Genomic DNA, 188,448 nt, shown 5'->3' on the forward strand with positions numbered 1-188,448 from the left:
TGAACTAAGACGCGTGCTGGCCGGGGAGTTCTCGGGAACCCTTCCCGAGATGGAACTCCTCGCCCGCAGCCTGCGGGTCGCCGGAGTCCCTGCGGTATCCGCTCGGCCATAGTGCCCCGCCCCGCCCCGGCCTGGTCTTCTTCACTCGCCAGCTGGCGGCTGACCTCGAACAGCGCGTCGTACAGGCTCACCCACCTGGGCATTCGCGGGACAGGCGGACGGCCCTCGCATGAGCATGCGTTCCATCACAGAACCGCACTCATACGAAGGCCGCAGGGGTGAGTCTGCTGCACCACGATGCCCGGGACGAGGCTTTCGGCTTCACGTCCCGCTTTCGAGAGGACCTCTACACATGTCCGACCCGGCGCGGTGACACCCTGTTCGAACTCACGGACGCGATGCTCTGCGGAGACGGCCCGGTGACCTCGCCGGTCGACCTGACGCTGCTGGCCGAGCACCGGCGTGGGCACGGCGCGTTGTACGACGCGCTCAACCAGGGCCGCATCGACGCGGCCGGGCTGCGCAAGGCGCTGGCCATGCTGCCGCAGCCCAAGGCCGCCGACGGGTGCCTGGTACTGGCCGTCGACGTCTCCGCGTGGCTGCGACCCGACGCGCCGACCAGCCCGGACCGCCTGTTCTGCCTCGTCTACGGACGCTCGGGACGCTCCAGTGACCAGTTCATTCCCGGCTGGCCGTACTCGTTCGTCGCCGCGCTGGAGACCGGGCGGACGTCGTGGTGCCAGCTGCTGGACGCGGTCCGGTTCGGCCCGAGATTGCTACCGTTTTCCCTTGTGCCCAAGCCTTGTCCGAAAGAGTTCGGAAGAGTTCCGCGAGGATGTCGTACGGGTCGCGTAGAACCGCAGGCCGGGTGTGATGGTTGAGCAGGCGGTCGCCGACTTGGGGGCGCACACGATGACGCTGTGGAAATGGATGCGCCGCACGGACATCGATGACGGGACCAGGCCAGGAACGACCGGCCAGGGCAGCGCGGAACTACGGGAAGCGCGTCGGCGGATCAAGGTGCTGGAGCAGGAGAACGAGGTCCTGCGCCGGGCGGCGGCCTACCTGTCGCAGGCGCACCTGCCGGGAAAAGGATCTACCCGGTCGTGAAAGAGCTGGCGATGGAAGGGATTCCCGTCGCGGTCACGTGCCGGGTCCTGCAACTTGCCCGCCGGCCCTCCTACCGCTGGTCGAACGGCCGGTGACCCATGCCGAGTTCGGGCACGCGCGTGGACGCAACCGCGAGAGCGGCGCCGCTCCCTCATCCGCGGAGAGCGGCGCACGCCGGGACGCTTTCGTGTCAGGCCGGCTGCCAGGAGAGGATCGCCTGGTACTGCGTTTCGATGCCGCCGGCCGCGATGATGCTCGACGGGACCTGGTCCGCTGCGGTGATGTTGTGGTTGCCCTGGATCAGGACGCCCTTGCTGTTGTAGTCGGAGGGACCGCTCGGCCAGTAGTTGCCTTCGATGTCCGTCGGATCGTATGTCCCGTCGCCTGCGGTGTAGTTGCCGTGTTTGCTGCCCCAGGGGGAGACGTTGATGTTCCATACGGCGTTGCCGAGGATCGACACGTAGGTGGCGCCGTTGTCGGTGTACAGGACGTGGCCGCCGGAGGTGTTGAGCTGGGCGTGGACCACGTTGCCGCTTACGTGCTCACCGGTGGCCATGGAGGTGCCGGTGATCCCGTTCGTGTAGACGGCTCCGCCGTCGCCGAGGAGTGACATGTGGTCGTAGATGAGGTTGTTCGAGATGGTGTTGTTGTTGGAGTAGTTGGGCTGTGCGGGCAGGCTCACCTTGTCGGGCCAGCCGCCCCAGCCGATGGAGATCGCCGTGTAGGGGACATGGTCGATCTGGTTGTGGGTGATGGTCGAGGTTTCGATGTAGCCGGCGTCGATGGCGATCCCGCCGTGGTATTCGGCGGCGGTGTTGTAGAAGTGGCTGTCTTTGACGGTGATGCCGCTGGTGTGCTGGGCGGCGCTGGTGGGCTGGGGAATGTCCACTCCGCCCAGGTCGAGGCCGTTGCCGGAGATGTCGGTGAACACGCAGGCGGTGACGGTGGCGTTCTGCGAGCCGTCGCCGAGGTCCAGTCCGGCCGCGCCGAGGTGGACGAAGTAGTCGTGGTCGAAGTGGATGCTCTTGTCGTAGCTGAAGCGCACCGCGCCGGGCATCTTGGTCCAGTTGCCGTAGGGGCAGGTGCCGCCGGACACGAAGTCGCACAGGCCCTGGGTGGCGTAGCCCTTGGTACCGGTGACCTGGTAGGTGGCCTGGATCTCGGAGAAGCCGGTGCCGGTGTTGGAGGTGGTGTAGTTCGCGTAGCTGAACTGGATGCCCTGGAAGCCGACATGGCTGGGTTCGTCCGCGGCCTTGCCGGAGGACGCCACCAGCGTGTCGAGTGAGGGTGCCTCGACGTCCGCCGTGGCCAGGTTCTCCCCGGCACGCGGGATGTAGTAGAAGCGGTGCTCGCTCTTGTCCAGGTAGAACTCGCCCGTTTTGTCGAGGAGTTCGTAGGAGTTCTCCACCGCTGTGGGTGCCTCGGTGATCGATTTGCGGCCGACCAGGTTGTAGGTGCGGCCGGAGTCGTCGGTACGCATGACCCGTTGGGTGGAGTTGTTCCAGCAGGGCTGGGCCATGGTGATGGCGGTACTCGTTACCGAGGCGACCGGGCAGCGCGGCTCGGTCCACAGGCCCAGGCCGCCGCGGTAGACGAACTCGATCGCCGACGGGTTGCGCCAGCCGGCCATGGGGTCACCGGACGCCGTGGTGTACCCGGTTGCCGTCTGCGTCACCGACACCGGCAGGGCGCCCGTCGCGCGCTGGGCGCGCACTCCGTCCACGTACAGCTGGCGGGTGTCCAGGCCGGTGGGGGCTGGGGCGGACCAGATGTTGCTGCCCGTACTGGTTTTGGCCCAGCCGGTGATGTGGGCGCCGCCGCTGATGACCGGGGTCTGTCCGGCCGCCGCCTTCCACCAGACGGTGCCGGCCGTACCGCCGCCTGAGTCCGCGGCGGTGAAGGTCAGCGTCTTGGTCAGCCGGTAGACGCCGCCGGCCAGGGTCACGGTGATCGGTCCGGACGTCGATGTGTCGAGCGCCCGGACCGCGGTCTGTGCCTTGGTGAGCGTCCGGAAGGGGGCGGCGGAGCTGGTCCCCGCGTTGTCGTCGCTGCCGGTGGGCGAGACGAAGTAGGTGACCGCGGTTGCCGCGTGTGCGGGCAGGGTCAGCACTGCGATGGGCAGAAGGGTACAGACGAAGGCCGCGATGACACGGTAAGACCCGATGAATAACCGCGGTTGCTTCACGGTTCTCGTGACGTGCGCATGCTCTCTTGTGGGAAACATGCTGGAAAAGTAGGGGTGTGGAGACGAGACGTCAATGACTGTGACGATGAGACATCGGATCAATTTCTCAAGTTGTCAGGGCTGTGTTCAGGCTTCGGTGACGCGGGCGTTGACCCGTCGCGTCCAGTCCTGGTCGGTGTGTCACCTGTGGTGGTGCGGCGCCGCTGGGGGGTGCGGTCCCGCCACGCCGCTCGGAGGCGGTCTTGATGTCGTACGTACCGGAGGAGTCGATCGCGGCGGTCACCCGCTGCTTGAGCACGGCGGCGTCGACACCCAACGGCGTTGCCGTGGAGGGACACCCTCAAACCTTGGCGAGCCCTACCCGACCGGAACGGTCGCAGGGGACTCCTGGCCAGGAACTGGTCGCCGACGTACGCAGGCACTACCCATCCGTCACAGTCGTCGCCGAGTCGTGAAGCGGGAAGAACGGCACGCCGGCCCCGCAGTCACGCACGCCCTCACCCCGGGGGTCCTTGTGCGCGTCCCGCAACGCGGCGACGAGCCTTGTCCAGCGATTGGCTCATACTGATGCAGCATCAGAAATACTTGAGGCGACCGTAGTTGGCATAACCGGGCGCGGCTGGTACAGGCATCGTGGCATGCTGCGGTGTCGAGGCTCGCACATGCGGTGGGTGCTTGGGTCGCACAAACCCGGGGCGGGGTGGGGAAGGCGGTCTGATGGAGCACTCGGCGGACAGCGGCCTTCCGCGCGTGCTACCCAGCGTCGGCGCTCCGCGATTCGTCGGCCGAGCGGTCGAACTGCACCGGCTGAGGCAGGCCTTGGCACGGCCGCCGGCCGCCGTTCTCGTCGAGGGTGAGGCCGGAATCGGCAAGAGCCGACTCGTTCAGGAAGCGCTGGACGAGCCCGGTATCGGCGCCCGACGGCCGCTGGCCGCCATGTGCCCCCCGTTCCGGGAGGCACTCACCCTGGGCCCGATCGTCGATGCCGCCCGCGATGCCCGGCCCGATGTGGCGGAGCTGACCCTCACCCCCCTCGCCGGGGTGCTGCGGCCGCTGTTCCCCGAGTGGGGGCAGGATCTGCCGCCGGCCCCCGAGGCGCTGTCGGACGCGGGCGCCGCTCGGCACCGACTCTTCCGCGCACTGGCCGAACTGCTGGACGCCATGGGCGTCGGCGTGCTGATCCTGGAGGACGTCCACTGGGCCGACGGAACCACCCTGGACTTCCTGCTGTTCCTCGCCTCCCGCCGGTCCCGCCGGATGAGCCTGGTGCTGACCTACCGTCCCGAGGACGTGGCGCCGGACTCCGTGCTGATGCGGCTGACCTCCCGACCCCCGGCAGGCACCGGGTACGTACGGATCTGCCTTGGCGCGCTGAACGTGCCCCAGACCGCCGAGTTGATGTCGTCGATGCTCGACGGGGAACACGTCTCCGAGGCTTTCGCGTCCTTCCTCCAGGAGCGGACCGACGGCGTGCCGCTGGCGATCGAGGAGTCCGTCCGGCTGCTGCGCGACCGGGCCGATCTGGTCCGGCGCGACGGAGAGTGGGTACGCAGGACGCTGGCGGACATCGCTGTGCCGCCCACCATCCGGGACGCCGTCGCCGAACGTGCCTCGCATCTCACCCCGGTCGCACAACGCGTGCTGCAGGCCGCCTCCGTGCTGGCCGAACCGGTCGGCCTGCCCGTTCTCGCGACGGTGAGCGGGCTCCCGAACAACGTTGTCAGCCGGGCCGTGGACGCCGCCGTACGCAGTGGACTGTTAGGTGAGGACCGTGTAGGCCGGGTCAGTTTCCGGCACGCGCTGGCGGCTCGTGCGGTCTACGACATGACGCCCGCGCCCGACCGCCGGGCCCTGCACCGGGGAGCGGGCCGCTCCCTGCAGGCCATGACACCGCAGCCGGTGGCACGGCTCGCCCACCACTACCGGGAGGCGGGGGACACCGGGCAGTGGCGGCAGTACGCCGAACGGACCGCCGACCTCGCGCTGGCCTCCGGGGACCACCGCACCGCCGTCGGACTGCTGCACGAACTCCTCACCGAGAGCGATCCGCCCGCCGCCTCGGTGGCCCGGTGGGCCCAGAAGATGCCGGTCATGGCATTCACCGGGCTCGTCGGCCGAGCCGACCTGACCCGTGCGCTGCGCGAGGTGCTGGACGCGGAGACGCTCTCCCCGCACGAGCGCGCGGCCGTCCGCACCCAACTGGGGAGGATGCTGCTGCACACGGGCGAGTACGCGGCCGCTGCGGCGGAACTGGAAAAGGCGCTGCCGGATCTGGCCGACGAACCGTTCCAGGCGGCCTGGGCGATGAACACGCTGGGCAGCCCGCCGAGCACCCTGATGTCCGCCGGGGAGCACCGCCGTTGGCTGGACCGGGCGGCCGACGCGGCCCGGCTGCCGATGACGGCGGACCAGCGGCTGGCTCTGGTGGTGGACCGGGCGACTTCCCTGCTGGACATGGGCGACGAGGCCGGCTGGGCCGTGGCCGCGGAACTGCCCGACACCGCGACGACCCCGGAAGGAATGATGCAACTGGCCCGCGCCGGACTCAACATCGGCAACTCCGCCATGCGTTGGGGCCGCTACGACGAGGCCAGAGCGCTGCTGACGACCGGGCTGGCCAGGGCCGAAGAACACCGGTACCAGCGGCTCCACGACATGATCCTGGTAACGCTGGTGCACCTGGACTGGTTCACCGGTGCCTGGGACGGACTGGCCGAGCGAGCCGCCGTCCTGGCCGGGGTGGAAGAGGAACCCGTGGTCCAGCTGGACGCCCTGCTGATCACGGCTCTGCTGGACGGGGCGGTCGGCGGCAGCGCGGCGGATGCCGGCCGCGCGGCGGTGACCGAGGGCGGGACCGGGACCGTCGAGGAGCGGCTGCGCCAGGTGCTCGACGCGGGTCTGCGGCGCGGCATCGTGGATCTGCCGCTGGAGCCCGCTGCCGCCCTGGCGCGGATCCGGCTCGCAGAGGGGTCGGCCGCCGAGGCGCTGGAGTTGACGGAAGGACCGGCCGCCGTCGTGGCCCGCAAGAACATCTGGCTGTGGGCCACCGAGTTCGCACCGGTGCGGACCGGCGCGCTTCTCGCGGTCGAACGGCCGGACCAGGCGCGGCAGTTCGTCGCGGACCTGGCCGAAGGGCTCGCGGGCAAGAACCTGCCGGCAGCGGACGCGGCCCTGGCGACGTGCCGCGGGGTACTGGCGGAGGGAGAGGGCCGCAGCGTCGAGGCAGCCGCCGCGTTCGGCCGGGCCGCCACCGCCTGGCAGGGCCTGCCCCGACCGTATGAGGCACTGCTCGCGGCCGAACGTCGGGCCGGGTGCCTGCTGGCAGCGGGGGACAGGGATACCGGACTGGCCGAACTCGCCCACGTGCAGGCCGGATTCACGGCTCTGGGAGCCCGGACGGATGCCGACCGGGTGCACCTCGCGCGCCGTGCGGCCGGGGAGCCGGTACGTCAGATGTGGCGCGGCGGGCGCCGCGGCTATGGCGACCAACTGTCCCCGCGTGAGCTGGAAGTGGTCCGCCTGATGCTCACCGGTCTGACCAACCCGGCCATCGCACGAGCACTCTCCCGTTCCCCGAAGACCATTGCCGCACAACTGAACTCGGCGATGCGCAAATACCGAGTGACCTCGCGTACCGCACTGGCGGTCAGCCTGACGCAGGCCGGAATCACCCCGTCGGAAGACCACGCCACCGGCACGCGCTCCGATCTTTAGGTCATCCGCCCCATCGCGAGGACACGCGGCAACCGTCGATACTCAGTGCGCGCAGGGTCCCCGAGCCGACCTGCACCCGGACATCACCGGAAGGGCGTCCATCCATCGGATGAGCAGCACACCCCCCGAACCGAAGTCCGGCGCACCGAACGCCCGTACGGACGGCGCCGACAGTCCCGCCGGTGCCGTCACCGGACCGCAGCACACCGACGTGCCGCCCGCCGGAGAACGACACCCCGAACCGACGCCCGCCGTACCGGGCGTTGCCGACGACGCAACGGCAGAACCCGCCTGCGCGGACGACTTGTACAGCGGTTACGAACCCCTCTGAGCTCGGCCCGATCGGGTCCTGAACGTGACGAATAGGGTGCCTCCTTGCTGTCCTTCTTGCTGTCCTCAAGACGTGCGCGCGTGCGCGCTCGCCTCTCGCTCCTCATAGCCGGCTGTCTCGGCGCCGGAGTTCTCGCCGCGACAGCCCCGGCCACCGCCGCGGCCACCCCCAGTTCCCCGGCCTCGTCATCCGACGCCGACTCCTCCAAGGCCGCCAACCTGCTCAACGCCGTGCCGCAGGACAACGTCCCGCAGAACTACGTCCCGGCCGCCTGCAACAACCCGAGCCTCAAGGACGGCGTGGCCCAGTGCTTCGCCGACGTGCGCACCAACTCCGACCACATCGTCCGGCCGCAGGTGAGCGCACCCCCGTCCACGGCGCTGGGCCCGGCCGACATCCAGGCCGCCTACAGCCTTCCCGCCGGAGGCGATGGCCGGACGGTCGCGATCGTCGACGCGTACGGCAACTCCCACGCCGAGGCCGACCTGGCCGCGTACCGCGTGCACTACGGGCTGCCCGAGTGCACCACCGCCAACGGCTGCTTCCGCAAGGTCGATCAGAACGGCGGCACGGACTACCCCGCCGATGACGCGGGCTGGGCATTGGAGACCGCGCTCGACCTCGACGCCGTGTCCGCCGCCTGTCCGGCGTGCAACATCCTGCTCGTGCAGGGTGATTCGGCAAGCCTGGACGACCTGGGCACCGCGGTCGACACCGCCGTACACCTGGGCGCCAAGTACGTCTCCAATTCCTACGGTCTGCCCAGCGAGAGTGCCTCCCAGACCGGGTACGACCACCACTACGACCATCCCGGGGTGGCCGTGGTCGCGTCCACCGGCGACACCGGCCATGTCCAGAACTGGCCCGCCACCAACCCCAACGTGGTGGCCGCCGGCGGCACCCGGCTGACCCGCACCGAGGACACCCAGCGCGGCTGGACGGAATCCGCCTGGACCTCCGGAGGATCGGGCTGCTCGCTGTACGAGGCCCAGCCCGCCTACCAGAGGGGCCTCACCACCGGCTGCGACACCCGGGCGACGGCTGACGTCTCCGCGGTCGCCGACCCCGCGACCGGCCTGGCCGTGTACGACACGGTGGGCAGAGACGGCTGGCTGCAGGTCGGTGGCACCAGCCTCTCCGCGCCGCTGATCACGGCGATGTACGCGCTGGCGGGCACCCCGGTCGAGGGCACCTACCCGGTGACCTACCCGTACATCAACGCCTCCGGGATGACCGATGTCACCGAAGGGTCCAACGACGACTGCGGCACGGTGGTGTGCACCGCCGGCGTCGGCTGGGACGGCCCGACCGGTCTCGGCACCCCGGTCGGCGTGTCCGCGCTCGCCTTCGGCGCCCATGGAACGCTGTCCGGACGAGTCACCGACAGCAAATCCGGCGCCCCGCTCGCCGGCGTGGCGCTGGCCGTCTCCGAAGAAGCGACAGGTAGCAGGGAGTACCACGTCACCACCGACGCCGAAGGCGCGTACAACCTCCCCGTCGCGGTGGGCGACTACCGGATCACCGCCACCGACTTCGGCTACCAGGAGAACACCAGCTCCGCAGTGAGTGTCGCCGAGAACCAGAGCACCACCGCCGACCTGACGCTGGTGAAACTGCCCACCCACACGGTGTCCGGCACGGTGAAGGACGGCAGCGGCCACGGCTGGCCCCTGTACTCGAAGATCACTATCGACGGCTATCCGAACGGCGCCGTCTACACCGACCCCTACACCGGCAAGTACAGTGTGGAGCTTCCCGAGAAGGCCACCTACGGCGTCCATGTGGCCCCCGTCTACCCCGGCTACCGGAGCACGGACCTGAGTGTCCCGGTGGGCACGGCCGACGTACGGACCGACGTGGCCCCGGACGTGGACCCGACGGCCTGCGTCGCACCCGGCCACGCCTATCCGGCCGGGACCGGTTTCGAAGGCTGGACCGGCACCACTCCGGAGCACGGCTGGACCGTCGTCGATCACGGGACGAGCGGCGCCACCTGGGACTTCGCCGACAAATTTCTGTCCAACTGGACGGGCGGAACCGGGAACTGGGCCGCCGCTGATCCCTACGGCCGGGGCGGTGCTCCCGAGGACACCGAACTCGTCTCGCCCGCCTTCAGCCTGGCAGGCCAGAGCTCACCCGTCCTCGGCTTCGACGCCCTCTACGCCCCCAGCAAGGACTCGGTGGCCGACGTCGACCTCAGCCTCGACTCGGGCGCGACGTGGACCACGGTGTGGCACCGGGACACGGCCGAGTACCTGGGCCACGTCGTGGTCCCCCTGGCCCAGGCGGCAAACGCCAAGCACGTGAAGGTGCGCTTCCACTACTCCGGCAGCGGCCTGTCGATCTGGCAGCTCGACACCGTCACCGTCGGTTCCTGCGCAGCCGTGAGCGGAGGCATCGTCGCCGGAAAGGTCGTCGACGGCAACACCGGCGACGCCATCACACCCGCCACCGTCACCGACACCGCCGACAGCTACGCGACGGCGACCACCGTGGCGACCCCCGACGACCTGGCGTTGGCCGACGGCTACTACTGGCTGTTCAGCGCCCCCGCCGGACGGCACACGTACCGGACGGTCGCCGCCCGCTACACCACCTCGACCGGCACCCTCACCACACGGCCGGACAAGATCAACCGGTTCGACCGCACGCTCAAGGCAGGCCGCCTGGCGGTGAGTTCGAACGCCCTGTCCGTCAGCGAGACACTCGGCGGATCAGGCAGCAAGAAGGTCACCTTCACCAACAGGGGGCAGGCGCCGCTGCACGTCAACCTCGGTGAGCAGAGCACCGGTTACACCTCACCGGACGGCACCTCCACGTCCACATCGGACTCCTCGGCAGGCGCCCCGACGCTGCGCGTCAAGGGCAACTACTCACCCGGACCGATGAGTTCTACCTCCCCGGCCGCGAAGAGCACGTCGAGCGCCTCGTCGGCCACGGCAGCGACGGGGCCCTGGACCGGCATCGCCGACTACCCCGAGCCCGTCATGGACAACGCCGTGGGCACCTACCAGGGCAAGGTCTACTCCGTCGCCGGAATCTCCGGACTCTTCGGAGGGGAGTACCTCAGCCGCGGCTATGTGCACGACCCGTCCACCGACGCATGGACACCCATCGCCGACCTCCCGGAGGCCCTGGAGTCACCGGGTGGGGCCTTCGTCAACGGGACCATGTACGTCGCCGGCGGCTGGACCGCCGACGGTGCCCGCGCCACGCTCTACGCGTACCACCCCACCACCGACACGTGGACCCGCCTCGCCGATCTGCCCCAGGCGATCGGCATGCCCAACGTGACCACCCTCGACGGCAGCCTCTACGTCATCGGAGGCTGCACCGGATCCGGCTGTGGAGACAGTGTCAGCACCGTCTACCGCTACACCCCGGCAACCGACACCTGGACCCGCCGCGCCGACTACCCGTTCACCATGGAACGCGGGGCCTGCACCGGCATCACCGGTGAACTGGTCTGCGCCGGCGGCATCACGGTCGTCGGCGGAGGGGTCACCACCCCCAAGGGACAGACCTACAGCTACAGCCCCTCCGCCGACACCTGGACCCGCGCGGCCGACATGCCCTACGCGAGCTGGGGCGCCACCGCCAGCGGGAACGACGGCAAACTCCAGGTCGTCGGCGGCATCATCGGAGTGGACGCAGTCAACACCGTCGTCGAATACGACCCGGTGTCCAACACCTGGTCCAACCTGCCCAACACCGCCTCCGCCGTGCTCCGGGCCGGCGGCGGCTGCGGGATCTACCGCATCGGAGGCATGACCACGACCCTGGACACTGCCACTTCGGCCGAGGTCCTACCCGGGCACGACCAATGCGACGGCGACGACGTCACCTGGCTGTCGGCGGACAAGACCTCGTTCAACCTCGCCCCCGGCCGGTCCACCACGGTCACCGTCCGCGCGGACGCCTCCGCCGTGGCCACGGCCGGCACCTACACCGCGCGGCTCACCTACAACACCGACGCCCCCTACGCCGGAGTATCGGTCAAGGTCAGCCTCAAGGTCACGATCCCGCGGACCTGGGGACACCTCTCCGGAACGATCACCGACAAGCACACGGGAGCACCGCTCGCCGGAGCAACTGTCCTGATCTGCCCGGTGGCGCACGCCAGAACGACCGGCTGCGACCACCTCGCACACACCGTGCGCACCGACTCCGACGGCCACTACGACCTCTGGCTGGACGCCCGCCCGAGCTCGCTGCGGATCACGGCTTCGGCCGCCGGGCACCATGCGGCATCCAAGGAGGTGACCCTGGTGCCGGGCCGCGTCACGACGGCCGACCTTTCGCTGACCGCGACCTGATCCCACGTCCCCACGCTCACCCCGCGCCCACCAGGACACTCAGTCTTGGTGGGCGCGGCTTCGCCTCTCCTCTGAGCACATCCGAGACGGGTATCCCTCGGTGGGTATGGCTGGTTCGCGCCGCGAGGAACCGACGCCGCCGGCCGGGGTGAGCCGGCCCTACTGGACGCGGCTGGAGCACAGGGGCGTCCCGCCGCCTCGGCTGCGCCCATGAAAGTGGCGATCGCGTCTGACCCGATCAGGGGATTTGCTCCGGCATCCGCCCTCCCCGCCAACGGCCCCATGAACCCCGGCCGCGCAACTGCACGACCTGTCCGCCGGCAGTGAGGGCGCGGCTTCAAGTCGCACACATGCCGCCGTTGCGGGCACCAAGCCGACCGGCATGTTCCCGGCGACACCATTCGCCAGGCCCCATGGGCGGCGTATCCGCACGGCAGAGAGCCGGGTCTCGCAAGCCGGACACGAGCCCGCGTCACGGCGGACACTGAGCCTCACCACCATCCTGTACGCACCGTGCACCGCCGTGGCGACCCGCACCTCGAATTCCTTGAACAGCACGTTCTGCCGGGCGTGTTCGTCGTGGTTGACGGCCTGGACGTCGACGTCGGCGGCACGGTTCAGCCCGACCCACCCGAACCTGACGGATCGTCATGCCCGCGTACCACGGCGGGGCCTACCCCGGCTCACGGCCCGGAACCGAACTTCGCGCGCGGCGTACGAGTCCGGTCAGAGAGACGGGTTGGTGAGGACGCGCTGCGGGCAGAGGACCTGCCACACCAAGGGCTGGTAGCAGTAGCGGCGCAGACACCAGGCCGGCACTCGTCAGTACCGCCGACGAAGACGCCTCGTTGGAGGGGCGGTCCGGCAAGACCGCCCCTGACACGCCATCAGCCAACTGCACCCCGGCGACACCCCTGACCAGCAGGAATAGCGAAACGCTGCTGGAGTAGATGAGGGGGTCAGCCCACGTGCACGGAGTATGAGCTGCTGCTCAGCTTGCCCCGCCCGCGGAAGACCTCGGTCCCGGCCTCGACGCTGGTCAGATACGCGTTGTTGGCCAGCAGCCTGCGCTGGACCAGGGCGTCGGCCATGGCGGTAATGTCTGTGTTCGCTGAGTTGGTGTTGGCGACGCGGACGTAGGAGTAGACGTTCCAGCTGCTGACCACCTTGCCCGCCCGGTCCTTGTTGACGATCTTCCCGACGTACAGGTCCCAGGCCGTGCCGCCGACCGTGACCCGCTCGCGCTTTGTCCCCAACGGGCCTGCTCCGCCTTGGCGGTTGAGCCAGCTCATCCTCTCGTCGTGGGGCTGCGTCGGTTAGTTGGTGAAGTAGAGGTACTGCCAGGTGCCGTAGGTCGTGGTGTTCACGTTGTCGCCGGAGGCAGGATCGAGGTACGACGTGCGGACCCGGGCGCGGACTCCCGCGGTTCCGGGGTGGCCGAGGTTGACGATGCTCTTGCCGTTCGTGCCGAGGGCGAAGTATTCCGAGTCGGTCGTGTTCCATCTGCCGTTGGAGTAGACCTGGAGGTCCAGGCGTTCCTTGCGGCTCTTGTAGTACGTCATCGTGGTGGTCAGGATCGCGTCGGTGTTCTTGTGGTAGTAGCGGTAGCGGGTCGAGCCGATCGTGCCGGTGCGGTAGTACTTGGACAGTGAGCTGGCGGTCTTGACGTGTGCGTACGCGGTGGATTTGACGGTCCGCGGGCTGTAGCGGGAATCGCCCTTGAAGACGGCGTTCACCGCGGTGTCGCGGGACATGGTGACGGTCGCCGACAGGTTGCCGTGCGCGTCCACCTTGCCGCTCTTGATCAGCTTGTTGGGCTTGTCGGGGCCGTAGGGGTCGGCCCAGATCTCCACCGTGCGGTTGGTGTAGGTGGTGCCGAGGTGGGCGGTGAAGACGACGTTCTTGCCGTAGTCGTACGTCTTCTTGTTGTTGGTGAGCGTCAGGGCCGGTGTGGCGCGGGAGACGGCGACGGTGTCCGAGGCGGACGCCGGGGTGTGCGCGGCGTCCCCGGGATACGTCACGGTGTAGCGGACCGTGCCGCCGGCCGGGGGCACGTCGGTGAACGAGAACGCGCCGCCGGCGCCCAGCACCGTGGTGCCCAGGGACTTGCCTGTGGGGGAGAGCAGGTCGGTGCGCACGACGTTCACCGGTGTCCCGGTGGGCGGTCTGAGACCGGCGCTGAGGGTGCCCTTGACGGTGAGGGTCTTGGCGCGCGGGGCGGTGGCCGGGGCGTTGACGGCGAGTGTGGTGACGTACGTGCGTGGTTGGTTCACCGTCTGGAACTGCATGGAGCCGGATGATCCGGTCAGCACGAACAGCTTGGTGCCGTCCGCGGACCAGGAGGTGGAATGGCCGCCCCAGGGCATCCAGGCGTTCGACAGGTTGCGGACGCTGGCCGGGGCGTCGGCGCCGCCGGGGAAGACGTAGGTGTCGCCGGTGTTCTCGGTGTCCAGCGTGGTCGCTGCGATGGTGCCGTCCGGGGCGACCGTGACGGTCTCCGGCTCGTCCTTGACCGGGTACTCGTGCACCTGTGCAAGGTCGGAGAGCCGGTATTCGATGACCGCCCGGTCCCCCTGCCCGACCACCACGATCGACTGCGCGCCCGGAGTGAGCGCGGCGTCCCCGTAGAAGCCGCCCTCGTCCTTCGTGACGCGGATGACGGGGGTGCCGGAGGAGACGTCGTAGACGACGATAGGCCCGGAGCTGATTCCGCCGTCCAGAGCGACCAGGGTGTCCGGGTTGGCCGGGTCGGCGTACAGCATCGGCGGGCTGGCGAAGTCGTGGCCGCCGGCGAGGTCGAGCGTCACGGTTGCCGCACTCGCGGTCAGGTCGACCTCGCCGAGCCCGGAATCCCACTGGTCGCCGTAGCCGAACCAGATCCGGCCCTGCGTGAGCGCGATGTGGCGCGGCGCCGTTCCGGCGCCGGTCGGGTACTCGGCGCTCTGCGTGAGCGTCGCCGTGTCGAAGGCGACGATCTTGTCGGCGCCGGTGACCGCGGCGTACAGCGTGCCGCCGTCGGGACTCAGCAGGAGGTCCGAAACCCCGGACAGGCCGGTGAGTGTCTGGATCACCTTGCCGGTGTAGTCGACGACCGTGATCACGCTGTCGCCGCTGATGAAGAGGTGCTGGTGCGCGCCGTCGACGACCGTGTCGCGGACGTCGCCGACGCTGATCGGCACGCTGGTGTCGGCAGCCGCGGATCCGGCGCCGAGCACCACGGAACTGAAGAGGGCTGCCGTCGCGACGGCAGCCGGAAGTGTGCGGATACGCACGGGAATTGCCCCCCAAGGGTGCGGCCGGTATACGGCCGACCGGCCCTGTGACCGGTGCGTGAAGCCTAGGGCAAAGCTCTGACACATCCTGCGGCGCCTGTCGGCCCCCATCGGCACCTGTGTCCAAGATGCCGTCCTCAACCGGCTAGTCCTTGGCAGCGATCACCACGTTCTCCGGTTGAAGAGGTACGAGACGGAAGCCCCGGTGGCCGCCGAACCGCCGCTGTTCATGATTCTCGGCGACGAACTCGTTCTTCTTGGCCTCGAGTTGGCTACCACTCCGCCTTGGCCATCCCGCAAAACGGCGCGGCGGCCGGTGATGTCGACCAAGCGCCGGTGAAGGGTCGGTGTAAACGGCGCCGTGTTCACCGGTTCCTACTTGCCCTTGGCGAGCTGGTCGACGCGCGGGACAGACAGGCCGATCTTCGCCGCGACTTTCGCGAGGGTGAGGTTCTGGCGGAGTTCGAGTACGGCGCCCTGCCGGACGGCCTTGGCCTGGGTGAGCGGTTCGGCGATCGCCACGGTGAGGGCGTCCTGCAGGTCGCGGGCGGCTCTCTCCCGTGCGACGGGATCGTTGATGGCCGCGATGGCCTCGAACGCCTCGGTGACGGCGGCCGTGTTGATCAGATCCGTCGGATTGCTGGTCATGAGGTGACTGTAGGGGAAACGAAGATTCTCTTCTAGGGGGGCTTGAAAAAACGTATAGGGGCCCTATGGATTAGGTGTCGTCAGCCCGCCCCTCGCCACGGAGGACCACATGCACCGCCGCCCGTCGCCCCCAGCTCCAGACCTTCACCGTCGGCGGCGAGCGGTTCACCGCTGTGGTCATGACCTCCAGCGACCTGACCGCGCTCGACATCGAGCACCTGGCGCTCCCCGAGGACTGCACCGGTATGCAGGGGCTGCGCGGCTGGCACGTCCACGACGGCGCCGGCACCCACATGGGCCGCGTCGTCTGCCGGTCCACGATCGTCGCTGCCGAGTGGCTCGACACCCTCACGGACGACTGGCTGCTCGCGAAGTGGTCCTGCCGCCGCCAGGAGCGCGCCGTCCACGAGATCGTCCGCCTGCGCGACGACCACATCGCCCAGCGGACCGCCGCCGACGCGCGGCGCACGGAGCTCCAGCAGCGCGCCGACTACGCCGACCACCTCCAGCGCCACGGCCTGGTCCTCGATGAGGACGGTGACGAGAGGTACGCCGACCGCACCGCTCACGGCGTCCCGCCGCGCGGTTTCGGCGACGTCTTCGCCAACTGACCTACGCCGCCCGGCCCTTCGGGGCCGGGCCCACCCGGTACTACCCCACCCCGGAAGTGGAGAAAGTCCATGCAGAGCCTGCCCGAGACCTCAGCGAAGACGGCCGCCGACATCAACGAGGCGGCCCGCGTTGCCGAGCGGGAGGCCGGCGAGGCCTTCGCGAACCGGCTGCGGGACCTGCTCCAGCTGACCCCTGCCACGCCCCGCTTCCACCACGGCCACGGCCGGCACCGCCGCGCCCGCGAGCGCGTCCTGGACCTTGCCCCGCTGGAGGGCGATTTCACCCTCGCGGCCGGCTACACCGCCACCTGCGCCTGGCGCCGGGCCATCTACCTGGAGCAGGCGACCGACGCCGCCCTGGAGTACGGGCAGGCCCTCAACGCCTGGGACTTCTGCCAGTTCCTGGGCGACCTGGTGGTGGCCCGCGCGTGGACCGGCAAGGCACAGGACCGCTACTTCTGCGCGCTCGCCACCCGCGTCACCACCGCGGCCCGCATCCGGCCCGAGGACCTGATCGAGCAGTACACCCCGACCTCCTGGTAGGCCCGCCCGAACCCCCGGCCGCGCACCGGGGGTTCGCCGTTCGACCGCCCAACTCACCCCGGAACAGGGAGACATGACCATGGAACTGGCCTCATCCACCATCACCGGCGTCATCGGCCTCCTGGGGATCCTGGTTGGCTTCCGCTTGCAGGAGCGTCCGCTGCTCGCCGTGACGGGCTCGCGCAGCAGGCACAGTGGCGCGCGGAGCTGCGGCAGGTGTTCGTCCGCTTCCTCTCCCGGCTCGCCGCGATGCGGCGCCTGCAGGGCGAGCGCTCCGTGCTGCGGGAGGCCGACGCGACCGAGGCAGAGCAGGAGGCCGCGAAGACTTCCGCACTGGTGGCGCGCACGGCCGTGGGCGAGGCCTTGACCGAGCTCCAGCTGCTGACCGACGACCCGCGTGTCCTGGAACTCGCCGCCCGCGTCGTCGACGTCACCTTCAACCTGCACGAGGCCCCTAACCGGGCCCACCGAGACCGGCGCGGCGATGAGGCCCGGGAAGCGCACAACGCCTTCGTCGCCGCGGCTGCCCCGCTCGTACGGTCCTGAACTGCACTTTTTCTGTGTCGCCGAGTGATGTACGCGCGCCCCAAGGACTTGACGTGACGTACTTCACTGTTTGGCTAAATCGGCTTCAGGCAATCTTTTCGTTAACGACAGAGGACCCACGCTCCGCAATGGAGGTGGGTCCTTTTGCTGTCCGGGACCCGTCGAACCTCTTCAAGGGGCGTAGGGCCCCGCATCGGCAGGGCCCTGGTTTGGGTCCGTCCGCCGGGATCTTGGCGGGTCGAGGCGGACGGACCCCCGAGCCGAAGAGGCCCGTAATGACGGTACACATCGAGGGTGCACACGTCGCGATCCTCGTGATCGCTTGTGTCGTGGGGTACGGCATCTACAGCCGTTCACGGACTCCTTCGGCGCCTGGCAACGCCGCTGAGGCAATCATGGTCGCCGCCGCTGTGGTGTCGGCACTGATGCTGATCCTCACGGGGGTTGACGAAGTAGACGGCGGGCGCAGCACACCGACCGAACCGCATTCTCCGGCTGTCTCGGAACAGCCCTCCGCGGCGCCCTCCCAGGTACCTGCCCCGTGACGCCCTCCGGGCCCGGAGGTTGGGGAAAGCAGTTCCCGACTCAATCGACCTGGAGGACTTCGTTGCGCAGTGCGCGCAGCAAGGTCAGGGTGTCGTCGTTGTCGCCATCGGTGAACGCGTGGATCGCCACCAAGATGGCCGCGCCGATCCGTTTGACGGTGGCGGGGCTCGGTACCGGCGAGAGCGGCCTGGGCGCGCCAGGAGTCGGTCAGGAGAAGGACGATGCACGCCGTGGGGTCACTGTTGATCTCCGCGACCCGTCGGCCTGTTTCGTCGTCTTCCATGGTGGCGTCGATGTCGAACGCGGCGACCAGACGCGCTGGAGTGTGTGCTGCCTGTACGCGGCAAACAGGGCGGGCAGCGGACGCTCGTGCTCACTGCCTGCGAGGGAGGGCAGAGCCTGGTCGTCGTTTCCGATGACGGCTTCCAGCGCGGCCCGGGCTCGCAGGCGCTCATCGCTGGTCAGCTCGGTGTCCATGGCACCGCAGGCTAGGCCAACGCTCCTGCCGCGCGGGGGCGTTCACCCGAAACCATCCGTACTTGGGTACTTCGGTCTACGGGCCAGTTACAGACATTGCCGGTCCGGCGGGGCTGTTGCTCAGGCGGGCGGCTGGGACGTGGGGGAAGCCTGTTCGGCGGGCTGGTCCAGTTGCTGCTGCCGGCAGCGCTGTTCGTTGCGCAGGTTTTCGACCCGGGCGGTGAACTCCGAGAGGGCTTCGGGCTCGGTGAGTTTCTTGTACGGGCCGACGCCGAACCGGAAGGCCAGGCACTGGACGGCATCGAGGCAAACGCCTACGAAGTACTGGCCGACGAACTGACTCGCCAGGTCAAGGCCGGACTCTCCGCGGACCCCGCCGTGCTCTACCCGCAACTCGCCCACTGAGCAAGACATCTCGGCAACCGCTCCCGCGCCGATGACTGCCAGACCGAAATGACGCACGGTCGGCTCTTTCCGCAGTGGTGCTTTCCGCAGATGGTGCTCTCGTCGTTCTTGCGATGCCGGTCCGTTGACGGTCCGGCTGGTCAGCGTCGCATGTCCAGGAGGTGGGCGTGGTGGATGTGGAGTGTGATGCGGACCATGGGACGGTCGGCGAGGCGGTCCAGGAAGCGGGCGGCCTCGTCGGGGCCGAGGTGGCGGTGGGCGGACTGGACGTACTCGGGGACCAGACCGGGGGTGGGGGTGAGCGTGACCTTGCCGCGGAGTTGGAGGCCCTGGTAGGGGTACTGGTCGGAGTCGATGCTCACCGCTACCGTGTCGCCGTCGCGCAGGGCTTTGAGTTTGGCGCTGACCGGGAAGGTGGCCAGGACCAGGTGCTCGCCGTCCCAGTGCGACCAGACCGGAATCACCCGGGGAGTGCCGTCCGCACCGTGGTATGCCAGGCGGGCGGGGATGCGCGAGTGGAGCAGGGCCTGGGCCACCGGGGAGCGGACGGTCGCCCGCCACGCCTCGGGGTCGGGAGGACTGGTCGTGGTGGCGGTCATGAAGGCTCCGCGATCATCAGGTAGCCGTCGACGCGGGTGACCAGGTCAGAGCCGGGGTCTTCCGGCAGGGAGTGGCCCAGGTCGCGGGAGCGGACCTCGCTGATCCACTGGTCGTGCTGGTACTCGTGGTTGATCACGGTGGTCATCAGATGCCGTGCCACGACGTCGAGCTGGGCTGGAGCGCCGACCCGTCCCGCGGCGATGTCGGCCATGCGGGCGTGGACGCGTTCGGCGACCGCGGCGCGGAAGTCCGCGAGGCGGTGCACGACGGGCAGGCCGCCGCGGTCGCGTTCGGGGGTGGCGGAGTCCATCAGGGCGTCCAGGGCCGGATCGGGGCTGGGCTCGGCGGCGGTGAGGTTGCGAACCATGAAGTGGGCGACGTGGGCTTGGTGGCCCAGGTGCCAGCCGATGGCGCTGAAGTCCTGGTGCGGACGCCACAGCACCTCTTCGGGCCGCAGGTCCCGCCAGAGCCGGTCGGTGTGAGCGCGGGCGCGGTCGTACTCGGTCAGCAGGTCGGGCAGGTCGAACACGGGGTCACCTGGTTTCTTTCGGTTTGGCTGCTTGGTCGAGGATCGCGGTCACCGCGCGCTCGGCCGCGGCCAGCGCGCCTTCGACATGGCCCGCGTAGTGGGGTGCGGTCTCGGTGGAGGCCCAGTGCAGGCGTCCGTCCAGGGCCGACTGCTGGTAGAGCGGGTGGCCGAAGCGCGAGTAGTCGCTCAGGCCGCGCCCGCCCGCTGGCGTGGTCCAAGGCTCGGTGCTCCAGTCCTGGACCATCACCCGGACCGGGTCGGCGGCCTGCGGCCCGAAGAGCCGGACGAGCTGGGCTAGGGCGCGTTCGGCCCAGTCGGGCTGCCGGTCGTGCAGGCCGAAGCCGAACAGAGCGGCCGGGGAGCCGTCAGGGCCTGACATGTCGTGCAGTTCCTGCAACGGTCCGACCCGGCTGATCGCGGCCCCGGCCAGTCCCTGCGCGCGCCAGAACGGCTCGCGGTACTGGGCGACGAACTTGGTGACCGCGCCCATCCACACCGGCGTGCTCCGGGTCAGGGCATCCAACGGGGCGGGCAGGGCCGGGGTGAACGTGATCCGGTCGGCCGCCAGCGCCGGGGGCAGCGCGACAACGACCTGGCGGGCCCGGACCAGGTCCGCTCCGAGGCCGATCGACAGCACCGATCCGCTCTCCATACCGATGGAGGTGACCGGCGAGGCGAGGCGCAGCGCGGAGGCGGGCAGCGCCGAGGCCAGGGCCTCGGCCAGCGCCGCCGCGCCGCCCGGGTAACGGTGGGCCGGGGTGCCGATCGGGTTGCCGCCCATCCGCTGCACCGCGCCGCGGTCCTCGAACAGTGCCTCACCTGCGGTGTGCTGCGGGAACGGGACACGGCCCAGCCGGCGCATCAGGTCGGTGACTCGCTGCTCTCCGGGCCAGAACCAGGTCGCTCCCAGATCCAGCCCGTCGGCGTCGGATCCGGCATCGGCGGACAGCAGCCGTCCGCCGACCCGCTCCCGCGCCTCCAGTACCCGGACGTCTACACCCGCCTCGGCGAGGGCGGTGGCGGCCGACAGCCCGGCGATGCCGGCGCCGACCACCACGACCTCAGCCTCGACACCGTGCTCGCGCACCATCAGTTGCGGCCGGCCATGACGCCGCCGTCCACGTCCCAGATCGCGCCGGTGACCCAGCTGGCCTCGCCGGACAGCAGGAACGCGGCGGTGGCGGCGATGTCCTCGGGGGTGCCGACCCTGCCGATGGGGTGCAGGTCGTCGAATCCGTCGATGGCGGCGTCAACCTGGTCCTTGGGGATGAACGCCTCGTAGATCGGGGTACGCACCACGGCGGGCGCGATGGCGTTGACCCGGATGCCGTGCGGGGCCAGCTCCATCGCGAGGTGCTGGGTCAGCGAGTGGAGCCCGGCCTTGGCCATCGAGTAGGCGGAGGAGGGGGTCGCGGCGATGGCCTGGTGCGCCCACATCGAGCCGACGTTGACCACGGCGCCGGCGGTCTGCCGCTCGACCATGGCGGCGGTGACAGTCTGGGTGAGGAAGAAGGTGGCCCGGTTGATCGCCTGGTAGCGGTCGTAGTCCGCCTCGGTGTGGTCCAGGAACGCCTTGGGGGCAAACACCCCGGCCGCATTGACCAGCAACGATGCGTCAGCGTGCTCGGTGGCGAGGGCCTTGCGGAGCGCGGCGTGGTCGTCCGGGTCGGTGATGTCGGCGGCGATGCCGCTGATCGGCCCCAGCGGGGAGATCTCGGCCACCGCGTCGTCGATGCGGTCCTGGCTGCGGCCGACGACCACGGCGCTGCCGCCGTCCCGCACGATGCGGTGGGCGATGGCCAGGCCCATGCCGCTGGTGCCGCCGATGACGATGAGCTTGTGACCGGTGAAGACGGACACGATGAATCTCCCTATTAGTTGGTAGGTAATGGCGCAGCGCCAGCCGCGTGCTGCCCGCCCGCGGATCAGGTCCTGAGTCCTTCGATAGCCGAGGCCGCCACCGCATCGAACAGCGACGGGTCGTCCAGCGCCCGCGCGGTGAACACCGCACCCTGGAGCAGCGCCAGGAATCCCTGCCCCGCGCGCCGGGGATCAGCGGCCGCTGAGAGTTCACCCGCGGCCGCGCCCTGCTCGATCTGTCGCGTCAGCCAGTCGAAGTTCGCGGCGAAGAACCCGGCCACCGCCCCCCGGACCTCGACGGGAACCGCCTCGGACTCGGCAGCCAGCGTCCCGCACAGGCACGCAAGACCCTCCGACAGCCCCTCGCGATACAGCCCCGCGTAGAACTCCAGCAGCTCGACCGCCCCCGCCCCGCTCTTCTCGGCGGCCCAGAGTCGACTCAGGAACGCGGCGGTGTAGGCGATCACCATCTCCAGACCGAGATCGGCCTTGGTCGGGAAGTGGTGGTGGATGCTCGGCTTGCGAATCTCCACCGCCCCCGCCAGATCGGCATAGCTGAACCCCGTATAACCGCGACGCCGCACGATGCGGGTCGCTTCATTCAGGAGGCGGGTGCGAGTGCTGCTCATGACCACAACCTACCTATTGGAAGGTAGGACAGCAAATGGGCCATCCCGTGCTCAGTCGGGACTTCCGCCACGGATTCCTTCCGTGCCCCTTCGGGGTCTGTCCAGGGAGTGGCTGAAAACGCCTTGGCGGACGAGTCGGCCCGGGCGGCTTCGGGTGGTATTCACGGAAGCCTCGTCAGTGGATAGACCGAGGAGTTCGTGCAGTTCACGGGCTCGGAAGGGCTGACTGAGGTGGTCGTTGAAGTGGGCCACGAGGCGCTGGTAGGTGTCCGGCGCCTGCGCTGGTTGCGGGTTTGTCGTCGGGTGCGGTGATGCCCTCGACGACCTTGCGGGCACTCCGCAGGTTGTCGAGGCGTGCCCGGGCCCGAGCCAGCGCTGCCGTGAGGTCGTCGATCGGTTGTTGCAGGTCCTCGGCGTGCGCGGTGGCGGGACATAATTCGCACTTGAGTCATCGTGGCGTTCACGCTGAGCGTGCTGCTCCATGGTCGGTTCCCGCTTACGGGCAAGGGCCATCGACCAGACCGGCCTCCCGGCTGCAGTCCCACCTGTACGCAAGGTCGCCTTCGTTCGTGAGGACGCGGTGATGGGGTGCGATGGTGCTGATGAATCTCCGGGCCTGGTCGTTGTGTGGCTGCACGGTGGCGGTAAACGTGCGTATGCCGCGCTGCACGGCCAGAGCGCGCAGATCGCAGATTAGGCGCTGGGCGATGCCCTGGTGCTGCCAGTCGTCGGCCACAAGGATCGACACTTCTGCTTCCTGCGATTCTTCGCAGGCTACGGCGTAGCGGGCGACGGCGATGATGGCATTGCTGTCGAGCACTACGAGGGCTTCTCTTCGGTGGTGGTCGACGTTGAGGAGATGGTCGAGGAAGGGGTCGGACAGTTCCTTCACGCCGCCGTGGAAGCGCAGGAGGCGGGTGCGGGCGGAGAGTCGTGGACAGAGGTCCCGCAGGCGTTCGCGATCAGCGAGGCCGTCCAGGGGGCGCAGGACCAGTCCTTCTCGGGTCGTTGGCAGGGGTGTTCCCGTTCTCGGCTCTCCGGTCATCGTGGCGCCACCTCGATGGGGTTGGGACATTGTCGGCGGATGGCTGGGCTCCTTGTGGCCGAGCAGGGTGGCCGCCGTGGCCCTGGCCCTTGGGTAGCCTGCGGGTCAGCGACGCGCTTCGGCAGGGGGCGACCCTACGGGCGGGGATGGCAGCGGCTGCGCCCCCACCATCGTGCTGGTGAAGGCGAAAGCCCGGAAATCCTCCTGCCCCACTTGCTCGAATAGTTGAAGGACGGTGTTGAACAGCAGTTGGATGGCGTCCGTTTTCTAGTCGGTACTTCGTACTGTGATGGCGGGGGGCGTTGCGGCGTGCGGGAGTGAACCGCCGGTTGGGGTCCGGTCGGTACCGGTCTGCTGGGCAGCGGGCCGTTGCCGCACGAGCAGCACGGTCGGGACGGCTGTAGCGATCAGGACGATGGCGGCGATCAGGATGCCGGTGTGTTGGGCGTCGGTGAAGGCATGGGCCAGTGCTCCTGTGATCCGAGAGGCGAGGCCGGGGGGCGGTGTGCCGGCCGGGGTGCCGTTGGAGGCAGCCTTGCGGATGCTGTCGGCGATCGGGCCGGGCACCGCGGCGTTATGGAGCCGGTGGGCGAGGTTGGCGTCCAGGCGGGTCGTCAGGACGGTGCCCAGGATGCTGGTGCCAAGGACGCTGCCGAGTTGGCGGAACATGTTGACGGTGGCGCTGGCCATACCTGTCTGCGCCTGGGAGACGCTGATCATCGCGGCGGCGGTGCTGGGGGCGGCCAGCAGGCCGGAGCCCACGCCGAGGACGATCATGCCGGGCCAGATCTCGTTGTAGCTTCCGGCCGGTCCCTCGATCAGCAGCAGGAGCGCGCCCGTGCCGGCGATGAGCAGGCCCGCTGTGAGGGTGGTCTTGAACCCGGCGCGGCGCAGGATTCGTCCGGCTACCGCGCTGACGGCGATGTAGCTCACGAATAGTGGTAGCAGGCGCCATCCTGTGTCGAGGGCGGACAGGGACCGGACCTTCTCGAAGTAGAGGACCATGAGCAGTGCTACCCCGGTGAAGGCGAACATCATGGCGGTGGCCACTGCCATCACGGCGCTGAAGGAGGCAGATCGGAAGAGTCGCAGGTCCAGCATCGGGTCGTGGTGCCGGGACTCGGCCCTCAGGAAGGCAGCGAGTACTGCGAGGAAGGCGGCGAAGGCCCAGGTCACGCGGGCACTGGTGTAGCCGGCGCTGCCGCTCTCGATCACTGCGTAGGTGAGCAGGGCGATGGCTGCCGTGGCGAGGACCAGGCCGAGAGGGTCCAGAGTGCGGCCGGGATGGCGAGACTCAGTCACCAGGATCGGTGTCAAGGTCGCCACGCCCAGGGCGATGCCGACGTTGAGCAGGTAGACGCTGTGCCAGGAGAAGTGCAGCAGCAGTACGCCTGACAGCAGGGGTGCCACGGCCAGGCCGATGCCGGAGCAGGCGGCCCAGATGCTGACGGCCTCGGTCCGCTCGTGCGGGTCGCGGAAGGCGTGGGTGACCAGCGCCAGGCTGTTGGGCAGCACCAGCGCACCACCGATGCCCATGATTGCCTGGCCTGTGATCAGTACACCGAGGGTGCCGGCCAGGAAGGCCAACAGACTGCCCGCGCCGATCAGCAGGACGCCGATGAGGAACACCTTGCGGCGGCCGAAGACGTCCCCGAAGGTGCCCGCTGACAGGACGAGGCTCGCGACCATCAGGGTGTAGGTGCTGCTCACCCAGATCAGCGACGTGGTGGATACGTGCAGATCGGCCTGGACCAGCGCGAGTACCGAGATCGTGGCTGTGATGTTGAAGAACGTCATCATCATGCCGAGGCAGGCCACGGTCAGGCTCAACCACCTGTTGCTGCCGCCGCTGTCCGTAGGCCGGGGCGGTCCTTGCGGGCTGGATGCCGCTGGGGGAGGGGTGGGTACGAGGGGCATGGGGGCGCTTTCGGACTGGGGCGGATGGGAGGGACGCGGGCGTCATCCCGGGAGTCGGTCCTTGGAACCGGACAGGGAACGAGAGGCCTGCACCTGGTGTGGCGCGTGTCTGCGCGCCGTGCGCGCAGGCTGCTCCCGCTTGCGGACGGGTCGTGCTCGGCGCAGCGTCACCCGCGTCGCGTAAGCGGGGCGATGAGGACGAAGCTGCGTGGTCGGGCTGCTGCTTCGGGGGCCGTCCGTGTCGATGCCTCGGCGCGGAGGGCGTTGCCGCAGGCGGTGCGGAGCAGCCGGTGCTGGCTAGGCCCCGGCGATTGGGGTGCACCGGATACGGGGTTCGGCCGGGCGTCGGTGGCCGCCAGGTGGCGGAGGACACCCGCCCGCTTGAGTCTTTTTCATGGACTCAGCCTCGCGGCTGTTGCTGAGTCTGTCAAGAAGACTTAACCTGGTTCCATGCTTCAGGGAAAGGCCAGTGCGACAGCACGCGACGCCGACAAGATGTTGACCTGGCAGGCCGGGACCGATGGGTCCCGGGGTGACGCGGGCCCGCCGGTCTACTCGATGGAGAACTGCAGCGTCGCCCGCACGATGGAGATCCTCGGCGAGAAATGGACGCTCCTGGTCCTCAGGGACGCCTTCCGGGGAATCCGCCGGTTCGAGGACTTCATCGCCCAAACTGGAATCCCCCGCCAGGTCCTGTCCAACCGGCTCTCCACCCTCACCTCACGAGGGATCCTGAGCAAGGAGACCTACCGGGAGCCCGGAGTGCGGCCCCGCGCCGAGTACGTCCTGACCGCCAAAGGCCTGGATGTCTATCCCATCCTGGTGGCCATCAGGCAGTGGGGCGACCACTACGAGGCCGACCCCGAAGGACCACCGCTCGTCATGGAGCACCGCGGCTGCGGAGCTCAGGTGTCAGCGCAGCTCCACTGCGCAGCCGGACATTCCGTAGCATCGGCTGGCGAGGTGAGCCACCGGCCGGGGCCAGGCGCCCGTCCCGTGAACCACCCGCCCGGGTGACCGGCCGCGCTGTCGAATAGAGCCAAGAATGTCACGGGTGAAACTTTCCAGCCCCGAGTGTGCTCGATCGCCGACGCTGTGAAAGCCCTGGGTGATCACTGGTCACTACTGGTCGTGCGCGAATAGCTACGGTGTGCATCTGTTCAACGAGATCCGCCGCAACGCCGGCGCAGCCGCCGGCATCCTCGAATCTGAGCACGAAGGGCCCGGTCGTCCTGCTGACCGCTTATCAGGTGCCGGCATCGATACGTCGCAGCGGGACCAATCGGATCGGAACGTGGCTGAAGAACCGCAGGGTGAAGAACGCTGCAACCCTCGCCGAGACCATCGTCGAGGCGGGCAAGTCCCAGGACACCGCACTTCCTGGTGAGACGTTCGTGGCTGCCATGGTGACCCGGATCGCCGAACTCGACACGCTCATCGAGGCCCGCTTCCACGAGCACCGTCACGCCGCGGTGATCCGCAGTCTGCCCGGCATGGGTGCCTTTCTCGGCGCCGAGTGTCATCGCCGCCACCGGCGGAGACATGGACGCTTTCGGCACGGCTGACCGCCTGGCTTCCTTCGCCGGCCTATCGCCCGTGCCACGGGACTCCGGCCGCGTCAGCGGGAACATACGCCGTCCGCGCCGCTATCGCCGCGGCCTACTCTGAGCCTTCCAGCTGTCCGCCATGGCCAGCCTGAGAACCTGCGTTGCCTCGCAGGCCTACTACGGACGTAAGCGGAACGAGGGGAAGGGGCACAAACAGGCCTTGCTCGCTCTGGCCCGTCGACGAGCCAACGTCTTGTGGGCAATGATCCGCGACGGAGCGCGTCGCGAGGTACTACCAACCGTCACGACAGCAGCTTGACGTCGTCATTGGGAAGTTCTTTATCTACCAAGATCTTCCGGGTTTGCCGATCGCTGCGAGGGTCTCGGGGCGTTTGACGGTTTTGCCGACGTCGTAGCGGGTGGCGGGTCGTCGGTTCTTCGAGCCGAGAGGGCGCCCGGGCCCGGCTCCGATTGGTTGAGGAACATGAGCCGGGCAGAGCAGGTGCACCCGGATGTTCCTGAACCCGCGGCGGACCCGGGCTGAGGTAAGGCGTTCGGGCGCGTCGCCGGCTTCTCCCGAGGTCGGCGGAGTCCCGCGGCGAGGGGGCGGGTGCGGCGGAGCTGGGGGGTGGGCGATGACCAGGAGCCAGGTCCGGCGGTCCGCCGCCTCGGGTGTACGGACTTTCGGAGTGGTCCAGCCGAGCGTCTGCTTTCCGAAGCGGAAGGTGTGCTCCAAGTCGAATCTCCTGAGGGAACACCTGTCATCGCTGGTCCACGTCTACCGGGGTGGCGCAGCTCTTTGAGGGCCACAGCCACACCGGCGGGACCTGTCGTCCCCTTGGGAGGTGCTCGACCTTCAAGCGCACCAGGGTGCCTTCGACAAAAGTCGGATGTCGCTGCCCATGGCACTGTTTCTTTCGACGGTTCACGGTGTCGTCGGCCTCGCTGCGGGGCGGGGCGGGCGGAACCTTCTGACTACTGGTTAGACCTGGATCTGTCCGCCGTCGACGAAGTGCTCGGCGCCGGTGATGAAGGAGCTCTCGGGACCTGCCAGGAAGGCGGCCAGTGCGGCGACCTCTTCGGGGCGGCCCATGCGTCGCAGTGGGAGGGTCGAGGCCAGCGCACCGTGGAAGTCCTCGGTGCTATGGCCGAGCCGGTCGGCCAAGCGGGCGATCGCGGGGGTGGCGATGGGGCCGGGCGTGATGACGTTGACACGCACGCCGCGCGGGGCCAGTTCCGCCGCCCAGGTCCGGCCCAGGCTGCGCACGGCGGCCTTGGACGCGGCATAGACGCCCATCCTGTCGGCGCCCTGGTGGATGGTGGAGGACGCCAGCAGGATCACCGACGCGGTCTCCGAGAGCAGGGGCAGGGACTTCTGCACGGTCAGCAGGCTGCCCTTGGTGTTCACGCCGAAGACGTAGTCGAACTGCTCCTCGGTGACTTGTGAGAGAAGTGATCCGTCGCCCAGGCCGGCATTGGCAACCACGGTGTCCAGGCGCCGCCCGTCGCCACGGATGACGTCCATGACGCGGTCCAGGTCGGCGGCACGGGATACATCGGAGGGCACGGGCACCGCGTTGGGTCCGATCTCCTTCGCCGCGGCTTCCAGCTCCTCCTGGCGCCGGCCGGTGATGTAGACGCGGGCGCCGTCGTCGGCGAAGCGTTTGGCGATCGCCTGTCCGATGCCGCTGGAGGCGCCGGTGACCAGGGCTGTCTTACCGCTCATGGGGCTCATTGCTCTCGTCCTTCCGAGATGACTGTGTCGCTTGCGCTGCTTGTGGCCGCACCGACGAGGGGGCAGGCGGCCAATTTTCTTGACTACCTGGTCCATAACCTATCCCTTTCTGGACGAGGCGGTCAAGAATCGCTACCGTAGAACCATGGGACGATCCCGAAGCTTTGATGAGGGCCAGGTCCTGGCCGCCGCCAAGGACCGGTTCTGGGCGACCGGATACGCGGCAGCGCGAGTGGACGACATCGCGGCGGCCACCGGTCTGGGCAAGGGCAGCCTCTACGGCGCCTTCGGCGACAAGCACAAGTTGTTCCTGCGCATCTTCGACGAGTACTGCGCCGGTCTGATAGAAGCCGTGCGCCGACATCTCGACGGCCCCGACGCAGGCGCGTACGAACGGCTGCAAGCGCACGTCCTGATAGTGGCCGACGCCACCGCCTCGGACGTCGGCCTCCGTGGCTGCCTCCTCGCCAAGGGCACCGCCGAGCTGTCCGGGCAGGATGAGGCGGTCGCCGCGACGGCCCGGCGCACGTTCGCGGCCATCGAGGAACTGCTCTCCTCCTGCATCGCCGCGGCACAGCGGGCAGGCGACATCAAACAGGACGCCGACCCCACCCGCCTCGCTGGCCTCCTGCTGGCCGTGCTCCGCGGGATCGAGGCCCTCGGTAAGGGCGGCAGCAGCCCCGACGCGCTGCGCGCGATCGCCGAAACAGCCCTGGCCCTCCTGCCCCGGCCGTAGCCAGCCCCGGTAGCTACTGGGCTTCCGGACGGCCGCCCAGCAGCATCGGAACTTGGCCGCAACAGGGGGTTCTGCGAACACTGATCTGGGCGCATCGGTCACCTCGGCTGGTGTGCGCAATCGGGGTCGCAGGCGAGCCCCGGAGTGCAGTTGGCCGATCTCGTGGCGTGCGCGCTGCACGGTCGCTCAAACGACTGGGACTCCCGCCCGGACGCTCAGGCGCGTGATAGCCCGAGCTTGCCCTTTCAGCAACCTGCTCGCTTTACCACGCGGGTGGCCGGTCGTGGACGCCTCGCACTATCGGACCAGGGTCTCGGGCAGGAGCGCGCTGGCTCCGCCGTCGACCGGGATGATGGCCCGTTGATGTAGTCGGTTTTGCGGCTCAGCAGGAAGCCGGTGAGGTGGGCAACGTTGTCCCGGGTGCACAGGCGCGGACTGGGATAGGCGTGCTGCAGGGCGTCCAGGACTGTCTGGCCGGCGAGGTGTTTGTTGCGCGGGACGAGGACGAAGCCGAGTTCGACGAGGCTGGTCCGCAGTCCTTGGGGCCCCATTCCACAGCGAGGGAGAGGGTGAGTCCGCGCAGGGCGGCTTTGGCGGTGGTGTACGCGGCCATGCCGGGTTCGCCGGAACCTCCGTGGATGGATCCGACCAGTACACAGGCCGCAGGCCCGGTCCGGTGCTGCTGCAGCAGGAGGGCGGCCTTGAGGGCCGAGGTGGCACCGGCGACGACCTGCTGCATGTCATCGGTGCCAAGTTGGTCGAGTGGCACGCGGTGGTCGGCCAATACGCTGCGGACCAGCGCCTGCACGTATCCGGTGTCGGCGGCGATGCCGAACACCTTCTCCAGGACTTCGGGGTGAGAGGCGTCGGCCCGCACGGCGGTGACGTTCCCGCCCTGAAGGGCCGCAACGCCTTCGCCTCGGGCGACAGCGATTACGTGGCGTCCGTGGACGGCCTGCTCGGCGGTCGCGGCACGGCCGATGCCGCCGGAGGCGCCGAGGACGACAACGACTTGCTTCATGGTTCTCTCGTTCTCTCCCGGGGGGTGCGTCCAAGGGGAGCATCCCTCCGGTCGGTCACTTGCCGATGGCGTCCAGCTCCGCGATCGCGTCCGCGGGCAGGACGAGGTCGGCCGCGGCGATGTTCGCGCGCAGGTGGGTCAGGGAGGACGTGCCGGGGATCAGGACCATGGAGGGCGAGCGCTGCAGCAGCCAGGCCAGGGCGACCTGCTGATGCGAGGCGCCCAGTCGCTCGGCGACGTCGGCGAGGGTCGTGGACTGCAGCGGGGTGAAGCCGCCGAGCGGGAAGAACGCGGCGTAGGCGATGTTCTCGGCCGCGCACCGGTCCACCAGGGCGTCATCAGCGCGGTTGGCGAGGTTGTAGAGATTCTGCACGGTCACGACGGGGGCGATGGCCTGGGCCTCGGTGAGCTGGGCGTCGGAGACGCCGCTCAGACCGAGGTGGCGGATCAGGCCCTGCTGGCGCAGCTCGGCAAGTGCCCCGAACTGCTCGGCGATCGAGTCGCTGCTGCCAGCTTCGAGCGCTGCGGTGCGCAGGTTGACCACGTCCAGGGCCTCCAGGCCCAGGTGCTGGAGGTTCTCGTGGACCTGTGCCTTGAGGTCGGCGGGGTCCAGGGAGGGGATCCAGCCGCCCTTGTCGTCGCGGCGGGCGCCGACCTTGGTCACGATGTGGAGGCCGGCGGCGTAGGGGTGCAGGGCCTCCTTGATCAGTTCGTTGACGACGGCGGGGCCGTAGAAGTCACTGGTGTCGATGTGGGTCAGGCCGAGGTCGACCGTCTCGCGCAGTACGGCGATCGCCTGGCCGCGGTCCTTCGGCGGTCCGAAGACCCCGGGACCCGCGAGCTGCATGGCGCCGTATCCCACGCGAGTGACGGTGAGGTCGTCGGCGAGGGTGAGGGTCTGGAGCTTCGCGCTGGTTGTCACGGAGGGATGTCCTTTCGGGATCTTCCAGGACCGCGGTCCGACCAGCGGATCGCGGAGCACCGCGCCACGCTCCTGGAAACAGTCCGGAGCATCACTGCGCCGTGGCCCCCGCGTATGCCAGGCAGCGCAGGCGCTTGAGCCGTCGTCGGGACGACGGAACCCTTGCACGCCGGGGCACCATGCCCTGACCTGCATGGTTTTCGATCCGCTCGGATGCGTGGCGGCTGGCGGGCATCGGACCGGGCTGCCTGTTCAGGCTGCAGCGAGTGTGTCGTCGAGCCAGTCGAACATGACCTGGTGGGCCCGGGTCATGGCGCCGACGTGGACGTGCTCTCCCGCGCCTTCGGCGCCAGTCAGGGTCACCAGTGTGGTGGCGGCGTTGACCAACGCGTTCTGCGCTGCCTGCGGCTGGCCCTTGAGGAAGTGGTCGTCCTCGGCGTCCATGATCAGGGTGGGTGCCTGGACGCGGTCGGCGATGCCTTCGAGGGTGTAGGCCCGGGTCTTGCGGATGAGGTCGGGGTAGGACTCGGCGCCCATCGCCCATGCGCCGTTGCGCAGTCCCCAGCGTGCGCCGACGTCGTTCGCCGTGAGCAGCCGCACGAAGGGGCTGACGCGGTCGTCACGGCCCTGTTCGATCCATCTCTCGAGGAAGCCGGGGAGGGCGTTCGAGAAGGGGGCGTAGAAGTCGTAGATGCCGTCGTCGAGGATGAGTGCCGCGACGCGGTGGTCGAAGGCGGCGGCCCGCGCGACCAGGTACCCGCCAAGGCTGTAGCCGAAGAGCGTGATGGTGTCGGCGTCGATCTCCTTGCGGGTGAGGGCGTAGTCGATGACGGGGGTCACGACGGCCTCCCAGTCCGGGCGGAAGACGAGGTGCTGTTCGCGCAGTGCGGCGCCCTGGCCCGGGCCGTCGAAGGCCAGGACGTTGTAGCCCCGGCGCAGGGCCGCGGCCGCGATCGCGAAGTAGGACTCCTCAAGTGTGGAGTCGTAGCCGCTGTTGTAGACCACCGTCGGACGCGGGCGGCCGGAGTCGTCGACCAGGAAGAGGTAGCCCGGCAGTGTAGTGGTCTCGTAGGGGATCGACAGCTCTTCGACGGGCGTGTCCAGCAGGGCGGCCGCGGAGGCGAACGTCTCGCGTGCCAGCCTGGACAGCAGGGCGACTTCGGGGTCGGTGGCCGGGTGCTCGCGTTGGAAGAACTCCGCGGTGCGGTAGTAGTTCGAGGCGCGGAGCAGGGCTTCGCGGGCGCTGACCCGGTGGCCCGCGGCCAGGGCGTCCTCGCCGAGGGCGTGAACGCGCTCGGCCGTAGCCTTCCAGGCCCGCAGCCAGCTGTGTTCGTCCTTGTTGCGGATGCCCTGGGTGGTGGCGATCACCTCTCCGAGTTCGGCCCCGCCGTAGGCGCCGTATCCGGCGGTGCGCAGGGTCTCGAAGGAGAAGGACTCGTCGCGGAACAGGAATTTCATGTCTCCCCTTTCCAAGGGGTGTGAAGACGTGGTCCGGCGGGGGGCCGGCGCTTGCCGCCGATGAGGAGGCAGGCTCCGACAGCGGTAAAGACGGACCGGGATTGCGCGTTGTCAGCGTTCGGGCACCAGGCGCTTGACCGCGCGCAGCAGGACAGGCCGCAGTTCATCGTCCGTGAACTGGGGCAGGGCTGAGAGCGCGTCACCGAGCGCGGGAACGGCGTAGACGGCCAGGCGCTGGTCGCCGGTCGGCGCGTCACCGTAGAGGACGTGAACGACACGCTCCAACAGGCTCTCAAGGGTGTGGTCCTCCTGGAGCTGCCCGCTCATGACGGGGTCGCTGGCCAGGAAGCCCATGACCGCGCGCTGACTGATCATGACCTCGACGAAGCCGCGGGCCATCGCGTCGATCTTCTGCCGGCGGGTCCGCAGTCGGGAGGCGGCGTCGACTACCGCGGTCATCGTCTCGTGGACGGGATCGCAGGCGCACTGCAGTAGTTGGATCTTGCTGGGGAAGTGGTACGACACGGCCGCCTTGGTCAGGCCGACCTCGTTGGCGATGTCCTGGAAGGAGGTCGCGTTGTACCCGCGCTGGGCGAACAGCCGCAGAGCTGCCTCCAGAATGCTGGCCCTGGTCTGGCGGGCCTGCTCTGCACGGGTTGCCGGTCTCGGTTGTGACTTCGACGTGGCCATCGGGTTCCTCCTTGCCCGAGCATGCCACCTCAGCGCCCTGTCCGGCAAGTGATTCGCTATACGACCGTCCAGCCAACCACTGTACGGACGTCCAGTGATTGGCTTGACGATTGCCCAGCGAAAGCGGACAGTGGTTCACAGAGTCGATCCCCAGCACGCAGGGGTGCAGTACTTCCTGGTCTGTTGCCCAGGCCGACTGGTGCCCCAAGCCCGCACGGGCAGCAGCAGGGACGGCTGGTCGGCCGCGCGGCCCGTTGCCCGAAGACGTCACCGTCAGTGGCAGTCGACCGCATCAACCGTGTAGATCCATGGAGCATTGAGGGAGCATCATGCCGTTGCAAGGCGAGTACCTGCCCGGTCCCAAGGAGTGGGTGACCAGCCAGGTGGAGGAATACGAGGGCTCTGGCGGGACCAAAGGCCTTTCTTTGCAGGAGGTACCGGTTGTCGTCGTGACAAGCGTCGGGGTCAAGTCCGGGAAATTGCGCAAGAACCCGGTGATGCGCGTTGAGCACGGCGGCGCATACCTGGCCGTTGCTTCGCAGGGTGGCGCGCCAACGCATCCCGCCTGGTATTTCAATCTCAAAGCCCACCCCCTCGTAGAGGTGCAGGACAGGACCGTCAAGGGTGACTTCCTCGCACGGGAACTCACGGGAGACGAGCGCGCGACATGGTGGGAACGTGCCGTCCAGATCTGGCCGGACTACGACGTCTACCAGACAAGGACCGACCGTCTGATCCCCCTCTTCCTCTTGGAGCCGGCTGCCTGAGCTTGACTCTGGCGGGGATCTTGGTCGGTCAGGGCCAAGTACCAAGCGTGCGCCAGGACTTTGTCCTGGGGATGACAAAAGCAGTCATCACTATTCGCCGACTGCCGTCCGACCGTGCCTTCGACGCCATGATCTCGCAGATGTCCGGCGTTCCCCGCACCTGAACCCCGGCTAGCTCCTCAGCAGATCGGCAACCGCTGATCACTGCGACATGTGCCGTAATCGATCATGGCGTCGTACCGCCGCCGGCAGCATGTTGGACCGCGTCCTCTGCAAGAACATGATGATCTCCGAGATTACGTGGCGTGCATCGCCCGACCCTGGCGATTCCACGCTCCCTGTTTCAGGAAAGGCGCACCATGAGCCACACGGAAACCGCATTCGGTGAATCCGGGTTCGAATTTCCCCGGTGGCGAGTGCTTCTGGATACGCTCACCTTGGACGGTCGGCCCGGAGAGCTGACGATCATCGTGACGGCAGCGACAACCAGCGACGCTGAACAGGCCGCCTGGGGCCTCGCCCACTCGCGTGATGCGATCCGCCACCGACGAGGCGCCTCGATCACTACACAACGTACCCAAGTGCACGCGCATCCCGTGCCCGCACCATTCTGAGGGCACAAAAAGTGGCGCCGCCTGCCCGAGGCTGTGCCCGGGGTGCGGCCGGCTCCGTCCGTGGATCTGGCGCTGCTGGAACGGACGCTGCGTGAACGGATACCCGAGGCGATCGGCGCCACTGAGGCGGAGATCGCCGAGGTGGATGCCCGCCTCGGAGTGGTGCTGCCCGAGGAGATCAAGGTGCTTTACCGGGTGACTCGCGCGCGGTGGGCGGACTGGGGTGACGACTACGAGGTGGCGCAGCGGGTCTTCGACGCGGTCGGCTTCGAGCTGGGCTCCCTGGACGACGTCTCCATCGCCGACAGATCGTGCCGTCCGTTCCGTTGGGAGCATGCGGCGATGGAGGCGGCTGTCACCGGGCCGGACGCCGTCGTGCAGGACCTGGTCGGCTCGCCTGGATGGATCGTCATCGGCGACACCGGCGGCGGGGATCAGGTCGCCGTCGACCTGACGCCAGGACCGGGCGGCCACACCGGGCAGATCATCGTGCTCGGCCACGAGCGGAGCGTCGGGGCCGAGGTGTTCGCCGAGTCCCTTACCGACCTGGTCCAGGATCCGGAACGGGACTGGTACTCAGGGCGCGGCCAGGGCGAACTTCCGCACGTGGCGTGGGTCAACCACCGGAGCGTCAGGAGCATCGACGCCGCGGCTCACCCCGAACTGGAGGTGCTGAGCCTCGGCGTCTGGGCCGGCGAACCGTTCAGCCTGGCACCCGTGATAGGGCTGCCACGCCTGCGTACCCTCTCCGGCTACCCCGGGACGCTCGCCGACCCACTGGAGATCGCCGGGCTGACAGCGCTGGAGTTCCTCGAACTCACTCCGGAGGACTGGCGCGTCCTGCTCGACGCCGATGTTGTCCCGCGCAGCCTCTCGGCCGCCGCCATCAGGGCGTACGACGACCGCGACACGCGCGTGATCGTCGCCCTGGCGAACGAGATCCTCGCTCTCTGGGACCGCCCCGCGATCCCCGAGACCGTTGTCAACGGAGACCTCGGGCCCCTGCCGTAGCGGCCTTGCCAGTCCGCTCGGCACTTACGCCGCGCTCGTGCCTGCTCAGAAGCGAACCGCGGGAATGAGCAGGTGGAAGAAACTGCTTCGGGTCTGGTCATGGCCGCTCGGGTTGTCGAGGGTGCGGCGGCGCGACGCTGGCGGCCAGTGCTCTGGGGAACACCCAGCCCAACAGAACGAATCCAGTGAGGCCCATGCCGTGCCACGCGGATCGGGACGGCGCCGAATGCTGGCGATGGTGGTCTGGGTTGCTGCCCCGTGGCTTCAGCGGTCGGTACCTTCGGGCTTCTCCTCGGCCTGGGGCGCAGCCGTCGGCTCCGGCGCGTCGGGAGAGGTGTAGTAGACCGAGGCGCCCTGCTTGGTGCGCTGGGCCTTGCTCTTGGCCACGAGCCCTTCGAGAGTGACGCGCACGACCTTGGTCTTGATGCCACGCTCGGGATGAGCCTTGCTGAGCGCGGTGGAGATTTCCGCGGCGGAACGCGGCTCGTTCTGCTCGGCGAGGTGGCGGCGGATGAGTTCCACCAGAGTAGGCCGGTTCGTCGTCGTGCCGACCTTGGGCGTGGCAGGCTTCTCAGCTGCCGCTTCCTGCGCGGCTGTGGTCTTCCGCGCCCTTCGCTTGTTGGGGGGTGCGGCCTCGGACTTCTGTCGGAGAGCTGGCACCTCTGTGCCCTCGGCCGTGGTCGAAGACTCATCCGGTTCATGCGTGACACCGAGCGCCTGTTGCATGTTCACCAGCACACTGCGGTCCTGCTGCAGAGCAGTCAGCTGCTGCTGCAGGGCGGCGACCTCCGCGCCGATACGGTCCTGCTCCTTGAGGTTGCTTTCGAGGTCGCCGGCCACCTGGGCGATGTACTGGGATGTCAGTCCCGTGGCGACAGTCGTGCTCTCGGACATGGTGCTGGCCTTTCCTCGGTGTGCGGCGGTGATTGATGCGAGCGGCCTTGAACCGGGGCAGAACTCCTCTGTGCTGTACCGGCGGCACGGACGTTGTGACTGCCGCAAAATGGCTTGGCATAGAGATACTACGGACAGGCGGAACCAGTTGTTCCTCTCCAGTGGCGTCCCTTGTTCGACGCGGACGTTGAGGTCAAGCCGTCTGGCGCCTTTGGGGCCCTGTTGCAGGGCGGGTTCGTGTGCAGAGACTGGGGGAGTTGCAAGACTGCTTCATCGGTCTCGCGATTGTGATGCCGGGTTGTCAGGGTGCCCGTTGTTACCAGCCGATCGAGGAGTTCTCCGGTCTGCTGTGGAGAGTGCCCACGCAGGCGCGCGAGAGTGTCCAGGCCGGTGCTGTGTTCGGTGTGTACGGCCAGGACCAGGGCGGTCAGTCGCATGACGGCCTGTGCCGCCGGCAGGGTCAACGGGACGGGATGAAGTGCCCAATGAGCGGCGCGCCGGCGGGCACGGCGACCGGGTGCCTGGTCCAGAACCGCAGCATCGAGCAGCCGCAGCTGCACGGGAGTAGACCTGGCATCCGGCGGCTCCAGCCAGCCGGCGTGGACCAGTTCCTGCCACAGCTCCCTGTACCTGCGCAGGCGCATGCCGCGCAGGAGCCCCGCCGGTAGCCGGACATGACCGCGAATGGCGGCGCGCAGGGCGCACTGCAGACTCAGCAGCCGGGCGGAGGGAGAGGTGAACCGGGGCAGCGCGGCGCCGAGGTAGGTGAGCATCTCCCGCACGCGTACCTGCTCGGCAGGCTCCGGGCCGGGGCCGCTGGCAGGGGACGGCGGGCAGGTGGAGGACTGCGGCAGGGCGGAGGCGAGCAGGGTGTCCGGCACCACGGCGGTATGACTGGTCGCCCCCGCGCAGGCCGTGCAGGCATGGGCCAGCCGCCAGGAGCGGCCGCTGCGGTCACGGGTGAGGGCAAGGCGCGCCGGCCCGGCGCATCCGCGGTGACGCGGATGCCACGAACATCCATGAGCCCGGCACTGACAGCTGCGCAGATACACCGGCAGCACGTCGGCGCGGGCGTGGCAGGCCAGATGTGCCAGTGCGGAGGAGTCAGCGAGAGGAGAAGTGTGGGCGGTGCAGGTGGGCAGACGAGCGTGGGGCCGCCTGCTTGCGGACGCAGCTCCACGGTCCAGATGCGCCGCACTGTGGCATGCGCATGGGAGCCTCATCGGCTGGTCGTCCTCCCCTCTGCCCGTGTCATGGGGCCCTTGTTCTTCAGCCAGCCCATGGCGGCGTCGGCTGGGACAACGAAGCCCTCCCACGCCGCGTCACACCGCACCCGTCGCCTTCTGCAGCCGGCTCGCGTTCCTGGGCGAGGCCGGGAGATCACCGCCGGATGCGGCAGCAGGCTCGGGCCCGCGAGTCGCACCGGCTTTCCGGGGCAAGTCAGCGTGTCGAGCCAGGGAGCCCGCTGACGGCAGGGCCTCAGGTCGCTCTCACCTGCCCGGCGACGGGCCACGAGAAGAAGAGGAGGAACAGACAGGTGTCGCCTGGTGACCATCAGGTGACCGCTGTCTGTCAGGTGATTTGTGGGGTCACAGGCAATGATTGGGGAGCGCCACCGCGAGCGATCAGCCGCCGACACGCCGCGCGAAAGACCCGAACCGCACGGGAAGGAATCTCACGCCATGACCGCGACCGCGCCCGAGGCTCCGACTGCACCAGGGGTGCGGTCCTGGTGGGGTATCCCGTTCGCCACCGCCGAGCGATACCGCCGCCCCGTGGTCGCGGATTTCGATCCGGACCGCCCCTATGACCGCAAGGGCGTCGTCTCTGTCCAGCCCGACAGCGGCGACTGGCTCGAAGCGGACAGCGGGATGGGCGAGGACTGCCTGAACCTGAACGTGTGGGCTCCCGAGCAGTCGGCCGGGAAGGCGCTTCCGGTGGCTGTGTACATCCATGGCGGCGGATTCGAGTTCGGCGCGAACACGCAGACCACCTCGAACGCCGCTGGTCTTGCCGCGTCGGGGCGCGTGGTGGGCGTGTCGGTCAACTACCGGCTCGGCGCGCTGGGCGCGCTCTCGCTCTCCCAGTACGGCGGCGCCCTGGCTGAGGCCAGCAACCTCTTCCTCCAGGACGTCATCGCCGCGCTCACCTGGATCCAGCGGAACATCGCCCACTTCGGCGGCGATCCCGACAACGTCACCGTCTACGGCCACAGCGCCGGCGCCTATACGACCTTCGGTCTGCTCGGCGCCTCCTCCGCCGACGGCCTGTACCGGCGGCTGGCCGGGTTCTCCGGCGGGCCCGCCCGCAGCGTCCCGGCCTGGTGGGCTGAGGAGCTCGCGCACCGGTTCGTCACCGAACTCGGCGTGGCGGACAACCCGGAGAAGCTGCTCGACCTCGACGCGGTCTCCCTGAGGGGCGCCCTGCGCAAGGTCGCCCCGACGGATCTCGGAGTCCGTGGCGGGGTGGACAACAAGGCCACCGGCGTCGTCCTGGACATCGGGCAGCCGGGCGCGGTGGTGCACGCCCATCCGATGGACGTCCTTGCCTCGGGCGCGCACCGTGATGTCGACGTGCTGCTGAGCATGGCGAGTGACGACATGGGCTGGTGGGTGGCGAACGACCTGGACCGGTTCGACCCGGGCACCCTCGACCGCATCGTCGACGAGGTCGCGGGGTGGCGTATTTCCCGCTCCCGCGCGAAGAAGATCGTCGACGCCTACGACCAGGGCGGCCGTACCCCGGCCGAGGTCCGCGCCGCGGTTATGGCGGACTACCTCTTCGCGCTCCCGGCCGCCCGCGGCGCCCTGGCGCACGCCGCCGCGGGCGGCAACGCCCATCTGCTGATGATCGGGCCCGCCGAGGGTGCGCCCGCCGTGCACGGCAGCGAGATGTACGCCCTGGTCGGCCAGGAACAGCCGGGCCGCAGCCCCGAGCAGGCCGAGCGTGACACGCGGATCCGCGACATCGTCCTCGACTTCGCCACCGGCGAGCAGTCCCGTCTGTGGCCCGCCGTCACGGACCGGCCCATCTCGGGAAGCGTCGGCAACCCGCCCTTCGAGGCCACCGCCCACTACCAGCAGGCCCTCGGCCTGTGGGAGGGCATCGACCGTCCCTGACGGCTGGCGGGACGCCATCCGCAACAGCGCACCAAGGGGGCGAAACAGAGTGAGGAACTCGGTATGAGCCAACGAACAGCAGCCGGCGCCGCCGCACCGGCGACGATGCGGGCCGTCGTCGTCACCCGGCCCGGCGGCCTCGACGCACTGGAGATCAAGGATGTGCCTGTGCCCGTACGCAAGCCCGGCTGGGTGCGGATCAGGGTGAAGGCGTTCGGCGTCAACGAGTCCGAGGTCACCACCCGCAAGGGCGAGTCGGACGCGGTGGTCACCTACCCGCGTGTGCCCGGCATCGAGGGCGTCGGCGTGGTCGATGAGGCCGACGAGGACAGCGCGCTGCGGCCGGGGCAGCAGGTGGCCACGATGATGGGCGGCATGGGCCGCTCGTACGACGGCGCGTACGCCCAGTACGTGACCGTCCCTGCAGGGCAGGTCATCCCGTTCGAGACCGGCCTGCCGTGGGAGGTCGTCGGCGCGCTGCCGGAGATGTTCCAGACCGCCTACGGATCGCTGACCACGGGCCTGGACCTCAAGGCCGGGCAGACGCTGCTGATCCGCGGCGGCACCTCCACGGTCGGGCTGAGCGCGGCCACCATCGCGAAGGACCTCGGCGCCACCGTCATCTCCACCACCCGCAGCGCCGGCCGGGCCGGGGAACTGCGGGCCGCGGGCGTCGACCATCCCCTCGTCGACAACGGCACCCTCGCCGACCAGGTGCGCGAGCTGATCCCGGACGGCGTCGACGCCGCCCTGGAACTGGTCGGCTGCTCGGTCCTCTCTGACACCCTCAACGCCGTCCGCCGGCACGGCACCGTCTGCTTCACCGGAGCCCTGGCAGGCCAGTGGTCCATCCCGGACTTCACCCCGTTCATGATCCCCTTCGGGGTACGCCTGACCTCCTACGGCGGTCAGGCCGCCGACCTCCCGGCCGACGTCTTCGCCCACCAGCTCCAGGCCATCGCCGCCGGACGCCTCAACGTCCCGGTCGCGAAGGTCTACCACGGCCTGGAACAAGTCCGAGACGCCCAGGCCGACCTCGAATCCGGCACCACACCGGGCAAGCACGTCGTCGTCCTGGAGGGCTGAAACCTGGGCAGCCGAGGATGGTAAGTGGATCGACTTGCCATCGCGGTGGTGTCGAAGTCACCTTCCCGGGATCCGTGCCGAACCGAAGCTCGTACCCCTGATGAACAGGGCGTACGTGTCGGCCGCCGACGATCACTCCAACAACACCCCAGAGGGCGGAACCCATATGAGAATCCGACTGACCGCCGGAGAAACCGTGCTCAACGCAACCCTCGACGACAACGTGACGGCACGCGACTTCGCCTCGCTGCTTCCGCTGACGCTGCAGATGAACGACCTGCTCAAGCGCGAGAAGTACGGTCACCTGTCCCGGTCCCTCGCCGCAGGAGGCGAGCCGCGGTTCAGCTACGAGATCGGCAACATCGCCTACTGGTCACCCGGTCCCGACATCGCCATCTTCTATGACCACGACGGCGAGTCCATCCCCGACCCCGGCATCGTCATCCTCGGCGAAATCGGCTCGGGGGCCGATGCTTTCAAGAAGTACGACGGCACGGTCGACGTCACCTTCGAGGCCGTCGACTGAGACCCGGCCGGAAACCACCGAGATCGTCAACCAGGGAGAGGAGGGGGGACGGTCGTGGCCTCGCGGGCCGCGAAATCGGTCGGGGTGAGGCCGGTGCGGTCGCGGAAGAAGCGGCCGAAGTTCGCGGGGTCGGTGAAGCCGAGGTGGACGGCCACCGCCCGGGCATCCCACCCGGCGCCTCTCAGCAGGCGCCGGGCTTCCAGGAGGCGCCGCTCGTCGATGAGCTCGCGTACCCCCTTGCCGGTGGCGTCCCGGGCGGCGCGGCTCAGGGTGCGGACCGAGCAGTCGAGCAGTTCGGCGTAGTCCGCGGCTTGGTGCAGCTCGCGGAAGTGCAGCTCCAAGGTGTCCAGGAAGCGTCCGTACCTGTCGGCACGGCCGGTGCCGGCCGTGGCCGTGGCGATGGGGGCGATGCCCGGGGAGTTGGCCAGGCGCAGCAGCAGCGATTCGAGCAGGCTGCGCCGCAGGGCGTGGTGGATGTCGAGGGGGCGGCGCCCCAGCGCGCGGTGTTCGTCCAGGAGCTGGAGTGCCGTCTGCTGGAGCCAGGCGGCGTCGTCAGGTTGCGGGCTCAGCACGGCGGGGGCGTCGTGCGCGGTGAGCGGGGCCAGGAGGCGGGCGATGTCGGGCCGCAGGACGTCGGGTTCGAACAGGATGAACGGGCCGCGGGCCGCGCCGGGCGGATGCCAGCACTGCGCGTGCCCGGGACGCACCCACAGCCACTGGCCGGGGGCGACGGTCCGCGTGACGTAGTCGACGTCGTGCCGCAACTCACCCTCGGTGACCAGGATCAGGTAGTGGAAGGTGGCACGGCCCGGACGGGGCGGGTTCCACGGCCAGTCGTCGTGCTGGGCGAAGAATTCCTCGACGGTACTCACCTCAAGGCCGTACGGAGTACCGACCGGGGGCTGGAAACCGTACAGCCGAACCGAGGCCGGACCGGTCGCGGTTCCGCTCGGGTCGGGGTGTCGCTTCTCGACCATCACGTGTCCGCAGTCTACCGCCCTCTTTGTCGGCTTCGACGGGAGGATGGGACGTACCGCCGCGACCGCGCGGCGCCCTCCGCCTCCGTCGATGCCACAGTCCGTCACCACCTGAGAAGGCTCACCACCCATGAATGGACCGGCCCTGCACCAGACCGCCGCCGACTTCGCGGAGGAACTCCCCGGAGCCCAGCTGGAGCACCCCTTCGGCCCCGACTGGGAGGTCTACAAGGTACGCGGCAAGGTGTTCATGCTGATGACCGAAGTCCCGGGGCGTCCCGTCGTGATCCTCAAGGCGGACCCAGGCGAGGCCCACGCCCTGCGGGAGCAGTACAGCCACATCACCCCCGGCTACCACATGAACAAGAAGCACTGGATCACGCTGGAGTGCGGAGAAGGCGTCGACAAGGAGCTCGTCAAGGAGCTCGTCACCGACTCCTACCGGCTCGTCGTCGCCCACCTGCCCAGGGCCGAGCGGCCTGTCGACCCGCACACCTACGGCACCGGCACGCGGGCGGCCCGGTGAACACGGCCGGTGACCGCCTCCAGGACACCGCCCGCCAGGCGGCCCTGGCCCTTCCCGACGTCAGCCACGGCTACCCCTTCACCCCGGGACTCGACGTGTACAAGGTCGCGGGCAAGGTGTTCCTGATCGTCACCGACGACCCGGACGATCAGATCATCACGGTCAAGTGCGAACCCGAACACGCACGCGCCCACGTACGCGGCTATACCTCGATCACACCGGGCCGCTATCTCGACAAACGCCACTGGATCTCGCTCGGGCCGGGACCCGGCATCACCGAACGGCTGGTCACCGACGCGGTCGAGGGCTCCTACGACCTGGTCGCCGAGCGGCTGCCGCGACGCGACCGGTGAGAGGTCTGACCGAGATACGGGTCAAGGGGGCAACGGGAGGGAAAGCCGGCGTGGGGACGAGGTTTGTGACGGTTCTTGTGAGCCCTCGCCGTATTTCAGGGGGATGTCCGCGCTGCTCTGCCAGCGGCAGAACACCGGCCGGACCGGGCTCGACGATCACTACAGTCCAGTCTCATGACGACGATTACGACGCGTACGGTCGAGTACCCGGCCGACGGTCTGACGATGATCGGGCACCTCGCGCTCCCGGCCGGTGTCGACCGTCGGCCCGCAGTGCTGCTCGGACCAGAGGGCATGGGGCTCAGCGACGTCGAGCGCCGCCGGGCCGATGCTCTCGCCGAGCTGGGATACGTAGCGCTGGCCTTCGACCTTCACGGCGGGCGCTATTTGAGCGACCCTGAGGAGATGCTGGCCCGTTGCCTGCCACTGCTCGCTGATCCCGACCGGATGCGGAGCATCGGCCATGCGGCGCTCGACGTGCTGCGCACCGAACCGCGGACCGACCCCGACCGGATCGCCGTCGTCGGCTACGGCACCGGGGGCGCCGTCGGGCTGGAACTCGGGCGCGACGGCGTCAACCTGCGCGCGATCGGGACAGTCAACGCACTGACCACGGGCCGACCGGGCGAGGCGGCGCGCATTCGCTGCCCCGTGTGGGCCGGCGTCGGGTCGGAAGACCCGATCATGCCGCCCGCACAACGGAACGCGTTCACCGCCGAGATGCAGGACGCGGGCGTCGACTGGAGCCTCGCGCTCTACGGCGGCGCCTTGCACGCCTTCCACCATCCGCCGGTCGACCACCCCACGGTCCCCGGCGTCGGCTACCACCCACAGCACGCGCAGCGAGCCTGGCGCGACATCGTCGACCTGCTCGCCGAGTGCCTGCCCGTGACGGAGGATCTGGGGGCATGACCCAGGCAAACATGCTGGCACCGGGCTTGCTCGGCGTCATGCCTGGGACGCCTCAAGCAGCGTGGACGGGTTCGGCAGATCGGCCCTGAGCTGGAGTACTTCCTCTGCGAACGCGACGCCGTCGGCGGCTGGCGCCGGTACGCGTCCGACCCCGGTGTCGTCTACACGGCGGGGCTGCGCGCCGACCCCGACAACCACCTCCTGCGCACCCTGCGCCAGGTCCGCGACCTGAACATCGGCGTGCTCAGCGGAAACCACGAGTTCGACGGCGGGCAGTTCGAGATCAACCTGGTCCGCTCGGAGGCGATGTCGGCCGCCGACCGGGCGTTGTGCTTCAAGGCCGCGATCAAGGAATTGGCCCGCAAGGAGGGCAGGCTCGCCACCTTCACGGCGAAGCCGTTCAACGACGCCGGAGGTTCAGGCTTCCACCTCCATCTGTCGAGCCACGACACCGAGGGCCGCAACGCCTTCGACGACCCGTCCGGGCCCTACGGCCTCTCGGCCACCGCACGGCACTCCGTCGCCGGGGTGACGGCGCACGCGCCCGCCCTCGCCGCGCTGCTCAACCCGACCATCAACTCCTACAAACGCTTCGGACCCGACAGGCTGATCGACTGGGGGCTCGACAACCGCAGTGCCATGGTCCGCATCCCGCCCGAGCGCGGGTCCGGAGCCCGGCTCGCACTGCGGCTGGGCGACGCCAGCGCCAACCCCTACCTCGCGATCGCCGCCACCATCGCCGCAGCCCTGCTGGGCGTGGTGGCCGCAGAGCAGCCGCCCGCCCCGCTGGAGGGCTACGGCTACGACCCGGCCCGCTCCACCGTGCTGCCCGGCACCCTCTCCGAGGCCCTGGACGCGCTGGAGGCGGACACCGCCCTGGCCGAGGTGCTCGGCAGGGACTTCACCACGTCCTTCCTCTCCTGCAAGCGGAACGAGGTCGAGCGCTTCCAACGGCACGTCACCGACTGGGAGTTCACCGAGTACGCCTACCACCTGTGACAGACCGTACGACCCCCAGGAGCCACCGATGACCGAGACGACCCTGCCCGCCGCCGCGAACGAACCACCGCCCCTCGCGGACGTGAACCTCGCCGACCTCGACAACTTCACCGACGGCGTGACCCCTTGGCGCATGTTCCACACCCTGCGCCACGAGGACCCCGTCCACTGGCAGCCCGAGGAGGCCCCCAACTCCGGCTTCTGGTCGGTGACCCGGCACGCCGACATCGCCCGGGTCGACCGGGACGCCGAGACGTTCACCTCCACCCGGTTCGTCAACCTCGAAGAGGTCGACGACGACCAGATCAAGAAACGCGCCTCCATCCTGGAACTCGACGACGTCCGCCACCGAGCCCTGCGCAGCCTGATCCAGCGGCAGTTCGGAGCGGGAGTGATCAACAGCTACGCGGACTTCCTGCGCGGCCTGACCGCGAAGACCCTCGACGCGGCGCTGGCCAAGGGCAGCTTCGACTTCGTGAAGGAGATCTCCGCAGGCTTCCCCGTCAACGTGCTCGCCCGGCTGCTCGACGTGCCGCCCAAGGACAACCAGCGGCTCATTGACTGGGGCAACCGCATCATCGGCAACACCGACCCGGACTACGCCGACGTACTCCTGCACAGCGAGGAGAGCGAGAAGTGCCGCGACCTGCCGTTCCGTTCACCCGCCTCGCTCGAAGTCTTCGAGTACGGAAGGGAGTTGGCCAGTCAGCGGCGCGGTGGCGAGGGGACGGACCTGGTCTCCAAGCTGGTCAACACCACCCCGCGCGACGGCGTCCCGCTCTCCGCGCAGGACGTCGACAACTACTTTCTGTTCCTGGTCGTCGCCGGAAACGAGACAACCCGGCACATTATCACCCACTCCATGCTGGCCCTGCTCCAGCACCCGGAGCAGCTCGCCCGCCTCCAGGCCGACCGCTCTCTGATCCCCACGGCGGTCGAGGAGTTCCTGCGCTGGGCGTCTCCCGCCCACCACTTCCGCCGGACCGTCACCCGCGAGGTCGAACTCGGCGGCAGACGCATCAAGGAGGGCGACCTGTGCCTGGGCAACCTGCTGGCCCGCACGGAGATCCGCATCATGTTCGAGGAGCTGATGCCCCGCCTCGCGGACATCCGCCTGGCCGGCGAGGTGCCGCGCGTGCGCTCGAACTTCGTCAACGGCATCAAGAGGCTGCCGGTGGAGGTGACGCCGGCGTGAGGAGCTGAGCCGCCGTTTTGCCGGAGCAGCAACAAGATTGGTGTCACCAGGGCCAGGTGGGTGACCGTGGGCCGGTGACTGACAACATCGCAGGATCGTCCGCGCCCGACACTTCCCTGCCTGCCGACGGATACGTCGGAGACCCAGAGGTCCGGGCGGAGTGGGACAACCGATACGCCGACAGCCGGCAACTGTGGAGCGGTCGGCCCAATGGCGCGCTCGTGGCCGAGGTCGCCAGGCTCACGCCCGGACGGGTGCTCGACGTCGGCTGTGGCGAGGGTGCCGATGCCGTCTGGCTCGCGCGCGGCGGCTGGGACGTGACCGCGCTCGAAGTCTCGGGCGTGGCGCTGGAGCGGGCCGTGGGGCACGCACGGGACGCCGGTGTCACCGTCCGCTGGGTACACGCCGCACTGACGGAAGCGGCGCTCCCCTCGGCCTCCTTCGACCTGGTCTCCGCGCAGTACCCGGCTCTGCTGCGGACAGCCGACGCCGCAGCCGAGCGAGCGTTGCTCGCGGCCGTCGCGCCCGGCGGCGTGCTGTTGCTCGTGCACCACGCGGGGATGGACACCCGGCACGAGCACGACGGCGGATTCGACCCGGCCGACTACGTCTGGCCTTCCATGGTGGCCGCTCTGCTCGACGACGACTGGACGGTGGAGGTGGACGAGCAGCGGCCACGAGTGGCACCTGACGGTGGCGCCGGTGCGCACCACACCGATGACGTGGTGTTGCGGGCGCGTCGACTGCGCTGACGGCCTCCGGCGAAGGCGGATTCGGCGCCTGAGGGAAGTCGTCCTGCTGCCGTCGGTCGCGACGTCGGCGTCGCGACCGGCGCCACCAGGATCAACGCTCTTGACCTTTGGCGCGCCCCTGCCGACCACGCGCGAATCGGCCGGCCGGTGTTTCTGCTCGATGCGGGCTTCGCCGCGCCGTACGCCACCGGCTCACAGGTCGAGGACCGCGCGGAGGGCGTTGTCGACGAGTTCCTGCTGTTCGGGGCCGATGTTCCCGTGCGGTGTGCCGGTTTCGAAGCGAAGCGTGGAGAGCTGGAGGAGATTGACGGCGACGGCGGAGGCGTCGACCGGGGTGGCCAGGTGCACGCTCATCGCCGTGTCGGGGTGCTGGGCCGGGGCGTGCAGGACCAGGACGACGACAGCGCCGTAGGCGTCGGCAAGTCCGTCGAGGCTGACGACAAGAACGGTACGGGTGCCTTTGCCGGTGTCGACGTCCCAGACGTCGCCCTTGCGGACGGTCACAGGGCGTCGCCTTCGCCCGCCAGGTCGAGGGGGGCGACGGAGGCGAGTCTGCGCGCGGCGTCGAGGGTCATCTGACGTCGTACGGCTCGCACGATGTAGTCGTTGAGGGACGAGGAGCCGGCGGCGGCGTCGCGCAGTTGTTTGTCCATGGCGTCGGGAATGCGCAGCGTGATGGCAGTCATGACACCAATTCTAGTGGCAAGGGTGGCATCATGGGTGCCGTTGAACGTTTCCGAGGTGGGCGACACGTCGCCATCGGGCTGAGCCGGACCTTTGGTTGCCCGGGTGCGTTCGCCTTTGCCCGGCTCTGCGACGACCGATCCGTCACCGCGCTCGCCTGGCCCGCCATGACCGCGGGTCAGGAACGGGCGTGGAGCCGGATCGACGGGGTGGGCAGTTGCGGTCGACGAGCAGTCAACCGTACGGATCCCGGGAGCCGTTCACCTCTACGGCCGCCGGGATCCGTGCCGGTGCCGGGAGTTAGGCCACCGTCTGCTGTATGTAAGGCGTGAGGTGGACCGGTCCGACCAGGCCGTAGTTCTGCCTGGCGGACGTGCCGAACACCGCGGGGTTGCTGATGCGCAGCCGGTTGAACAACGGGGTGGCCACCTCGACCTCAATGGTGTTGGCGCCGCGGCGCAGCTGACCGCCGAGGTTCACGACCGGGTTGATCCGGTCGACGGGGTCGAGGCGTGTCCCGTTGACGGTGACCCGGCAGGTGTCGGTCACGCTGCCCAGCTTCAGCAGGGCTCCCGTGCCGGAGGTCCAGGTGCTGGGCAGCGTGACCGTCGTCCGGTAGCGGCCGATGCCGCCCACGTCGGCCAGTTCGGGGATCTGCGACCAGGGCAGCAGGGCGTCGAGGGCGAGGCTGTGCTTGACGATCGTGGTGGTGGTCGCGGTGGTGCCGGGCTGCCAGTCGTCGACGGAAAGGGTCCAGCGGTCGAGGGTGAGGGCGGCCGGCACCTCGGGGATCTTCGTGGCGACCTTGCGGCCGTTCGACAGGGTGGTGGTGCGCGTCCCGGCCGTGGAGGCGCGGATCGCCAGTGATCCGTCCGCGAAGAGCACGCTGTCCGCGTCGGTGGCGACCGCGTGCGGACGGTTGCCGCAGCGGTCCCCGAACAGTCCCGGGCCGCCGAGCGCGACGACGAGGGTCTGGCCCGGCTGGAGGGTGACCCGGAAGGTGAACGCGTCGCCGTCCTGGGTGTATTGGGCGAGCCGGGTGACCCGCCCGCTCCACGGGTCCAGCAGGTAGGGGACGGCGCCGGAGCCCTTGCGACGGGTCGCGTGCAGCGTGACGTCGTGGTCGATGAGGGCGACGGCGGGCTTGACGGTCTCGGCGTGCTTGCCGTTGCACAGGTAGTAGAAGTCGGCGTCGTCGGTGACCCGGTGGGCGTTGAGCAGGGTCGAGGACACGGAGTAGACGGCGTCGGAGGTCACGCCGAGTTCCGCGAACGCCGCGCCGACCAGGGTCTTGTCGGTGATCCGGCGGACGTTCGGCAGCGCGAGCAACTGGGCGGTCAGGGACCGCAGTTCATCCTGCTCCCCGTCGTCGGGGAGACCCGGTGTGAGTGGCTGGTCGAAGGCGCCGAGGAGCACGGTGGGCAGGCCTGCGCGGGCGAACTTCAGGAGTCTGCGGGCGTCGGCGACGGCGAGCGTGGGAGTGGAGCCGTAGAAGAAGTCGCCTTCCAGGAACAGGGCCTTGTAAGCGGGCCCGTCGGGTGCCAGGCGCTTTCCGGAGATCTTGGCCGTGGGCAGGTCGAGCAGGGGGCCGCTCAGGAACTGGTGGGTCCAGCCGAGCGGGATGCCCGTCGAGGTGAGCCAGGACGCCCCGATGCCGGTCGCCGTGTAGCCGGTCTGCCGGAAGACGGCGATGTCCGCGCGGGCGGTGCCCGACTGGAGCACCTCGTGCACGCGGCCGAGATAGCCGGTGATGTCGGGGACGTGGTGCCAGGTGGGCTGTCTAGGCCCCCACGACTCGCCGTATCCGGGTGCTCCGCTGTACGGGCTGAACGCGGCGAAGCCGGGCCAGCTGACGCCGGGCACGGTGGCATAGGAGAAGCCGTGGATCACGGTCTGGTTGACGCCCGCCGCGTACGCGCCGCCCATGGTGCGCAGGAACTTGTCCCAGGTGGTGTTGTAGGCGCCGCCCGCGTACGCGCCCGCCTCGCAGGACAGGATGCGGTGGCCCGCCATGTCCCGTCCGCCGGCGAGACAGCGGTAGTCGTCGAGGTTCTTGAAACCGAGCGACTCGCCCTCGGGGACGTCGAGAACGGCCGCCGAGGCGATCGCGTCGGTCTGGAGGCCGTACGGCTGCGAGCGCAGCTTCATGCCGTGCCCGTGGGCCCAGGACTTGAGTGCCCCGAGGTGGTGCTCGTTGAACAGGCCGGAGACGGTCTCCCAGAAGTCGTGCCGGATCTCCTGGGTGAGCCGCGCCTCGAAGGCGAAGATCTGGTTGCCGTTGTCGAGGACGACGGCCGGCAGGTACGGCAGCAGGTCGCGTCCGGTGTGCTCGCGGAAGGCGGCGGGCAGGCCGGGCGTCCACTGGAGCCCCTTGGTCTCCAGCTCCACGGAATCCTCGAAGAAGGTGTTGCCCGCCGTTCTGAGGAGTTGGCGGAGCGTGGAGTCCAGGATCGTGGAGTCCCAGTAGCGGGTGACGGCCGCCGTGCCGGTCGCGCTGAAGTGGTCGACGACGTACGCGGCGGGCGAGGAGTGCGGTCCCGCCTCGGGCTGCTGGCCCGAGCCGCGCTGCCAGTACGACAGGATCACCCAGGTCGCCGGGTCGGGCGGGGTCCAGCTGAGGTCGCCGCCCCTGACCCGGTCGGTCAGGTCGGTGACGCTGTCGGCGTCCAGGCCGGTCGCCTTGCCGCTGGAGTAGGCGGTGTTGACGCGGGCGGCCTGGACGGCGAAGAGCTTCTGCACGGCCACACCGGAGGCGGCCGGGTGGACGGAGGCCGGCACCGGTCCGTCGTAGGCCGCGCCGCCGGTCAACGTGGCCTTGCCGTAGGCGAGTTCCTTCACCGCGGCGTCGTCATCGGGTGTCACACCGGGCACGGCGACGGGCCAACTCGGCCCGAGTGTCAGGTCGATGGTCAGCTCGCGGCGGGCGGCCTGCCGCAGAGCGGCCTTCACGCCGTCACGCCAGGCCGGGCTGCCCCAACCGTGACGGGCGGTGTCCAGGACGGAGGTGTCGGTGATGCTGTGGTGGACGGCCGCGATCTCGGCGCCGCCGAATCCCGCGTCGGCCATCTGGTCGATCTCCCGCGCGATCTCCACCGGGTCCACCAGCCCGTCCGGCCACCACCAACGGAACCTGGGCCGGACCGCCTTGGCAGGACCGGCGAACCAACTCGCCGCAGGAGCAGCCTCGTTGGAGCGAGCCGTCCCGGAGGCGGCGGCGGCGCTCGCTGCCGGACCGAGTGCCGCGAGAACGCCCGTCGTCAGACCGGCGGCCAGTACCGACCGACGTGTCGCACCGCCACGCTGCGGGTGGGTTTCGTGCATGGTTCAGCCCCAACTCGTCACGGGTGAGCAGTTGTTGAATCGTTTCAATCACTGCAAGTGCCGGAACCGTAGTTCGCCCTCCGAGCCGAGGTCAATAGAGACGACAACGATTCAAGGCGGCGAGGACTGGGGCAAGTTGGTGAGGCCGTGGGCCCTGGGGCTGTTCCCGGTGGGCGGCCTGCGCAGCCGCGCGCGTTCGGCGACCGGCGCGGGTTGCGCGGGGTCGTCGACCCGCAACTCCTGCAAGGCGGAGCTCACTTGGCTCGCCGACTTCTTTCCCGGCTTCGACCCCGAGCCTCTGGAGCGGGTGGTCCAGGCCTACGTCCGCTCGATCGAAGGAGCGGAAACGGGCCGCGTCTTCGAGCTGGGCTGATCGTCCGGAACGCGGCACGAGACCGGTGGCGACCGGATGGGTCCCGCTCGCCGCGCTCTGTATCTCCGCTCGCTCGTAATTCCCTGTCGGATACGGCCACATGGCGTATGGTGAGCACAGCGACGCGGGGTGGAGCAGCTCGGTAGCTCGCTGGGCTCATAACCCAGAGGTCGTTGGTTCAAATCCGACTCCCGCTACCATTTCCGGCCCCTCAGCCTGGTGTTGAGGGGCCGGACCCGTTGGACTGCTGAGAGCCGGATCGGCCCACGGCGCCGAGTCACATCCGGGGCCCATGAGGCGTGGTGACACATGTGCGCTCTCCGATGACTCCGGCTGGTCGGTCGATCCGCACGAGCACGTACCGGCAGGGATGGGCGTCGCTGCCCGGAGGCACAAGCTCGCGGCCTGGCCTGGCCGGTTCCCGCTGCGGAGCCGATGACAACGACCGGTGCCTGGCGCGAAGGTGGTCTCATGGCGCTGCGCTATCGGACCAACGGCCCGGAGTTCGACTTCCCTCACTTCCCCGGTCTGCCGCCGGTCCGCTATGTGCTCGCGTCGACGCCCCGGTGCGGCAGTAACATGCTCGCCCGTGGCCTGTGGCACACCGGGCTGGCCGGCTTCGCCGAGGACTACTTCGCCGACGCCTTCGTGCTGGACTTCTTCGAGCGGTGGGGATTCGACTCCGACGATCCGCGGGAGTTGGCGGCGGGCTATGTGCGGCGGTTGATGACGTGCAGGACCAGCCCCAACGGCGTCTTCGGGCTGCGGATCCACGCGGGGCACCTCGGGAGCCTGGAGGCCGACCCGTACGACATCCTCCAGGCACCCCGGTACATCTGGATCCAGCGCAGGGACCGGTTACGGCAGGCCGTGTCGTACACGATGGCCGAGCAGACCGGTGTCTGGATCCTGGACGGGACCTTTCTGCCGGAGGGGCGCACGCGCGCCGCTCCCCGGTACGGCTATGAGGAGATCCGCCGGCATCTGCGGATGCTCGACCGCGACGCGGCCGTCTGGGAGGACTACTTCGGCCGGCACGGGGTCCTCCCGCACACCGTCGTCTACGAGGACCTGGTCGCCGACTATGAAGCAGGACTGCGCGGCTGTCTGGACTTCCTCGGCGTCGGCGCGTCCGCGTCGCTGCCGGCTCCCGGTATCAGGCGTCAGGCCGACGAGCTGACGGAACAGTGGGTCGAGAGGTTCCTACGGGATCGTCGTGCTGAGCGGCCAGCGTCGTAGCCGGTACGGCGTCCACCACACGTAACGCCCGGCGCGATGGACCAGGTTCTCGCGCAGGTGACGCTCCAGAACCCGCTCCGTCGACGCCGACGCCACCGCCGGCACGCCGTCCAGCAGCCTCTGGAAAGCCGTGCTGCGGGGGGCGTTGACGACCAGGCGTCGGAAGGAGCCCCAGCGATGGTCGCGGATCTCCAGGAAACCGGGACCGCGGCGGTAACCGCACTTCGCGATGTGGAACGAGCCGCGCCACGCGGTGACCACGCCTGCGTCGTTGTCCTCTCCCGTGGAACCGCGGAGGACGGCTGCCGGAGGGTGCAGATGGCTCAGCGCCTGCCACTGGGCCGGGTCGGCCATACGCAGGGTCCAGTCCACCGCGATGCCGCGGCTGGTGAGTTCCCGGACGAGGAGGAGGACGGCGACCGCGGACGCGCCGTCCGGATCGGTGAGGTCCACGGGTTCGGGAACCCGGACGAACTGGACGCCCTCGGAGGCGAGTTGTCCGACGGTGTGCACCGGGTTGCCGGGCGGCCCTTCGAGGGCGCCGTAGTAGATGCCCGGAAGGCGCATGGCCGCTGGGTCGCGGTCCTTCCACAGCGTCAGTTCCGTGGTCATCGGGTGCCTCCCGCGGCGGCTGCGGCTGCCAGGGCGGGGACCAGTGACGTGTCGTCCCCGTGCAGTCCGGCGCCGTCGAGGCGCAGCAGGTCCTGGTTGGCCACGGCGGGCGCGACGTGCACGTACTGGCCGCCCTCGGCGAAGACGAGGCCGAGGCCGAGCCAGTGGGCCAGCAGGTCGGTGACGCGCTCCTGCGTCACCTCTCCGGGTGACTCCCGCGTGTCCCCGCGGCGGGCAGCGGTCTTGCGCAGCAGGGCCGGCACGCTGTGCGGCGTGTCGAGCAGCCGGAACACCGTTACTTCGAGCGGGTCGGTGAGGTCGAGGAGCCGCCAGGAGAAGCCCGGCCGGGTGTCGACGAGGACGATGTGCGTGCCGAGGTCGCAGTGGGTCAGGCGGCTGCGCGGGTACGCCCGTGTCCAGTCGGCGACGGCCGTGCGCAGCCGGTCCAGACAGGCGCCGGTGATGCCCTGGTGCGGTGAGTCGAAGATGTACACCAGGTCGGCGAGTTCGTCCTCGGGCAGGTCGTAGATGTGGTGGTAGTGCGAGGCCGGGCGAAGGTCGCCGAAGCCCAGTTCCGGCCGGTCGAAGTAGGGACTGAACCGTTCGACCTTCAGGCGGGTGGAGTTCGCCGGCGGTCCGAGGTGGTGCAGCGCGGGCAGCTGGTCGACGATCTCGTCGTAGTCCTGCTCGGTCTCCCCGGGGAAGCCGTAGAGATAGTTCCAGCTCAGGTTGACGCCGACGGTCTCCGCGTCCCGCAGCAGCCGTACGTTCTGACAGCCGGTCACCCCCTTGTCCATCAGCTTCAGCACCCGGCTGCTGAGGCTCTCCACGCCGGGCTGCACATAGCTGACTCCCGCCGCGTACAGCGTCGCCAGCTGCTCGCGCCGCAGGTTCGACTTGATCTCGTAGCACAGCCGCAGGTCGTACCCGGACTCCTGGAGAAGCGGGGCCATGGAGTTGAGGTAGGCCATGTCGAGGATGTTGTCGGTGACCCAGACGTCGAGCACGCGGTGGCGCTCGACCAGGCCGAGGATCTCCTCCACGAACCGCCGCGGGTCCTTGCTGCGGAACTCCATGAACGAGCCGTTGAGACCGCAGAAGGTGCAGTGGTGCTTCTCGCCCCACCAGCAACCGCGCGACGCCTCCACCACCAGCCGCGGCTCCACCCAGCCGCCCGCGGTGGACTGCGCGTGCCGCTCGAAGTAGTCGCCGTAGTCGGGCGTGACCAGCGCTCCCGGGGGCAGCGGCGCCGCGTTCATGGGATGGGCCACGGACCGGCCCTCCGCATCGCGGCGGCACAGGCCGGGGATGGCGGCCAGGTCGTCGGCGTCACCGTCGCGGAGCGCGGCGAGCAGCCTGGGGAACGCGATCTCGCCCTCGCCGCGCACCACGAAGTCGACGTACTCGAAGTTGCGGTGCAGCGCTGCGCCCTGCGGGCCGTCGCAGTTCGCGCCGCCGAAGACGGTGGTGGTGCCGGGCGCCAGTTCCTTGACCAGGCGGGCCGCGGCCAGAGCCGCCGCGTTCTGCGCGAACGTGGTGGTGAAGCCGACCACGTCCGGTGCCGTCGCGGCGATCTTGGCGGCGGTCTCCCGGACGAACAGCGGCGCGAGTTCGTGCAGTTCCCGCGCCTTGGCCAGCATGTGCTCCGGCATTTTCTCGCCGAAGTGTTCCGTGAACTCGGCCACCCGCCAACGGGGTTGGTTGTTGAGCGCGCCTGAGAAGATCCACTCGCTGTGTCCGGAGAAGTACGAGGTCGAGCAGAACTCGTACTCCTCGAAGCCGTATTCCGTGCGAGCGGACACCCAGTCGGCGAAGTCGAGGTTGGCGTGCACCACTTCGACGTCCGCCGCGCCGTCGGGGAAGACGTCGAGGATGCGGCGTTTGAGAATGCCGAGGGCGAGGGACGGCGCGTCGAGCGATGACCACGGCATGTCCACCAACACGATGTGCAAGGCGCATCCTCTCCCCGTCACCACAGTCCGCGGCGGGCCAGTGCCCGCCGCGCGGTCTCGCGCCGGTCCGCCGGTCCGGCCTCGAAGGCCTCCGCCACCCGCCCGGACACCACGCCGTGAGCCAGTCCGGCGGGCGTGGTGAAGTACGCGTAGTGCGTTTCGTCCGCGCCCTGGGCCTCCGCGGAGGGACGCCCGCCGGTGGTGGCTCCCCACGTGGCCACGGACGACGCCGCATACGTACGCACGGCCGCGTGGCCCCGCTCCGTGGGGACGATCCCCTCCGCCTCGATCACGAACGACAGCGGCTGCTCACACGTCAGCGCGGTGAACAGGGCGATCATCAGCTCGTGCGTCACGGTGTCGCGCAGCGCCCGTTCCTCGACGCCCTCCAGCAGGTAGGACGCGAACGCCTCCTCCGCCGACAGCCCGGGCGCGGTGTAAGGGATCAGCCGGAACCGGGTGAAGTGCGGTGAGCCGAGGAAGCCGGTGAGCAGGTCGGACTCCGTGGCGCCGGTGCCCTGGAGTACCCGCAGGCTGTGCGGGAACGTGGTCGCGAGACTGCCGCCGCTGCCGGGCCGCCAGACCTGGGAGCGCAACCGGCGTGCGGTGGTGTCCAGTTCGGCCAGGTCGACGGAGGCCAGGCACTCCAGCTCGCCGGGATCCGCCGCCACGGCCTCGGCGCCCTCGTCGGCGAGCCGGGCCCGCAGGTCCGCGTCCAGCAGCAGCCGCATGAGCAGGTCGGTCAGTCGCTCGCCGTCCAGCGACGCACCCGGCTCCAGCGTGGTCACTCGGCCTCCTCGCGCTGCCAGGCGGCGACCAGGTCCCGCAGCCGTGTGTAGTTCCGCCGGGATTTCTCGACCAACTGCCCGTCCTCGCGGTACATCGGGTCCTCGTAGGACACCCCGAGGAGGTTCGGGCAGCGCGGCAGCAGATACTCGGTGAGCTCCACCTGTTCGTCCAGCAGCACGCCGTGGTGCAGGTCGCGGAACCTGCCGCCCACGATCTGGCAGCCGGACAGGTGCAGTTCGCGGCAACGGGACAGGGGCAGGGCCTCGATCCCGTCGTACATGCTCTTTCCGGTACGTCCTCTCAGCCACTGGTAGCTGAGCAGATGGCCGACGTCGAGCGTCACCCACACCTCGGCGTCCTCCGCCAGCCGGGCGAAGTACTCGAAGGCGTCCATGTGCCCGAGGACGAACGAGCCGCCCTCCGTGAAGCCGGGGAATTCGACGTGCAGCGGCGGTTCGAGCAGCCGGGCCGCCTCCGCCGCGTTCCGGGTGGCGATCTCCAGGCCCGGCTCGGTCAGCGGCGGCGGCAGCGGATAGGGCATCGGTATGCCGCGCAGGCTCCAGATGCCCAGGTCCTCGACCACCCAGGAGAAGCCGTAGCGGGCGGCCAGTTCGTTGGTGAACTCGGCGGCAGGGCGGCGGTCGTAGCGCTCGGGCGTGCCCATGTTCAGCTCGGTCTGGTGGAAGGCGCGGGCCGACCCGGCGGGCACCGCCTCGAAGAATCGGTCGTACGCGCGCACGTAGTCGGCCGGTCGTACGCGGGCGCGTGAGCGCGGCTGGAACGCGAGGGCCGAGTACGCGAAGTCGCCGCCGTGGCGGTGCAGGAAGGCGCGGACCCGGTCGGTGACGTCCCCGCCGCCGTCGTCGCTCTCCACGAATCCGATGCCGCGCCTGCCGAGGCGTCCGCCGCCCCACGGCATGTCCATCAGGACCCCCAGGCCCATCCGGCGCGGGGCTTCGTTGACGGTGGCGGCGCCGCCGGGTGTGGTGCGCGGCGGTTGCGTCATGACGAGCTCCTGGCTGAGGGGGCCGGGCTTGCTGAACGTTCCGGGTCGACGGTGCCCGCCGCCGCGTCGGCCAGGCGGGCCAGCAGCCGGCCGCCGCGGTCGGTGCGGGCCGTGAGCAGGCCGTCGGCGCGCTGTTCGACGTCGTCGCGGGGGAGTGCGTAGAACCGCTTCCGGACGAGGTCGGCGAGGGTGACGCGGTCTGCCGTGCGGTCGTCGGCGGACGTGGGCACGATGCGTACCCACGTGTGCGGGCGCAGGGCCGCGACGGCGGGCCCGCGCGGGCCGTTCGGGGCGGGGTGCGACGATGCCGAGGCTTTCGTACGTCCCGGTCTGACGGTGCGGAAGATCCGCACCAGGCGGTCCAGTGCCTCGGTGCGTGTCGGGCCGCCGCGGACGGACAGGGGGTGGCCGACCCGGCCGGCCAGGTAGCTCAGCTCGGGGTTGCCCGCGAGGCGGTCCGTGGCGTCGAGGGCGAGCCCGTACTCCTCCGGGCTGCCCACGAGTCTGCTGCCGGGCTCCGCGACCATCAGCTCCAGCGCGTCGATGCCGATCCGCCGCTCGTTGTCGACGAGGAAGCGAAGGGACGCCTCGAACTCGTCCGGCGTCTCGTCCAGGACCTGGCCCATCACGGTGAAGCGGACGGTGATGCCCGCCGCGTCGAGGTTGTCGAGGATCCGCTGGTAGTCGGCCGCGCGCACACCCCGGTCCATGCGGTCCAGCAGGCGCTGCGAGGTGCCCTCGTAGCCGACCGAGATCATCGCGCAGCCGGCCGCGGCGAGATCGAGGCAGAACTCCGGGTCGGTCAGGGCGGATTCAAGTCGGCTGCGCACACCGAACCGGACCCGGATGCCGCGTTCGCGTACCGTGTGCATCGCTCTCTGGATCAGCCGCAGGTTGGTGTTCTCGTCCGCGACCGACACGTACCGGGTGGCCGTGGCGCGGACCACGGTTTCCACCGCGTCGGCGATCTGGGTCGCGGTGCCCTGCTGGTAACCGCCTTGCGGGAGCGCCCTGTTGCCGTACGAGCAGAACGCGCACCGCCCCCAGTAGCAGCCGACGCACGAGACGATCGCCAGCTCCAGGGCGTCGTTGAGGTAGGAGCGGAACGGCAGCCCGGTGAAGTCGGGTGGTCCGAGGTCACGGAAGCGCAGGGTCACCGCGGGCCCCGTGCGCGGCTCGGCCCCGAAGCGTGCCAGCCAGGTCATGCCGGGCACGGCGGTGAGCGGCACCGTCCCGTCCAGCGCGTCCAGCCAGCGTTCGAGCGGTTCTTCCCCCGCGGTCGGGCACAGGGCGTCGACCGTTTCCAGGACGCCGGGCAGCCGGGCGAGGCTGTCGTGGCGGAGCATCACCTGCTGACCGCCCAGACAGATCAGGGTGTCCGGTGCCAGCCGCCGGATCCAGGCGGCGATCAGCAGCGCGGGCGCGAGCTGGCTGAAGAACGCCACGGACAGGCCGACCACCCGGGGGCGATGGCTGCCGAGCAGCCCGCTCACCAGGCGGTGCAGCGATGCGACCGGTACGTCGGACGCGGCCGGCGGCCGGGCCGCAGCCCGTCGTACGGCATCGTCGAGCTGGCCGAGGTTCTCCCACGTCCGCACCAAGAGGGTGTCGCGGACCAGGAGTTCGAGGGCCAGGCCGGCGAGCCGGACCGCACGGTCGGGGCCCAGCTCGCCGGCCGGCTCCTTGTGCAGGACGTGGGCACGCAGGTCGCCGATGTGCGCGGCGAACACGTCGGCCACCGCTCGGCGGTACCAGTCGCTCACCGCCGTACCGTCGTCGCCCGTGCCCTGGGCACGGACCGCGTCGTCCAGCAGAGCGGGACGGCGCAGCAGCTCGTGGAGCACGGCGATGTTCAAGTCGGCCTGGTGCACCCGCCGACCCCGGCGGCGCAAGTGGCCGGTCAGGTAGGGCAGGCTCAGATACGGGAAGAACCTGGCCTCGGTCTGCGGCGGGAAGATCAACAGGACGTCGGTGCGGGTACGGTCCGCCGACTTGCTGGACGGCACGACCCACCTCCTCGTCCCACCGGGCCCGTCCGTCGGAGAGTTGCCTTGGCTCCCGCGCGTCCTAGCCGGGGATGTCCTCGGTGCTCTCCGCCGCGATGTAGGTGTACGTGTGGTACGCCGCGCCGAGCTTCAGCTCGCTGGAGTCGATCACCTGGAGTTCTTCGAGCTCCCCGAATTCCTCATCGACGAGTTTCTCAGGAGATGCAGCAGTCATGATTTTCTCCCCTTCGCGAAGGTGATGGGAATGTGCTGCTTGCTGTGTAGGCGCTCACGCTAGCCACACCGCGCGCACATCAACAGCCCATACGACGTCGTTTGGGCGGGACGACATTCAGCCAGGTCAGCGGCTCATGAACGCGCTCCGACACCGGGGTGGCGCAGCAGCCGTCCACATGACCATGGCTCATAATCGCCGTCGCCACCGGGCGGTTCGGAAGGATGGCGGACAACGTCGCTGTGCTGCTGGAGGGCCGTTTGTACCGCCATGTCGACGCGGCCGTGGTCCGGGCGACGGTCCGGCGTCCCGACCACCGGATGGTCTGGCCGGACCTGACCGGCCCGTCCGCGCACCAGGAGTCGTGGCGGGCGTGGCTTCAACAGGTGTGGCAGCGGGCCGACTTCGCCGCCGCGGTCGAGTTCTCCAGCCCGGACCTGGCGAGACGGGTGCGGCAGATATGCGCCGGCGAGCCGGTGCCGGAACCAGCCGTGCGGCGGGCGGTGCTCTCGGTGACGCGCTATCTGCTGCGTGCCCGCTCACGTGCCACTCCGTTCGGCCTGTTCGCCGGTGTCCAGGCCGCCCGCACAGGGGCAACTCCCGTGCTGCGAGCGGGTACCGGGCACCGGACGGTCACCCGACCGGACGCGGTGTGGACCGCGGCTCTGGTCGACCGGCTGGAGGAACACCGCGTGCTCCGGACGCATGTGACGCTGCTCGCCTCCGGCCTCGCGTTCGAGCGCGACGGACGCCTGATGATCGAGTACCGCTCCAGCGGCACGGATGACGGTGTCCCCGCGCACGTGGGGATACGCGCGACCGGGCCGGTCCGCCTGGCCATGAACGGCGCGCGGACACCGGTTCTGTGGGCGGTTCTCGCCGAAAAGCTTTCCGCCGGCTTCCCGGACGCCTCGCCCACCGGAATCGAGAATCTGCTCGCCAACCTCCTGCGCCAGCGATTCCTGATCACCGGTCTGCGTCCCGCGGTCATGGCCTCCGACCCGATCGCCACCCTGCTCGGACAGGCACAGCACCTCCCCGCGGCCGACGTCACCGGACTGCGCGAGGTCGCGGCGGCCCTGGCACGGCACGACGACGCGACCGCCACCCCTGAGGGCGCCCGCGCCGCACGCGCACAGGTGACGGCCGCGATGACACGACTGTGTCCCGCTGCGAAACCCGCGCTCGCCCTCGACCTGCGCTTGGACTGGGACCTGGTGATCCCGGACGCGGTGGCCGAGGAGGCGGCGTCGGCCGCCGCGGTGCTCACGCGTCTGGCGCCACGGGCCGCGCTGAGTCCCGGGTGGGTCGCCTGGCACGGCCGCTTCCTCGACCGCTACGGCCCGGGAGCGGCGGTACCCGTCCTGGACGCCGTCGAGCATCTCGGCTACCCCTCCGGCTACCTCGGATCCGCAGCCGAGCCGACGGGCCCGATACTGACCACCCGCGACAGCCGGCTGCTGAAGCTCGCTTACACCGCCGCGACGAGCCACCGCCACCAGGTCCGACTCGACGACGCCGCGATCGACGAACTGGAGGTGGCGGATCCCGACAGGCCCGTGCAGCCCAGCACCGAGGTGACCGTGCGGATCCACGCCGAGAGTCAATCGGCCCTGGAGAAAGGGGAGTTCACGCTGCATGTCGTGGGGGTGGCCCGTGCCGCCGGAACGTCCACCGGGCGCTTCCTCCACCTCTTCGACGCCGACGACCGCCGCCGGATGACCGACGTCTACGCCGGCCTGCCCGGCGTACAACAGGACGCGCTGATCGCGCAGATCGGTACCACTCCGCTGTACGTCCGCTCGGCGAACGTCGCGCACACCCCGCGGATCGCGGAGTGGGTGATCCCGCTGGGCGACCACCACGGCCCGGGCGCGGGCCAGTTGCCCGTGACGGACCTGGCGGTGACCGCCGATGCCGAGCAACTGCACCTGGTCTCGCTCTCCCACCGCCGACCGGTGCACACGATGCTGCTGAACGCGGTGGATCTGACCCGGCACACCCATCCGCTCGCGCGGTTCCTGATCGAGGCACCGGTTGCACTGACCGTCCCGTGCACCGGGTTCTCGTGGGGAGCGGCCGTGTCCGGCCTGCCGTTCCTCCCCGCACTCCGCTACGGGCGCACCGTACTGTCCCCGGCCCGCTGGACACTCGGCCACGACGACCTCCCCGGCGCGCGGACGCCGTGGCAGCAGTGGGACGAGGCCCTGGCCGCATGGAGACGCGATGTTCGCCTGCCCGAGCACGTGTACCTGGGCGACGGAGACCGGCGCATGAACCTGGACCTGGCACAGCCCTCGCACCGTGTCCTGCTCCGTACCCATCTGGAGCGCGACGGCAAGGCGCTGCTCCGTGCCGCGCCGAGGCCCGGGGATCTGGGCTGGACCGGCGGCCGCGCCCACGAGATCGTCATACCCCTGGTCGCGGTGGACCGGACCCGCCCGCCGGTCCGTGGCACGGGCCACGTCGTCGGCCGCGAGCACGGCCGTCTCCCCGGCTGCGGCAACCTGCTCTCCGTCCGGTTGCACGGACACCGCGACCGGCAGGATGCGGTCCTGACCCGTCATCTGCCCTCCTTCCTGGGGGAGTTGGGCGAGCCTCCCTGGTGGTTCGTCCGCCACCGCGACCCCGAGGAACACCTTCGTCTGCGGCTGACCTGCGCGCCCGGTTCGCTCGGCACCGCTGTCGAGCAGGTCGGCGAGTGGACCCGGCGACTACGGCACGCGGGCCTGATCACTCACGCGAGCCTGGAGACCTACCATCCGCAGACCGCGCGCCACGGCGGCCCAGCGGCGACGGAAGCGGCCGAGGAGTACTTCGCCGCCGACTCGGTCGCCGTCCTCGCCCAGCTGACCGCGCAGGCCGGTCAAGGCGCTCCCGACGCCCGTGCGGTGACCGCCGCGAGCATGGTGGACATCGCCGTCGGTCTGCTGGGGGACGATGAGAAGGCGATGCGCTGGCTGATCGGGCACACCCGGACGGACAGGAGTGCTCCTCCCAGAACGGTCTACGACCAGACCGTCGCCCTGACGACAGCCCTCCTCACGCCCCGGGCCCCCGGTACCCCTGCGCCGGATGCGCGCGTCGCAGCGAGCTGGACCGCCCGCCGTGCCGCGCTGGCCGCCTACCGCACCGCGCTTGACGGCGCGGAAACGCCGCTCCCGCAGGACCTGTTGTCGGACCTGCTGCATCTCCACCACGTCCGCATGTGCGGGCCGGGGCTTCCTGAGGAGCGCGTACACCTGCACCTGGCCAGGGCCGCCGCGCTGAGCTGGACGGCACGGACGAACTGACGTACCCCGCGCGGCCGGGCAGCGACTTGCACAGTCGTCGCGGTGCGCGGCGGTGAAGCCGGAACCGGAGGTGAACCGGGACGTCCCGGTCCGCGTCGAAGGGGCATGCGGGTGCGCGGGCGCAGCGGCCGGGAGGTGCTGGGATGCGGTGGTGTGCCGGGGTGCGGATGGCCGTAGGAGCCGGTGTCCTGGTGGCGTGCGGCACGTCGGCGGGACGGGCGCCGTCGCCCTCCTCGTCCGTGAATCCGACCGGACGAAGCCCGTCCGCGGAGCCTTCCGCGACGCCCTCCGCCTCCGCGGCGAACTGTGCGTCCGGACGGGTCGAGGTCACGGTGAGCCCTGGTCACGCGGTCGTTCGGCGGTTGTGTGCGGGCGGGGGCCGTGGTGTCCCTCGTCCTTGAACCCCGTGTCGACGACAAGAGGTGGCGGGGGGTTCGGAGTTCCGCACCCGCCTTCGCCGTGGTGTCCGGATGGAGAGCGAGCGCCGAGGGCACGGCCCGGGCTTCGCTGCGCGGGCACCCGGGGCGGTACCGCCAGGATCACGGCAACCGCGAAGGCGCCAGACCTGGCGGGAGCGCCGCGAGTCGTCTTCACACTCGACCTGAGCGTGGTGCCGCCAACGCCTCGGACGAGACCTGTTCGACGTGGCGGAGCGACGGAGCGCAGGGCCATGGTTCCGGTGTCGCCGTGAACAAGCAGCAGATCGTGAAGAACTTCGGCCGTACGGCTGTGGTGACCAAGTTTCCTATGATCAAAATGTTCGTGACCTTCACCGACGGTTCGCACGCGGTCGGCGATGACGGGAGGGCCGGGGAGAAGTTCCGCGGCTGGGATGTGTGCGTGACCAACACGACCACGAAGCTGTGCCACAGTACCGGCGACGGCAGTTGAGCCGGTGTACGGCGGAGGACAGAGACAGTGGACTGGACCGAACTGCGGGACCTGCTGACCCGCTCGCCCAAGCCAGCCGTAGTGGGCCTTCACACCTCGATCCAGCCCCGGCGTGACAACGGAGACGGCTGGCCTTCCGCCAGCGTGGTTCGTACCTCCACACGCTTCGCCTACCGTCCTCCCCACGACTGGTTTCTCGACCACGGCAACGGAGACATCTCCCTCGACGTGCGTGAACCGGATGCGGGTCCCCGGGCGGAGGATGCGACGCGTGGGCTGGAATTCGGTGCACAGTTCCCGTGGGATCTTGCCCCCGAGCCGGCCCGCCTGATCTCCTCTGTGCCTAGTCCGGCGGTGACGGAGGCGACGAGCCAGGGCGAGCCGACGGCGGTACGCCACGACGGACGGGATGCCTGGGCGGTCACTCTGACAACGCCTTTCGTCCCTTACCCCTTGCGCGTAGTCGTCGATGCCCGGACCGGCATCCTTCTGGCGGCCGAGATCGAAGAGGCCGGGTACCGGGAAGAGATGTCGGAGCTGGAGTTTCCCGGAGAGCTGCCGGACAGTCGCCTCCAGTGGAGCGATGCCATGGCAGAGGCGGAAGAAGCCCACCAGCGTCGACGCGACGAAGTCGCCGCGCACCACGGCGAGGAGGCCCTGCCCGTCCCGGCCTTCTGGCCCGGCGGCCGCGGCCACTTCGAACCGCACGTGTTCGACGGCGACCTTGCCACCGGCGTGCTCGCGATCGACCTGTACAACGACGGGGCACCGCAAGAGACGCCTGCCATGGCGGTACTCGTCAGGCAACAGCTGGACACCGCGCACTTCGAGCCCGGCTGGGTCGCGGACCCGCAAGCCTTCGTCCACCGCTGGCAGGACGGCAACTGGCAGTGGACGTTGGCCCTGTGGGGACAACCGCTGTCCCCACAGCAACTGGAACGAGTCAAGGGCTCCATGCCCGAGAACTGAGAACGGCGACGACACAGGCCATCGACTCCGCTCCCTCAGGCGTGCAGGTCAGGGCGTCGGCGAGGAATTGGCGGACATCGGCGCGAGCTCCCGTTTGGCCTCACCGCGCATCTCTCGCACGGACTGACACTGTTCGTGGTCATCGCGGGTGCCGAACTGCTGCTGGGTCACCGGCGGCCATTCAGCCAGACGATTCGGCAGGTCAGGCTCGATGTCACCTCTGCCGTTGAGCTGATTCATGGTGTTCAGGCCGAACGCCTCGACGATCACAGGGGTGATCTCCGGATCGTGCGGGGCGGCGCACCTAGACGAGTAGTTCCGATTGTGGGGTTCACGGACGCAGGGAGGGTGTCCAACATCGGGTTGTGACGACCGATTTAGACACCCTCTTGACGGCACTGTACGTGCATGTCGATGACCATTTGAAGACACCGCGGTGGCGTGGGCGTCCGCCGCTGCTGACCGATGCCGAGCTGGTGACCCTGGCGGTGGCCCAGGCCGTCCTGGGCTTCCACTGCGAGGCCCGATGGCTGCGCTTCGCGCACGCTCACCTGCACAGAATGTTCCCGTACCTGCCGCAGCGGCCCGCGTACAACAAGCGCCTGCGAGCGGCTCTGCCCCTGGTCAAGCGGGTCATCCGGTCACTGGCAGCCGACACCGACCTGTGGCTGGACCCGCTGTGGGTCGTGGACTCCACGCCCGTCGAGTGCGCCCGCTCCCGGGAAACCGTGCGCCGCTCGGACCTGGCCGGCTGGGCCAACTACGGCTACTGCCGCTCCCACTCCCGTTTCTACTGGGGCCTGAAACTGCACCTGGTGTGCACCCCGGCCGGACTGCCCGTCACCTGGGCCCTCGCCGACCCGAAGATCGACGAACGGCAGGTGCTGGCCGCCCTGATCGACGAGGAGCCGCACCTGGCAGCCGCCCGGCCGGGCCTGCTGATCCTGGCGGACAAGGGCTACACCGCCGCCGAACTCGACCGCTTCCTCGCCGCCCGCGGCATCCAGCTGCTGCGGCCCTCCTACCGCAACCGCGGCACCCCACACCCCGCAGAAGCCCTGCTCAAGACCGTGCGGCAGCTGATCGAGTCGGTCAACGACACCCTCAAGGGCCAGCTCGACCTCGAACACCACGGCGGCCGGACCATCGAAGGCGTCGGCGTCCGCGTGGCCCAGCGGATCCTGGCGATGACCTGCGCGATCTGGCACAACCGCGCCATCGGCGCACCCATCACCAGGTCACTGATCGCCTACGACCACTGAGACACATCGGAACTACTCATCTAGTTCCCGACGGCAGGTTTTGTTGAATGCCTGGAGGTCTGGAATGCCTACGGCAGCGGCTACTGCGGGAATGGAGAGGGTGGTGGCGCGCAGCAGGTGGCGTGCCCGGTCCATGCGGCGGCGGCGAATGTAGGCGACAACCGTGTCGCCGGTCCCTGCGCGGAAGAGCCGGGTCAGGTGGTTGGGGGAAATACCGGCCACGCGTGCGATGGCCGGAACGGTGAGGGGCACTGCCAGATGCTCCTCGATGTGGGCGGCGGCGGCCGAGACGGCGGGATGAGGATGCCCGGGGAAGGGATGCGGCGAGGGACGCTCGGCAATGTGCCACAGCGCGGTCCATACGGCGGCGACCGCCCGGGCCGGGGTGGACGGGTGGGCCGTGATGGCCGCCCGCAGCAGTGAGGACAGCAGCGCGGCGTCGTCGCCTGTGTCCTGTGCGACCGGTACCGCGTGGGGCTGGCCCGTCTGCTGTATGCGCAGATGCGCGTACAGGTGCTCGGAGCGCCCGCGGTACGCGTAGCGCACCTCCGTGCCCGGCGGGATCAGACTGACCAGGCCTGGCCGGATGGCGTGAGTCGTGCCCCCGACGGTGAACTCGCCCGTGTAGCCGTAGAGATGGAGCTGCCAAAGCTCGGGCAGGCAGTACACGTCGTGTGAACTCGTGAGCCCGTGCACGCCGACGCCGAGGCCCGGGACGGCCGGCGGTTCGGAGAGATGGATCATCACATCGCGCATAGTGAAAATTTACCAGTGGATGCTGATTGCAGCCCACGACAGGGAGTCTTCTGCCTCATATCTTCATCGCATGAACACCAGTAAAGAGCTACTGACATCGGTGCAGATGGCCCGCTTCGTAGCGCATGGATTCCTGCGCATGGACGCGCTCGTGCCACCCGACATGAATGACGAGGCGATCGGGGTCCTCGACAGGGGGGTGCCACCGGTGCCCTACGGGACGCCGGTCGACCATGCCTTCGCCGAGGGGTCCTTCGCCCGCCGCCTGATCGAACTGCCGCAGATCGCGGGAGCGTTGCGCAGTCTCGTCGGAACGTCGCCGACCGTTGACCACCATGCGGTCCACATCCGTGAACCGCATGGCGGCGAAGCCCAGCCGCTGCACGCCGACGCCATCATCGACATACGGCCCGATGCGTTCGACGTACAGCTGATGTACTACCCGCAGGCGGTGACCGAGACCATGGGGGGAACCCTGTGCGTGCCCGGCAGTCATCTGCGGCGCACGAACGAGACAGACACCGGGCGCTACCAGAATCTGCGCGGACAGGTCCGGCTGACCTGTCCGGCCGGGACGGTGGTACTGCTTCACCACGGCATCTGGCACGGCGGGCGGCGCAACGACAGCGGCGTTCCCCGGTACATGTTCAAGATCCGCTTCAATCCGACCGCGCCACAGGTACGGCTCTGGGACACCGCTGACGTCCAAGACCCTTCAGTGGTGGCAGAGTTGAGCACGACGTTCCCCTGGTACGAGCACGCCACCGCCCGGCTGGAGATCCACAACCGGGTCCTGCTGTGGCGGGCGCTGACCGACGACCCTTCGTTCGACATCGACTACTGGGTCACCCGCGTGACCAACCGCCCCCCGCTCAGGAGCCTCGTATGACCCTCCGCCAGCATGTCCTCGTCCTGTACCTCGCGAACTCCGCACTCGACTCGCCGGTCGTCGGCTGGTCCCGCTACGACGGAACGGGCTCCTCCCGCCCGACGACCGGAGACGGTGACGAACCCCCGTACGACACAGGTCTGGCCGCCCTGCTGGACGGCTGGCGGCTGATCCAGGCGTCTCAGCTGCTGCCTCCCGTTCCCGGGCATGAGTACGGTACGTCGTTCCTCAAGCACGAGTTCCTCTTCGAGAAGCTGTGCACCGTGCCCGCGGACACGGCACCCTCAGACGCCCGGATCCAGAGTGAGCGGTCCTCGGTGTAGCCAGCGAACGCCGCCCGCGGCGCGGGGGCGGGAGCCGACCGTGGTGGGAGCAGTGGCCGCGGCGTCCAGACACGGGCAGGAAGTCCGCGCCGGTGGCACCACCGCCGAGAGGGGATCGGCCCGCTCTGGGCGGGATGCCGGGGTCCACAGGTGGTCGGTGTGTACACGAGCAGCATTTGAGGGTGCGTGCAGGCGCAGCCTTGTGGCGTCCTCGCAAGGGGTGTGGCCGCGATCACGGCGAAGACTCAGGTCACGCGCGCAGGCTTCTGCCCGGTGGCAAGGACTGCCTGACGCACGTGAAAGTCCGAACGGTAATCGCCTGTTGGCTCGTGGACCGGCCTCGGCGGCATCGGTCGCGCGGAGTCGACGGTGTCGCTGCCTGACGCATTATCAGGTGCGTGTGCTCGGCGGATGCTGCATGGGGAGCGCAGGCTGCGGCGTCTCCACGTTCGCTGCTGCATCGCAAGGTCAGGCATCACCCGCAGCCAGTGGGTTGGAGCACGGCGGCCCGGCCTGGGTGTGGGGTGCAGTGCACCGACATGTCGAACTGGGCTGTGCACAGAGCCGGTTTGAGGAAGGGGCCGTCCATGAACAGTCCGGGAGGGCGGGTGCTGGGCGGCCACGGCCTCGCGGAGCACGTCCCTCCCCCTCCGTTTCGGATCGTACAGGCTGACGGGCTCGGCGGCGTGGCCATTCGCACGCTTCCGCGCCCGTGCGCAGTCCCCTTCCGGGCCTCCCGCTGGGGCCATGTGACCGATAGCGGAGGGAGCTTCCGCCTGGGACGAGCCGCACCCGGCCGACGCCGCGTCTCCGGCTCAGGTCACTGGGGCCGCGGTGTCGGCTCGGTGTCCGACGCGGGGGACTGCGCGGAGTCTGGCCGGGCATCCGCTGTCTCCTTGTCGCGGGGTACGGCGATCGTCTTCCCCGGGGTGGCGGCCGGGCGGTGCAGTGGGCGGATCAGAGGTCCGGTGGCCGCCGTGGTGAAGAGCGCCATGATGACGAGCAGCGTGTACAGCCGCAGCCCGATCAGCCCGGCCTGCAACCCCACGTTCAGCACGATGAGCTCCGTGAGACCGCGCGTGTTGAGCAGCACACCGATCAGCAGGGAGTCGCGCCAGGGCAGTTGGGCGCCGCCCCGGGCCGACAGCGAGCCGGCGGCCACCTTGCCGACCACCGCGGCGACGCATAGCGCGAGGAGCAACAGCAGGTCTGAGGCGTGCAGTTCGCTGAGCCGCACCGACATTCCGGAGACCGTGAAGAACACCGGCAGCAGCAGGCTCCCGGTGCCCTGGAGAGGGCGTAGCACCTGGCTGTCGGGAACTCCGTCGCGCTGGCGGGGCATGATGGCGCCGGCCAGGAGCGCACCGAAGATCACATGCAGCCCGAGCGCGTTGGTGGCCCAGGCCGAGGCCAGCGTCAAAGCGGTGGCGACGGGGACGGGATCGGTCAGCAGGGAGCCGGGCCGTTCCATCCACCACACCAGCAGACGTCGTACGACGAACAGCATCACGAGAACGTAGGCCACCAGCAGGCCGATCCTGGTGAACCAGGCCCTCAGGGAGCCCTGCTCGCCGCCGATCAGACAGATGGCGAGTACGGGCCAGCTGAGCGCGTCGATGACGCCGGCGGCAGCCATCGCGATGGTGGCGGGCCGGCTGCCGGCGAGCCCCTGGTCCCTGATGATGCTGGCCAGCACGGGCACCGCCGTGATGGAGAGGGCGATCGCCATGTAGAGGGTGAAGGTCGCGTCGACCGGATGACCGCCGTTGACGGAACGGAAGGCTCCGGGAAGCAGTACGACGAGGCCGGCCCCCACCAGCATCGGCAGCGCGAACCCGCTGAGCGAGACGGTGGTCACCGCGCGGCGGTGGCGGAGCTGGCCGAGGTCGAGTTCGTAGCCGACGGCGAACAGGAAGAGTGCCAGGGCGACTTGGGCCAGTGCCGTCAGGACCGGTTTGATCTGCTCCGGGAACAGGGTCGCGTACACGTCGTGAGGTGCCAGTCCCAGCAGGCTCGGGCCGAGTGCGACACCGGCGAGCAACTGCCCGATGACAGGCGGCTGACGGAGCCGGCGTGCCGCTGCCCCCAGGGCCCACGAGGCTGTGATCACCAGCGCGAGAGCCGCGAGGGTGTGTGTGACGAGCGGGTCGGTGCCCACCGGTGTCTCCTTTTCGGCAAGTGCCGTGTTCGTGGGGGGCGGACGTTGTGTCGACAGGCACGGCCGGCTGCCTCGGGAGGGTCGGTCGGTGCCGCGCGGGCAAGTCCTGGCGCGGCACCGACCTGACCCGCCGTCACTCCGGCGGAGCGGTGGCGAGCAGGTGATCCGTCAGCTCTCGCAGCGTCGCCCGGCTGAGGATCTTGCCCACCGGCAGCAACACTCCGTGCGAGCGCTGCACTTGCTGTCGTAGCTGTGCCGCCATCAGTGAGTCGAGCCCCTGGCTGGTCAGATCCAGCTCCGGGTCGAGGTGGTCGGAGTCGACGCGCAGGATGGCGGCGATCCCGTCCCGGAACAGCCCCGCCCGGTCGAGGGCCGGCGCCCCCGAACCGGCCGTCCGGTCCGTGGTGTTCGCTTCCCGGCCGCTGCCCGCCCCTGCCGGAGTCGCGGGGGGCGCGGCAGTGGTCCCTGTTCCCGGCGCGTTCCCGGGAGCGGGCCGTGCTCGTGGGCCCGGTACTGGAGGATTCGGCCGGGCGGTGGGCTCGGGCCGGGACCGCGTCGTCCTCGGCGGGGCGGGCGCGGCGGCGACAGGGTTCCCCGGTGCGCCGTCCAGGACGTCCCGCAGGAACGGGGAAGCGGCCGCCGCCGGGTAGGTTGCCCGCCACTGTGCCCAGTCCACCGGCATCACCAGTGTGTCCCCGGCACCGGTGGCCAGCAGGTGGTCCAGGACCGCGAGCCCTGCCGTGGAGGTGAACCCGTTCATGCCCCGCGGGATCAGGTTCCGTCCCAGTCGCGCGCCCGCTCGCGCGGCCATGCCCCGGTCGGTCCAGAATCCCCAGTTCACCGACAACGCGGTGCGGCCCCGGCTGCGCCGCTCGCGGGCCAGGGCGTCGAGGCCCGCGTTGGCGGCGGCAGCCGCGGCGACGTGGGGCGACGCCAGCAGGGCGTTTCCGGAGGAGAACAGCACGAAGTGATCGAGGTCGTCGCCGAAGAGCCGGTCGAGGACTCGGCCGCCTTCCAGCTTGGGTCGTAGTACGGCCTCCAGATCCCGCAGTGTGGTCTCGCCGATCGGCTTGTACATGAACACGCCGGCGGTGTGGAAGACGCCCCGGACCTCCGGGTGACCGGTGGCACGGCGATGGTCGACCAGTCGGCGCATCGACCGTTCGTCCGCCGCGTCCACCGGGGCGTACTGCACCTCGGCGCCCTGAGCGCGCAACTCCTTCACCAGGGTGCCGACATCGCCTCCGGCCGCCGCGACCGCACCCGGCAGGGAACGGCCGGTGAGCAACAGGTGCCGGGCGCCGTGCGCGACGAGCCAGCGGGACAGTTCGGATCCGATGCCGCCGGCGCCGCCGGTCACCAGATGGGTGACGTCCGCCCGCATCCGTGTCGGTACGGGCGGATCGGCCGGAGGTGTGCGCAGATCCACCAGCACCCTGCCGGTGTGCCGGGCCGCGAGCATGTCGTCGAATGCCTGACCGGCCGCGTCCAGCGGATACACCTCGGCCGGCAGCGGGGCGAGTTCACCGGCCGCGATCAGGCGCAGCACGCGATCGAGCAGCACCCCGGCCCGCTCGGGACGCTCGCGGCACAGGGCGGCGATGTCGAGAACGTGGAAGGAACCGCCGTGCGGCAGGTCGAGCGGACCTGTCGGGTGGTCGTCGGACGGATTCCGCTCGGCCAGTTCCACATAGCGCCCGTACGGGGCGAGCATGCCCAGACTCTGGTCGGCGGCTGTGCCGGTCAGCGAGTTGAGGATGACGTCCATGCCCGTGCCCCGCGTCCCGGCCAGCAGCGGACCGGCGAAGTCGCCCCGGGAGTCGGCCACATGGGCCACGCCCATGGTCCGCAGGAGGGCCCGTCGTTTCTCGCTGCCGGCGGTCGCGTAGATCTCGGCGCCCCGCCACCGCGCCACCTGGAGCGCGGCAAGGCCCACGCCGCCCGTGGCCGAGTGGATGAGGATCTTCTCGCCCTCGCGCAGTGCGGCCAGCTCCACCAGGGCGTACCAGGCGGTCAGATAGGGGATCGGTACGGTGGCGGCCTCGGCGAGGCCGACCGAGTCGGGCAGACGGTGGGTCAGCCGGCGATCGGCGAGGACCCGCGTGGCCAGCCCCGGCCGGGCGACCGCGACCACACGGTCGCCCACGGCCACTCCCCGTACCGCCGCGCCGACAGCCGTCACCGTCCCGGACGTCTCCCGGCCCAGCCGGCCGTCGTCGTGGTCCTGGCGCGGCCCGGCCGCTCGGAGCACGTCACGGAAGCCCACCCCGCCGTAGGCCGCGGCGATCTGCACCTCGTCGGCCGCCGGCGGTCGCGCCGTGGACACCGTGCGCACCGGGTGCGGACCACGGTCGGGGGCCGGCACCAGCTCAGTGACGTCGCCGGAGCCGGGCACCGGTGCGGGGCGCTGCAGCCGCAGGACGAAGCGCTCGCCCGCGCGCAGCGCGACCTGGTCCTCGCTCGCGTCGACGGCCGCGATCTCCCGGTCCAGGGCCTCGGTCTGCTCCACGCCCCGGGCCGGATCCAGATCGACGAGCGTGTGCCGTACGGCGGAGAGTTCAGCTGCCGCGGTACGGCCGAAGCCCCACACGGCGTACTGCTCCGGATCGGGGGCCCCGTCCGCCTCCACGACGGTCTCCGCGCCCCGGGTCACGAGGACGAGCCGGGGGAGGGGGCCCTCCCACCGCGCCGTGGACAGCGCCTGTTCCAGCAGCAGCGCGCTCCCCAGGCCCAGCGGAACCTCGCCCATCGGCCGTGACGCCTTCAGGCTCCACAGGTGCACCACGGCGGCGATCCCGTCAGGGTGGTCACGGGCGACCTCGCGCAGCAACCGGGCGTAGTCGTCGAGACGGGACGGGTCGATGCGATACGTCGTCCCGTCGTCGCCGCGCGCGAAGCGCTCCCCGGGCCGTACGGCGATCCGCGCGCCCTGCGCCGGGGTCAGCCGCGGCCCGAACTCCTCGTCCTCGAAGACCAGCCAGGCGCCTACGGCCGGTTCCCGCGCGGCCGCAGGCGTGGAGTGCGGGAGCCAGCGGGGCCGGTAGAGCCAGTCGGTCAGCGGTCCGGGTTCCTCCCGCCGCACCAGCCAGCGGATGCGCAGGCCGCGGAACTCGGCCAGCAGCGTGCCCTTTTCGTCCCGGACAGTGACGTCACCGCTGAACGACTCGGCCGTCAGGTCACGTTGCACCACGTGGCTGTACAGGGTTCCGGTCAGCGGCCCGTGCCTGCGGAAGGCGTCGATGGAGCCCAGCACGAAGGCATGCTGGTCGCCGGGTACGGCAGTGTCGGGCAGGGTGGCCGCGAGCACCTGTCCGCAGGCGTCGAGGACCGCCGGATGGACGTGGTGCCGCTCGTCACCGGACAGACCGGGCGGGACGATCTCGGCGAGAGCCTCGTCGTCGCCGCGCCACACTTGGCCGATGCCCCGGAACACGCCGTGCCAGTCGTTGCCGCGAGCCGCGAACCGGCGGTAGAAATCGGCGCCGGTGAGGTGGTCGGGGACCCGTTCGGCGATCCGCCGGGACGTCTCCTGAGCGACGTCGAGCACACGTGTGCCGGCGGGTGTCTCCTCGACCTGGGCACGCGCGTGCCGGGTCCACGCGGTGCCGTCGAGGGTGGTGACGTCGAAGGCCCAGGCCCGCCCGCCCGGCCGGAGCGTCACCCGCAGTGCCGGCGGGTTCTCGGGGTCGAGGAAGAGCGCCTTCTCGTAGCGGATGTCCGTGACGACGACCTCGTCGCCGATCGCCTGGGCGGCGGCGGCCACCGCCAGCTCCAGGTAGGCGGTGCCGGGCAGGATGATCAGCCCCTGTACCCGGTGGTCCAGGAGATAGGCGTTGCGGTCCAGGTCGACGGGGCCCTCCCAGCGGTGGGTGCCGTCGTCGAGGACCGTGTGCGCACCCAGGAGGGGATGCCCGGCCGGGATGTCCGTCCTGCTCGTCCCGGCGGCCGGTCCGAACCAGAACTCGGTGCGTTGCCAGGGGTAGGCGGGCAGCGGGACGCAGGCGGCCGGGCCATCGAACAGCGCGTCGAGACGTATCGGGTATCCGGCCTGGTGGAGCTGGCCGACCGAGGTCAGCAGGGCGGTCGGCTCGTCGCTGCCGCGCAGCAGCGACGGCACCACCTGGTCGTCGGCGCGTGCGGCGGGCAGGCACTCCTTCACTGCCGCGGCGAGGACCGGGTGCGGGCTGATCTCGACGACGGCCGCCGCCTCGCAATCGGCGGTCTCGATGTCGACGGCCGCGTGGAAGCGAACCTCGTCGCGGAGGTTGCGCACCCAGTAGGCGGCGTCCAGTTCCGCACCGGTCAGCAGGTCTCCGGTCACCGTCGAACGCAGGGGTGTCTCGCCCGCGCGCGGCCGGATCGACTCCAGGGCGGTGCGCAGCGTGTCCAGCAGAGGGTCGACATGACTGCTGTGCGAGGCCACGTCCACCTTGACGATCTTGGTGAACACGTCCCGCTCGGTGAGCGCGTCCAGCACCTTCTCCACCGCCGGGGTGCTGCCCGAGACGATGGTGCGCCGCGGGCCGTTGCTCACCGCGACGTCGACGTCCGGCACGTCGGCGAGTTCCCGCCGCAGTTCGTCGGCGGGCAGGTCCACCGCGGCCATGGTCCCCGTGCCGGCGATGGTCCTGAGCAGGGCGCTGCGGCGGCAGATCACCGCCGCGCCGTCGGCCAGCGAGAGCGCGCCCGCGGTGCAGGCGGCGGCGACCTCGCCCAGGCTGTGACCGATCACGACATCGGGCGTGACGCCCCACGACCGCCACAGCGCCGCCAGACCGACCTCGACCGCCCACAGCAGCGGTTGCACGACGTCGATGGTCCACTCCGCCTCGTCGCCGGTCGTCAGCTGCTCGATCACCGACCAGCCGCGTTCGGCGCGCACATGCCGGTCGCACTCCTCGACGGTCTCCCGGAACACCGGCGAGGTGCGCAGCAGGCGCCGTCCCATCCCGGACCACTGCGAGCCCTGGCCGGGGAACACGAAGACGGTCTTCCAGCGCGCCGCGGTCCTGGCGGCCACGATCGGCCGGCCGTTGCGCAACTGCTCGACGGCGTGGTCGTGTTCGGCGGCCAGAACGGTCATGCGGTGCCGGTGGTGCGTACTGCGGGCCAGGCTGCTGAAACTGACATCGCGCAACGGATGCCGACGGCCCTCTCCGTGCGGTCCGAGGAAGTCCGCCCAGGCGGCGGCGAGTTCACGCAGCGCGGTAGGCGTCCGGGCGGACAGGGCGATCAGGTGCGCACGGGATTCGTCGTTCTGTGGTGTCACGGGCGCGGGCCGGTGCTCGCCGAGGACGACATGGGCGTTGGTGCCCGAGATGCCGAACGAGCTGACGGCCGCGTACCGCGGCGCACCGTCCCGGCCCCACTCCCGGGTGGCCTGCGGGATCTCCAGCGCCATGCGGTCCCAGTCCACCGCGTCGGTCGGTCTGCCGCTGTGCAGACTGGGCGGGACCACGCCGTGCGCCACGCACAGTGCCGCCCTGATGAGCGCGGCGATACCGGCGGCCGCCTCGGTGTGTCCGATGTTCGTCTTCACGGAGCCGATCAGCACGGGGTCCGCGCCCGTGCGGCCCGCGCCGGTGCCGTAGACCGCGTCCAGGGCGCGCAGTTCGATCGGGTCGCCGGTAGGGGTGCCGGTGCCGTGCGCCTCGACGAAGCCGACGGAGCGCGGGTCCACGTCGCCGCGCGAGCAGGCGTGCCGCATCGTGTCGATCTGGGCGCTCTGCGAGGGCGTCATCAGATACCCGCTGCTGCGGCCCTCGTTCTCGACCGCCGAACCGTGGATGACCGCGTGGATCCGGTCGCCGTCCGCCTCGGCCGCCGCCAGCGGCTTGAGGACGACGACGCCGACGCCGTCGCTGCGCACGAAGCCGTCGGCGTCGGCGGCGCCGAACTTGCACCGGCCGTCCGGGGACAACATGTCCGCCTGGGAGAACGTGATGCTCTCCTCCGGTGTGAGCACCAGATTGACGCCCGCGGCCAGGGCGAGGGTCGCCTCCCCGCCGCGCAGCGCGGCGCATGCCTGGTGCACGGCCACCAGCGAGGACGAGCAGGCGGTGTCGACGGAGGTGCTCGGGCCGCGCAGATCGAAGAAGAACGACAGACGGCCGGACAGGACGCTGCGCGACGTACCGGTGTTGGCGTAGATGTCCAGTGCTCCGGCGGCCCGCAGCAGATCCCAGTACTCGGCCGTCCGCTGTCCGACGACGACCGCGGTCGGGCTGCCCGCGAGCCCGTCCAGCGTCAGCCCGGCGTCCCGCACGGCGGCCGCGGCGGTCTGGAGCAACAGCCGCTGTTGCGGGTCCATGTGGCTCGCCTCGCGCCCGGAGATGCCGAAGTAGGAGGCGTCGAAGCTCCGGATGTCGGGCAGGAAACCGCCGCGACGGCTCACGATCCGCCCCGGGGTGCGAGGGCGCGGGTCGTGGAACGTGTCGATGGGGAAGCGGTCGGCCGGGACGTCCGACGTGGCGTCGACCCCGTCGAGCTGCATCCGCCAGAACGCGGGGACGCCGTCGGCGCCGGGGAACTCGCATGCCATCCCTACGATGGCGATCGGCTGCGGGGCGGCCGGGTCCTGCTGCTGCGCGGTCACGCGGCACCTCCTGTCGGCGTCGTCAATTCCTAGATCCAGGACGGCAGTTCGGTGATGGTGAGGACCACGGCCGCGGCCGACCAGCCCGGCGCGCCACCGAACAGCAGGACATGGTCGCCCGCGTCCAGGCGCCCGGTGCGCAGCAGATGGTCCAGGGCGATGAGCTGGTCGCTGGACGAGGCGTGTCCGATACCGCAGCCGAATTCCCACTGCGACTGCGAGACGTCCAGGCCGAGCGGTTCCATCACACAGTTGCGTGTGGTGGCCTCGTCGCCGTTGGGCACCAGCACCCAGCGCAGGTCGGAGGCTTTGACCCCGGCCTCGTCCAAGGCGGCCAGCGCCGTCTCGGAACAGGCCTTCGCTATGCCGTCGGCGACGCTCATCCCGCCGACCTCCCGCACCCGCTCGTTGAACTGCTGGGCGCGCGCCACGGTGTCGATGCGACGGCCCGCGGATCCGGTGGGCGGGAACAGCGGCTCGTCGCCGCGCGTCATCGCCTCGAACTCCGGATAGACCCGGGAGACGACCGCGTCGACCCGGGCGAAGCCGCCCCTCGCGCTGAGGACGACGGCGCTGGCCGCATCGGCGGCGATCACACCCATCGGCCCGCTGTCCCAACGGTTGAACAACGGTGAGGTGAAGTTGTCCGCCGTGGTCAGCAGGATGTCCGGCCGACTGCCCGACTGGTGGGGCAGCAGGCCGGCGGCCAGTTCCACACCGGCGAGCATGCTGTTGCATCCGTTGCGGATCTCGGTGCCTGTCGCCCCCGTGATACCCAGCTCCCGCATGACGTAGGCCGACGGCGACCACATCTCGGGGCCCTGGAAGAACGTGGAGCCGTGCAGCACCGTACCGATCACGGTGTGCCCGCCCGCGGAGTGGCCCAGCGCTGTGCGCGCGGCGCGTACGGCCATGTCGGGCGGTGCCTCCGGCCCGGCGACGAGCACACTTCGCAGACCGCTCTCGGCGAAGACCGTGGCGTCGTAGAGGCCCGCGGCGACCGCCTCGGACGCCGGGTAGGGCTCCGGCAGCCAGCAGCCGAGACCGGCGAGGAACATGCTGGGCGGTTTCACACGTACCTCCCCGTGCGGTGTTCGCGGGTCGCGGCACGCTCCGCGTGCGGGGGCCGGGCACTGTTCACGACGATGCACCACTTTCTGCTACGGATCGGACGGGAACGGCGGCTGCCGCTCCCGGTGCGTTCGCCCTCACGGCGGACCGCTGTCGGACCGAAGGACACCGGGAGCCCGGTACGCGGGCCGGGCCCCTCCTTTCGACGCACCCCACCGGACACCGCGCACGGATCCCGGCCGGACCGGACGCCGCCCCCCGGCCGTGCCGCGGCCACCTCGCCCGGCGACGGCTCCGGCTGTCGGACGAGCGTTCCCGGAGGCCCGGTGTCCCGTCTCATCCGGCGCCCCGGGGACCGGCGGGCGCTGCTTCCGTGTCCACCAGGCGGGCGAGCCGTTCCACGGTCAGACCGGTCAGGCCCGGTACGCCGAGGGCCACCGGTTCCGCCGTCGGCGCGACCGCGACGGTGACGCATCCCGCGGCCCGTCCCGACCGCAGCCCGGCCGGCGAGTCCTCGACCACCACACACCGCCCCGGCGCGATGCCGAGCCGGGCTGCGGCGGTGAGATACGCCTCCGGATCCGGTTTCGGACGCCGCACCTCGTCGCCCGCCACGGTCACGGCGAACCCGGCCCCGCCCAGCGAGGGCAGGACGGCGTCCACCATCGCCCGGTACGAGGACGACACCAGCGCACACGGGACACGGGCCCGGCGCAGCGCCCCGAGCAGGCCGACGGCGCCGGGCAGCGGGACGACACCGAGACGCAACCTGTCCAGCACGCGGCCTTCGACGCGCGCGTACAGCTCCGGCGCGGGCACCGGTGCCGGCATGAGGGTGGTCAGTCGGGCCAGGTTCCCGGCGACATCACGGCCCCGCAGTTCCTCCGGCCGGATCACCGCCCGCACACCGGACGCGGCCAGCTCCTCCGCCAGGGCTTCCAGCAGGAGGACCTCGGTGTCGACGAGGGTTCCGTCCATGTCGAACAGAACCGCCCATGACGCGGTCAGAACAGTGCCCGGGAGCTGAGGGACACCTTCATCTTTCCCAGCAGCGGGTGCCAGAGATGGTCGGGGTCGGCCTCCACGGCGGCGATGAAGTCACGCATCGCGGTCAGCGCGGCCGGCTCCTGCTCGTCGTAGACGTCGCCCTGGAGCAGTTTCAGGACGTCGATGCGGTAGCGGGGGTCCTGGACGAAGGCGGTGAACAGGATGTTCAGCCGGTAGTAGATGGAGATGAACTCGTACCAGCTGGACACACCCCGCCGCAGCTTCGTCACGTAGTTCCCGAACCGGGCGGCCTTGAAGTCACCGGCCTCGGCGGCGGCGATGATGTCGGCGCAGGCCAGCCGGGCGCTGTTCATGGCGACGCTGACACCGCTGGAGAAGATCGGGTCGACGAACCGGGCGGCGTCGCCGATCATCACCATCGAGTCGTCGCACACCTTGCGCATGCCGTAGCTGTAGTCGCCCTCGGCCTTGAAGGGGCGCACCCGCTCGGTCTTCTTCAGCGCGTCGTGCAGCAGGGGCCTGCTGGCCACCGAGTCCCAGAAGAAGCTTTCGAGGTCGTCCTTCCCCTCCCGGAACCGGGCCTTGTGGGTGACGACGCCGACCGACGTGATCGTGTCGGTGATGGGGATCTGCCACACCCAGGTGTCACTGAGCGGCAGGAAGTGGATGAAGATGTACTCCGCCTGGTTCTCGCTGTTCGCCAGGGCCTCCCGGTCGAGTCCCTCGAACCAGCTGTGCACCGCGTACTGGTTGAACACCGGGTCGGGCACCTTGACCTTCAGCTGCCGCCCCAGCAGGGTGCCGCGTCCGCTGGCGTCGACGACCATCCGCACCGGCACCTCGGCGGTGGTCCCGCCGAGCCCGACCCGCAGCACGGGACGCGCGCTGTCGGCGAAGTCCACGCCCCGCACCCGCACCCCGGAGAACACCTTCGCCCCCAGGCTCTCCGCGTGCTTGAGCAGGATGTGGTCGAACCGGCCGCGGTCCACATGGAAGGTGTAGTCGCGGTCCACGCCCAGCTGGTCGCGTTCGTTGAACAGCACGTCGGCAGCCCCGAGACCGTGGTCGTGAACCTGGAAACCGAGCGGGTCCACGTCGTCCGCGTTGGCCGACGTCCACGCGGCCCCGTACTTGCGCGGAAAGCCCGCCGCCTCGATCTTGTCCATGGCGCCGATCTCCAGCAGCACCGGAGTGGTCGCCGGCACCAGGGACTCGCCCACGTGCTCCCGGGGGAAGAACTCGCTGTCGAAGACCGCGACCGAGAGCCCCGCCCTGGCCAGGTAGGACGCGGCGGTGGAACCGGCCGGCCCGCCGCCGATGATGCCGATGTCGTAGTCGTACGTCATCTGTGCTCCTGTCAGCGCGAGAGGTCAGAGGGAGGCGGTCTGCGAACGGAGCAGCAGGATCAGGTCGGTGATCGACTCCAGCGACCGGAAGTGCTCACCGGTCATGTGCACGGGCGGCACCCGCACGCCGTACGTGGTGCGGATGTGCGCCAGCAGACGGGCGGTGCGCACCGAGTCCAGCACTCCCAGTTCCAGCAGTGGACTGTCGGCGGTGAGCAGGTCGGACGGCACACCCGTGGCGAGTTCCTCCCGCACATAGCGGAGCAGGCCTTCGAGCAGCGTCGCGCGGTCAAGGTCCGTCATGGTGATGGTTCCTCCGGGTGTCAGAGCCGTGCCGACGCACGCGCCACGACGTACCTCGTCGGCAGCTCCAGCGGCTGCCCGTCGGAGGTGCGCTCCGTGGTGTGCAGGGCGATGTCGCCGTCGACGACGACATCGAATCCGTTTCCTTCCAACAGCAGCCGCAGCCGCCCGTCGTGGGCGGGGGCGATACGGGAGCCGAAGTCGAAATGGGCCGCCAGCCCGGCCGTCTTCGGCAACTGCGCACCCCCGGCGAGCAGTTCGGCGACGTACCATCCGGTGCGCTCGGTCAGCTCCTGGGCGAACAGGACTCCCGTCCCGCCGAGCAGCAGCCGGATCGTCGCCAGCATGTCCGTACGGTCGTCCGGGCCGAGCTGGTGCAGCACACCGCGCATGTAGACGTTGGCGTCGCCGAACTCCGCGCGCAGGGCTGTCACGGTGTCCGCGTCGAGCAGGTCGGCCCGGCGGTAGACGACGTTGGGCGCCGGGTGCGTGGCGGCGGCCAGCGCGACCGCGGCCTCGGCGATGTCCAGTCCCACGACCCGTCCGAAATGACCCGCCAGCCACTGCGTCTGCCGTCCGCTGCCGCACCCGAGATCGATCAGGGGCAGCGACGGATCGGCGTGGCTCTGGAACAGCGGCAGATGCCGGGCCGCGGTCAGCCGGGGCGAGGAGTCCCAGAGAGCTGATCCGGGCTCCGCGGGCAGCGTCGACCAGAAGGCGTCCCAGACCGCGCCCGTCATACGGCCGCTCCCGACGCCACCAGGTCACCGAGCGCGGCCCGGTCGACCTTGCCGTTCGCGGTGCGGGGGAAGCCGCTGACCGTGTGCAACGCGTCGATGGTCATGTACGGCGGCAGGAAGTCGGAGCAGTGCTGTCGCAACTGCGCGAACCCGGGTGCACAGCCGGGCTCGGGGACCACCACGGCGTGCAGCCGCGCGTCGAGACCGGCGCCCACGACGAACACCACCGCGTCGCGCACCGCCTCGTGCGCCATCAGTACGCCGCTCACCTCGGCCGGCTCCACCCGGTGGCCGCGGACCTTCGCCATGTCGTCGATCCGGCCCCGGAACTCCAGCCGGCCGTCGGCGTCGTAGCGGCCGAGATCACCGGTACGGTACGGCCCGGTCCGTGGCCTGCCACCCCAGTAGCCGAGCATGACGGTCGGACCGTCGACCACGATCTCGCCGTCCTCCAGCGACACCGTGTCCCCGCCCGCGGCCGACCCGATCGGGATGTCCGTGGTGCGCGCGAGATCGGCGGCCGTCACCTCGTACGAGGTGCACACGTTGGTCTCCGTCGGCCCGTACCAGTTGAGCAGGCGGACGTCCGGCCAGCCGCGGCGCAGGTCCTTCAGCGGCTTCAGCGGAAAGCGTTCGCCGGCGAAGACACAGGCACGCAGCGCCCCCGGGCCGCGCTCCAGCAGGCCGCCGTACTCGGCCATGAGCACCAGGGCGGACGGCACCGAGTACCAGACCGTGATCCCGCTCTCCCACACGAAGTCGACCAGAGGCTCCGCGGCCCGCGCGAGGGTCTCACCGACGAGGTGCACCGACGCGCCGGCCCGGAAGGCTCCGTAGAGGTCGAAGACGGACAGGTCGAAGCCGAACGAGGCATGGTTCGCGAGCCGGTCGGCCGCCGTCAGGCGCAGCTCCCCGCAGGCCCAGTCGACGAAGGAGAGCGCGCTCCCGTGGCTCACGCAGACGCCTTTCGGCTGCCCTGTCGACCCCGAGGTGTAGAGGATGTACGCCGGATCGGCCGACCGGACCGGATGCGGGACGGTGTCCGGGCCGTGGGCCGCCTCCCGGAAGAGATCCGCGCAGGGTACGCACACGGCGCCGGGGACGCGTTCACCGTGGTCCGTGACGACGAGGGCCGGGCGGGCATCCGCCGCAATCCGGGCGACCCGCCGCACCGGGTTGCCGCGTGGCACCGGAACATGGATCGCGCCGCACCGTAACACCGCCTGTGCGACGGCCACCGACTCGGCCGTCTTGTCCGTCCACACCAGGACGCGGTCGCCCGGCCGGACTCCGCGACCTCGCAGCGCGGCGAGGAAGGTGTCGGCACGTGCGTCCAACTCGCCGTAGCTGAGGCCGGAGACGAGGTCGCGGACCGCGAGGGCGTCCGGTGTCCGGGCGGCCGCGTCGACCACCGGGCTGTAGAGGCTCACAGTCCCATCTCCCGCGCGATCAGCTGACGTTGGATGTCAGACGTGCCGGAGAAGGTGGTGGCCGGGGCTGCGTCGCGCACCTGTTCCTCGATCCCGTGCTCCGTCAGGAAGGCGCGGCCCCCGAAGATCCGGGAGGCGTCGAGCGAGGTGGCGACCGCGGCTTCGGAGACCGCCAGTTTCGCCAGGGCGACCCACAGCGAGGGGTCCTGGCCGGCGTCGATCTCGGTGCAGGCCCGGTAGAGCAGGAGCCGTCCGCTCTCCAACCGCAGTCTCATGTCCGCCAGCCGGTCCGCGACCGGCTGGAAGTCGGCCAGCCGCTTTCCGAACTGCCGCCGCTCCCGGGCGTGTTGGACGCATCGCCGGATGAGACGTTCCTGCTGGCCCAGATAGATCGCGAACAGGCAGGAACGCTCCCACAGCATCGACGTCCGGAACACCACCTGTCCCTGACCCGGGCTTCCCAGGACCCGGTCGTCCGGCACGAAGCAGCGGTCGAAGCGGACTTCGCCGGTTTGGCAGGCGACCAGGCCGGACTTCCGCATCGGCTCTCCCGCGACCAGTCCCAGGGAGTCGCGGTCCACGGCGAAGGCGGTGGAGGCGAAGTAGCCGCCGTCCGGATTCGTCGTCGCGTAGGTGACGTAGAGACCGGCGACCGGGCCGTTGCTGACGAAGCTCTTGACGCCGTCGAGGAGATATCCGCCGTCGACCCGGGTGGCCGTGGTCGCCAGCCGGGAGATGTCCGATCCCGCGTCCGGCTCCGTCATGGCGTTCCCCGCCGTCAGTTCGCCCGAACACAGAGCGGGCAGCAGGGCCTTGCGCGTCTGCGGTGACGCGAACTCCAGCACCGGCCTGACACAGGCGAAGAGATGGGCCGCGGCGGCGAACAGCAGTCCTGTGTCGGCGCCGCCGTCGCTCGCTCCCTCGTACAGCAGGGCCGTGTCGAGAGCACCGAATCCACCGCCACCGTGTTCCTCCGGGACGGCCGCACCTAATAATCCGAGAGCGGCCATTTCCTTCCAGGTTTCCCCGTGCCGTCTGATGGCGGCGGAACCGGGGGAGGATATTTCCGGCGCAGCCGTCCGAATTCGATCGTATCGTTCCTGCTGTTCAGCGCTCAGGCTGAAATCCATGAGACGCCTTTCATAAAACCACGGCCGGGTGGATATTGGACCAGTGCGGAGTCTCGATGATCTCGATCACGGCGCACGCGATATTCAGTCCAGGCCCCACGCCGAGCATCAGGAAATGATCCCCGTGCTGCAGTTCGCCCGAAAGAAGAAGCTGTTCCAGCGCCACCAGCTGATCGCTGGCACCGATATGGCCCACGGTGCGTCCCTGTTCCCATGTCGAAAGGGACATCGGTAGGCCCAGCGGTATCATCGCGCGGCCTTCGACGCGTTCCCGCGATCCGTTCGCATAGGCGACGCGAGAGATGTCGTCCATCGTGATTCCGGCTTCGTCGAGGGTGCGGTCGACGAGTTCGTCCTGTGCCGCGACGAGTTTCAGCGGGCCGGCCGGGTCCCGGTCCGGTCCGTCCAGCCAGCGGTCCTTGGAGTCGCCGAAGTCGAGCTTCCCCGGCCGGCCGGCTCCCGGGGGGAACAGCGGCTCGGAGCCGCGGTGCATGGCCTCGTACTCGGGGAGGGTGACGGCGTTGACGGACTTGAGCCGGGCGAAGCCCTCGCGCCGGCTCAGGACCACGGCACAGCCGGCGTCGCCCATGACGAAGTGCGGGCTGAAGCGCCAGCGTTCCAGCAGGTCGGAGGTGAAGTTGTCACCTGAGGTGACCAGGGCCGCCTCGTGCTCGGGCGTGGCCATGAGATGCCCCGCAGCGAGTTCCAGCGCGGAGAACATGCCCATGCAGCCCTGTCTGACCTCCGCGGCGGTCGCCCGGCCGGCACCCGTTTGCCGCTGCACGTAGTACTGCGGACACCAGCCGTGGGGGCCCTGGTACCAGACGCTCACATAGAGCAGCAGGCTGAGGGACTCGGGGTTCTGGCCGGCCCGTTCGAGCGCTTCCCGGCATGCCCGTACCGCCATCTCGGGGGCGGGGACCTCGCCGGCGACGGTGACACTGGTGATTCCGTACCGCTCTGCCGCGGTCCGGTCGATCAGTCCCCGTTCGACCGCCCACCCGATGGGAACCCGGTCGGGAAGATAGGATCCCAGACCGCTGATCAGCACATCGGACGCTTTCATGACCGACCCCGAAATCTCTCGTTCGTATGTCGTGACGAATTGGCGGTTGATGACTGAGGGCACGTGGAATTGCGGCGGGACTTGGGTGTGTGTATCCGCCGTGACAACGTTTTCCCTCATCGCGAGGATGTCCGAAGATCTCGATGAGAAAAGGTGAGCAGAAGCCGAGGAAGGGGCAGGAAAAGAGTGCGCAAAAAATACTGACCTATTACGGAACGTTCCGTTCGATCAGTCCCCCGAGAGGGTGCGTCAGGCCGCTTGAGGTAGTGGACGGTCTCTTCTGAGCATCGAATCGCTCATGCGCAAAACCTTGGATCCCGGACCTGTCATGTTGTGACCGTCGGGTGAAATTCCTCAAGTAAGGGTGCACTCCGTTTCCGTGTGCGTCAAGACGCTGGGGGCGCAGGCGAGGTGAAAGGTGAACAATGCGGTTCTTGAGGGTGGAGAGGAGGGAGGAGCCTCGGGGCCGGCGGGCCGGCGGGCGGGCGGGCGCGGGGCGGGGCTCAGGCGAGCCAGGGGCGGGCGACGGACCGGTCGTTTGCGGGGTTGCTTAGTACTCCAGCTGTAGATCTTGATCTTGGCCTGTGGGCGGACAGCCTCTCGGGTCGGTAGGTCAGCTTCTGCTGGCCGCTGGCAGGTAGACCGGGCCCGGTGGAACAGGCACTATGCGCCGGTGAGCATGGTCATCAAGTTCTTCGTGGCACCGGACGCCGAAGCTGCCGCTGCTGTCGCGGAGGGTGGTCCCGACGGGGTCTTCGAGTCCCTGACCTTCGGCAACTTCGATGTCGAGGAGGCTCTGATCGAGTGGGAGGGCATCTTCACCGGTCGGAGCTTTGAGGAAGTCCTTGACGACGATGTTCCCGAGACTGTTGTCGACCCGGACGACGGCGATGGTCCGCTCGTCCTCGCCGTCTCCGGCACCCTTCGAGATGCCCTGCGCACTGCCGTCGAGCACCGGCTCGCTGAAGTCAGCCGGCTGTGGGTGGCCGAGCGGGCGGCAGACGGCGAGGTCTTCGACCCCGAGATTGCCGTGTGGATCCTGAGCGGCTTGGCCGACCTGGCCCGTGCCGTCCGCGAGGGAGACGAGAACCTGTACTGCTGGGTGGCGTAGAAAGGGCACGGCCACCGTTGATCATCTTCGGTTGTGTGGACAGACGAAGATCAGCCGATGGCCGTGGGCCACAGCGTAGACCCTGCCCGGTGGCAGCCGGTGTTCGACGACCTGATGGCGAGGGTGGCGAGGCGTTTCGCCCGGGTCGAGCCGCGTCGCAGGGCACGGGCCCTCGTGCTGGGCCTGCTGGCAAAGTTGCCGCGGAAGAACTGCTGGACGAGCGCGGAGCATGCCGGTGACAGCAGTCCGGCCGGTATGCAGCACCTGCTCAGCCGCGCGTCCTGGGACGCCGACGAAGTCCGCGACGACATAAGGGACTTCGTGGTCGAGTACCTCGGCAACCAGGGCGCCGTCCTGGTGGTGGACGAGACCGGTGACCTGAAGAAGGGCACCGCGAGCGTCGGGGTGCAACGCCAGCACACCGGGACCGCGGGGGCCCGTATTTCAATAACTGTCAGCGACGGGTTTCCGCGGGGTTGTTCGGGCGTGTAGCTGTTCCAATGTGCGGGCGGGCGATCCGGGTATCGGCGTGACGAGGATCCGGTGCAGGTCCAGGAGCCGTTTTGCGTCCTGGTACTGGATGGACAGGTTGGTGCGGTTGACGCCCAGTAGTTGGGCCAGGAACGTCATGGTCACCGCTCTGCGGCGGCGCAGGATGGCTGCCAGGAGCCGGTGGGTGTGGTCCACGCTGCTGGTCTGTGGGTGGCGGTAACTGCGCGGGCGGTGGAAGCGTCGCTGGAATGCTGCCTCGGCCAAGGCGTCCCAGAAAGGCTCCGAGACCGCCACCAAATACTCGAAGGCGGTTCGTGACATGCCGGTGAGGGCCGGATCGGTGAGCATCGCGGTCAGGGCCGGGTCGGCTGGGTGTCTCGTTGCCGGCACGTCTGGCGCTCGCGGTGGAACGGGAGGCAGTGAGCTTCTTCGAGTTGGCCACCGATCAGGTGACGGTCCATGAAGCGCAACGAGCGAGGCCCCCAAGCTGTTGATCGAGATGTCTGACGTCTCAACCACGCTGCTCGGGGGCCTCGTTGGTCATCTATCCTGCCGCACTCGACCTGCCCCATGCCCTCGTGGAGTGGGTCACGATGCTCATCGTCACCCGTGAGGGTGACCGGCGCTGCAAGCTCCGCCCGTCCCAGCGCGCGATGGTGGCACTGGTGTACCTGCGCGAACACACCACTCTGGCGACGATCGCTGCCGGGTTCGGGATCAGCGAGTCCACCGCCCACGCCTACACCAGCACGGTCATCCACCTGCTCGCCGAACGAGCACCGGGTCTGCTGAAGGTCCTGCGCGAGGCCGAGGAGGACTTCGTCCTGCTGGACGGCACGCTCGCTGAGTGCGACCGGGTCGGCGACGGACGGGCCGACTACTCCCACAAACACCGCCGGCACGGGGTCAACGTGCAGGTGGTCACCGACCCAGGCGGCCGGCTGCTGTGGCTCTCACCCGCACTGCCGGGCCGATCTCACGACCTGACCGCCGCCCGCACCCACCGGATCATCCGCATCTGCGAGCGCCAGGGCGTGCCCATCCTGGCCGACCTCGCCTACCAGGGTGGCGGCCTCTGGGTGAGCACCGGCATCAAGCGCAGGCCCCTGCAGGAACTCACCCTCACCGAGAAGACCCTCAACCGTGCCCTGGCCGCGGCACGGGCACCGGTCGAACGCAGCGTCGCACGCCTGAAGACCTGGCAGATCTTCCGCAGATCCCGATGCAGCCCCAACCGCATGACGTCAATCGCCAAAGCCATCCTCACCCTGGAGCGGCAACGCTGAAGAAGCTCAGTGAGCGTTTTCCAACCTCACGTTGACGCGTGGTGAAGGACGAGGACGGCCTTCACCATGTCGGTGATCCGGTTGGTGCTGCAGCGGAGCTTGCGCAGAAGACGCCAGCCCTTGAGCGTGGCCATGGCCCGTTCATCGACGCATCGGATCTTGGCGTGACTGGTGTTGTGGAGGCGCTTCCACCTCTTCAGGCGGCGACCGCGGAACGGGACCCGAACAGGTCCGCCGGCTCCTTGATACGCCTTGTCTGCCCAGCACCTCAGGCTCACTTCGGCGAGCGCGTCGATGATCCCGTGGTGTCGGGCAGCAGTGAGGTCGTGGGTCGATCCAGGCAGGGCGGGCGAGGCCCAGAGCAGGCGTCCGAACGGATCGGTGAGGACCTGGATGTTCATGCCGTGGCGCTTGTGTTTCCCGGAGTAGTACGGGGTGTCCGCAGCGATCTCCCCCAGCCTTCGGCCGGGAGGTGCCCCCAGTCGATCGGCAGCAGGGTGCCGTCCAGGATCACGAACGCCTTCTCGCGGATCGTCCGCATCGCCTCGGCGAGCGAAGGCCCGAGGGCGGCCAGGGCCTCGACGGCTTCGCGTATATAGCGGTAGACCGTGGCGATCCCGATGCCGAATCCGGCAGCGAGCTGGGCGTAGGTATCACCGCACCGTAGGTGCGCGAGGGCCAGCAGAGCCTGGCGGCCGGCGGGCAGGCGTCGCCACCGTGTACCGATCTTCGCCTGCCGCGCGGTCAGTTGACGGGTAAGGAACCGCAGGGTTCGGCTGGACAGATCGATCGAGGATGGGTAGACAAGCACGAGAAGCTCCTGGCGGACACGGGTGATCTTGGTCGAGAACCCGTCTACCAGGAGCTTCGACGTTGCGCAGGAGCGTCCAACTTGCGGTCAGCATCGGGATGTTGGAAAACGCTCGCTGTGTTCGCGAGTGGTTGCGGAACTCAACGCGCCACCGGCAGCACCCCGTTGACCTCCGACGCGACACCCGATCCATACGTCAGCGTCATCCCCGCACCGACGGCCACGGATACCAGCGGACTTCGCAGCATCGTTACCGCCGGCCCGATCCCCTCGCCGACTCCGGCCAAGGGTGCCGCATGTCATCGTGAAGGAGCGCGCGGCTCTGACGCGAGCGGAAATACGTGCTCCACAACGACATGGCCTGGCAACTGCTGCCGCTGGAGCTGGGGTTCGGCTCCGGACAGACCTGCTGGCGGCGTTTGGACCGGTGGCAGCAGGCCGGGGTCTTCGACCGGCTGCACCGCATTCTGCTCGCCGAACTGAATGCGGCCGGAGAGCCTTGCTTGTGCGCGTCTGGCGACCATCGGTTGGGACCGAAAGCTGCGTCTGTGGGATCTGGAGACTCGGACTCTGCTTCGTGAGTTCGCGCTCCAGGAACGGCCGGATGTCGTGGCCGCAGCAGGCGGCATCGTCGTACTTGGTACGGAGCAGGGAACGGTGTCGGCCTGGCGTGCTGATAAGCCGGGTCGAGTTGGCTGCTGGACTGCTTCAGCACCGATCACGACCCTTGCGGCCAGGGGGGGCTCCCAACGGCGAGGCGTCGGTCATAGCCGGCGATGCCGGTGGCGCTGTCCACCAGCTGCGGATCCGTGCATGACCACCGAAACAGCGAACTCAGTCACCATCACCAACACCTACAACACAGCGGAGCGCACCAAGACGACATCGATCAGCGGCGTGGGCACCGGGGTGGCGAGTACGACGCTTACTCCGAGCTAGGAGCTGGGTGGACGGACGCCCTCCGCCGACTCCCTCCACGGCATCGGTGAAGCGCGGTCGCATGTCTCGGATTCGCGGACGGCCTGCTGAAGAGGGGTGTAGGTCGCCGAGGCGGCTGCCCCTGGCGGCAATCTGGGAGGGCAGGCGGCATGGTGCAGCCTCACAGGGGAGAGTGGCGTAGATCACTCTAAAGAGTGGAACCTGTGCTGATGCTTTACGTGTGCTTTGTTGTTTCTTTGCCGTTTTTTCCTTCGATACGTTCACACCAGCACCACAGAACGGTGTGTCAGTTACGCATGAGACGGGGGAAATCATGGCAACTCACAGCTCTGCGCCGGGGAGGCGCAGACGGTCGGGGGCCGGGGGGAGAGCGCGCTTCATAGCGAGTGGTCTCGCCCTGGCCATGGCTGTCACCGTGCTGGACGGCGCTGATTCCGCTCTTGCCCAGCCGCTCCAGGCGCCTGCGGCCGTACCGCAGAAGAAGGCGGTGACGCAGGCCGCTGACATCGCTTCGGCCCGTATCGCCGCGAAGTTGTCCGGTAAGAGGGTCGAGGCGCTTTCCGAGCGCACCGAGACGTCGACCACCTGGGTCAACAAGGACGGGTCGCTCACCACCGAGCTGACCGCCGGGCCTGTGCGCTTCAAGGACCCCGCCACGGGTGTCTGGCGAGATGTAGATGTCGACCTGGCCGCTCAGGCCGACGGTTCGGTTGCCGCCAAGGCGCACCCGGCTGGGTTGAAGCTGTCAGGGAAGACGGGCGCCAGGCCGTCTTCCCTGCAAGCGGCCCAGTCCGCTCCGGCCGCCGACCTGGTCACGCTCGGCCAGGGAGACGAGCAGATCACCCTGCAGTGGCGCGGCGGACTGCCGGCGCCTCAGCTGGACGGTACTCGCGCCACCTATGTCAACGCGGTGCCCGGCGCGGATGTGGTGGTGGAAGCCACCCGTACCGGCTTCGAGCAGTTCGTCGAGGTCAAGGCTCGGCCGGAGACCGGCTTCTCTTACACCCTGCCGCTTCGGACCAAGGGCCTGAAAGTCGAGCAGCAAGCCGACGGCAGCGTGCTGTTCACCGACAAGAAGTCGAAGAAGACCGCTGCCATGCCCGCCCCGGTCATGTGGGACGCAACGGTCGACCCGGTCTCGGGCGAACACACGCGCCAGGTCCGCGTTGCCATGAAGGTCGTCAAGGCCAAGGGCGGTGTCGATCTCGTCATCACCCCCGACGCCGGCTTCCTGGCCGATCCGGCCACGAAGTACCCCGTCACGGTGGACCCTTCCACCTCGGCGCTCTCCAACGTCTTCGACACCTACGTCCAGCAGGGCACCACGGTCGACTGGTCCACGGATGTCGAGCTGGACCTGGGTAACCCCGGGACGCAGAACGCCGACGGGACCTTCCGGACCGCCCGGTCGTTCGTCTCGTGGAACACCGCGCCGATCGCCGACGCGCTGGTGACGGACGCGAAGCTCTCGCTGTGGAACTTCCACTCCGGCAACTACACCGGATCGTCATGTCCGACCCAGCCCTGGGAGGTGTGGTCCACCGGCGCTGCGACGACATCGTCGCGGTGGACGGCCCAGCCGTCATGGACCGCGAAGAAGGCCACTTCCTCGGAGACCCTGGGCAACGCTTCGTGTTCCACGCAGCCGGACGGCTGGATCAACGCCAACGTCACGACCATGGTGCAGGAATGGGCCTCGGCCAAGGCGGCCAAGTCGCACATGGGTCTGCGTGCCACAGATGAGGCTGTCACCGGGCAGTGGAAACGTGTCAACTCCGCCAACGCAGCCTCGAACCCGCCGAAGCTGACCGTCACGTACAACTACCGGCCGCGCACGGGCACGAAGCAGGAGGCGGGTGCGCCGTTCTACTCCTACGGGGGCGCCTATGTGGTCAACACCGCCACCCCGACCCTGCGGGACACCTTCGTCGACCCCAACGGGGACAAGGTCAACGGCACCTTCCAGATCTTCGACTCCGCCACCAACGCCCAGGTCGGCAACGTCATCGTCTCGCCCTGGGTGAACTCCGGACAGGCCGCCTCCGTGACCGTCCCGGCCGGAGTCCTGACCAACGGCAAGACGTACAAATTCCGCACCTCGCCGTACGACGGGGCGCACTACAACACGGGCTGGTCGGAGTGGAAGACCTTCACGGTCGACACCACCGCCCCCTCGGCGCCGACCGGTGTGACGTCGACGGACTATCCGTCCACTGCGTGGGTCAAGGGCGCCGGACAGGCCGGCACTTTCACGGTCACGCCCCGGGGCACGGATCACAACTGGCTCGAATGGTCCTTGGACGGCCTGACGTGGACCAAGGTCACCACCGGCGGGTCCACCGCGGCCAAGGGCATCAGCATCACCCCGCCGAAGGACGGCACTCACACCCTCCAGGTACGGCAGGTCGACAAGGCGGACAACAAGTCCGAGTCTCTGGACTACACCTTCCACGCCGGGCCTGGCGGCTTCGTCCAGCCGAGCGAGGGTGAGAGCACCGCGCGCCGGCTGCCGCTTCTCGCCGAGGCCGAAGCGGGCAAGTACGACTCCGTCTCCTTCTCCTGGCGTCGTTCCGACGCCGACACTTGGACGAATATTCCGGTGGCGGACGTCGTCAAGGACGGCCAAGCGCTCACGTCGTGGCCGGTCCCGCTGGTGAACGGCAAAAACGCCGCCCTCGCCTGGAACGCCACCAGCACCGTCGACCCCGATGGAAGCGTCCAGATCAAGGCCGACTTCACCGGGCCGAACGGCGCGGCGGGCAGTACGCAGCCACTTCCGGTGGTGGTTGACCGCAACGCGGACGGTGCCGCCGGTTCCCAGGTGGGCCCGGGCTCGGTGAACCTGCTCAACGGTGACTACTCGCTCGGGGCCTCGGACGCCGAGGTGCTGGGCCTGTCGGTGAGCCGTACGGCCTCCTCACGAGTGCCGGACAAGGGCACCAAGCAGACTGGTCAGGCGCCGATCTTCGGCAAGGAGTGGGTCTCCGGCACCACCGCCCCCGAGGTGGACTCGGGGTACTCCCACATCGAGAAGACCTCCAGCACCTCGCTCAACCTCGTCTCGACCGACGGCGCGTCCGTGTACTTCACGGCCAACCAGGCCCAGAACGGCTGGATCCCCGAGCCCGGCTTCGAAGAACTCGCCCTGACCGGCGGTTTCTCATCCTCCTTCACCCTGAAGGAGGATGACGGCTCGGTGACCACCTTCAAGAAGGCTGCCGCCGACGCCCCGACCTGGCAGTTGTCCAGCTCGGTCAAGTCAGGTATCGACGGCGGGGAAAGCCTGGTCGTATCCGAAGCCGTCACCATCGACGGCAAGCGGGTCAGCCGCCCCAAGCGCATCATCGGCGCTACGAGCGCGGCCACGGCCACGACCTGTGAGGCCACCCCGTCGACCCGCGGTTGCAAGGTCCTGGACTTCGTCTACGCGACCACGACCACCGCCACCGCCAGTAGCTTGGGCGACATCGCAGGCCAGGTTTCCGAGCTCAAGGTGTGGGCCTCCGAACCCGGCGCCGCCAATTCCACCGCGGTCGGCGTGGCCCGCTACGCCTATGACGAGCAGGGCCGTCTGCGGCAGGTGTGGGACCCGCGGAGCAGCCCCGCTCTGAAGACCACGTACACCTATGAGCCCGCCGGTCGCGTCAGCACCCTGACACCACCGGGACAACTGCCGTGGACGTTCAACTACGGCAAGGTCGCCGCGGTGACGGGTGCCTCGGACGGCATGCTGCTGTCCGTGCAGAGGCCCACCCTGGCGGCCGGCACGAAGGACCAGGTCTCCGGCACGGCGACCTCCACGGTCGTCTACAACGTTCCGCTCACCGGGACGACGGCCCCGGCCGCGATGGGCTCGGCCGATGTCGCCAAGTGGGGACAGAACGAGGCTCCCGTCGACGCCACCGCGGTCTTCCCCGCGGACAAGGTGCCCTCCTCCTCCGACGGTGCGCAGTTGTCGAAGGCCGACTACGCCCGGGCCATGGTGCTCTACATGAACGCCTCCGGCCGCCAGGTCAACCAGCGCAACCCTGGCGACCACATCACCACCACCCAGTACGACCGGTACGGCAACACGGTGATGGAGCTGTCGGCCGCGAACCGCGCCCTCGCTCTCGGGCTGACCGACAAGGACAAGGCCAACCTCGCCGAGCTCGGACTGGGCTCCGACGCGGCCGGATCCGCAGCGCGGGGCCGCCTGCTGGCCGCTGAGACCACTTTCGCCGCCGACGGCTCCCGCTCGACCGACTCCCGTGGTCCACTGCGCATGCTGACCTTGGGGAAGGACCTCGAGGCCGCCGACGGCACGGTCCTGCTCGCAGCGGGCACCGCGGCTCCTGGTCGTACGTGGACGACCACGTCCTACGACGCCGGTCGTCCCACCGACGGCTCGGCCAGCGTGGTCAACCAGCCCACCAAGGAGACGGTCGGCGCCGAACTGCTGACCTATCCCGGTCAGATGGCCGACGGGCGTGTCACCACCACCGAGTACGACTGGGCCAAGGGCCTGGCCACGAAGAACGTGCAGGACCCCGGCGGCCTGGCGATCACCCGGATCACCGAGTTCGACGACAAGGGCCGTGCCGTCAAGTCGCTCATGCCCAAGTCGAACGGAACCGACCCCGGAACCCAGCTGACCACCTATTGGTCCGCCACCGGCACCGGAACCTGCGCGGGCCGTCCTGAGTGGGCCGACCAGGTCTGCGAGGTGCGCTACGCGGGTGCCGCAGCCGGCACCAATGGCGCCCTGCCGGTGATCTACAACGAGTACAACGTCTACGGTCAGCCGGCGAAGGTCGTGGAGAGTGCCAACGGCGCCACCCGTACCCTGGTCACCACCTACGACGCAGCAGGCCGGCAGTCGACGGTGACCACCGGCGGCACCGCCGGCACCGCCATCCCGGACCAGACCTTCACCTACGACGTGGAGGCAGGGCACCTCACCAAGACCTCCTCGACCACCGCGGGCGCCATTACCCGTACCTTCGACGTGCTCGGACGTCAGATGAGCTACACGGACGCCGACACCAACACCACCTCGGTGCAGTACGACCAGCTCAACCGGCCGGTCAAGAGCACCGACGGCGCCCCCTCCACGGTCACCTACACCTACGACACCTCGGCAGAGCCGCGCGGACTGCTCGTCTCGCTCACCGACTCCGTCGCGGGAACCTTCCGCACCTCGTACGACGCGGACGGCAACGTGGCCACCGAGAAACTGCCCGGCGGCTACACGATGACCCAGTCCAACGACCCGGCCGGCAAGCCGACGGAGCGCGCCTACACCCGTGACTCTGACGGCGCCCTGCTGCTCAGCGACGCCGCCACGGTCATGGCTCACGACCAGTGGGCCACCCGGGCCGGAGGCGCAGGACAGAACACCAACCGCGCCTACGGCTACGACACGGCCGGCCGACTGACGTCGGTGGAGGACACCGCCGACAGCGTCTGCACCCGCCGCTCGTACGTCTGGGACAAGCATTCCAACCGCACCTCCGTCACGACGGCCGCCGCAGCCCCCGGTCTGGACTGCCCGACGACCGGCGGTACGACCGTCACCAGCACCTACGACACGGCAGATCGGCGGACCGACAGCGGCTACGTCTACGACGCGTTCGGCCGCGCTACCACCGTTCCCGGTGAGGGCACGCTCGGCTACTACCTCAACGACCTCGTGAGGCAGCAGCAGTTGGGCGACCAGCGTCAGACCTGGGCTCTCGACGCTACCCGCCGGATCCGTTCCTGGACCGTCGAGTCGAACGCCTCGGGCAGCTGGGCCACGACCGCGACCAAGGTCAACCACTACAGCAGCGACAGCGACAAGCCGACCTGGATCGTCGAGAACACCACCACCGGGGCCATCACCCGCAACGTGGAATCCGCCGGACGCAGCCTCGGTGCCACCACCAGCAAGACCGGTGACGTCGTCCTGCAACTCGTCGACCTGCACAACGACGTCTCCCTCGCACTCCCGCTCGACACCTCCAAAGCCCCCACGGCCCTGACCACGGACGAGTTCGGCAAGCGCACCAGCACCGAGCAGGCCCGCTACGGGTTCTTCGGCGGCGAACAGCGCTCCGCCGACACCCTCGGCAACCTCGTGCTCATGGGCGTGCGCCTGTACGACCCGGCCTCCGGCCGGTTCCTGCAGACCGATCCGGTCGCCGGCGGCAGCTGCAGCAACTACGACTACGTCTGCGCCGACCCGGTCAACGCAGAGGACGTCTCTGGCTGCCTGCCCTGCAAGATCCCGTGGTACGCGTGGACCGGCTGGCGAAGCGACATCAAGATCACCTGGTCCGGCAAGTGGTCCTACACCAGCTGGCGCACCAAGAAGTACTCCTGGATGTGGGACGCGCTCGCCGACTGGACGCCCCTGGCGATCGTGGGCTGGAAGGAGCGGTGGCGCTGGCGCACCCAGCGCGGTGTCCGCTGCACCCTCCTGTCGTGGAGCCGTGAAAAGGTCCTGGCCGAATGGGTGTCCGTCTACACCACCCAGTACCAGGACCGGATCACCTACCGGAAGACGTACACCAACTTCCGGTTCTCCGAGACGTCGTCCTGGTGGACCACCTACCGGCGAACCTATGTCTACTCGTCGAAGATCTACTGGGGATACTGACCCCCGGTACATTCCAGGCTGCCCGGGCCGCTTGTCAGCAGCCCGGGCAGCCGCCCTGACTTCTCGAGCACCTCTCAACAGTGAAAACCAAGGAGCAATAAGAATGTCCCAGTCCCGCGTCGGCGTCCTGGTGATGTCGATCGGCGTCGCTCTCACAGCGGCCGGAGCAGCGATGTACGTTCTTCCAGGCCCGGGCCTTCCTGTCCTGCTGCTGGGCCTCGCCGCTGTCGTCGCAGGAGCGGCCGTATGGTTCATCGGCCGCAACTCCGCAAGCTGAACGCTGATCGGCCGTCATAAAGCGCACCGATTTCTCTTTTCGTTATCCGCCTGGGCTGGAACAGCCCTGGCCGATTGAATACTTGTGAGGTGGGGAAATGCCGAAGCATCGGCTGTCCAGAAAGGGCCGCTACATCGCCCTGGCGACGACCGGCATTGTCGTCGTGTCCGGCGCCGGGATCGCGGCGCAGACCTCGATGGCCGCCACAACGTGGCCCGCGCAGAGGACCTTCACCGGCCGGGCCTTCGACGCCTGCACGGCGCCCTCGCTCACCGCGATGAATGCGTGGAAGAAGGACGCCTACTACAGCGGCGTCGCCGTCTACATCGGCGGCAAGAACCGGGGTTGCGCCCAGCCCAACCTCACCAAGTCCTGGGTGAAGTCGGTCGACACCCTCGGCTGGCGGATCATCCCCTTGTACGTCGGCGCACAGCCACCCTGCCAGAAGAGCCTCAACAAGGAGAGGTTCACCGCGGCCACCGCCGCCTCGGTAGGCGCTGCCAATGCCAACGACGCGGTAGCCAAGGCGTCGGCGCTCGGCATGAAGCCCGGCAGTTCGATCTACCTCAACATGGAGTCGTACGACATCGCCGACAAGGCATGCAACGACGCCACCCTCACCTACGTGCGGTCCTTCACCAAAACCCTGCGCGCCAGGACCTACCGCGCGGGCCTCTACGGCTTCAGCAGCTCCAGTGCCAAGGCGATCGCCACCGCCAAGAACCGCACGGACCTGCCCGGCAACCTCTGGTACGCCCTGTGGAACGGCCAGGAGACCACCACCAAGGACTGGCCCTGGGACCCGAAGCTGTACACCGACCACAGCCGCGGCCACCAGTACAAGGCCAACAGCAAGGAGACCCGCGGCGGCTACACCATCAACGTCGACCGCAATGCCTGGGACGCCCCGGTCGCCATCATCGGCTGACTTGAGTGCCGCCGTGCAGCGCCGCCGGCCATGTGGACTTGACTGGCCCCGTCGCCCCTGGTGACGGTTTCGAGGTGGCGCCTGGCGGGCCTTGGCCTCCAGTCCGACACATGACCGGCGCCGCACGTCCCCGCCGTTCGTCTGGGTTTAGCGCCCTGTGCTGACCCTGTTGTCCGGCGCGGCTTGGTCATCGCAACAGCCCTCAGGGGGCTGGGCATTGGAACGCTCCTGGAACCCGAGCCGGGTGGTCGGGGCCGCGCCAAGGCGAGAAAGTTGCCTGCCCGCTTCGGCTGACTCATGCACCACCGACGCCTCGCTCGCGACTACGAACGCCGTGAGGTGGGTGAAGCTGTGCTCGACGGGTGCCCGCACGGCCTCCAGCGCCGTGCTCGATACTTCTGGCCTCGCGTAAGGGACCGGTTCCGGGCAGCCCTGTGATCACAGGTGTGACGTCCCGGTATCGGACTAGGTCAGCGACACAGCGGCCGTCAAGCAGGGATCCCTTGCCCTTTTTGCCAAGATCCTTACCAGCAGTCCCAGCCCGAAAACCCCAGTGGGGCTCCCCGCCCACAAGAACGGGAAGCCCCACCTGCCTGCGTCGGTCAACCGGTCATGGCCGCCACGACCAGCGCAACAGCCGCACCGCACAGCAGCACCACAAGCGGCCATGCCGGCCAGCCGCGCCCGGTTCGCCTGCGCCACAGCACCAGCCACAGCGCACACGCCGCCACGAACACGACCGTCACACCGCTCAGCTGGCCGTCCCGCCACGCCACCCGCACGGCGCCAGGGTCAGCACCTCATACAAGGAGCGCAACGAGGACGCCCACGGTCAGCGCACACACCGCTTCCAGCAGCCTGCTCATACGGTGCCCTTCTTCTCCGGCGTCTTTGTCAGGTCAGTGCGCGGGCGGAACGGACGCCTCGACCTCGACGGTCTCCGTCTTACGGCCTTCTGTGTCCGTGCTGGTGGACCGCTTCTCCCCGGCCCGGGGGCCGGCTAAGGGCGCCTGGGGCGCACCGGACTGCGCGATCTTGACGCGCGTCTTGACCATGAGGGTCTTGCCGTCTGCGTCCTTGACCACCTTGCCGACCGCCCCGATCAGCGGCAGCTCTTCGGGCATCTTGGACTCGTCCACCGTGCCGTCGGGGTTGACCCACTCCGGGGTGGGCGGCGCCGGCGGCACCGCGGCCTTCTCGGCCTGCCCGCTGCCGGCAGGGCTGGGTGCCTCATTGGCGGAGGCGTTGGCCGCCAGGGCGCCCAGCAGCAGCACCCCGGCCACCGCTCCACCAGCGAGGGATATACGGGTCTTCTTCATGCGTGGTATCTCCAGTCCTTGCGGGTTACGGCTCGATGAAGTGCTGTCCGAGCACATTCAGATTCTTGTGCTTGAGCGGGGACAGCCGGGCCACATCCTCGTCCCGGATCTCGTGGCCCTCCGCGCCTCACTCCACCTCCATACCCAGACATCGCCTGGTGGTGGAACCACCTCACCCCATGACCGTGGCACCTCTCCACGGTCTACTGCAGGATTGCACCAGAGATCTGCCGGAGTCGGTCCGTCGCCTTCTTCCTCCTGGTGGGAGAAACGCTGCTGCTGCCAGAGGTCGGCGAGGTTGTGGAAGCCGCGTTTCTCCCAGAAGCCGCGCCGTGCGTCTGATGCGCATGTGCGTGCCTGGGACAGCGCGCGTGTCGCGGAGGCGACCGAGGTGTTCGCGATGCTGTCCGACGTGACCCGGCTGCATCTGCTGTGGCTGCTTGCCCAGGCGGAGTCGGACGTCGGTTCGCTGACCGAGCGTTGCGAGGCGTCCCGGACGGCCGCGAGCCAGCACCTGGCGAAGCTACGGCTCGCCGGGCTCGTGGAGACACGGCGTGAGGGCCGCCACGTCTACTACAGCCTGCGCGACGGCCATCTGCGCCGACTGGTGACGGAAGCGCTCAGCCACGCCGACCACCGGGTCACCGGCAAGGCCCCGCACGACTGACGCGGAGACGGCCCGGGCCACTGAGAGCGACGAACGGGTACGCCAGGTCATCGCCTCCGCTTTCGCCCAGGCCGAAGCCCGCGACCCTGAGCACCGGCGCGACAGGATCGTCCTGGTCGACGGCGCCCGCCACCAACTCGACCTGATCCAGGCCGAAGCCGCCCGCCGCGACATAGGGATCCACATTGTCCTCGACATCGTGCACGTTCTGGAAAAGCTCTGGTCAGCGGCCCGCTGCTTCTACGCCCCCACCGATCCTGACGCCGAAGACTGGGTCGCCGCCCACGCCGCCCGCCTCCTGAACGGGGCCACCGACGACACCGTCACCGCCCTTAACACCGAGGCCGACCAGCACCACCTGACCGGCGAGCAACGCACCGCCATCGACAGGCGCGTCCGCTACCTGAGCAACAATGCCGCCTTCCTCCACTACGACCAGGCCCTCGCCAAGGGCTGGCCGATCGGCAGCGGCGTCATTGAGGGAGCGGCCAGGCATCTGGTCGCCGACCGCCTCGCGATCACCGGAAGCCGATGGAGCGTCCCCGGCGCCGAAGCCCTCCTCCACCTCCGCGCGATCATCAGCAACGGCGACTTCACCACCTACTGGCGCTACCACGTGCACCAAGAGCACGCACGCCTCTATCCCCACCCAGAGCAGACTGATTACCGCCTGACGGCCTGAACGATCTCACCGCAGCAGAGCTACACCCAAAGGATTTCGGTTCCACCACACCACAGGCGGGCGCGGCGGTCCTGAGTCGGCCGTGACGCGCCCGTGACGGCGTGGTCACGGGGTGGCTGACACCTTCGGGGAACGAGCCGAGGGAGGGACCAGCGCGGTGGCGAACTACCAGTCGATCGGATCAGTGGCCGAGGCGGTCGCGCGGTTGTTGCAGCAGGCGTGGCAGCCGGCGCTGCTGGGCGGGATCGAGCCGCGGTTCGAGGTGTACCAGGGCAAGGACTTCTCCACGCCGATGGCGCAGGGCGTGTCGGTGTTCGTGTACCAGGTGAACGTCGATCAGGTGCAGCGCACGTTGCCGTCGGCAGAGCCGGACCACCGGCGGCCGCTGCCCGTGCGGGTGTCGTTCCTGCTGACCGCGTGGGGGCAGGACGCCTCCACCGAGCACGATCTGCTCGGCTGGGCGATGCGGGCGATCGCCGACAACCCCGTGCTGTCGTCGGGCTTCCTCAATGCCGCCGCGCCGGGCGTGTTCCGGGCCGCGGAGACCGTCGAGCTGGTGCCGATGGAGCTGAGCAACAACGACGTCTTCCTGCTCTGGCAGGTACTGCCAGGCAGCCTCCAGTTGTCCGTGCCGTACATCGCGCGGGTCGTCCGCGTCGAGTCCGACCTCGTGGATCCGCAGGGCGCGCCCGTCCAGGTCCGAGAGCTGTCCGTGGCGACGGCGGCCGGCTGATGGGCGTCCTCGGCGAACGCGAACGGATCGCGTACCGCGCCCCGCTGGCGCTGCGCTGCGCCGACGCGGTCAGCGGCGCCGCCGTCGGCGACGGCCTGAGCGCGGTCGCGTGGCGGGGGAGCGACCCGGCGACGACGTACCCCGCGGTCCCGTCGCCGGTGTCGAGCCTGCTGGGTTTCGGCGGACTGCCGGGGCAACGCCCGTACGAGCGGGCCTACTCGACCGGCGGCGACCCGCTGAACTGGCCGGACCCGGCCGCGCCCGAGCCGTTCACCGTCCGGGTGACCGACCACGCGCGCCGCTATCTGCCGGTCACCCTGCTGGCCCAGGTCCCGGTGAGCGCGCCCGTCGAGGTGCCGCTGTACTCGGCGCCGGGCCGCCCGGCGCCGTCCGGCTGGGCGGTGGTGCGGGGCGAACTGCGGGCCGCCGACCAGAGTGCGGTCGCCTGGGCCGTGGTCGAGGTGGCCGCCGACACCGTCCCGTACACCACCGTCAGCGACGCCGACGGCAGGTTCCTGCTCCACCTCCCCTACCCCGAGGCCCTGCCGGCCCTGCCCGGCGCATCTTCGGCCGGCGCGGGCCTCGGTGCGGTCACCTGGCCGCTCACCATCGGGGTCCGCAGCGAGCCGGCCACGCTGCGGACCCCGGCGGCCCCGGCGGCACCCGGGCCGCCCTACCTGGACTCAATCCTCGGCCAGGCGGCCGGGGGGATCGACCCCGGCGGCGGAGCGATACCGACCGTCACCGAGACGCTCGTCTTCGGCGCCCCCGTGACGCTGCTGCTCACGGTGGTGTCCGGATGACCTCTGGGCCCCCGATGCCCCGTGCCCCCGATGACCCCACGATCCCGATGACGCCCACGAACCGCAGGAATGCCACCCCAGTCGAACCAGCCGCGGAGGCGAGCCGAGCATGCCCCAGTACCTAGCACCCGGTGTGTACGTCGAAGAGATACCCGGCCCCCGGACGATCCAGGGAGTCAGCACCAGCACGGCGGCCTTCATAGGCCCCACCCGGTTCGGTCCGACCAGCGGACGGCCCGAACTGCTCACCTCGTACGCGGACTTCGCGCGCGTCTACGGTGACGCGGTCGATCTCGACTTCGGCAGCGGCCCGCTCCCCAACTACCTCGCGCTCGGCGTCAAGGGCTTCTTCGACGAGGGCGGCGGCAGCCTCTACGTCATGCGGACGTACAACTACACCGCGCCCGGCACCCCCGCGCAGGATCACGGCCTGGCCGTCGTGCCCCGGGACACCCCCGGACCGGCCCAGTTGTCGGTGCGGGCCCGCTTCCCCGGGCAGGCCGGGAACCTGCGGGTCGTCTTCACCCTCCGGGCCGGGAGCAGCGCCCTCACGACGACCGCGGACGGAACCAAGACCCTGACCCGGGTGCGGGAGTTCGACACTGTGTGGGGCGTGCGGCAGTCCCCCGACGAGAGCGGGGTGTTCGTCGTCCGCCGTGACACCACCACGGGCGACTGGACCCTCGTCGGCAGCTTCGACCTGCCGCTCGACGAGGCGACCGCGGTGTACCCGCTCACCGCCCTGGTCGAGGTCCAGCACCCGACCGTCGACCCGCAGGGGCTGCCTGCCTTCGGGGCGCCGCAGGCGATCGGCGAGTTCGGGTTCGACCCGCGGGCGGTCGGCACCGGCATCAGCACCGTCCTCACCGCGAACCCGCCCACCCGCCGCGCCGCCCTCACCGTGCCGATCGCCCTCGAAGGCGTGGACGGCCTGGTGGCCGCGGACGCCCCGGCCGACAGCCTGCCCACGGCCATCGCGCTGGCCCTGTTCGACAGCGACATCCTGCGGACCAGCGGCGCGGCGACCACCGCACTGGCCGCCCGGCAGCGTGTCGTCACCCTCGGCGGCGGCACCGACGGCAGGGTCCCCGGCGTCACCGTCTACCAGGGGGATCCGGTCGGCTTCGACGACTACCAGGCCGACCCCACCGCGCTGCCGTTCAACGGGCTGGTCGCCTTCGAGTCGGTGGACGACATCTCTATCGTCGCCGCGCCCGGCTCCTCCACCGGCTGGGTCACCGGGGCCGGGGACCTGGACGCGGCGCACGCCATCGGCGACTCGGTGATCGACCACTGCGAGCGGATGGTCTACCGGGTCGCCGCGCTCGACACCCCGCCGGGCCAACTGCCCGGCCAGGCACTGGACTTCCGCAACCAGCGGTCCTCGACGCACGCCGCCCTGTACTACCCCTGGATCACGGTGAGCAGCCCCACCGACGGCAGCCGCGTCCAGGCGCCGCCCGCCGCCTACCTGGCCGGGATCTGGGCGCGCAGCGACAACAACCGCGGCGTGATCAAGGCCCCGGCCAACGAAGTCGTCCGCTCCGCCCTGGACTTCGAGACGCGGCTGAACAAGGCGCAGCAGGAACTGCTCAACCCGCAGGGCGTGAACTGCCTGCGCTTCTTCCCCGGTTCCGGCTTCCTCGCCTGGGGCGCCCGCACGATCTCGGACGACCCGGAGTGGAAGTACCTCAGCGTCCGCAGGTACTTCAACTTCCTGGAGAAGTCGATCGACGAGGGCACCCGGTGGGTGGTCTTCGAGGTCAACGGCCCCGCGCTGTGGGACGCCGTCCGGCACACGGTCGAGGGGTTCCTTTTCAACCAGTGGAAGAGCGGGGCGCTGCTCGGCGCCAAGCCCGAGCAGGCGTATTTCGTCCGGTGCGACGCCTCGACGATGACCGCCGACGACCTGGACAACGGGCGGCTGATCTGCGTGATCGGCGTCGCGGCGGCCAAGCCCGCCGAGTTCGTCATCTTCCGGATCAGCCAGTGGACAGCGACGCAGACGGCCTGACGATTCCCTGAGGAGGGGCAATGGCAACCCAGCGCGACAACCCGTACGGCGGTTTCAACTTCCTCGTCGACTTCGCCACCGGCGACGCGAGCACCGTCCGCGGCGGCTTCCAGGAGGTCAGCGGCATGAACATCGAGCTGACCTCCGGCGAGTACCGGGCCGGCAACTCGCCGGTCAACCACCCGGTCAAGGTGAACGGCGTCTACAAGGTCGGCGACGTCACCTTCAAGCGCGGCCTGCTCGGCGCGCTCGACCTCTACCAGTGGATAGACGCGATCCGCACCGGGGACCACAGCCTGCTGCGCACCGTGCACGTGTCGTTGCAGGACGAGGCCCACAACGGCCCGGTGATGACCTGGACCCTGCTCAACGCGCGCCCCCTGCGCTACACCGTGCCGGCCCTGAACGCCAGGACCGGCTCCGAGGTCGCAGTCGAGGAACTCGTCCTGTCCGTCGAAGACCTGAGCATCGAGTAGGCCGCGACGTGACCGCCTCGATACTCACCTTCCAGGGGCGCCTGCCCGGCGTCGACAGCGCTCCCGGGCCGCCCGCCGCCGACCGCCCGCTGCGCCTCGACGTCACGGCGTTCGTCGGGTTCGCGCAGACCGGCCCCCTCGACCTGCCGGTCGCGGTGGAGGACGTGAACCAGTACGCGGCCGTGTTCGGCGGCGAGTCGGTGCTGGCCACCGACGCGGGCCTGCCGGTGCACGCCCGCCTCCCCGGGGCGGTCAGGGCGTTCTTCGACAACGGCGGACGGCGCTGCCACGTCGTCCGCGTCGCAGGCCCGAACGCCCGGCCCGCCCGTTGGACGGTGCCGGGACTGCGAATCTGGCAGCCCGACGGCACCGACTCCGGGGCCGCCGCCGAGGCCGCCTGGCCCGGCGCCTGGTCGGACGGCCTGGAACTGGGCACCCAACTCCTGCTCCGCCCCCTGGCGTTCGAGGCCCCGTACCGGCGGGCCACCGCCATCGACCCGGGACGGCTCGTGCTGGCGGCGGGCTCGGCCGTCCCGCTCCAGCCCGGCGACCTGATCCGGCTGGACCTCGGCCCGGACCGTCCGCTGCTCTACACGCGGGTACGGGCCCTGGCGCCCGGCACCTTGACGGTGACCATGGACGCCGAAGTGCCCTACCTCACCGGAGCGGATCCGGCCACCGCCGACCGGCCCGACCCGGGCGCGCTCGACGGCCTGCCCGCCGAACTCGCCCTCGCATCGGCCGCGTTGCTGCGGATGGACCTGATCACCCGGCAACGCCGCGCCGACGGCTCCCTGCTGCTGGACCGGCGGACGGACCTCGCCTTCAACGCCGCCGCGACCCCGCCCGCCGGGCCGGCCGCCGGGACGACGCGGCCGGTCTGGACGGACGTGATGCAGCCCGCCGGCGATCCCACGCCCGACACCAGCCGGTCCATGCTGCTGCGCGCGGACGCCGACGCCACGACGGCCGCCGCGACCGGGCTCGTCGTGCCCGTCGGGATGGACCCGCCCGGCGTCCTCACGGACACAGCCGACCCGGCCGCACCGGACGGCCCCGACCAGAGCGCCGGGTCCGACGACCTCGCCACCTTCCCCGTACGCTCCTTCACCGACCCCGACCTGGCGTCGGCGACCGTGTACGACCTGGTCGAGAACGCGGCGCAGCTCAGCGTCCTGTCGCCGACCCCCAGGCGGCTCACCGGCATCCACGCCCTGCTGGACGTCGAGGAGGTCGCGCTGGTCGCCGTGCCCGACGCGGCCCACCTCGGCTGGTCCCCGGCGGCGTCCGGCCCGCCAGTGCTGGACGATCCGGCCGGGTACGACGAGGCGGGGCTGCTCGACGTCCAGGCCGCGCTGGTGACGATGTGCGCGGCGCGCGGCGACCAGGTGGCGCTGCTCAGCGTCCCGGCGCACTTCGGCACCGACCAGGTGCTGAGCTGGCGTCAACAACTCGTCGCACGCCCGCAGTTGGCCGACGCCGGGACGTCCGGCACCTCGCCGCTGAGCTACGCGGGCTACTGGCACCCGTGGCTGCGCGTGCTGGAGACCGATCCCCTGTCCTCGGCGCCGCTGCGTTCGGTGCCGCCCGACGGCATGGTCGCCGGGACGATCGCGGCGCGCGAACTGGCCCGCGGCGCCTGGCTCGCTCCGGCGAACCTGCCGATGCGCGGCCCGGTCCAGCTCGCCCCCGTCCTCAACGGTGCCGAGTCCGCCCGGCTTTTCGACGCGCACGCCAACCTGCTGCGCCAACGGCCCGGGACCATCAGCGCGGTGAGCGCGCACACCCTGTCGGACGACCCGGCGCTGCTCCAGCTGTCGGTGCGCCGCCTGCTGATCCTGCTCCGCAAGACCGCGCTCGCGCAGGGCCGCCGCTACACCTTCCAGACCGACGACGACCGGTTCCGGCAGCTGGTCCGGATGAGGTTCGAGCAGATCCTGGCCGCGATGGCCGCCGCGGGCGCCTTCCGGGCGTACCAGGTGGCGACCGCCGACGGGGGCGAGGGCGCGGTGGTCGTCACCCTCCAGGTCGCGCCGAGCGATCCGGTCGAGTTCATCACCATCAGCCTGGTCCGCTCGGGCGAGGGCCTGCTCGACGTACGGGAGAACTGACGATGACAGCCATCGACCCGCCCTTCACCGCCTTCCGGTTCGACGTCGTCCTCGACCTCGACACCGAGACCGCCGACCTCGCCGGTCCGCTGTGCGACGCGGCCTTCGCCGAATGCGACGGGCTGGAGATGACGATGCAGCCCAGGACGCTCGCCGTCGGGGGGATGAACGACCGCCAGATCCACCTCATCGGCCCGGTCACCTATGGGCAGTTGACGCTCAAGCGCGGCATGACGGACAACCTCCAGCTCTGGCGGTGGTTCACACTCGGCACGCGGCCCGGTTCCGTGCTCACCGCGCACGGCCACGTCACCATGCGGGCGGCTGACGGGACTCCCGCGCTGCGGTTCACCCTGACCGGCTGCCTGCCGGTGCGGATGCGCGCCCCGGGGCTCAACGCCCGGGACGGCCTGGTCGCCGTCGAGGAGCTCGGGCTCGTCTACGAACGCCTCGACATCGGGCTGCCGGACGACCCCGGGCCCGGCACCGCGCCCGCCGGCCCGGCCACGGTCTCGGTCGGCGGAGGTGCGGGCTGATGGGCACGGCGAACATCACCGAATGGGACCCCGTCGCCTGGCAGGCCGTGGACAACAGTGGCGGCCTCACTGTCGACTTCGACCCGGCGAGCCTGCAGCTCACCTACACCCCGACGGGCGTCACCGGCGCCAACGCGGTCATCACGTCGGGCACGTGGAGCAAGTTCGCCGCCCAGCAGACCGGCCAGTCGACGACGCTCGGCGTCGACCTCACCTTCGACACCACGGCCACCGGGACGCCGGTCACCGACAGGACCCAGCCGATCGTGGCGCTCACCCTGCCGGACGTCTCGCGGGGGAGCGCCGCCCCGGCCCGCCGGGTGGCCCGGTTCAGCTGGGGCGGGTTCGTCTTCTTCGGCGCCGTGCAGACCCTGACCCAGACCATCGACTTCTTCTCCGCGACCGGGATCCCGCTGCGGGCGTCGGTGAAGATGACGCTCTCCGACGTCAAGCAGCCCGACCCGGCCGGCGCCCGGCCGGCGCAGGCCGCGCCGGTGCCCTTCGGCGCCGCCGCCGGGATCAGCGCGGCCCCGGCGACCGCCACCGCGCCCTCCGGCACCACCGCGGCCGCCACCGGCGCCCCGGTCGGCACCACACCGCTGACGCTGAGCCAGGCCGGGGACAGCGTCCAGGCGATCGCGGCCCGCTCCGGCGCCGGGGTCTCGTGGAAGACCATCGCCGCCGCCAACGGCATCGACAACCCGCGGCTGCTGCCGCCGGGGACCATCCTCGACCCGAGCGTCCGTACCCCGTGAGCAGGAAGGACTGACCACCCGTGCGCATCGACATCAACGAGCTGGAGATCCTGGAGCCGGCCGCCCCGGCGGGACCGGACCCGGACGCCGGCGCCGCCGCCGGGCAGCGGCCGGACCGTCCGGCCGCGGACCTCGGTGAGCGGCTGCGCCACTGGCACCGCGAGACCCTCGCGCGCGAGCACCGGCTGCTGGCGGACTGAGCCATGAGCCCACAATCCGCCGCGTACGTGTCCACCCCGGCCATCGCCCTGAACGGGACGGCCGACCCCGGCGCCATGAGCGATCTGATGGCGCTGACGGTCGAGGAGACAACCGCCGGCATGTCCTGGTGCGAGGCCGTGTTCAGCAACTGGGGCGCCCGCGGCTCCGCGCAGGACTACCTCTACCTGAGCGGCGACCCGATCGGCTTCGGCACCGCCCTGTCGGTGTCCTTCGCCGCGGACGGCACCGACCACGAGGTCTTCGCCGGCCGGGTCAGCGCCCTGCAGGCCGACTACCCCGCCGACGGCCCCGCCCGGGCGCTGGTCCTCGCCGAGGACCGCCTCCAGGACCTGCGCATGGCCCGGCGCACCCGGACCTTCGACGACTCCACCACCGCGGACGTCACCGACCGCCTCGCCCGCGACCACGGCCTCACCGCGGACGTGCAACTGGACGGCCCGGCCCGCAAGGTCACCGCCCAACTCAACCGCAGCGACCTGGCCCTGCTGCGCGAACTGGCCCGGTCCGACGACGGCGAGGTCTGGCTCGACGGAACCACGCTGCGGGTCCGCCGCCGCCCCGACCGGCAGGACACGACGGTCACCCTCGGCTACGGCGACGACCTGCTGTCCTTCTCCGCCCGCGCCGACCTGGCGGACCAGGTCACCCAGGTCGCGGTGACCGGCTGGTCGGTCACCGACAAGGCCGCCATCAACGAGACCGCCGACTCCGCGGACCTGGCGGCCGAACTGGGCACCGGCCAGCGTGCCGGGTCCGATCTGCTGGCCTCGGCGTTCGGCGACCGCGACGAACGGATCGTACGGTCGGCCCCACTGGCCGCCGACGACGCGCGGGCCCTGGCCCGGGCCGCCTACCTCGCACGGGCCAGGCGGTTCGTGTGCGGGACGGGCACCACGGCGGGCAACCCAGCCCTGCGGGTCGGCGTGCGGGTGACCCTCACCGGCCTCGGTGCCGCCTTCGACGGCGACTACGCGGTCTGCCGGGTCCGCCACAGCTACGACCTCGCGCTCGGCTACCGCACCGAGTTCGACGTCGAGCGGGCCGGACTGGGGGCCGCGCGATGAACCCGGACAACGCGGCCTACTTCGGTGTGTATCCCGCCGTGGTCAGCGACAACCAGGACCCCGACGGGCAGGGCCGGGTCAAGGTGCGGCTGCCCTGGTCGCCGGACGCCGGGAGCGAGGAGTATGCGGTGTGGGCCCGGGTCGCGACCACCATGGCGGGCGGCGGCCGGGGCACCTGGTTCGTCCCGGAGACCGGCGACGAGGTGCTGGTCGGCTTCGGCGGCGGCGACCCGGACTGGCCCTACGTGGTCGGTGCGCTGTGGAACGGCCAGGATGCCCCGCCCGAGTCGATGGACTCCGACAACAACGTCAAGTCGATCGTCTCCCGGACCGGCGTCCGGATCACCCTCGACGACACCGACGGCGCCGTGACGCTGTCGCTGCGGACCCCCGGCGGCCAGACGGTGAGCCTGGAGGACGGAGGCAGCACGATCCGGCTCGCCGACGCCAGCGGCAACACGCTGGAGATGGCACCGGCCGGCATCACCCTCACCGCCGCCGGCAAGCTCTCCATCAGCGCCGCCACGCTGGAGATCGACGCGGGCTCGGCGACGGTCAGTTCGGCGATGTGGGCCGACTCCGGGGCGATCCAGTGCGACACGATCATCGCCAACTCGGTGGTGGCCGCGATGTACACGTCCGGCGCCGGGAACGCCACATGAGCGCCGCCGGACGCGAGACACCGCGCTGGCTCGCCCCCGCTCCGCTGTGGACGGCCGGGACCGTCGGCACCGCGAGCGAGGAGTTCCTGCGCCCGTGGATCGCCGAGCTGCGGACCGACTCCTTCCTCGCCGACTTCCTGTCCGTCCTGGGCGGCGCTGACGGACGGTCCCCGGCCGACCTGCCCGGCACGCTGCCGGAGCGGTCCGCCGAGGACGGCTCGTACCGGCTGTTCACGTCGCGGAGCCGGAGGTACTACCTCGTGGTGGCGACGCTCGCCTGCCGCCGCCCGGGAATCCCCGACCACGCCGTACAACCCGCCCTGGGCGAACGGGTGTTGTTCGTCCTGCGCCGGATCGGGCAGGGCGCCGAGAAGGGCTTCGTGCCCAGCGCCACCGACCCCGGGACCTGGCAGGCCGCCACGGCCGACGCGCTGGTGCCCGGCGAGCGGGAACTGCCCCTGCACCGCGCGCCGGTGGCCGCGTTCGCCGCGCCGGGCACCGCGGCGGCCACCCTCGGCATGGCCGCGGGACAGCCATCCGCCCGCACGGTCTTCTACGGCTACATCCCGGTGTCGGGCGGCGACACCGTCGCCGACGACGTCACCACGACCTACGTCATCCGCGCCGTCCTGGTCCGCGACCCCTGCGGGCCGGTGATCAGTGCGCCGACGCACCCGTTCGAGCTGGCCGGCCCGCGCGACCGGGACGCCCCGGTGCGGCCGTCGGCGGCCCTCACGAAAGGACCGGCCTCATGACCACACCGGCGGCGCTCTACGGACAGGGCGTCTCGTTCCCGCCCCGGGTCGGCCCGGACGGCGGCATGGTCTGGTCCGCGGGCGAGGCCAACGTACGGGAGTGCATCGTCACGATCCTGCGCACGCGTCCCGGGGAACGGGTCGAGCGGCCCGGCTTCGGGTGCGGGCTCGACCGGTACCTGTTCGAGCCGAACACGGTCGCGACGCTCCGGCTGATCGTCGAGGACGTACGGCGCTCCCTGACCCGGTGGGAGCCGCGCGTCCGGCTGGACGACGTGGACGCCCAGGTCAACGCCGCCGACCCGCGCGACGTCGACCTCACCATCACCTACACCCTGATCGCTACCAGCGCCCGCGAGCGGCTGCAGATGACCCTCAGCGCGGAAGGCCAGGACCAGCCGTGACGATTCAGATCCCGGTGCTCGACGACCGTTCCTTCGACCAGCTCGTCCGGGAGGCACTGGCCCGGGTCCCGGTGCACACCCCGGAGTGGACCAACCTCAACGAGAGCGACCCCGGCGTCACCATCCTCGAACTGTTCGCCTTCCTCACCGAGAACCTGCTCTACCGCGGCAACCGGATCCCCGAGGCGAACCGGCTCAAGTTCCTCAGCATGCTGGGCATCGCCCTCCAGCCGCCGAGCCCCGGGGTCGGCCTCGTCACCCTCGGCAACGACAAGGGACCGCTCACCCCGCCGCTGGCCGTGTCCGTCGGCACCGAACTCAAGGCCGGGCAGGTGCCGTTCAGCACCGCCGTCCCCATGGCCGTACTCCCCGTCACGGCGGCGGTGTACTACAAGCAGCCGCAGAGTGCCCTCGACCAGGCCACCCGGGACCGCTACAAGCTCATCTACCAGACCTTCCTGGAAGCCGACACCGACGTCCTCACCTTCTACAAGCCGGTGTCGCTCGACCCGCCCGCCACCGGCAAGCCGGACCCGGTCGTCGATCTGGCCGACCAGACGGGCGGCACCATCGACCGCTCCCTGTGGGTCGCGCTGCTGGGCCCCAAGAACGCCGACCCGGACGCGGTGCGGCGGGCGATCGCCGGCCAGAGCCTGTCCATCGGCGTCTACCCGGCGACGCAGACCCCCGGCCAGGTCCTGCTTCCCCAGCAGACCGGCACCCCGTCCGCCGACCCCGGGCTGGTCTTCGAGATCGCGGCGCCAGAACCCGACCCGTCCGGTCTGTCCGGCCCCGGCTTCGGCGTCGGCCCCGCCCGCTACACCCGGCTGCCCGTCACCTACGCCGAGGCGGTCCTCGACCGGCCCGGCCTCGTCCAGGTCACGCTGCCGCCGTACGAGCAGCTGCTGCTCTGGGCGTTCGACCCCGAGGTGGAGGGCACCGGCGACTTCCCGCCCCGCGTGGACGACGCCGCCGTGACGGCCCGCCTGGTCAGCTGGATCCGGGTGCGCCTGCAATCCTCCGCGTCCGGCACCGGCACGGGAAGCGGAACCGCCGGCTGCGGATGCGGATGCGGTTGCCAGGACGGATCCCGGGACGGCATCGGCGACCCCACGACCCTGGCGGCGCTGTCGGCCGCGGACCACGGGCCCACCAGCCGGATCACCTGGCTGGGCGTCAACGCGACCCGGGCGGTGCAGTCCGTGCGGATCCAGGCCGAAAGCGTCGGCATCGGCACCGGCACGCCGTTCCAGACCTTCACACTGGCCAGGACCCCCGTCCTCGGCGACACCGCGCCCGGCGGCCTCACCGTCGAGGTGCAGGACGCCGACGGCACCTGGCACGCCTGGTCCGAGCTCGACGACATCTACGCCGCGGCCCCCGACGACACCGTCTTCACCCTGGACCGCGCCCCCGGACTGCTCACCTTCGGCAACGGCCTGTCCGGGCTGCGCCCGCCGCGCGGAGCCGCGATCCGCGCCTCGTACTCCTCCGGCGGCGGACTCCAGGGGCGGGTGGCGATCGGCGGAATCAGCAAGAGCGCCGTGCTGCCCGGCGGTTTCAGCGTCACCAACCCCGTGCCGACCTGGGGCGCGGGCGACGGGGAGTCGGCCGCCGACGGCGAGAGCGCCGTCACCCGCTGGCTGCGCCACCGCGACCGGCTCGTCACCGCCGACGACTTCCGGGACCTCACCCGGCGGACCCCCGGGGTGGACCTCGGCAGGGTCGAGGTGCTGCCGCTGTTCAACCCCGACCGCGCCGACCTGCCGCAGAACTGGCCGGGCATGGTGACCGTACTCGTCGTACCCCGCTCGGACCCGCTGCGACCGCAGAACCCCTCGCCCGACCGGCAGTTCCTCGACACGGTGTGCGGCTGGCTCGACCCCCGGCGGCTCGTCACCACCGAACTGCACGTCCGCGGACCGGAGTACCAGCCGATCTGGGTCTCCGTCGGCATCGCCACCCTCCCCGGCCAGGTGCCCTCGGCCGTCGAACAGGCCGTCACCCAGGCCGTGTCGGCGTTCCTGTCCCCGCTGACCGGTGGGCTGCCCACGACCGCCGCCGACGACGGGCTCGTCACACCGGACGCCGCCGGCACCGGCTGGCCGCTGGGCGTGGACGTACGGCCGCAGGACATCGAGGCGATCGCCACCCGCGTCGCGGGGGTGCGGTACGTCGACTCCGTCCTGATCGCCATGACCGACGCCGACGGATCCGTGGTCTCGCCGGTCGACTCCGTGCCGATCAGCGGACTGCGGCTGCCCGCCGCGACCGTCACCGTGACCTCCGGGACCGCGCCGGACCCGGCCGGACTGACCGGGGGCAGCCAGCCCGCGCCGCCGACCCAGGTGCCCGTCCCGGTCGTCCCCGACACCTGCTGACCGGCCGTCAGCACCGCCCCTACGCCCCGAACACCGTGAAAGGACAGGAGTGCCATGGACGTCCAGGGTTCCCAGTACCACGTCGTCAACGGGATCGACGACTGGGGCCGCTGCGTCGACACGGCCTCGGGACGCACCCTGGCCGAGGCGTGGGCGGACCCCGCGCCGACGACGGCGAGCACCGACTGGGAGTACGACCCCGACCTCGGGGTGCTGCGGCTGCGCCGGGACACCCCGCTGTTCCGGCGCGCGGGCCGCACCCCGCCGATCGACCCCGGTGCCCGGCGCGGCGCGGGCCGCGACGGCTACGGCAACTGGTACTGGATCGACGCCGACCGGCGCACCATCCGCGGGCGGGCCGCATCCGCGCACGCCGCCTCCACCTGGTGGTCCGTCGACGACCTGGCGGCGAACTGCGCCTGCCGGACCGCCGACCCCGCCACATTCGGCCACGTCGGCCCCTGCCCGCCGGTGGACCTCCTGCTGCAAGGGCTGGCGGTCACCACCCGCCACTACCTGCTCGTCGGCTACCGCAGCCAGGGGACGCCCGCCGAGGCCGGACTGCTCGCCTTCGACCTGCGCGCCGGCGGGGCGCCCATGCGGCTACTGTGGCCCGACCCCGCCGCGTTCACCCCGTGGGACCTCGCCGACACCGCCGACGGCGGCGCACTCGTACTCGACGCCGAGCACGCCTGCTACTGGCGGCTCGACGAGCACCTGCGGCTGTGCGGCCCCCGGCCCGCCGCACTGCTCGACGCCGACTCGGCCCCCCTGCACGCCGTCGCCATCGAACCCGGCCCCGACGACAGCGCGCTGATCCTGGACGCCGACGCCGACCGCGGCTACTCCACGCTGTACCGCTACGACGGCGATCAACTGCGCTGGACGACCCCGATGGACGACGTCGTCCAGGTCATCGACCCGCGGGACCCCACGGACACACCGACGCTGTACTCGCTGCTCGGCCACGACTTCTGCTACCTGGCGGGCCCGCCCGCGACCGGCCCGCTGCCGCCGCCCGTCCTGTACGTGGGCGACGCCGAGGGTGAGCAGGTGATCGCGTTCACCCTCGACCCCGACACCGGCCAGGTCCGGGCACGCGACGACTTCCTGCCGATGCGCCGCTGGGCCGGACGGGCCCTGGTCCGCTCGGGTCCCGGCGCCTGGTACGACTTCGGGGAACGCTGGATCTCCCTGGAGGTCTTCACCGAGTGCCGGTTCGCCCCCAGCGCGACGCTGGTGACCCCGGCCGGGACCGCCGGGGCGATCCCGGGCGAGACCTTCGACAGCCGCCTCCCCGGATGCGTATGGCACCGGCTCCTCCTCGACGCCCAGATCCCGACCGGCACCGGCGTCAGTATCCGGGCCCGCGCCGGCGACGACCCGGCGCTGCTGACCCAGCAGCCATGGCTCGCCCAACCGGTCCCGTACCAGCGCTCCGACGGCCCCGAACTGCCCTGGCTCGACGTCTGGGCCGACCGGCGGCAGGCCGACGGCACGCTGCCCGACGGCACCGGCACCTGGGAGCTGCTGTTCCAGGGGGTGACCGGCCGCTACCTCCAGCTGGAGGTCGTCCTCACCGGCACCGGCCGCTCCTCGCCGCTGATCCGCTCGCTGCGCGCCTGGTACCCCCGGTTCTCCTACCCCGAGCACTACCTGCCCGCGGTCTACACGGAGAGCCAGGACCCGGACCGGTTCCTGGAACGCTTCCTCGCCAACCCCGAGGGCCTCTACACCGCCCTTGAGGAACGCATCGAGCACTCCCACCTGCTGCTCGACGCCCGCACCGCGCCCACCGCCGACCTGCCGTGGCTCGCCGCGTGGTTCGGGCTCGCCCTCGACCCGCTGTGGGACACCGCACGGCGCCGCTTCCTGATCCGGCACGTCGACGCCTTCTACCGCCGCCGCGGCACCGTCCCCGGTCTGCTGGCGACCCTGCGGGTGTACCTCGACCCGGTCGTGGACGAGCGCGTCTTCGACCCGGTCGGCGCGGCGTCCGGGTCCGGCGTCCGGGTGGTCGAGCGGTTCCTGACCCGCGACACCGGCTCGCCGCCGGGCCAGGCCGCCCCCGATCCGCTGGCCCGGGTCCGCGGATCGGCCCACCGGTTCGACGTGCTCGTCCCCGCGGGGCTCACGGCCGACGCCGAGGCCATGGTGAACCGCATCGTGGCGGCCGCCAAGCCCGCCCACACCGGATTCGGACTGCGCCGCCAGGACGAGCAGTTCGCGATCGGCCGGACCCTGCTCGGCCTCGACACCGTGCTCCGCCGCGGACCGTCGTTCACGCCGATGGTCACCGGCGGCAGCCTGCTCGCCGGGGGTTACCTCGGCTACGCCTATCCCTTCGACATCACCGACCGGCTCGTGAGCGATCGCGACCGGATCGGCGCCCTGCCCGCCCTGTAGCCCAGGAGAACCCTGCGATGACCGCCACCGAACCCTGCGTCTCCCTGTCCACCGGAACGCTGAGCCCCGACCAGCGGGTCAACTACTCCTACGGGATGGTGCTCGGCCTCGACGAGTTCCTCCAGGAACAGCTGTATCTGCAGGAGAAGGACTACCGGCTCCGCCGTACGCTGCACGGCTTCGGCACGAGCTACGGGCTGAACGTGACCGTCGCCCGGCCCGCCGACAGCACCATCGACTTCACCGTCGCCGTCAGCCCCGGAGCCGGGATCGACCAGTGGGGACGGGAGTTCGTCCTCCGCGAGGCCCAGTGCATCCGGCTGCTGCCCTGGGTGCTGGCCCAGGAACAAGCCCAGCCCGGCATCGTCACCGCGCACGGCGACGGCTGCGGGGATGTGCCCGTCTACGTCGTCGCGAGCTACGCCACCTGCCTGGACGCCCTCGTGCCGCTGCCGGGCCAGACCTGCGGCGGCGATCAGAGCCAGGTGCCGTCCAGGATCCGCGACTCCTGGAACATCGAACTGCGCTGGGACCCCCCGGCGATGCCCCGCTGGGACAGCGACCGCAGGCTCGGCCGGCTCCTGGCCTCCACCGTCCTGGTCGACGAGTACGATCCCGCCCTGCCGGACGAGAACGCGCTGATCGACGCGGTACGCGCCCTGCCCGCCCAGGCGCCGAACGGGCCGGGCGACATCGATCAGTCGCAGCCGTCGGAGATCCCCGTGGTCTACCAGGTCAGCAGGGAGCGGGCGCTGGCCACTTGGGACCAGATCTTCGCCATCTGGGTCAGCGAGATCAGGCCGCAGCTCGAACCGGATCTCCTCGCCCCGCCGGAGTCGTCGGACCCCGCGATCCTGCTCGGGGCCGTCCGCTTCAGCACCGGCGTCTGGCCCCCGTTCAACCCCGCCGACCCCGACCTCTTCTCGGCCAACACCTTCGACCCGGGCCGGCCGACCGTACTGAACACCCAGCTGATCCAGGAACTGCCCTCGCCCTATGCGACGCCCAGCGAGCCGATCGAACTGGTCACGCTCGTGCCCTCCGCGCCCACGGCGAGCGCCTTCACCATCGACGCCTGGTTCCACCTGGACCGCCCGGTCACCCTGGTCGGGCCGGTCCAGGTCGTCACGGAGTCCGGCGCCTCCGCGGCGTTCACGGTGACCGCCAAGAACCTCCCCTCGGACCCCCCGAACTTCGCCAACGTCTGGACGCTGACCCCTCCGGCCGGCGTCAAGTTCACCACCGGCCAGCAACTGCGGGTGCTCTTCGGCTCCGACTCCGTTCTCATCGGCGGCAACTCGACCCTCAACCGGTGGCGCGAGGAAAACGGGAGCCGCTTCCTCAACACGACCCCGACCGGCGGAGACGTCCTCGCCTACACCACGGTCACCGGGCCGACCGTCGTCTCGACGCTGGCCGGAGACGCGCAGCCCAGCCTGTCGTCGGCCGTCACACCGGCGCCCGTGGCAGCGGTCACCGGCGCCGAGTTCGTCACGATCACCGACACCGGCGCGACGGACCAGCAGCTGAGCTTCGAGCTGTGGTTCCACCCCGAACCCCGGGGCGCCCGGGACGACATGATCGCGGAGACGCCGCAAGTGCGGGCGTTCGACGAGCTCACCGGCAACCCGCTGACGGTCAGCGGCCTCACCCAGGACCCGCTGTACGGCAACGTCTGGACCGTCACGACGGAGGTGCCGCCCAACAACCGCCCGTTCCCGGCGTACGTCCGGTTCGTCTTCCCGGCGGAGGGCTTCGGCGTCGCGAGCCCGACCTCGGGGAGTACCGGGCTGGCCGACTGGATCGGCAGCGGCGGCATCGAGTTCACCGGCTGGGACCCGGGTGATTCCAGCATCGTCGCGTTCCACCGGGTCGCGGCTCCGGACGACGCGGGTCCGGAGCCCGAGCCCGCCGCCGAGCCCGCCGCCAAGAGGGTCACCCGCACCAGGACCGCCGCCGCGAAGGCAGCCAGTGGGCGGAGCCAGAAGCGATGACCAGCCAGACGATCGGATCGGACTTCACCGGCGGCGCGCTGCTGCCGAACTACGTCAACGGCCGCCTGCTGACCGCCGAGGACCTGGCCACCGGCCAGGCCAGCCTGCTCGCCCGGGACACCCGCATCGGGCAGGCCGTCGGCAGCGGCATCGTCAACGGACTCTGGGTGACGGCGGCGGCCACCACCCTCACCATCGCGGCGGGAGTGGGCATCAGCCCCTCCGGGCAGGCGGTCGTCGCACCGAGGACGCTCACGCTGCCGCTGAACCTCACCGCTGCCAACGGCACCGTCAACTCCGCGACGTTCAGCCGCTGTTCGGGATCGACGAGCGGCGGCACCACCACCGTCGCCGCCGGGGTCTACCTGCTGACGGCCCGTCCGGTCCAGCAGGCGCAGGGGCAGTCGCCGCTGGCCGCGCCGCCGGACAGCGCCATGTCGCCCGGCTGCGCGGCCCGTTGGACCGCGGAAGGGGTGGAGATCCGGGCGATCACGCTGCCCGCGCTGACCACGGTCGGGGGCATCGCCGCCACCGACCAGAACCTCAGGAACCTGACGGCCCATTGGTGCTACGGCACCGACCAGTTGGCGGACCTGGCGATCCACCCGTTCGACTTCGACCCCGCGTACTCCGGGTTCGACCGGCTCTCCCCGGCGGACCTCACCGACCTGGACGTGCCGCTGGCGGTCTTCCGGTGGACCGGCCAGGGCGTCGTCGACCTCGACAACTGGTCGGCCCGGCGCAGGATCACCACGCCCGATCCGGTGCCCTCGCCGTGGTCGGCGGCGGTGGCGGACCGGCGCGACGCCGACGGGCAGGCCCGGTTCCTGCAGTTCCAGGACCAGATCGCCCAGATCGCCGCCAGCGGTCTGGCGGGCTTCACCCAGGCCCCGCCCATCTTCGGGCTGCTGCCCCCGGTGGGCTTCCTGCCCGCCGAATTCATCGACAGCACCATCGTCTCGACCGCCGCCCCAGCAGCAGGAACCCCCGGAGTCGCCACCCCGGCCTCCGCCGCCACGGACTCCGTGTTCAACCCCTGGGAATTCTTCGACGGGCTGGCCTGGGAGGGCGGCACCATCTCCTGGGCGGACGCCGACTACGCCCTGCGTCAGTCCTGGCAGCTCCCGCCGGTGCCGACCGTCTTCGAGAGCGAGGGCCCGCGGCCGCTGACGTTCTACTGGATCCGCGAGAACCGCGACGCCTCCGCGAGGCCCGTCACCGTGGTGTTCATGACGGACATTCCCTGGGCGGGGGGCAGCCGCTCCACGAGCGCGTCGGCGGGGACAGGGAAGGCTGACGCGCCGACCGCTGACGCGCCAGCGGGCGGCGCCACATGAGCGACACCGTGCGCGTCGCCCGGATGCGGCTGCGTCGCGCCCGCGACGGATCGTCCGACGGGTACGCCGCCGTCCGCGCGCTCGACCTCGCGCCCCCGGCGCCGGACCGGTCCGTGCTGGTGATCCGGCGGCTGACCGTGCCCGCCGCGGACCCCCGCACGGCAGGGGAGCGCGTCGCCGCCCTGCGCAGGGGCGCGGCCCGGCCCGCGCTCGGCCCGGTGCCGTCGGATTGCCCGGCGGTCGTGTTCAGCGACGAGGTCGAGGCGATGTCCTGCCTGACGGCCGACCTGGTCAACGGCCGTGCGGCCGACCGCTGGTACTGGCCCGCGTCGGCCCGGACGGGCCCGGCCGACGCGGGGGTCGGCGCCGGGGCGGGAGCCGGGGCCGCGCTGGCCCGGCTCTGGCTCGACCGGCCGACCTGGGTCCCCGCGACGCTGGCCCACTTCGCCCGGCGGTCACCGGCGCTCGCCGAGGCGGCGGTCGGGCTGCTGTCCGACGGGCAGGCGCTGGCGGTACTCGACGCGGTACGGGCGGTTTTTCGCGCCCCGGCCGCGGCGTTCGGGCCCGCGACCGGGCCCGCTTCCGCTGGCGCTGGCCTGGAGGGCTTGGACGACCCGGACGTCCCGGCGTCGGCGGACCGGCGGCGAGCCCTCCCGCCGGATCGGGCGGAGGCCACCACGGCTCTGCGGCCTGCGGGCCAGGCGCTCCTGAGGCTCGGGCTGACCTTGGCGGTTACGCCGTGGGCGGCGGGCGGGAGCCAGGGCGGGCGTGAGGCGGGCGCCGCGTGGCGGACGGCGGGGGACAGGGCCGATGCGAGGTCTACGGCACAGCGGATGACCGGCGGAGGGCCCGCGGTGCGGGGCCGGGCGGCCGAGGCGTGGCCCGTGGCGCTCAGCCGGACCGGTACGACCTCGGTGAGCGATGCCGTCCAGCACCCGGCCGACGTGCCCGCCGGCGCCCTGCCAGTGGGCGAGGCCGTCCCGGGGCCAGCCGACGCACCGTCCCGCCTCCGATCGGTCCGCGGCGCCGCCCATCGCCCAGCCGGCGCGGTCCCGGACGTACGCCCGCCCGCCGCGCCCGCGCGGCCGCGCTGGAGCGGCTGGGGCATGCCCGTCGAGAGCCGGTTCGCCACGCTGTTCTACGCGGTCAACCTGATGACCTGGCTGGGCCTGCCGCGCCTCGACGCCCCGGAGCCCGGGTCCGGGTGGGGGACCCTCGAAGCGCTCGGCAGGGCACTGCTCGGCGCGCCGCCGGCCGGGCCCGGGCACGGCACCGGACCGGAGGACCCGGTCTGGGGGATCCTGGCCGAACTCGACGGCCGCGAACCGTCGTTGCCGTCGCCTGTCGGGCCTGAGGGGTTCGCCGATCGGCTGCACGAACTGCTCGCCCGCCACGGCCTCCTACCACAGGTGTTCGCCCAGCCCGGGACGCTGGTCGTCGGCCGGACCCACGTGGACGTCGTCCTGGGGCTGGAGCAGATCGACCTCACCGCCCGGTCGTGCGGGCTGGACCAGGACCCGGGCTGGGTTCCCGCGCTGGGCCGGATCATCGCCTTCCACTTCGACGGAGGCAGTTGAGATGCTCACGACCCAGCCGGTCGCCGATCCGGCAGAACACCCGCCAGGAGAAGGCCCGTTGAGGGACGATCCGCCGGAGCATCGGTCAACTGCCCACACCGCCCCCCTGAACCGCGACCTGCTCGACCGGATACTGCGGCGGCTCGCCGAATCCCCGCACACCGCCTCGGACCCCGCGGCGAACCCGCCCTGGCTCGACGAGTACCGCGCCCACCGCACGGACCCGGCCGACCGGAATCCGTCCCAAGTCCTTTTCCCTACGCACTCGTTGGCGCTCGACCCCGCCGACGCGCTCGTCCTCGCGGCGGCCGGGCTGATCGAGGAGGACATCCGCTTCGGCGCGCTCTTCGCCCACCTCCAGGACCCCCTGCCGTCGCGGCGGCCCTGCGTCGGCCTGCTCAGCTGGCTGCTCGCCGACGACGCGCAGCCCACCGCCGAACTCACCGACCGCGTACAGAACTTGGTCGGCCGCGGGCTGCTGCACGTCGGCAATCCCGGCGACCCGCGCTCGGAGTGGGTCGTGCGCGTTCCGGTGCCGGTGTGGGACCTGCTGCGCACCGGCCGGATCCGGCCCGGCTCGCTCCCGGCGGGCCTGACCCACCGGCCACGGACCGGATTCCCCGCGCTGGACGCGGTGGTCCTCGCCCCCGAGGCCGAGGCCGTCGTACCGGGGCTGCCCGCGCTGCTGCGGGACGGCTCCCTCGCCGCGGTGGTCGTCCGCGGGATGGCGGGCTCCGGGCGGACCACGCTGCTCGGGTCGCTGGCCGCCGCGCTGGACCGGGATCTGCTCGTCTACGACGGACGGCCAGACGACGACGCCTGGCGGCTGTTCGGCGCCCTCGCCTCGATCGGCGACGTGCTCCCGGTCGTCCGCTGCGCCCCCGCGCCCGGCGAGACCGTCGCCCTGCCCCGGCTGCCCGGCGTCGAGCAGCCGCTCGGGGTCGTCCTCGGCCGTACCGGCGGCGTGACCGGCGACGCCCTCGACCCGGCGCTGACCGTCGCCCTCGGACCGTGCGGCGCGGCGGACCGCCGCCGCCTCTGGCAGGGCCTCGGAGCGGCCGGCGATGCGGACACCCTTGACTCCATCGCGGACCGCTTCCTGCTCACGCCCGGCGACATCCACCGGGCGGCGCCCGTAGCCATCGCCGCGGCACGCGCCGCCGGCCGGACGTCGGTCACACCGGCCGACGTCGCCGCCGCGACCCGCACCCTCAACCGGCAGAGCCTGGAGACCCTCGCCACGCCCCTGGCCCCGCTGCCGACCACCGACCCGCCGGTCCTCAGCGGGGCGGCGGAGGCCGAACTGCGCACCCTCGTCCTGCGCTGCCGGCACCGCGAACGCCTCACGACGGTCGCCCGCGGCGGTCACGGCGGTCCCAACCGGGGCGTACGCGCCCTCTTCGGCGGACCGAGCGGCACCGGCAAGACCCTCGCCGCCCGCCACCTCGCCGCGACCCTCGGACTGGACGTCTTCCGGGTGAACCTGGCCGCCGTCGTCAACAAGTACATCGGCGAGACCGAACGCAACCTCGACCAACTGCTCGGCCGCGCTGAGGAGTTGGACGTCCTGCTGCTCCTCGACGAGGGCGACGCGCTGATGACCCGCCGCACCGACGTCGGCAACGCCAACGACCGGTACGCGAACCTGGAGACCGACTTCCTGTTGCAGCGGCTGGAGACGTTCGAGGGCGTCGTCGTGGTCACCACGAACGCGGGCAACCGGATCGACCAGGCGTTCCTGCGCCGCATGGACGTGACCGTCGACTTCGTACCGCCCGACGCCGAACTGCGCCTGCGGCTCTGGTCGGGGCACCTGCCCCGCGAGCACGGGGTCGCCCCCGCCGTCCTGTCCGAGGTCGCCCGCCGGTGCGAGCTGACGGGCGGGCAGATCCGCAACGCCGCGCTGCACGCGATCCTCCGCTGCCTGGAGCGCGGCACGCCCGTTGGCGACGACGACCTCACCGAGGCGGTGCGCCGCGAGTACCGGCGCTCCGGCGCCTCCTGCCCGCTGCCGAGCCGGCTGGGGGCCGCACGATGATGACGAGGCCGCCGCTCGTGAGCTGCGTCATGCCGACCCACAATCGGCGGCGGTTCGTGCCGCAGGCGATCGCCTACTTCCTCCGTCAGGACCACCCGAACAAAGAGCTGGTGATCGTCGACGACGGTACGGACAGCGTCGAGGACCTGGTGCCGTCGCTGCCGTCCATCCGCTACCACCGGGTCCCCGAACGGATGGTGCTGGGCGCGGCACGCAACCTCGCGTGCGAGCTGGCCTCGGGCAGCCTGATCGCCCACTGGGACGACGACGACTGGCACGCTCCCGACCGACTCAGCGTCCAGGCTGGGCAGTTGGAGTCCGGGCGGGTCGACCTCTGCGGCATGACGAGCCTGCTCTACTACGACCCCGCCGGCGACCGGACCTGGCGCTTCACCTGGCCGCCGCGCCTTCACCGCTGGTTCGCCGGGCAGAGCCTCTGCTACCGGCGGCGGCTCTGGGAACGTTCGCCCTTCCCGGACCTGCCGAACGCGGAAGACTCGGTCTTCGTGTGGCGCTCGACCACCTGCGCCGTCGCGCGGATCACCCCCGAGGACACCGTCGTCGCCCTGGTGCACCCGGGCAACACCGTCGCGAAGACGAGCCGCGGCGTCCACTGCGCGCCCGCGGCCATGGCCGAGATCCGCGCTCTGCTCGGCCCGGAGCTGGCCTTCTATCGCACCGACGCCTCGAAAGAAGTCGGCTGACGTGGCAACCCTTGGCAACACGCGGAAATCGCCGGGAGGAACAGGCATGCACAGCTTCGAACCGCGGCCGGACGCGTCCCCCAAGCCGGTGGTGCGGCCCAACCCCCTGGGGCCGCACCACCTCTCCCCGCCTGCGAAGGGCAGCCGGTCGGGCAACCAGACGATGCGGTTCATGCGCGAGCCCGACGACGCGGACGCACCCGCCGCGCTGGAACGTCAGGCCGATCAGCAGGCCGACAGGGTCCTGGCGGCCGGGCCCGCCGACACCCCCGGGGCGTCGTGGCGGGAGTTCTTCGAGCCGCGGTTCGGCGCCGACTTCAGCAAGGTCCGCCTCCACACCGACGCCGAGGCCGCCTCCTCGGCGCGCACCGAGCACGCGCTGGCGTACACCGTGGGTGAGGACGTGGTGTTCGGCGCCGGCCGGTACGCACCGGAAACGGCGGCGGGCAAGAGACTGCTGGCCCATGAACTGGCCCATGTGCTCCAGCAACGGCAGGACCCGGCCCTGGGTATCCAGCGTGCTCCGGACGACGCCGCGCATGCGGCCATGCCCACACCGAACGAGTTCGTCGTGCGCTACCTGAACGCGTACTTCATGAACCAGGACCTGATGGTGAAGGAGCTGTCGAAGCGGCTGTTCTGGGTGATGTGGCAGGGGGAGGACCACTACCCCTTCGTCGCGCAGGTGCTGGAGAGGCTGCGCGATTTCAACCTCGACGACGATGTCGCCCGCGCGATGGTCCTGGGCGGCAAGGACAAGGATCTGGACGACCTGTCCGCCACCGCGGCCGGCCGGAGCCTGCTGGACAGCATGTACGAGCACATCATCACGGGCAGCCTGGGGGCCGAGGACGAGCAGGCCGCCCGGCTCATCCTGCAGGCCAAGGTGCGGCAGATCCCGATGGAGACCTTCATCGAAGGCGCCGAGCGGGCTCAGGTCTTCCCCGTGCTGCAGATGGGCGTCACCCGCCTCGTCGACTCGCCCCTGGAAGCCGAGTTGCTGCCCAACGGCAACATCAGGGTCAAGCTCATGAGCCGGGTGCAGCACGAGGAGAAGTTCGCCGCGGAGGTCAAGACGCTCCCCGGCGACGTGTTCCTGCGCGACGGCGAGGAACTGCGGCCCGACCAGATCGTCGGCGTACGCGACTACGACCTGGGCGGCGACGTGGAGTTCTTCCCGGCCGTCGCCCTGCTGATGCTGTCCAACAAGACCGAGACCAGCACCTTGGCCACGATCCGCAGCGTGTCGATCACGGCGGCGACCCTCGGACTGTTCGGGGGCGCCACGGCCGCCGAGAACGGGTTGGAGCAGGCCCTCCGCTGGGTCGATCTCGCGGCGCAGGTCATCGGCGCCATCGGTACCGTGGTCCACGAACACCGCGAGTGGGCCACGGAGACCTTCGGCGCGGGGTTCGTCCGGGCGGTGGACGTCGCCAACAACGTCATGGCCGTCTACGGCGTGGCCCGCCTCGCCCAGGCCACCCTCCTGAACGGGGTCGACGTCACCGCCGGCATCCGCAACCGCTGGCGGGCGATCAAGGCGGAAAAGAACTTCGCCCGGCTCGAAGCACAGGCCGCGAACAAGCAGTTGATCGACGAGCTGGACCGTGCCATCGCAAGCCTGCCCGCGCCGCCGGAGACGCTGCGCCGGCGCATGACCAAGGCCATGGACGAGTGGGCCGAGCAGCCCGCCGGCGGCCTGGGCGCGCTGGGCGCGAAGGAGATGGACGAACTCCTGAAAGCGGCGTGGCGCAAGGCGCGGAACCTCAAGCGGAAGGCGGGGGCGAAGTCTGCGGCGAAGTCGGCGTCCGGCGCGTCCGGTGCGTCCTCGCCGGCCGCGAAAACGCCCCCGAGGACGCCCCCGAAGGCGCCCGTTCCCGCCAAGCCGAGCGCTCCGAAGCGGTTCAAGGGCCGCGAGGAGGCGGCGCGGGTCGTGACGAGCCGTGGCGCCGACGTCGAGCCGCAAGCGCCGGCCGAGCAAGGAATGCACGTCGAGGGCGTGCCGAACAGGACCCCCACCCGTGTTCCCGAACTGCTGTCCGAGGTGGAGTACACCGAGCCTGCCGCGACAGCGACCCGAACCCCGGCATCCGCTGCGCCCGCAGCGGAAGGCGAGGTGGCGGGGCTGATCCGCTCGCAGGCGGCTGACGCCGTCGCGGAGGCCAGGGGAGAGACAGGGCTGGCGGCCGACGACGTCGAGCCGTTGGAGGCGGTCCCCGGGCACGAACTGCCTACCGAGGACTCGGAACCCGGCCGGATACGCGAACTGGGCTCACGAGAACCCTCGGCCAGGGACCCGGAGGTGCTCCAGTCCGGCAACGACTTCAACAGGGCACAGCGCGGGGTGTACGCGGCCGACGAACTGCGGCTGAAAAACGGGAAGACCGTCGACGGCTACACCCCCGACAGCGTGATCGTGTCCCGTAAACGCACCCAACTCGCGGACATCGACCCGAAGAACGCGGAGAAGTACGTCAACGAGTTTCTCGACAAGTACGGCCCCGGCAACGTCGTCTCCGACACGTCGGCCAATCGCGCCCGCTACCCCGGCCTGGTGAACAAGCCGCTGCGGGGCAGACTCGTGCTGGAGGTCCCCGTCCAGGCGCGCCCTGTGCCGCCGGAGATCGGTGAACGGGCAAGGCGCTGGGACATCACCATTCGCGACTTCAACGGCACCGTCCTCAACTGACCTGCGCGCGCGGCTCGCCGTGCACGAGGGTGAACGACGCCTCGGCGACCCTGGGAAACCGGCGGAGACCCTGCAGCCGGCGCTGTGCCACCGGCCGTACAGCACGGCCGGCTTCGGCTCGGACGGCCGGGTTCCGCGTGTGGACCGCTGAGCGGAACAGAAGATGACAGTCCGCTTCCGGCCTCTCACGCTGGCCACCCCAGGCATACGCCAACGGCCTGGGCACGGGGCTGCTCAGCAGACGGCCCCAACACGGGGGAACGGGGATGGCCGATGGCATGGAACGAGTTGACTGCGGAGCCACGAAGACACCACACGGAGACGCAGGACGAGACAAGTGAGGCCGAGACAGCGCAGGGCGCAGGCACACAGGTCACAACAGGCAAAGGCGCCACGGGCCGGGAACGGACGCTGGCCCGACTGCGTCTGCTGGGCGCCTTCCGGCTGGAGGGCGCGAACGGAGACATCCCCGTCCCGGCCAACGAACAGCGGCTGCTGGCCTACCTCGGACTGCACAACCGCGCGCTCCGCTCGGTCGTGGCCGGAACCCTGTGGCCCGACGCCACCGAGGAACGCGCGCACGGCAGCCTGCGGACGACGCTGTGGCGGCTGCGCCGGTTACCGCACCCGGTGATCGGCGGCGACGGTGACACCCTCCACCTCATGGAGGGTGTCACCGTCGATGTCGACGACTTCACCCGGACTGCTCGCCGCCTGACCGGCGCCATGCACGACCAGGGTGACGCGCCACCGCCGCTCGCTGCACTGGTCGGCGGCGAACTGCTCCCGGGATGGGACGAGGAGTGGATCTCCTTCGAGCGGGAACGGCTGCGTCAACTCCGCCTGCACGCGCTCGAATCACTCAGCGCCCGGCTCACGCGGCTCGGCCGCTACGCACTTGCGTTGGAGGCCGCCCTCACGTGCGTCTCGATCGAACCTCTCCGGGAGAGCGCGCAGTGCGCGGTGGTGGCCGTTCACCTGGCCGAGAACAACGTCGTAGAGGCGATACGGCACTACGAGGCGTTCCGTCGGCTGCTCCGAGAGGAACTCGGACTCGAACCCTCGGCACGTTTCGCCGCCATGTTCCCGTACCGGGCCAAGGGCGGTACGCGGGCGCCGTCTCTCACGGCCTCGACACCCGAGAGGCACGACCGCTCGGGATGAGGGAGCGGGGCCCGACGCCGTTGACACGGCGGTGACGTCCCGGTCACGGAGCACCTGCCAGCGTGTACGTGCCGAGCAGGACTTCACACCGGACGGACGGAAAACCCGGAGCCGGTGCGCAGTCACCAACGAACCGAAAGGGGGAACGCGGCATGTCCACCTGCCGTGGTGTCGACGTCTCCGTCTACCAGCCGGCCCAGGACTGGAAGGCGCGCAAGGCCGAGGGCGTCGTCTTCGCCTTCGTCAAGGCCAGCGAGGGCGAACACACCCATGACGCGCGCTTCACCGAGCACATCACCGGCGCCATCAACGCCGGACTCGTCCACGGCGCCTACCACTTCGGCTGGCCGAACCAGAGCGCCGTCGCCGAGGCGGCCAACTACGTGGCCGCCGTGAAACCCCACGCCGGGCCCGGCTTCATCCACTGGCTCGACCTGGAACGCCGGTCCGACGGAGCGAACTACGCGGGAGTCACCGCAGCCGGGATCCGGTCCTACGCCACCGCGTGGATCGCCGCCGTCCAGGCCGCGTTCCCCGGCCAGCGCGTCGGCGTCTACACCTCGGGCAGCGACCTGACGGCCGGCCACGCGCCCACCGGCACACCGCTGTGGTATCCGGCCTACCCCTGGTCCGGAGCCGCCACCTACGCACAGGCCGAGGCACACGCGCAGCCCGTCCCGGCCGGCCGCACGCCGCTGTTCTGGCAGTTCACCTCGACGCCCCTCGACCGATCCATCTGCTACCTGAGCGAGTCCGCGCTACGTGCGTGGGCCGCCGGAACGGAGACCGACATGCCGCTCACCACCGACGACATCAACAAGGTCGCGGCGGCCGTCGCCGCGAAGCTCATCGCCGGCGGCGGCGTGCTGGAGACGCAGGACGTCAACAACGTCGCAAGCGCCGCCGCGAAGGCGGTCCTGACCATGGACGGGGTGATCTCGGCTCCCGCCGACGCCCCGGACGTGAAGACGAATCCGTACTGGGCTCTCCAGTCCTACGTCAAGGACACCAACACGCGACTGAGGGCCGTCCAGGCGACCGAGGCGGCGCAGAGCGCAGCCATCTCACAGCTCGCCACCACCATCGCGACGTTCGACGAGACCATCGACCCCGCCGCGCTGGTCGCGTCCGTCACCGCGGCCATCGAGGCGGCCGTGGGCAAGGTCGTCGTGCACCTCGACACCACCCCGTGACGACATGCCGGGCCTCCGCACACCTTCACCCGCCGCCGACCCCGTCGGGGCCGCACACCGCACAGAAACGGCTCCTTCCGTGAACCTCTTCGCCAGCTTCATGCGTACGGTCGTCCCGATAGTCGCCGGACTGGTACTGACCCTCCTGGTCCGCATCGGCGTCACCTTCGACTCGGCGTCCGTGGCCAGCGTGGTCACCGCAGTTCTCACGGGCGCCTATTACACGGTGTTCCGGCTCCTGGAGGCCCTCGCGGTGAAGATCCGAAACAAGCCGCTCGCGACCGTCGCCGGAATCCTGCTGGGCTGGGCGACTCCGCCGGAGTACCCGCCCACGGCCGGCACGCCGGTCCGGCTCACTCCCGAGCCGAACGCCTGAGCCGCTCCGCCGACGACCGCGACGAGCTCTTTCGACATCGCGAAGATCTCTCTGTCGAGGAGGAGGCCGTACTCCTTCCACCCTTTGCATCAGCTTCTGTGTATGCCCCGCCGGGCGGACTTCGGCCCTCTCCGCTCACATCGGAGGGGTGTCAGAACGTTCGTCCGTCGGCGTGTGACAGGGTGGGGACCATGCAGCGGATAGGCCTGTACTACCCGTACATTCACTTCCGCGATGAGCAGTGGCTGAAGCTGGCGGCTCTGTACTGGCCGCAGATCGCCCGGGCGGTTCCGCGCGACTACCAGGTGCGGGACAGCCGAACGGCCGCAATACTGGCGGACCAGTTGGATTTCGGGCTCTGGCGCTGATCTTGTGACGCTGTCGGTGTCAGTGGTGGCTGTGATCATGGCTCGCGTGTTCTTCGCGGAGTTTCGGGGCGTTGTTCCCTCATCTGGCCGGTGTCGTGGTGGAGTTGGTCGAGCAGGCTGCGGCCGGGGTGGTCACGATGCATGCGCGGGCCCGCTCGGCGGGTGCGGACTGTCCGCACTGCGGTAATGCGTCAGACCGAGTACACAGCCGGTATATGCGACGGCTTGCGGATGCCGCGGTCGGCTGCCGCGCTGCTCGACGTCTGCGGACGGGAACGCCGACTGGTGACCCGGACCAGGGAACGCCACACAGCCGTGCGACAGCTCCTGGACGACGGCAGCACGCTGGAGGACATCTGCCGGCACTGCAGCTGGACCGGTCCACCGTGCGCCGCTTCGCCCGCGCCACCAGTATCGACGAGCTGCTGGTCAAAGCGACGAACCGCTCCACCATCCTGGACGAGTACAAGCCCTACCTGCACCAGCGGTGGATCGAGGGCTGTCACAGCAGTGCCCAACTCCACCAGGAGATCGTGGCCCTTGGTTTCGCCGGAAGCCTCCAGACCGTCCGCCGCTACCTCCGCCCGTTCAAGACCGCCGCCGTTGGGCCACCCGCGCGCCGCTCGGCTCCACGGCCCCGCCGCATCGTCCGCTGGATCATGACCGACCCCGGAAACCTGACCGCCGATGATGCCGCCGACCTCAAGGAGATCCGGACCGGCTGTCGCGAACTCGACGCCGTCACCCACCACGTCCGCGACTTCGCCGCCATGATGCGTGACCTGCGGGGCGATCAACTGCCCGCCTGGATGGAGCGCGCCCTCGCCGATGACCTGCCCGCCCTGCACTCCCTGATCATCGGGCTGAGCCGCGACATCGACGCCGTCACTGCCGGGCTCTCCACCCCCTGGAGCTCCGGCCAGGTCGAAGGGCAGGTTACAAGGACGAAACTCCTCAAAAGACAAGGGTATGGACGAGCCAACCTCGACTTCCTACGCAAACGCGTACTCCTCACGCCCTGACCCGCAGGGGCCCGGCAAAGTCATGAAGTAGGCCGTGACAGGTGTCATGACTGCCGTTGTGAGAAGCCCGCTCAGGGCGCCTGCCGCGCCGAAGACCAGGACGCCAGTCTCAGCCGCGGTCGTGGAGGGTCACCTGGTAGCCGTCGGGGTCCGCGAACGTGAAAGTGCGGCCGAACGGCCCGTCGACGGGCGCTGAGACGATCGTCGTGCCGGCGGCGGCGAGGGCGTCGTGGATGTCCTGCGCGTCGGGGGCGTGCAGCCACAGCGCCATTCCCTGGCCCGGCTGCGTGATCGCGTCCAGGTTGACGCCTGCGACGACGTCGCGGACGGCGAACGCGATCGGCTTGGTGTCGAACACGACAGCGTGCGGCGGTCCTGCGTCAGAGCGCTTCAGTCCCAGGTACTGCTCGTAGAAAACGGCAGAGCGCTCCAGGTCGCGCACCTGCAGTGAAATGAAGTCGGGTCCGGTAACGGTCACGATTCTTACCTCCTCAAGTCATGTCAGTCTTCTGACACGCCGGAATGTATGTCAGACTACTGACATGAGTCAAGGCGAGCCCGGAATCGAGCTGGACACATCACTGGGGTACCTGCTGAAGGCGGCCGCGAGCGCCCTGCACTCAGCCCTGGAGGCCGTGCTGAGGCCGTTGGGCATGACGATCACCCACTACTCCTGCCTGGAGCTGCTTGCCCAGCGACCGGGTCTGTCCAACTCCGAGCTTGCCCGCGGCACCTTCGTCACCCGGCAGTCGATGAACGTGCTTCTGCAGGCCCTCGAACGCCAGGGACTCGTCGTCCGCCCGGCACAGGCACCCGTCGGCAGGGTTCTGCCCACCGAGCTGACCGCCCGCGGGCGCCGCCAGCTCAAGGTGGCCAGCGCCGCGGTTCGCCGCGTCGAGCAAGACATGCTGGCCAATCTGGATGCCAGCGAACAAGACCAGATGCGGCGCCTGCTCACTGCGTGCATCGCCTCACTGACCGAACCGCCCGCATCGGCGACGTAACCGCTCCGGAATTACGACTTTGCCGTGCCCCTGCCCTGATCCGACGCCGTCACAAGATCAGCGCCAGAGCCGGATTTCGTGGTCAACGTACCGCCGGACCGTTCGGCCGGGGAGGTGGCCGAGATCTTCATCGAGGCTGTCGTTCCTGCTGATTCCTTACCTGAATCCTATCGAGCTCGCCGCTCAGACCTGGTCGTGCGCCCGGACAATATCCACTCTGGCGACGCCGCGGCCAACTTCTGGAACCTCCCTGCGCACATCAGCACAGACCCCATGGAGCAGGAGCCCTGGACGGACCGGCCCCCGAAGCGACGTGCGGGTGTCTACTGGGACGAAGTCGCTCCCCACCTCCGGGAAGCCCTGATCGAAACCGGGCTCGTCGTGGAGACCACACGCGACATATATGTGGGAACCGCTGCTCATGAAACAGGAAACTGGCTGGCGATGGACCCGCGTCTGGCATGGGCGTACAAATGCCTGTTGACCGAACACCTCGCCCGCCCAAATTGACTCGAACCCCTGACCGACGGCATGTCCGGCTACGCCTTCACCCAGCAGTGGACGGCACAGCGGCTGCGGGAGGTGCTGCGCGACGAGCCCGGCGCACCGGACGGCCCCCGGCCTGACGTGATACCGGCGGATACGGAAGGAACGGCGTCGCAGATCGCGATGCTGGCGTTGCGGCTGGTCGTGCCGGAGAACCTGAAGCGGTGCCCGCTGAGCGGATCGCGGCGGTCAGGATCGGCTGTGGTGCGGAGTTCGATGCGTTCCGCGCTGGTATCACCGCCGCGGCCGGTGAGCTCGCCGGGCTGACGCTGGAGTCGGCGGATCCTGAAGTTGTCGCCGCGTATCTGGACCAGGTCGTGGCGCGAGACTTCGAACGACCGCTGGCCGATCTGCGTTCGGCTATGCACGGGCTGGGCGTGGAAACCGTGCTGAGCGCGGCCGGGATGAAGTTCGCCCTGCCCGCAGCTGTTGCGACGCTGTCCGGCAGCCTGGCGGTCGGGCAGCCGGTTGTGGCCGCGGCAGGTGGGCCGGCGTTCGCACTCGCTGGACTCGGGCGGTCGTGGAAACAGGGCCATGAGACCCTGCTTGCCGATTCACCCGGGTCGTATCTGCTGCGGGTCGACAAGGAACTCAAGCCCCGCTCGCTGCTGGTACGCGTACAGGACCTACGGCGGCACGACGACCGCACCACATGTCCCAGCGCTATGGGACAGATGTGGGCGTGTGTTGAAAAGGGCCACAGTTGGTGCTCAGGGAAGCGAGGGCGGCCGCTCGGAAGCCGAGACGGGGTTGTCGGCTTCGCGCAGCCGCACGCTTGGGCGCCTCGGCGGCGACACTTGCCCGTGCAACGGTTTTTCGACCTTCTCCGAGCGCTGTTTCCCACCGCGCAGGTGTGACGCCCCGGCGGCCTAGGCTGAACGCATGACTGATGCGGCGGGACGGGGCGAGCCGTCCGGGGTGTGGGCCACAGCTGTGGGCGTGGCCCGGGTGAGGGCAATGGAGACGGCACGCGAGCAGCCGCTGTTCCGGGACCCGCTGGCGGTGGCCTTCGCCACGGCCGGCGGGATCGGGCCCGGGGCGCCGCCGCGCCCGCGCGCGGACGAGGCGGCGCGGCGCCGCTGGCTCGGTGTGGCTGTCTCGATCGTCATCCGGACGAAGTTCCTGGACGACCTGCTGGACCGGGCGGTCACGTCCGGCGTCCGGCAGGTCGTGCTGCTCGGAGCAGGGATGGACAGCAGGGCCTTCCGGATGGACTGGCCTGCGGGGACCCGGCTGTTCGAGGTCGACACGGCCGAACCGCTGGGCTTCAAGGCCTCGGTGCTGCGTCAGGAGCGGGCCGTTGCGCGCTGCGAGCGGATCACCGTCCCGGTCGATCTGCGCGAGGACTGGCCCGGTGCCCTGGCCGCGGCCGGGCACGATCCGGCGGAGCCGACGGTGTGGATCGCCGAGGGACTGCTGATCTATCTGCCCCAGGACGCGGTGCAGTCGCTGCTCGAACGGGTCGGCGCGCTGTCCGCCGCAGGCAGCAGGATGGGCCTGACACTGGGCTCGCGCGGTGTGGTCGAACGCTTCCGCGAGGACGCCGCTCCGGGATCGGCAGCGTCGATGTGGGTCTCGGAGATGCCGGAGGACCCGGTCGGCTGGCTGGACGGCCTCGGCTGGAAGGCGGAGACCTTCACCCTGCGTGAGCGCGCCGAGGCCTACGGGCGTCCGGTGCTCACCCCGCCGCAGCAGGACGAGGGCACCGGCGGACTGGTCTCGGCGGTGCGCGCGGCGCACTGAGCACGACGAAGGCCGGCCCCCGCGTGTGGCGGGGGCCGGCCCCTCGTCTGTCCTTCCGTCCCTGCGGTGACCTTCGGGCCAGCGGCGACGGACCGTCCCGAACGACCGGTTCGGTGCGCTGGGCGAGAGTGAGTCGCGAAGTTCTGGCGTCTGACACACTGCCCCGGCGGACCTGATGCCCGATCAAGCTGCAAGTGCCGCGGGCATCGATGCCCTGGCCGCGGAGTGCGTCCGCCACCCGGGGAGAAGCTGGTGAAACCGCCTATCCCCGACTGCCTCTCGCCGCCGCGATGGTGCTGGATTCTTCTGACCGACCCAGCACCAGGATGTGCGGTTTCTGCACTGACCGCCGCGCCACCCGACCGGAGTACCCCGGTCGGCAGGAGCGCCAGGTGATCTGGCGCGGCCCCTCCATCGAGGGACCCGCTGACGCACCGCTGATCACGGGGGAGAAGCCGTACGTCGTCGATCCCTGACCCTTCCTGGGCCCGGGCCGGGGGAGTCCCACCAGTCCCGATGACCTGCTTGGCCGGTTCTCGGTGTCGCCGCCGCAAGCACTTTCACGGGCGTTGTTCAGGGCTGCATCTGCGTTGCCAGCCAGTTCACGAATCGCGGCACCATGTCATCGAGCGCGGCATTGAGCAGGACGTTGAGTGGTGGCGCGCCGGATGGTGGCTGTTGGGTGTCGGGGCTCTTGTAGAGGTGCCACTGCAGGTAGTAGTCGGCGAATTCCTCGACGGATGGGCGCAGTCGTGCGATGACAGCGGCTCTGTTGGTCAGCGTCCGGTTGACGACGACGCCGCCGTAGGCTTCGGCGAAGTCCTGGATTCGCCGTGCCCTGGCCGCGCCCAGGGAGCCGTTGGTGATGCGGAAGTACTGCAGCAGCACGCTGGAGAGGGACCCGGTCAGTTGGAGCGGCCGCATCAGCTGGGCCGACGGTGACGCCGCGAGGCCGGCCCTGATCGCGAAGCCGTCGATATCGCCGGACAGGTCGGCATCGCCTGCGTACCGGCTGAAGAAAGCAGCGAAGGCTCCGTAGTTCGGTCGCACCATGAAGGCGTCCCAGGCCCATTCCGCCGCCGCTGAGCCGACGTCGCCGGCCCAGGTCGCCCATTCTTCATTTGCGAGGTTCGTCCGCAGGCCGATCGGCCCCTTGGTGAACAGCACGTCCTCCGGAGCGAGCATGGCGTCCATGCCGGTGAGGATGTGGCCGATGTCGATTCCCTCCACCTCCTGGCTGTGCTTGAGTGCGGCCATCAGCCGGGGATGCAGGGCGGCGGTCGGGTCGGTGCCAGGACTCCACGGATGTCCGGTGATCACCCTGTCCCAGACCCAGTTCCGGGACCGGCTCCACGCGGCCGAACCGTAGTAGATCTGCCGCAGCACGGACAGTGCCGTGCGGGCGTCGCCCGCCGACGTGAGACCGAGCCGCGCCTCGAGGCAGCGCACGAGGAAGAGGTATTCGTCGATGGTGTGGGCGCGCTCCATGGTGTCGCACGAATCCTGCCCGGTTGGCGGTACAGAGGAGAACGTCACGCGCGCGGACCGGTTGCGGGCGCGCCCTTCCTCGGTCAGGTTCGTGTCGATGAAATCGGTCGTGCTACTGCTGCCGCTGAATAGGACCTTGGCGCTCACCGCGGCCGGCATGGCGGCGATGGCGGCCCGCGCACGTTCCTGACGCAGTCCCAGGTTTTCGGTGTCGTCGCCGACGCAGTCGGTGAATCCGGTCACCGCGACCCGGGCGAAGGGGTCGCCTGCCATCAACGACATCGCGAGCTGCCAGGCATCGATGCCGGCCACGCCCTTCGGTAAGACGCTGCTGTTGACGGCGAAGTCCACGACGTCGAGCTGGTTCTTCGCCGGATGGAATTCCACCTTGACCGGCAGGATCCCCGCCAGGCTGCGGGACCTGGCCGCTTCACCGGCCGGACGGGGCCGGCAGAGCTGTTCCTTGGCGGCCGGCACGTCGGCTGCCCGATGCGCCGATCGCGATGGCGCCGGGTCGGCCTGCGCCGTGGCGTCGCCGGCCACCAGCTCGGCTGCGACGTAGCCGGTGAGCCCCGTCGCGCCGACCGAACTGTTCCCGCTGTCGCCAAGCGCCGTGCCCGACTCCACCCGCACTTTCAGCCACCTGCCGGTGCGGCCCTCCACCACCAGGCGCGCGTTGTGCTCGAGCGTCGCGACCGCGTTGTCGACAAGGCCGTCAGGCGACGGCTCGCCGGGCGAGGAGCGCAATGCGACAGCGTCGGCCAGGACACCGGCGAAGTACGGGTAGAACCGGAGGTAGGGATCGCCGGTGGCGTCGCTGCTCGACTGCGCGGACAGCCCTTCTTCGGTGCCGCTGATGCTCCAGAGCGGGATAGTCCGCCTCGTGCCTCCCGCGTCCCGCAGAGGCGGGAGGGTTTTTGGTTCGGTCACAGTCTGGGTCTTTGGAGCGGTAGCGCGGGGTTCCTGGAGAGGTTCTGGGCTCATGTTCACCGCCGCCTGGAAGGGAGTCCGCCGTCCGCACAGTCTGCCGGGCCGCCCGTCACTGTCATGTCACCGATGAGGTGCGATGGGCATGAGCAGCGCACGACGGTTGTACCTGGCCAGCTGCCGCACTGTCGCCGCTTCGGAGTTCGACCAAGCGCTGATGACCGGCTCCTGGCGGCGCCTGGTGTTCGCCTGCCCGCGCATCGAGCAGGGGAGCGTGGAGAAGGCGGCGTAGTCGTTGTGCGTGCTGGAGCACCTGCACTGTGTCTGCGACGGCTGGACGTGTTCGCCCGGACCGAGGACCGGTGGGGCGATCCGCAGGTCAAGCTACCGAACGGCGACACCTGGGGGAACCGTCCTTCTGCCCCGCGCCGAGGAGTCGCGGTACGCAAACGCAGCGAGTCGTCACCTGTTCGCCAGGCATGTGAGGGTGGGCAGCACAACGAGAGCCCGGCGACCCATGGCGGTCTTCAACCTGCCGGTACCGCTGGGAGTTGGTCTCCGGAACACCTCTGCGTCCGCGGGGGTGAGCCGCAAGTGTGGTTGGGCGCGACCACTGACGACGAGTGGTCCCCGCCGATGCGGGGAGCAGAGGCTCCGTGCCTCGGGTGCCGCGGGCGGATGGGGGCCAACCCCGCACCCGCAGGGGATGGTCCCAGCCGCGGCGACGACTACAACTTCGGCGACCTGCGCTCCCTGCACCTGTGGGGATGGTCTCCAGAACCTGGCGGTGCGCCTGTTCAAGGAAGCGCGCTCCCCGGCCGGATGCACCGAGGCTTTTCCAACCTCAGGCTGACGTGGCCGGGTGGAGGGGGCGAGGACCTGGCGAGAGTAGCGGGAGTAGTGGTGACGTAGGACCGGTTGCAACCCAAGTGCGGCGATCCACAGGGGCACCCGATCTTCATCCAGGGCACGTTGCTACCCCTCCGAGGGGCAACGAGGTCCACGGCGGGTCGTGCGGAGCAGCACGCCTCCCGCACCGGGCAAAAGCCCGAGGCTCTCGGGGAGGCGTGCGTACTCCTCGGGGTGGGGCTCAGCCCACCGCGTTCGCCCGCTCGGCCGCGCTCAGCGACGAGAGGGGTTCGGCGACAGACTTGGCGTGGACCGGGTTTGCGTGGGTGGCCGCAACGGGGTTTGCGTGAGTGGCCGGGACCGGGTTCGCGTGGGTGGCGGCAACCGGGTTTGCGTGGGTGGCGGCAACTGGGTCCGCCTGGGTGGCCGGGACCGGGTTCGCGTGGGTGGCCGGGGTCGCGGCGCTGGCGACGCTGACCATCCCCGCGGCGGCCAGAACGGTTCCGGCGGCCACGCTGAACATAGCGCGGCGGTTATGCGAGAACTTGCGGTGCTTCGACAACGGTGTGCCTCTTCCTCGGATCGCCGGACTCTCACCTGTGCGTGGAAGCCCTTTCGGGAGAGAGGTACGGAGTCGGGCGGTGGTCAGGTTGCACGGTGCGGCGGGAAAATTCTCCTGCCCGCACCGTGCAACCCCAGAGGGCCACTCCCCGTATGTATGACAGATGGAGTGGTGTGTGTCGGCGGCGGTTGAACGCGGACCCACTCTGGTCGGTTGAATCGTGACCCGTGTGGCTTGTGGTTGGTGGTGTTCAGTCGGTTTCTGTTGTGGCGGTGGGGACGCGTCCGAGTTGCCGTCCGCGCATCCGGTAGGAATCGCCTTTGAGGGAATGGACCTCGGCGTGGTGGACGAGGCGGTCGATCATGGCGGCGGCCACGGTCTCGTCGCCGAAGACCTCTCCCCAGCGTCCGAAGGGCTTGTTGCTCGTGACGATCACGGACGCGCGTTCGTATCGGTTCGAGATGAGCTGGAAGAACAGGTTCGCGGCCTCGGATTCGAAGGGGATGTAGCCGACCTCGTCGACGACGATCAGCGGATAGCGGGACAGTTTGGTGAGCTCGGCCTGGAGGTGTCCGGCGTGGTGGGCGGCGGCCAGGCGGTCGACCCATTCGGCGGCGGTGGCGAACGCGACCCGGTGGCCGGCCTGGCAGGCGCGGACCGCGAGTCCGATCGCCAGGTGTGTCTTCCCGGTCCCGGGCGGTCCCAGAAAAACGGCGTTCTCCTTGCCGGTGATGAAGTCCAACGTGCCCAGATGCGCGAGCTGTTGGCGCGTTATGCCGCGCAGATGGGTGACGTCGAGTTCCTCGATCGTCTTGATCGCGGGGAAACGGGCGCCGCGGATGCGGGCCTCGCCGCCGTGGCTCTCACGGGCGGCGACTTCGCGCTGCAGGCAGGCGACCAGGAACTCGGCGTGGGTCCAGGATTCGGTGCGGGCCCGCTCGGCGAGGCGCTCGGCGGCGTCCAGCAGGGCCGGGGCCTTCATCGCGCGGGAGTAGAAGGCCAGGTCGGACGCGGTCTGCTCGCCGGTCCGGCCGCTGCCCGTCTTCGTAGTGACCGGTTTGATGGCGGTGCGGGCCATTCAGGACACCCCGTCCCCGGTCTCGTCGCGGCCGGCGTCGCCCTCGATGAGGGTGAACACCCGGTCGTAGTCGGTCAGTTCGCGTTGCTCGACGTCGACCAGGCGGTCGGCGGCGGCCGTGGCGCGGAGTCGGGCCGCCTGGGCCGCGGTGTGGTGGCGGTACTCACCGCGCAGGGCAGCGGCGGTGCGGGCGTGATCGGGATCGGTGATGGTCTGGTGCTTGGCCCAGCAGCGGGCATGGCGGGCCACGACGGCCCCGCCGGGAGTGAGGATGGCGATGACCTCCTCGATGCTGGTGGTGACCTGGACTTTCTTGCCGATCGCCAGGGGGTGCACGGAGTAGTCGCAGGTGTCGACGCGGATGTAGTGGTCGCGTCCGATGCGGGTGAAGAAGCGCGACCAGCGGGGCGGATCGACGGGCGGGAGGGCGAGCATGCCGGCCCGGTCGGCCTCCCACCGCTCGATGGGACGGGTGTCCAGGGTGCGGTGGATGCGCCGGTTGGCGACGTGCAGCCACTGTTCGAGCTGGGTGTTGAAGTCGCCGGGTCCGCTGAAGGTGCGGCCGGGCAGAAAGCTCGTCTCGAGGTAGCCATTGGCCCTCTCGACCAGCCCCTTCGCTTCTGGATCACGGGGCCGGCAGAGGAAGATCTTGACCGCGAGGAGTCCGGCGAAGGCGGCGAAGTCGACGGTGACCCTGCCCTGGCCGATACCGGCCTCGTTGTCCCAGACCAGCATTTTCGGCACCGCATTCCAGCCGGTCAGCAGCTGCCAGTGACCGTCGATCAGATCGCCTGTCATCCGGCTCGGCAGCATCCGTGCAGCGATGATCCTCGAGTAGCCCGAGACCATCACCAGCACCGGTGGCCGCCCGGACTGGCCATAGCCGAGCGGGATGTCCACCGGCGGGAACCACAGGTCGCACTGAGCCAGTTCGCCGGGCTGATACGTCGTGCGCGAGACCGGATCCACAGGGAGGTAGGCGGGCCGCAGCTCGCGGACGCGGTCCTTGAGAATCGTCATCCCGCGGTCCCAGCCGATCCGCTCCGCGATCACCGTCGCCGGCATCGTCGGGGTCTGTTTCAGCAGCTCACGGATCTGCGGTTCGACCGCGTCGACCGCCGAGCCCTTCAGCGGCCGGGAGTACACCGGCGGCCGGTCCGTGGCCAGCGCCCGTTTCACCGTGTTCTTCGAGATGCCCAGATGCCTTGCGATCGCCCTGATCGGCATCTCCTCGGCCCGGTGCAGCCTGCGGATCTCTGCCCAGTCCTCCACTTGGATCACCCTCTCCTCCCGATCTCCAATCAAGATCAGGTTGGTATGGATGCCACGAAGTGAGTCAGTTTTGATCCGCCGTCAGAGGGTCACCGTTCAGACGACGCCGACAGTGTGCAAGGGAGAGGCCGGCAAAGAGTGAGGGACACGGCCCGGGAACGAGAGTTCCGGGAGTTTGCCGAGGCGCGGCAGGCGCAGCTCCGACGCAGCGCCTACCTGCTCTGCGGTGACTGGCACCAGGCACAGGACCTGACCCAGACGACTTTGATGAAGTTGTACGCGGCCTGGGGACGGGTCAGCCGGGACGGCAATGCGGATGCCTACGCTCGTACCATCCTCACCCGCACCTTCATCGACCAGTGGCGCAAGAGAGGCTGGCGTGAGGAGCCGGTGAGCGAGCCACCCGATCTTCCCTCGGACGTGTCCGGCGCACCGGAGCTGCGATTGATGATGCAAGAAGCCCTGATGGAGCTGGCGCCCCGCTACCGGGCCGTGTTGGTCCTGCGATTCTGGGAGGACTGGTCCGTCGAGCAGACCGCGCACGCACTGCGGGTGAGTCCGGGAACGGTAAAGAGCCAGAGCGCCCGCGGGCTCGCCTGGCTGCGCGAGATCGTCGAAGGCCTTGACAGTGAAGGGACCAGGAGGTGAAACCGGCCATGAACGAGCACAACAACGACGCTCTGCACGCCGCCTTCCAGGCAGTCCTCAGCGCCGAGCCGGAGCCTGCGCTACCCAGCGTTATCGACGCGGCCGTCGTCGGCGGCTTCCGGATCCACCGCCGACGAGTTGCGCTCGCCACAGCCGGCGCACTGATCGTCGTGGCCTCCATGGCCGCCGTTGCCGTCAACCTGCCCTCGCTGGGCGGCGAACGGGCTCCGGTGCCCCTGGCCCCCGCCAGCACCGCCCACCCCACACCGCACACACCCGAACCCGCTCGCACGGCAGCAGAGCCCCTTCCCTCCGGAGACTGACAGTCGCGGGCGGGGTTGCGTCCATGGAGATGGTGTACGGGTTCGACCTGATCCGGGGGTTTGCTCCGGCATCGGGATGGTGCCCGCATAGATGAACGGCCACCGGCTGATCTTCGAAGTGTCGAAGCCTCGAAGGAGATCAGCACGATGACCGCACCCGACAGCCTGCCCCTGCACGCCCTCGCGGAAGACAACCGCACCTCGGCGAGTCCCGATCTGCTGCGCGCGATGGTCAAGACGTTCGCCGACGCCCTCATGTCCGCGGAGGCCGACGCCCTCTGCAACGCCGAATACGGGCAGGTCAGCGACGAACGCGTCAACCACCGCAACGGCTACCGCCCGCGCGAGTGGGACACCCGGGCCGGCACCGTCGAACTGGCCATTCCCAAGCTGCGCCAGGGCAGTTACTTCCCGCACTGGCTGCTGGAGCGACGCCGCCGGGCCGAACAGGCCCTCATCAGCGTGGTCGCCACCGCCTACCTGCTCGGTGTCTCCACCCGCCGGGTCGAGAAACTGGCGGAGTCCCTCGGCGTCACCCAGCTGTCGAAGTCCCAGGTCTCGGCGATGGCCAAGCACCTGGACGAGCAGGTCACCGCGTTCCGCAACCGGCCGCTCGACGCCGGGCCCTACGCGTTCGTCTGGGTCGACGCACTGACCCAGAAGGTCCGCGAGGGCGGCCGCATCATCAACGTCCACGCCCTCATCGCAGTCGGCGTGAACGCCGACGGCCACCGCGAGATCCTCGGCATCGACGTTGCCTCCAGCGAAGACGGCGCCGGCTGGCTGGCCTTCCTGCGCTCCCTGGTCGCCCGCGGCCTGTCCGGCGTCCAACTGGTCGTCTCCGACGCCCACGCCGGCCTGGTCAACGCGATCGGCGCCACCCTGCCCGGCGCGAGCTGGCAGCGCTGCCGCACCCACTACGCCCGCGCGTTGCTGAGCCAGGTCCCCAAGTCGGCCCAGCCGTGGGTGGCCACCCTGCTGCGGACCGTCTTCGAACAACCCGACACCGACGCCGTGAAGGCCCAGATGCGGCACGCCCTGAACGCACTGGAGGCCAAATTCCCCAAAGCAGCAGCCCACTTGGACACCGCCCAGCACGACCTCCTGGCGTTCACCGCGTTCCCGCGCGAGAGCTGGCGGCAGATCTGGTCCAACAACCCCCAGGAACGGCTCAACAAGGAGATCAGGCGTCGCACCGACGTGGTCGGCATCTTCCCCGACCGCACCGCCCTGGTCCGCCTGGTCGGCGCGCTCCTGGCCGAGCAGAACGACGAATGGACCGAAGCCCGCCGCTACATGGGACTCGACCTCCTCGCCAAAACCCGCCTCCACCCGATCGAGTCACAAACCGACGAGACCGTCGTCCCGACCGAACTCACCGCATAGCCTCAAAACGAGATCACCGAGTGGCCGTCAATACACCACCTCGGCGGACGTGACCCCTCCGCCATCGGCGACACCTGTGCGCGGGGTCGGGCCCAGGCCCGGGCCCGCCCGTACACCCGGTCGTGCTCGACCTCGACGTGGTGCGGCCCGGAGATGGAGATCAGCCGCCGGGCGAGTTGTTGAGGCCGGCCGAGGTCGACGCGTTCGGTGGAGCGCTTCACCGGGCGACGCCTGCCGTCCTGGGACAGCAGGAACAGGCGGCGCACGTGGTAGAGCGCCCACGGCATGTCGAGCTCGCGCTCGAACGCCTCCAGGCATGCCCGGTCCCGCGGTTGGGCCGGGTCGAAGAGCTCCAGCAGGGTCTTGCGGCCGTACAGCTTCGCGTTCGGGTTGAGGCTCATCGCCGTGTACTCCAGGCGCAGCACCTCGCCGGCGATGTCCGGGTGGGAACGCAGGCGCTCCCTGTGGGCGGGCAGCGCGCCCATCGAGGTGGGTTAGCGGCAGAGAGTTTCCCTGTGAAGTCCTTCGTGTTGAGCTGCCGTTCGCCTGTGCCACTGGCCCAAGGTCCAGCTCCTCCCCTCCTGTCCACCATCGCGCAGAGCTAGTCGAGAAGCCGAAGACGCTGTCTGCAGCTGGCGAAGGCGGAGTAAGCGACTACTTCAACGATGCAGTTGCACACTATTGCCGCGAGCCGAGGGCAGTGCTAACGAATGCGGCGGTTGGCCGACCGAAGCCGCCACACGGTTGGGACACGTGAAGAGGTTTGCCTCTCGTCGCTTTCGACGTTTTTGGTCCCACCGATTGCATGAACGCGTCCGCAAAGAGTGCGGAACCCCACACGGGTTCTCGGATGCCCAAACCTGCGATCAGGCAGTGGAATCATGCAAATCGGAACCCATTGCTCCCATTCTTCTTTATTCGCCCTTTGGGTGAATGTCATTGATTGTTTAAGTAAGTGATCTTTACGATCCTTCGACTCGGACATGATCCCCATCTGGGGTGAAGTCCACAAATTCATAGGGGGGTTCGCATATGTTGCAAGCCAGATGCACTCGGCTCAGACCTCTGACGCTCGCCGTGGTGCTCTTTTCGGTACTCGCGTGGCTCGGCTTGGGGGGCCTGACGCACGCGGGTGCCACCACCGCCTCCAGCGGTGACTTCTTTCCTGTCGCCCCTTCCGCCAAGATCGTCGACACCCGCTCGGCCCTTGGTGTCAGCGCCGCGCTCGGCGCGACGTCCACCAGCTCTTTCCAAGTACTCGGCCAGGGCGGCGTACCGTCCTCCGGAGTATCGGCCGTTTCGCTGGACATCACCGCGTCGAACGCCACGTCTGCAGGCAGCTACCTGCAGATGTGGCCCGACGGAACCACCAAGCCCTACCCGGGGTCCGTCATCAACTTCTCCAGCGGCGCTGACACGAGCAACTCAGCGATCGTCGCGGTCGGTTCGGACGGGAAGATCGACGTCTACAACTCCAGTGGAACCGTCGATGTGATCGTCAGTGTCAACGGGTACTTCACCTCCGCCGCCGGCGCCACTTCTCCGGGCGGATACGTTCCGGTCGACGCGTCACGGATCGTCGACACCCGCGATGGGACCGGGGCACCGCAGGCGAAGATCGCACCTGGCGGGACGCTGAACGTCCAGGTCGACGGCGTGGACGGCGTCACCGACGAGGCGTCCATCTACGCCAACATCACCGTCCCGTCCCCCGGCGACGCCGGTACCCTGTACGCGTATGCCACCGGTGGCCCGACGGGCCAGCCGGTCGTCAACTACAAGAGCGTGACCACCTCGCAGGGCGCGGTCGTCCCGGTGGGCACCGGCGGTCAGATCACCCTGAAGAACGGATCCTCCACGCAGTCGGTCAACGTCATCCTCGACATCTACGGCTACTTCACCGAAGCCCCCTCGGGCGGTGGCGTGTTCACCGCGGTCCAGGACCGTCTGCTCGACACTCGGACTTCCACCGCCATCGCAGCCCACAGCACCGTCAGTGTCGCCGCCGGCGGCAACGACGGCATCCCGACCAGCTTCGGCGCCGCAGTCCTCAACCTGACCGCGACCAGCCAGGACACCTCCGGTTACCTGCAGGTCTGGGGAACCGGCCCCACCACCCCGCCCGGCCTGTCGGTGGACAACTTCCAGGCGAGCACCACCACTGCTGACCAAGTGATCGTGCAGCCAGGCACTCAGGGCGCGGTCAGCATCAACAACGACAGCGCCGGCACCATCCAGCTCATCGTCGATCTGCAGGGCTGGTTCTCCTCCGACCAGGATGTGGCGACACCCGACCCTACCGACACGGCCCCCGACCCCACGGCCAGCGACCCGGGCCCCAAACCGAGCGGGGCCGTCACCGTCACTCCGGGACCCACAGTGAGCGACACCACGACCGCGACCAGCAGTTCCGCTCCTACAGTCACCGGGGCCCCACCGTAGGGGGGAAGTTCACCAATGGCAGCGGCGTCGCGCAGCAGAACCTGAGCGTCTCGGTCACGGCGATCGACGGCGTCCCGGACGACGGAAGCGAAATCCAGGAGCCCGTCGTCGGTACCACGACGACCGGCGCGGACGGCACCTGGTCGCTCACCCTCCCCGACCCGCTCGCCAGCGCCCTGCAGACCCTGGCCGACGCCAACGGCGGAGTGCTCAACCTCGCGGCCACAGCCGCCGGTTCGGCGAGTGACGGCACCTTCATCACCGGTACGGACTTCCTGAGCGCCGGTGTCGCACACGGTTCCGACTCCACCACGGCCTCGGCCGAGGTGCGGGCGGAAGCGACCTCACACACGACCGCGATGTATGCCGACACGGTCACCACCGACGTGGACAACGTGCCCACCGACGCACAGGTCGCGGCGAGCGCGGCGCAGCGCGTCGAGGACGACGCCAGCAACATCACGCAGGACAATACGGACCTCCCCACCTGGCAGTCCGCGACGGGCGGCATATCAACCATGAGCGCCGACACCGTCAACGGGACCGACTACAGCTCAGCGACGGTCACTCCTGACACCTGCCACAACAACGCCACGACGCTCCATCAAGTGATCCACTACACCACGGTCGGCGAGGCGCACGCCTACTACGACGCGAAGGCGACCTTCGACTACACCGACACTTTGTCAAGCAGCATCAGCCTTGCGGTGAGCGTCAATCAGAGCAAGTGGACACTCAGTGGCGAGTCGACACAGACCAGCTCCATGGGCCACTCCACTGGCTTCTCGGGCAAGGGACCGTACTTCGCCAAGCGGTGGCGGGTCCCCATCCTCTACAAGTACCAGCGGGTGCACACAGTCTGTGCTCGCGAGAACACCCACACCTGGTACCGGATCCTTCCCGCCGGCTACAAGATCCCCGCAGGCGGAGCCGTCGGATCGTACGGAAAGGACGTCAGGAGCAAGGACGGGCTGTCCAAATACATGAGCTCCAAGTCCAGCTGGCGTGGCATCGTCACCCGAGGAAGCTACTTCGGCTTGGTCAGCGGCAGCACTGACAACGAATCAGGCGGCGTGGCCGTCTGGGGTGTCGGGCTCAAGGTGTCGACCTTGTACGACTCGAAACACATCCAGAAGATCGAGGCTGGCAACAGCCACCTCGAGCACGATATCTGGGGCGCACGCGGACCACTCGACGGGAATCCCGGTGTCTTCTATTCGTACTAGAACGTCCGCGGTGATCGCAGTGGCGATGCTCTCGCTGGGGGCGTGCACGAATTCCCAGAACGCTATCCAAGCGGGTAGGGCACTGCGTGCAGTAGGTCCTCAAAGCGTGGGAGTGCTGGGAATACCTCATGCTCAGATCGGCAAGACATATCGGTTCGCGTTCCCGCCGTTCGTGAACGGTACAGACACAACACTGGTAGTCGAAGGCGTGAAACTCACTCAAGTTCCCCAGGGTGCAAAAGTGCTCGCTTATCCGGTTTACTCGGTCAATGACACCGACGGATACATCCTGGATAGCCAGGATGCACTCAAGGACCCGCGAGACATGACCAAGATGCCCAACTATGCGGGCAATCCCATCACGGTCAAACCGCACAAGAGAAGCGACTTCTACGCAATGGCCGAGGTCCATGTGACCGGCCGGATCCAACACCACCTGGGAGAGTGCCAGATCACCTACTCGCAGAAAGGCAAGAAATACCGGCAGACCCTGCGCTGCGACTTCGCACTCGACATGAAGTGACCACCGAACACGTCATCTATTGATGGGAAACTCGGACGGTCCCGCGAGGTCGGGTACATCACCGCAGGAGCAGCGCCTTGAAAGCTGGAACCCCAAGGATTTCCCTTCAATAGCACCTCCGCCGATGCTGCGCCGCGGAACTCTCCATCTGGAGGCAACCGCGGCGCAGCCTCACGCAGGTGCTGGCCGACACGCCCAGCGCCTGGTACAGCGGGACCGGGTTTCGCGGCACGAACTCGCTCCCCGGCTTCGTCGCCCACGCGTACAGGTTCATCAGCGCGGCCAGTTCACGATTCCACTTGTTCCCGCCCGCCCGCACCAGGTTGTCCGCCGATGTCCGTCGCCAGAAATCGAAGTCGTCCACATCCGACTCCACTGCCTGAGTCCAGACCTTCCCCCGCAGCCAAAGGAAGTTGAGAAACAGGCCGTCGTCCGTGATGTAGTTCCGCTTCGTCCCCGCTCGTGTATCCCGGGAACGGGCTACTGCGCGTATACAGGCTGGGGAGCTCGGCGGCGGGGTAGTCCGATGCCAGCAGAATTGGATCACCGGGCCGGACCCCGGTCGACTCTTCTCGCTCCGCCGAATCGGCCACCCCGCCAGGATGGGTACGCGAGGAGCCACGATCGGCGCCGCCTTGTGGGCACAGAACACACGCCACTTGCTCATCACGACGCCTGTCAGATCGGCTTCAACCCGCCGATTCAATAGGGATCGCCGGGCAGTACGACTTCGGCCAGTGCACACCGAACCGCTTCAGCAGGTAGGTCTCGCACTGCAGCCGGTGCCAGCCCCAGTCGATGGAGGGCCCGGAGTTCAGGCGAACTGAAGTCTCTTCACAGCGAATTGCGGACGGTGGTGGGGCTTGGCGGGGGATAGGTGGGGAAGTTCGTCGGTCACTCCGGCCTGCAGTGGTGGGTGGAAGTGCAGGGCTTCGGCGTAGTCGGCGGGCGTCCGTTCTGTAATCACTTGAGATAAAGAGGGGGAGAGTAGGCGGTTTCTGCTCACGTCTGTTGCGCCCGGAAGTCCTTGCGTTTTCCCCGCACCGTCGGGTGGAGCGAGCCGGCTGCGCTAGGAGATGATCCCGTGCGTGGCTGAAGAGGCAGGTACAGATGCGAATGACGCTTGTGCATGGTCTGAGCGACTGGGTTGGGCGTTCGGGCTCATCGCGGAGGATCCGGCTGTGCGAGGTGCAGCGCTCGTCCATCTGGCCGAGGCCCAGAGGAAGGTCATGGACGCGCTCGACCGGTCCAACGAGATGTGGCTGCTGACGCGGCCCTTGGGAGCGGACGAGCAGTACCGGGAGCCGGCCTTTCGACAAGCACTCCAGAGGCATTGGCAAGCTCAGAGGCGTCGCTGCCTGACGGGGTGTGGAATGGCCCTGTGGGCGGGGATCTGGCGACGTGGCCGGGGCTGCCCTACGCGTTGCTCTTCCTGGAGTGGGAGGCGAGGTACCCGCTGGAGTGGACGCAGCATGCGAAGGCGTGGGGTACGAAGGAGACCCTGATCCGTAAGGTGGCCCGTGTTCCCCAGGAGGAGGCGATCAAGGCGAAGCTCACCGACCTGGTCGAGCTCGTCGTCCACCGGGCGTATCGCTGCAAGGATCGCGAATACGTGCGGGTGGCCCGGGCTGTCGACAGCGCTGACCTACGGGGCAGGCTCGATCGGGCAGCCGCTTCGGACAGTCCGTGGGCCCGGTGCCACGCCGGGTATGTGCTCTGGCTCATTGACCGCCCTGACATACCGAACACCCGTCGTGTCTGGCAGACCTGGGTGGCAGGCGAGGCTGCGTCGTTGCTGTGACCGGGGGCGAATGCAGGGAAGGTTGGTTCACGCGATCATGGAGTGCTCTACGCCCCGTGACCTGCCTGGAAGACCGTGCCTGCCGACGCATCACCCCTGATTCTGCCTGCCCTTGACCGGCTCCGCGAGCAGTCCGACGTCGGGCACGGGGAGGTGCCCGGCCTGCTGGAGCGGCTGGCTCAGGTGCCGGATCCGCGCGATCCGCGCGGCGTACGCCATGCTCTGGCCGTCGTACTCACGCTGACCGCGTGCGCGGTGCTGACCGGCGCGACCTCGCTGCTGGCGGTCGGCGAGTGGATCGCGGACGCGCCGCCGCACGTGCTGGAGCGACTCGGCATGCGCCCCGATCCGGTACTGCCCCGGAGGCTGGTGCCCTCGGAGGCGACAGTCCGCCGACTGCTCGCCCGCGTCGACGGTGATGCCCTGGACCGGGCGGTGGGCGGATGGCTTGCCGACCGCCAGCCCGAGAACACCGAGCTGCGCGGACTGTCCGTGGACGGCAAGTCCCTGCGCGGTGCGGCGAAGGCCCAGGGGCGGAGGATCCACCTACTCGCCGCGCTGGAGCACACCACCGGGCTGGTCCTGGCCCAGCTCGACGTCAGCGAGAAGACCGGTGAGGTCACCCGCTTCCAGCCGCTCCTCGACACCGTCGCCGACCCGGCTGCAACCGTGGTCACCAGCGACGCGCTCCATACGCAACGCGAGCATGCCGCCTACCTCCTGGGCCGCGGGGCCCACTGCATCGCGATCGCCAAGGGCAACCAGAAGAAACTGCGCAAGCAGCTGAAGTCCCTTCCCTGGAAGGACATCCCCTTCCAGGGCCGCACCCGGGGCACCGGCCACGGCCGCGCGGAGATCCGCCGGATCAAGGTCGCCACCGTGAACAACTTGCTCTTCCCCGGCGCCCGTCAGGCCATCCAGATCAAGCGCCGCCGCACCGACCGCAAGATCGACAAGACCACCATCACGACCGTCTACGCAGTCACCAGCCTGACCGCCGAGCAGGCCACCCCCGTCCAACTCGCGAGACTGATCCGCGACCACTGGAAGATCGAGGCCATGCACCACATCCGCGACACCACCTTCGCCGAGGACGCCTCCCAGCTGCGGACCGGCAACGCACCCCGCGCGATGGCGACCTGGCGCAACCTCGCCATCGGAGCCCTCCGGCTGAGCGGCGTCAAGAACATCGCAGCAGGCCTCCGTCGCAACGCACGTGACGCACGCCGACCCCTCGCACTCCTCGGTCTTGCGTGATCACAAAACGGGCGTCCACCGACTACGCCGAAGCCTTGCCTGCGACCCGGCGTGATCCTGGGTCCCGGCGAGTATGTCGGTCGGCTGTCCTGGTGGCTGGAGCGGGCGAAGCGGGGTGGGCGCATCCTTGCCCCTGCGCCTGCGGAACAGCTCATTCAGCCAGTCGACGTGCGCGACGTCGCCCGGTTCGCTCTTGATCAGGCCGTCAGTTCGAGCAGTGGAGGTTTCAACGTCACACACCCTGAGGGCATTTCGTTCAGCGGGTTTCTCAACGAGTGCTTGGCCGTGATGAAAAGTGACGGCACTCCGGTCTGGGTGGATGCCAACGTGCTGGCCGAACACGGAGTGAAGCAGTGGACAGAGCCTCCTCTATGGCGCACGCATGCCGGGGTGTGGGCAGTTGACTCCCACCGGGCCTCCGAAGTGGGTCTGCGGTGCCGGCCGATAGCCGAGACGGTCAGGGACACGTGGAAGTGGTGGGCTGAGGACGGGCGTCCCGTGGACCACCCGCGGTGGGCGGAGCACGGGATCGCCCCGGAGAAGGAGGCGAGGATTCTGGCCTCCCTCTGATCAGGTTTCGATCGCGAGGAGGCTCACGGGCGGGCCCAGCCAGTAGGGCGGTGAGACGTGGGTGAAGCCCTCGATCCTTTCGCGCAACTCTCGTGGTACCTGCGCCCCGTGGTAGCGCGGCCGGCTCCGGACTGCGGGCGATCGCCGTCGACGGCAAGGCCCTGCGCGGCTCGCGCACCCACGTCACCGGGCACGTCACCCTGCTCGCCGCGATGGACCACACCGGTCGCGTCCTGGCCCAGTGCCAGGTCGCCGACAAGAGCCACGAGATCCCCGCCTTCCGGCCCCTGCTGGACAGCGTCGACCTGACCGACACGGTCATCACCGCCGACGCGCTGCACACCCAGCACGCTCACGGCGCCTACCTCCGCGAGCGCGGTGCCCACTACATCGCCCAGGTCAAGGCCAACCATCCCCTGCACAGAGGCGAGCTGCGCCTCGATGCGCTGGAGGGCCGTCCCGAGGGCTGGGCATCGGTCGCCCCGGAGCGGGCTTCTCCTGGACGTCGATGACGAGGGCGGTTTTCGCGAGTTCCGCGATCCCGGTGAGCGCGCCCTGGCCGACCTTCAGCGGACGGACCCAGACGAGTACGCCCAGGTTGTGGCCGCATGCCTGTACGCCAGGGCCGGATGTGCATAAATCGGTTACGGTGTCGCTTTGTTCGCTATCCTGATGCCCAGTCAGATCGCAGAGGGCGAGTTCGCCCGGCTTTACCATCGGGGGATGGTGTGAGTACCGCATTCGTGCCGCAACAGCCGCACCAACCACAGTCGCCCCGGGCCACCACGCCGCCCGACGCCGCCACTCCGTCGTACGCCACCGAGTCGACCCGGCTGCTGTGCGCGGGCACCTATCTCGACCCGCTCTACCGCGACCGCGTGATCGACGAGCTGTATGTCAACGAACAGCGGATCGTGGCGCCTTCGTCCGGTTTCGACGCCGCCCGCGTCCTCGCGCACGCCCTGCGTGCCCGGCGTCTGGACCTGGCCTGGTCCGGGGCGATCGTCGGTCTGTGGGTGGTCGGAATGCTGGTCACCGACTCCTGGTTGCTCCTCTTCCTCGTGCCCAGCCTCACGCTGGCCATGGCCAGTTGGGTCAGGGGACGGGTCGGACGGCCGTCGCTACTGCGCCGCTGGTTCGCCTTCTACCTGAGGTGGTCGGGCCGGTTCTTCCTGCTCGGCATCCTGGTCGTGACGCTCACCGACGCCTTCTCCGGCAAGTCCGCCGCCCCCTCCTCGTCCGCCGGGACGACGACGTACGACTCCGAGGGCTACCCGACACAGAGCGCGCCGTCGATCAGTAGTCCGGCGCTCGGTTTCCTGGGCGGCTTCTTCGGTGCGAACTCGACCTCGGACGGCCCCGGTGCCCTGCGCGCGTGGCTGACCATCCTCGTCCTGGTGCTCGTCGTCGCGTGCATCACTGCACAGCGCAGCCAGGTCACCCGGGCGCTGGGCGCGGAGCTGTCCCGCAAGGGCTTCGCCGACGCCGTCGCCGACCCCGCCTACCGCAGTGGCAGCGGGCGTTCCCAGCGGCTGGCCGGGCGGATCCGGACCGAACAGCACGCGCCGTTGATCATGTACCAGGAGGCCCACCCCTTCTGCGGCGCGGGCACCCCCCACGACACCTGGGTCCTCGCCGTCGAACTGCGGCCCGACGGTATGAAGACACAGCGCCCGATCGGCAACCGCTCGGTCCTGGAGACGATCCGACCCTTGCTCGAACAGCTGCGGGAGTCCTCGGAGTTCGCGCAGTACCCGGTGCGCGACCGGCTGCGCCGCCTGGAGATCGACGAGTGCGTGTTCCTGCCCGTCGAGGGGCTGCGGCGGCGTGAGATGGCCCCCTACGGCGACGAGGTCTTCGTGACGCACCGGGAGCGCGCGGTCGAGGAGGGCGCCGAGAAGCGACGGCACTTCCTGCGGGTACGGGTCGGCGGCTGGGACGAGGAACTGGTCGTCACGGTCTTCGTGCGCATCCACACCCAGGGCCGCATGCTCATGCTGGAGATCGCCCCGCACGTCCTGCAACCGGTCCGCGAGGACTTCAAGGACGCCGACCGTGTCGCCCACCGCTTCCGCCACAACCACCTGATCGGCAAGGCCGCTGCAACGGTGCCGCAGGTGCCGCGCGCCATCGTGACCGCCGCCGTCACGCTGGGCCGGACCGCGGCGTACGGCTGGCGGTTGCTCACCGGCGGCTACGCGGGCGCGCTGCCGGAGGGCCCCGCGCTGTCGGTGCGTGAACTCGGCTCGGCGCCCTCGGGTTCGCTGTTCCAGGAGATGGACGTGGACCGGTACTTGAGGAGCGTGCAGGACCGGATCGCGCACGGGGTGCGCATCGCGCTGGCCGAAGCCGGTTACCAGACCGGCGAGTTCGTCCAGAAGATCGTCAACATCAGCAACGGCGGCGTGAACATCGACTCCGTGGAGGGCTCCAACTTCGCCATCGGCGACCGGGCCTCCGCCAGTACGACCACCGGCGGCCCCGTGCCGCAGAAGGGACCGGACACCCCATGACCACCTCGGACGCGGGCGAGCCGCGCGTCACGATCGGCGACGTGCACGGCAGCAACTTCGCCATCGGGCACCAAGCGCACGCTGAGACCCACCAGCACACGGCGCCCGCCCGTGACGAGGCCACGGAGGAACTCCTTGCAGCGGTACGGGAGTTGCGGGCCGACCTGCGGCGGGTGCGGTCCGACGAGGCGACCGTGGCGCTGGACGCGGAACTCGCGGACACGGAGGCGGAGATCACCAGCACGGGCACGGCGGGCCGCACCCGCCGTGAGCGGCTCCGCGAACTCCTCGCGGACTCACAGGCGTTGCTGACGGTGCTCGCGTCCGCCGGGGCGGTGGCGGCGATGGTCGGTCTGTGAGCGGATGGCGAACTCGACGGTAGGGAAGGGCAGTTGAACGGGGGAGGAGCAGCCCGTGAAGGGTGGGGGACAGCCGTACTGGAACGAGGACACGCAGGACTGGGAGGACGGTGACGGCAGGGCGTCCGCGGGCCGGGCATCCGAGCCGCCTCCGGTCCGCCCGGCGCACGAGCCGGTCGTGGAACTGGACCGGGGACCTGACACGGCCGGGCAACCGGTCACCGATCCGGATGATCCGGACGCCCAGGACGGCGCGTGGCCGCCGGCGTATCCGTCTGCCCGTCGTCCGGCGCCCGAGTGGGGCGGACGCCGTCACCGCACGTGGTGGACGGTGGGTGCCGGGGCCCTGGTGGCCGCCGTCGTGGTGACCCTCGTGACGGTCCAGCTGACGTCGGGCTCCCAGAACTCCCATGACGACAAGAGCGGTCGGGAGACGGCGGTGCCTAGTGGCTCACCGTCGACCGAGGACACCACGACGGCCTCCGGGTCGCCGTCCGCCACGGACTCACCCTCGGTCGACGCCACCGATGTGCCCGTCGGCTACCGGGTGGTCCACGACCCCGCGGGCTTCACGATCGCCGTACCCGACGACTGGCAGCGCGACGAGCGCACGAACGGCGTCTTCTACACGATCGACGGCGACCGGGACCTGCTCCAGATCGACCAGGTCACCGAGCCGGACGGCACGCCGTACAAGGCGCTCCAGGCGGTGTCGAAGGAGCGGAGCGGCCAGCCGGGTTACGAGCAACTGAGCCTGCAAGAGGTCACGCCGTCGGCGACCGCGCCGGGCCAGGACGCGGCGGAACTCGTCTACGCCTACGACAACAAGACGCTGAACCAGCGCAGACAGGTGGTGGATTACGCCTTCACGGCCCCCAACGGCACGCAGTACGCGGTCCTGGTGGCGGGTTCGGCGGACGAATGGCCGTTGCAGAAGAACAGGTTGAGCGTGGCTCTGACCCGCTTCGAGACGGACCAGCCGGATATGCTGTCATCTAGCCCGACCTGAGCCATATTTCTTGCGAGTCGGGCCTTGTCTGCGGCGCGCACGCACCATGGGCAGGGCTCAACTGCTGTTTCGTCGGAACGGCACGCTGATGCCGTATGCGCAGTTGAGGATCCCTTGCTGCGGCAGATGCAACGACGAGTACCTGTCGCGCATAGAGCTGGCCGTGGGCGACGCGTTCGCCGAAGGACCCGACGTAGTCGCGGCACTGGATGCGACCACGCTGTTCCTGCGGATGGGAAAGATCTACTACGGCCTGATGTTCCGGGAGCTTCCCCTGCTGGCTGACCGGCGAGACCCGCAAGCCGGCACCATCATGACGCCCGATTTCCTGGCCGTCTTCAAGACCCATCGCCTGCTGATGCAAGCCGCACGCGGTGTCGTCCGGTGGCAGCCAGAGCAGCACCCAGCGTCCATCTTCGTCCTCCGGACGCAAGAACCCACGCATCCGCGCAACCGTTTCGACTACGTCGACATCATCAACTTCCCATTTGTGGGCGAGTTCCCTTGCGGTCTCGGCTCTGGCCGACCGTGTATGGCACGAGCGGCGGTTCGACTTTGAGAGCCGGGACGGCAAGGTGATGACGTTGTGCGCCTGCTCGAAGATCCTCGGCCCGTACGCGCAATCGGAGGATCCCCGCCTGGAACCCGCCCGACGTATGGCCGAGCAGGTCATAAAGGAGCTTGGGTGCGGATCCTCTGGAGGGATGGTCCGAACGCGGAGGCCTTGATGGCGAGTATCGAAGCCGTCCGGCTTCTCACGCGGTGTGTCGAGGTGGGGAACCGTGGTGCCGTGGCGAGGGAGGCTGGCTCAGACGGAATGACGCCCTTGCCGCAGCGTTCGCGGCCGTTGACGGCACGGTGACGCGGGCTGAGAACCATGGCGGGCATGAGCGAACTCGCACGCGGGCCAGGCGGTCGCCCCGATGTCCGCCGAACGACTCCGGCGCCGGCGCCGGAGTCCGGCGACCGTCACACCGGGAACATGGCCTCCGCGGGCTCCCCGACGGGCGTACCGATCTGGGCGCGCGGGCCCGGACCCATGGCCGATCACCCGCTGGACTCGGCCGGGGCGCCGCTCGACGCCGATGTGCGGCACGAGATGGAGGCGCGGCTGGCCACGGACCTGGGGGCGGTACGCGTCCACACGGGAGCCGAGGCCGGAGAGACCGCCCGTTCGCTCGGGGCGCGCGCCTACACGGTCGGCGCCGACATCGTCTTCGGCGCCGGGCAGTACGCCCCCTCGACACCTGTCGGCCGGTACCTGCTGGCTCACGAGCTGGCGCACGTCGTGCAGCAGGGGCCCGGGACCGCCCCGCCGCGCTCCGGCCCCGGCCCGGCGGCGGCGGAACGCGAGGCGAACTACGTAGCTCGCAGCGCCTCCGGCGCCGGCCACGTGCACCCGCCGGTACGCCGGGACCCGGCCGCAGCCGGACACGTCCAGCGGTTCGACAGCTTCGAGCACGTCCAGCTCGGCGACACATCCGCCGGCGGTCCCACCGGATATCTCCTGCTCGACGCCCACACCCGCGACCTGCCGCAGCACGCGACACCGACCGTCGGCTGGCCGCCGGACTGGATCGCCCGCTACAACAAGGGCTCGGCGGACCAGCGCCGCGCGATCACGCAGGGACTGACATACGGCGAGATCCTGGCGTTGTCCGGGGACATGTACGCCGACATCGACCCCCAGACCCTGGCCACCTCGGTGGTCGGGACGATGCAGCGGATCAACCACGCGTCGCTGGTGGAGATCTACGACCTCATCCCGATCGTGCACGCGCGCTCGGCCACCGGGGAGTTCAAGATCGCCCCCACCGAGGAGGTCGAGACCGCGACCGGTGGCCGTTACCTGACCCTCGCTGCCCACAACGTCTCGCACTTCTCCAACGTCGGCGACGGCCACAACAACATCGGCACCTGGCGAGAAGGGCACGCAGCCGCGCTCGCACTGGCCGCCGCCGGCCAGGCGAACTCCGCGTGGACGATGAACGCGGCCGCCGACCACTTCCTCACCGACGCGTTCTCCTCGGGCCATCTGCGCCCGGACCGTGTACGCGAGGTGCACAGCTGGGTGCCGGGGATGGGCAGCGTCAAGAGCAAGATGTGGCACGACGTTGACAACGAGTTCGGCGTCGCGGTCCACAACCGACGAGGTGACCGCTGGCTCGCGTACGGCGACGATCACCTCAACCACGTCCAGAGCATGCTCCAGAAGTCCTTCGAGGCACGTGCGCCGGACATCCAGGGAGCTTTCGGCGCACTGGCCGGACGGCAGCCGGTTCCTGGCATGGTGCCGCCCTCGCCGTTGATGGAGGGTGACGGTGTGCGCATCGCCCGCGAGGCCGTCGCGTCGTCGAAGGCGGACATCCAGACAGCGCTCAACACGCGCAGGGTGCCGCGCGGGCCGTTCACGGCCGAACAACTCGTGCCGACCGTCGACGTCTGGACCGAGGACAACTGGGGATACGGTGACTTCGCCGCGGAATTCGGGCAGTTGGCCTGGTCGGAGCTACCGGGACAGCTGGCCGTGAACGGCGACACGCGCGCCAGGGAATGGATCGCGCGCCAGCCCGAGGGAGCCCTTCGCGACATGCCGCTCGACGAGAAGGTACGGATGATGGTCCGCCTGCTCTCCGGAGCGATCATCAGCGACGACCTCGAAGCCGTCGAACGGCTCTACCGAGCCAGCCCCGCCCAGCAGCCCGCCCTGCGCCAAGTGATCGAACCCGTGGTCCGCCGGCGTGAATTGCGCCGACTGCGCGACCTCCTGGGCCGGCCTTGACAGCGGAAACCCGTCTGATCATGATGCTGGTCGGGTCGCCCGGGCGATCTCACCCCGGGCTACCGCACCCCGATCGAGTACGAGCTACTTTCCGAACAAGACACCATCCCCGCCGCCAGTTAGCCACCGCAGCTGGAACCCAAACCGTGGGGCAGGTCAGCTGAGCTTGAGCCAGTTACTGACGTCGGCAGCGAGGACCAGGCGTCCGTCGGCGGCCTGTGGCATGGGCAGGCCGGCCAGCACCTGCCGCAGCCGGGGCACGTCGATGTTCCCGCGGTTCAGCGCGTCGTACAGGCGCCGTGCCCGCGCCGGTGCTCGGCCACCAGCGTCAGATCCACCGGCGTCCTCACCGGCCCGTCCGCACACAGCAACGCGTCAGTGAAGGGCTCGACGAACGTGCGTCGATGACAGGCCCTCGTGTCACAGACGAAGCGCCGGACCTTCAGCAGGATCACGACACTCCGCTCGCCGAGCGGGAGATCCCGCAGTCTGCGCTGATAGGAGCCGTGCACTCGCTCGGAATAGTGGCCGCAGTCCGGGCAGGCCGCACCGGCCTTGCTGTCTCTGGCCACGATCTAGACCGTCCCGAAGGCGGTGGCTACCTGCTCGACGTCCACCTCGTCGATCCCGTGGAACACGGGCGCTTTCCAGGACGGTGCGTCGGCCTGCATGAACGGAACCGTCGCTGACGACCGTTCCAAAGTGCGGAGCTCCGCACCTACTTGATGGAGCGTCAGTAATCACTGTTCGGTGGCACGCGCACGCCGTCTCACGCATGAGCAGCCCACCGCAATCGAGTTGCGGGGTGAGCGGATGGATCCAGCTGTCGCGGGTGAGATGGCGGATCAGCACGGGCCAGGTGAGGTCGTGGCCGTGGTCCGGACGGGCGACGAGCCACTCGTGATTCTCGGACACTCACGCTCGGCTGGAGAGAGGAGCTCGAAGCTCCACGCGCAGTCGGATCGAGGTGTCGATGGTCAGTCCCATGCTGGAGTGGCGAAGATCTTTCGAGTAGTTGGCGATGAGGTCGAGGTCCCGGAGCTGCCGCTGCAACTCAGAGGTCAGCGCTTCGTCCGAATCAGGGACGAGGTCGTCTTCTTCCTGCTCGGCCAGGAACTCAAGTTGTTGATCAACGGCCTCCACTGCCCTGCGACTGGTCCAGGTGGCGAAGTCGTGGCAGCCGAACAGATAGGCGTGCGCGGCATACAGCGTCGCCGCTGCGGCAGACTCGTCTGCATCATCGGGCCCGTCCTGGCCGTCGTTGTGGCAGTACTCGCTGAGCATGTACTCGGCGACACCCCGTTTCACCGCCGAGAAGGCCGCCGAGTCACCGAGAACGCCCTCCCACACGGCGTTCAACAGGGGACGAAGGCCCACGGTGAACGGTGCCTGCTCGTCCGCGGGCAGTCCCTCGTGCCAGCTCATGAGCCGTTCCGCGACACCAGCAGCAAATACGCCGCGTTCCCCAGACGAGATGGCCTTCAGCCGCTCCTCCACCATTGCTGAAAGCTCCTGCCACGTGTCCATACGAGCCATCCCCGAATTGTGAAACCAGCGTGCTCACGCCAGCAACGGCGATCATTGCATCCACCAGCGACAACGTGACGCTCGGAGGGGGGTTTGTTGGTGTATGAGGCAGCGGCTGGCCTGGTGTGTTGTTGGTTCGTTGAGAGGCGGGGTGGACGGCTTCGGTGGGGAGGCCGGGGTGTGTGAGCTGGGGTTGTGTGTTGTGTGTTGATCCTGTCTTGGTTTGTCGTAGGTAGCTCTGGCGTGAAAGGGCTCGGCTGGTGTTTGTGCTGGTCAGGGCTGTTTGTGCTGGTGGGGTGGTGGGGTTAGCGGCCTCGTGTGCGGGGGCGGTGGTGGGTTTCGGCGAGGTGGTCGAGGCGGATGGCGTCGAGTGATTGCTTGGTGATGTGTTCGGTGCCGTCGCAGATGGCGGTGATGGCTGCTTGGCGGATGAGTCGGGTGAGGGATCCGATGCGGCCGGCGGTGCGTTGGTGGAGGTAGGGGGCGTGGCGGGGGAGGGTGCCGGGTTTGTGGTGGTGGAGGTCGAGGTTGTTTTCGATGTCGGTGATGACGTCGCGGAAGGGTTCGCGTGTTCCGTGGCGGGCGGGGAGGGGGCCGCAGGTGATGAGGGTGGCGCGTCCGGCGAGTTGGGCGCCGCGGGTGCCGGAGAAGAGGGGTGTGTCGGTGACGTCGATGCCGGCGTAGACGAAGGTGGCCCGGAGGCGTTCGGTGAGGTCTTTGAGGAGGTCGGCTGCTTGTGCGCCGGTGGTGGTGCGGGGGTTGAGGCGGTGGATTTCGTCGATGAGGACGAGTTGGACATCCGCGGCGGTGTAGGTGTGGCAGACGGCGTCGGTGATCTGGGTCTGGGTCATGCGGGTGGTGGTGGGGATGCCGAGGTAGCGGGCGAATTCGGTGATGAGGGTTTTCGCGGTGGCGCCGGGCGGGACGAGGACGTACGCGACGGGTACCGCGGCGTGTGCTGATCCGGGCTGTGCGGGGTTTTTGCGGGTGTGGGCGAGGTGGCAGGTGCGGCCGACGTTCAGGAGGGCGGTCGTTTTGCCGGCTGCGGCGGGTCCGGTGACGATCAGCGAGGGCCGTGCGGTGGCCTGTTGGTGGCGGCCGAGGATCATCAGGGTGCGGACCTGGGTGGCGAGTTGGCTGATGGCGGGGGTGCGGATGGTGACGAACGCGGAGTGGTAGGCGAGGCGTTCCTCCGGGCTGCGGGGTGGCTGGCCGGGCTGGGGCGGGGTGACAGGTTCGGTGGTGACGAATTGGTGCCAGCCCTGCCAGGTGGTCAGGGGCCAGGACGGCTCGGCCGCACCGCCGTCTGCGCCGGTGGCGGCGTTGTGGGCCTGGGCGGCGTTCGGGCTGGTGACGCCGGCACGGGTGGCGTGGTCGGTGCGCGGGCTGGGGGTGGTTACCACTTGTCGGCTTCCTCGTGTGGGTTGTAGAGCCCGAATCCGGTGGCTGCGGCGAGGGTGTCGTCGTCGTCGAGGTCGTCGATGCTGTCGTCCTCGTCCCGCTGCGCTGGGTCGTCGGCGCTCTGGCCGGTGTCGTGTTCTGGGTGGCGGGCTGCGGGGAGGGGGATGGCAGTGGTGCGGGCCAGCAGGGCTAGTTCGGTTTTGGTGGCGTGGCCGCTGTGGACGCGGCGCATGAGCTGGTCGAGGGCGTCGGCGAGGTCGGCTTCGTACTGCTCTGCATCGCTGTGGTTGTCGTGCAGGGCGAGAGTTCTGATGTGCTGCCAGGTGTGGTCGTTGAACGGCTGGTGGACGTGGTCGCGGTGGATCCACGGGATCTCGGTCAGTTCGCCGTCGGGCAGGCGGACCCAGATCTGGCGGACGTCGTGAGGGTTGTGGTGGATCTCCCATTTCCCGCCGCGCGCCGTGATGGGGGAGGGCTGGCCGCGGTAGGGGGCGAGGAGGTCCGCGTCGTAGGTGCGGTGGTGGATGCGGATGCCGGAGGCGGTGATGGCCTGCCAGCGCACGGGCAGCAGTTCGAGGTAGTCGTGGCCGGTCAGCGGGACGGGCACGTGTCCGGCGACGGCAACGAGGGCGGCCCACATCTGGTTGGGGGTGAGGGCCTTGCGGGGCATCATCGGGTGGCGCAGGCCTTCGTGAGGGCGGTGGTGGTAGTGCACGAGCCATTCGTCGAGGAGGTCCTGCAGGTGGGGGACGCTGTAGCAGGCGTCTTGTTCGGTGTCGGGGCCGCGGCGGGTGACGTCGGATCCGGTGTAGCCGGGCAGGTGCTGGCAGAACAGCGCGTTGATGGTGCCGAAGGCGCGCTCCACGATGCCTTTGGCGGTGGGAGCGTGGGGCGGAGCGGGCTGGACGCTGATGCCGAGGGTTTCGCAGGCGGCGGTGAACGCGCGGGAGACGAAGACGCGGCCGCGGTCGACGACGATCGTCTCCGGCAGGACGACGGGCCGGGCCGCGGCGCCGGCCAGGCGTTCGTCCAGCGTGGCCAGCCGCTGGTGGGGGAGTGCGGGGGCGTGGTCCATGCGCAGGATGTCGGGCCAGGTGGGGCGGGCGGGGTGCGGGACGGCCATCTCCGCCAGCAGCAGGGCCGCATCGACGGCTTTGGTCGCGCTGGGGCACAGGACGGCGGCGAGGATGGCGCGGGTGGCGACGTCGATGGCGATGGTGAGTTCGGGCCGTGCGAGGCGGCCGTCGTCGAAGAGGGCGAGGACATCCAGGCGGGTGGTGTCGACCTGGACCTGCTCGCCGGGCCGCAAAGCTGTGGTGGGGGTGAAGGCTCGCCCGTCGAAGCTGGCGGGGGTCTGCCGGACGGGCCCGGTGGGCAGTTCGCCGGGGCGGGCGAGAGAAGTGACGAGACGGTACAGCGTGGCCTGGGACGGTGCGGGCACCGTGCCTGGCCCGTGCCGGTCTTCCAGGATGTGGTTGATCAGCGGGAACAGGCCGTTGATGGTGCCCTTGGAGCGGCCGCGCCGGCGGCGCAGTGCCTCGCGGACGGCGGTGACGACGCGTTCGTCGGCCCGCCCGGTGGGACTGGGGGCGCGGGTGCTGCGGTGGTCCAGGAGCCCCCACAGGCCTTGTTTGCGGTAGGCGAGCCGCATGCGCTGGACCGTGGTGCGTGAGACGCGGCCGAAGCCGAGCGCGGTCAGCTCCTGGGCCTTGGCCTGCTCGCGCTGGGCCAGCGTGTGCTGCTCGGGGTCGTACTGCGGACGCACCGTCCCGTCACTGCCGGGCCCGCCGGTAAGGCCGCACTCGACTTCTCTGACGTGCCGCTGCCAGGCCAGTGCCTTCTCGCGTGCCGCGGCGGGGGCGGTCTCGAACAGCCCCCACTGCGGGGCCGCCTGGGGCACGTCGGCCCCGATGACGGTGAAGCCGGGGTCGGCGAACAGGTGCCCGGCGAGCACCACTTGACCGCCGCCGTCCGGGCCGATGAGGTGGATGTCCTGCCCGGCGAGGGCGACCACTTGCCACTTCACGCCGCGGAAGCGGACGTGAGCCCCGACCCTGAGTGCCGGCCGGGCGTTGCGACGGGCGCTCACCTGCGGCCTCCTGTTCTGTCCAGGCGGTTTCGGCTCTGGGCCGGGCCGACCAGGACCTGCTCGTGGAGGGGGCGGTCCAGGTCGGTTGTCAGTTGTCTGTGCCACAGGGCATGGAAGAGGGCAGGGAGAATCTCGATCGGGTCGCCGGCCGCTTCCGCGCCTTGGAGCAGGGGCCGGGGCTGGGCGAATGCGTCGAGGACGGCGGGCATGAGGCCGGGGCGGCCGGCGTTGCGGGGGTGGCGGTACCCGGCCAGCCATTTCAGATTGGCGGCGAGGATGTCGTCGAGCGGGGCGAGGCGTCGGTAGGTCCAGCCGAGGTGCGCGCAGGCTTCCGCTACGGCCTCCGCGGCGTTCAGGGCGCGTTCGCCGCCGGCGTCGGGGTGGCTGGGGCAGTCGGCGAGCAGTGCGGTGCCATCGGTGTAGCGGGCGAACAGCTGCGGAACCCAGGAGCGGACCTGTCCGCGGTGGTTGTGCCACAGCAGCCGCACAGGCCGGCCCGCCAGGGCGGTCACCTCCGGGGCGCGGTCCAGGACCATCAGCTGCAGGCGCATCGCGTTCGACCCGGCCGCCACGTGCCGTCCGGTCGTGGCCGACCACCACAGGCCCGGTCCCCACCGCCGCCCCGGGATCACCGGAAACGCGGACACCGGCGACAGGTCCTCGAACGCCACTGCCAGGGCCGCGTCCGCCCATCGCTGCTGGACCATCTGCCCGAGAGGGTCGAGGAACACCGCCTCGAAGCCGCTTCCGCACGGTGCGGCCCGCCCTGGCCGGCCCCCGGGCCGGGTTTCTGCTGCGTTGATCACTCGCGCCAGCCAACTCCTGCCCGGCCGCGTGTGCCTGCGTTTTCAGTATTTCTGCCACCGACGAGTGCTGTTATCGGCCAACAGCCAACGTGCCCGCTCCGAACACGATGCTCAGCCGCCGTCTTCCTGGCCCGCCGTCAGCAGGGTCATCAAGCTGTCGGGAGACATTTCCGCCCACTGGGCGACCTCTTCCACGGGCATCCCGGCGTTCACCGCGGCCAGGGCGGTCCGCTTCCAGGCATTGTCGATCAGGTCGGCGCTGTGACGCAGGCTGCGCAGGAGCTGGCGGGCGACGTCGGCGGCCGGCCCGGTCTGCACCCTGCGCAACTGTTGCAACTGCTCCTCGGCGCTCTGCACGGCACTGGTGATCAGCGCCCGCTGCTCGGGAGGCACCACGGCCCGCCACATCCTGCCCGAGCCGGGCGCCTTCTTCTCCTTGCCCAGCACCCGCAACTGCCCGGCCATCGTCGCCGGCTGGTGCTCCTGACGCAGCCACCACGGATCGTTGTCGTAACCGGGCGGCCCGCCGGACCCTCGGCGCAGGCGGATGACAGCGCCCATCCACGAGGTCAGCGGTCCGCCGTAGTCGGTGGCAGTCAGCGGCCCCAGCCACCCCCGCCCGACCCGCTCGCCCAGCCGGCGGCAGAACGGGTCGTCCCCGCCCCGCGCCCGAGGCCGTGTCCCCCCGCTTGCGCGCCAGGCCAGCTCGGCCATGGCCGGGTCCAGCAGTGCGTCGGCGACGGTCACCACCTCGGGGAAGACGACCGCGTCCCGGCCCGCGATCCGCCACCGCTCCAGCTCCGTCCCGGCGTTGCCGCCCGCGACCTGGTGCAGCCGCTGCGGCCAGACCGCCTCGTGCTCCCAGTGCAGGGCCTGCTCCCACCACCGGGCCACGACCGCGTGCGCCAGCGCGAACACCCTCTCCGGCTCTGCTCCGGCCCGTGCTGCCCGCCGCGCTACACCCGTCCACCGCCGCTGGGCCGCGGCCACTTCCGGCACACCCCGTACGTCCAGATGCTCAAGGGGCTGGCCGGCGTCCGCGTCCAGGAGCCACCGCCCGTGCTGGACACACACCCGCTCCCAGCGAGGCGCGTACCGCACCACCCGCACGGCCGTCCCCGTGCGCCCGGCGGTGCACAGGCGGCAGCCGAAGGCGACCGGCCCGGCGACCGCGCCGCCGGTCCGCCACGCCGCCGCCGGCATCCCGTTCTTTCCGGCCGACAGCTTGGCGTCTTCCTGTCCCCAGGACGGCAATGCCCGCGCCAGGACGTCTTCCTCGACGCCGCACAGGCCTGCCAGGAGCTGCCGTCCGGGCGTGTTCAGCAGCACTTCGGCGTCGGCCCGCGCGCCCCCGCCGTCGTGCCCCGGCGGGTAGTTGCGCCACTGCCAGTACGACCGCAACACTTTCGCTTCCATCCCGTAGCGGCTTGCGATGCGGCAGATCAGCGACGAGGTCGTCTCCCCCTGCAGGGGAGCGGTCCGCAGCAGGCCGGGATGTTGGGTCACTCCACCACGGTCTCGTGTTCGCCGTCTCCGGCGGGCGCTTTCGCAGTAGCCGTCCGGCCTGGGCCTGTTGTCTGCTTGCTTGCCCATGCCGCGGGTGTCTCTTTTCCTGGAGCCTGCGGACGTTGCTGTGGTGGGGGATTGGCCCGTTCGAGCGCATCGTGATGATCCGATCGCACTAAGCTACGCCTGTGGTGGTTGGCGAAGATGCTCAGGTGAAGGGCTTCTCGGGGGCCCGCAGAGCCAAGCAGTGGCTCGAGGGCACGATGCGCATCTTCGGCGCGTACGCGAACACGGACTCGGAGTCCTGTGGCCGTCGGCTGACTCTGTCCTGGCCGTACGGAGGCCGGACGTTCTCCTTCGATCTGGGGGGTGCCATGCGCGGTGACCCCTACCAGAACGACATGTTCTGCGCGGAGGTCAAGAACTACGCGCAACCCAGCGACCAGGGAACCCAGTTCGACGAGTTTCTCGCCAAGTGCTACGTGGCTGCCCAGGCCCAGCACCACCTCAGCGATCACTTCATGTGGATCACCTGGGCACCGTTCCGGGCGAACTCCTGGTCCACCCTCAACTCACCTGACCAGGTGGAGACCGCGGTCCTTCAGCACAGCAGCCGTGTTTTCGGCACCAGCGACCCCGAGGAAGCCCGAAAACTTCTGGACGCTGAACTCGTCCGGTCGGTCGCCGCCCGTCTGTGGCTGATCGTGCTCTCGGACAAGCAGGAAACTCTCCTGCCGCTCAAGGACTGGGCAGCCATCGTCGCCGCCGAACTCACCCGCAGAGAGGGCTCGTGGTGAACATCGTCGAGCAGTCGATCTCCCAGGCCATGGACGAGCCCGACGACCGGTTGATGTTCACCCAGGTCAAAGACGTAGTCGCCCGGCACCTGCGCCGTATGGACCCCGGTGCAACCGTCACCAAGACCGAGTTCTTCAACCACACCCATGTCCCCGACATGGTCTTGGAATGGCCCGGCAGGCCCCGCACACCGCGCCGGTTCATCTATCTGCGCACCACATCCGACCAGCGCGAGCTGGAGGACGACCTGCAGCGCCTTCCCCGTGCGGACCGGCCGGTGCTCCTGGCGCTTGGCCAACTGCCCACCGTACGGCAGCAGGGAGATCTTCCCCCGCTGCCCGGCAGCAGCACCGCGCTGCTCCTCGACGCTTCCGCGCTCGGCGCGCTCCAGCCGGCCGACGACTCTCCTGGCATTCCCCGTCTGGTGTCCCGCTCCGTTCTTGAAGGCGGCCGCGGCACCCTCGACAAAGCGGCGACCGAGGAGTTCCTGGACACGGTCGTTCAGGGAGCCGAGGCCGCCCGTGCGGGAGAACGCGTTCCCACCCGCGACGCCGTCGACGCCCTCACCGCGCGGATGACCACCGACGTCGCCGACCGGATGTCAGCCTTCCTCGCCGCGCTCTGGCAGGGCGGCGGATCCACGCTCGCCAGCTTCCCCGCACCCCAGCGAGGCGTCGGCCATCTCGACGAGACGGCCCTGATGTACCTCCTGGAATCCGAGGACATCACCGACTCCGCGTTCTGGAACCGGGTCGTCCGCATGATCAGCCTCCCTATCCTGCTGCGCACCCCGGCCGCCGGCACCGGCAACCTTCAGCACCTGATGCGTGAGGCGATCCAGCTCTGGACCAGCCGCGTCTGCATGATCGTGCCCGGCGCGGCAGACGCGGACATCAGCCCGTGGCGCTGGGCGGTGAAGGCCGGCCAGCTGATCCTGCAGACCCCGCGTTTCCATGTGCTCGTTGCCCAGTCCCGGCGCCAGCTCCCGCCCGGGCAGGAGCACGACCTGCCCCGCCTCGACGAAGTGAGGAACAGGGCCGACCGCTTCAGCATCCCGCTGACCTCTCTTCGCATGGTCGTCACGGACCGCCACGTCGGATACGGCGGCCCCGGAGACGACATCTCCCACGACGCCCAACTCGACGGCATCAGCGACGCGCTGGGACAGGCCGAGGGAGTCATCGAAGCCGATGCCCGCATCCCCTCCGGCGAGACTCTCCAGTGCCTGTTCGGCACCGGAATCGCCAGCGCCCGCGGCGCACGTACCCAGGTACCGCTGGACGCCCTCCTCGGCACCACGGCACGCCTGCTCTCCGATCTCTCAAGTGACGAGGCCGAGAAGATCACGCAGCTTCTCGGTGCCCAAGGTCCACCCCCTGACCAGCCATGGAGCCAGCCCAGCTTCGACGACGTATAGGACTTGCACGGGGCCGGCTGGGAGCACGCCATCTTCACCGGCTACACCGCCTGGCGACAGCTACGTGAACAAGACGCCGGCATCGTCCACCTCGACCTCGATCGATGCCTCCTTACCGTCGACCCGCGATGGCTGAAGGCTCCAGCGGAAGACACGCACTGCGCATCGAGCACTGAGGTCCTGAAGCGATACACGCCAGTGCTGCATAGACAGGGGGGCGAAAGCCCTCCCGCCCCCCTGTCTATGCGGACGCCGGTGACTGGCTGGCACTGTCTGAGCCAGTGAGTGGGGTCCCGGACGGTAGCCCGCCCGGTGGTGGATCGGGTGGCGGCTGGGGGACGGAGGCGGGGGCTGTGGCCTGACGGTAGTTGATGATTGCTTGGATTCTTTTTTCGGGGTCGGTGATTTCATCGAGGGCGGCTGCGAATTTTTCGTCGACGATGTTTCCTTTGCGTTGGCGGTTGTGGTCGAGGATCAGGCTGGTGAGGGGGATGGCGAGGTATGCCGCGATGACGATCGCTCCCACGGCCCACCATGGCGCGCCGCCCAGAGCGCCTGCAAGGACGGCAGGAAGGCCGGCCAGGAGGCCGGCGACGGGTGAGAGGGAGGACGAGTTCATCGCGTGGATGCCCTTCCAGCACGCGACGGCAGGGCCGCCTCATGCCTGAACGAGTCGGCCTGGGCCGACTGGGACGGAAAGAGGCGGCACGTGTGTGCCAGAGAGTGAGGGCATGCCGACGGCCGGCGCCGCCGTGAGGCGGCCCGGTGATGTTTTACGGCAGGCTTTTCAGCGCCCCAGGATGGGACTTTCTTTTCCCTGGGGCGTGATTCAGAGGGTTTGCTAGGTGGTTTTTGCGGGGGAGGTTTTCTTCGGCTTTTTGGGCAGGGTGGGCTACAGCTGTGAGCTAACAAAAAGAATGTTCACAAAGCCCCTGAGCCGATTCATCTGACCTCTGCCGCACCACCCTTCTCTGTTCGCTGGCCGCGTGCACCCTGTTGCGGGCACGCCAGACCTGCCCACCAGTATCGCCCATCGCGCCGCCTTCCAGGGCCCGTTCGGGAGCTTTCGTGGGCGAGGTCGTGTGCTTGACGGTGGTTCGGGGCGGCGCAGAGGCGCTGAGCTCAGGGTTTCATGTGCGAACTGCTCCAGCCCTCAGTGAAGCTGGCCGTGATGAGGAGTTGTTGTTGGTCGGGGTGGAGGGTGCTCCATTGACTGCGTTGGGCGTTGGCCCACCGTTGGAGTGTGTCGGGGAGGGGTTCGTTCCCGCTGGTCGTGGCGCGGTATTGCTGCCAGGTGCGGTGCCAGGTGTAGGGCCAGGGTGGGTTCCACCACGGGTCCAGGGCGGTGAGCGCCTCAATGGTGGTGGTGGAGAGGACGCCGGCGCGGGCTTTGCGGCGTTGCTGGCCCAGCCATCTGCCGAGGGGGAAGCCGTCTTGTCGGGTGTGCTTGTCCGGGGTGAGGTGGCCGTGCTGGGCGGCGTAGGCGCGTGCGTGGTCGAGTCCGGGGCTGGCGGGGTAGGAGCGTGTGGCCGGGGCGGGTCGTTCGCCTACGACAGCGTCGGGTGTGATGCCGAGGGCGGTCAGGAGGTCCTGCTGGCCGGGGTGGAGATGCTCCCAGGACTCCTGCTGGACACGGATCCAGCGGCAAAGGCCTCGTGAGAGGTTCCTGGCCGGTATGCCGGCGGCACCCGTGGCTGCCGTGCGGAGGCGGTGGTAGGCCTGCTGCCATCGCAGGGGCCAGGGCGGATTCCACCACGGATCGATCATGGTCAGGGCTTCGGCCCGGGTGGGGGAGAGGCGACCCTGACGGGCGCGTAGTCGTTGCCAGGCCAGCCACTTCCCCAGCGGGAACCCGTCGAGGACGATGCTGACGGGCGCGGCGATATGGCCGTATTCGGCCGCGTAGGCGCGAGCTTCTGCGAGCGCGGTGTCCAGAAGATCGGGCGCGGCGCGGGGAGCCGGTGGTTGGGCGGCTCGGGCTGTCTCGGCGGTGATACCGATCTTGGTCAGCAGGCGGTGCTGCTCGGGGTGGAGTGTGCCGTAGCCGGTGCACTGCCGCCTCAGCCAGTCGGCCAGCTCCTTCTCAAGGTCCGCAATGCCGCTACCGCCGCCGCCGGCTGCGGGCTCTGACCGCTCGCGTACGCGGCTCCAATGGCGTTGCCACTCCAAGGACCAGGTCGGGTTCCACCAGGGGTCGAGCGCTGCGAGGAGCGTGCTGACCGGCCATGTCCCGCTTGTACTGCGATGGTGCTCCCGCGCCTGGTGGCGCTGTTCGCTCAGCCACCGGCCCAGCGGAAACCCCTCAGGACAAGCTTTCAGGTGCGTGGCGAGGTGGCCGTGTGCGGCGGCGTACGTGCGCGCGTGGGCCAGCCCGGGGCCCGTACCGCAGAGCTGGCCGATGATCTCGTGGGGGCAAGCGGCGGCGGTCTCGGCGGTGATGCCGATCTCCGCCAGCAGATGCTGCTGCTGCGGATGCAACTGCTTGTAGCTGGTGCACTGTACGGACAGCCATGTGGCCCAGCCGTCACTGCCGTCCGGCCAGCTCCCTTCTGTAGCCCTTTGGTGCCGGTCTCGGGCATGAGCGCGGATTAGGTGCCAGGTTCGCTGCCACGCCAGGGGCCACGGGGGGTTCCACCACACGTCGATCGCGTCGAGCACCTGGAGGTGCGCGCCGGGTTCGTCCTGGCGGCGGGTGAGGCAACGCTGGGCAGTGAGCCACTTCCCGAGCAAAAACCCTTGGTACGAGATGTTCTTGGTGGCCAGGGCCAGGCATCCGTGTTCGGCGGCGAAGGCGCGCGCACAGTCAACAGCCTTATCGATGCCTGCTGTCCTGCTCGTTCGGCGCGGGCGTGCGCTGCCGGCGGCCTGGGCCGTGAGGCCGATGTCGGTCAGCAGACGGCGTTGTTCGGGGTGGAGTGAGCTGTAGTCGGTGCACTGCAGGTACAGCCATTCCCCGGTCAGCATGTGGGTGTCGGGGAAGCCGTCGGCGGCGTTGAGGGGGCCGTGGTGTCTGACGTGGTCGCGGGCGCGGTAGTAGGAGCGCTGCCACTTCACCGACCAGGGGATGTTCCACCACGGATCCACCTCCTTGAGGGCGGCGGCCTTTTCTTCAGGCAGGACCAAGGCGTGGGCCTGCTGGTTGTGCACCCATTTCCCCAGGGCGAAGGAACCGACTCGGGTGTCGCGTTGGGTGGCGAGGTGGCCGTGCTGGGCGGCGTAGGTGCGCGCGTGGGCCAGGCCGGCGGCGAAGGCGCCCTCGGCGTGCACGCTGTGACCCCGCAGCCGTTTCTGAGCCGGCAGACCCTCTGTGCCCGCGGTCTGCCGACGCTGGTAGCCCGCGAGAACGTCGGCGAGAGGCCGGGGCCGGAGCGCCAAGGGGACCTGCCACAGGCGCTGTTCGTCGTCTCCACTGCCGCCCTCGGTACGGATGCACTGGTACGTCCAGGCAAACAGCGCTCCGTGGGTACAGTCGGCCAGACGCTCGGTGAGCCACGAACGCCGCAAGCGATGGCCCAGCTCGCCGGGCACGCAGGGCACATCAGCCAACCGGTAAGGGAGGTGACCACCACCGTCAGCAGCGACACGGAGCCGCCAGGCCCGGCTTGCCAGAAGCGTGGCGAGGGCGACGGTCTCGGGGTAGGTGACCAGATCCCGCGCCAGGATCCGCCACCGCTGCGGATCCTCGCCCGCGGGCATGGCCGCATCCAGCCGCATCGGCCACAGACGTTCCTCGGGCCACTCCTGCGCCCACCACCAGGCTGTGACCGCTTCCGCAACCTCGAACGCCGAACCAGCGACGGGGGAGCGGCGCAGCAGCCTGCGGTGATCCGCCTGCGCCTGGACCACCTCCGGGCATCCGGCCAACCCCACGACACGGCCCCCGCTGCCAGGCACGTTCATCAGCCAGCACCGGTGGCGTGGGCAGACTCGCTGGTGCGCCGCCAGGTACACCCGGGCTGGTGCAACGCGACCGGTCCGCGCGGCCACACAGCCCGGGCACGCCGGACCCCAGGCAGCAACCGTCTCCACCCCGTTGTAGAGCCGCGCCGCCGGCCGCTCCTTCGAGGGGCCCAGCGGCTCCTCCCGCGTCCAGGCCGGCAACGCATGGCGTAAGCCCACCTGCGGCACACGACACAGCGCCGCGACCCGGTCCCGGGCCGCGGCGTTCAAGAACACCTCACTGTCGCCCTGCAGAGCCCGGACGATGCCCTGCTGGCCAGCCACTTCGGTAACCGACGACAGCAGACTCCGCACCGTCAGGCCGTACCTGTCCGCGATCCGCCCCAGGAACGACAACGTCATCTCACCCTGCAGGGGCGCCACCCGAAAAGCACCCGCATCCAGCAACAGCGTCCCCACCCATCCCGTCGCTTGTGACACCTATCGTGCTTCGGCTCAACAAGCAGGTGCCGGGCCCGCCGGCCGGTGTCGGGTCAGTAGTCGAGGTCGAGGTAGTCGATGTCGTTGAGGGTGATGTCGGAGAGTCCTGTGGCGCGCCCTCCGCCGTCTTGAAAGTAGATCTCTTTGAATCCTTCGGCGATGATTCCACGCATCTGCTGGTCGCTGGCGCCCGCCGTGCGAGCGTCGAACAGGCGCTGTGCGTAAGCCGGTGGAAGGTGCACGGTCAGTCGGCGGAAGCGTCCGTCGTCGGTTGTGCCGACGGGTGCGCTGTAGCCGAAGCGGGCCCTCGTCTCCACGGTGATGCCGCCGGAGGTCGCAGCCTGTTTCTGGCGGCGTTTGCGCACCTGTGGCTGCCACCGTTGCCGTACTGCGTCGTCGATTTTCGTGGCGACGTCGGCGCGGGCGTGTTTGCGGGCGCCGCGCCGGTAGCGGTTGACGGAGTCGGCGGTGACGCCGAGTTCCTGTGCGACGGCCTTCGCGCTGCCCATCTGCTTGAGCAGGTAGCCGATCTGACCCTTCAGCGTCTTCGGAGGCTCGCGGGTGAAGGCCTCCCGGTCGGCCCGCTCGATCGCGTCGTCGATCTCGCCCACAGCCCTACTCCCCTTCGTCCAGGACGGCGTCGCCGCCCTTGATGTGGCGGGCCGGGTTGAGGCCCTTCTCCATCAGGTCGACCGCCCACAGCATCGACTGCACGCCCTCCAGCTTCGCCAGGCCCGGCGTGGGCCCGAGGCGGAACCCGCCGGGCTGCGGCTTGCCGGACGCCGCGTACGGCAGGAAGTCCAGCGGGCTCTCCCCCGGGGACGGGTAGACGACGCAGTCGGACAGCACCGCGAGCGGGTACAGACCCGTCATCGTGACCATGTTGCGCAGCTTGCGGTGCATGTTGACCCGGGCCTTGCTGATGACGGCGGCGCGGATGTCGGGGCGCCAGGTCGGGCGCTGCATGGCCGGCCACGGGTCGCCGTCCTTGTACTGCTTGCCCTGGGGGCGCTCGCGGAGCTTGCCGACGCCGCCCTTCACGGTCGCCTTGATGGCACCGAGGACGGCGGCCATCGCCGGATCGACCTGCTTGTGCTGCTCCATCGCCGCGAGGAACTGGCGGTCGTCCAGGTCCCGGGTGACACCGAGGTCGGCGAGGGTGTCGACGTAGGCGGTCTTCAGCCGGTCGTGCCACGGGTCCAGGTACGCGCCGGTCTCCCGCCGCAGGTACCCCTCGATCGGAGCGACGTTGAAGCCGAGCTCCTGGGCGTAGGCGATGGTGTGCGTCTGGTACCAGGCAGGTCCCGTCGGACGGCTGCCGTCCGGCGTGAACGGCGAGGGCAGGCGCGGGTCCAGCTCGATGTGGGACAGGTCGATCAGCCAGGAGCCGGGGATCTTCGGGTTGAACGCCGGGGTGTGGAAGTGGTCGGGGGCGGAGAGGCCGACGACCAGGCGTGCGGCGGCGGCGAGGAAGGCGGTGTTGAGGTCCAGGCCGATGGCGAAGGGCAGTGTGCACTCCTCATCGCTGAGCAGGTCCACCGAGCGCACCCACTGGTAGGCCTCTTCGTTGAGGAACCCGCCGGTCCAGCCGCTGTTCACGACCACGGGGTGTTCCGGGGTGGCCTCCGGTGGCGCCGGGTCCATCGGCTCCGACCCCAGCGATCCGGCGTTGTAGCCGGACACCCAGTTCCCGGTTGCCGGGTCCTGCACGGCCTTCGTCGGCGGGCGCAGCGCCGTCATCAGCTCCAGGCCCGAGACGGCGGTGGAGCCGCGCGGGGTGATGACCCGCTGGGCGTACACACCCAGGACGCGGGCGATGTCGGCCGCCTCCATGTCCGCGACGCCGGGCCAGGACCGCTCATCGAGGGCGTCCCAGGACAGGATCGCGAGCTGCACGCACTGCCGCTCACGCCCCTGCGCCTTGCGGTAGATCCGCGCCCACGGGCCGAACCCGCGCTGCGTGAGCTGCCACTTCGCCTTTACCACCTGCTTGACGACCGAGTGGTCCTCGGGCAGGCGCAGGGAGCGGCGCTGCTCGTGGCCCTCCAGGCGTTCCGGCAGCCCGAGCTTCACGGCGGCCGCCGCGGTGAGGACGATCAGCGGATCGCTGTCTTTGCCATGGCGGTTGAGCTTCGCGGCACCGAGGCCGGACTCCTTGAGGGTCCACTCCACTAGCTGCGGGATGGTGGTCGCCGGGCAGTCGAGCACGATGCCGTCGACGCCGTACGCGGACCCGTCTGCGTCCAGCACGGCGAGCGGGCCGTGCGGGAACCGCGCGTCGGCCGCAGGCGCGGCACGCTTCGGCGCCGGTCGGCGTGACGTCGATGCAGCAGACAGGTTGGCGGGGCGCTCGGGCTCCGGAGCGGCCTGGCCGGCCTGGACTGCGGGAGCCTCCACGGCGGCGGGTGCCTGGGTCGCGGCCAGGTTGGAGGACGTCTCCGGGACCGGCTCCGGGCGGGGCGCGGGAGACGGAACGGACGCGACGGCGGGACCTGCCTGGGCGGGGTACTTCGCTGTCCAGCCGTCCAGTAGCCGCTGGTAGGCATCCAGACGCGGCGACTTCGGCTCCGAGCGGCCGTTCTCCCAGTTCTTCACCGACTGGGTCGTCGTCTTCAACGCGGTGGCGAGGCGGGCCTGTGTAATGCCTGCGGCCTCACGCAGCCGGGCACGCTCCGCCGGAGGCGGCAGATGCGGCTCCTCCTCCAACAGAGCGTCGACGGACGCGAACAGCTCTTCCTCAGAAGCCATTCCCTGCCCCTTCACATCAGGACTCGATACTGCTTAGCCAAAAACTTATCCCATTCCTTAACCTTTCCCATTCCAGCGCAGCGAGCGCGGCGAGTTTGTCGACGGTGAGCTTCGCGCGGCGTCCTTCTGGTTCATGATCCACACCCCGAGTTTGACCTCGGCCCCGTCTTCCGCGCGTCTTCTACCGGGTAACGCCGCTGCAGGACCGCGACCGGCTCTGAGTCGGACCACGGGGGCGGCCGTGAGTAGTGCGACGCCGCCCCATTCCCGGCAGGCGACTGCAGCAGTGCGAGGGCGGGGCTTCGCCGTTGGGCGCGCTGCGTGTTGGCGCCGTACCCCGTTCCCCTCGCTGGCCTGGGCCAGGTCGGATGTGGCTGGCACTGGCCCCGGAGGAGTCAGGTGGTGCTGAATTCCGCTACCGCCGCCGTGGCTCGCTGGTCTGCCTCTGCTTGCAGCATCTCCCAGTCGGCGGCTGCCTGGCGTGTTCCCGCCGCGAGGACCGCGGCGCGTACGGCGGTGCGGACATCGCCGGGGCCCACCCGCAGTCCGGCCCTCCTGAGGCTCTGGATTTCCGACAGCGCCTGCGCGGCGGCCTGGTCGACGTCGGGGGCTGCCCCGGCAGACGTGCCGGCAGCGTCCCGGCACAGCACGATGACGTCGATGCGGTTGGGCTCCGCCGCTGCGGTCTTGGAGAGACTGGTCGCCACTTCGGCGATCACGGCGCGGGTGGTGGTGACGGTGAAGCCGGCGTCGGACAGTGACCGCATCAGAGCGCACCAGCCCGTGGTCTGCGACTGGTGGAAGCTGAACAGGAGGCAGCCGCCGGGCTTGAGGACGCGTCGGCACTCGCGCCAGACGCGGGCTGCGGTGGCTTGGAATCCGTCAGGGGCGGCGTTCTGTACTTCTTGGACGGTCCGGGTGCTGGGCATGTCCGGGTAGCCCTGGTAGGGGCGCATGGCGCTGAGCCAGGCGTGGAAGAAGTCGGCCAGTTCCGAGTAGTGGACGTTGTCGACGTAGGGGGGGTCGGTGACGATGAGGTCCACGCTGTTGTCGGGGAGATCCGTTCGCGAGGCGTCGCCGGTGGTGGTGTAGGCCGTTGCGGGATCCCGCACAAACTGTTGCCACGTCGTGCTCAGGGGGCGGGCGACGGGCAGCGAGGACTGGTCGACGGCGAGGATCCGATCGGCCTCGGCCCTGAAGTCCAGCGGGGTGCTCTTGTACTGGGCCGCTTTGTGTAGCCGGGTGAGCGCCCCGGAGAATCCGGCCGATCCCCCTTGGGCGCCCCAGGGGTCTCCTTCGACGCTGCACCGCTCCGGTCGCAGTACGTGGTTGTGGAAGACCGAGCGGACCGGGCCGGTGCCTTCCCCCTTGTAGGAGCAGAACAGATTGTGGTGTTCGACGGTTCTGCCGAACGATGCGATGAGCGCCTCGCGTTCCGCGGAGGCCCCGGGGAGATCGCGCAGCGCCGCGCCGATCAGCCCGAGGCTGTAACGCTGGCGCTCGTTGAAGAACCGCTCCCAGGAGTCGTACCCCCAGCGCAGCGCCTGGACCGTGCTGACGCCTTCCTCCAGCGCGCCGAGCGGACGTACGAGCTCATCGGGGGATGTGTCGGCGAGGGACTTCGCCGCCTTGTCGTACAGGCAGAGGTCGAAGTCGTCGATCGCCCGGTACTCACGCTTGCCGTCGGCGCGCAACACCAACTTCGCGTACATGCGCCGCTCCGGGACGGCGCCGTTCAGCGCACCAATGACAGAGGTGCGGTGCCCGTGACGGCATGTCATGAACCTTCCGCGTGCGGCCCCTTGGAACGGGAAGGTCAGGCCGCAGGCGGGGCAGTGCCCCCTCTCGTCCTTGCTCAGGTCGGTGACGCAGATGCCCCGGCAGCCCGGGCATACGGCCTGGGCGCGGGGGAATCGGCGCGGGTACGCATGGCGGGCGAAGACCCGGGTGGTGAAGAGCTCCACGTCCTCACCGCACTCCGGGCAGTACGCGAGGGCCACCCAGAAGTAGTGCAGGACCGGCTCGTTGGAGACGGTGCGGTGCAGTTCCTGGACGGGACGGGCGCACTTCCTGACGACCTGCCCGAAGAGGTCCGCGAGCACCTCTAGATCCCATGGCTGCAGCGCCTGCCGCTGGGTGAGCGTCGCGACGGGGTTGATGTCGCGGCCGACGACGGCGGCCCCGAGTTTGGCCGCCTCGACAAGGGTGGTGCCCGATCCGGCGAAGGGGTCATAGACGACGAGCCCCCGCAGCCTGGCCGCGGCGTCCGCAACGGAGTCGTCCGGCCCGGACACGGCAGCCAACAGTAAGTGGCGTGCGACGCTGCCCAGGCGCCTCGCCCACCACTTGTGCACGTAGGTCGCGGGCCGGTGCACCTCCTTGCGCCACGACTCGTGCTCGGCGATCAGGCTCCACTCCACTGGCGCCGGCCCGGCCTCGAGGAGTGAGACCGGGGGGAGGCCCGCCCCTGGCTTCTCGTTCATGTGTACGCCCCCGGTGGTCCGAACCCGGATCCACCGCCCTCGGATTGGGCAGGAGCAGGTGACGGCCTGTCAACGTGCGTTACTGTAACGGCAGGTAGTCGGGGGATACCAGGTGGGTGATGGCGCGCGTGACGTATCTGGACTGTCTCGTCCCTCCCGACGCAGACCCGGCCGACTTCTTCGAGCGCGTGCAGGCCCTTCGTATGACGGACCGCGGACGCACCGTCGATCTCGGCCCGCTGGACCGTGCCACCCTGACCCTGCTGTCCCGCGCATTATCGAGTGATCAACGCAGCGTGTACCTGGGCCTCCCGCGCGGGCAACACGACCTGGCCGTGCTGATCGGGATCTACCTCCAGCTCGTACGGCGCGGGGCAGAGCTGACCGGCAAATCACCTTGCCCGGTCCCTGACGGACCGGTGGTCGTCGTCGGACTGCGCACCAACGTCACCGTACGGCTGGCACAGCTCGCGATCGGCAGGCAGAACCTCTCGCGAGCCCTGCGCATGCAGAGAATCCGCGGTGACGGGCGGGTCGTTGACCTCCAAGGAAAGATCACCAGGGCTGTCGACTCGCCCTCGGGGCTGTTCTACCTCAACACCGCGCTCGGCAGGCCCTCACTGGGGACCAGCGTCGGCACTGTCGTCATCGACCGCACCAGCATGGCCAACGACCGGTCCTGGGAGCGCGCGTTGGCCTGGGCGAGCGAGCACGGCGCCGCTCGTGTAGTGGCCGTGGCCGACCTGGGCACTCAGCCGGGCAGCAGCCGGGCCTGGATGCAGTGGCCGTGGACTCCCGCGCTGCGCGTCGACGTGCGGCACACCCTCGGGCACCGCCCCGCATACGGCCCCCTGACCAGCAACGCCCTCCTCGCCCACCGCCCGGCAGCCGCACCAAGCGTGGCGGTATACCGCCACGAGCAGCTCGCCGAGCTATACCGGACGGTCGTGGCGGGTGTGGTCGCAGCACGGCGTGTCCACACGTTGGAGCCCTGGCCGCAGCCGATCGCCGACGCCGTGCGTCTGCTCAACCTGCTGTGGTGCAGCTGGGGTTCGATCGGGAGGCAAGACACCTGGCAGGTACTGATGGGGCGCGGCAGCGGCGCACGGGCGCTGGCCCGGTCGGTGTCCCGCGGGACATTGGAGGGCCGGGCCGGGCCGTGGGGGCTGTTCCGCGAGACCCAATGGCCCGACCTTCGGCGCGGCGTGCTGAACCTGTATGAACTGCTGTACGACGGCAACCCGCGCTGGGATCTACTGCTCGCGCTGATCGATTGGGCGCGGGCCGACCGGGCAGGCGTCCCCGTTCTCGTCCGCACCCGCTCCCGCTCTGCCGCCGCAGCTGTCGCCGAGGAACTGGCCGACGCACTCGGCGGTGATGCCGATTCCCTGCTGCTCGCCCCCCGGCCCGGGCCCGTCGCCGGGGCAACCGGTGCGCTGCACGTGATGCCCTATACGGAACGCCTGGCCTGGGACCCCTCGCCGAGGTTCGAGCTTCACCTCGGTGTCCCCTCGACCTTGCGCACCGGCGTGCTGTTCTCCGGTGCTGCCGATGAACACGTCGCCGTGGTGGAGCAGAGCGAGTACACGTGGCTGGAGCGTTCGGCCGGCCGCGCGCTGCACGACTGGCACGAGCAGATACGCCAGACTGCCGCGGTGCTGCGGCTGGGCGAGGTACCGGAGCCGGCGACGCCCCCGCTGCCCGTCGCGTACGGCCCCGTCGACTTCTCCGGACCGTCCTCCGCACCAGACGATTCGCCCCAGCGTGACAGCCGACTCGCCCTCGATCTCTCGGCTCTCTTCGAGGACTACGACGCCCCGGCCAGGGCCATCAGCACCCCGGCGGCCCCCGGCCGCGGTGCCACAGCGGTGGCGGCGGACGGCCCGGTGCCGGCCACGGCCGTGCTCACCGAGCCCGAAGGGGCGGTGCTCTGGCTGCGCAGTGACGAGCAGGTCGATGTCCTCATCGGCCAGCGCTACGCCAGGGTGCCCGTGGCCGCGCTCACCCCCGGCAGCCGGCTCCTGCGCGCACGCGGCGACGGGCAGTCCAGACTCCACGACCGGCTCGTCATGGTGATGCACGACAGCGCCGAGGTGACCGCCATGGACACGATGATCGGCTTCTTCCGCCAGGCCATCATCGCCGTGCACGAGCAGCGAGGGTCGTGGCCAAACGTGCTCACCGCCCTGAAGAACCTCGGGAGCGAGGTCTCGTCATGGCAGGCGGTGAGTAAATGGGCCGACGGCAGCGTCATCGCCCCGGAGGACCCGCAAGACATCCACCGGGTTGCCCTGCTGGCCCGGGACACCCGGCTGACCTCGGGAGGCACGTGGCAGCGCCTGGCTCGCATGGCGGAGGAACTACGCCGCTTACACCGGGCGCTGGGCCACACCGCGGCTGCAGCGATGACCGAGGCCGTACGGGGCACGGAAGGCCCCGCCCTTCGCCAGCTAAAGACACTGTGCTCCGGGATCGACGTCTCGGAGGTCCTTGAGGAGTTCGACCTGGTCGTCGTCCGCCGCGTCGGCGGCCAGAAGAGCGTGTCCGCGTCCGCCCTGGACCGCGCGCCAGGTCCCCGCAGCGCAAGCAGCTCACCACAGGAGGCGCCGTGAACGATGCCCGCAACAACCCGCTGGCGCCGCACCCCGACAGTGCTGCGGACAACCAGCGGGAGACGGTGCTGATCGACCACCTGACGCAGGTCCTCGCCGACAGGCTCGCCGACCGCAGCGGTGCCCCGCACAAACCCCCGTGGACACCACGCGACCACGTGGTCGTCGGAGTGCTGCCCGCCGCCGTGGTCCCGCCGCGACACCTGCTGGCACCAGACGAGGCGACGGCCGACCCGAGCCGGCCCGTCGAATCCCTGCGCGGCACACAGACGCCCCCGGTCCTGGCACTCGACTTCCGGGTGCGTACCATCCCCGGCCGCAGGACCGCACAACTCGCCGTCCACTGCCGATTCGCCCTGTACCTGGAGGACATTGCCAGTTACACCGAGCACAGGGAGTACCTGCGCGGCGATGAAGACCCATCCGGCGCACAGACCCGGCCGGGAGAGCTGCTGGGCGTCTGGCGCCGCCACGACGTCCACGTGCCCGACCTGGTCATCGAAGTGCCGCTAGGAGAAGGCGACGTCGATCCGCACGCGTTCAGCGAGGCCCAGCAGGTGCTGGACCGGGCGGTCCGCCGCGCGGTGGACACGCACTTCGCCGGATCCGATGCCCGTCGCCCGCTCACCGCAGGGCCGCAGAGCCGCCAGGGCCGACGCAGGCGCAACGTGCTCCCCGCGGAGGCCATGGCCGACGAGGAGACCTTCCACCGCCACGTCGCGGCACTGCTGGACCGCGACGCAACCCCTTGCGCACCCCAGCTGGTGCTGTCCGCGCACGCCCAAGCCCTGGACGGCGGCGACCACCTCATACGCGTCTCCCTGCACAACCAAAGCGACACGGCGCAGAGCGACTGGCAAGACCTCTCCGTGTACGACTGCCGCTTCGCGGTCCTGCCCGGAGACGGCATCAGCATCGTGCCCCAGCGCTTCCACCTCGCCCCCCGCGACTACCGGCTGGAGGCGCTGGCGGAGGTGATCGGCCGCGGCACCGGCTGCGCAGCAGTCCCCCATGGCAGCGGCCTGCGGACCGAGACCCTGCCCGTCCACGTCCAACGCACTGTCGTGCCCCGCCAAGCCGGGGTGCGGCACCCGCAGTGGCGTGAGCTCGCCGACGACCCGGCCCCGATCCTGGACTCCGTCGAAGTCGCGATGGCCCGCTACTCCCGGGAGTTCGCCGCCGCCTGCCGTGCCGCCCAACAGCTGCCGCACCACAAGGCCATCGAAGCCGACCGCGCCCAGTTCGACGACGAGGCTAAGCGGTTCGGCCTCGGCCGCGAATGCCTGGACCTGGACCCGGACCTCAAACGTGCCTTCCAGCTCGCCAACGAGGTCTTCGCCCGTGTCAACGAAGGCCGCACGTACGACAGTTGGCGGCTCTTCCAACTGGTCTACATCGTCTCCCACCTGCCGGCCCTCGCCGTGCGCGAGCACCCGCAGCGTGCGGACCTGCGCGCTGAACTCGACCACACCGACGTACTGTGGTTCCCCGCGGGTGGGGGGAAGACCGAGGCGTACCTGGGGTTGATCCTCACGGCCCTGTTCTACGACCGGCTGCGAGGCAAGCACGCAGGGGTCACCGCCTGGCTGCGCTTCCCGCTGCGCATGCTCAGCGTGCAGCAACTCGACCGCACCCTGCGCATGCTGATCGCCGCCGAGGGACTTCGCGTCGAACGTCGGATCGGATCCCCCCACGACGACCCCTTCGCGCTCGGCTACCTGGCGGGCGGGGCGGGCAGTCCCAACGACCTCCACTGGGAGCGGGGCTGGTGGCGCGGCTGGGAGACCGAGGCCGCCGCCACCCGGGCGGGGACCTTCGCCGAAGACCACCTGCGCGACCGGCTCGTGATCACCTGTCCCTACTGTGAGCGCGACAGCGTACGGCTGCGCCTGGACACCGACGCGGTCCGCCTGCATCACGAGTGCGCCGCCTGCCAGCGGATCCTGCCCCTGCACGTGAGCGACGTCGAGGTTTACCGCACCCTGCCGGCGATCGTCATCTCCACCGTCGACAAACTCACCGGGCACAGCTGGTTCCCCGAGTTCACCGCGTTCCATCACGGACCGAGACATCGCTGCGCCGAGCATGGCTACTTCTCCTTCCCGCGTATTGGAGCCTGCCTGGCCGGACCGAGCCACTGCACCGCGCCGAAGGGCGGCTACCCGACGGCCCGCCCGATCAAGGACCCGGTACCGGCACTGACGGTTCAGGACGAGATGCACCTCCTCAAGGAGGAGCTCGGCGCGTTCAACGCGCACTACGAAGGCCTGATCGCCGAACTCCAGTCAGGAGCAGGCAGCGGTCTGCCCAGCAAAGTACTGGGCGCCTCCGCCACCATCGAGCAGTACCAGGACCAGCTCCGCCAGCTCTACGGCCGCCGTCCCCGCGCCTTCCCCGCACCGGGATGGACACTCGGCGAGAGCTTCTACACCACCACCCGGCCCGACTTCCGGCGCGTTCACATCGGAGTGCTCCCGCACAAGCGCCGCAAAGCCGACGTCGCCGCGATCGTGCAGGGCGAGCTCCTCACCGAGATCGCCCGGCTCCAGGAGGAGCCCAAGGCCCTGCGCGAGCGCCTCGCCCTGCACGGGCTGCCCGACTCGGACCTCCCACGGCTCCTCTTCCCCTACGAGGTCTCCTTGGCCTATGTGAACAGCAAGCAGCACGGCACCCAGCTCGACGAGGAGCTCGGCCAGCTCTCCGACGACCTGCAGCACGCTGGCCTCGACCGCGTCGAGCACGCGGTGCTCACCGGCGAAGTCCCGGTTCCCGACCTCGCGGCGGCCATCGCCCGGGTCCAACGCGAGCACCTGGACACACCACGAGGAGAGCGGCTGCGTGCCCTGGTCGGCACCAGCGTGCTCAGCCACGGGGTGGACCTAGAGCGCCTCAACCTCCTGGTCCTGGCCGGCATGCCGCCGACCGCCGCCGACTACATCCAGGTCACCGCCCGGGCCGGGCGAACCCACGCAGGCCTCGTCGTCACCGTCTACGACCCCGTCTCGCGCCGCGAACGCTCCATGTTCTCCAACTTCCTGAGCTACCACCGCCTGCTCGACCGCATGGTCACCCCCGTGCCCGTCAACAAGTACGCCTACTTCGCAGCCCGGCGCACCCTGCCCGGCATCGTGCTGGCGCTGCTCCACGACGCCGCCCGCGACCCCGCGCTGAAGCCACCACCGGAAGGGGCTGACTACTCCAAAGACTTCAAGCGCTGGTGGAGCGCCCAACGACCACTCCTCGACCCCTGGCTGGAACGACGCATCCCCGCCTGCTATCGCGAGCGCGTGGCGGGCGTAAACGGGCGCGGACTGGAGAACGACCTCGTTGAGCGGATCATGGAGACCTGGCGGCAGGAGGAACGGCCCAACCTCAACAAGGGCGCAGAGGAAAGGCGCACCGCCTACCTCTTCCTCCAACAGCCGCTCACCAGCTTCCGCGACATCGACAAGAGCACATCGTTCCAGTCACTGACCAGCAGCCAGGACGCCTTCAAAGCGCTCGCCACCAACACCGCCGACAGCAAGGGGGGCGAGGATGAACCGCAGCCGTAGCCAGGCCATGACCGCCTTCCTGCCCGGTGCCGTCTTCCGCCACGAGCAGCGGCTGCGAGGCAGGGTCCAGGCAGTCGACGGGGACGTGGTCAAGAAGCTCAACGAAGACGTCATCTACGACGAGATCTCCCGCTACCTAGAGCGCTGGAGCGAGGACGCCAGAGCCGCCCTGCCCGTGCCGCAGGGCCGATTGCGGCAGAACTTCGTCCTGGTCAGTCCCGACCTCGTCCGCTTCGAGGTGTTCCCGCTCGTCCTCGAATGCGTCCGCCGCTCCTGCCGCCGCGTGCGCACGTACATGAAAGCCCAGCAACTCGCGGCTGACCCCCGGTGCCGCACCTGCGGCGCACAGCTGCGGCAGCTCCCGTACTTCAACGCGCACAACTGCGGACGCGTCCGCCCCATGTACGTGCCCAAGTGCCGTGTTCCCGCGCACGGCTACGACCACATCGTGTTCGAGAACACGGGAAGCTTCGTCACCGCCCTCTGGCGCTGCGTCGGCCCAGGCTGCGGCGGAGTGAAGCTCCAGGGGACATCGCAGTCCCCTTGCGGCTGCGAATGGAAGGACGCCGCCGGCCGCGCCATGATGCGTGCAAGGACGTTCAACGACACCCGCGCCTACCAGGTCCATGCCCTGCAGCTCGTCAACATCGACAACTCCGAGTTCCGGCAGTACCAGCGCCATCCCCAGCGCGGCCGGATCGCGGCCGCCCACTATCTGAATCTGATTGGCTCCCTCGCCCAGGGCATCGGCGATGCCTCCCACGGAGTCACGGTGACGCGCCTGTCCCCGCAGGAATGGCAACAGAGAGAAGAGCAACTGCGCCAGATCCACATGGGGGAGGAGGAGATTGAGCAGCTCCGCAGAGTGATGGGCCCCGAGGAGAGCGGCCTGGCTGCTCTGCCGAACACGGACGCCGACAACGCGCGGTGGGAGCTGCTCGGTGCAGACCGCCCCTTCGTGGAACGCGCAGCCGTCTTCGACCCCGCTCAGATCCAGCGCATCACCCTCGACGACCAGTGTGCGCGCTTCGCCGAGCTCCAGGACCGGCTGGCCCAGCAGACCACGGAGCGCGCCCGCGAGCAGGCCCGCACCCTGGGGATTGCAGAGATCGCGGTCACCTGGGAGTTTCCCGTAGCCCGAGTTGCCTTCGGCTACACCAGAGAGGAGCACGAGCCCGAGCGGGGCGTCTTGACCGGCTTCCACAACAAGTACCACCACGACGGGAAGTACCCGGTCTACGTCGCAGCATCCGACACTGAAGCCCTCCTGGTCACCTTCTCTGCACGTTCCGTCCTATCGTTCCTGATCGCCAAAGGACTCGCCGTCGGGGCGGCCGAAGACGAATCGGCGGCCCGCCAGCGGCTGCTGGAACTGTTCACGGATCAGGATGATCCGGAAGCCGTCCGCGCGGCAGCAACCGTACACACGGTCATCCACACCCTCGGCCACCTCCTGCTTCGGTCCCTGGACGACGGCCAAGTAGGACTGGCCGAGAACACGCTCGCCGAATGGGTCGTCACGAAGGCGCTCACCGTCGCCATCTACGCCGACAACGTCCGTGAATTCACTCTCGGATCACTGTGGACCCTGCTCAGCAACCGCGTGCTCAGCTGGCTGGAGAGCACCGCAGACTCGGTGCTCAGCTGCGAGAACGACCCGCTGTGCCATCAGTCCTCACCACGGTGCTGCGAACGCTGCGTCTACCTCACGTTCGGCTGCCGGCTATTCAACGACGACCTCGACCGGGGCCTTGCCGCAGAGTTCCTCCGCCACACGGCCGCCTCGAGCCACACATGACCGACGAACTGCGACCGCTGGTCCCGCTCGCCCAGCTACTGGAGCGCCTCGCGGGCAGCTACGCGGCAGCCGCCGAATGGACACGGGAGGTCGCCAGAGCCGACACCCTTGACGCCCTCCGTGTGCACGGGGTCGCAGACGATTACGCTACCGCCGTACGCCAGCTCGCCGCCGAGTGCGGCCTACTGGTCTCAGGCCGGAACACAGGGCTCGTCCCTGCCCGCCTCTCTCAACTCCAGGTGCTCCTGGACGTCCTGGACGGCCTTGACCCACCGCCTGCAGCACCACCATCCGAGCGCCCTCTGGTGTTCACCACCCCCCGAGCCGCCGCCCACCTGGTAGCGCCCCCCGTCCGACGCCTGGACCTGTTAGTCCAGGACGTCATCGCCGGGGCCAACAGCGAACTCCACATCGGCGGCCCCTTCTGGAACCGCCACGGCTGCGACCTGCTGCGCGAGGTTTTGCTGCCCGCTGTCGCCGAGCGTCAGGTCGCCGTCCACTTCTACGCCCACGACCCGAGCAGCCGGGCCCAACCCCTGAACGATCTCGTCAAAGACTGCGCCGACTACGGAAGAACGTCCTTGTACTGGTGGACCGGGGCCAACCCCGGCATCATGCACGCCAAGTTCGTAGTCGCCGACCGCGCCACTGGCTATTTCGGCAGCGCGAACCTGTCCTCCCTCGGTCTTCAAGAGCACTTCGAGATAGGCATGGAACTGGGAAGCACCCAGGCATCCTCACTGGTGGACTTGTGCACCCGGCTCCGCCAGGAAGGCTTCTTCGCCCAGGTCACCGAGGGGCCGGGACGCGCACCCGGCCCGCTCGTCCTCGTGGAGACCGCCGACGGGAAACGTCGCTTCGGCCAGTTGCGATCCTGGCACACTACGAGGGACGGCCGCCGTGAAGCGGATGTGTTGTGCCGCCTCTCGGATGACGCTCCGCGGCCAGCCAGAGTCCGCGTCGATGAGAGCCGTATCCGGCTCTTTCCCGGGGTCGATTACGCCAACGTGCCGGCAGACGGCGCCTGTGCAGGCGGCGGCGAAACCGGATCCACCGGGTAATTCCTGACACGAGACGAACGGCCCGCTGCCTACCGCTCGTTTCAGGGGCCGAGCTGGGCGGTTGCGGCGTAGATCTCCTTCTGTGCGAAAGGCATCGGCTTCTTGACCGTGCCCGCTCCGAATTCATCGGAGTGGGCACAACAATCGTGTGGCCCCGGTGCTTCAGGCCCAGTTCGACTACTTGAGCTCCTTGTCCGTCAGGAGCAGGAAGTCGACAGCGCAGCCGATGCGTTTGTGAAGGTCAGCGAGGGTGTACCAGGAGCTCGGGTTCAGAGCGGAAAGGTCAGGCTGGTCGATCAGTCCGTACTGGACGCGGCGGTGGTGGGCGCCAAGTCCCTGAAAGACCCACGGCACCAGCTTGACCATGCGGACGTCCGTTGCCCCCGCTGTGGTGAACCACCCGTCTGAGATGGGGAAGAAGTGGTCGAAGGCTTCGAGCGCCGTCGGGATCTCGTCGACCGGGATGCTGGAGTACTTCGACATCCAATCGAACTCCTGCTCCTTCCGGTCTTCAAGGTAAAACCCTCCCCAGCCCCACAGAAACTGCTGCCAGAAGGTCGCGTAGCGTCGGAAGCTCGGCTGCTCCCGCAGCCACTCCATGCCGGTGTGGAAGGTCGAAGGGAGGGTGTGGTAAGTCAGCCCTTGGAAGATGAAAACCCCTCGGTCCTCCGACATATTGAACTCCGGCGCGCCGTCGGGGTGTGCGAGCGCGTAGTCGACGGCGGCCTTGAGGATGGCCAGGCGGGCACGATGCTCGAGGTATGTGCATGCCTGCAACTCCGGATACTTCCCCCTGAGCATCGCCTGGTAGCTCGGGCTGCTGGCGGGCGCCGACTGTGGGTCAAACGTGCCTCCATCGAGTTCATGCGCATAGCCGCGCGTCAACTGTGGATGCTCCTGGTACGCCTCGTACAGCATCGCCACAGACTCTTCGGGAGCCCGCGCGAGGAAGGTGCCGTTGTTGATCTGGCGATGGTAGGTCTTCGCCGACCTGGCGCCCTGCTCGCCCTTCTTCGCCCGCTCATGAATGAGATGGACGAACTTACGCTCCACCCCGTACGAGAACCGCCACAGGTCGATGAGCTCCGGCTCCACGAAGGTGCCGAAGCCCTTTTCCGAGAACTGTTTTGGAGCGGCCTGGAAGTCGTTGAAGCAGATGACCTCAAGCCCCAGAGGGCCCATTCGGGTGGGGGCTGTCTCGCGGTCGTCCCAACGGGTGTGGAAGAAGGCGCCCTGGTGGATCTTCAGGTACTGCATCCAACCGACGACCTTGAAGAGTTCCGTGTACCCCCATTTGCCACCTTTGACTTCAATGAGCCGCCGCGGGGCTTGCTCATCCGCGTAATCAGTGGTGACGATGTCGAGCTCAAGGAGGTCAGCAGGATCGGACTCCACAATCTGCTTCTCTACAAAGTGGCTCGATGCTTGGAAAAGCGCGGCAATGTAATCCTCGAGTTCCTCACCGGCCCCGGGGATCTCCGGCAGCTTCACAACCTTCTTGCTCATCCGCAGCCCTCTCTATGCCGAGCGACCATACCTGCGCGATCACAGGGCGGCCACGTGTTTCCAATGGCCAGCTCACGGCAACGTCACACCACCGCCCAGTTGAGCCCGAGGTCGGCGAGTGCGGCGAGTTTGTCGCTGCTGAGCTTCGCGCGCCGAGTCTTGGTGTTGGACAGGAACACCCCGAGCTTCACCTCCGACCCGTCCGGCAACACCTCTACGTGCCCCCGTGGGACGGTCACGGAGCCGGTGCGGGTCTTGTACTGCGCGAGGGCCGCCACGCCCTTCTCGAAGGCCCCTGAGGGCGTCATGGAGGGCTTCGCGGGCATCTGCGGTTCCGGGGTGAGCGGTGTGATGCCGAGCTGTTCCAGTCGTTCGCGCTGCCGAGCCGTCAGTTTCGTCCAAGTGGCGTGTTGGCGTTGCTTGTTGAGCCATCGTCCGATGTCCATGCCGTGGACGGTGAGGCCGGGCAGGACATCGGGTCCGCCGGTTTGGCTGTCTTCGTCGCGTACGAGTTCGCGGAGTGCGGCGTAGTGGCGTTGCCAGTCGGCCGGCCACGACGGGTTCCAGTCCTCGTCCACGGCTTCCAGCGCCGTCTTCCACTCGGGGTGGTCGTCCAGCGCGCCGGGACGCCGCAAATTCGCGAGCCACATCCCCAACGGCCTGTCCAGCATGGCCGCCGTGCGGGGGGCGCAGAGTGTCCAGTGTTGGTCGTAGTACGCCTTGGCGGCTTCCAGGTTCTCCTGGAACCGCTCATCCGCTACGGACCAGACCATGCCGAGCCGCTCCAGGCGCTGCGCGCGCTGCCCGTTCATCTCCCCGGCTGCGTAGGCGCGTCGTTGTTCTGCGACCCATTGTCCAAGTGGTGTCGCGCCCTCTCGGTGTCCGTAGGGCACCCTCGCGTTCCCGACCCGTTCGACGTACGTCTTCAGCTTCGCCCAGCCGCGGGCCCAGTCCTGACGTTCGGTGTCGATCAGGTTGAAGGACACCCAGTCCGCGACCATCACCGGATCACGCGGAGCGGCAAAGCGGAGCAGCAGGCGGGCTTCTTCTTCGCCTTCTTCCGGCGCGACACCGATGTTCACAGACGGCTGCGCCACATCCTTCTGCGGTTCCTGGGGGATGGCGAGCAGTTCCACGGCCTCTTCGTCGTGGGCCCGCAGCCCTTCCAGGACTTTCACCAAAGGCTTGTATGAGCCGGAGGTGAACATGTCCTCGGGCTGTTCTCCCGGCTGGAGGAAGACGGGCACGATCAGGGAGGCGAGCTTGCCCTGCCCGGGCTTCTGCCGCAGTGCCCGGCCGATGGCCTGGACGATGTCGTGCGGCGCCCCCTTGGGGTCCAACAGGGCAACCGAATCCACGCTTCGAATATCGACACCCTCACCCAACACACGACAATTCGAGAGCACGGCCCGCTGCGCCGTCGACCCGAACGAACCCAGCACTTCCCGCCGGCGCTCGGGGACGTGCTCGCCGCACAGCCAGTCCGCCCAGACCCCAGCGGGGTACGTCTCCGGCCGATCCGCGTGCAGCTTGGCGGCCACGCGCTCTAGGCCCTCCGCGTACGCCTGCGCCTCGATCGTCCGGTGATGGAAGGTGATGCACGTCTGCAGATTGTGCTGCGCCATCGTGTGCAGCAACGCGGCCTGCAGGGCTCCCAGTCGCTGCCCGCGCACTTCCTCGCTGCGCCGCTCCTCGCCCATCAGCCGTTCCGGGGTGACGACCGGGTCCTGGAGCTCCAGGACGATGATCTGATACCGCGCCAGCAACCCCCGGGAGACGGCAGAGGCGAGCGAGAGTTTGTACAGGACGGGACCGAAGACCTTCTCGTCGTCCATGGACGCTGCCATCTCCCGCGGCAGCGGGTCCCGCACCCCCTCGGCAACCTCTCGGTTGAGCCGCTCTTCCCAGATCCGCGGCGTGGCCGTCAGGTACAGCCGCCGGTGTGCCGGGATCACGGTCTGGTCGTGGACGTCCGCCCACGCCTTACCCATCGACCCAGAAGTCCGGTGCGCCTCATCAACCAACGCCAGGTCCACCGGTGCCAGTTGCTGTCCGTAGACGCCCTCGAAAGCCTCGGCCAGGACACCCAGGCTGGCGTACGTCGCATAGATCGTCACAGGACCCTGCCCGTGCCACAGCGCCAGCTGCACAGGGTTCGTGGTCGAACGCACCCGAAGGTCCCACAGCTCCGGGTCGTCCTGCAGCGAACACACTGCCACCGCCGGCCCCTTGTGCCCGAAGTCGTGCCACGCCTTCACCGTCTGCGCCAGAAGATCCAGCGTCGGCACCAGCACGAGAACGCGCCCCTTGGGCACAAGCCGCTTCGCCGACGCCGCCGCAATGATGGTCTTCCCCGTGCCACACGCGGCGTGCACCTGCCCGCGCAGGCCATGGAAGGGAATGCCGCCCTGCGGGATGTCGAGACCGCGCACAATGGCGGAGACAGCCTCGGTCTGGTGGTCACGCAGTTTCACGGCCATTTCCGTGTTCTCCTTTTAGCGGAATACGACGCGCAATCAGAAAGGGGAAAACCCGGAGCGGTTGAGAGGTCCGGGGGTGGTGCTGTCTGATACCAGACTCTACACAGTGCATCATCGTGATGCATCTATCTTGAGTCAACTTTCATCCTCAGAAGTGATACACCGTCGAACCCTACCCCATCGCGGCGAGTTTCAGTGTAGCCTGGCAGGACATTCGCGAACCATGCAGTTGACAGATTCGGGAGTGGGGGAGGGGTTCGGGTGGAGCGCAGCGGAGCCCGTCACTGCGGTGAGGCCGGCACCTGTCGACCTGACAGTCCGTCACTTCCGCTGTAGGGGAGATGGCTGGGATTCCCAGTCGCTACACAGGCCCGCACGTGATGCACCGCCCCTTGCTGCCAGCCCGGGCGACCGCGCTTGCGCGGGTGCCTCCAATTCGCGCTTGCGCGAATTGACTTCCTTTCGGAATTCCGTTTACGGAATTCCATTTCCACGTTTACGCGAGAATT

General features: G+C 69.6%; 153 protein-coding genes, 1 tRNA gene and 13 pseudogenes (1 of these 167 cut by a window edge). 99 read left to right on the forward strand and 68 right to left on the reverse strand.

Annotated features, from left to right (window positions below; translation table 11 throughout):
* The 3 genes and pseudogenes from OG407_RS49260 to OG407_RS49270 form a co-directional block, all read left to right on the forward strand.
* On the forward strand, positions 1–112 hold the 3' portion of the coding sequence (locus OG407_RS49260) for a hypothetical protein (RefSeq protein WP_405867962.1). It extends 65 nt beyond the left edge of the window; the window shows 112 of its 177 coding nt (coding positions 66–177); the start codon falls outside the window, past its left edge; the stop codon is at positions 110–112.
* A 172-nt stretch (positions 113–284) separates the two neighbouring features.
* Positions 285–770 (forward strand): annotated as a pseudogene (locus tag OG407_RS49265) (transposase); the annotation flags it as partial.
* Positions 771–873: 103 nt separating this feature from the next.
* Positions 874–1,110: a hypothetical protein gene (locus OG407_RS49270; protein WP_405867964.1), complete on the forward strand. Its 237-nt coding sequence runs from the start codon at positions 874–876 to the stop codon at positions 1,108–1,110.
* 190 nt (positions 1,111–1,300) lie between these two features.
* Here OG407_RS49270 and OG407_RS49275 read toward each other — a convergent pair whose 3' ends face one another.
* Positions 1,301–3,220 carry a hypothetical protein gene (locus OG407_RS49275; RefSeq protein ID WP_405867966.1) on the reverse strand — a complete coding sequence of 640 codons (1,920 nt, stop codon included), beginning with the start codon at positions 3,218–3,220 and terminating at the stop codon, positions 1,301–1,303.
* A 792-nt stretch (positions 3,221–4,012) separates the two neighbouring features.
* On the opposite strand from OG407_RS49275, the gene OG407_RS49280 reads away from it, so the two are divergent.
* From OG407_RS49280 to OG407_RS49290, 3 genes are all read left to right on the forward strand, one after another.
* Positions 4,013–7,009, forward strand: a complete 2,997-nt coding sequence (locus tag OG407_RS49280) for a helix-turn-helix transcriptional regulator (protein ID WP_405867968.1) — start codon at positions 4,013–4,015, stop codon at positions 7,007–7,009.
* Positions 7,010–7,118: 109 nt separating this feature from the next.
* The gene (locus OG407_RS49285) at positions 7,119–7,340 is read left to right on the forward strand and encodes a hypothetical protein (protein ID WP_405867970.1); all 222 of its coding nucleotides are present in this window, start codon (positions 7,119–7,121) and stop codon (positions 7,338–7,340) included.
* A gap of 80 nt (positions 7,341–7,420) precedes the next feature.
* Positions 7,421–11,656 carry a carboxypeptidase regulatory-like domain-containing protein gene (locus OG407_RS49290; RefSeq protein ID WP_405867972.1) on the forward strand — a complete coding sequence of 1,412 codons (4,236 nt, stop codon included), beginning with the start codon at positions 7,421–7,423 and terminating at the stop codon, positions 11,654–11,656.
* 959 nt (positions 11,657–12,615) lie between these two features.
* Here the strand turns inward: OG407_RS49290 and OG407_RS49295 are convergent.
* From OG407_RS49295 to OG407_RS49305, 3 genes are all read right to left on the reverse strand, one after another.
* Positions 12,616–12,948 carry a GH12 family glycosyl hydrolase domain-containing protein gene (locus tag OG407_RS49295; protein ID WP_405867974.1) on the reverse strand — a complete coding sequence of 111 codons (333 nt, stop codon included), beginning with the start codon at positions 12,946–12,948 and terminating at the stop codon, positions 12,616–12,618.
* A 24-nt stretch (positions 12,949–12,972) separates the two neighbouring features.
* On the reverse strand, positions 12,973–14,928 hold the full coding sequence (locus tag OG407_RS49300) for a beta-propeller fold lactonase family protein (RefSeq protein WP_405867976.1): 1,956 nt from the start codon (positions 14,926–14,928) through the stop codon (positions 12,973–12,975).
* Positions 14,929–15,303: 375 nt separating this feature from the next.
* Positions 15,304–15,576 (reverse strand): hypothetical protein, encoded by a 273-nt coding sequence (locus OG407_RS49305; protein WP_405867978.1) that lies wholly within the window; start codon positions 15,574–15,576, stop codon positions 15,304–15,306.
* A gap of 179 nt (positions 15,577–15,755) precedes the next feature.
* Here OG407_RS49305 and OG407_RS49310 point away from each other — a divergent pair, with 179 nt between their 5' ends.
* The 3 genes from OG407_RS49310 (at position 15,756) to OG407_RS49320 (ending at position 17,276) form a co-directional block, all read left to right on the forward strand.
* Positions 15,756–16,187: a hypothetical protein gene (locus OG407_RS49310; RefSeq protein WP_405867980.1), complete on the forward strand. Its 432-nt coding sequence runs from the start codon at positions 15,756–15,758 to the stop codon at positions 16,185–16,187.
* Positions 16,188–16,256: 69 nt separating this feature from the next.
* Positions 16,257–16,730 (forward strand): hypothetical protein, encoded by a 474-nt coding sequence (locus tag OG407_RS49315; protein WP_405867982.1) that lies wholly within the window; start codon positions 16,257–16,259, stop codon positions 16,728–16,730.
* Between the two features lie 216 nt (positions 16,731–16,946).
* Positions 16,947–17,276 (forward strand): hypothetical protein, encoded by a 330-nt coding sequence (locus tag OG407_RS49320; protein WP_405867984.1) that lies wholly within the window; start codon positions 16,947–16,949, stop codon positions 17,274–17,276.
* 753 nt (positions 17,277–18,029) lie between these two features.
* On the opposite strand, the gene OG407_RS49325 is transcribed toward OG407_RS49320, so the two are convergent.
* Positions 18,030–18,299, reverse strand: a complete 270-nt coding sequence (locus tag OG407_RS49325; RefSeq protein ID WP_405867986.1) for a hypothetical protein — start codon at positions 18,297–18,299, stop codon at positions 18,030–18,032.
* A gap of 288 nt (positions 18,300–18,587) precedes the next feature.
* On the opposite strand from OG407_RS49325, the pseudogene OG407_RS49330 reads away from it, so the two are divergent.
* Positions 18,588–18,704, forward strand: a pseudogene (locus OG407_RS49330) (short-chain dehydrogenase); the annotation flags it as partial.
* A 140-nt stretch (positions 18,705–18,844) separates the two neighbouring features.
* Here OG407_RS49330 and OG407_RS49335 read toward each other — a convergent pair.
* The 7 genes from OG407_RS49335 to OG407_RS49365 all read right to left on the reverse strand — a co-directional run bounded on the left by OG407_RS49335 (position 18,845) and on the right by OG407_RS49365 (position 25,197).
* The gene (locus tag OG407_RS49335; protein WP_405867988.1) at positions 18,845–19,303 is read right to left on the reverse strand and encodes a pyridoxamine 5'-phosphate oxidase family protein; all 459 of its coding nucleotides are present in this window, start codon (positions 19,301–19,303) and stop codon (positions 18,845–18,847) included.
* Complete coding sequence (locus OG407_RS49340) at positions 19,300–19,833, reverse strand: DinB family protein (protein WP_405867990.1); 534 nt, start codon at positions 19,831–19,833, stop codon at positions 19,300–19,302. The genes OG407_RS49335 and OG407_RS49340 overlap by 4 nt, the downstream gene beginning before the upstream one ends.
* Before the next feature lie 4 nt (positions 19,834–19,837).
* Positions 19,838–20,923 (reverse strand): flavin monoamine oxidase family protein, encoded by a 1,086-nt coding sequence (locus OG407_RS49345; RefSeq protein ID WP_405867992.1) that lies wholly within the window; start codon positions 20,921–20,923, stop codon positions 19,838–19,840.
* Positions 20,923–21,696 (reverse strand): SDR family NAD(P)-dependent oxidoreductase, encoded by a 774-nt coding sequence (locus OG407_RS49350; protein WP_405868976.1) that lies wholly within the window; start codon positions 21,694–21,696, stop codon positions 20,923–20,925. Before OG407_RS49350 ends, OG407_RS49345 begins: the two co-directional genes overlap by 1 nt.
* 62 nt (positions 21,697–21,758) lie before the next feature.
* On the reverse strand, positions 21,759–22,322 hold the full coding sequence (locus OG407_RS49355) for a TetR/AcrR family transcriptional regulator (protein ID WP_405867994.1): 564 nt from the start codon (positions 22,320–22,322) through the stop codon (positions 21,759–21,761).
* Between the two features lie 496 nt (positions 22,323–22,818).
* The gene (locus tag OG407_RS49360) at positions 22,819–23,367 is read right to left on the reverse strand and encodes a GNAT family N-acetyltransferase (RefSeq protein ID WP_405867996.1); all 549 of its coding nucleotides are present in this window, start codon (positions 23,365–23,367) and stop codon (positions 22,819–22,821) included.
* A gap of 267 nt (positions 23,368–23,634) precedes the next feature.
* The gene (locus OG407_RS49365; protein WP_405867998.1) at positions 23,635–25,197 is read right to left on the reverse strand and encodes an MFS transporter; all 1,563 of its coding nucleotides are present in this window, start codon (positions 25,195–25,197) and stop codon (positions 23,635–23,637) included.
* 537 nt (positions 25,198–25,734) lie between these two features.
* Between OG407_RS49365 and OG407_RS49370 the strand changes: the two genes are divergently transcribed.
* The 3 genes from OG407_RS49370 to OG407_RS49380 all read left to right on the forward strand — a co-directional run bounded on the left by OG407_RS49370 (position 25,735) and on the right by OG407_RS49380 (position 26,952).
* Positions 25,735–26,301 (forward strand): winged helix-turn-helix transcriptional regulator, encoded by a 567-nt coding sequence (locus OG407_RS49370; protein ID WP_405868000.1) that lies wholly within the window; start codon positions 25,735–25,737, stop codon positions 26,299–26,301.
* 296 nt (positions 26,302–26,597) lie between these two features.
* A complete protein-coding gene (locus tag OG407_RS49375; RefSeq protein WP_405868002.1) occupies positions 26,598–26,849 on the forward strand; it encodes a hypothetical protein in 252 nt (83 codons plus the stop codon).
* A complete protein-coding gene (locus OG407_RS49380; RefSeq protein ID WP_405868004.1) occupies positions 26,827–26,952 on the forward strand; it encodes a transposase in 126 nt (41 codons plus the stop codon). The genes OG407_RS49375 and OG407_RS49380 overlap by 23 nt, the downstream gene beginning before the upstream one ends.
* 222 nt (positions 26,953–27,174) lie before the next feature.
* Here the strand turns inward: OG407_RS49380 and OG407_RS49385 are convergent.
* Positions 27,175–27,712, reverse strand: a pseudogene (locus OG407_RS49385) (transposase); the annotation flags it as partial.
* Positions 27,713–27,813: 101 nt separating this feature from the next.
* Positions 27,814–28,566 (reverse strand): SDR family NAD(P)-dependent oxidoreductase, encoded by a 753-nt coding sequence (locus OG407_RS49390; RefSeq protein ID WP_405868006.1) that lies wholly within the window; start codon positions 28,564–28,566, stop codon positions 27,814–27,816.
* Positions 28,567–28,711: 145 nt separating this feature from the next.
* Here OG407_RS49390 and OG407_RS49395 point away from each other — a divergent pair, with 145 nt between their 5' ends.
* Positions 28,712–29,302 carry a TetR/AcrR family transcriptional regulator gene (locus OG407_RS49395; RefSeq protein ID WP_405868008.1) on the forward strand — a complete coding sequence of 197 codons (591 nt, stop codon included), beginning with the start codon at positions 28,712–28,714 and terminating at the stop codon, positions 29,300–29,302.
* 382 nt (positions 29,303–29,684) lie between these two features.
* Here OG407_RS49395 and OG407_RS49400 read toward each other — a convergent pair whose 3' ends face one another.
* From OG407_RS49400 to OG407_RS49415, 4 genes are all read right to left on the reverse strand, one after another.
* On the reverse strand, positions 29,685–30,323 hold the full coding sequence (locus tag OG407_RS49400) for an SDR family NAD(P)-dependent oxidoreductase (RefSeq protein WP_405868010.1): 639 nt from the start codon (positions 30,321–30,323) through the stop codon (positions 29,685–29,687).
* A gap of 55 nt (positions 30,324–30,378) precedes the next feature.
* The gene (locus OG407_RS49405; protein WP_405868012.1) at positions 30,379–31,245 is read right to left on the reverse strand and encodes an oxidoreductase; all 867 of its coding nucleotides are present in this window, start codon (positions 31,243–31,245) and stop codon (positions 30,379–30,381) included.
* A 252-nt stretch (positions 31,246–31,497) separates the two neighbouring features.
* The gene (locus OG407_RS49410) at positions 31,498–32,703 is read right to left on the reverse strand and encodes an alpha/beta hydrolase family protein (protein ID WP_405868014.1); all 1,206 of its coding nucleotides are present in this window, start codon (positions 32,701–32,703) and stop codon (positions 31,498–31,500) included.
* Positions 32,704–32,814: 111 nt separating this feature from the next.
* Positions 32,815–33,393 (reverse strand): TetR/AcrR family transcriptional regulator, encoded by a 579-nt coding sequence (locus OG407_RS49415; RefSeq protein ID WP_405868016.1) that lies wholly within the window; start codon positions 33,391–33,393, stop codon positions 32,815–32,817.
* A 329-nt stretch (positions 33,394–33,722) separates the two neighbouring features.
* Between OG407_RS49415 and OG407_RS49420 the strand changes: the two genes are divergently transcribed.
* From OG407_RS49420 to OG407_RS49430, 3 genes and pseudogenes are all read left to right on the forward strand, one after another.
* Entirely contained in the window at positions 33,723–34,160 is a 438-nt protein-coding gene (locus OG407_RS49420; RefSeq protein ID WP_405868018.1) for a nitroreductase family deazaflavin-dependent oxidoreductase, read from the forward strand.
* A 359-nt stretch (positions 34,161–34,519) separates the two neighbouring features.
* Positions 34,520–34,774 carry a hypothetical protein gene (locus OG407_RS49425; RefSeq protein WP_405868020.1) on the forward strand — a complete coding sequence of 85 codons (255 nt, stop codon included), beginning with the start codon at positions 34,520–34,522 and terminating at the stop codon, positions 34,772–34,774.
* Between the two features lie 12 nt (positions 34,775–34,786).
* Positions 34,787–35,785 (forward strand): annotated as a pseudogene (locus OG407_RS49430) (SMI1/KNR4 family protein); the annotation flags it as partial.
* 264 nt (positions 35,786–36,049) lie between these two features.
* On the opposite strand, the gene OG407_RS49435 reads toward OG407_RS49430, so the two are convergent.
* Positions 36,050–36,679: a hypothetical protein gene (locus tag OG407_RS49435; protein WP_405868022.1), complete on the reverse strand. Its 630-nt coding sequence runs from the start codon at positions 36,677–36,679 to the stop codon at positions 36,050–36,052.
* A gap of 128 nt (positions 36,680–36,807) precedes the next feature.
* Positions 36,808–37,560, reverse strand: a complete 753-nt coding sequence (locus tag OG407_RS49440) for a hypothetical protein (protein ID WP_405868024.1) — start codon at positions 37,558–37,560, stop codon at positions 36,808–36,810.
* Between the two features lie 801 nt (positions 37,561–38,361).
* Here OG407_RS49440 and OG407_RS49445 point away from each other — a divergent pair.
* From OG407_RS49445 to OG407_RS49455, 3 genes are all read left to right on the forward strand, one after another.
* Positions 38,362–39,798 carry a carboxylesterase family protein gene (locus OG407_RS49445; RefSeq protein ID WP_405868026.1) on the forward strand — a complete coding sequence of 479 codons (1,437 nt, stop codon included), beginning with the start codon at positions 38,362–38,364 and terminating at the stop codon, positions 39,796–39,798.
* Between the two features lie 63 nt (positions 39,799–39,861).
* Positions 39,862–40,884 carry an alcohol dehydrogenase catalytic domain-containing protein gene (locus OG407_RS49450; RefSeq protein ID WP_405868028.1) on the forward strand — a complete coding sequence of 341 codons (1,023 nt, stop codon included), beginning with the start codon at positions 39,862–39,864 and terminating at the stop codon, positions 40,882–40,884.
* 166 nt (positions 40,885–41,050) lie between these two features.
* Positions 41,051–41,410, forward strand: coding sequence for a cyclophilin-like fold protein (locus tag OG407_RS49455; RefSeq protein WP_405868030.1), 360 nt, complete (start codon positions 41,051–41,053; stop codon positions 41,408–41,410).
* Between the two features lie 26 nt (positions 41,411–41,436).
* Here OG407_RS49455 and OG407_RS49460 read toward each other — a convergent pair whose 3' ends face one another.
* On the reverse strand, positions 41,437–42,390 hold the full coding sequence (locus OG407_RS49460) for a helix-turn-helix domain-containing protein (RefSeq protein ID WP_405868032.1): 954 nt from the start codon (positions 42,388–42,390) through the stop codon (positions 41,437–41,439).
* Between the two features lie 127 nt (positions 42,391–42,517).
* Between OG407_RS49460 and OG407_RS49465 the strand changes: the two genes are divergently transcribed.
* The 6 genes and pseudogenes from OG407_RS49465 (at position 42,518) to OG407_RS49490 (ending at position 47,124) form a co-directional block, all read left to right on the forward strand.
* The gene (locus OG407_RS49465; RefSeq protein ID WP_405868034.1) at positions 42,518–42,913 is read left to right on the forward strand and encodes an MmcQ/YjbR family DNA-binding protein; all 396 of its coding nucleotides are present in this window, start codon (positions 42,518–42,520) and stop codon (positions 42,911–42,913) included.
* Positions 42,910–43,266, forward strand: coding sequence for an MmcQ/YjbR family DNA-binding protein (locus tag OG407_RS49470; RefSeq protein WP_405868036.1), 357 nt, complete (start codon positions 42,910–42,912; stop codon positions 43,264–43,266). The genes OG407_RS49465 and OG407_RS49470 overlap by 4 nt, the downstream gene beginning before the upstream one ends.
* A 174-nt stretch (positions 43,267–43,440) precedes the next feature.
* On the forward strand, positions 43,441–44,178 hold the full coding sequence (locus tag OG407_RS49475) for a dienelactone hydrolase family protein (protein ID WP_405868038.1): 738 nt from the start codon (positions 43,441–43,443) through the stop codon (positions 44,176–44,178).
* A 42-nt stretch (positions 44,179–44,220) separates the two neighbouring features.
* A pseudogene (locus OG407_RS49480) lies at positions 44,221–45,177 on the forward strand (glutamine synthetase); the annotation flags it as partial.
* 28 nt (positions 45,178–45,205) lie between these two features.
* A complete protein-coding gene (locus OG407_RS49485) occupies positions 45,206–46,372 on the forward strand; it encodes a cytochrome P450 (protein ID WP_405868040.1) in 1,167 nt (388 codons plus the stop codon).
* A gap of 74 nt (positions 46,373–46,446) precedes the next feature.
* Complete coding sequence (locus tag OG407_RS49490) at positions 46,447–47,124, forward strand: class I SAM-dependent methyltransferase (RefSeq protein WP_405868042.1); 678 nt, start codon at positions 46,447–46,449, stop codon at positions 47,122–47,124.
* A 192-nt stretch (positions 47,125–47,316) separates the two neighbouring features.
* Here the strand turns inward: OG407_RS49490 and OG407_RS49495 are convergent, their stop codons facing one another.
* The 3 genes from OG407_RS49495 to OG407_RS49505 all read right to left on the reverse strand — a co-directional run bounded on the left by OG407_RS49495 (position 47,317) and on the right by OG407_RS49505 (position 51,129).
* Positions 47,317–47,628 (reverse strand): type II toxin-antitoxin system PemK/MazF family toxin, encoded by a 312-nt coding sequence (locus OG407_RS49495; protein ID WP_366499375.1) that lies wholly within the window; start codon positions 47,626–47,628, stop codon positions 47,317–47,319.
* The gene (locus OG407_RS49500; protein WP_328686162.1) at positions 47,625–47,810 is read right to left on the reverse strand and encodes a hypothetical protein; all 186 of its coding nucleotides are present in this window, start codon (positions 47,808–47,810) and stop codon (positions 47,625–47,627) included. Before OG407_RS49500 ends, OG407_RS49495 begins: the two co-directional genes overlap by 4 nt.
* A gap of 298 nt (positions 47,811–48,108) precedes the next feature.
* Positions 48,109–51,129 (reverse strand): glycosyl hydrolase, encoded by a 3,021-nt coding sequence (locus tag OG407_RS49505; RefSeq protein ID WP_405868045.1) that lies wholly within the window; start codon positions 51,127–51,129, stop codon positions 48,109–48,111.
* A gap of 139 nt (positions 51,130–51,268) precedes the next feature.
* On the opposite strand from OG407_RS49505, the gene OG407_RS49510 reads away from it, so the two are divergent.
* From OG407_RS49510 to OG407_RS49520, 3 genes are all read left to right on the forward strand, one after another.
* Entirely contained in the window at positions 51,269–51,502 is a 234-nt protein-coding gene (locus tag OG407_RS49510; RefSeq protein WP_405868047.1) for a hypothetical protein, read from the forward strand.
* A 123-nt stretch (positions 51,503–51,625) separates the two neighbouring features.
* A tRNA-Met gene (locus OG407_RS49515) sits at positions 51,626–51,702 on the forward strand.
* A 271-nt stretch (positions 51,703–51,973) separates the two neighbouring features.
* On the forward strand, positions 51,974–52,741 hold the full coding sequence (locus OG407_RS49520; RefSeq protein WP_405868049.1) for a Stf0 family sulfotransferase: 768 nt from the start codon (positions 51,974–51,976) through the stop codon (positions 52,739–52,741).
* Here the strand turns inward: OG407_RS49520 and OG407_RS49525 are convergent.
* The 6 genes from OG407_RS49525 to OG407_RS49550 form a co-directional block, all read right to left on the reverse strand.
* Complete coding sequence (locus tag OG407_RS49525) at positions 52,706–53,353, reverse strand: DUF5825 family protein (RefSeq protein WP_405868051.1); 648 nt, start codon at positions 53,351–53,353, stop codon at positions 52,706–52,708. The two genes, OG407_RS49520 and OG407_RS49525, sit on opposite strands and share 36 nt — an antisense overlap.
* Positions 53,350–55,296 carry a RiPP maturation radical SAM C-methyltransferase gene (locus OG407_RS49530; RefSeq protein ID WP_405868978.1) on the reverse strand — a complete coding sequence of 649 codons (1,947 nt, stop codon included), beginning with the start codon at positions 55,294–55,296 and terminating at the stop codon, positions 53,350–53,352. The genes OG407_RS49525 and OG407_RS49530 overlap by 4 nt, the downstream gene beginning before the upstream one ends.
* Before the next feature lie 26 nt (positions 55,297–55,322).
* Positions 55,323–56,093 (reverse strand): hypothetical protein, encoded by a 771-nt coding sequence (locus OG407_RS49535; protein ID WP_405868053.1) that lies wholly within the window; start codon positions 56,091–56,093, stop codon positions 55,323–55,325.
* Positions 56,090–57,100, reverse strand: a complete 1,011-nt coding sequence (locus OG407_RS49540; protein ID WP_405868055.1) for a DUF692 family multinuclear iron-containing protein — start codon at positions 57,098–57,100, stop codon at positions 56,090–56,092. Before OG407_RS49540 ends, OG407_RS49535 begins: the two co-directional genes overlap by 4 nt.
* The gene (locus OG407_RS49545; RefSeq protein ID WP_405868057.1) at positions 57,097–59,106 is read right to left on the reverse strand and encodes a B12-binding domain-containing radical SAM protein; all 2,010 of its coding nucleotides are present in this window, start codon (positions 59,104–59,106) and stop codon (positions 57,097–57,099) included. The genes OG407_RS49540 and OG407_RS49545 overlap by 4 nt, the downstream gene beginning before the upstream one ends.
* 61 nt (positions 59,107–59,167) lie before the next feature.
* Positions 59,168–59,320 (reverse strand): hypothetical protein, encoded by a 153-nt coding sequence (locus OG407_RS49550; protein ID WP_328686170.1) that lies wholly within the window; start codon positions 59,318–59,320, stop codon positions 59,168–59,170.
* 224 nt (positions 59,321–59,544) lie between these two features.
* On the opposite strand from OG407_RS49550, the gene OG407_RS49555 reads away from it, so the two are divergent.
* The 3 genes from OG407_RS49555 (at position 59,545) to OG407_RS49565 (ending at position 64,473) form a co-directional block, all read left to right on the forward strand.
* Positions 59,545–62,613, forward strand: coding sequence for a lantibiotic dehydratase (locus OG407_RS49555; RefSeq protein ID WP_405868059.1), 3,069 nt, complete (start codon positions 59,545–59,547; stop codon positions 62,611–62,613).
* Between the two features lie 687 nt (positions 62,614–63,300).
* Entirely contained in the window at positions 63,301–63,504 is a 204-nt protein-coding gene (locus OG407_RS49560) for a hypothetical protein (RefSeq protein WP_405868061.1), read from the forward strand.
* A gap of 27 nt (positions 63,505–63,531) precedes the next feature.
* The gene (locus OG407_RS49565) at positions 63,532–64,473 is read left to right on the forward strand and encodes a hypothetical protein (RefSeq protein WP_405868063.1); all 942 of its coding nucleotides are present in this window, start codon (positions 63,532–63,534) and stop codon (positions 64,471–64,473) included.
* Positions 64,474–64,521: 48 nt separating this feature from the next.
* On the opposite strand, the gene OG407_RS49570 is transcribed toward OG407_RS49565, so the two are convergent.
* Positions 64,522–64,743 carry a hypothetical protein gene (locus tag OG407_RS49570; RefSeq protein ID WP_405868065.1) on the reverse strand — a complete coding sequence of 74 codons (222 nt, stop codon included), beginning with the start codon at positions 64,741–64,743 and terminating at the stop codon, positions 64,522–64,524.
* A gap of 95 nt (positions 64,744–64,838) precedes the next feature.
* On the opposite strand from OG407_RS49570, the gene OG407_RS49575 reads away from it, so the two are divergent.
* The gene (locus OG407_RS49575) at positions 64,839–65,735 is read left to right on the forward strand and encodes an IS982 family transposase (RefSeq protein ID WP_405854185.1); all 897 of its coding nucleotides are present in this window, start codon (positions 64,839–64,841) and stop codon (positions 65,733–65,735) included.
* A 12-nt stretch (positions 65,736–65,747) separates the two neighbouring features.
* Here OG407_RS49575 and OG407_RS49580 read toward each other — a convergent pair whose 3' ends face one another.
* Positions 65,748–66,491 carry a helix-turn-helix domain-containing protein gene (locus OG407_RS49580; RefSeq protein ID WP_405868067.1) on the reverse strand — a complete coding sequence of 248 codons (744 nt, stop codon included), beginning with the start codon at positions 66,489–66,491 and terminating at the stop codon, positions 65,748–65,750.
* Positions 66,492–66,561: 70 nt separating this feature from the next.
* On the opposite strand from OG407_RS49580, the gene OG407_RS49585 reads away from it, so the two are divergent.
* Positions 66,562–67,380 carry a phytanoyl-CoA dioxygenase family protein gene (locus OG407_RS49585; RefSeq protein WP_405868980.1) on the forward strand — a complete coding sequence of 273 codons (819 nt, stop codon included), beginning with the start codon at positions 66,562–66,564 and terminating at the stop codon, positions 67,378–67,380.
* A complete protein-coding gene (locus OG407_RS49590) occupies positions 67,377–67,703 on the forward strand; it encodes a hypothetical protein (protein ID WP_405868069.1) in 327 nt (108 codons plus the stop codon). Before OG407_RS49585 ends, OG407_RS49590 begins: the two co-directional genes overlap by 4 nt.
* Before the next feature lie 820 nt (positions 67,704–68,523).
* Here OG407_RS49590 and OG407_RS49595 read toward each other — a convergent pair.
* The 10 genes from OG407_RS49595 to OG407_RS49640 form a co-directional block, all read right to left on the reverse strand.
* Positions 68,524–69,861, reverse strand: a complete 1,338-nt coding sequence (locus tag OG407_RS49595) for a cation:proton antiporter (protein WP_405868071.1) — start codon at positions 69,859–69,861, stop codon at positions 68,524–68,526.
* Between the two features lie 133 nt (positions 69,862–69,994).
* Positions 69,995–76,456: an SDR family NAD(P)-dependent oxidoreductase gene (locus tag OG407_RS49600; RefSeq protein ID WP_405868073.1), complete on the reverse strand. Its 6,462-nt coding sequence runs from the start codon at positions 76,454–76,456 to the stop codon at positions 69,995–69,997.
* A gap of 29 nt (positions 76,457–76,485) precedes the next feature.
* A complete protein-coding gene (locus OG407_RS49605; protein WP_405868075.1) occupies positions 76,486–77,529 on the reverse strand; it encodes a ketoacyl-ACP synthase III family protein in 1,044 nt (347 codons plus the stop codon).
* Between the two features lie 334 nt (positions 77,530–77,863).
* Positions 77,864–78,535: an HAD family hydrolase gene (locus OG407_RS49610; RefSeq protein ID WP_405868982.1), complete on the reverse strand. Its 672-nt coding sequence runs from the start codon at positions 78,533–78,535 to the stop codon at positions 77,864–77,866.
* A complete protein-coding gene (locus tag OG407_RS49615; RefSeq protein ID WP_405868077.1) occupies positions 78,532–79,881 on the reverse strand; it encodes an NAD(P)/FAD-dependent oxidoreductase in 1,350 nt (449 codons plus the stop codon). The genes OG407_RS49610 and OG407_RS49615 overlap by 4 nt, the downstream gene beginning before the upstream one ends.
* Before the next feature lie 24 nt (positions 79,882–79,905).
* Positions 79,906–80,184, reverse strand: a complete 279-nt coding sequence (locus OG407_RS49620; protein ID WP_405868079.1) for an acyl carrier protein — start codon at positions 80,182–80,184, stop codon at positions 79,906–79,908.
* Positions 80,185–80,204: 20 nt separating this feature from the next.
* The gene (locus OG407_RS49625) at positions 80,205–80,924 is read right to left on the reverse strand and encodes a class I SAM-dependent methyltransferase (protein ID WP_405868081.1); all 720 of its coding nucleotides are present in this window, start codon (positions 80,922–80,924) and stop codon (positions 80,205–80,207) included.
* Positions 80,921–82,354, reverse strand: a complete 1,434-nt coding sequence (locus tag OG407_RS49630; RefSeq protein ID WP_405868083.1) for an amino acid adenylation domain-containing protein — start codon at positions 82,352–82,354, stop codon at positions 80,921–80,923. Before OG407_RS49630 ends, OG407_RS49625 begins: the two co-directional genes overlap by 4 nt.
* Positions 82,351–83,484, reverse strand: a complete 1,134-nt coding sequence (locus tag OG407_RS49635; protein WP_405868085.1) for an acyl-CoA dehydrogenase family protein — start codon at positions 83,482–83,484, stop codon at positions 82,351–82,353. The genes OG407_RS49630 and OG407_RS49635 overlap by 4 nt, the downstream gene beginning before the upstream one ends.
* A 10-nt stretch (positions 83,485–83,494) precedes the next feature.
* On the reverse strand, positions 83,495–84,550 hold the full coding sequence (locus tag OG407_RS49640) for a ketoacyl-ACP synthase III family protein (RefSeq protein WP_405868087.1): 1,056 nt from the start codon (positions 84,548–84,550) through the stop codon (positions 83,495–83,497).
* A gap of 679 nt (positions 84,551–85,229) precedes the next feature.
* On the opposite strand from OG407_RS49640, the gene OG407_RS49645 reads away from it, so the two are divergent.
* Both OG407_RS49645 and OG407_RS49650 read left to right on the forward strand, forming a co-directional pair.
* The gene (locus OG407_RS49645; protein ID WP_405868984.1) at positions 85,230–85,661 is read left to right on the forward strand and encodes a hypothetical protein; all 432 of its coding nucleotides are present in this window, start codon (positions 85,230–85,232) and stop codon (positions 85,659–85,661) included.
* Between the two features lie 114 nt (positions 85,662–85,775).
* Positions 85,776–86,096, forward strand: a pseudogene (locus OG407_RS49650) (transposase); the annotation flags it as partial.
* Here OG407_RS49650 and OG407_RS49655 read toward each other — a convergent pair.
* Positions 86,096–86,576: pseudogene (locus OG407_RS49655) on the reverse strand (ISAzo13 family transposase); the annotation flags it as partial. The pseudogenes OG407_RS49650 and OG407_RS49655 overlap by 1 nt on opposite strands.
* A 113-nt stretch (positions 86,577–86,689) precedes the next feature.
* Between OG407_RS49655 and OG407_RS49660 the strand changes: the two are divergent.
* Complete coding sequence (locus OG407_RS49660) at positions 86,690–87,439, forward strand: transposase family protein (protein ID WP_405868089.1); 750 nt, start codon at positions 86,690–86,692, stop codon at positions 87,437–87,439.
* A 26-nt stretch (positions 87,440–87,465) separates the two neighbouring features.
* On the opposite strand, the pseudogene OG407_RS49665 reads toward OG407_RS49660, so the two are convergent.
* Positions 87,466–88,250, reverse strand: a pseudogene (locus tag OG407_RS49665) (transposase family protein).
* Positions 88,251–88,588: 338 nt separating this feature from the next.
* Between OG407_RS49665 and OG407_RS49670 the strand changes: the two are divergent.
* The 5 genes and pseudogenes from OG407_RS49670 to OG407_RS49690 all read left to right on the forward strand — a co-directional run.
* Positions 88,589–88,744: pseudogene (locus tag OG407_RS49670) on the forward strand (transposase); the annotation flags it as partial.
* Between the two features lie 319 nt (positions 88,745–89,063).
* Positions 89,064–89,189, forward strand: coding sequence for a hypothetical protein (locus OG407_RS49675; protein ID WP_405868091.1), 126 nt, complete (start codon positions 89,064–89,066; stop codon positions 89,187–89,189).
* 403 nt (positions 89,190–89,592) lie between these two features.
* Positions 89,593–95,808: an RHS repeat-associated core domain-containing protein gene (locus OG407_RS49680; protein WP_405868093.1), complete on the forward strand. Its 6,216-nt coding sequence runs from the start codon at positions 89,593–89,595 to the stop codon at positions 95,806–95,808.
* Positions 95,809–95,911: 103 nt separating this feature from the next.
* Positions 95,912–96,085 (forward strand): hypothetical protein, encoded by a 174-nt coding sequence (locus tag OG407_RS49685; protein WP_019070528.1) that lies wholly within the window; start codon positions 95,912–95,914, stop codon positions 96,083–96,085.
* A gap of 97 nt (positions 96,086–96,182) precedes the next feature.
* The gene (locus OG407_RS49690) at positions 96,183–97,013 is read left to right on the forward strand and encodes a glycoside hydrolase domain-containing protein (protein WP_405868095.1); all 831 of its coding nucleotides are present in this window, start codon (positions 96,183–96,185) and stop codon (positions 97,011–97,013) included.
* A gap of 602 nt (positions 97,014–97,615) precedes the next feature.
* Here OG407_RS49690 and OG407_RS49695 read toward each other — a convergent pair.
* Positions 97,616–97,795 carry a hypothetical protein gene (locus OG407_RS49695; protein WP_405868097.1) on the reverse strand — a complete coding sequence of 60 codons (180 nt, stop codon included), beginning with the start codon at positions 97,793–97,795 and terminating at the stop codon, positions 97,616–97,618.
* Between the two features lie 117 nt (positions 97,796–97,912).
* Positions 97,913–98,332 (reverse strand): hypothetical protein, encoded by a 420-nt coding sequence (locus OG407_RS49700; RefSeq protein ID WP_405868099.1) that lies wholly within the window; start codon positions 98,330–98,332, stop codon positions 97,913–97,915.
* 349 nt (positions 98,333–98,681) lie between these two features.
* On the opposite strand from OG407_RS49700, the gene OG407_RS49705 reads away from it, so the two are divergent.
* On the forward strand, positions 98,682–98,999 hold the full coding sequence (locus OG407_RS49705; protein WP_405868101.1) for an ArsR/SmtB family transcription factor: 318 nt from the start codon (positions 98,682–98,684) through the stop codon (positions 98,997–98,999).
* On the opposite strand, the gene OG407_RS49710 is transcribed toward OG407_RS49705, so the two are convergent.
* The gene (locus OG407_RS49710; protein ID WP_405868103.1) at positions 98,974–99,204 is read right to left on the reverse strand and encodes a hypothetical protein; all 231 of its coding nucleotides are present in this window, start codon (positions 99,202–99,204) and stop codon (positions 98,974–98,976) included. The two genes, OG407_RS49705 and OG407_RS49710, sit on opposite strands and share 26 nt — an antisense overlap.
* Here OG407_RS49710 and OG407_RS49715 point away from each other — a divergent pair.
* The 26 genes from OG407_RS49715 to OG407_RS49840 all read left to right on the forward strand — a co-directional run bounded on the left by OG407_RS49715 (position 99,199) and on the right by OG407_RS49840 (position 129,465).
* Positions 99,199–99,681, forward strand: coding sequence for a hypothetical protein (locus OG407_RS49715; protein WP_405868105.1), 483 nt, complete (start codon positions 99,199–99,201; stop codon positions 99,679–99,681). The genes OG407_RS49710 and OG407_RS49715 overlap by 6 nt on opposite strands.
* A gap of 157 nt (positions 99,682–99,838) precedes the next feature.
* Complete coding sequence (locus OG407_RS49720) at positions 99,839–100,414, forward strand: DUF4255 domain-containing protein (RefSeq protein WP_405868107.1); 576 nt, start codon at positions 99,839–99,841, stop codon at positions 100,412–100,414.
* Positions 100,414–101,217, forward strand: a complete 804-nt coding sequence (locus tag OG407_RS49725) for a hypothetical protein (protein ID WP_405868109.1) — start codon at positions 100,414–100,416, stop codon at positions 101,215–101,217. The genes OG407_RS49720 and OG407_RS49725 overlap by 1 nt, the downstream gene beginning before the upstream one ends.
* 109 nt (positions 101,218–101,326) lie before the next feature.
* Entirely contained in the window at positions 101,327–103,231 is a 1,905-nt protein-coding gene (locus OG407_RS49730; RefSeq protein ID WP_405868111.1) for a phage tail sheath family protein, read from the forward strand.
* 20 nt (positions 103,232–103,251) lie between these two features.
* Positions 103,252–103,707, forward strand: a complete 456-nt coding sequence (locus OG407_RS49735; protein WP_405868113.1) for a phage tail protein — start codon at positions 103,252–103,254, stop codon at positions 103,705–103,707.
* A gap of 8 nt (positions 103,708–103,715) precedes the next feature.
* Positions 103,716–105,818: a hypothetical protein gene (locus OG407_RS49740; RefSeq protein ID WP_405868115.1), complete on the forward strand. Its 2,103-nt coding sequence runs from the start codon at positions 103,716–103,718 to the stop codon at positions 105,816–105,818.
* A 2-nt stretch (positions 105,819–105,820) separates the two neighbouring features.
* Positions 105,821–106,354 (forward strand): phage tail protein, encoded by a 534-nt coding sequence (locus tag OG407_RS49745; RefSeq protein WP_405868117.1) that lies wholly within the window; start codon positions 105,821–105,823, stop codon positions 106,352–106,354.
* Positions 106,354–107,109 (forward strand): LysM peptidoglycan-binding domain-containing protein, encoded by a 756-nt coding sequence (locus OG407_RS49750; RefSeq protein ID WP_405868119.1) that lies wholly within the window; start codon positions 106,354–106,356, stop codon positions 107,107–107,109. Before OG407_RS49745 ends, OG407_RS49750 begins: the two co-directional genes overlap by 1 nt.
* A 20-nt stretch (positions 107,110–107,129) precedes the next feature.
* Positions 107,130–107,309: a hypothetical protein gene (locus tag OG407_RS49755; protein WP_405868121.1), complete on the forward strand. Its 180-nt coding sequence runs from the start codon at positions 107,130–107,132 to the stop codon at positions 107,307–107,309.
* A 3-nt stretch (positions 107,310–107,312) separates the two neighbouring features.
* Positions 107,313–108,395, forward strand: coding sequence for a phage late control D family protein (locus tag OG407_RS49760; RefSeq protein WP_405868123.1), 1,083 nt, complete (start codon positions 107,313–107,315; stop codon positions 108,393–108,395).
* Positions 108,392–109,057 carry a phage baseplate assembly protein V gene (locus tag OG407_RS49765; RefSeq protein WP_405868125.1) on the forward strand — a complete coding sequence of 222 codons (666 nt, stop codon included), beginning with the start codon at positions 108,392–108,394 and terminating at the stop codon, positions 109,055–109,057. The genes OG407_RS49760 and OG407_RS49765 overlap by 4 nt, the downstream gene beginning before the upstream one ends.
* Positions 109,054–109,812 carry a hypothetical protein gene (locus OG407_RS49770; RefSeq protein ID WP_405868127.1) on the forward strand — a complete coding sequence of 253 codons (759 nt, stop codon included), beginning with the start codon at positions 109,054–109,056 and terminating at the stop codon, positions 109,810–109,812. Before OG407_RS49765 ends, OG407_RS49770 begins: the two co-directional genes overlap by 4 nt.
* Positions 109,809–110,216, forward strand: a complete 408-nt coding sequence (locus OG407_RS49775; protein WP_405868129.1) for a GPW/gp25 family protein — start codon at positions 109,809–109,811, stop codon at positions 110,214–110,216. Before OG407_RS49770 ends, OG407_RS49775 begins: the two co-directional genes overlap by 4 nt.
* Complete coding sequence (locus tag OG407_RS49780; RefSeq protein WP_405868131.1) at positions 110,213–112,597, forward strand: putative baseplate assembly protein; 2,385 nt, start codon at positions 110,213–110,215, stop codon at positions 112,595–112,597. The genes OG407_RS49775 and OG407_RS49780 overlap by 4 nt, the downstream gene beginning before the upstream one ends.
* Before the next feature lie 54 nt (positions 112,598–112,651).
* Positions 112,652–115,003 (forward strand): phage tail protein, encoded by a 2,352-nt coding sequence (locus OG407_RS49785; protein ID WP_405868133.1) that lies wholly within the window; start codon positions 112,652–112,654, stop codon positions 115,001–115,003.
* Positions 115,004–115,020: 17 nt separating this feature from the next.
* Complete coding sequence (locus OG407_RS49790) at positions 115,021–116,997, forward strand: hypothetical protein (protein ID WP_405868135.1); 1,977 nt, start codon at positions 115,021–115,023, stop codon at positions 116,995–116,997.
* Positions 116,994–118,334 carry a hypothetical protein gene (locus OG407_RS49795; protein ID WP_405868137.1) on the forward strand — a complete coding sequence of 447 codons (1,341 nt, stop codon included), beginning with the start codon at positions 116,994–116,996 and terminating at the stop codon, positions 118,332–118,334. Before OG407_RS49790 ends, OG407_RS49795 begins: the two co-directional genes overlap by 4 nt.
* Positions 118,331–119,911, forward strand: coding sequence for a hypothetical protein (locus OG407_RS49800; protein WP_405868139.1), 1,581 nt, complete (start codon positions 118,331–118,333; stop codon positions 119,909–119,911). The genes OG407_RS49795 and OG407_RS49800 overlap by 4 nt, the downstream gene beginning before the upstream one ends.
* Position 119,912: 1 nt before the next feature.
* Positions 119,913–121,949, forward strand: a complete 2,037-nt coding sequence (locus OG407_RS49805; RefSeq protein ID WP_405868141.1) for an ATP-binding protein — start codon at positions 119,913–119,915, stop codon at positions 121,947–121,949.
* A gap of 29 nt (positions 121,950–121,978) precedes the next feature.
* A complete protein-coding gene (locus OG407_RS49810; protein ID WP_405868143.1) occupies positions 121,979–122,653 on the forward strand; it encodes a glycosyltransferase family 2 protein in 675 nt (224 codons plus the stop codon).
* 46 nt (positions 122,654–122,699) lie between these two features.
* Positions 122,700–125,342, forward strand: a complete 2,643-nt coding sequence (locus tag OG407_RS49815) for a DUF4157 domain-containing protein (protein ID WP_405868145.1) — start codon at positions 122,700–122,702, stop codon at positions 125,340–125,342.
* A gap of 273 nt (positions 125,343–125,615) precedes the next feature.
* Positions 125,616–126,506 carry a BTAD domain-containing putative transcriptional regulator gene (locus tag OG407_RS49820; protein ID WP_405868147.1) on the forward strand — a complete coding sequence of 297 codons (891 nt, stop codon included), beginning with the start codon at positions 125,616–125,618 and terminating at the stop codon, positions 126,504–126,506.
* Between the two features lie 152 nt (positions 126,507–126,658).
* Positions 126,659–127,699: a glycoside hydrolase family 25 protein gene (locus OG407_RS49825; RefSeq protein ID WP_405868149.1), complete on the forward strand. Its 1,041-nt coding sequence runs from the start codon at positions 126,659–126,661 to the stop codon at positions 127,697–127,699.
* Between the two features lie 79 nt (positions 127,700–127,778).
* Positions 127,779–128,075: a hypothetical protein gene (locus OG407_RS49830; RefSeq protein ID WP_405868151.1), complete on the forward strand. Its 297-nt coding sequence runs from the start codon at positions 127,779–127,781 to the stop codon at positions 128,073–128,075.
* 191 nt (positions 128,076–128,266) lie between these two features.
* Positions 128,267–128,443 (forward strand): hypothetical protein, encoded by a 177-nt coding sequence (locus OG407_RS49835; protein WP_405868153.1) that lies wholly within the window; start codon positions 128,267–128,269, stop codon positions 128,441–128,443.
* Positions 128,444–128,829: 386 nt separating this feature from the next.
* Positions 128,830–129,465: a transposase gene (locus OG407_RS49840; protein WP_405868155.1), complete on the forward strand. Its 636-nt coding sequence runs from the start codon at positions 128,830–128,832 to the stop codon at positions 129,463–129,465.
* A gap of 109 nt (positions 129,466–129,574) precedes the next feature.
* On the opposite strand, the gene OG407_RS49845 is transcribed toward OG407_RS49840, so the two are convergent.
* Positions 129,575–129,943, reverse strand: coding sequence for a VOC family protein (locus tag OG407_RS49845; protein WP_365222484.1), 369 nt, complete (start codon positions 129,941–129,943; stop codon positions 129,575–129,577).
* A gap of 64 nt (positions 129,944–130,007) precedes the next feature.
* Here OG407_RS49845 and OG407_RS49850 point away from each other — a divergent pair, with 64 nt between their 5' ends.
* The 4 genes from OG407_RS49850 (at position 130,008) to OG407_RS49865 (ending at position 132,758) form a co-directional block, all read left to right on the forward strand.
* Entirely contained in the window at positions 130,008–130,469 is a 462-nt protein-coding gene (locus OG407_RS49850) for a MarR family winged helix-turn-helix transcriptional regulator (RefSeq protein ID WP_405868157.1), read from the forward strand.
* A gap of 114 nt (positions 130,470–130,583) precedes the next feature.
* Entirely contained in the window at positions 130,584–130,979 is a 396-nt protein-coding gene (locus tag OG407_RS49855) for a DUF6236 family protein (protein ID WP_405868159.1), read from the forward strand.
* 200 nt (positions 130,980–131,179) lie between these two features.
* Complete coding sequence (locus tag OG407_RS49860) at positions 131,180–131,872, forward strand: DUF6236 family protein (protein WP_405868161.1); 693 nt, start codon at positions 131,180–131,182, stop codon at positions 131,870–131,872.
* A gap of 25 nt (positions 131,873–131,897) precedes the next feature.
* Entirely contained in the window at positions 131,898–132,758 is an 861-nt protein-coding gene (locus OG407_RS49865; RefSeq protein WP_405868163.1) for a class I SAM-dependent methyltransferase, read from the forward strand.
* Positions 132,759–133,331: 573 nt separating this feature from the next.
* Here OG407_RS49865 and OG407_RS49870 read toward each other — a convergent pair.
* Positions 133,332–135,176, reverse strand: a complete 1,845-nt coding sequence (locus OG407_RS49870) for an OmpA family protein (protein WP_405868165.1) — start codon at positions 135,174–135,176, stop codon at positions 133,332–133,334.
* Positions 135,177–135,318: 142 nt separating this feature from the next.
* Between OG407_RS49870 and OG407_RS49875 the strand changes: the two genes are divergently transcribed.
* On the forward strand, positions 135,319–135,465 hold the full coding sequence (locus tag OG407_RS49875) for a hypothetical protein (RefSeq protein ID WP_405868167.1): 147 nt from the start codon (positions 135,319–135,321) through the stop codon (positions 135,463–135,465).
* Between the two features lie 798 nt (positions 135,466–136,263).
* On the opposite strand, the gene OG407_RS49880 is transcribed toward OG407_RS49875, so the two are convergent.
* The 3 genes from OG407_RS49880 to istA form a co-directional block, all read right to left on the reverse strand.
* The gene (locus tag OG407_RS49880; RefSeq protein ID WP_405868169.1) at positions 136,264–136,545 is read right to left on the reverse strand and encodes a hypothetical protein; all 282 of its coding nucleotides are present in this window, start codon (positions 136,543–136,545) and stop codon (positions 136,264–136,266) included.
* A 289-nt stretch (positions 136,546–136,834) separates the two neighbouring features.
* Positions 136,835–137,662, reverse strand: coding sequence for an IS21-like element helper ATPase IstB (istB, locus tag OG407_RS49885; protein WP_405856855.1), 828 nt, complete (start codon positions 137,660–137,662; stop codon positions 136,835–136,837).
* Positions 137,663–138,943: an IS21 family transposase gene (istA, locus tag OG407_RS49890; RefSeq protein WP_405856857.1), complete on the reverse strand. Its 1,281-nt coding sequence runs from the start codon at positions 138,941–138,943 to the stop codon at positions 137,663–137,665.
* A 129-nt stretch (positions 138,944–139,072) separates the two neighbouring features.
* On the opposite strand from istA, the gene OG407_RS49895 reads away from it, so the two are divergent.
* The 3 genes from OG407_RS49895 (at position 139,073) to OG407_RS49905 (ending at position 141,291) form a co-directional block, all read left to right on the forward strand.
* On the forward strand, positions 139,073–139,582 hold the full coding sequence (locus tag OG407_RS49895) for a SigE family RNA polymerase sigma factor (protein WP_405868171.1): 510 nt from the start codon (positions 139,073–139,075) through the stop codon (positions 139,580–139,582).
* Positions 139,583–139,590: 8 nt separating this feature from the next.
* Positions 139,591–139,905, forward strand: a complete 315-nt coding sequence (locus OG407_RS49900) for a hypothetical protein (protein ID WP_405868173.1) — start codon at positions 139,591–139,593, stop codon at positions 139,903–139,905.
* Positions 139,906–140,052: 147 nt separating this feature from the next.
* Positions 140,053–141,291 carry an IS256 family transposase gene (locus OG407_RS49905; protein ID WP_405868175.1) on the forward strand — a complete coding sequence of 413 codons (1,239 nt, stop codon included), beginning with the start codon at positions 140,053–140,055 and terminating at the stop codon, positions 141,289–141,291.
* A gap of 2 nt (positions 141,292–141,293) precedes the next feature.
* Here OG407_RS49905 and OG407_RS49910 read toward each other — a convergent pair whose 3' ends face one another.
* Positions 141,294–141,776, reverse strand: a complete 483-nt coding sequence (locus tag OG407_RS49910) for a hypothetical protein (protein ID WP_405868177.1) — start codon at positions 141,774–141,776, stop codon at positions 141,294–141,296.
* 595 nt (positions 141,777–142,371) lie between these two features.
* Here OG407_RS49910 and OG407_RS49915 point away from each other — a divergent pair.
* The 3 genes from OG407_RS49915 (at position 142,372) to OG407_RS49925 (ending at position 145,482) form a co-directional block, all read left to right on the forward strand.
* Positions 142,372–143,733 (forward strand): hypothetical protein, encoded by a 1,362-nt coding sequence (locus OG407_RS49915; RefSeq protein WP_405868179.1) that lies wholly within the window; start codon positions 142,372–142,374, stop codon positions 143,731–143,733.
* A gap of 206 nt (positions 143,734–143,939) precedes the next feature.
* Positions 143,940–144,959 carry a hypothetical protein gene (locus OG407_RS49920; RefSeq protein WP_405868181.1) on the forward strand — a complete coding sequence of 340 codons (1,020 nt, stop codon included), beginning with the start codon at positions 143,940–143,942 and terminating at the stop codon, positions 144,957–144,959.
* Positions 144,960–144,969: 10 nt separating this feature from the next.
* A complete protein-coding gene (locus tag OG407_RS49925; RefSeq protein ID WP_405868183.1) occupies positions 144,970–145,482 on the forward strand; it encodes a hypothetical protein in 513 nt (170 codons plus the stop codon).
* A 106-nt stretch (positions 145,483–145,588) separates the two neighbouring features.
* On the opposite strand, the gene OG407_RS49930 is transcribed toward OG407_RS49925, so the two are convergent.
* A complete protein-coding gene (locus OG407_RS49930; protein WP_405868185.1) occupies positions 145,589–145,846 on the reverse strand; it encodes a hypothetical protein in 258 nt (85 codons plus the stop codon).
* 1,017 nt (positions 145,847–146,863) lie between these two features.
* Between OG407_RS49930 and OG407_RS49935 the strand changes: the two genes are divergently transcribed.
* The 10 genes and pseudogenes from OG407_RS49935 (at position 146,864) to OG407_RS49980 (ending at position 155,773) form a co-directional block, all read left to right on the forward strand.
* Positions 146,864–147,283, forward strand: coding sequence for a hypothetical protein (locus OG407_RS49935; protein WP_405868187.1), 420 nt, complete (start codon positions 146,864–146,866; stop codon positions 147,281–147,283).
* Positions 147,284–147,436: 153 nt separating this feature from the next.
* Positions 147,437–148,540, forward strand: a complete 1,104-nt coding sequence (locus OG407_RS49940; RefSeq protein ID WP_405868986.1) for an ISAs1 family transposase — start codon at positions 147,437–147,439, stop codon at positions 148,538–148,540.
* Positions 148,541–148,708: 168 nt separating this feature from the next.
* Positions 148,709–149,110: a hypothetical protein gene (locus OG407_RS49945; RefSeq protein ID WP_405868189.1), complete on the forward strand. Its 402-nt coding sequence runs from the start codon at positions 148,709–148,711 to the stop codon at positions 149,108–149,110.
* Between the two features lie 92 nt (positions 149,111–149,202).
* A complete protein-coding gene (locus OG407_RS49950) occupies positions 149,203–149,622 on the forward strand; it encodes an ISAs1 family transposase (RefSeq protein ID WP_405868191.1) in 420 nt (139 codons plus the stop codon).
* 216 nt (positions 149,623–149,838) lie between these two features.
* Positions 149,839–151,623 carry a hypothetical protein gene (locus tag OG407_RS49955; protein ID WP_405868193.1) on the forward strand — a complete coding sequence of 595 codons (1,785 nt, stop codon included), beginning with the start codon at positions 149,839–149,841 and terminating at the stop codon, positions 151,621–151,623.
* Positions 151,620–151,982, forward strand: a complete 363-nt coding sequence (locus OG407_RS49960; RefSeq protein ID WP_405868195.1) for a hypothetical protein — start codon at positions 151,620–151,622, stop codon at positions 151,980–151,982. The genes OG407_RS49955 and OG407_RS49960 overlap by 4 nt, the downstream gene beginning before the upstream one ends.
* Before the next feature lie 55 nt (positions 151,983–152,037).
* Positions 152,038–152,991, forward strand: coding sequence for a hypothetical protein (locus tag OG407_RS49965; protein ID WP_405868197.1), 954 nt, complete (start codon positions 152,038–152,040; stop codon positions 152,989–152,991).
* A 46-nt stretch (positions 152,992–153,037) separates the two neighbouring features.
* Positions 153,038–153,550: a hypothetical protein gene (locus tag OG407_RS49970; RefSeq protein WP_405869016.1), complete on the forward strand. Its 513-nt coding sequence runs from the start codon at positions 153,038–153,040 to the stop codon at positions 153,548–153,550.
* Positions 153,471–153,719 (forward strand): annotated as a pseudogene (locus tag OG407_RS49975) (hypothetical protein); the annotation flags it as partial. The gene OG407_RS49970 and the pseudogene OG407_RS49975, both read left to right, overlap by 80 nt.
* A gap of 158 nt (positions 153,720–153,877) precedes the next feature.
* Positions 153,878–155,773 (forward strand): DUF4157 domain-containing protein, encoded by a 1,896-nt coding sequence (locus OG407_RS49980; protein WP_405868199.1) that lies wholly within the window; start codon positions 153,878–153,880, stop codon positions 155,771–155,773.
* Positions 155,774–155,938: 165 nt separating this feature from the next.
* Here OG407_RS49980 and OG407_RS49985 read toward each other — a convergent pair.
* The 7 genes and pseudogenes from OG407_RS49985 to OG407_RS50015 form a co-directional block, all read right to left on the reverse strand.
* Positions 155,939–156,261: pseudogene (locus OG407_RS49985) on the reverse strand (transposase); the annotation flags it as partial.
* Positions 156,250–156,345 (reverse strand): annotated as a pseudogene (locus OG407_RS49990) (transposase family protein); the annotation flags it as partial. The pseudogenes OG407_RS49990 and OG407_RS49985, both read right to left, overlap by 12 nt.
* Positions 156,346–156,688: 343 nt before the next feature.
* On the reverse strand, positions 156,689–157,309 hold the full coding sequence (locus OG407_RS49995; protein ID WP_405868201.1) for a hypothetical protein: 621 nt from the start codon (positions 157,307–157,309) through the stop codon (positions 156,689–156,691).
* A gap of 296 nt (positions 157,310–157,605) precedes the next feature.
* Entirely contained in the window at positions 157,606–158,577 is a 972-nt protein-coding gene (locus OG407_RS50000; protein ID WP_405868205.1) for a TniB family NTP-binding protein, read from the reverse strand.
* 119 nt (positions 158,578–158,696) lie between these two features.
* Positions 158,697–160,790 carry a Mu transposase C-terminal domain-containing protein gene (locus OG407_RS50005; protein ID WP_405853779.1) on the reverse strand — a complete coding sequence of 698 codons (2,094 nt, stop codon included), beginning with the start codon at positions 160,788–160,790 and terminating at the stop codon, positions 158,697–158,699.
* Complete coding sequence (locus OG407_RS50010; protein ID WP_405853777.1) at positions 160,787–161,497, reverse strand: TnsA-like heteromeric transposase endonuclease subunit; 711 nt, start codon at positions 161,495–161,497, stop codon at positions 160,787–160,789. The genes OG407_RS50005 and OG407_RS50010 overlap by 4 nt, the downstream gene beginning before the upstream one ends.
* Positions 161,498–161,707: 210 nt before the next feature.
* On the reverse strand, positions 161,708–163,102 hold the full coding sequence (locus OG407_RS50015; protein ID WP_405853775.1) for a DNA-binding protein: 1,395 nt from the start codon (positions 163,100–163,102) through the stop codon (positions 161,708–161,710).
* A gap of 188 nt (positions 163,103–163,290) precedes the next feature.
* On the opposite strand from OG407_RS50015, the gene OG407_RS50020 reads away from it, so the two are divergent.
* The 4 genes from OG407_RS50020 (at position 163,291) to OG407_RS50035 (ending at position 165,918) form a co-directional block, all read left to right on the forward strand.
* Positions 163,291–163,899, forward strand: a complete 609-nt coding sequence (locus tag OG407_RS50020; RefSeq protein WP_219094016.1) for a hypothetical protein — start codon at positions 163,291–163,293, stop codon at positions 163,897–163,899.
* Entirely contained in the window at positions 163,893–165,317 is a 1,425-nt protein-coding gene (locus OG407_RS50025; protein ID WP_405853773.1) for a hypothetical protein, read from the forward strand. Before OG407_RS50020 ends, OG407_RS50025 begins: the two co-directional genes overlap by 7 nt.
* A 3-nt stretch (positions 165,318–165,320) precedes the next feature.
* A complete protein-coding gene (locus OG407_RS50030) occupies positions 165,321–165,602 on the forward strand; it encodes a hypothetical protein (RefSeq protein ID WP_405853771.1) in 282 nt (93 codons plus the stop codon).
* 94 nt (positions 165,603–165,696) lie between these two features.
* Positions 165,697–165,918, forward strand: coding sequence for a hypothetical protein (locus OG407_RS50035; RefSeq protein ID WP_405853769.1), 222 nt, complete (start codon positions 165,697–165,699; stop codon positions 165,916–165,918).
* Positions 165,919–166,439: 521 nt separating this feature from the next.
* Here the strand turns inward: OG407_RS50035 and OG407_RS50040 are convergent.
* The 5 genes and pseudogenes from OG407_RS50040 to OG407_RS50060 all read right to left on the reverse strand — a co-directional run bounded on the left by OG407_RS50040 (position 166,440) and on the right by OG407_RS50060 (position 174,928).
* Positions 166,440–169,217, reverse strand: coding sequence for a helicase associated domain-containing protein (locus tag OG407_RS50040; RefSeq protein WP_405868203.1), 2,778 nt, complete (start codon positions 169,215–169,217; stop codon positions 166,440–166,442).
* A gap of 12 nt (positions 169,218–169,229) precedes the next feature.
* Positions 169,230–169,697, reverse strand: a pseudogene (locus OG407_RS50045) (TniQ family protein); the annotation flags it as partial.
* A gap of 53 nt (positions 169,698–169,750) precedes the next feature.
* Positions 169,751–170,308: a telomere-protecting terminal protein Tpg gene (tpg, locus tag OG407_RS50050; RefSeq protein WP_405853768.1), complete on the reverse strand. Its 558-nt coding sequence runs from the start codon at positions 170,306–170,308 to the stop codon at positions 169,751–169,753.
* A 4-nt stretch (positions 170,309–170,312) separates the two neighbouring features.
* On the reverse strand, positions 170,313–172,445 hold the full coding sequence (tap, locus tag OG407_RS50055; protein WP_405853766.1) for a telomere-associated protein Tap: 2,133 nt from the start codon (positions 172,443–172,445) through the stop codon (positions 170,313–170,315).
* A gap of 395 nt (positions 172,446–172,840) precedes the next feature.
* Entirely contained in the window at positions 172,841–174,928 is a 2,088-nt protein-coding gene (locus OG407_RS50060; RefSeq protein ID WP_405853764.1) for a DNA methyltransferase, read from the reverse strand.
* A gap of 119 nt (positions 174,929–175,047) precedes the next feature.
* Here OG407_RS50060 and OG407_RS50065 point away from each other — a divergent pair, with 119 nt between their 5' ends.
* From OG407_RS50065 to OG407_RS50080, 4 genes are read left to right on the forward strand one after another with little or no spacing between them, the layout of a single operon-like run.
* Positions 175,048–177,540: a hypothetical protein gene (locus OG407_RS50065; protein WP_405853762.1), complete on the forward strand. Its 2,493-nt coding sequence runs from the start codon at positions 175,048–175,050 to the stop codon at positions 177,538–177,540.
* Positions 177,537–181,094, forward strand: coding sequence for a helicase-related protein (locus OG407_RS50070; RefSeq protein WP_405853760.1), 3,558 nt, complete (start codon positions 177,537–177,539; stop codon positions 181,092–181,094). The genes OG407_RS50065 and OG407_RS50070 overlap by 4 nt, the downstream gene beginning before the upstream one ends.
* Positions 181,078–182,892 carry a hypothetical protein gene (locus tag OG407_RS50075; RefSeq protein ID WP_405853758.1) on the forward strand — a complete coding sequence of 605 codons (1,815 nt, stop codon included), beginning with the start codon at positions 181,078–181,080 and terminating at the stop codon, positions 182,890–182,892. Before OG407_RS50070 ends, OG407_RS50075 begins: the two co-directional genes overlap by 17 nt.
* Positions 182,889–183,953, forward strand: coding sequence for a phospholipase D-like domain-containing protein (locus OG407_RS50080; RefSeq protein WP_405853756.1), 1,065 nt, complete (start codon positions 182,889–182,891; stop codon positions 183,951–183,953). The genes OG407_RS50075 and OG407_RS50080 overlap by 4 nt, the downstream gene beginning before the upstream one ends.
* 177 nt (positions 183,954–184,130) lie before the next feature.
* Here the strand turns inward: OG407_RS50080 and OG407_RS50085 are convergent, their stop codons facing one another.
* Both OG407_RS50085 and OG407_RS50090 read right to left on the reverse strand, forming a co-directional pair.
* Positions 184,131–185,459, reverse strand: a complete 1,329-nt coding sequence (locus OG407_RS50085) for a hypothetical protein (RefSeq protein WP_405853754.1) — start codon at positions 185,457–185,459, stop codon at positions 184,131–184,133.
* Between the two features lie 83 nt (positions 185,460–185,542).
* A complete protein-coding gene (locus tag OG407_RS50090; RefSeq protein ID WP_405853752.1) occupies positions 185,543–187,939 on the reverse strand; it encodes a Helicase associated domain protein in 2,397 nt (798 codons plus the stop codon).
* Between the last annotated feature and the right edge of the window lie 509 nt (positions 187,940–188,448).

The organism is Streptomyces sp. NBC_01515, from assembly GCF_045040345.1.
Classification (GTDB): domain Bacteria; phylum Actinomycetota; class Actinomycetes; order Streptomycetales; family Streptomycetaceae; genus Streptomyces.

Bases quoted from the DNA above. Each gene is read 5' to 3' on its own strand.
- OG407_RS49270 (WP_405867964.1), top strand. From the start codon at position 874: ATGGTTGAGCAGGCGGTCGCCGACTTGGGGGCGCACACGATGACGCTG.
- OG407_RS49280 (WP_405867968.1), top strand. From the start codon at position 4,013: ATGGAGCACTCGGCGGACAGCGGCCTTCCGCGCGTGCTACCCAGCGTC.
- OG407_RS49285 (WP_405867970.1), top strand. From the start codon at position 7,119: ATGAGCAGCACACCCCCCGAACCGAAGTCCGGCGCACCGAACGCCCGT.
- OG407_RS49295 (WP_405867974.1), bottom strand. From the start codon at position 12,948: ATGAGCTGGCTCAACCGCCAAGGCGGAGCAGGCCCGTTGGGGACAAAG.
- OG407_RS49305 (WP_405867978.1), bottom strand. From the start codon at position 15,576: ATGACCAGCAATCCGACGGATCTGATCAACACGGCCGCCGTCACCGAG.
- OG407_RS49310 (WP_405867980.1), top strand. From the start codon at position 15,756: ATGACCTCCAGCGACCTGACCGCGCTCGACATCGAGCACCTGGCGCTC.
- OG407_RS49315 (WP_405867982.1), top strand. From the start codon at position 16,257: ATGCAGAGCCTGCCCGAGACCTCAGCGAAGACGGCCGCCGACATCAAC.
- OG407_RS49325 (WP_405867986.1), bottom strand. From the start codon at position 18,299: ATGGACACCGAGCTGACCAGCGATGAGCGCCTGCGAGCCCGGGCCGCG.
- OG407_RS49335 (WP_405867988.1), bottom strand. From the start codon at position 19,303: ATGACCGCCACCACGACCAGTCCTCCCGACCCCGAGGCGTGGCGGGCG.
- OG407_RS49345 (WP_405867992.1), bottom strand. From the start codon at position 20,923: ATGGTGCGCGAGCACGGTGTCGAGGCTGAGGTCGTGGTGGTCGGCGCC.
- OG407_RS49355 (WP_405867994.1), bottom strand. From the start codon at position 22,322: ATGAGCAGCACTCGCACCCGCCTCCTGAATGAAGCGACCCGCATCGTG.
- OG407_RS49360 (WP_405867996.1), bottom strand. From the start codon at position 23,367: ATGACCGGAGAGCCGAGAACGGGAACACCCCTGCCAACGACCCGAGAA.
- OG407_RS49370 (WP_405868000.1), top strand. From the start codon at position 25,735: ATGCTTCAGGGAAAGGCCAGTGCGACAGCACGCGACGCCGACAAGATG.
- OG407_RS49380 (WP_405868004.1), top strand. From the start codon at position 26,827: ATGGACGCTTTCGGCACGGCTGACCGCCTGGCTTCCTTCGCCGGCCTA.
- OG407_RS49390 (WP_405868006.1), bottom strand. From the start codon at position 28,566: ATGAGCCCCATGAGCGGTAAGACAGCCCTGGTCACCGGCGCCTCCAGC.
- OG407_RS49395 (WP_405868008.1), top strand. From the start codon at position 28,712: ATGGGACGATCCCGAAGCTTTGATGAGGGCCAGGTCCTGGCCGCCGCC.
- OG407_RS49400 (WP_405868010.1), bottom strand. From the start codon at position 30,323: ATGAAGCAAGTCGTTGTCGTCCTCGGCGCCTCCGGCGGCATCGGCCGT.
- OG407_RS49410 (WP_405868014.1), bottom strand. From the start codon at position 32,703: ATGAAATTCCTGTTCCGCGACGAGTCCTTCTCCTTCGAGACCCTGCGC.
- OG407_RS49415 (WP_405868016.1), bottom strand. From the start codon at position 33,393: ATGGCCACGTCGAAGTCACAACCGAGACCGGCAACCCGTGCAGAGCAG.
- OG407_RS49420 (WP_405868018.1), top strand. From the start codon at position 33,723: ATGCCGTTGCAAGGCGAGTACCTGCCCGGTCCCAAGGAGTGGGTGACC.
- OG407_RS49425 (WP_405868020.1), top strand. From the start codon at position 34,520: ATGAGCCACACGGAAACCGCATTCGGTGAATCCGGGTTCGAATTTCCC.
- OG407_RS49435 (WP_405868022.1), bottom strand. From the start codon at position 36,679: ATGTCCGAGAGCACGACTGTCGCCACGGGACTGACATCCCAGTACATC.
- OG407_RS49445 (WP_405868026.1), top strand. From the start codon at position 38,362: ATGACCGCGACCGCGCCCGAGGCTCCGACTGCACCAGGGGTGCGGTCC.
- OG407_RS49450 (WP_405868028.1), top strand. From the start codon at position 39,862: ATGAGCCAACGAACAGCAGCCGGCGCCGCCGCACCGGCGACGATGCGG.
- OG407_RS49455 (WP_405868030.1), top strand. From the start codon at position 41,051: ATGAGAATCCGACTGACCGCCGGAGAAACCGTGCTCAACGCAACCCTC.
- OG407_RS49465 (WP_405868034.1), top strand. From the start codon at position 42,518: ATGAATGGACCGGCCCTGCACCAGACCGCCGCCGACTTCGCGGAGGAA.
- OG407_RS49475 (WP_405868038.1), top strand. From the start codon at position 43,441: ATGACGACGATTACGACGCGTACGGTCGAGTACCCGGCCGACGGTCTG.
- OG407_RS49485 (WP_405868040.1), top strand. From the start codon at position 45,206: ATGACCGAGACGACCCTGCCCGCCGCCGCGAACGAACCACCGCCCCTC.
- OG407_RS49500 (WP_328686162.1), bottom strand. From the start codon at position 47,810: ATGACTGCCATCACGCTGCGCATTCCCGACGCCATGGACAAACAACTG.
- OG407_RS49505 (WP_405868045.1), bottom strand. From the start codon at position 51,129: ATGCACGAAACCCACCCGCAGCGTGGCGGTGCGACACGTCGGTCGGTA.
- OG407_RS49520 (WP_405868049.1), top strand. From the start codon at position 51,974: ATGGCGCTGCGCTATCGGACCAACGGCCCGGAGTTCGACTTCCCTCAC.
- OG407_RS49525 (WP_405868051.1), bottom strand. From the start codon at position 53,353: ATGACCACGGAACTGACGCTGTGGAAGGACCGCGACCCAGCGGCCATG.
- OG407_RS49540 (WP_405868055.1), bottom strand. From the start codon at position 57,100: ATGACGCAACCGCCGCGCACCACACCCGGCGGCGCCGCCACCGTCAAC.
- OG407_RS49550 (WP_328686170.1), bottom strand. From the start codon at position 59,320: ATGACTGCTGCATCTCCTGAGAAACTCGTCGATGAGGAATTCGGGGAG.
- OG407_RS49555 (WP_405868059.1), top strand. From the start codon at position 59,545: ATGGCGGACAACGTCGCTGTGCTGCTGGAGGGCCGTTTGTACCGCCAT.
- OG407_RS49580 (WP_405868067.1), bottom strand. From the start codon at position 66,491: ATGCGCGATGTGATGATCCATCTCTCCGAACCGCCGGCCGTCCCGGGC.
- OG407_RS49585 (WP_405868980.1), top strand. From the start codon at position 66,562: ATGAACACCAGTAAAGAGCTACTGACATCGGTGCAGATGGCCCGCTTC.
- OG407_RS49590 (WP_405868069.1), top strand. From the start codon at position 67,377: ATGACCCTCCGCCAGCATGTCCTCGTCCTGTACCTCGCGAACTCCGCA.
- OG407_RS49615 (WP_405868077.1), bottom strand. From the start codon at position 79,881: ATGACGTACGACTACGACATCGGCATCATCGGCGGCGGGCCGGCCGGT.
- OG407_RS49620 (WP_405868079.1), bottom strand. From the start codon at position 80,184: ATGACGGACCTTGACCGCGCGACGCTGCTCGAAGGCCTGCTCCGCTAT.
- OG407_RS49625 (WP_405868081.1), bottom strand. From the start codon at position 80,924: ATGACGGGCGCGGTCTGGGACGCCTTCTGGTCGACGCTGCCCGCGGAG.
- OG407_RS49635 (WP_405868085.1), bottom strand. From the start codon at position 83,484: ATGGATTTCAGCCTGAGCGCTGAACAGCAGGAACGATACGATCGAATT.
- OG407_RS49640 (WP_405868087.1), bottom strand. From the start codon at position 84,550: ATGAAAGCGTCCGATGTGCTGATCAGCGGTCTGGGATCCTATCTTCCC.
- OG407_RS49645 (WP_405868984.1), top strand. From the start codon at position 85,230: ATGGTCATCAAGTTCTTCGTGGCACCGGACGCCGAAGCTGCCGCTGCT.
- OG407_RS49675 (WP_405868091.1), top strand. From the start codon at position 89,064: ATGACCACCGAAACAGCGAACTCAGTCACCATCACCAACACCTACAAC.
- OG407_RS49680 (WP_405868093.1), top strand. From the start codon at position 89,593: ATGGCTGTCACCGTGCTGGACGGCGCTGATTCCGCTCTTGCCCAGCCG.
- OG407_RS49685 (WP_019070528.1), top strand. From the start codon at position 95,912: ATGTCCCAGTCCCGCGTCGGCGTCCTGGTGATGTCGATCGGCGTCGCT.
- OG407_RS49690 (WP_405868095.1), top strand. From the start codon at position 96,183: ATGCCGAAGCATCGGCTGTCCAGAAAGGGCCGCTACATCGCCCTGGCG.
- OG407_RS49700 (WP_405868099.1), bottom strand. From the start codon at position 98,332: ATGAAGAAGACCCGTATATCCCTCGCTGGTGGAGCGGTGGCCGGGGTG.
- OG407_RS49725 (WP_405868109.1), top strand. From the start codon at position 100,414: ATGGGCGTCCTCGGCGAACGCGAACGGATCGCGTACCGCGCCCCGCTG.
- OG407_RS49730 (WP_405868111.1), top strand. From the start codon at position 101,327: ATGCCCCAGTACCTAGCACCCGGTGTGTACGTCGAAGAGATACCCGGC.
- OG407_RS49735 (WP_405868113.1), top strand. From the start codon at position 103,252: ATGGCAACCCAGCGCGACAACCCGTACGGCGGTTTCAACTTCCTCGTC.
- OG407_RS49745 (WP_405868117.1), top strand. From the start codon at position 105,821: ATGACAGCCATCGACCCGCCCTTCACCGCCTTCCGGTTCGACGTCGTC.
- OG407_RS49750 (WP_405868119.1), top strand. From the start codon at position 106,354: ATGGGCACGGCGAACATCACCGAATGGGACCCCGTCGCCTGGCAGGCC.
- OG407_RS49760 (WP_405868123.1), top strand. From the start codon at position 107,313: ATGAGCCCACAATCCGCCGCGTACGTGTCCACCCCGGCCATCGCCCTG.
- OG407_RS49765 (WP_405868125.1), top strand. From the start codon at position 108,392: ATGAACCCGGACAACGCGGCCTACTTCGGTGTGTATCCCGCCGTGGTC.
- OG407_RS49770 (WP_405868127.1), top strand. From the start codon at position 109,054: ATGAGCGCCGCCGGACGCGAGACACCGCGCTGGCTCGCCCCCGCTCCG.
- OG407_RS49775 (WP_405868129.1), top strand. From the start codon at position 109,809: ATGACCACACCGGCGGCGCTCTACGGACAGGGCGTCTCGTTCCCGCCC.
- OG407_RS49785 (WP_405868133.1), top strand. From the start codon at position 112,652: ATGGACGTCCAGGGTTCCCAGTACCACGTCGTCAACGGGATCGACGAC.
- OG407_RS49790 (WP_405868135.1), top strand. From the start codon at position 115,021: ATGACCGCCACCGAACCCTGCGTCTCCCTGTCCACCGGAACGCTGAGC.
- OG407_RS49795 (WP_405868137.1), top strand. From the start codon at position 116,994: ATGACCAGCCAGACGATCGGATCGGACTTCACCGGCGGCGCGCTGCTG.
- OG407_RS49800 (WP_405868139.1), top strand. From the start codon at position 118,331: ATGAGCGACACCGTGCGCGTCGCCCGGATGCGGCTGCGTCGCGCCCGC.
- OG407_RS49805 (WP_405868141.1), top strand. From the start codon at position 119,913: ATGCTCACGACCCAGCCGGTCGCCGATCCGGCAGAACACCCGCCAGGA.
- OG407_RS49810 (WP_405868143.1), top strand. From the start codon at position 121,979: ATGCCGACCCACAATCGGCGGCGGTTCGTGCCGCAGGCGATCGCCTAC.
- OG407_RS49815 (WP_405868145.1), top strand. From the start codon at position 122,700: ATGCACAGCTTCGAACCGCGGCCGGACGCGTCCCCCAAGCCGGTGGTG.
- OG407_RS49820 (WP_405868147.1), top strand. From the start codon at position 125,616: ATGGCATGGAACGAGTTGACTGCGGAGCCACGAAGACACCACACGGAG.
- OG407_RS49825 (WP_405868149.1), top strand. From the start codon at position 126,659: ATGTCCACCTGCCGTGGTGTCGACGTCTCCGTCTACCAGCCGGCCCAG.
- OG407_RS49835 (WP_405868153.1), top strand. From the start codon at position 128,267: ATGCAGCGGATAGGCCTGTACTACCCGTACATTCACTTCCGCGATGAG.
- OG407_RS49850 (WP_405868157.1), top strand. From the start codon at position 130,008: ATGAGTCAAGGCGAGCCCGGAATCGAGCTGGACACATCACTGGGGTAC.
- OG407_RS49865 (WP_405868163.1), top strand. From the start codon at position 131,898: ATGACTGATGCGGCGGGACGGGGCGAGCCGTCCGGGGTGTGGGCCACA.
- OG407_RS49875 (WP_405868167.1), top strand. From the start codon at position 135,319: ATGAGCAGCGCACGACGGTTGTACCTGGCCAGCTGCCGCACTGTCGCC.
- OG407_RS49880 (WP_405868169.1), bottom strand. From the start codon at position 136,545: ATGTTCAGCGTGGCCGCCGGAACCGTTCTGGCCGCCGCGGGGATGGTC.
- istB (WP_405856855.1), bottom strand. From the start codon at position 137,662: ATGGCCCGCACCGCCATCAAACCGGTCACTACGAAGACGGGCAGCGGC.
- OG407_RS49900 (WP_405868173.1), top strand. From the start codon at position 139,591: ATGAACGAGCACAACAACGACGCTCTGCACGCCGCCTTCCAGGCAGTC.
- OG407_RS49905 (WP_405868175.1), top strand. From the start codon at position 140,053: ATGACCGCACCCGACAGCCTGCCCCTGCACGCCCTCGCGGAAGACAAC.
- OG407_RS49910 (WP_405868177.1), bottom strand. From the start codon at position 141,776: ATGGGCGCGCTGCCCGCCCACAGGGAGCGCCTGCGTTCCCACCCGGAC.
- OG407_RS49960 (WP_405868195.1), top strand. From the start codon at position 151,620: ATGACCACCTCGGACGCGGGCGAGCCGCGCGTCACGATCGGCGACGTG.
- OG407_RS49970 (WP_405869016.1), top strand. From the start codon at position 153,038: ATGGGCAGGGCTCAACTGCTGTTTCGTCGGAACGGCACGCTGATGCCG.
- OG407_RS49980 (WP_405868199.1), top strand. From the start codon at position 153,878: ATGAGCGAACTCGCACGCGGGCCAGGCGGTCGCCCCGATGTCCGCCGA.
- OG407_RS49995 (WP_405868201.1), bottom strand. From the start codon at position 157,309: ATGGCTCGTATGGACACGTGGCAGGAGCTTTCAGCAATGGTGGAGGAG.
- OG407_RS50010 (WP_405853777.1), bottom strand. From the start codon at position 161,497: ATGGTCCAGCAGCGATGGGCGGACGCGGCCCTGGCAGTGGCGTTCGAG.
- OG407_RS50040 (WP_405868203.1), bottom strand. From the start codon at position 169,217: ATGAACGTGCCTGGCAGCGGGGGCCGTGTCGTGGGGTTGGCCGGATGC.
- tap (WP_405853766.1), bottom strand. From the start codon at position 172,445: ATGGCTTCTGAGGAAGAGCTGTTCGCGTCCGTCGACGCTCTGTTGGAG.
- OG407_RS50060 (WP_405853764.1), bottom strand. From the start codon at position 174,928: ATGAACGAGAAGCCAGGGGCGGGCCTCCCCCCGGTCTCACTCCTCGAG.
- OG407_RS50065 (WP_405853762.1), top strand. From the start codon at position 175,048: ATGGCGCGCGTGACGTATCTGGACTGTCTCGTCCCTCCCGACGCAGAC.
- OG407_RS50075 (WP_405853758.1), top strand. From the start codon at position 181,078: ATGAACCGCAGCCGTAGCCAGGCCATGACCGCCTTCCTGCCCGGTGCC.
- OG407_RS50080 (WP_405853756.1), top strand. From the start codon at position 182,889: ATGACCGACGAACTGCGACCGCTGGTCCCGCTCGCCCAGCTACTGGAG.
- OG407_RS50085 (WP_405853754.1), bottom strand. From the start codon at position 185,459: ATGAGCAAGAAGGTTGTGAAGCTGCCGGAGATCCCCGGGGCCGGTGAG.
- OG407_RS50090 (WP_405853752.1), bottom strand. From the start codon at position 187,939: ATGGCCGTGAAACTGCGTGACCACCAGACCGAGGCTGTCTCCGCCATT.